Below are 171,137 nucleotides of genomic sequence, written 5' to 3' on the forward strand. Positions count from 1 at the left end.
AGCAGCGTGGCCGCGCGTACCCCGGAAAGGTCCGGACCGGCCAGGTCCGGACGGCCGCCGCGGGAGACGACGGCCGGCACCGAGTCGGGCCGGCGGGCCGCGGCCACCAGGGCCGCGGCGGCGCCGGTGCTCGCGCCGAACAGCCCGATCGGCAGCGGCGGCCCGGCGCCGCCGGCCGCCAACCAGTCGACCACGCCGGCCAGCCGGTCGGCGAGCAGCGGGATGTCGAACCGCAGCTCGGCGGTACGCAGATCGACCTGCTCCTCCTCCGGGGTGAGCAGGTCGACCAGTACGGTGCCGAGCCCGGCCCCGGTCAGCGAGCGGGCCACCGCCACGTTCCGGGGACTGCGCCGGGAGCTGCCGCTGCCGTGCGCGAACAGGACGATCCCGACGGCGCCGTCCGGGCTCACCAGGTCGGCGGTGAGCCGGACCCCCGCCGTCGGGATGGTCGTTTCGGTGGTGCGCGCGTCCATCCGCTACCTCCCCGGGCTGCGGTCGACCACCATCGGCGGTCCTCCTGTCCCGGATACCCGAGGCGAGCTGGCGCTCACCGGGGCGAGGGCGGAATCCACAGATCTTGGACCGAAACCGTCAGGTCCTGACGGTTTCGGTCCAAGATCTCGGCGTTTAGCCGCACCGGTCTCGGGAAGCCGCGGGCCGAGCGTGCGCGACCGCCGCGCGCGGGACCGCCGACCGCGAGGAGCGCCATGACCCGCCACGAACCGGCCAAGGCAGACCCGAAGCCTCGGGACCCGCGGCGCGACCAGAACAAGAACAAGGGTGATCAACCGGCCCGCGGGGGCGACTGGGCCGACGAGGCGGCTCGGGCGCGTACCGCGGACGACCCGCGCGCGGTGACCCCGCACGATCCGACCGGGGTGCCGTCGACCGGCGACGACCGCTGACGCCTCCCGCCGCGCGGCTCAGGACACCGTTCATTATCACGGAAAGTGAGAACGTTCGTCCGGGAGAATTCTCCGCTTCACGCGCTTTTCCGGCAGGTATTCGCGGCAAACCGTCCGTTATCCTGACCATCGGTCGCCAGCTGTACGCACAGAGGGTGACCGTTGGGAGGACAGCGTATGTCACGGTCCCGGCTCATCCCGCTGGTCGTGCTGGTCGTGCTCGTCCCGCTCCCGGACGGCCCGCCCGCGCTGGCCGCCCCCACCACCGATCCACCGCCGACGCTGGCCGCCCCCACCACCGATCCGCCGCCGGTGTCCGGGCTCGGGCCTGCGCCCGGCCCCACGGGCCCGGGGGTCGGCCCGAACACCGGCCCGGCAACCGGACCGACCGGGGGCTCGGCGACCGGACCGGACGCCGGCTCGGCGACCGGACCGGACGCGGGCCCGGCAACCGGACCGGACGCCGGCCCGAACGCCGGCTCGGCGGCCGAGCCGGACGACGAGGGTGGGACACCGCTGCTGCGCGACGTCCTCGAATCGACCGGGCGCCGGTACGTCGAAGCCCGCGACGCCGCCGACCAGTCACGCCGGCGGCAGGTACGCCTCGACGCGGAACTGCGGGCCGCCGACGAGCGGCTCACCGCGATCGGCGCCGAGGTCGCGGAGGTGGCCGCCGGGGCCTACCGGATGGGTCGGATCGGTCCGGCCATGCTGCTGCTGGACAGCGCCGACCCGGATCAGTTCCTGGACCGGACCCGGTCGGTGGAGTTGCTCAGCCAGCGCGAGGACGCCCGGCTCAACGCGCTGGCGGCGGCGCGCCGCCGGGCGGCGCTGGCGAAGGCGTACGCGGACACCGAGGTGGCCGACCGGCAGCGTCAACTCGCCGTGATGGAGCGGCAGCGGCAGTCCGCCGAGCGGGCGCTCGCGCTGGTCGGCGCCGTCAACACCGAGGGCTTCGTCAGCGTCACCTCGCCGGTGGCCCGGCAGTCACCGCGGGGTCGCGATGGCTCCTGGCCGCCGCAGTCCTGCTCGGCGCCCGATCCGACCACCCGCGGCTGCGTGACGCCCCGGCTGCTGTTCGCGCTGGGAGAGGTCCGGCGGGCCGGCTTCTCCCGGTTCGTCTCGTGCTTCCGCCCAGGCGGGCCGTACGAGCATCCCAAGGGCCGGGCCTGCGACTTCTCGACCCGGTCGCGCGGGTTCGGCGGGGCCGCGGCCGGCCCGGCCAAGCTGTACGGCAACAACCTCACCGCGTTCCTGGTGCGCAACGCCGACCGGCTCGGGGTGCTGTACGTGATCTGGTACCGCCAGGTGTGGTTCCCGGCCACCGGGTGGAAGTCGTACAGCCTGGCGCGCGGCGACCCGTCCAGCGACCACACCAATCATGTTCACCTGTCGGTGCTCTGAGCCGCGCACCTCGGCGGTTAAGAAGGGCCCCCTGCTATACAAAAAGCGATAACAAGGGGCCCTTCCTTTCCCTCAGGACTTGTTGGTGCGGCGGACGGGGGCCCGGCCGGGCGGCTGTTGCGGCTGGGGGCCGGCCGGGGGCATCTCCGGGATCGGCCGGGTGACCGGCTTACCGCAGCCGATCCGCACCGTCTCGCCGTGGTGCTGCAGCTCCAGCATCGCGTCGCCCTCGCCATCCCGCAGCGAGTACGTGGTCTCGTGCTTCCGGACGTCCACCCGGACCCGCATGCCGCGCCAGGTGAGGGAGAACTCCAACCGGTCCAGCCGGTCGGGCAGCCGCGGCGCGAAGGACAGCTCCCCCTCGTGGTCGCGCATCCCGCCGAACCCGGCCACCAGGGCGATCCAGGCGCCCGCCAGCGAGGCCACGTGCACGCCGTCCCGGGTGTTCTGGTTGAGGTCGTGCAGGTCCATCAGGGCGGCCTCGCCCAGATAGTCGTGCGCGAGCTCCAGGTGACCCACCTCGGCCGCCATGACGGCCTGGGTGCAGGCCGACAGCGACGAGTCGCGCACCGTCCGCCGCTCGTAGTAGGCGAAGTTGCGGGCCTTCTGCTCGGGGGTGAAGTAGTCACCGCGCCAGTGCATGGCCAGCACCAGGTCGGCCTGCTTCACCACCTGCTTGCGGTACAGGTCGAAGTACGGGAAGTTCAGCAGCAGCGGGTACTGCTCCGGTGCGGTGTCGGCGAAGTCCCACTCCTGGTAGCGGGTGAACCCCTCGACCTGCGGGTGAACGCCCAGCTCCTCGTCGTACGGGATGTGGATGTCGTTGGCCGCGTCCCGCCAGGCGGCGGTCTCCTCGTCGTCCACGCCCAGCTTCCATGCCTTGTCGCCGTGCCGGCCGACGGCCTCGGCGGCCGCGATGAGGTTCCGCTGCGCCATCAGGTTGGTGTAGACGTTGTCGTCCTTGACCGCGGTGTACTCGTCCGGCCCGGTGACGCCGTCCAGGTGGAACCGCCCCTGCCGGTCGTGGTGGCCGAGCGAGCGCCACAGCCGCGCGGTCTCCACCAGCAGCTCCAGCCCCACCTCGCGCTCGAACTCCTCGTCGCCGGTGGCCTGGACATACCGGCGGACCGCGTCGGCGATGTCCGCGCCGATGTGGAAGGCCGCGGTGCCGGCCGGCCAGTACGCGGAGCACTCCTGGCCGCGGATGGTGCGCCACGGGAAGGCGGCGCCGCGCAGCCCCAGGGTGCGGGCCCGCTCCTGGGCCAGGTCGAGCGTCGAGTGCCGCCAGCGCAGCGCCGAGGCCACGGCGGCCGGCTGGGTGTACGTGAGCACCGGCAGCACGAACGTCTCGGTGTCCCAGAACGTGTGCCCGTCGTACCCCGGTCCGGTGAGGCCCTTCGCGGCGATCGGCCGCAGCTCGGCCCGGGCGCCGGCCTGGAGCACATGGAACAGCCCGAAGCGGACCGCCTGCTGCACCTCCGGGTCACCCTCGACGCGGACGTCGGAGGCGTCCCAGAAGGTGTCCAGGAACTCGCGCTGCTCCTCGACCAGGCCCTCCCAGCCGGAGTAGCGGGCGCCGGACAGCGCGGCGGCCACCTGGTCGCGCAGGCCGGGCAGCGACCGCTGGCTGGACCAGCCGTACGCCAGGTATTTGACCAGCCGCAGCTTCTGGCCGGGCCGCAGGTCGCAGGTGACCGTGGTGCGCGCCCAGTCCTCGAACGCCTCGGTGCCGGTCTTGGTCCGCGGCGGCCCGTCGATGTCGTGGCTCATGGCCGCCACCACGCGCAGGCCGCTGGCCTTGGTGCGGTGGATCAGCAGCCCGCCGGTCTCCTGGCAGAGCCGCTCCTCGGCCTGCAGCGGCTTGTCCAGCACCGCGGCGACCCGGGGATCCTTGCTCTGCGCCGGCAGCTCCTCGTTCGCCACCAGCTCGGACTGGAGGATCAGCCGCACCTCTTCGTCGACCGCCTCCACCTCGTACTCGATGGCCGCGATGGCGCGCTGGGTGAACGACACCAGCCGGGTGCTGCGGACCTTGATCTGCTTGCCGGCCGGCGAGGTCCACTCCACCGAGCGGTGCAGGGTGCCGGCGCGCAGGTCCAGGATGCGCTCGTGGGAGGTCAGGTTGCCGTACCGGACGTCGAACGGCTCATCGTCGACCAGCAGCCGGATCGGCTTGCCGTTGGTCACGTTCACAACGGTCTGGCCGGACTCCGGGAACCCGTAGCCCGCCTCCGCGTACGGCAGCGGACGCAGCTCGAAGAAGGAGTTCAGGTAGGTGCCCGGCAGGCCGTGCGGCTCGCCCTCGTCGAGGTTGCCGCGCAGCCCCACGTGCCCGTTGGCGAGCGCGAACACCGACTCGGACTGGGCCAGCACGTCCAGGTCCAGCCGAGTCTCCCGGACGTGCCAGGGCTCGACCGGGTAAGCCCGTTCGCGGATCATGCGGCGCCACCCTTCGTCGTCGCGGCACCGCCGTTCGTCCCGGCGCCACCCTTCGCACCGGCGCCGCCCTGCGCACCGGCCAGCAGCTCGGCCAGGTCGCGGACCACCACGTCCGCGCCGTGCTCGCGCAGCTCGGCGGCCTGGCCGACCCGGTCCACCCCGACCACGTAGCCGAACTGGCCGGCGCGGCCGGCCTCGACACCGGCCAGCGCGTCCTCGAAAACGGCCGCCTGGCTCGGCTTCACGCCGAGCATCCGGGCCGCTTCCAGGAACGTGTCCGGATGCGGCTTGCCGCGCAGGTCACGCTCCCGGGCCAGCACGCCGTCCACCCGTACCTCCAGGTAGTCGGAGAGGCCGGCGGCCGCCACCACGTCCTTGCAGTTGGCGCTCGCCGAGACGACCGCGCGGCGCAGGCCCGCGTCGGCGGCCGCCTTCAGGTAGGCCACTGAGCCGGAGTACGGCTGGACGCCGTCGGTGCGGATCCGCTCCAGCAGGACGACGTTCTTCCGGTTGCCGATCCCGTTGATGGTCTCGGCCTCCGGCGGGTCGTCCGGCGATCCCTCGGGCAGGCTGATGCCGCGCGAGGCGAGGAAGGTCCGCACCCCGTCGGCTCGCGGCCGGCCGTCGACGTACCGGTTGTAGTCCGGTCCCGGGTCGAACGGCTGGAACCGCTCATGATTAGCGGCCGCTCGCTGCCGCAGATAGTCGTTGAACGTCTGTTCCCAGGCGGCATTGTGCACCTTGGCCGTCTGCGTGAGGACGCCATCAAGATCGAAGAGACACGTCGTAACGTGATCGGGTAGGCCCAACACCGGAACAACTTAACCGTGTTTCCTGCGCGTGAAACACAAGGCCCCGGCGCGGCGCGAGGGCTATTATCCGCTCCCAGCTCAGCGGCCGGTCGTTACCGAGCGTCAGTTCGGGCGCAGCGTCCAGACGACGGTCATCTCGGCCCGCACGGTGCCGTCGTCGGTGGCGATCTCGACCGGGATCTCGAATTCCGGCCGCCGACCCGCCGCCAGCTCGGCCTCGATCTCGGCGGCCGGCCGGGGCAGCCGGGCCGTGGCGGTGACCGGGCCGAGCGCGAGCTTCCGGTACGCGATGTCGGCCCGGACGGCCAGCGGGACCGCGCGGTCGAGCAGGTGCCCGAGAGCGGCCATGACCACCGTGCCGGAGGCCGTCTCGCCGAGCGTGAACATCGCGCCGGCGTGCGGCCCGGCCACATGGTTGTGCGTGGCCGGCGTGTCGGGAAGCCGGACGACGGCCCGGACCGCACCGGCGGCACCCGCCGGGTCCGGCCCGATCTCCCCGAACTCCAGTCCCAGGGTGCGGGCGAACGGGACCGCCGCGAGCATGCCGGCGGCGACCTGCCGCCCGTCGATCGTCATGGCGCGATGCTACTCGCCAGTAACTACGTCCGGCAACACCACGTCTTCCGCGAGTCAGCGCCAGCCGGCGTCGATCCGGTCGCCGCGGTCGTCGAAGAAGTGCAGCGCGTCCAGGCGTACGGCCACCGCGAGGGACTGGCCGGCGGAGATCGCCGGATACGGTGCAAGCCGGACCGCCAGTTCGGCCGGCCGGCGGGCGTGCCGGCCGGGGTCGGACAGCACGCTCGCCCGGGCGGTCTCGACGACGGGCGCCGGCGCCGGCCGGCCGGACAGCCGCTGCACGAACTGGCCCAGCCGGCCCCGCCCGGCGCCACCGTTGGCCGGCTCGACCGGGCCCGCGCCCATCTCGTCCACCGGTACGGCCGTGGCTCCGATGTCGAGGTACGCCAGCGACTCGTGGCCATGGTGTTCCAGGTAGCGGATCCGGCCGCGGAGCACGTCGCCGGGCTGGTCCGGCGGCACCGGGGTGAGCGACTCGGCCCGGATGCCGACCACGATCCGCTCGCCGTGGTAGTGCGCGACCACCCGGGACCGGATGTCGTCCCACGGCAGGTAGAGGGTCTGCGCCCCGAGGTCGAGCGCCACGTGCCGGTCCAGCTGCGCGTACACCGAGGCCTCGAGCAGGTTCATCCGCGGGCTGCCGAGGAACGCGGCCACGTACAGCGTGGCCGGACGCCCGTACACCTGGGTGGGCGTCCCGACGTCCTGGAGGACCCCCTTGCGCATGATCGCCACCCGGTCGGCCATGGTGAGCGCCTCGGCCTGATCGTGCGTCACATAGATGGTACTGACGCCCAGTTCCCGGACCAGTCCGGAGATCTCCGCCCGCAGCTCGGCGCGGAGCCCGCTGTCGAGGTTGGACAGCGGCTCGTCCATCAGGAACAGCCCGGGGCGGCGAACGATGGCCCGGCCCATGGCTACGCGCTGGCGCTGGCCACCGGAGAGCTGGCCCGGCCGCCGGGCGAGCACCTCACCGATCCCCAGCGCGCCCGCCACGTCCGAGACCCGCTCGCCCCGGCGGTCCTGCTCCACCCCGGCCAGCCGGAGCGGGAAGGCGATGTTGTCGCCCACCGTCATGTGTGGATAGAGCGCGAAGTCCTGGAAGACCATCGCGATGCCGCGATCCCGGGGCGGCATGTCGTTGGCCAGCTCGCCGTCCAGCAGGACCGCCCCGACGCTCGGATCCTCCAGCCCGGCAACGATCCGCAGCACGGTCGACTTGCCGCAGCCGGACGGACCGAGCAACACCATGAACTCGCCGTCGGCCACGTCGAGACTCAACGCATCGACGGCAACCGTGCCATCCGAAAAGATCTTTGTCACGTCCCGTAGCGCGACGGTGGTCACACCCACCTCCCCGTAGCTCGACCCCGAGTCCGGGAATGAGAGTGACGAGCATCATCGGATTAGCCCATCGGGTAAACGTGCCATGTTGCACGTGTGACAGGACGATGACCTACGGCGCGTCCGGCGGACCCCCACGGAAGATCCACCGGACGCGCGCGCGAAATCAGGCCGGCTCGTCGCGGAAGACCCGCCGCACCACCCGCTCCGCGGCGTGGCCGTCCTCGAGGGAGCTGAACCTGGCCCGGAACTGGCTGCGGGCCTTGGTCGCGGCGTCGTCGTCGACCGCGTCCGCCCGGAACAGCGCCACCAGATCCGGGAACGACGTGGCCACTGCGCCCGGCGGCTCGGCCATGATGTCGAAGTAGACGCCCCGGACCAACCGGTACGCCTGCCAGTCCGGCGCGTAGATCACGATCGGCCGGTCCAGCACCGAGTAGTCGAACATCAGCGAGGAGTAGTCGGTGACCAGCACGTCCGCGGCCAGGTAGAGATCCTCGACCGACGGGTACCCGGAGACGTCCCGAACCCGTTCGATCTCGCGCCGGGTGACCGGGGCGTTGGCCCGGTCGTGGAAGTAGTGGCTGCGGATCAGCAGCAGACCGTTCGGGCCGACGGCGTTCAGCAGGGTGGCCGCGTCGAACGGCGGGTGGTAGCCGGGGTGGTGCTCCCGGTGGGTGGGAGCGTAGAGCACCACCCGGTCGGTGGGCGCGATGCCGAGCTCGGCCCGCACCCGGGCCACCTCCTCGGGCGTCGCCTGGGCCAACCGGTCGTTGCGCGGATAGCCGGTCTCCAGCGTCTCGTACCGGCACGGGTAGGCCCGGGCCCACATCTCGCTGGTGAAGGCGTTGGCGGTGATGCTGTAGTCCCAGCGGTCCGCCCGGCGCATCTGGGCGCCGAAGTCCGGGTCGCCCACGCCACCCGGATAGGCGATCTGGTCGATCCCCATGACCTTGAGCGGCGTCCCGTGGTGGGTCATCAGGTGCACCGAGCCGGGCCGCTTGACCACCATGTCGGGCCAGTTCACGTTGTTGACCAGCCAGTGCGCGCGGGCGAGGGCGCGGTAGTAGCTCGGGGTGCCGGACACGACGTAGTCGACGCCGGGCGGCATGGTGTCCACCTTGTCCCGACGCACCACCCAGACGCCGTGCACGTCCGGCGCCAACTCGCGCGCCTTGGCGTACACCGCCGCCGGGTTGCAGGAGTATCCGCGATACCAGTACGCGGCGTACAGGGCCAGCTTCGGGTCCATCGGGAGCCGCAACTGGACCTGGTAGTAGGCGCGCAACAGCGCCTCGCGGCCGAGCTTGGCGGTCGACCGGGCGGCCTTGCTGGCCTTGCGCTTGTACTTGCGGGCCTTGCGCTTGGTGAACGCGTTGGCCCGGAACGCCAGCCGGAGCGCCTGGAAGGTGTGATGCCCGCCCCTGGCCACCAGTCGGTGCTTGAGCCCCTCGACGCCGCCGGGCCGGGGGTAGCCACCCGGCGGCAGGTAGCGCCGGTAGTGGTCCGTCATCTCGCCGAAGTATCGCTTCCGCAGGTGCTTCGGCATCCGGTCGTCGTTGCCGCGCACCATCAGGAAGTGCCAGATCATCCGGCGGAACAGCAGGGCCCGCAGCTCGGCCGCGCCGGGTCGGCTGTCGTCGAAGGTGTCGAAGACCTGCGCCCAGTTCGGGAAGATCGCGAAGTGACCGTCGCCCAGCGTGCCGGTGGCCGCGCCACTGCGCCGGCGCCGGTAGTACACACAGGTCCGGTCGAGCAGGCTGATCCGGTCGGCCGTGAGCAGCAGCCGGTAGGTGAACGGCACGTCCTCGTACCAGCCCGACCGGAAATGGAAGTCGATCCGCTCCAGCAGGTCACGCCGGATGACCTTGTTCCACGGCACGTGCAGGATGTCCAGGACCTCCGGCCACTCCCGCGCCGCAAAGACCGGCGGAGCGAGGTGGAACCGCTGTCCCGGGATGCTGCGGTCCACCCGACCCGTCCAGTACGCCCGGGCCCAGTCCACGATCAGCACCTCGGCGGTGGTGTCCGCGAGCCGGTCCGCCACCGCCTGGATGGCGCCCTCGGCCAGCCAGTCGTCGCTGTCGAGAAACCAGATGTAGTCGCCGGTGGCCATGGCGGCGCCCCGGTTGCGCGCCGGGCCCTGGCCCTCGTTCTCATCGAGCGAGATGACCCGCAGTCGGGGGTCGCGGGCCGCGTACTCGGCCAGGATGTCGCCGCTGTGATCCGGTGACTTGTCGTCGATCGCGATGACCTCGATGTCGGTGAACGACTGGCCGAGGATCGAGTCGAGGCACTCCCGGAGGTAGCCCTGGACGTCATAGACCGGCACGACAAAGCTGATCAGGGTCATTGGTTCCGTTCCTCGGCCGTCCCGGGCGGGCGGCGGATCACTGGGGTGTCACCCGGCTGGTCACTGGAGTTCACCACAACAATATCTTCCGGTCCTCAACGAGCCACCTGTCGTCCACCGGGCACGGCCACACTCCAGGTGGCAATCGCGCCCAGCACCAACAGGACCACCAGATAAGCGGCAAGCGCCGCGAAGACGACAGGGGTCGCGGCGGCCGCGACAGCGGCCGCGAGCAGGACGATACGCCCGTCCCACCCCAATCCAAACCCGGTGGTACGTCCGTTCGCCGCGCGTTTCTCCAACCGCGCGGTCAGATCGTAGTGGTGCAGCGCCAGGCACAGCAGCAGCGTGAAGACCAGCCAGGCGGGCACGCCGCCGAGCAATCCGGCCGCGATGACGAAGAGATATTCGGTCGCCCGCAGCGCCGCCGGCACCAACCAGTCCAGCGCCCCGCCGTGCCGGCTCCCGGCCGGCACGGCCGCCACCAGGACGAGCAGCGCGGCCGGCAGCGCCCACCAGCGCCGCCCGGGTTGGTCGTGCGACAACGCCAGCGCCGCGGCCAGCAACGCCGCCGCGGCCAGCGCGGCCACCAGCGCCGCGGCGAGCGCGCCGGGCGGCCGTCCCGCCCCCACCCAGGCGCCGAGCCGACGGGCCAGCGGGCCGTCGTCCCGATGCGTCGGCACGTCCACCATGGACATCACGGGCACCCGCATGGACCGGGAGCGCACGGTACGCAGCGCCAGCGTGTACGCGGCCGCCAGCACGCCCCAGACCAGCACGGCCACCAGGCTGACCAGCGGGTTGAACAGCGCCACGGTCACCGCGATGAGCGCCCAGCGCTCGCCGATCGGGAAGACCACCGTCCGCTTCAGCCAGTAGCTCAGCGAGCCGGTGTCGGCCTGCACCCGGGTCGACGCCTGGCTGAGCCGGGCGCCGATGCCGGCCGCGGCGGCCGGGCCGGGCCGGCGGGCCGCCTCGTCGTGCAGCACCCCGTACCAGGCGTCGGTCATGTGCCGCACGGTCTGCAGGGTGATGGCCGCGATGGCCAGCGCCCACCCGTTGCCCAGCCCGGACCGCTCGACCCCGACGGCGAGCCCGGCGTAGACGACGTATTCCTTGAACCGGTCGGCCATCGTGTCCAGCCAGCCGCCCCACGGGCTGAACCGGCGGGTGAACCGGGCCAGCTGCCCGTCCACACAGTCCAGGACGAAGCCCAGGTAGAGCAGGATCGCCCCGGCCACCAGCGCCGGCCGGCCGCCGGCGGCGAACAGCGCCGCCGCCGAGGCGGCCAGCAGCACCGACCCGACCGTGACGCCGGTCGGCCCGAGACCCAGCCGCGCGGCCAGCCGGGTGACGTGCGGCGACCAGGAGCTGACGCAGTACGTGGTGAACAGGTCGTCGCGTTCCTTGACCGCGAGCCGCAGCTCCGCCGGCTCGGACGGCACGGCGGCCACCGCCGCGTCGGCGGCCCGCAGCTCGTCGACGCTGCCCGCCCGGCGCGCCACGAGCAGGCGTACCCGATGGCTGAAGATCAGCGCGCTGCCGGCCAGCGCGGCGAAGATCTCGTCGACCGGGTGCCGGCCCGGGCCGGCCGACCGGGCCGCGGCGGCCAGCGCGGGAAGCTCGGACGTACCGACCCGGAGGGCGCCCCCGAACGTGCCGCCGGCCGGCGGCGCGACCACCGGCAGCGGCGCGGCCCCGGCGCCCGCGGTCAGCGGCACCACGTCGGCGGCCGCCGGCACGGCCGCGACCACCTGGCCACGGTCCTCCCGCACGCCGACGCGTCCGGGGCCCGGCGGCTCCGGCAGCACCAGGGCCACGGTCGGCCCGAGCGGGCTGGTGGCCAGGTGCCGGAGCACCGCGGCGTGCGCCACAAGGTCGTCGGCGCACAGCAGCAGCGGGTCGGTGGCCTGCTCGGCCGCCCGGGCCAGCTCGGCCGGATCGTCGGTGACGCGCACCGACTCGGCGCCCGCGGCCCGGAGCTGCTCGACGAGCCGCTCCCGCAGGCAGGGTCCGGCAGGGCCGGGGCGGAGGTCACCGGCGACGCCGGACGTCAGCACGATCGCCCGCATCACACCGAGATGCCCCGGGTCACGTCCGAACCACGTTGTTGTAGGCGTCGAGCGCCTCCTGCATCGTCCCGTCCAGCACCAGCTCGCCCTTGTTGAGGTAGAGCCCGCGCTTGCAGAACCGGGTGAGGTCTCCCTCGTTGTGCGAGACCAGCACCATCGTGCGACCCTCCCCGAGCAGCCGCTCGATGGTCGCGTAGCACTTGGCCTTGAACTCCGCGTCGCCGACCGCCATCACCTCGTCCATCAGCAGGATCGGGTGCGGCAGCTGGGAGATGACCGAGAAGCCCAGCCGGACCTTCATGCCGGAGGAGTAGTGCCGGACCGGGGTGTCGATCGCCTTCTGCACCTGCTCCCCGGCAAACTCGACGATCTCGTCGAACTTGGCCTTCAGGAACGAGGCGCTGAGCCCGTGCAGCGAGCCGACCAGGTGGACGTTCTCCCGACCGGTCAGGTCGGTCGTGAAGCCGGCCGAGAGCTCGAGCAGGGGCGCCACCCGGCCACGGACCGTGATCGACCCCTCGTCCGGGATGAGCACGCCGGCGATCAGCCGCAGCGTGGTGCTCTTGCCGGTGCCGTTCTTGCCGATGACGCCGACGGCCTCGCCCTCATGGATGTCGAAGGTGAGGTGCCGGAGCGGCCAGAACTCCTCGGAGCTCGGCTGCCGGCCGCCGCGGTGGATGAACATCTCCCGCAGCCGCAGCTGCCGCCGGCGGTTGCGGACGAAGCGGATGCCGAGGTCGCGCGCCTCGATGATCGGCTGGCTCACTACAGCTCCTTCAGCACCGCGGGCTCGAGCCGGCGGAACACCCAGTTGCCGGCGAGCAGGACAACGACGCTGCCGACCGTGGAGGCGATCAGCAGGTTGGCGCTCGGGAACTGGTTGGGATACCAGACGGCGTGGAACAACTGGAGGATGCCGACCAGCGGGTTCGCCTCGTACGCGGTCTTGAGCCAGCCGGGCATGTGGGAGTGCTGCACGAAGGTGAGCGGGTAGATGATCGGCGCCGCATAGAACAGCACCCGCATCACCAGCCCCATGAACCGCGAGATGTCCCGCAGCAGCACGTTGAGCGAGGAGAGCAGCAACGCCACGCCGGTCAGGAAGACGAAGGAGATCAGCACGGCCAGCGGGAGCGCCAGCAGGTGCCAGCCGAAGGAGATCTGGTTGAACCAGAAGGCCAGCAGGACCAGCACCGGAAGGCCGGCGACGTACTCGGCGAACCGGCCGATCACCCGGCCGAACGGGAAGACCTCCCGGGGCACCTTCATCGTCGTGATCAACCGGGCCTGGCCGGTGAGCGCCGTGGTCGCCTCGGTGATCCCCGAGTTGATCCACTGCCAGGCGAAGATGCCCGAGATCAGATAGAGGGGGTAGCCCGGCACGTTCTTGTTCGTGTGGTAGAGCACGCCGAAGACGAACCAGTAGATGCCGCCGACGGCCAGCGGCTCGATCAGCGACCATAGGTAGCCCAGGACCGAGTCCTGGTATTTGACCGCGAGGTCCCGGCGCACGAGCAGCGCCAGAGCGTTACGGTGCGCCCACACATCAGCCACTGCCGACGTCATTGCTGCCCCCCTCCACCGGATGCCGACGCGCGGTGTCCCCGCGCGAGCGCGCCGATCAGTTCCCGGCTCACCTGTGACTCCTCCCGACCGCGTGGTCGCGGCCGCCTGGCCAGAACCATTGTGCCCGCCGCGCTCGTGCCGGGCGAAGGCGATGCGGTGGGAGACACCTGCACGTTCTTGGCGTGAGCGTCGACACGCCGGGCGCGGCGGCCATCGCGATCAAGCGAGTGCCACCGGCTGGGCGCGCCATAGGTTAGCAGTCGGAAATCACGCCGGGTAGTTTGCGGCGGCCGTCCAGATCGACCGGCGACGACAGAAGTCAACACTCGATGACATTGACCGCCAGCCCTCCCCGGGCTGTTTCCTTGTACTTCACCTTCATGTCGGCGCCCGTTTCCCGCATGGTCTTGATGACCTTGTCCAGCGAGACGTGGTGCACCCCGTCGCCCCGCAGCGCGAGCCGGGCGGCCGTGATCGCCTTGATGCTGGCCACGGCGTTGCGCTCGATGCACGGGATCTGCACCAGCCCGCCCACGGGATCGCAGGTGAGGCCGAGGTTGTGCTCCATGCCGATCTCGGCCGCGTTCTCCACCTGCTCCGGCGTGCCGCCCAGCGCCTCGGCCAGGCCGGCGGCGGCCATCGAGCAGGCCGAGCCGACCTCGCCCTGGCAGCCCACCTCGGCGCCCGAGATGGAGGCGTTCTCCTTGAACAGCACGCCGATCGCGCCCGCCGCCAGCAGGAACCGGACCACGCCCTCCGGCGAGGCCCCCGGCACGAACCGCTGGTAGTAGTGCAGGACCGCGGGGATGATCCCGGCGGCGCCGTTCGTCGGGGCGGTGACCACCCGGCCGCCCGCGGCGTTCTCCTCGTTCACCGCCAGCGCGAACAGCGTCACCCAGTCCATGGCCCGCAGCGGGTCGTCGCCACCGGTCGGGTCGGCCTCCAGGCTGCGCCGCAGCTCGGCCGCCCGGCGCCGGACGCGCAGGCCGCCGGGGAGCGTCCCGGTACGCCGGCAACCGCGCTCGACGCACTCCCGCATCACCCGCCAGATCTCCAGCAGGCCCGCCCGCACCTCGGCCTCGGACCGCCAGGAACGCTCGTTGGCCAGCATCACGTCGCTGATCGACAGGCCGGTACGCCGGGTGACCTCGAGCAGCTCCGCGCCGGTCAGGAAGGGGTGCGGCACGACCGTGCTGTCCGGCTTGATCCGGTCGGCCCCGGTCGCGCCCTCGTCCACCACGAACCCGCCACCCACCGAGTAGTACGTCCGGGTCCGCAGCTCGGCGCCGGCGCCGTCGTACGCGGTGAAGGTCATGCCGTTCGGGTGGAACGGCAGCGCGCGCCGGCGGTGCAGCGTGAGGTCCCGGTCGGCGTCGAATGTGATCGGGTGCACACCGAGCAGCTTCAGCCGGCCGGTCCGGCGGACCTCCGCCAGCCAGTCCTCCACCCGGTCGGTGTTCACCGCCTCCGGCGCCTCGCCGGCCAGGCCCAGCAGCACGGCCCGGTCGCTGCCGTGCCCGTGCCCGGTGGCGCCGAGCGAGCCGAACAGCTCGGACCGGACCCGGGCGGCGCCGGACAGCAGGCCGTCCGCCTTCAGCCCGAGCACGAAGGTGCGGGCGGCGCGCATCGGGCCGACGGTGTGCGAGCTGGACGGCCCGATCCCGATCGAGAACAGGTCGAACACGCTGATCAAGGCCGTACCCCCTCGCCGCCGAGCCGGCTTCGTTGCCCGCCCGACCGGCGAGCCTACCCCGGTCCCGGCCCCCCACCCACCGCGCGATCTTGCACTTTTGGCCCCGGCGAAAGTCGCATAAGCCGCGAAAGGGGGGCCCAAAGTGCAAGATCGACCCGAGGGGAGGGCGGGAGGGAGGGGGAAGGCGTCCCCGGTGGGTGGTCGGGGTAAGGCCCTAAGCCGTGCCGGCCGCCGGGTCCGACTGCGGGACGACGGCGGACTGGCTTTCCGGATCTACCGTCGAAGACAGCGCGGCGCCACCGCCGCGAGTTGGGGAGAGAACAGATGAACCGCAGACTGGTACGCCCCCGCGAGAACCGCATGATCGCCGGCGTCTGCGCCGGGCTGGCCCGCCGGTTCGGCATGTCGGCCGGCCTGGTCCGGCTGCTGTTCGTGTTGTCGGTGCTGCTGCCGGGCACCCAGGTGATCGTGTACCTGGTGCTCTGGATCCTCATGCCGAACGAGGACCGCTAGCGGGTGACTCGCGGAGTTCCGCGAGTCACCCGGCGCCGCCGGCGGCGGTGGTGCGGGCGGTTCGCCCGCACCACCCGGCCCGGTCCCGCGGCCGTTCGCCCGCGCCACCCGGGCCGGCCTGCGGGCCGTTCGCCCGCGCTGCCCCGGCCCGGCGCCACGCTCAGGGCGTCGTGTACGTGATGGTGATCTTTTCGTAGCCGAGCGACCGCAGCAGGCCCTCCAGCATCTTCTGAGTGTTCTCCCGGGCGCGGGCGGCTAGCCCGCTGTCCCGGGCGGCGGCCGTGATCCGCTCCTCGGCGGTCTGGTAGACCACCTTCTGCCGGTTGGGATCGTTGCCGAAGACCTCGCCGAGCCGGTTGAGCAGGCCGCGCTTCTCCGCGAAGACGTAGCTCTTCTCAAGATCGAGGTGGGCCTGGTCGAGCTGCGGCGCCGGCAGCTTGATCTCCACGGTCTTGTGGTCGGCGGACTCGGTGATGGCGCCCTCCCCGATCTTGGAGAAGTCCACGTACGCCTCGACCGTGCCGGCGCCCACGAACAGCGTCCGGTCATTGAGCAGGAAGTCCGGCACGTACTTTCGGTCGTTCTGCAGGTCGACGACGACCTGGAAGTTGCCCTCGGCGGCCACGTAGCGGCTGAGGTCCTGGATCGAGGTGAGCAGCGGCGGCTGGCTGCGGTCGGTCTGCTCCTTGCCGAACGGGTTGCGCAGGTGGGGCCAGAGGCCCGCCCCCTGCAGCCCGAGGATCAGCACGACGGCCAGCCCGATCACCGCCACGAGCGTGAACAGGCCGCACCCGAAGAGCCGCGAACCGGCCACGCCGGCCGTGGGCGCCGCGGGTGGCGGCGTGCCATCGCCGCCCGGGGGCTCGGCCGGCCCGTACGCCGGCTCGGCACCCTCGAGCGGCACGTCGATCTCCTGACCGGGCCTCGGTGGCTCCGCGCGGCCCGCGGCAAACTCCGGAAACTCCCGGGTGGGCTCGTTGACGCCGTTGCTCGGGGCCATCACCCTCACCGTCCTCACGCAGGTGCCGATATTCAAGACGGTACAAGTCGGGTACGACAGCCGCGACTCGACAGCGTCAGACGAAGGCCGCCAGGCCGGTGAGCCGCTGCCCGATGATCAGCTGGTGAACCTCGGAGGTGCCCTCGTAGGTGAGCACGCTTTCCAGGTTGTTGGCGTGCCGCAGCACGGGGTATTCGCCGCTGATCCCGTTGGCGCCCAGGATGGTCCGGCACTGCCGGGCGATCGCCAGCGCCTCCCGGACGTTGTTGAGCTTGCCGACGCTCACCTGCTCGGGCCGCAGCGCGCCGCGGTCGGCCAACCGGCCGAGGTGCAGCGCCAGCAGGTAGCCCTTCTGCAGCTCGACCGCCATGTCCGCGAGCTTTGCCTGGGTGAGCTGGAAACCGGCGATCGGCCGGCCGAACTGCTCCCGCTCCCCGGCGTACCGCAGGGCGGTGTGCAGGCAGTCCCGGGCCGCGCCCAGCGCGCCCCAGGCGATGCCGTGCCGCGCCTCGGTCAGGCAGGACAGCGGGGCGCCCAGGCCGGCGGCGTCGGGCAGCACCGCGTCCGCCGGCAGCCGGACGTCGTCCAGGACGATCTCGCCGGTGGCGGAGGCGCGCAGCGACATCTTGTGCCGGATCTCCCGCGCCGTCACACCGGGGCTGTCCATGGGTACGACGAAACCCCGCACCCGGCCGGCGGCCCCGTCCTCGACGGCGCGCGCCCAGATCACCGCCACGTCCGCCACCGGGGCATTGGTGATCCACATCTTGCCGCCGCTGAGGACCCAGTCCGAGCCGTCCCGCCGGGCCCTGCTGATCATGTTGGCCGGGTCCGAACCGTGGTCCGGCTCGGTCAACCCGAAGCAGCCGATCGCCTCGCCGGTGGCCATCGGCGGCAGCCACCGCTGCTTCTGCTCCTCGCTGCCGAACCGCCAGATGGCGTACATGGCGAGCGAGCCCTGCACCGAGACCAGCGAGCGGACGCCGGAATCACCGGCCTCCAGCTCCAGGCAGGCCAGCCCGTACGCGACGGCCGAGGAACCGGCGCAGCCGTACCCGGTCAGGTGCATGCCGAGCAGGCCGAGCTTGCCGAATTCGACCGCCAGCTCGCGTACCGGCACCTCGCCGCGCTCGTACCACTGCGCGACGTGCGGCCGGACGCGGTCGTCCACCACCCGGCGGACCACCTCGCGGATCTGGAGCTCCTCCTCGGTGAGCAGCGAGTCCAGGTCGAGCAGTTCCTCCGGGGTGACCGCCGCCGCGCGTCGTCCGTCCGTCATGCCCGCCACCCTAACGACTGTTCAGCTGGCCCGGCTCAGCTCTCGGCGGCCGGCAGCATCAGCACCCGGGCGTGGATCTGGTTGCGCTGCTGGAGGGCGGCCCGCAGGGCGCGGTGCAGCCCGTCCTCCAGGTAGAGACCGCCGTTCCACTGAACCACGTGCGGGAACAGGTCGCCGTAGAAGGTCGAGTCCTCGGCCAGCAGCTTGTCGAGGGCCAGCTCGCGCTTGGTCGTGATCAGCTGGTCGAGCCGCAGCGGGCGCGGCGGAATCTCGGACCACTGCTTCAGCGTCAGCCCGTGCTCGGGATAGGGACGCCCGTCCCGAACCGCCTTGAAGATCACGCCGGTACTCTCCCCTCCCCGCCCACAGGGGTCGGCCGGACCCCGGCATTCCCCGCCCCGACATCGCGAGCGCGGGCCACAATGACCCGTGACAGCCTAACGACCCCCTTCCACCTCGCGGTTTGTTCCAAGATGTCAGTTTCGTTACGACTGTCTCGCCACTCAACCCTCACCGGCCGCCGCCGTGGCCTGCCAACGCCCCCGATGGACCACCTCGGCGACCGGTCGCCGACCCCGGCGCAGCGACGGGGAACGGTGATCGGGAGCGCGGTATCCGATGGTCAGCGCACCGATCGGCAGGTACCGGTCGGGCACCTCGAACGCCTCCCGGAACGGATCCAGCCGCTCCGGCGGGATGCCGAAGAAGCACGCCCCCAGGCCCTCGTCGACGGCCGTGAGCAGCATCAGCAGCGCCGCGAACCCGGTGTCGATCTGCCAGTACGGCACCGGCCACCGCCGCTCGTCCCGATCGGCCCAGCCCTTGTCCGGCTCGGCGTACCGGTCCAGGTAGGCCGACTTGTTCGCGTGCGGCACGACGATCAGCGGCGCCCGGCGCATCCCGGTCAGCCAGCGGTTCTCCGCCACCCCGCCCGGCGTGGTCACCGACCAGAACCGGTCGAGGTCGGCCGGGGAATCCAGCACGAGGAAGCCCCAGCCCTGCGCGAACCCGGCCGACGGCGCCCGTACGGCGTGGTCGAGCAGCCGCTCCACCACCTCCGCCGGCACCGGCCGGTCCGGATCGTAGTTGCGGACCATCCGCCGCCGGCGGACCACCTCGGAGAACTCCACGCCTCACCTCCCGGCCGTGCTCAGCTCGCGGGCTGGATGCCCCAGGTCCCGCGCCACTCCTTGCCGGGCTCCAGGACGATCAGGTCCTTGCCGGAACGGAAGGCGTCGGGCGGGCAGGTCATCGGCTCGATCGCCACCGACCGCCGGTGCCGTTCCCCGGGCAGGCTGTCGCCGGTGAACACCTGCCACCAACCGAACTCGCGGTCCGACCAGATCCGCACCCCGGCCGAGCCGTCCGGCGCGGTGAGGCTGACTGCCGAGCAGCCGTCCTCGCCCCGGATCACCTCGCCGAAGGCGAGGTCCAGCCGGGCGTCGCCGATGGGTCGGGCGGTGGTCCAGTCGTACTCCGTGCCGGCCACCTTCGCCGCGCCGACCGGCAGCAGCCGGCCGTCCAGCAGCAGCCGCGTCCGCGCCGGCAACCGGAGCGACAGGTCGTCCACCGCCACTCCCGGGACCTGCAGGTAGGGATGCACCGAGAAGCCGAACGGGGCCGGCTCGCCGGCGAGGTTCGTCGCCTGGTGCTCGGCCCGCAGCCCATCCGGGCCCACCGACCAGCGGGTACGCAGCCGCAGCGCCCACGGGTAACCCGGGTGCGGCGGCAGGTCGTACTCGACCGTCACGGCGTCGGCTGACTGCTCCACCAGCCGCCACCGCACCCAGCTGACCAGCCCGTGGATGGCCACGTTCCGCTCGGGCTCGCTGAGGTCGAGTTGCAGGGTGCGCTCGCCGAAGGTGTACCGGCCGTCGCGGATCCGGTTCGGCCACGGCGCCAGCACGTGGCCGGCGCGGCCCGGAGAGATCTCGTCGACGCCGTACCCGTCGAGGTAGTCCACGCCGTCGTGCCGGTATGACCGCAGCCCGCCACCGACCTCGACCACCACGGCCTCGTGGCCACCGGCCGCGATTGTCCACTGTGCGCCCGAGGGCGGCAGGCCGCCCGGTTCGACGTTGTCCATGCGGGGACGATATCGGTTACCGGCCGGTCGCGCCGCCGACGGCGGCGCAGGCGCGGACGGCAGCGCCGGCGTCAGTCGCCGGCGCGGTAGCGGCGCAGCGCCGGGAACGCCAGCGCCAGCAGCACGGCCAGCACGGCCGCGGCCACGCCGCCGCCCACCCAGGACGCGGTGGCGCCGAAGGCCGCGGCGGTCGCGCCGGCGCGCAGGTCACCGAGCCGGGGACCGCCGGCCACCACCACGGTGTTCACCCCCTGCAACCGGCCGCGCAGCCGGTCCGGCACGTACACCTGAAGCATCGACTGCCGGAAGACGGCGCTGACCAGGTCGGCGGCGCCGGCCACGGCGAGCAGCAGCACCATCAGCCAGAGCTGGCGGGCGAACCCCGACACGGCGATCGCCACGCCCCAACCGACCACCGCGGCCACCAACGCCGCGCCCTGCCGGCGGACGCGGCCGATCCAGCCCGAGGTCAGGCCGCCGAGCACCGAGCCGATGGCGATGGCGCTGTAGAGCCAGCCGATGGCCGCGCCGCCACCGAACCGCTCGGCCGCCACCTGCGGAAAGAGCGTGCGCGGGAAGGCCAGCACCATGGCGATGATGTCGATGGCGAACGACAGCAGCAGCACCGGCGTGCCGGCCAGGTAGCGGAAGCCGTCGCCGATGCTGCGCAGCCCGACCGACCGGACAGCCACGGCCGGGGCGCCCTCGGCCGGTCCCCCCACGCCCTCGGCCGGTCCCCCCACGCCCGGGGCGTCCGCGGTTGGGGCGTCCGCGGCGGGGGCGTCCGCGATCGTGGCCTTGGTCGGCGCGGCGGACGCCGGCGTGTCCGCGGCCGCGGCGGCGTCCGCGGCCGCGGCGGCGGCGGCGGCCGGAGGGACCACGGCAGGCGGGACCGTCTCGGCGGCCGGGACCGTCTCCGCGGGCGGGACCGTCTCGGCGGGCGGCATGGCCGGCAGGCGGAGGGTGGCCCAGAGCGAGACCGTGAAGAGCAGCGCGTCCGTGGCGTACGCGATCGGCAGCGCCACCGGCTCGGCCCAGGCCGCGAAGACCAGCCCGGCGGTCAGCGGGCCGAGCACCATGCCGGCCGTGGTGGTGGTGTACCCGAGCGTGTTAGCGGCGGGCACGAGCCCGCGCGGCACCAGCCGCGGGATGATCGCCTGCCGGGCCGGCGAGCTGACCGCGAAGGCGGTGGACTGCACGGCCACCAGGCCGAGCAGCAGCACCGGGCTGCCCACCCGGAGCAGCGCCTGGACCAGCAGCCCGAGGGTGGCCACCCAGGCCAGCGACGAGCTGGCCAGCAGCAGCCGACGCCGGTCCACGGCGTCGGCCACCGCGCCGCCCCAGAGCCCGAAGACGAGCAGCGGAAGCAGGGCCGCGAGGCCGAGCAGACCCACCCAGAAGGAGGAGCGGGTCAGCGCGTACATCTGCACCGGCACCGCCACGGCGGTGAACTGGTAGCCGTACATCGACACGGCCGTGCCGATCCACATCCGGCGGTAGGCGGGCGTGCGCAGCGGTCGTACGTCGATGGCCCAGCGGGCCCGCCGCCGGACCGGCGCGGCGTCCGACTCGGCCCGCTCGTCGATCCTGGTCACGGCGCCAGCCGCTCGACCGTCCAGCCGCCCGCGTCGAGCCGCCGGTAGCGCAGCCGGTCGTGCAACCGGCTGACCCGGCCCTGCCAGAACTCGACGGTCTCCGGGACCACCCGCAGGCCGCCCCAGTGCGGGGGCGCGGGCACCTCCCGGTCCGCGAACCGTTCCGCCACCTCCCGGTACGCCTCGTCCAGCGCGGCCCGGTCCGGCAGCACCCGGGACTGCTCGCTGGCCCAGGCGCCGAGTTGGGAGCCACGCGGCCGGCTGGCGAAGTAGGCCTCGGTCTCGGCCCGGTCCACCCGCTCGACCCGGCCCCGGACCACCACCTGCCGCTGCATGGCAAACCAGGGGAAGAGCAGGCTGCCGTGCGGGTTGGCGGCCACCTCGGCGCCCTTGCGCGACCCGTAGTTGGTGAACAGCACCAGCCCGCGCTCGTCGTACCCCTTGAGCAGGACCGTCCGGGTGCTCGGCCGGCCGGCGGCGTCCGCCGTGGCGAAGACCATGGCGTTCGGTTCGGGCAGCCCGGCGGCCACCGCGTCGGCGAACCAGCGCTCGAACTGGGTGGGCCAGTCCGCCGCCAGGTCCGCCCGGCGCAGCCCGCGCTCGGCATACTCCCGCCGCATCCCGGCGGGCTCGCGGCGCTGGCCGGCGGCCTCCGGGCGCCCGCCGGCGGCCTCCGGGCGCCCGCCGGCGGCCTCCGGGCGGCCGCCGGCGGACGGGGAGAAGGGTCCGTTCATCCCTCCCATCCTGGTACAGGTGGCCGCCGGGCCGCGGCGCGGGCGGATGTCGCGCGTCGCACACCTGCGGAGGGTCGCGTCGCAGCCCGGGCGGGGGCAAGATGTTCCGAATACATCCATGGAGGTCGGGGCAGCGGCGCCCGGAAACATCGGGCGATCACCCGGCGCGCGCATTCCGGGAGAGCACATGTCCGACTTCAAGCCGGGTCTGGAGGGCGTGACCGCCTTCGAGACCGAGATCGCCGAGCCCGACAAGGAGGGCGGCGCGCTGCGCTACCGCGGCGTGGACATCGAGGATCTCATCGGGCAGGTCTCCTTCGGCAACGTCTGGGCGCTGCTGGTCGACGGCCGGTTTGGTCCCGGCCTGCCGCCCGCCGAGCCGTTCCCGGTGCCGGTCCACTCGGGTGACATCCGGGTCGACGTGCAGTCGGCGGTGGCCATGCTGGCGCCGTACTGGGGGCTGGACCAGCTCCTGGACATCTCGGACGAACAGGCCCGGGAGGACCTGGCCCGGGTGTCCGTGACGGCGCTCTCCTTCGTCGCGCAGTCCGCCCGCGGTCTCGGCCTGCCCGCCGTACCGCAGAAGGAGATCGACAAGGCGCAGACCATCGTCGAGCGGTTCATGAAGCGCTGGCGGGGCGAGCCCGACCCGCGGCACGTCAAAGCCGTCGACGCGTACTTCATCTCGGCCGCCGAACACGGCCTGAACGCCTCGACGTTCACCGCCCGGATCGTCGCCTCGACCGGCGCGGACGCCGCGGCCTGCATCTCCTCGGGGATCGGCGCCCTGTCCGGGCCGCTGCACGGCGGCGCGCCCTCCCGGGTGCTCGGCATGATCGAGGCCGTGGAGCGCAGCGGCGACGCCGACGGGTACGTCAAGGGCGTGCTCGACCGGGGTGAGCGGCTGATGGGCTTCGGGCACCGGGTCTACCGGGCTGAGGACCCGCGGGCCCGGGTGCTCCGGCGCACCGCCAAGGAGCTCGGCGCGCCGCGCTACGAGATCGCCGAGGCGCTGGAGAAGGCCGCCCTGGCCGAGCTCCAGGCGCGCCGTCCCGACCGGGTGCTGGCCACCAACGTCGAGTTCTGGTCGGCCGTGGTGCTCGACTTCGCCGAGGTGCCGGCGCACATGTTCACCTCGATGTTCACCTGTGCCCGGATGGGCGGCTGGAGCGCGCACGTGCTCGAGCAGAAGCGGCTCAAGCGGCTGGTCCGGCCGGCGGCCAAGTACGTCGGCGCGGCCCCGCGCAAGCCCAGCCAGGTCCCCGGCTGGGACGCCGTCCCGCACGGCGTCTGAGGTGTAAGGAAGGGCCCCTTCTTATCGTTTTCTGCATAGCAGGGGCCCCTTCTTAACGCCCGTCGCCCGTGACTGTGGCGGACGCCTCATCCGGCCGCGGGCGACCCACGCCCGGAGCGCGCGCCGCGGGTGCGAGGATGGGGGCACGGCAACGTCGCCGGTCCGCACCCGCCGTCGGTCGGGTGGGCGCCGCGCGCGACGCGGGCTCGCCGGACCTCGCGGTACGCCCCGCCGCGGGCCGCCGACCGGGTGGCCCCGTCCGGAAGGATCTCCGATCACCGTGGCTGACGTCCCCACCATCCGGATCCCCGATGACCTGAAGCCCGCCGACGGCCGGTTCGGTTGCGGCCCCTCCAAGGTCCGCCCGGCGGCCGTGGCAGCCCTCGCGGACGTGGCCACCAGCTACCTCGGGACGTCCCACCGGCAGAAGACGGTCCGCGACCAGGTGGCCCGGCTGCGACGTGGCCTGGCCGAGTTCTTCGACCTGCCCGACGGCTACGAGGTGGTGCTCGGCAATGGCGGCACCACGGCGTTCTGGGAGGTGGCGACGTTCGGGCTGATCCGCGAGCGGGCGCAGCTCGCCAGCTTCGGCGAGTTCGGCGGCAAGTTCGCCAAGTCGGTGGCGGACGCGCCGTTCCTGGCCGAGCCGAGCATCCGCAAGGCCGAGCCGGGGTCGGCGCCGGCGCTCACCGCCGAGGCCGGGATCGACACGTACGCCACGCCGCACAACGAGACCTCCACCGGGGTGGCCGTGCCGATCCGCCGGGTGCCGGGGGCCGCCGACGACTCGCTGCTGCTGGTCGACGCCACCTCGGGCGCGGGCGGGCTGGAGGTGGACATCCGGGAGACCGACGTCTACTACTTCGCCCCGCAGAAGTGTTTCGGCTCCGACGGCGGCCTGTGGATCGCGCTGATGTCGCCGGCCGCCCTCGACCGGGCCACCGAGATCAACGCCTCGCGCTACGTCCCGGCCTTCCTGGATCTGGTCACGGCCATCGACAACTCCCGCCTGGAGCAGACGTACAACACGCCCGCGCTGGCCACGATCTTCCTGGCCGCCGAGCAGACCGACTGGATGAACGGGCAGGGCGGCCTGGGCTGGGCGGCCAAGCGCACGGCCGAGAGCGCCGGCATCCTGTACGGCTGGGCCGAGCGGTCGGCCGTGGCCAGCCCGTTCGTGCTGGACCCGGCGCTGCGGTCGAACGTCGTGGCCACGATCGACTTCGTGGACGGGGTGGACGCCTCCGCCGTGGCCAAGGTGCTGCGGGCGAACGGGATCGTGGACACCGAGCCGTACCGCAAGCTCGGCCGCAACCAGCTGCGAGTGGCGCTGTTCCCGGCGGTGGAGCCGGCCGACGTGGAGGCGCTGACCCGGTGCATCGACCACGTCGTCGAGCGGCTCTGACCTCGGCCTTCCGCGGGTTGGCCGGCTGATCGCCAGGTCAGCGGGCCAACCCGGTCGGTGGGGTCCCGCCCGCCACGGGCGTCGGTGGGCGGTGCGCCGGATCCGCCGCGATGCTCGGCCAGCGGCGCCCGGCCACGCCCGGGGACGGCAACATGCGGGCGTGGCTCCCCCCATCGGTATCCTGACCGGCGTACCGTGTCGAGGAACGCCCGGCGCCACCGGGCGCGATGGCCAGCGAAGCGGGACGGAGGCAACGCGATGCGCCCAGTACGCTTCGTCGCCCTCTCCGAGGACGGCCAGGCCATGGTGCTCGCCGACGAGGTGGGCCGGCTGCTCGCGCTGCCCATCGACGAGCGGATCGCCACGGCGCTGCACAACGAGCCGGGTTCACCCCCGCTCGCCGTCGCACCGGCGGCCACCGACCTGCAGCCGTCGCTGTCGCCGCGGGACATCCAGGCCCGCATCCGGGCAGGCGAGTCCGCCGAGGACGTGGCTCGGATCGCGGGCGTCCCGGTGGACCGTGTGCTGCGGTACGCCGGCCCGGTGCTGCAGGAGCGGGCCATGCTCGCCCAGCACGCCCGCCGCACCCGGCTCAGGTCGGCGGAGAAGCCGACCCCGTTGGCCGAGGTGGTCGACGGCCGCCTAGCCCAGCACGGCATCGACACCGAGAAGATCTCCTGGGACGCGTACCGGCGGGACGACGGCACCTGGCGGATCGTCGCCACCTGGCCGTCCGGCAAGGCCATCGCGCAGGCCGTCTGGGATCTCGACAAGAGCCGGCAGACGGTGAGCCCGCACGACGACATGGCGCAATACCTGTGCGCCGAGCGACCGGCCCCGCTGCTCGGCCAGGAACCGGCGCCGGAGCGTGGCGGGCACGCCCTGCCCGGTCCGTCCCGGATGGACCGGTCGGAGCCCGGCCGGGGCGGGCACGGGTTGCCCGCTGCGGCCGATGCCGGACGGCCGGCCCGCGACCCGATCCGGGCCGGCCGGGACGCGCTGCTCGCCTCGCTCGACCGCCCGCTCGGATCCTCGGCCGGTCGCGGCCTCGACCCCGCCGCCATGGGCGGGGGCGACGGCCCGCGGCAGCGCCCGGTGGGCGGCGGGGCCGCCGCGCTGCTCGGCGGCGGCCAGGGTTCGGCCTTCGACGACGACGCCGACCTCCCCAAGGAGGTGCCCGCGGTGCCCTCGCTGGCGGTGCTGCGGCCGCGCCGCGCCGCCACCCAGCCCGGCGGGTCCGAGGCCGAGGGGACGGGGAAGCCTCGCAAGCGGCTGCCGAGCTGGGACGACGTGCTGTTCGGCGGCGGCCCGGCCGCCCGCGAGAGCTCCTGACCCACCCGCCGGCGCGCTGAGGCGAGTTGGTCGGCGCTCGAAGTGGGCGCGTGGCAGGGTGGGTTTCATGGAGTACACAAACCTCGGCCGCACGGGCCTGTCCGTGAGCCGGCTCTGCCTCGGCACCATGAACTTCGGCCCGCAGACCGACGAGTCCGACAGCTTCGCGATCATGGATCAGGCGCTGGACCGCGGCATCAACTTCTTCGACACGGCCAACGTGTACGGGTGGAAGACCGGTGAGGGCATCACCGAGCAGATCATCGGCCGGTGGTTCGCCCAGGGTGGCGGGCGCCGGGAGCGGGTGGTCCTGGCCACCAAGGTGTACGGCAAGATGGGCGACTGGCCCAACGAGCAGGGGCTGAGCGCCCGGCACATCATCCGGGCCTGCGAGGACTCGCTGCGCCGGTTGCAGACCGAAACCATCGACCTGTATCAGATGCACCACGTCTCCCGGAGCACGCCCTGGGAGGAGATCTGGCAGGCGATGGAGACGCTGGTCGCCCAGGGCAAGGTGGTCTACGTCGGCTCGTCGAACTTCGCCGGCTGGCACATCGGCCAGGCGCAGGCGGCGGCCGAGCGGCGCAACTTCTTCGGCCTGGTCTCGGAGCAGTGCATCTACAACCTCATGACCCGGCACGTGGAGCTGGAGGTCGTCCCGGCCGCCCAGCACTACGGGCTGGGCATCATCCCCTGGTCGCCGCTGCACGGGGGCCTGCTGGCCGGCATCCTGCGCAAGATCGAGCAGGGCACCGCGGGCCGCGGCGCCAGCGGGCGCGCCGCCGACGGGCTCGCCGAGCACCGGTCCACCATCGAGGAGTACGAGAAGTTCTGCGCGGAGCTGGGTCACGACCCGGCGGATGTCGGCCTGGGCTGGCTGCTCAGCCGGCCCGGGGTGACGGCGCCCATCGTCGGACCGCGGACCGCCGAGCAGCTCGACGCGTCGCTGCGCGCCCTCGATGTCCGGCTCGATGACGCGGCGCTGAGCCGGCTGGACGAGCTCTTCCCGCCGGTCGGCAACGGCGGACCCGGCCCAGAGGCCTGGGCCTGGTAGCTCCGCCCGTCCAGCGCCGTTCCGGGTAGGGATCGGTCTTCGGCCGCCCACCGTGACCGGGCCGGCGACGGCACCCAGCGCCGTCGACATGCCGCTGAGTCATGACCGTGACTCAGCGGCATGTTCTGTACGCAAGTGTTCGCCGCGACCCGGCCCGCCGTCGGGCTCGCCACCACCGGCCGGGCCACCATCGTCGGGACATCGCCGCCACCGGTCAGGTGCGGCCATTGCCGGTGACCCACGGGCTAGCTCCGGTATGCCACGGTCCGGGCGGTTTCACGAAAGCCGAGAGCCCGGTAGAGCCGCCCTGGGACCGGATAGCCCGCGTCGCCGCGGGGGCGGACGACGACCCGGGTGGCGCCGGCCGCCCGCATAGCGTGCAGGCAGGCGAGGCTGACGGCGGCGCCGAGACCGAGCCGTGCATGCCGAGGGTCGGTGCCCACCGGCTCCAGCAGGCCGACCCGATTGTCGGCATCGAGCCAGCCGAGCGCCGAGGCGGCGAGCGTGCCGTCCGCCGCCTCCACCACCTGGTCGAGATCCGTCCGATACGGCCAGGCCGCCATCACCGAGCCGTAGCTTTCGGTCGTCACCCGGGACTCGCCGTCGCCAAGGTCCTCCGGCGGCACCAGCAGGGTCCCGATCCGGGCGGGCCGCCAGGCCGCGCGGTGTACGGCCGCCCGCTCGGCCGCCTCGTCGGGACGTACCGGCCGGATCCGGTAGCCGGCGGGCGGCGCCGGAACCGGCAGGTCGGCGTCCAGCTCCTGTAGGTGATGGGCGAAGTGCGGCGCGTCCTCTTCCACGCCGTAGCCGGCCCGTTCCAGTGCCGCGCGCAGGTGGCCCTCGGTGGACAGCACCGTGACGGTCCGCTCGGCCGTGGGTGCCGTGGCGGCGAACCAGTCCAGCACCTCGCCGGCCAGCTCCGGCAGCCGGGGGTCGACGTGCAGGTCGAGCTGGCCCGGCAGCCGGAGCCACCCCCACCCGATCGCCTCGCCCGCGCCGTCCCGCCAGATCCTGGTACGCCATCCCGCCTCCCGTCCCGGCTGGTGATACCGCTGCCAGGCCAGGTCGCCCACGTGCCACCGACGATCGTTCGTCCAGCCCCGCTGAACCGCCCGTTGCATGGCGAGCAGCTCCGACGACTCCACGTGTTCCTCCCTCTGTTCGCCCGGCAATGCCGGGCCGCCACCGGCGCCTTCGTTCGCCCGCCGAGGCCCAAGCCGCCCCGGCTCCTTCCTTCGCCCGCCGAAACCCAAGGCGCCCGGCGCCTTCGTTCGCCTGCGAGACCGGGGCGCGCCCGGCGTCTCCGTTCGCCTGCCGAGGCCGGGGCCGCGCCCGGCACCGGCGGCGGCTGGGTGCGTTCAGCCCAGCGGCCAGCCGGCGAGCCGGTGGTGCTCGGGTCGCGGGCCCAGGTGACTGCGTACCAGGGCCATCTCGGTGGCCGGCCAGGCCGGACCGACGTACCCGACCAGCTCCGCCCGGTCGGCCGCCACGTCGGCGGCCGGAATCCGGTCTCCCGGCCGGGCCACCGTGAGGTGCGGCTTGAACGGGCGCCGGTCGTGCGGGAGCCGAGCCCGCCGCAGCTCACGCCGGATCGCGGCGCTCAGCTTGCGGACCCGTTCGACCTCACCGCCGAGGCCGACCCAGAGGATGGTGAACCGGCCGCGGCCGAACCGGCCGCCGCCGGCCAGCTCGAGCAGCGGCGGGCCGGCATCCGCGGCACGCCACGCCTCGGCGGCCCGCCCGAGCGCGGCCTGCGCCTCCGTAAGCCGGTCGTCCGCCACGTCGCCGAGAAACGCCAGGGTGACGTGGACGAGGTGCCGGTCCGGCAGCCGGACGTTGACCCCGCGTGCCGTGGCCGCGCCGATCCGCAGTCCCGCGATGCGGGCGTCCAGGTCGTCCAAGGCCGCGGCCGGCGGGTAGAGCGCCACGAACAGTCGCACGAGCCGTCCTGGTCAGCGCCGCGGATTGCGCTGCTCGACAACCGTCGGCAGCCGCAGCCCGGCGCCCTGCAGCTCGCCCTCGATGCGTACCCGCTCGATCTCGAGGTCGACGCCCTCCAGCCTGGACAGGTGCTCGGCGATCCCGAGCGCCCGGCTGGCCAGGCGGAGACGCTCGTCGTACGCCTGGTGGACCGCGTGCTGCCAGACCCTGGACCGACCGCCGACGGTGAGCCGTTGCCGGCCGAGCCGCCGCAGGTCCGCGGCGATCTCCTCGATGGTCGGCCGCTCGTTGTGGTCGAGGGCCGCGGAGTCGATGTCGGGGGTGCGCCGGCCCCGGGTCAGCGTCCGGTCGAGCCGGGCGATCGTCCGATGCTGCCGTCGCCGGTCCCGCCAGTCCCCGAAGCCACACACCGCGCGGTCGATGATTTCGTCCGCGCAGACGACCGCCGCCACCGCGACAGGGAGGCATGCGACACCGAGAAGTGCCAGCGCCAGCACCAACCCATCGGCCACGATATCGACGCTAGGCCCTGTTAGCGGACGCTGCCACGGAAATTCGGATACCAGCGCCGTTCCGTTACCCGGCGTGGTGTGTCGAGGGGCTTCACTGGGTCGCCGCCTCCAACGCCAGGCGGAAGTCGCGGATGGCCGTCGCGTCCCCGTCGATCCGGACCAGCTCGTCGCCCGCCCGCCGCCACAGCCACCGCAGCAGCTCGTCCGGTGTCCCACGCACCGACGCATCCGGCGCCGGCGAGCCGGCCCCGATCGCCACGCCGGGGTCCGCGGCGGTGACGGTCACCGCGGTGGGGCCGAGCCGCACCAGCCAATCGCGCCGGTCGGTGCCGACCAGCAGCAGCCGTTCGGTCGCCGGCAGCCGGCCGGCGAAGTCCTCCGGTGAACTGTCCACGGCGTACGCCAGGAAGGCGACCAGCAGCTCGTCGATCCCGTCGATCGCCAGGTCGGCGGGCACCTCAGGGCTCGGCACCCCGGCCGCGAGCTCGGCGTCGATGCGATGGATCACCGTCTCCTGGGCCATCCGGCGCACCCAGAAACCGACCGTCTGATCCGGCTCGTACCAGGTCCAGCTGGGCTCGGCGTCCGGCCGGGCCGCGAACTCGGCCGCCAGCTCGCGGTAGGCCCGGTCGAGCAGGGGCACCGGCGCCGGCTCGCGATCCGCGGGAGGCCACTCCCGAGGCCGACCGTCCCGCATGCTCACCGCCTTGTGCAGGTAGACCAGGGCCACGTGCTCGCCCAGGTCGGCGAGTGTCCAGTCCGGACAGCTTGGCACCGGGGCGGCGAGGTCGCCGCTGGCCAGGTCGCGCAGCCGTCGCTCGTCGGCGGCCAGGCACTCCAGATAACGGGCTCGATCCATGCCGCAAGGAGAACACCCGGGTACGACATCCGGCGGTCAGGCGTTAAGAAGGGCCCCTTGCTATACCAAAAGCGATAACAAGGGGCCCTTCCTTCGGGTCAGTCGGTCGGGCGGGGGACCACGTAGAAGCGGGGCAGCGGGAGCATGCGCAGGCGGATCCGGGCGCCGCTGTGCCGGAGCTGCCAGGTCAGCGCCACGATGGCGGCGGCCATCGACAGCAGCCCGCCGATCCAGATGCTGGCGCCCGCGCCCAGGTGCTCGGCCGTCCAGCCGATCACCGGCGCGCCCACCGGGTTGGTGCCGAGAAAGACGAGCACCCACAGCGCCATCACCCGACCGCGGAAGGCCGCGTCGACGCCCAGCTGGACCCGCTGGTTAGCGGCCTGGGCGAAGAAGACCATGGAGAACCCGGTCGGCAGCAGCAGGAGCACCACCAGCCAGTACGAGGGCGCCAGCCCGACCAGCGTGCCGAACGCCGAGGTGGCCAGGGCGGCGGCCAGCACCACCCAGATCGACGGCCGGGCCCGGCGACCACTGCCGGCGAAGGCGCCGCCCAGCGCGCCCACCGCGAGCGCCGTGGTGAACAGCCCGAACGTGGCGGCCGAGGTGTGAAAGACCGTCTTGGCCAGCGCCGCGAGGGTGAGCTGGAAGTTGAACAGGGTCATGCCGATCACGCCCATCAGCGCCATCGGCAGCACGATGTCCGATCGCTTGGCGACGTACCGCAGCCCGTCGATCACCCGGGCGGGCTGGCGGTCCTCGCGGTCCGGCAGCGCCTCCCGGTGCAGCTCCGAGCCGCGCATCTGAAGCACGAACACCAGCGGGGCGATGGAGCTGACCGCCGAGATCAGGAACACCGGTCCCACGTCGAAGGCGGCGATGGCCAGGCCGGCCACGGCCGGTCCGAGGATCCGGGCCGAGTTGAAGGTGGCCGCGTTCAGCGCGAGGGCGTTCGGCAGCAGCGGGGTGCCGACCAGTTCGGAGACGAAGGACTGCCGGACCGGCGTTTCCACCGCGTTGGCCACCCCGAGCAGGGCCGCGAAGACGAAGACGTGCCAGAGCTGCACCAGGCCGGTGAAGACCAGCAGGCTCATGCCCCCGGCCAGCACCGTCCAGAAGGCGTTGGCGGCCAGCAACAGCGCCCGCTTGTCGTACCGGTCGGCCAGTCGCCCGGAGAAGAGGGTGAGCAGCAGCACCGGGGTGAACTGGCAGGCCGTGACGATGCCCAGCGCGGTGGGCGCGGCCAGCCGCAGCACCAGCCAGTCCTGGGCGACGAACATCATCCAGGTGCCGATGAGCTTGATCAGCTGGCCGCTGGCAAACAGCCGGTAGTTACGGACGTGCAGGGACTGGAACGTCTTGCTGAGCTGAGCCCGCACTCGGGGTGCGCCTCCTTCGGGTCGTACGCGTCATCCACGGCGGACGAAGCGGACCCGCGGGGCGCCGGTCAGGCGCGGGCCACCTTCTGGATGATCTCCGCGGCCTGGGCCAGGGTGTCCTGCTCGGCGTCGGTCAGCTCGGCGAGCCGCTCCGCCAACCAGGTGTTGCGTGCCCGCTCGAACCGCGCGAAAACCTCCCGCCCGGCATCCGTCGCGGTGAGCAGGACCTGCCGGCCGTCGGTCGGATGCGGCGAACGCCGCACGAGGCCCTGCTCCTCGAGCTTGGCCACGGTCCTGGTCATCGTCGGCGGTTGAACCCGTTCGGCGTCGGCGAGCTCACGGGGAGTCAGCGCGCCTGCCAGCTCGATGCTGGTCAGGGCGGAGAGCTGAGTCATCGTCAGATCGCCGACCGGCCGGGTCTGCCGTACCCGGCGGTTGAGGCGGGTGATCGCATCGCGCAGCCGTGGTGCCAGCTGCGCCGGTGGAACGCCCACCGCCATCACCGTCCGCTCCGTCACATCGTTAGCTTATCTAATGAGCTTGGCTAACGACCACCGATATGACCACGATCACCCGAGGACCGGCCTGGTCAGTCGGCCGGGGGCCCCGATCGGACCGCGCAGAAAGTAGACCACGGACAGCGCCCCCGCCCCGCCCACGTATCCTGACCGGGTGCCCGCCGAGCCCCCCGAGCAGCCCGAAGTGGTCGACCCGCCGATGGTTCCGTTCGCGATCGGCGGGATGGTGATCTGGGCGCTGGCCGGGCTGGTGCTGCTGCTCTTCTGCCGCGGCTGGCTGGCCGCGCACGGCCATGAGAACTGGTTGTGGACCTGCCTGGCGGGCTTCCTGATCGGCCTGCCAGGCCTGGCGGTCATGCGGCGCTACGACGCCCACCGGGCGCGACGCCGCGCCGACCCGGACCCGCAGCCCCGCTGAACCGACCGCCGGCACCCGACTCGGGCCGGGCAGGTGGTGGGTCAGCTGTGGCCGTACTGCTCCGCGGGCTCGCCCGCCTCGACCGAGCCGGCCGCGCGGCTGACCGCGACGGCCTCCACCGCGCTGTCGTCGTAAACGGTCGGGAGCTCGTCGACGGGCGTCTCGGCGGACTCGGTCAGGGTCTCCGAGTGCGCTCCGCAGCCGTGGTCCGCGGAGACCGCCCGCCCGTCGTCCGGCGCGTAGAAGTTCCCGCACACCCCGAACGCCTGGCGCAGCGAGCCGGCCAGCGGGAGGTAGAACCCGCACGTGCCACAGCGGGCGGCTCGCGGCGCGGCCGCGGAGATCGGCGCTTCCGGCCCGTGGTCCCCGTCGTACCACCGCTGGGCCGTGTCGATCCGACCCTCCCGGGACATCACCCGGGACCGGCCGAGGCCGAGCTCCCAAGCGGTCTCCTCGACGGCCGGGTCGTCCGAGAGCAGGTATCCGGGCACCAGCCGCTCGTCGTCGGCGGGCGCCGGAAGCAGGTCGCCGACGCCCAGGTCCCCGGGCTGAAGCCGCTCATGCCAGGGCAGCCAGCCCGGCGCGAGCATCGCGTCCGGGCCCGGCAGCAGGACGGTTTCGCAGATCGTGACGGTACGGCTGCGCGGCACCCGGGTGACCGTCACGGCCCAGCGCCAGCCCCGGTAGCCGGCCATCCGGCACTCGAAGAAGTGTGTGACGAGCCGCTCGCCCTCGGCCACCGCCGCAAGGTGCTCACCGACGTCCGCCGGGTCGACCTCGGCGAGCCCGTCCCGCGCCACGTCGACGGCGGCGGCACACACCTGGTCGAGGCGGGGGGCGCGGGTGGTGGAAGGCCTGCTCACCGTTTCATTGTTCCCTATCCCTCCGGGCGACCGTCACGCACTCCCCGGGTAAGCGCGCCGCCGGGGGCCACGATCGGCGAGGATGGAGGCATGCCGCTCTTTTCCCGCGCTGCCCGGCCCCGCCGGTCCTTTGCCGGCTACACCGCCGGTAAGACGGTCCGGGGCGTCCGGCTGCTGCTGCGGGGCGGATTCCGGAGCGGCCGCTGGGTCGGCCGGGGAGTGGGCCGGGCGCGCTTCCGCGGCGCCGGCGGCGAGGTCGGGATGACCCGGATGTTCGACCTGCACGCCGCCTCCTGCGCCGGTGACACGTTGATCGCCATCGGGCTCGCCGGCACGATCTTCTTCAACGTCCCGCTCGGCGAGGCGCGTACCCGGGTCGGGCTCTACCTGATCGTCACGATGGTGCCATTCGCGCTGCTGGCCCCGGTGGTCGGCCCGCTGCTGGACCACTTCCGGCACGGCCGCCGGTACGCGATGGCCGCGACCATGCTGGGACGGGCCTTCCTGGCGTGGCTCATCTCCGACCACATCCACGGCATCGGGCTCTATCCCGCCGCCTTCGGCGTGCTGGCCCTGTCCCGCGCGTACGGGGTGGCGCGGTCCGCCGCGGTGCCCCGGCTGCTGCCGGCCGGGCTCGGCCTGTCCCAGGTCGGCGCGCGGGCCAGCGTGTACGGGACGGTGGCCGGCGCCGTTGTGGCGCCGCTGGGCCTGGCGGCCTTCTGGTTCGGTCCGCAGTGGCCGCTGCGGGTCTCCTCGGTGATCTTCCTGGTGGGCATGGTGATCGCGCTGCGGCTGCCGGCCCGGGCCGACTCCGACCCACCGGAGACCACGGGCGGGCTCGGCCTCTGGCGCCGGGACGGCGGGCGGGTGCTCTCCGGCGCCCTCGTCACCACCGCCCTGCTGGGCAGCGCGACGCTTCGCGCCGGGTACGGATTCCTGCTGCTCTTCCTCGCCTTCGCGATCCGGGCCGGCGACCTCGACACCGACGTGCTCGGCCGGCACGTCGGCGCGCAGGGCGCGCTCGGGGTGATCGGTGCGGCCCTGGCCACCGGCACGTTCCTGGCCACCGCGGCCGGCACGCGGCTGCGGATCCGCCGCCCGGTCGTGCTGCAGATCACCGGCCTGGTCCTGGTGGCCGCGCTGGCGGCGCTGGCCGCGGTGCGCTTCTCGCTGCCGACGGTGGCCATGCTCTGCCTGATCGCGGCCGTGGTGAGCGGCATCGCCAAGCTGGCCGTCGACGCGACCATCCAGGAACGGATCCCGGAACGCCTGCGAGCCAGCGGGTTCGCGCACTCGGAAACGGTGCACATGCTGGCCTTCGTCCTCGGCGGCGCGGTGGGCCTCGTCCCGCTGCCCGGGCGGCTCGGAATCGGCCTGGCCGCCGTGCTGGCCGCCGCCGCGGCCGCGGCCACCACGGTCGGCGGCCGTGGGTCCCGGGGCGACCGGTTGAGCGGCCGAGCCAGCGAGGAACGGCCCGTCCCGGAACCGGCCCCCGGTCCGTCGCCGGTGCCGCCCGGGCCGGATCCCGTGCCGCCGGCGCCACCCCGGCCGGGGCCGCCACCCCGGACGGCATCCCGCCCGGGCCCAACGCCGCAGGCCGGACCCGTACCGCAGGCCGGCCCGACGCCGCAGGCCGGACCCGTACCGCAGGCCGGACCCGTACCGCAGGCCGGCCCGACGCCACTGGCTGGCCCGACCGTCCGGTCGGATCCGGCGGACCCGGATGCCCGGCCGGCGCCGGACGGCGGTCCGGACGAGGCGCCGACAGCGCCGCCCGGCTACCACATCTACCGGCCGTCCTCGGTGGCCGGAAACGGGTACCAGCAGGGCGCGGAGGGGCGGTCCGGATGACCGTACGGATCCTGGTGGCCACGGCCGTCGAGCCGGAGGCCGCGGCCGTCCGGGCGGGCCTCGCGGGCGGCGGCGTCGAGGTGGCCGCCGTCGGTGTGGGTCCGGCCGCGGCCGCCGCCGGTACGGCACGCCTGCTGGCCACGGCCGAGGCAGCCGGTACGCCGTACGGCGCGGTGTTGAGCGCCGGCGTCGGCGGCGCGTTTCCCGGCCGGGCCGCCGTGGGCGGGCTCGTGCTGGCCACCCGCAGCGTCGCGGCGGACCTGGGCGCCGAATCCCCGGCGGGTTTCCTCCCGCTCGACCAGCTCGGCTTCGGCGACCCGGTCGGCCGGGTGGATCCGGCCCTGCTCGCCGGGCTGCGCGCCGCGCTGCCCACCGCGGTGACCGGCGCGGTGCTGACGCTCAGCACGGTGACCGGGACCGAGACCACGGCGCAGGCGCTGGCCACCCGGTTCCCGGACGCCGCCGCCGAGGCCATGGAGGGGTACGGGGTGGCGACCGCGGCCGGCCAGGCCGGCCTGCCCTTCGCGGAGCTGCGGACGATCTCCAACCTGATCGGGCCGCGGGACCGGTCCGCCTGGCGGCTCGACGCAGCCCTCGCGGCCCTCACCGCCGCCGCCCCGGCGCTCATCACCGGCACCCTGGCCCTCGCCACCGCCCGGCCCTGACCAGAGCAAGCCCCCTCGGTCCCTCGCGCCCGGCCCATCCCGCCGTCGATCTTGCACTTTGGGCCCCCCTTTCGCGGCCTTCGCCGGAAATGCACGGGCCACAAGTGCAAGATCGCCGGGGCGGGTGCGGTCGGGCGGAGGGGGATACGGTGGGGGCGTGGCGCTTTCGCTGGCTTTCTCGCCCTGCCCCAACGACACGTTCGTGTTCCATGCCCTGGTGCACGGGCTCGTGCCCGGCGCACCGCCGGTGGACGTGACATACGCCGACGTCGACGTGACGAACACGGCGGCTGAGCGGGGCGCGTTCGACCTGGTCAAGGTGAGTTACGCGGCGCTGCCCTGGCTGCTCGACGACTACCACCTGCTGCCCTGCGGCGGGGCGCTCGGGCGCGGCTGCGGCCCCCTGGTGCTCACCCGCGGCGACCGGACCGACCTCACCGGGGCCACGGTGGCCGTACCCGGCGACCGGACGACGGCGTACCTGCTGTTCCGGCTCTGGTCGGCGGGCCGGCCACCGGCCCGGATCGAGATCGTCCCGTTCCACGAGATCATGCCCGGCGTGGCGGCCGGCCGCTACGACGCCGGGCTGGTGATCCACGAGGCGCGATTCACCTACCCCCGGCACGGGCTCACCGCGCTGGTCGACCTGGGCGAGTGGTGGGAGGGCGACACCGGCCTGCCGATCCCGCTCGGCGCCATCCTGGCCCGCCGCGGCGCCGTCGACCCGACCGAGGCCGCCGGGTGGATCCGCGAGTCCGTCCGGCGGGCCTGGGCCGATCCGGCCGCGAGCCGGGAGTACGTCCTCGCGCACGCCCAGGAGATGGAACCGGACGTGGTACGGCGACACATCGAGCTCTATGTGAACGAATTCACGGCCGATCTGGGCGACGCCGGCCGGGCCGCGGTGGACGCCCTGCTCGGGCGCGCCGCGGCCGCCGGCCTGGTCCCGCAGCGGGGGCTGGAGCGGGCCTAGACCTCCAGCTCGCGCGCCACCGCGTGGACCAGCTGAGCGACCTTCTGCGCGGTCCGGCGGTCCGGGAAACGCCCCCGGCGCAGATCGGGCTGCACCTTCGCCTCCAGCACCTTGATCATGTCCTCGACCAGGCCGTGCAGCTCCTCGGCCGGTCGGCGGCGCAGCTCGGCCACCGACGGCGGGGCGTCGAGCAGCTTCACCCCGAGCGCCTGGGATCCGCGCCGGCTGTCCACGACGCCGAACTCGATCCGCTGACCGCCCTTGAGCTCGCTCACTCCCGCGGGCAGCGCACCCTTGGGCAGGAACACGTCGCCGCCCTCGTCGCTGGTGACGAACCCGTATCCCTTGGCCGCGTCGTACCACTTCACTCGACCGGTCGGCACCTGTTATCCCCTGCTTCGCTCGAACCGCTGATTGCCAGAAGAGACTGTCGGGAAGCCACGCGGCTTCCCGACATCTCCAGGCTAACCGGCCCGGCCCTTCGACCGCCGCTGGGAATCCGGCGACATGCCCGGCGGCGCCCCGCCCTTTCCCGCCCGGCCGGACCCGCCCATCCCGTTTTGCGGCACCGGCCCCTCCCACCCGGCGACGGTCCCGTCCCGCCTCGGATCCAGCCACCCGGTCCGGAGGCCGGCGTCCGAGAGGCGGGAACCCGGCCCGGCCGGCTAGCGTGGAACGACGATGAGCACCTCATTCGCCGACCGTTTGCGGTCCGTCCCGGACGACGCGCTGGCCACACTCCTGCAGCTGCGTCCGGACCTTGTCGTGCCGGTGCCGGCCGACCTGTCCGCGCTGGCGCTGCGGGCGCAGTCCCGGGTGTCGGTGGCCCGCGCCCTGGACGGGCTGGACCGGTTCATGCTGCAGATCCTCGACGCGGCCCGGCTGACCCGGGATCCGGAGACCGGGCTCACCTCGGCCGCTGCCGTACTGTCGCTGGCCCTCACCCCGCCCGCCGCCGTCGATCGGGCGGCCGTCCGGGCGGCGCTGGACCGGCTGCGCGACCTGTTCCTCCTGTACGGGCCGGAGGACGAGCTGGCCGTGGCCGACGCCGTGGACGAGGTCTGCCCGCCGTACCCGGCCGGGCTGGGCCGGCCGGCGGCGGAGCTGGGACCGCAGGCGGCCGAGCTGTGCGCCGAGCCGGCGCGGCTGCGCCGCGCGGTGCTGGCCGCGCCGCCCGCGGCCCGCAAGATCCTCGACCGGCTCGCGGCCGGACCACCGATCGGCACCCTGCCGGCCGAGTCGCTGCGCACCGCCGCTCCGGGCGGCCGGACCGGCGACGCCGCGGCCCGCCCGGCGGCCGGCGGCGGGTCGCTCGAGCCCGGTCCGGGCGACCCGGGCGGCAACGGTGGCACGCCGCCCGGCGCGGGCGGCAGCGCGGCGTCCGGCGGCGACGCGGCGTCCGGCGGCGATGCCGGGGCGGCCTCCCACGGTGGCCCGGGCGCGGCGCCCGGCGACGGCGGGGGTGCGGTGCGCTGGCTGGTGGAGCACGGCCTGCTCGTGCCGGTGCCCGACCCCGGCACGTCCCCCGGGGACACGGCGGTGGAGCTGCCCCGCGAGGTCGGTCTGCTGCTGCGCCGGGACACCGGCCCGCTGGGACCGCTCCGGGCCACCCCGCCGGAACCCGCGGCGGCCCCCCGCGAGCCGAAAGCGGTGGACTCGGCCGGCGCCGGACAGACCATGGAGGCCGTCCGGTACGTCGAGGCCCTGCTGACGGCGCTCGGCGCCGAGCCGGCCCCGGTGCTGCGCGCCGGCGGGATCGGCGTCCGGGAGCTGCGCCGGCTGGCCCGGGCCACCGGGCTGGACGAGGCGGTGGCGGCCCTGCTGCTGGAGGTGGCCACCGCGGCCGGGCTGGCCGGCGAGGCCGACCTGCCCGGCGCGACCACCACCAGGGCGGGCGCGGACCAGCAGATCCTGCCCACCCCGTTCTATGAGACCTGGCGGGCCGAACCGCTGGCGCACCGCTGGGAGATCCTGGCCCGGGCCTGGCTGACGATGACCCGCCAGCCCGGGATGGTGGGCCAGCGTGACGACCGGGACCGGCCGATCACCCCGCTGTCCGGCGAGGTCGAGCGGGCCGGCGCGCCGGCCGCCCGGCGGGTGGTGCTGGGAGTGCTGGCCGAGCTGGCCCCCGGGGCGGCGCCGGACGAGGACGAGGCGCTGGAACTCGTCGCCTGGCGGATGCCGCGGCGCAGCCGCGGCCGGGAGCGGGCGTACCGGGAGGTGCTGGCCGAGGCGGCCAACCTGGGCGTCACCGGCCTCGGCGCGCTCACCTCGTACGGCCGGCTGCTGCTCGCCGACCCCGCGGAGGAGCGCCGGGCCGCGGACGACGACCCGCTGGGCGTACGGGCCGCCTCGACCGCGCTGCCCGGCTACACCTCCCCGGCCGTACGCGCCCTCGACGCCCTGCTGCCGTCCCCGGTCGACCACTTCCTGGTGCAGGCCGACCTCAGCGTGGTGGTGCCCGGCCCGCCGGAGCCGGCGCTGGCCGCCGAGCTGGACACGGTGGCCGAGCCGGAGTCGGCCGGCGGCGCGAGCGTGCACCGGGTCACCGCCGGCAGCCTGCGCCGCGCCCTCGACGCCGGATACGCCGCCGAGGACCTGCACGGGCTGTTCCGCCGCCGGTCCCGCACCCCGGTGCCGCAGACCCTCACGTACCTGATCGACGACGTGGCCCGCAAACACGGCGGCCTCCGGGTCGGCGCGGCAGGCGCGTATCTGCGCAGCGACGACGAGGCGCTGCTGGCCGAGGCGTTGGCCGACCGCCGGCTGGCCGTGCTGTCGCTGCGCCGGTTGGCCCCGACGGTGCTGGTGAGCCCGTACCAGGTGGCGCGGCTGCTGACCGCGTTGCGCGACGCCGGCTACGCCCCGGTGCCGGAGGACGCCACCGGCGCCGCGGTGCTGACCCGGCCGAGGCCGAGCCGGGCCCCGGTGCGGGCGCTGATGGCGGCCCGGGCGCCCGATCCGCTGGCCGCGCCGAAGCTGAGCCGGCCCCGGGTGCTCGGGGTCATCGAGCAGATGCGCCGCGGCGAGGCGGCGGCCCGGGCTGCCCGACGGGCGCCCGATCCGGTCCGCACCGGCAACGGGGCACGACCGGCCGCCCGGCACACCCACAGCCAGGCGCTCGCCGTGCTGCAGCAGGCGGTCCGGGACAAGTCGCTGGTCTGGGTCGGGTACGTCGACGCGCACGGCGGCACCACGTCCCGGCTGGTCCGGCCGGTCTCCATCGGGGCCGGCTACCTGCGGGCCGAGGACGAACGGACCGACATGCTGCACACGTTCGCGCTGCACCGGATCACCGCGGCCGTCCTCGACTGAGCGGCGCCGCGGCCCGGGACACCGCGCGAACCCGCACTCGGGAGCACCGCGGGGCCGTCAGCGGCGGCTCTGCCGCAGCGTGCCCACGATCGAGAAGAGCAGCAGCAGCGCGAAGCCGGCGCCGGCCGACTCGCCGACCGAGTCGATGAAGCCCTGCCGCAGCACCAGCCAGCCCCAGAGGAACCAGCCCAACAGCAGGACGCCGAGCAGGAGGTAGCCGGCGATCATGGCCGGGGACACGTCCGCGGCCCCCGGCCCGGCGGGCGCCTCCGCCGGCGGCTCCCCCGCCCGGACGTCGCCGCGCCCGGGACCCGGGTCGGGCGGTGGGCCGTCCTCCGCGTACGGCGACAACAACGGGCCCTGCCGTCCGTCCTTCATCCGCGCCTCCCGACCGTACGGCGTCCGGATCCCAGCCTGCCACCTCCGCCGGCCGCCCGGCAGCCGCCGCTCCCCGGAACCACCCCGGAAAACGCGCTCCGGGAACCCCCGGATGCAAGGAAGGGCCCCTTGTTATCGCTTTCTGTATAGGAAGGGTCCCCTCCTAACGCCCTCCGGGTCGGCTGCCCGGCGCGGCTCAGGTGCCGGGCCGGCGGCCGAACAGCCGGACGTGGGTCCCCACCGAGCCCAGCTCCCACATCCGCCGGGCGTCCTCGGGCAGCAGGTTCACGCAGCCGTGCGAGCCGATCGACATGTCGTGCAGGTACGTGGTGGTCTCGTGGAAGCCCATCCCGCCATAGAAGTGCTGCCACAGCGGCATCCACACCTCGTACGGGGTAGACCACTCGCGGGGGTTGCGATAGTCGATGGTGTATGAACCGGACACGGTGGCGTAGCCCGGCTTCCCGGTGCGGGTGACGGTCGGGCCGAGCAGCACGTGGCCGTCCCGCACCACCCACACGGTCTGGTGGGTGAGGTCGACGCAGAAGGTGGTGCCCTTGCCGGCCCGGCAGCTCGCCAGGTTGGTCCGGGCCAGCCGGCCGGCCACGTCCGCCGTGGTGGGGCCGGCTCGGCCGGCGGCCGGGCTGATCCCGTACCGGCGCTGGAACCGCTTGATGGCCGCGCAGTCGGCGGCCGACTGCCGCCCGTCCACCTCGACCGGGCCGAAGCCGCCCAGCCGGGCCAGGTACGTCTCCACCTCGCGTTGCTGTTCGCCCTGGGTGCAGCCGGCCGGCAGCCGCGACGGCGTGGTCGAACCGGCGGATCCGGCCGAACCGGTCGAACCGGTCGGGCCGGCGGAACCGGCGGGGGACGGCGATCCGGCCCGGTCGGGTCCCTGCGACGAAGGTCGCCGGGAACCGGCCGGGGCGGTACCACCGGGCTGGATCGGGCCGGGCGAACCGCTCGCCCCCGTTGTGCCGCTCGCAGCGTTCACCGGCGCGGGCCCACCCGCGCGGTGCTCCTGCGGCCCGAACGTGCACGCTCCGGCACCGACCAGCGTGACCACCGCCACCGCCGTCAGACGGATCGCGAGAACTATTCGATTCATCGAGCCTCCCCCAGGCAGTGGTCACCAGCTAGACGCCAGGAGCCATCGATCCGTTGCGTCGGCTCTTCGACCGTGTCCGTCCCGTTATCGCGTGCAACACTGGAGGGTCTGTCCGAGCGAACCCTGCCCGAGAGGAACGATGGCGTGACCGGTGGCCCCTTGATCGTGCAGTCGGACAAGACCCTGCTGCTGGAGGTCGATCACCCCGACGCAACCGCCTGCCGGATGGCCATCGCGCCATTCGCCGAGCTGGAGCGCTCGCCCGAGCACGTGCACACCTACCGGCTCACCCCGCTGGGGTTGTGGAACGCGCGCGCGGCCGGCCACGACGCCGAGGGCGTGGTGGATGCCCTGATCAAATACAGCCGCTACCCGGTGCCGCACGCGCTGCTGGTCGACGTGGCCGAGACGATGGACCGGTACGGCCGGCTCCAGCTGATGAACCACCCGAGCCACGGCCTGGTGCTGCGGGCGCTGGACCGGATGGTGCTCATCGAGGTGGCCAAGAGCAAGAAGCTCGCCGGGATGCTCGGCGCCAAGGTCGACGAGGACACCATCGCGGTGCACCCGTCCGAGCGGGGCCGGCTCAAGCAGGGGCTGCTCAAGCTGGGCTGGCCGGCCGAGGACCTGGCCGGGTACGTGGACGGCGAGGCGCACCCGATCGAGCTGGCGCAGGACGGCAAGGACGTGCCGGCCGACAAGACCCACCCGGCCCGCCACCAGGCGGCGTGGACCCTTCGGTCCTACCAGCGGGAGGCCGTGCAGCAGTTCTGGGCCGGCGGCTCGGGCGTGGTGGTGCTGCCGTGCGGCGCCGGCAAGACGCTGGTCGGCGCGGCCGCGATGGCCGAGGCGAAGGCCACCACGCTGATCCTGGTCACCAACACGGTGGCCGGCCGGCAGTGGAAGCGCGAGCTGATCGCCCGGACGTCGCTGACCGAGGAGGAGATCGGGGAATACTCCGGCGAGCGCAAGGAGATCCGCCCGGTCACCATCGCCACGTACCAGGTGCTCACCGCGCGGCGCGGCGGCGCGTTCACCCACCTGGACCTGTTCGGCGCCCGCGACTGGGGCCTGGTCATCTATGACGAGGTGCACCTGCTGCCCGCGCCGATCTTCCGGTTCACCGCGGACCTCCAGGCCCGCCGCCGGCTCGGCCTGACCGCCACGCTGGTCCGGGAGGACGGCCGGGAGGGCGACGTCTTCTCGCTGATCGGCCCCAAGCGGTACGACGCGCCGTGGAAGGACATCGAGTCGCAGGGCTGGATCGCGCCGGCCGACTGCACCGAGGTGCGCGTCACGCTCACCGACGCCGAGCGGATGGCGTACGCCACGGCCGAGCCGGAGGAGCGCTACCGGATGGCGGCCACCGCCCGGACCAAGCTGCCGGTGGTACGCGCCCTGGTGGCCCGGCACCCGGACGATCAGGTGCTGGTGATCGGCGGCTACATCGACCAACTGCACGAGCTGGGCGAATATCTCGACGCCCCGATCGTGCAGGGATCGACCACCAACAAGGAGCGCGAGCGGCTGTTCGACGCGTTCCGGGCCGGGGAGATCCGCACGCTGGTCATCTCGAAGGTGGGCAACTTCTCCATCGACCTGCCCGAGGCGGCCGTGGCCATCCAGGTCTCCGGCACGTTCGGCTCCCGGCAGGAGGAGGCGCAGCGGCTGGGTCGGGTGCTGCGACCCAAGGCGGACCGGCGGCAGGCGCACTTCTACACGGTGGTCTCCCGGGACACGATCGACACCGAGTACGCCGCGCACCGGCAGCGGTTCCTGGCCGAGCAGGGGTACGCGTACACGATCGTCGACGCCGACGACGTACTCGGCCCGAAGCTGCCCACGGTGGACTGAGGAGACTGGAGATACTACCTACCGCCGTCGCCCTTCCAGCACCGCGTCAACTGGTTGCCCTCCTCAAGGCGTAGCCCGCACAAGGGAACCTTCGATCATCCCGACCTGACGGCGCTCGGCCCCCGCCTACTCCTTAATCCTGCCGTTGGGTCAATATCTCTGCGGCTTCGGCGATGGCATCGTCTACGGACGAGGCCCTGCGTGATTCCGGTGCCCAAGAGGCACCGATCGAATAAGAAGACCCGGCTTCTAGAGCGATCCAGGCCTCCCCAGCCGACCGGTCGGACGGATCGATCGCGAGCCTCAGCAGGGTCAGGTGGGTCACGCTAGGAAAAAGCTTCCCGAGTGTTAGGTGGCGATGCGCTGTCACCAGCAAAGGGCGCAAGTCGTCGAGATCGCCGTCGCCTATCAACTCCTGCCACCGGACGGCGGTGGGGTTGCCTTCCTCAAAGGCCTGAGCCAGGCGGGTGTAGCCCATGAACGGGAATGCGCTCTTCAGCGCTTGCAGCGAGGCGCCCCGGCGCCATGCCTCCACCGTACGGGCTGCGTCCAGCAGTACCGGTGTACCTCCCGTCGCCCATCCATGCCCCTTGCCTTCAATTTTGATCAGGAATAACCGCTCCTCAGCGGCCAGGGAAATTCCGATTCCTCCCCGTGAAGAGGTGAACCACGCCACGACCAGCCCCGCGTCACCCTCGGGTGCCGTCACCTCTCCAAGATCGATCCCGCGCTCTTGTGAGGCCATCTCCAATGCCGCCTTCAGGCTTCCCGCTTCAGCCAGGTCGCGATACAACTCACGGCTCGCCAGATCGCTAAACTCAATCATCTCCCGCTCTCCAGGCCGTCATCCTCACTCCGGGAACCAGTAGCTCGGCAGCTTCTTACCGTTCCATGTCAGCGACTTCCAGTCCGGCTCCGGAACAGACACCAGAATATAATTGTCTCCGACTTTCTGATAGAACTTAACCGAACTCCACGACCGCCTGCCCTGGATCACTGCCTTGGCTATCCAAGACATCTCCTCTTCCGTGGCTTTCTTTCGGCCATCGGTGGCCCCACGGATAGCAGCGATGGCGTACTGCTCGGCCGCATCCCGGCCCTCGAATTCGTTCAGACTAACGCGAAGGGTGACGGCCGGATCATCAACCGCTAGCAGCACCGGACCGCGCCACGTGTCTCCCTTCATGCCGAGGACGTGTGTGAAGCCAAACTTCTTCGCGAAGTCCGCGAGGCCTCCGCTTTTTGTCCCTAGAGCCAAGTCACAGAGATCTTCGTTGTGGACGAGCAGCGGAAGCCGGCCCGCCATCGCGAAATAGGTGTGATGGTTGGCAACGCTCAGATTGTGAACCGTGGCTTGCGCAGTCCGATGACGTACGGAGCTGACCTGGACCCACGCACCGGATCCAGTATGGAGCCACTGGCCGGGGTGAAGATTGCCAGCATTGACCCACTGCCGAATGCCTTCAACCCAGAACGGATGCTGAGCCGTGGCGGTCAGAATGTCCGACCTAGTTCCTTGACCACCGCCAGTCTGGACGGAGACCTCGACCAGGTCCTTATTCCCCGACCGCTCGACCGTGGCCGTCACACGTTCGCTGTCCTGTTGACCCGTTCGTTCGTTGACGGATGCGACCTGGTCGCCTACCGCAATATCCTCGATCGCCTTTGCGGTGCCGTCACCCAACAAGACGCGGGTGCCCGGGACAAAACTGTTCGGTACTGCGCAGCCTCGAATCCGATTGATGAACTGAGCCATGAGCGCCTGGCTGAACTCACCTTCCACAGCGGACTGCTCGAAAACGGCTGGTACTCGGATTCCGGCGAAGTCGCGAAGTCTGGTGAGACCCAGTCCGCCCACGGCCGAACCGGATGCAAGCTCAATAAGCGAGGACTCAAGCCACAGGTCGAAAAAGCCGCCGACGCCCATCAGCACCTCAGGGCCGCCGAGAAGTGCCATGACCGCGACACAAGGTGCTTTACAGAAAATCGCTGTAAGGATAAGCGCATCAACCGCAGCGCCAGCAACGACGAAGGCGCTCAGCTCGGTGACGAAGGCGCCGACCATGTCGAGTTGGCGGTTGGTGACGAAGCTGGGGTTGAACGTGTCGGCCATGCAGTTCTTGAAGTAGACGCTGCCGGGTGTGCCCATCCGGTGGCACATCTCGGCGTTAAGCTCAGCCTTGGCGAGCTTGAGGGAGTCTGAGTCGGTGATGTGGTGCAGGCAGTCCTGCTTGTTGGCCCCCGCCACCGAGGCGCACATGTACGCCAGCCGAACATTCTCGTCCTTGCGGTCCTGCTCGGCCCTGGCCAGGTAGGCCTGATACGCCTCGTTGTAGTACTGCTGGGCGGCCTGCATGTCCTTGCCGGCATCGAGCGCCGATTGGCGGGCCTTGGCGGCGGCCTGAGCGGCGTCGGCCGCGTAGCCCTTGGCCATGTCGTACGAGTCCTGAGCCCACGCTGCGGAGTGCGCCGCCTGGACGGCAGCCTGGTTGGCGGCCGCAGCGGCCTGGCTGGCCGTACGCGCCGACTCGGCGGCCCGACGCGCCGAGTCCTCGGCCTGGTTGGCCGAGTTGTTGGCCTGCTGGGCGTAACCGGCGGCCTGTTGTGCCGACGTCTGGGCCCGACCCGCCCAGTCATTCGCTTCCTGCGAATTCCCGCGGGCCCGGGCGGCCGCCGCCTGCGCCTCCTGGGCCTGCTGCGTGGCGGTCGTCGCCGCCGCCTGACCCTGGGCGAGCAGCGCCAACATCTCGGCCTCGTGGGTGGCCGCATCCAGGTCGTTCTGCGCCGCTGCGTACCGGCCGGTGACGAGGAATTGGTGGAGCGTGGCGGGTGGGCCGTCCAGGGCGGTCTGCGCTGCTCCCTTGAGTTCGGGACCCGAGGTGGGATCGGCGAGGATCCGATTGACCGCGATCCGGTCATCGGCCTCGGCCGCGGTGTACTGGAGGTTGGTGAGGAAGTCGCGATACGCCTGGTGCGTGCCGGCATCCAGCGCCTGCTGCGCCCTCTGCGCCACAGTCGCTTGACCGGCGGTCTGCGCCTGCGCCATCGCCTGGTTGACGGCGAGCCGGTCCTCGGTGTCCCGGCCAGGGTAGTTGGGGTCGGCCAGGAATCCGGCGACACCGGCGTCTGAGCCGGCCAGCACCGTCTCGGCGGCCTGAGCCAGTGCCTCGCTTCCGGTGGCGCCGATGCTCTGTACGAGCACCCGGTCGTCCTGGTGGGCAGCGGCGTCGATGCCGGTGCTGACGAACGCCAGCACGCCCTCGTCCGGATCCCCCAGCGCGGCAAGCGCCGCCTGTCGAGTCCACGCTCCCGTGGACCCGGCCAGCACCAGCGCGACCTTGCGGGCGTCGGCGACAGCGAGCGCCCGATCGGTGCCCGGATTACGCGCCTCGGCGATCAGCCGGTTGGTCTCGGCGTCTCGCTTGGCGGCCTCCTGTGCGTCCCATCTTGCCCGCTGCCGGTATGAATCCATCGCCGCGCTAGCGGCCAGCGCTGCCTCATCGTTCTCCTCGAACGCCAATTGCACCCGGCTGGCGTCGGCCGCCTGCGCAGCATCGTGGATCTTCACGGCCTCGTTCATCGCCGCCACCGCGGCGTTGGCCGCCGCCGTGGCGGCGTTCGCGGCCGCGGTGGAACGCTGCGCCGCCTGGGCTGCCTCCCCGGCGTGCCGAGCCGCGTCCTCCGCGGCCGTCGCCGCTGCGTCGGCGTCCTGGGCGGCCCGGTCAGCCGCGTCGCGCGCGTTGTACGCGGCCGACGCCGCCGCCTGGGCATAGGCCATTGACGCCTGGGCTGCCCGATTTGCACGGTTCGCTTGGTTGCGGGCCCGTTGCGCAGCGTCAATGGCCTGCTGCGCGTTGACCCCGGTCTCCGCGGCATGTGCCGCCGCGTCTCGAGCGGCGTCGGCTGCGACCAGCGCCTGCCCACTCGCTGCACCTGCGGCGCTGGCGGAGTTCTTCGCTCCCAGCGCCGCATCGCCGGCCTTCCCAGCGGCAGCCTTGGCGTTTCGCGCCACCGTGGCTGCATCCCGGGCGGCCCGCGCGGCAAGCATCGCCGCATTGGCCTTGGACGCGTCGTTGGCGGCGTCCGCCGCAGCGCGCTGCGCCTTCGTCGCGGCGCTGTGTGTCAATGCCGCCGCCGCGGCCGCCCTGGATGCGGCCGCGGCCGCCACCTGAGCCGCCGCGATCGCCGCCCGCGAGGCTGTCACCGCCTCACCCGCCGCCTTCGCCGCGTTGGCCGCAGCGTTCGCCGCCTGCTGTGCCGCCGCGGCCGCCGCTTTCGCATCGTTGTGCGCGTTGTTCATCGCCGTGGCGGCCGCCTCGGCGGCGCTCCGGGCGGCTGCCGCCGCCTTCGCGGCCTTGTCTGACTCGTCCTTGGCGATCTGGGTCTGTTGGGCCGCCGTATCACCCGCATCCTTTGCCGCGTTCACCAGATCGGTGATCGCCTTTGTCTCCTGGTCACGGGAGGCGGCGACTGCCCAACCGGTATCGATGAACTCCGTCAGCGCCGTGACATCGTCGGTGTCCAGGGCACGTTGGGCAGCCTGCTGAACTGCCGTCTCGCCATTGCTGCGGGCCTGCGACAGGATCTGGTTGACCCGAAGCCGTTGGTCGATGCCGTACGGGACCTTCCAGCCAGAATCGATGAAGACGCGCAGCGGTCCCTGCGCCTCGTCCTCGGGAGGGGGCGCCGTGCCGTCCGCGATCGCCGCGTCGGCATCCAACGCCTTCTGCGCCGCCGCCCGTACCTGCGCTCCGCCCGCAGCCATCATCTGATTCACGTGGACCCGTTGGTCCACTCGGCTGGGAGCCTGCCACCCATCCGACAGAAACGCCGCCAAGGCGTCCGGCGCGGTGGAGTCCAGCGCTTGCTGCGCCGCGCCCTGCACCGCGACTCCACCACCGGCCATCATCCGGTTGACGCTGACCCGTTCGTCGATCGTCTGACGCTGCTGCCAGTCCGTCGTGAGGAACTGCTGGACAGCGGCATCGTCGCCGAGCAACGCCTGCTCCGCGGCAGCCCGGACCAGCGGCCCACCGAATTGCCACGCGGAAACCACCGTAGAACGATCCACGATGGTTGGGGTGGCAGCCTGGGCCTGCCCGCCGACCGCAATGTGCAGCAGTGAGACGACGAGTGTCAGGACCAGCACGGACGCGACCCGCCTCGTCCAGTGGATGGCTCCGTTGAGGCGGATGCACATGGCAACGATCAGCCGTTCGGTCACGGCACATCTCCCCGTGTGATCTTTTCCGGTAATGAATGGCGCTGGGGGTAACCCCGCCTGCAACCTGAATAGCCAGGCCCTGCGGCTTGCCGGCGGGGATGACCCCGGCGGATGAGGATCGGCGGTGGCCGCGACAGGCGGCCACCGCCGGCGATTCAGGGGTGAACGGTCAGTTGGAGCAGGGTGGTCGGCTCGGTACCACCGTCGCCTACGCCGAATTGCGTACTGCCGTCCGGGTCGAGGTCTTTGGTGGTCTCTACTCCACTGTCGGTCGTCACTGTCGCGGTACCTTCGTGACCGGCTCCCTGGGTGCGGCCGTCACCACGAATCTCGTAGACCGCGGGTACCTTCAGGTCGAGCCGGCCGGTCGAGCCGAGCACCTTGAAGCAGACAGTGCCGCCCTGTCCGATCACGTTGGTCGTGTACACCTTGATGAGGCCGATGTCCCCGGCAGGCGGCGCGCCGCAGTCGGACAGGATGATGTGGCCGTCGCCACCGATCAATTCAACGCCCTGGGAAGCGAGGATTCCCGCGGCGCCCGGATAGCTGAAGTCCTCGACGATCGAGCCGCCGTTGCTCTCCGTCGGGGCGTTCCCGTCGGCCAGCGCGGCGCCCCCCAGGGCCAAGGCTGCGGCGATGACACCGGTCGCGCCGGCGGTGACTGCTCTGGTTGTCCTACGCATGCTTAATCACTTTCCTTCTCAAGATCCAGCTCAGGGGACAGTGCGGCACGCCGGAGGGCGGATTCAGCCTCAGTCGCGAGGTCCGAACTGCACCGGGTCCGTCCAGTCGGTGCTGCCGTCGGGCCGGGCGGTGTGTAGCGCGAGCGCTCCCGAGGTGTCCTTGCTGAGCAGGCCATATCCGGTGTCCTGGCCGAAGCGGACCGCGGTGAGCTCGCTCCGGTTGCCCCAGCCCGTACCCGCCCCCGTGTCGACGCCTGCGTCGAATGTGGTGCCTGCGGCGTTGCCGGCATAGCTGAGCAGCTTGCCCGTCGAGGACTGCACCGTGAGCAGGTCGTCGTAACCGTCGCCGTTGAACTTGCCGAGGGTGAGCTGCTTGCAGCAACCCCAACCCGCACCAATCTGCACCCCGGCGTCGAAGGTGGTACCGGTGGCGTTGCCCGCGTACATCAGCAGCTGCGTGGTGGATGTCTTGACCGTGATGAGGTCGTCGTAGCCGTCCCGGTTCACCCGGCCGATGGCCAGGTCGTGGAAGTCGCTGGTCCAACCCGCGCCGATCTGGACCTTGGTCCCGAAAGCGCCGCCACTGGCTGTTCCGGGATAGAGCCACAGCTTGCTGGTCGAGCTCTCGATGGCCGCCAGGTCGTCGTAGCCGTCCCGGTCGATCCGGCCGACGACCAGTTCCCGGTAGGCGCCCCAACCGGTCCCGATCTGGATGCGGGGTCCGAAGGTGTTCGCGGCCGTTCCGGGGTGCAGCCAGAGCACGCCGGCAGAGTCCGTTCCGATGATGTCGGTGTAGCCGTCCCGGGTGAACTCACCGGTTACCAGATTGTTCAATTCGTACGGTTGTGGCTGCCAGATCTTTCCAGCCGGCTGGACGCGGGCCGCCCAGGAGCCGTCCGCGTTGCGGGAGTGGATCCAGGTCTGTCCGCTGGCGCTGTCCACCGCGACAAGCTCGTCCAAGCCGCTGCCGTTGAACTGTCCTGCGGCCAGGTAGGACGACCCGTTCCAGGCGGTGCCGGCGCCGGTGTCGACGCCGGCGTCGAACGTGGTGCCCGCGGCGTTGCCGGCATATATCAAGAGCTTGCCCGTCGAGGACTGCACCGTGAGCAGGTCGTCATAGTCGTCGTTGTTGAACTTGCCGAGCGTGAGCTGCTTGCAGCATCCCCAACCCGCACCGATCTGCACCGCCGCGTCGAAGGTGGGACCGGTGGCGTTACCCGCGTACATCAGCAGCTGTGTTGTGGATGTCTTGACCGCGATCAGGTCGTCGTAGCCGTCCCGGTTCACCCGACCGATGGCCAGATCATGGAAATCGCTCGTCCAGTTCCCGCCGATCTGGACGCGCGTGCCGAACGTGCCCCCACTCGCCGTGCCGGGATAGAGCCACAGCTTGCCGGTCGAGTTCTCGATCGCCACCAGGTCGTCGTAGGCGTCGCGGTTGACCCGACCGACGACCAACTCTCGGTAACCACCCCAGCCACCGCCGATCCAGATCCGCGAACGGAAGGTGTTCGGGGTCGGCGTACCGGGGTAGAGCCAGAGCGTGCCGGCGGCGTCGACCCCGACCAGGTCCGGCAGGCCGTCCCGGTTGAACTCGCCGGTGACCGGCTCCCGCAGTCCGGACGGCTGCACCGCGACGCTGCTACGGATCCAGTCGGCCAGGTCGTCCACCCGAGCCTCGACCGCGCCCTCCCGGGTGTCGGTCTCGCCGAGGCAGCCCTTCTGCCACGAGGCGTCGTTCACGCCCACGAGTTCCACCCGCCCCTGCGTCTCGCGGAAGGTGGGTCCACCGGCGTCGCCCTTGCAGAGGGTGGCGCCAGCTGAGGCAGCGGCGATCTGAAAGGAGGTGGCGGCGACGGACTGCACGGTGAACGAAGCGGCATGCAACCGGTTCGGTACCCACTCGGTCGCGGTCCGGCCGTAACCGGCCGTGCGCAGCACCTCCCCGGGCTGTGGGTTGGCACCACCGAGCTCGACCGGTGCGACATCCTTCACCGGGGCCGACAGCTCGGCCAACGCCAGGTTGCGGTCCGGATGCGGAATGACCGACTCCACCAGCAGTCGATGGCCGCTGACCCTGGTCAGGTCGGTACGGCCGAGGAGAACAGTGGTGGGCCGCGTCGGCGCACCGGCGGTGACGGGCGCCGTGCCCTCGGCGAAGCAGGACTTGGCGGTGAGGATCCAGCGAGCGTCGACCAGGGTGCCCGTACAGCTACGTGCCTCCCCGAAGGAGACCTTCGCCAGAAACGGGTAGGTCCCGTCGGCCACCTCTTCGGCACCGGCTATGGCCGAGGCCGTTCCGGCCGAGAGCAGACTGGCCGCGGAACCGGCGACGACCAGGCTGGTAACCCAGCGACGTACGCGTCTTTGCACATGAACCCCCGTAGTCGAGACGCATCAGCGCTGGGTAGAGGGCAGGGCGTTGCCCACCTCAAGTCCACCTGCATCCATCGACGAAACCCAGCGCGATGACGCTATCGATCAACTGACCGCTACACAAGGGACATCGGGGAATACGCTGTGTGAATCGTCAGGTCCAGCGAAGCCGTGCCGCGGATCAATGCCCGGCTTCGTGCGGTCCGCTGCGCTCCATGAGAGTGATGCCGAGCAGGGAGTACTGCCACCGCTGCACCGGCCGGTAGTCCCTGCCGATCCGCTGCCGCTTGCCGCCCGCCATGTCCTTCAGCGGATCGGTGGAGTTGTCGGCGCGAACGACCCAGATCCGCGGCGGGGTTCCCAGACAGCTGGCGTCGGGACACTCCCGGGCCAGGAACCGACCGTCGGTGCGCTGGGGGGCGACCTGCAGGACGTCCGGGGGGCGCGGGGCAGGTAGGTAGCGCTCGTAGATGTCCCGGGGCGACCACGGGATGCTGTAGTGCGTATCCGGGAACACCACCACATCCCCCGGGCGGTATCGGGGGCCGATGACGTTTGCGATCCGGGTCGAGGCCTGCGAGTGGCCGGCCTCGGACCGGATCATGATCTGGGCGGGGTAGCCCAGTACGGCGACGAGGCAGAGCGCCGCGATCGCATGCGGCCGGGCCAATCGGCTCAGCGCCGATCCCGCCAGCACCGCCATGGCGGGCAGCGCCGCCACGACGTACGAGGCCCGCCATACGGCTATCTGGGTGCCGACCGCCAGCAGCAGGGCGATGGGGACAAACGCGGCGCCGGCCAGACACAGGTACGCGAGCTTGCGGCGCGCGCCGACGATGGCCAGCGCGAGCAGGAATCCCCCGACGGCCGCGGAGAAGAAGAGCCGATCGAGGAAAACGTGCAGCGCCGCCAGGTCGACGAGCTTGATCCAGGAGATCTGGGCAGACTGTCGGGCACCCAGCGCCCCGAGCACCACCGCCGGACTCATGCCGACACCTGCCGCCGCCAGCCAGCGAAGCGAGGTGCGCCAACCCGTTCGGCGGTGTTCAACCTGCCACCAACCAACCGCGGCGGCGTGACCGGCGACCATCAGCAAACCGTTGAGCGGATGTAGCAGTCCCACGGCGGTGACAGCCACCGCGTATGCGGCGAGCCGACGGCGCCCCGGATCTTCGAGCAGCCGGATCAGGCAGAGCACGGCGACCGCCGAGCCGCACATGACCAGCGAGTACGAGCGGGCTTCCTGCGCGTACCGCGAGGTGACCGGAAGCACCGCGAAGATCAGGCCGGCGAGCAGGCCCAGCCAGGGTCCCTCGATCCGCCGCCCGAGCGCGGTCACCGCCAACGTGGCGACGGCGATCGCCACGACGGAGGGCAACCGCATCGCCACGGTGCTCGTCCCGACCAGCGCCGTGTAGGCCTTCATGAGCGCGTAGTACGGATAGAGCACGACATCCACCGACCCGGACAGCTGCCACAACTGCGACCAGGAAATGCGGACCGCTCCCCAGGTCGCCAGCTCGTCCGCCCACAGCGCCGGACCGGTCAGCCGCCACAGGCCCAGCACGACGGAGACAACGGCTGGCGCACCCCAACCGACCAGCTGGGCGGTCCGCTGCCCACGCCCCGCGGCGATCCCGCGCCCGCTCCCGGCCGGGCTCGCCGCTTCGGCCTCATCGGCCTCATCGGCCGGAGCTTCGGGAGAAGCCACGCTGACAGCCGGACGCAGCCTCCAGCCGATGGTGATGACCGTCTCCTTGTCCGGGCGGCGCTTCGGGAGAAAACCCAGGTGCCGCAATGACCAAAGCTCGGGGTGATCAGCTCTCAAAGGAGGGCCGGACGTTACTAGGGCAACATGAACACGATGTTAATCGGCCGTGCCCCTGGTGCTCCCCCCGGTCTGGTGGCGGGCTACTACCCTCGGCGCCATGACCGAGCTGCGGACGAGCCGGTTGCTGCTGCGGCAGTGGCGGAAGTCGGATCTCGACCCGTGGGCGGCGATGAACGCCGACCCGCAGGTCCGGGAGCACTTCCCGGACCTGCTGACCCGCGAGCAGAGCGCAGCGGCGATGAGCACCTACGCCGCCGAGGTGGCCGACAACGGGTACGGGCTGTGGGCGCTCGAGGTGCTGGCCACGGGCGAGTTCATCGGGTTCACCGGGCTGCGCCCGCTGCAGGACCTGCCGGCCACCGGCATGGAGGTCGGCTGGCGGCTCCCCCGGTCGGCCTGGGGACACGGGTACGCCACCGAGGCCGCGCGGGCGTCCCTGGCGTACGCCTTCGACACCCTCGCCCTGCCGGAGGTCCTCTCGGTGACGGCGACCACGAACCTGCGGTCCCAGGCGGTGATGCGGCGGATCGGGATGACCCGCGACCCGGCGGACGACTTCGACCACCCGCGGGTGCCGCCCGGCCCGCTGCGCCACCACGTCCTCTACCGGCTCACCAACGAATCTTGGACGGAAACCGTCAGCAGCTGACGGTTTCCGTCCAAGATCTACTCGTCCTCAGGTCGGCCGGCGGCTCGGGCGGTCAGCCCGCCGGCGGCCGGTCCCGTCAGCCGGCGCCGCCGGCTCGGAAGGCGACCCAGGCGTCGCTCATCCGGTCCGCCTGGCCGGCGGTGAACATGTTCATGCAGGAGTCCTGCGTGTAGTCCATGAAGTTGTGGATCGGGTCCAGGCCCGGGGCGGCGCAGGTGTCGGCGCCCACCGGGCAGTTGAACTGCGGCCCCGCCTCGCGCGGGGTGTCCGCGACGAAGTCGCCGGAGGCGGAGCAGCCGTGCGCGAAGGTGTGCTCCAGCATCAGCCAGTGCCCGACCTCGTGCGTCAGGGTGTCACCCTCGGCGTACTTGCCCGCGGTGCCGCCCGGCATCGACTCGTCGAGCATCACCACGCCGTCGATGTAGTCCCGGCCGTTGTTGTAACCCTTGGGGAAGTACGACCAGCCGAGCAGCCCGCCGCCGATGTTGGCCGCGTACACGTTGAGGGTCTCGGAGTCGCCGGTGTAGAGCGCCTTCTTCATGTCCCGCTCGTTCTTGCCCGGCACCACCGTGTACCAGTCGCTGTTCACCGTCCACGTCGTGCCGGTCAGCGCGAACCGGAACGGGGTGTCGGCGGCGTCCGGCGCGGTGCGACCGGCGTACGAGTCGTTCAGCACCGTCATCTGGGCGGCGATCAGGGTGTTCCACCGGGCCGTCTCGGCGGCGCTGAACGGGTGGTCGGAGACCATGTGGAAGACCGTGGGGATGGTGACGCTGCCGTTCGGCAGCCGCGGCGAGTCCTTGATCACGCCGTACGCGTTGGCCTCGTTCTTCGGGTAGAGCTCGGGCTCCTGGGCCGTGGCGCCCTCGGCCACCCGGGCCGCGCTGTCCGCGCCGGCACCCGAGGCGCACGCCGCGACGCCCGCTGACGGGGTCGCCGGGGCGGCCGTGGCCACCGCGCTCGCGGCGCCGCCGCCGGTCAGGAACGCCGCCGCCGTGGCGGCGAGGACCGCCGCCGAGTGAAACCGTGTTCTCCGCATCGTCGCACCTTTCGGGCATAGGGAATGCAGGCGAAACTCTGACGAGAGACACGGCAAGAAGTGGGGGTCAGTCACATCGTCCCTGGTATGAGACCACGTCACCGTTCCTCGGCGACAGCCCCGGCGAGGATCGCCGCCCGCTCGACGACGGAGCATCCGGCAGATCGTGGACCGGAACCGTCCTGATCGGGACGGTTTCGGTCCACGATTCACGAGTACGCCGCGGGGCGGCCGCGAAGCGGCTCAGCCGGAGGCCGCCGGCACCGGGGGGCCGCCGTCGAGCAGGTCGGCCATCAGGTCGCCGTACTCGTCGACCCGGGCCAGCACCTCGGCGGCGATGAACGGGCGGACGGCCGGCCGCCGGCCCCGCGCGCCGGCCTGCACCTCGTCCCAGGTGAGCGGCGTCGACACGGCCGGCACGCCCACGGCCCGCAGCGAGTACGGCGACACCGTGGTCTTGGCCGCATTGTTCTGGCTCCAGTCGATGAACACCTTGCCGGGCCGCAGCTTCTTCGCCATCTTCGCGGTGATCCGCTTCGGCTCGGCGCGTTCGAGTTCCTGCGCGACACGGCGGGCGTACGCCGAGACGTCGTCGGCGGACTGCGCGCCGGCGATCGGGCAGCACAGCTGCATGCCCTTCTTGCCGGAGGTCTTCGGATAGCTGGCGATGCCGTCGTCGGCGAGCCGGTCCCGCATCAGCACGGCCACCTCGCAGCACTCGGCCAGCCCGGCCGGCGCGCCCGGGTCGAGATCGACCACCAGCATGTCCGGGTGGTGGCCGACCCGCCACTGCGGGGTGTGCAGCTCGAGCGCCGCGAGGTTGGCCAGCCAGACCAGCGTGGGCAGGTCGTCGGCCACGACGTAGTCGATGGTCTCCCGGCCCTTCGTCGAGCCGGGCGCGGGCAGCGTCTCGACGCGTACCCAGTCCGGGGTGGCGGCCGGCTTGTTCTTCTCGAAGAACGACTTGTCCTGCACCCCGTTGGGATAGCGGATCCGGGTGAGCGGCCGGTCGCGCAGGTGCGGCAGCAGCACCGGCGCCACCCGGGTGTAGTAGTCGATGACCTCGCCCTTGGTGAAGCCGGCGTCCGGGTAGAGCACCTTGTCCAGGTTGGACAGCTCCAGGTCGCGGCCGCCGACCTTCACCCTGATCCGGTCAGCCGGCATCGTCCACCTCGTCCGGGCTCTTGTCCGGGCGCAACCGCAGCAGGCGGGGGAACCGCAGCCGCCCGTCCGGGGTGCGCTGGCCGTACTTGACCTCGACCACGACCCGGGGAGTTACCCAGTTCGCCCCCCGAGCATCCTCCCGGGGCACCGAGCCGCGCGTCGAGCCACCTGCCGGGCCGCCTCCCGGCACGAACGGCGACTCCGGCGTCCGCAACGGCGCCAGGATCCGCAGCAGCTCGCGCTCCATGGCCGCGCCGATCCCGCCACCGACCCGGCCCCGGAACTCGAGCCGGCCGTCCGGTCGCGGCACGCCGACCAGCAGGCCGCCGATCCGGCGTACGCCGGGTCGCCAGCCGCCCACCACGAAGTCGGCGGTGGTCTCCAGCTTGGTCTTCACCCAGTCCGGCGAGCGCACCCCGGGGTGATAGGTCGAGTCGAGCCGCTTGGCCACCACCCCCTCCAGGCCGTTCTCGCCGGCCGCCGCCCAGGTGGCCGGGCCGTCCGGGAAGACCGGCGGGACGGTCCAGTTGGGTCCGCCGAGCTCCAGCTCGTCCAGCGCCCGCCGGCGCTGCCGGTAGGACCAGCGGTACAGGTCCGCGCCGCGCAGCCGCAAAACATCGAAGATCATGTACGTCACTGGCATGCTGGCGGCGAGCCGGGCGGCCTTGGCCAACTGCCGGACGTGCATCCGCTCGGCCAGCGCGGTGAAGGACGGCACGCCGTCCTCGCCCAGCACCACGACCTCGCCGTCCAGCAGGACGTCCGTGACCTGCCCGCTCAGCGCCGCGAGTTCCGGGTATGCGGCAGTGATCTCCACCCCGGACCGCGCCCACATGGTCAGCCGCCCGCCGCTCGTGTCGGCCAGCGCCCGTACGCCGTCCCACTTGAACTCGTAGCCCCAGCCGGCGGCGCTGGGTAGCTCCCCGGTCACCGCCAGCATCGGCTTCACCGGCGCCCCTGGCACGCCACCAGCCTAGATCCGGCGGGAAAGGCTCGCGCCCGGTTGCCGGTGATGGAATCCTGGTCAATGGTCATCAGGGGACGACCGGCAGCGGGGCGAGGAGTGCGAGGATGCGGGCAATCTGGAAGGGCGCCGTGTCGTTCGGCCTCGTCTCGATCGGGGTCCGGGTCTATTCGGCCACCGAGGAGAAGGACATCCGGTTCCACCAGGTGCACCGCGCGGACGGCGGCCGGATCCGCTACAAGCGCACCTGCTCGGTCTGCGGCGAGGAGGTGACCTACGACGACATCGCCAAGGGGTACGACATCGGCGGCGGGGAAATGGTCGTGCTCACCGACGAGGATTTCGCGGACCTGCCGCTGACCACCTCGCACGCGATCGACGTACTCGAGTTTGTGCCGGCCGAGCAGGTCGATCCGATCCTCTACAACAAGGCGTACTTCCTCGAGCCGGAGGGCACCGCGGCCAAGCCGTACGTGCTGCTGCGGGACGCGCTCACCGACTCGGACCGGGTCGCCATCGTGAAGGTGGCGCTGCGCCAGCGCGAGCAGCTCGCCACGCTGCGGGTCCGGGAGGGCGTGCTGCTGCTCAACACGATGCTCTGGCCGGACGAGATCCGGCAGCCCGACTTCGGATTCCTGGACGAGGACATCTCGGTCCGCCCGCCGGAGCTGGCCATGGCCACCTCGCTGATCGACTCGATGGCCGCCGACTTCCAGCCGGACGCCTACACCGACGACTACCGGGCCGCGCTCCAGGAGGTCATCGACGCCAAGGTGGAGGGCCGCGAGGTCGTGGCGCCGGAGGAGGAGGAAGCGGCGCCGGCCGCGGCGGTCGACCTGATGGCCGCGCTGCGCGCCTCGGTGGACCGGGCCCGGGCCGCGCGTGGCGAGACCGACGACGGCGGGGCCGGCGGTGGCGCCGGCGAGCCCACCCCGATCACCTCGGCCCGGTCGGCCAAGAAGGCGGCGCCCGCCGGCAAGCAGACCGCGAAGAAGGCGCCGGCCAAGAAGGCGCCGGCCAAGAAGACCGCCGCCGCCAAGAAGACCACCGAGAAAAAGGCGACGACCGCCAAGAAGACCACCGGCGCGAAGCAGACCGCCAAGAAGCAGCCGGCCAAAAAGGCGCCGCGCAAGTCCGCCTGACCCGCAAGGAAGGGCCCCTTCTTATCGCTTTCTGTATAGGAAGGGCCCCTTCTTAACGCTCCGCCAGCCGTGCTGTCGACGGCAGCGGCCGGGACGGGCGCGTGTCCGGTCGGGGGCGGCCGGCCAGCGGGAAATTCGATAGCCTCGGCACTTCTCCGCGTGCGATCCCGGGAGCGCCATGACGATCTCTCTCACCCCGATGACCCAGGCCGAGCTGGACCGGCGTCTGCGGGAGGCCGTCGAGCACTATGCCCAGGCCATCGCGGAGGCGCGCGGCCTGCCCCTGGCCGAGGCCATGGCCGAGTCGGACGAGCAGCACCGGTTGGCCCTGCCTGACGGCGTACGCAGCCCCGGCATGCTGCTGTTCACCGGGCGTACCGCGGCGGGCGAGGAGGTCGGCTGGCTCTGGCTGGCCCTGCCCGGTGACCGGGCCGGCGGGCCCGAGCGGGGCTGGGTCTACGACATCGAGGTGGCGGCCGAGCAGCGCGGAAAGGGCTACGGCCGGGGTCTCATGCTGGCGGCCGAGCACGAACTGGCCGGCCGCGGGGTGGGCGCGCTGGGCCTGAACGTGCACGGCTACAACACCACGGCCATGCGCCTGTACGACAGCCTCGGCTTCGAGATCACCGCCCAGCAGTTGGTGAAGCCCCTCGGCGGCGCCGGGCCGGCCGGATCGGACCGGTCGCCGGTATCGCTGGCGCCGATGCCCGCGGACGAGTTGGCCCGGCGGCTGCCGCTGTGGACCGAGGAGCACGCCCGGGCCGAGGCGGCCAGCCGGGGCATCCCGCTCGATCAGGCCCGCGAGCGGGCGGCCGAGCGCATCCGCAAGGACCTTCCGGACGGCGTAAGCAGCCCGGACGCGCTGCTGCGCCGGGTGTGCGGCGCGGACGGTGGCACGGTGGGCTGGGCCTGGGTCCGGCTCCGCGGCGACGGGCCGGGCCGGGCCGCGCTGCACCACCTGGAGATCGATCCCGGGCATCGCCGCCGCGGGTACGGGCGGGCCGCCGCCCTGCTGATCGAGCGGGAGCTGGCCGCTCGCGGCGTACCGGAGCTGGAGGTGAACGTCTTCGCCGGCAACGCCGCGGCGCGGGGGCTGTTTCCGGGGCTCGGCTACGCGGTGGCGGGCCAGCAAATGGTCAAGCCGCTCCGCCCGCGCGAACGGGACGTGCGTTAAGAGGGGGCCCTTCCTATACAAAAAGCGATAAGAGGGGGCCCTTCCTTACGCCTTCCGGCGGGTGGCGAGCCAGCCGCGGACGCCGAGCACCCCCGCCGTGGTACCGATGGCCAGCGACGCCGCGATGAGCAGCGCGTGCACCCAGAGGAAGCCGGTCGGGCTGCCCTCGCCGACCACACCGGCCGACCAGGCCCGGGGGTCGTCCCAGATCGCCAGCGCGAAACGCGGCCAGATCACCCAGGTCCAGATTCCGACCCCGACCAGGAACAGCGACCAGCCCCGCGACAACACCATGGCCAGCGAGTATGCCAGCGTCACCGGGACCGTTGACACGCAACCAGATGGTTGCATATTGTGAGCCCGTGGAGGACGACGACGCGGTCTTCCGGGCGCTCGCCGACCCCACCCGCCGGCGGCTGCTGGACAGCCTGCACGAGCGGAACGGCCAGACGCTGAGTGAACTCTGCGCGCAAGTGGGAACGACGCGTCAGGCGGTGAGCAAGCACCTGGCCGTGCTGGAAACGGCCCGGCTGGTCATCACGCTGCGCCGCGGCCGGGAGAAACGGCACTACCTCAACCCCGCCCCGATCCTGGACCTCGCCGGGCGGTGGATCGGCAAGTACGAGCGCCGGCGGCTGTTCGCGCTGGCCGAGTTGAAACGCGAACTGGAGGAGGAGTCCCATGACTGAGGCCGCGTTCGTCTACGAGACGGAGATCGCCACCACCCCGCAGCGGCTCTGGACCGCGCTCACCAACGGCACGCTCACCCGCGCGTACTGGTTCGACCGGCGGATCTCCTCCGACTGGCTGGTCGGCTCGGCCGTCACGTTCTACGACGGCGACAGCGACCGGATCACCGACACCGGCGTGGTGCTGGAGAGCGACCCGCCGCGCCGGCTGGTCTACAGCTTCCGGTACGAGGAGGGCCCCGTGGTCGACCTCGACCGCCCGTACACCCGGGTCACCTTCGAGATCGAGGCCCTCGACGGCGGCAAGGTCCGGCTGCGACTGGTGCACGACCAGCTGGCCAGCCCGGATGACGTCGCGGGCTGGGAGGCCGGCTGGACGCCGATTCTGGCCAACCTCAAGGCGTTCCTGCAGGGCGACAAGCTGCCGGCCACCGCGCCGCCCACCCCGGCCACCGCCTGATCGCGCCGGCTCCCGGCCCAGGTCCGCCGCCTCCCGGCCCAGGTCCGCCGCCTCCCGGCCCAGGTCCGCCGGCTCCCGGCCCAGGTCCGCCGGCTCCCGGCTCCGATCCCCCGGACGGGTCGCGGCCCGCCCGGGCCGCTCCGGCAGGATGGGTACGTGGCTGATGCGGTGATCTTCGACCTGGACGGCGTGATCGTGGACTCCGAACCCGTCTGGGAGGAGGTGCGCCGCGGCTACGTGGCCCGGCACGGCGGGCGGTGGCAGCCGGACACCCAGCGCCGGCTCATGGGCATGAGCACCGGCGAGTGGGCGGCGTACCTGAGCGGGGAGCTGGGCGTCGACCGGACCGCCGAGCAGGTGGCCACCGAGGTGGTCGACGAGATGACCGAGCGGTACGCCCGGCACGTCCCGCTGATCCCGGGCGCCGTCGAGGCGGTCCGCCGGCTCGCCGCCCGCTGGCCGCTCGGGCTGGCCAGCTCCTCGCCGCCGCGGCTCATCGAGGCGGCGCTGGCCGCCGCCGGGCTGGCCGGGGAGTTCCGGGCCACCCTCTCCACCGAACGGGTGCCGCGGGGCAAGCCGGCCCCGGATGTCTACCTGTCCGTCGCCGAGCGGCTCGGCGTCGACCCCGCCGGCTGCGTCGCGGTCGAGGATTCCAGCAACGGCGTACGCTCGGCCGCCGCGGCCGGCATGCGGGTGATCGCCGTGCCGCACGGCGCGTACCCGATGGACCCGGACGCGGCCGGGCTGGCCGCACGCACGCTCGACCGGATCGCCGACCTCACCGAGCGGACCGTCGCGGACCTGGCCTGAAGTCGCTTCGCCGGGCGCCGAAGCGTTCCGGCCGTACGGTCCTCCGGTGACCAACCTCGACGCGGTTCTCCCGGCCAGCGACGGATCCCCGGCCAGCGACGGATCCCCGGCCAGCGATCGCTACCCGGCCGCCGGCGCGTCGACGCCAGCGTCGCCGGACGGCGGCAGGCTGGCGGACAGCGGCAAGCTGGCGGACAGCGGCAAGCTGGCGGACAGCGGCGGCGAGCTGGCGGGCGGCGGCGAGCTGGCGCCGGCTCGGCCGCTCGGGCCGCCGGTGCGGGATCCGGACGCCGGCTGGCAGCTCACCCGGTACGCCGACGTGGCCGCGGCGCTCGAAGACGATCGGCTGGCCGTGCCGCCGGTACCGCCCGGCACGCCGGGCACGATGGCGGGGCTGCGCGCCACCGTGGCCCGGTTCAGCGCCGGTGAGGCCCATGCCCGGCGCCGGGCGCTGGTATCGGCCGACCTTCCCGACCCGGCGAGGCTGCGCGCCGAGGCGTACGACCGGACGGCCGGCATCCTGGAGCGCTCGGCCGGCCCGGTCGACGTGCTGGACCGGCTGGCCCGGGTCGTACCGGTGGCCGTGCTCGCGGCCCGGCTCGGTGCGGGCCCGGCGGCGGTCCCGGCGGTGCGCGAGGTGGCCGCCGCCTATCCACCCGGCGGCCCGGCGGCCCGGGACCGGAACGCGGACTCGGCGCTGGCCGCGCTGGTCCGGCTGTTGCCGCCCGCGCCCGCCGAGGTGGTGGCCAACCGGATCGGCCTGCTGGTGCAGTCCTGCGACGCCACGGCCGGGCTGATCGGCAACGCGCTGCTCCGGACGCAGACCGCGGATGGCGCCGGCATCGACCAGCTGCTGGTCGACACGCTGCGGTACGCCCCGCCGGTGCGGTTGACCAGGCGGGTGGTGGTCGCGCCGGTGCGGATCGGCGGTCGCCGGCTCTCCCCCGGCGAGCCGGTGGTGCTGTGGTTCGAGACGGCCAACGGGGATCCGGACGCCGGCCCCGACGTGCTCACCTTCGGCGCCGGCTCGCACCGCTGCCCCGGCGCCGCGCAGGCCCTCGCGCTGGCCGGCGGCGTGCTGGCCGCGATCCGCGCCCGGTGCCGGTTCGACCCACCCGCCACCGTCCACTTCGAAGCGTCGCCGAACGCTCGGATCCCGCGGTTCCTGGAGGTGTTTCCCCGATGACCCGGTACGACGAGTTCCACGCCCTGCACCGACCCGGTACGCCACTGCTGCTGCCGAACGCCTGGGACGTGGCCTCGGCCGCCGCCCTGGCCGCCGCCGGCCACCCGGCGATCGGCACGACGAGCCTCGGGGTGGCCGCCGCGGCCGGCAAGCCCGACGCGGCCGCGGCCGCCCGGGTCGAAACGGTTGCGCTGGCCCGGGCGCTCGGCCGGTTGCCGGCACTGCTCACCGTGGACATCGAGGCGGGCTTCACCGACGTACCGGCCGAGGTGGCGGACCTGGTCGCGGAGCTTGCCGGCACCGGCGTCGTCGGGGTCAATCTGGAGGACGGCCGGCCCGGCGGCGGCCTGGACGATCCGGCGCGGCATTCCGCCAAGATCGAGCTGGTCCGGGAGCAGGCGCCGCAGGTGTTCCTGAACGCCCGGGTCGACACGTACTGGGCGGACCCGGCGGGCGGGGACGAGCGGCTGGTCGACACGGTGGCGCGGGCCCGCCGCTACCTGGACGCGGGCGCCGACGGCATCTTCGTGCCGGGGCTGGCTCGGCACGCGGACATCGAGACCGTCGTGGACGGGCTGGCACCGGCGCCGCTCAACGTCCTGTTCCTGCCCGACGGGCACGTCCTGCCCGAGCTTGCGGCCCTGGGGGTGGCCCGGGTGAGCACCGGTTCCCTGCTGTTCCGTGCCGCCCTCGGCACCGCCGTGGCGGTGGCCGACGCCCTCCGGGCCGGCGGCCGGCCCGAGGCCAGCGGCATCCCGGGATACGCAGAGGTGCAGCGGCTTGCCGAGAACCGCCCCGACCGGAGAAACCACCTGCAATCCTGAAATAATGGGAAGTGACACGACGGCCCGGCGCCAGTACGACCGGGAGACCAGCGACGCGCCGGAGGGCGCCCCGGAGGACGTCCTGCTCGACGTGCCGGAACTGCACATCGACTCCCTCGAGCTGGAGGTGTCCGACCTGCAGGCCCGCGTCTCGCTACAGGCCGACGTGCTGAGCCTGCTCCGGCTCAACGTCGGCATCGACGCAGACCTCGGCCAGGTGCGGCTGGATCTGCGCGGGGTGACCGCGCAGGCGTTGCTCAAGGTGCGCCTCGGGAACGTCACCTCGATCCTCGGGCGGGTGCTGGACACCATCGACGCGAATCCGCAGATCGTCGAGAACCTGACCCGGGGGGCCGGTGAAGCCCTACGGCAGGCCGGGGAGGGCGCCGGGCGGGCCCTGGACCAGGCCGGGCAGGGCGCCGGGCAGGCCCTCGGGCACGCCGGACGGGGCGCCGGGCAGGCCGTGGCCCATGCCGGACAGGGTGCCGGGCAGGCGCTCGGCGAGGCTGGACGGGGCGCCGGGCAGGCCGTGGGCCAGGCCGGACAGGGCGCCGGGCAGGCCCTCGGGCACGCCGGACGGGGCGCCGGACAGGCCGTCGGCCAGGCCGGACAGGGCGCCGGGCAGGCGCTCGGCCAAGGCGTCGGCCAGGCCGGACAGGGTGCCGGGGAGGCCGTCAGCCAAGCCGGGCAGGCGGCCCGGCAGGCAGGGCAGGACACGGGAAATGCCGTGGGGCAAACCGGACAGGGCGCCGGACAGCCCACGGATCAAGCCGGCGGGGCGGCCCAGCAGGGCGGCCCGACCCAGGACCAGCAGGGCCACGGCGGCCAGGCCGGACAGCGGGACCTCGGCGGGCAGCAGGGCCAAGGCGGACAGCAAGGCCAAGGCGGCCAGCAGGGCCAAGGTGGACAGCAGGGCCAAGGCGGACAGCAAGGCCCGGGCGGACAGCAAGGCCAAGGCGGCCAGCAGGGCCAAGGTGGACAGCAGGGCCAAGGTGGACAGCAGGGCCAAGGCGGACAGCAAGGCCAAGGCGGCGGGGAAGGCCAGGGCCAGCAGGGCCAGGGCGGCCAGCAAGGCCCGGGCGGACAGCAAGGCCAAGGCGGCGGGGAAGGCCAGGGCCAGCAGGGCCAGGGCGGCCAGCAGAGCCCGGGCGGACAGCAAGGCCAGCCCGGACAGCAAGGCCAAGGCGGACAGCAAGGCCCGCGCGGACAGCAAGGCCAAGGCGGACAGCAAGGCCCGCGCGGACAGCAAGGCCAAGGCGGCGGGGAAGGCCAGGGCCAGCAGGGCCAGGGCGACCAGGGGGCCCGGCAAGGTCCGAGCGAGGGGCATGGCGAGCGGGGCCAAGGGGGTCAGCAGCCCCAAGGAGGCCAGCAGGAGGAGGGCCAAGGCCAGCAGGAAGGCCAGGGCGGGCGGCAGCACGACATCGAGGCGTGTGCCACCGCCGACATCGAGAGCTGGCACCGGGACGACAGCGGGGAGTGGCGCCCCGGCGCGGGCGGCGAGCGCCGGTACCGCGGCCTCCCCCGGCGGACCCGCCGCCGCTGGTGACCTCGCGGTCGAGCCTCCATTGCAGATCTTGGACGGAAACCGTTAGTCGCTAACGGTTTCCGTCCAAGATCTATCATCTGGGGGGAGGAGGGGCGGATTCCGGGGGCGGGTCAGCTCTGGTTTTCGCTCTCTCGGCCCGGGCGGGCGTCACGAGCCACGAGCGTCGGCACCGCCGGCGCCTCCGCCGTTTCCGCCATCGCCGCCGCCGGTTCCGCCATCACCGTTTCCGCCGCCGCCGGTTCCGCCATCGCCGCCGCCGGTTCCGCCATCGCCGCCGCCGGTTCCGCCGCCGCCGGTTCCGCCGCCGCCGGTTCCGCCATCGCCGGTTCCGCCGCGGTTGGCGTTGGCGTCGCCGTCCGGACGGTCGTTGCCAGCGTCTGGGCCGCCCTGGCCCGCATCCCCGGTGTCTCCACCACAGCCCTGCTCGCGTTCGCGCTGCCGACCGGTCTCGTCGTCCACCACCACCTGGCCCTCGCGGATCTCGCCGCGCCAGCCCTGCAACTGATCCGGGTCGAGGATGGTCTGGGTCATCACGTGCCGGACGAAGTGCTTGAGCTCCAGCCGGACCCGCCGACCCTGGGCCCGCCACAGGTTCCCGGTGCGCTCGAAGAATCCCTGCGGGTGGTATTCCAGCACCACCAGGATCCGGGTCAGATCCTCGGCCAGCTCGTGAAACGAGACGGTGCCGTCCACCGATCCCTTCTGACCCTTCGATCGCCAGACGATCCGCTCGTCGGGCACCTGTTCGAGGATGGTCGACTCCCACGTCCGGTGCGACCAGAGGATCTGCGCCTTCCAGCTGAGCTTCTGGTCCTCCTCCTGCTCGACGTTCTCGACCTTTTTCATGAAGCTGGGAAAGTCGGTGAACTGCGTCCACTGGTCGTACGCGATCCGGACCGGAACGCCGACGTCGATGGTCTCGACGATGTTGGTGACCTTGAAGTCGGTCTTGCCCTTGCGGTCGCCCTTGCCGCCGCCGTCCCCGCCGCCGCCGTCCCCGCCGTCCCCGCCGACCTTTTCCCGTACCTGCTCGGTGCCCTGCTTGAGACGGTCCACGCCGCCCGCTAGGACCTGGCCGGGCGCGCCAGCCCCGCGTACCGCCTCGGTGCCCTTGTCCAGGGCCGCCTTGGCGGCCCCACCCGGCGTCGCGAAGCTGGTCAGCCGATCGGTCAGCCCGCCGATGCGGTCGGTGACCGCCGATCCGGCGCGCTCGCCGAGCGCGCCGACGATGTTCTGGAGGCTGTCCAGCAACTTCCCGCCGGGCCCCCCCGGCTTGCCGCTCACCGCTCGCCTCCGGCGCCGGATCCGCCGCCCTGACGAAGCGTCTCGGCCCGCTCGTTCAGGCGGTCGGCGAGCGCCTCGACCGGCCTGCCGAGCGCCGTCCGCAGCGCGGATCGGCCCGCATCGCCAAGCCGGCCCACCGTCCCCGGCCGCTGATCATGATCACCATCGTCGGAACCGTGCCCACCGGAACCGGAGCCGGAACCGGAACCGGAACCGGAGCCGGAGCCGCCACCGCCGAGGAGCCGGCCCAGGGGGACCTTGCCCAGCTGTCCGGTTGCTGCCGCGGTGCCCAGGAAAAGGGCGGCCCGCAGCTTTCGCTTGCGGCCCAGCAGGTATCCCAGCCCGATCGCCACCGCCACGTTGCCCGCCCGTCCCATGCCGTTGCCCCCGTCGCCCCGTCGGCCACCAACAGCCTGAGTATCCGTAACCGGCCCGGCGCCCGAGGCCGTTTGGCGGGGATCGCGAGTTGCCGGACCGAGCTACCGTCCAGGCATGACCAGCTGGGCCCGGCGCCAACCCAGCCCGTCGACCGCGTCGATCAGGACGCGCACGGGCTCAGTACAGTAGGGACGTGTCTCTATGGATTGCCGCGATGTGGGGGTTCGCCGGCAGCATCGTGGCCGAGGCGTTGAACCTCTACGGGATGATGCGCCCGACCACCGAGTCCAAGGGACGCTGGCAGTGGCCGTGGCGGGACCCGCGCGACCGGCCGATCATGCTCCTCGCCATCGCGCTGCGGGCCTTCGCCGGCACGCTGCTCGCGGCCGTCACGGCGGCGAGCGGCCTGGCCACCAGCCCGCTCGCCGCCTTCAATCTCGGCATCACCGCCCCCCTCGTGATCGCCAAGCTGTTCGACCAGGACCGGGTGCTCGACCAGTCCTCCCCGCCCGACCCGCGACGGCCCGGAGGTGACGACGATGACGGCGCGTAACGGCTTTTTCGGCCGGCTCGCCTCGGCCCTGGCGGCTCATCCGGGCACCACCGCGGCCTCGGCCCCGCTGCCCACCCGCACCCGGCTGGCCGCCGCGCTGGCTGCCCGGCCGATCACCCGCGCCGAGGGGTCGCTCGGGCACACCGCGCCGGCAGGCCCGGACCGCTCCGCGTACCGGCCGGGTGACGTCGGGGTGAAGCTGGCCGAGCGGGTCAAGTGGGTGGTGGCCGAGATCCTCGGCACCACCGCCGACCAGCTCCGAGTGGATTCGGACGGCGACCTGGCCATCCGGGCCGGCTCCGCGATGATTTTCGTACGGGCGCAGGAGGATCCGCCGCTGGTGGACGTCTTCTCCCCGCTGCTGTCCGGGGTGCAGCCCACCGAGACGCTCTACCGGCGGCTGGCCGACCTCACCAGCGGCATGATGATCGGCCGGATCTACTGCACCGGCGACACGGTGTGGGCGTCGATACCGGTGTTCGGTCAGGAATTCCAACCCACCCATCTGCTGGTGGCCATCCGGGCCATGGTGGAGATCGCGGACGACCTGGACGACCAGCTCCGGCACGAGTTCGGCGGGAGCCGGTTCTTCGGCGACGAGGCCGCCGGCATCAGCCCCGTACCGGATCCCACGGGCTACCTGCGCGACCTCGCCGACTCCGGGGAGACCCTGGCCGGCAGCGTGCTGGTCGACCTGCTGGCCGACCGCGGCCGCACGGACGAGCTGCGGACCCGGGCCGAACGCGGCGATTGGCACGCGGCCGCCCGGCTCGCCGCGCTGTTGCGCGATGCCGGCCGGCTCGACGAGGCCGAGCAGTTCTGGCGGATCGCGGCCGACCGCGGCGAGCCGGCGGCCCGCACCGAGCTGGCCACCCTGCTGGCCAACCAGGGCCGGCCGGCCGAGGCCATCGACCTGCTGCGCGACGCCGCAGCCGACGACTGGCGCTCGGTGGGGCTGCTGCTCACCCTGCTCACCGAGCAGGGCCGGGTGGATGAGGCGGTGGAGCTGCTCCGGCGGCGCGCGGGCCGTACGCCGGGCCCGGCGGCCCCGTGAGCTGAGGCCGCGCCACCGGGTCGGGGTCGCGGCCCGGACGTGGCGGACCGGGCTGGCCCAACCGTGCTCCGGCGGCATCCGGGTGGTTCCCTGCGTCGAGGGCGGCGCGGGACGGGTAGGCCGGGGAAGGATGGGTAGAGCAGCGTCGTCAGCAACAGGGAGGAACCGCCCGCATGAAGGCGATCGTCTACCGCCGGTCCGGCGGCCCCGAGGTGCTCGAACTGGTCGACCAGCCGGTCCCCGAGCCGGGTCCCGGCGAGGTCCTGGTCCGGGTCGCGGTGTCGGGCGTGAACCCGACGGACTGGAAGTTCCGGTCCGGCGGCGGCGCCGGCACCCCGCCGGCGGAGGGCTGGCAGATCCCCGGCCAGGACGGCGCCGGCGTGGTGGAGGCGGTGGGCACCGGGGTGGACGCCGCGCTGGTCGGCGAGCGCGTCTGGATCTGGGAGGCCGCCTGGCAACGGCCGTGGGGCACTGCGGCCGAGTACACGCTGGCGCCGGTCCGGCACGTCAAACGGCTCGGTCCCGCCTCCTTCGACCTGGGCGCCTGCCTCGGCATCCCGTTCCTCACCGCGCACCGGTGCCTCACGGTCGGCGAGACGATGCCGCGGCACCTGCACGCCGGGGCGTTGACCGACCGGACCGTGCTGGTGCAGGGCGGCGCGGGCGCCGTCGGCAACGCGGCCATCCAGTTGGCGCGCTGGTCGGACGCCATCGTGATCGCCACGGTCAGCAGCCCGGAGAAGGCGCAGCTGGCCATGTCGGCCGGCGCCACCCACGTGCTCAACTACCGCGACCAGGACGTGGCCGCGGAGGTCCGGAAGATCGCGCCGCACGGCGTGGACGCCGTGGTCGAGGTGGCCGCGGCCCCCAACGCCGCCGTCGACAGCCAGGTCCTTGCCCCGTACGGCGCGGTGGCCATGTACGCGGACGACGGCGGCGCTGAGGTGACCGTGCCGATCCGGCCCAACATGGCGCCCAACACCCGCTGGCAGTTCGTGCTGGTCTACACGCTGCCGGCGGTGGCCAAGGCGCAGGCCGTGGAGGACGTGGCCACCGCGGCCATCGACGGCGCCATCCGGGTGGGCGCCGACGCCGGGCTGCCGCTGCACTACCACCCGCTGGCGGACGCGGCACAGGCGCACCGGGACGTCGAGGACTCGGTGGTCGGCAAGGTGCTGATCACCACGGCGGCCGAGTAGCCGGCCGGGCGCCAGACCGGCGGCGCGCCAGACCGGGGGGCGGGTCAGACCGGGGGCGCGGCAAAACGGCGCCGCGGCAGAACGGGGGCGCACCAGACCAGGGGCGCGCCAAACCAGCGCCGCGCCGGACCGGGGGCTGGTCAGACCGGCGGCGCGGGCGGTTCCGGCGGCTTGCCCCAGGCCCGCCGGGCGTCGGCCACGGCCACCCCGCCCAGCACCAGGCACGCGGCGGCCAGCACCAGCAGGGTCGGCGCCCATAGCAGCGCCGGGACGAGCGCCGCCAGCACGCCGATGGCGACCAGCCGGGACGGGGATACCCGCGCGAAGACCTCGTGTTCGAAGCGCGAGCGGCCCACCATGTACAGCGCCGGGCCGCCGAGGATGACCACGAGCCACACCGGCGGTGCGTGCCCGGTGGGGTGCGCGATGGTCAGCTCGTAGCCGATGGCCGTGGTGACCACCCCACCCATCATGAGCAGGTGTGAGTCGGCCGAGGACCGGCCGATCTGCGCCGGCTGCCGGCTCTGGCTGACCGCCTCGGCCAGGATCCGACCGGCCCGGTAGAAGTAGATCCGCCAGATCAGGACCGAGGTGGTGAGCGCCACCGCGAAGGCCACCATCGTGGACGGCCGGAGCGCGTGGTTGCTGTAGGTGAGCCCGGTGACCAGCACGGCCTCGCCGAGGGCCACCAGGAAGAACTGCTGGTACCGCTCGGCCAGGTGCTCGGCCGCGATGCTCCACTTCGAGGCGGCGGACCGGCCGAGGCCGGGCACCGGCCAACCGGTCCGGGAGCCGAGGTATTCGATGCCCAGAGCCCCGGTCCAGATCAGCCACCGGACCCAGCTCTGCGCCACTACGACGCCGAGGATCCACAGCACGGCCGTGACCGCGTACGTGATCAGCATCCGGACCTTGAGCCGCTGCCGGCCGCTGCCGCGCAGCGCGAAGGCCAGCAGCGCCGGCCGGCTGAGCTGGGCCGTCACGTACGCGGCGGCGAAGGCCGGGCCGCCGCTGGGGCCGAACGCCCGCGGGATGGCCACCCCCATCACCATGCTCGCGCCGAGCGCGATGATCACGATGATCTGGACGACCGGCTGGTACGGGTCGTACCGGCTGGTCGTCCAGGCGGTGCCCTGCCAGACCGCCCACAGGGCGAGCAGCAGCAGCGCCGTCTTGGCGCCGCCCGCCACGATCGTCCGCCAGTCGGTCACGCCGCGGTCGGTGGTCAGGTCCTCGACGGCGCGCGCCACCACCCGGGTCAGCGCGAACACGAAGACCAGGTCGAAGAACAACTCCAGGAACGAGGCGCGCCGCGTCGCCTCGCCCTTGTGCAGCAACCGCGCTTCCCTGTCCACCGCCCCCGCCGTCCCGCTGACGCGTTGACGCGCCGGCCCGCTGAGCCGCCGTCGCGCGGGAGCCTTGGTGCCCCGCTCCGGCAGTCGTAACCCGGATCCGCCCGGCCCGCGCGCAATACCCGGCTAATGCGCCGGAACGGCCGGCAGCGTGTTAGGCCGGGTTGCAGAGGGTCCGGCGGCCCTTCCGAAACCGGACCGGCAACCGGGGTGGCATGCTGTCCGGGCAGACCGGTCGGAGGGAGCACCGTGGGACGACGTTGGCAGGATCTGCCGCCGGTGGCGCGTACCCTCGCCGAGGCCGTGACCGACGCGGTGGCCGCGGCGCGCGCGGAGGACGAGCCGGCGCTGCGGGCGGCGGCGGACCGGCTCGCGGGCCTGGACCCGACGCAGCCCGGCCGGGTGCTCGGCGACACCGTACGGCTGTTGCTCGAGCAGACCCACCCGGACGGGCTGGACGCCGACGACCTGCGCACGGTGCTGGGCCGGTGCGCCCGGTGGGCGGCCGGCTGGTGGCCCGAGACCGACCCCCACGTGCTCGCGGCGCTGCTCACCAGGGCGCTCGGCGTGCAGCCGGACCCGGAGGCGATGCCGGCGCTGACAGCACAGCAGTCGGCCACCCACGCCCCGCTGCTGCTGGCCGACCTGCTGGCGAACAGCTGGCTGTCGCTGACCGACCTGCTCGACGCGGTCTTCACCGAGCTGCGCCGCTCCGGCGAGATGGACTGACCGACCGCTACCTGGTGCCGTAGTGGTACCGGCAGGCCACGATCTCCACATCGTCCTTGCTGATTCGGTAGACCAGGCGGTGCTCCCGGTCGATGCGTCGGGACCAGAAACCGGCCAATTCCCCTCGGAGCGGCTCGGGCTTGCCGATGCCCTCGTATCCGTTCCGCATGACGTCCGCAATCAGCTCGTTGATCCGCTTGACCAGCTTGCGGTCGGTATGGCTGAGGTACTGCTCCCATGCTGTCGGCGTGAACACCAACCTCACGCGACATCCCGGGCATCCGCCGGATCGACCAGGTCCCGTTCCGCACTCTCGCCGCGGTCCAGCTCGGCGATGGATCGCCGGAGCGCGGCCGCGTTGCCGGGGCTGCGCAGGAGGTATTCGGTCTCCTTCATGGCCTCGTACTCCGCCAGCGGCACGATGACGACGGGCTCGTGGCCCGACCGGGTCACCACGACCTCCTCGGCATCGTCGACAACGCTGTCCAGCTCGGCGGCGAGGTTCTGCCGGAGCTGAGTGAAGTTGACCGTGCGCATTGCCCACCCCCACGGAAGACGTACAGAAAACTGTACCTCCTCTGCGCGACCGGGTCAGCCCAGCTGCTCGACCGTTAGGTCGCCGTCGGCGTACCGGGAGCGCACCCGCTTCTTGTCGAACTTGCCGACCGAGGTCTTCGGGACCGCCTCGATGAACGACCACCGCTCGGGCACCTGCCAGCGCGCCACCTTGGTGCCCAGGAACTCCTTCAGCTCCCCGGCGGTGGCCGTGCTGCCCTCCCGGAGCACCACGGTGGCCAGCGGCCGCTCGTCCCAGCGGTCGTCCGGGACGCCCACCACGCACGCCTCCAGCACCGCCGGGTGGGCCATCAGGGCGTTCTCCAGATCCACCGAGGAGATCCACTCCCCGCCGGACTTGATCACGTCCTTGGCCCGGTCGGTCAGCGTGAGGTAGCCGTCGGCGGAGAGCATGCCGACGTCCCCGGTCCGCAGCCAGCCGTCGTGGAACTTGTCCGGATCGGGCGCGTCGTCCCCGACGTACCGGCTGGTCACCCACGGACCGCGGACCTCCAGCTCGCCCACGGCCGCACCGTCCGCGGGCAGCGGCTCGCCGCCCGGACCGACGATCCGGGCCTGCACCCCGGCCGGCACCCGGCCCTGGCTGTACCGGTACGGCCAGGCCGCGTCGCCGGTTGCCCCGGCGGGCGGCCGGGCCACCGAGCCCAGCGGGGACATCTCGGTCATCCCCCAGGCGTGTACGACGTCGATGTGATGCCGCTCGGCGAAGGCGTGCATGAGCGCCGGCGGGCAGGCCGAGCCGCCCACGATCACCTCGCGCAGCGAGGAGGTGTCGGTGGGATGCGCGTCCAGGTGGGCCAGCAGGTCCGTCCAGATGGTCGGCACGGCACCGGCCAGCGTCGGCCGCTCGGCCGCGATCATTTCGGCGATCGGGCCGCCCTGGAGGAACCGGTCCGGCATGATCAGCGACGCGCCGGAGATGAGCGCGGCGTACGGGATGCCCCAGCTCATCGCGTGGAACATCGGCACGATGGCCAGCTCGCGGGTGGTGGGGCCGAGCCCGAAGCTCTCCGGCATGCACACCTGCAGGGAGTGCAGATAGATGCTGCGGTGCGAGTAGGCGACCCCCTTCGGGTCGCCGGTGGTGCCGGAGGTGTAGCAGAGCGCCGCGGCATCCCGCTCGTCCAGCTCGGGCCAGTCGTACCGGTCCGGCTTGTCGCGCAGCAGGTCGTCCCAGGCGTGTACGGCGATCCGGCCGTCCCCGGCGGCCAGCAGCGGGGCCGGGTCCCCGCCGCCGACCACCACCACGTGCTGCACGGTGCGCAGTTCGGGCAGCACCTTCGCGAGCAGCGGGATGAGCGTCGAGTCGACCAGCACCACCCGGTCCTGCGCGTGGTTGGCGATCCAGGCCACCTGGTCGGGGAAGAGCCGGATGTTGAGGGTGTGCAGCACCGCGCCCATGCTGGGCACCGCGAAGTACGCGACCAGGTGCTCGTTGTTGTTCCACATGAAGGTGGCCACCCGCTGGTCGCCGGTCACCCCGAGGTCGTCGCGCAGCGCGTGCGCCAGCCGGGCCGCGGTCGCGCCGATCTCGGCGTACGACGCCCGCCGCGGCTCGCCGCCGGTCCAGGTCACCACCTCGGACCGGCCGTGCACGGTGCTGCCGTGGTCGAGGATCCGGGAGATCAGCAACGGGGTGTCCATCATCGTGCTGCGCATGGCTCACAACGTAGTGGCGTGGCTCACAGGGCGAAACCCGTGGTCGGCTCGATTCTGCCGCCGCCCGGGGTTGGGCATTTCCGGCCGCCGCCCGGCCGGGGACGATGATCGCTTCTAGGGTGTGGGCATGGCATACCTCACCTGGGCCGAGTCGTACGTCGGTCAACTGCGCGCCCTGGCCGGCGACCGGACGCTGCTGTTCGTGGGCGCCCGCGCCGTGGTCCGGGACGACGCCGGACGGGTGCTGCTGATCGAGCGCTCCGACAACGGGCACTGGGCCATGCCGGCCGGCGCCATGGAACTCGGCGAGTCGATCTCCGACTGCGCCATCCGGGAGGTGCGCGAGGAGACCGGCCTGCGGGCCACCGCGGTCACCCCGTTCGCCATGTACACCGGCCCGGACCGCACGCACACCAACATGTACGGGCACACGTACCAGGTCTTCACGGTGGCGTTCCGGGTCGACGCGTGGGGCGGGGACCTCGCGGTGCCGACCGAGGAGACCACCGACGCCCGGTTCTGCCGGCCGGCCGACTTCCCCGAGCCGCTCTCCCCCTCGGTCACCGAGACCCTGGCCGATCTGGCCGCCTTCGAGCAGACCGGTCGCCTCGTCACGAAGTGACCCGGTCAGATCATGGTCTGGGACTGGGCCTCCATCTCGGTGGCGGCCTCGTCCTTGGACTGCCGGTCCAACGGCTTGCCGCCGGCGGCCGGGGCGGGACCGCCGGCCGGCCCGACGCCGCCGGTGGCGCCCCGCGGGCCGGCGCCGCGCAGCTCGCGGTTGGGCAGCGCCAGCGTCACGACCACCGCCACCACGGCGATCAGCCCCGCCGTCAGAAAGACCGGATGCAGCGAGTCGACGAATGCGGCCTGGATGGCCGCCCGGACCGGACCGGGCAGCGCCAGGATCCGGGACGGCTCGTTGATCGAGATGCTGGCACCGCCGGCCGCGGCCACCTGGGCCCGCTCGGCGGGCGGCAACTGGGCGATGGCGCCGGGAAGCCGCTGGGCGAGGTGGCTGGTGAGCCCGTTGGACAGGACGGTACCCAGGATGGCGACCCCGAACGAGCCGCCCAGCGAGCGGAAGAACGTCGCGGCCGACGTGCCGGCGCCGAGGTCGCGCACCTCGACGGCGTTCTGCACGGCCAAAATGAGCGACTGCATGCACAGCCCCAGGCCGACGCCGATCACCACCATGTAGCCGAAGGCGGCCCACAGCGGCGTGCCCACCTGGAGCCGGGTGAACAGCAGCATCCCGGCCACCAGGGTGGCCGAGCCGGCCACCGGGAACCACTTGTACCGCCCCAGCCGGCTCATCGCCCGGCCGGAGAGCACCGAGGTGACGATGATGCCGGCCATCATGGGCAGCATCAGCAGGCCGCTGCGGGTCGGTGAGGCGCCCTTGACGATCTGCAGGTAGAGCGGGATGAAGATGATCGAGCCGAACATCACCAGGCCGAGGACGAAGCCGGCCGCGTTCGCCAGCGCGAAGGTGGGCCGCCGGAACAGCCCGAGCGGCAGGATCGGTTCGCTGGCCCGGCGCTCCTGGGCCAGGAACAGCACGGCCAGCACCGCGCCGGCCACGAACAACCCGATGATCAGACCAGAGCCCCACGGGTACTGGCTGCCGCCCCAACTGAGCGCCAGCAGCAGGCTGCTCACCCCGGCCACCAGCAGCGCGGCGCCCAACCAGTCGATCGCGTGCCGGCGCCGCTGGAAGGGCACCAGCCGCAGCACCCGGTAGCACACCACCAGGGCCACGATGGCGAGCGGCACGTTCAGATAGAAGATCCACCGCCAGTCGTGTTCGGCGAAGTAGCCGCCCACCAGCGGCCCGGCCACCGACGCCAGCCCGAAGACGGCGCCGAACAGGCCCTGATAGCGGCCGCGTTCCCGGGGCGGCACCACGTCCGAGATGATGGTGAAGGCGAGGGTCATCAGGCCACCCGCGCCGAGCCCCTGCAGGCCCCGGGTGACGATCAGCTGGGTCATGTTCTGCGACGCCCCGGCCAGCAGCGAGCCGACCAGGAAGGCCCCGATCGAGAACAGGAACACCGGGCGGCGCCCGTACAGGTCGGCCATCTTGCCGTACAGCGGCGTCGAGGCCGTGGAGGCCAACAGGTACGCGGTGACCACCCAGGAGTAGTGGTTGATGCCGCCGAGCTGGCCCACGATGGTGGGCAGCGCCGTGCCGACGATGGTCTGGTCCAGCGCGGCCAGCAGCATTCCGGTCAGCAGGCCGCTCATCAGCAGCAGGATCTGGCGGTGCGGCAGGGCAGGGCGGTCGCTGGGAGCCGTGGTCATGGTCCGGTCTCCCCGGGGCGGCCGGAAACATGCCTGCCCGATATCCGCTCGACAGCCCGGCGGGCCGTCCGTCAGCATCCGGTCGTGCCGCTGAACAGCCTCCTCCGCCGGCTGGCGATGGACCTCACCCCGCTGCGTACGTCGCGGGACTTCCGGCTGCTCTTCACGGCCACCGGCGTGTCCGGGCTGGGGTCCTTCGTCACGTACGTCACGATCCCCTACCAGGTCTATGCGCTGACCAAGGATCCGCTGCTGGTCGGCCTGCTCGGGGTGTGCGAGCTGGTGCCGCTGCTGTTCATGGCGTTCGTGGGCGGCGCCCTGGCCGACTATCTGGACCGCCGCCGGCTGGTGCTGGGCGGCGAGATCGGCTTCACGCTGCTCTGCGGAACCCTGCTGGTCAACGCCATGACCGATCGCCCGCACCTGTGGTTGCTCTATCTGGTGGCGGGCCTGACGGCGGCGCTCGACGGGGTGCAGCGGCCGGCCCTGGAGGCCATCACGCCCCGGGTGGTCACCCCGGACGAGATCCCCGCGGCCGGCGCGCTGAACTCGATGCGGATGAACGTGGTCTCGCTGGCCGGGCCGGCGCTGGCCGGCGTCCTGATCGCGAGCGTGGACCTCGGCTGGGTGTACGCGCTGGACCTCGCCACCTTCGCGGTGTCGCTCACGCTGCTGATGGTGGTCCGCGCGGTGCCGCCGCCCACCGCCGCCGACCGGCCGTCGCTGCGCTCGGTGGTCACCGGCCTGCGGTACGCGGGCAGCCGCCCGGAACTGCTCGGCACGTACCTGGTGGACATCAACGCCATGTTCTTCGGGATGCCGCAGGCGCTCTACCCGTTCCTGGCCGAACGGCTGGGCGGCCCCGCGGTCCTCGGCCTGCTCTATGCCACCCCGGCCGCCGGCGCCATGGTGGCCGCGCTGACCTCGGGCTGGGTCCGGCACGTCAACCGGCACGGCCTCATGGTGGTGCTGGCGGCCGGCGCCTGGGGGGCGGCCATCCTGGGCTTCGGGCTGGCCCACGCGCTGTGGCTGGCCCTGCCGCTACTGGCCCTGGCCGGCGCGGCCGACGAGGTGTCGGGCATTTTTCGAGGAGTCATCTGGAACCAGACCATCCCCGATCATCTCCGGGGTCGGCTGGCCGGGATCGAGATGCTGTCGTACTCGACCGGGCCGCTGCTCGGGCAGCTCCGCTCGGGACTCACGGCCCGGTGGACCGGCATCTCGGGCTCGATCGTCTCCGGTGGCGTGCTCTGCGTGGTCGGCACGGTCGCGCTGGCCGCCGCCCTGCCGGGTCTGATCCGCTACGACGGGCGGACCGGCCGGGCCCGCAAGGAGGCTGAGGAGGCGGCCTGGGCCACCGCGGGGCTGAGCCGGACCGCGTGATGCCCGGCAGCTCATTGACGCCACGTGAAGGTGCCATACCTCTGGGTCAGTGCTTGCCCTCGGCGAACTCCTCGACGATCTTGGCGCAGAACGCCGGCAGGTCGTCCGGCTTGCGGCTGCTGACCAGCCCGTTGTCCGTGTGGACCTCCTCGTCCACCCAGGTCGCCCCGGCGTTGGCCAGGTCCGTGCGCAGGCTGGGCCAGGAGGTGAGGGTCCGCCCCTCCACCACACCGGCGTCGATGAGCGTCCACGGCCCGTGGCAGATCACCCCGACCGGCTTGCCGGCGTCGAAGAACGCCCGCACGAAGCGCACCGCGTTTGGGTCGCTCCGCAGCGCGTCGGGGTTCGCCACCCCGCCGGGCAGCACGAGCGCGTCGTACCGGCCCGGGTCCGCGTCGGCCGCGGTGCCGTCCACGTCGTACGTCTTGCCCTTGTCGAGGTGGTTGAACGCCTGGATCGAGCCGGGCTGGAGGGAGATCAGCTCGGCGGTGGCACCCGCGTTCTCCACCGCCTCCCGGGGTTGGGTGTACTCGACCTCTTCCACCCCGTCGGTGGCGAGGAACGCGACCCGCTTACCCTGCAGCGATGCTGCCATGGTGAACTCCTTCCGAGGGTCACCCGGCGCGACGCCGGGACCTTGGTTGCGGAACGGCGTTTCCGGCACGCTCCGCTTTGCATCCTTTCCAGCCCCGTACCCGCCAAACGCCCCGTCCGGGCGGGGTGGCCGACGCCACCGGCCCCGGGGCCGGGTGGGCCCGTGCGCGCTGCGGATCGCCCCGGCCGACCGGCGTTTGACCGCCCTTTGCCCGGGGATCCGTATCCGTATGCCGACAGCAGCCGAACAGCAGCGGATGGCGGCCGTGGTCAACGGGTGGATCGGCCGTGGCGTGCTGGTCGTCGGCGACGCCATGCTGGACGAGTGGCGCTTCGCCGACTCCGACCGGCTGTGCCGGGAGGCGCCCGCCCCCGTACTCACCCTGCGGCACCGGCTCGTGGCGGCCGGCGGCGCCGCCAACACGGCGGTCAACCTGGCCGCCCTCGGCGGCCGACCCGCGCTGGTGGCGCCGATCGGCAGCGACGTGGCGGCCGACGAGCTGCACGACTGCCTGGACCGGGCCGCGGTCTGGGACCGGACGGTCTCCCAGCCCGGTCGCCCCACGCCGGTGAAGCGCCGGCTGCTGGCCGGCAACCAGATCCTGGTACGCGAGGACGAGGGCGACGCGGACGTCCGGCTCACCGACGAGGTGATCGGGGAACTGCTCGGCGCGCTCGCCCGGACGGCGACCGAGCTGCGGTCCCGCACCGACGGCGACCCCACCCTGGTGATCTGCGACTACGGGCTCGGCGCGCTGCCGGAGCCGGTACGCGCATGGTTGGTGCGGCACCGCGAGATGTTCGCCACCGTGGCGCTGGACGCGCACGACCTGACGCAGTGGCGCGGGCTCGCCCCCACGGTGGTGACGCCCAGCCTGGCCGAGGCCACCCGGCTGCTCGACGGGCCGCCGGCCGGGCGCGCGGCCGGCTCCGCGGCGCCCGTCCCGACCGTGGAGATCGAGCTGACCGGCGACGAGATCGGGGCGGCCGGCCATGACATCGTGGTGGCCGGCCCGGAGCTGGGCACCGACCGGGCCGAGCTGGCCCGGGCCCGGCTGCCCGAGCTGCGCGCGCGGACCGGCGCGGACGTCGTGGCCGTCACCCTGGACGTGGATGGCGCGGTGGTCGGTGGCGCCGATGGCCAGCACCGGCGCAGCCACGCCACCCCGGTGCCGCCGAGCCACACCGTGGGCGCCGGCGACGCGTACCTGGCGGCCATGACCCTGGCCCTGGCCGCGGACGCGCCGCTGCACACCGCGGCCCAGCTCGCCCAGCTCGCGGCCACGATCACGGTCTCCGACACCGGGACCTGTGTCTGCGTACGGGCGGATCTGCTGGCGGCGCTCGGCGCGGCCGACGCCGGCGGTGGTGGCCCGCTGCCGGGCCTGGTCGACCCGGCCGGCCTCGCCGCGCTGGTCGACGCGCACCGCACCGCCGGCCGCACCATTGTCTTCACCAACGGCTGCTTCGACGTGCTGCACCGGGGCCACGTCGGCTACCTGCAACAGGCCCGGGCGCTCGGCGACGTGCTGATCGTCGCGGTCAACTCGGACGACAGCGTGCGCCGGCTCAAGGGCTCGGACCGCCCGGTGAACCCGATCGAGGACCGGGCCGCGGTGCTGACCGCCCTGGGCTGCGTGGATCACGTGGTGGTCTTCGAGGAGGACTCGCCGGGAGCCCTCATCGAGGTGGTCCGCCCGGACGTGTACGTCAAGGGCGGCGACTACCCGCCCGAGCTGGTCCCGGAGGCGCCGCTGGTCCGCGAGCTGGGCGGCGAGGTGCGGACCCTCGGGTACGTGCCGGACCGGTCCACCTCGGCCATCATCGACCGGATCCGGGCGCACGCGTTAGGAAGGGACCCTTCCTCTACAAAAAGCGATAAGAAGGGGCCCTTCCTTTCCGGTGAACGGCGGTGACGCGGCCGCTGGATCCGGGTGACCCGGAGGGGTTCCGCGCGGAGCGCGAGCTGGATGTGCTGATCCCGACCCGGAACCGGCCGGCCGAACTGGCCGTCACGCTGTCCGGGCTGGCGGCCCAGCCGGGCCCGGCCGGCTTCGGGGTGGTGGTCAGCGACCAGTCCGACGCCGGTCCCGGCTGGGCCGAGCCGGCGGCCGCCACGATGGTCCGGGCCCTGCGGCACCGCGGGCATCCGGTGCTGCTGACCCGCCGGTTGCCCCGGCGAGGCCTGGCCGAGCACCGCGCCTACCTGCTGTCCCGATCCCGGGCCCGGTACGTGCTCAGCGTGGACGACGACGTGTGGCTGGAGCCGGGGGCGGTCGACCGGATGCTCACCGCGCTGCGCCGGCTCGGCTGTGGCTTCGTGGGCAACGCCGTGCACGGCTTGTCCTACGCGGCCGACGTGCGCCCGGAGACGCACGCGTACTACGAGGAATGGGTCGGGCCGCCGGCACCGGAGCGGATCCGGCCGGGCACGCCCGAGTGGAACCGGGCCAGCATCCACCCGGCCGCGAACCTGCTGCACGTGACCGAACGGCTGGGGCTGGCCCCGGGCGAGTGGCGGGCGTACAAGGTCTCCTGGATCGGCGGCTGCGTGCTGTACGACCGGGCCAAGCTGGTGTCGGCCGGCGGCTTCGACTTCTGGTCCCGGGTGGGCGAGCGGCACCAGGGCGAGGACGTGGCCGCCCAGCTCGCCGTGCTGGAGCGGTACGGCGGGGCCGGCGTGGTGCCGAGCGGCGCCTACCACCTGGAGACGCCGACCACGGTCACCGACCGCGACGTGGAAGCCTGGCAGGTCGTCCTCGAGGAGAGCTGAAGGAAGGGCCCCTTGTTATCGCTTCTTGTATAGGAAGGGCCCCTTCTTAACGCCCTGGATCAGCCGCCGGCCGTCAGGTCCGCCAGCGCGGCCAGCACCTCGGACACCGGTACGTCCGTGACGAACGACTCGCGGTGCGCGCAGCCGTCCCCGGGCCGGTCCGGGTAGATGTCCCGACTGCAGTCCGCGCCGCAGACCGGGCAGCGCAGCGTCCACGAGATGATCGGCCGGTGCCGGGCCCGCAGCGGCGTTGCGCAGTTGATCACGTTGCCGACCCAGAAGACGCCCACCGTCGGCGTGCCCACGGCACCAGCCACGTGGACCGGGCCGGTGTCGTTGGCCACCAGCGCCGCGCAGCCGGCGAGGAACCCCACCAGCCCGCCCAGGGACAGCTCGCCGGCGAGGTCCCGCACCGGTTCCCGGGCCGCCGCCACCACCCGGGAGGTCAGCTCCCGCTCGCCGGCCGAGCCGGTGACGAACACGTCGTACCCGTCGGTGACCAGCCGGTCCGCGACGGCCGCGAAGCGTTCCGGCGGCCACCGCCGGCGCGCGTCGGTGGCGCCCGGATGCAGCGCGACCCGGGGCCGGCCGGCCCGGCCGGTCACCCGCTCGGCCTCCGCCCGGTCGTGGTCGGTCACGACGAGCCGCGGCGTCCAGGTCACCGGGGCGGCGCCGACCAGCCCGACCACCTCCAGGTACCGCACCGTTTCCGGCTGGTAGATGACGTACCGCAGCCAGCGGTCCAGCGGGGGGGCGTCCTCGGCCCGCAGCCCCACGGTCACCCGCGCGCCCAGGCCGCTGATCAGCGGGTTGGAGTTGGCGCCCCCGCCGTGCAGCTGCACGGCCAGGTCGAACCGCTCGCGGCGGGCGGCGGCCAGGAAGTCCTCCGGCGACGCGGCCGGCTCGTCCGGGCCCGCGGCCCGGATGCCCGGCCCGGGCGGCACCACCAGCACCCGGTCCACCGGGCCCGGCCGCCGTCCGTCGAACAGCTCCGCGTGCCAGGGCGCGCCGAGCAGCACGATCTCCGCCTCCGGGTACGCGGCCCGCAGCGCCTCCAGGGCGGGCAGCACGAAGATGAAGTCGCCGAGCGCGTTCGCCCGGAGCACGGCGATCCGCCGGACGCCGGGCACGAGCTCACCGGACGCCGGCGGCGGTCCGTCGGGTCTGCTCATTCCTCAGCTGGGCCGTTGCAGCGTGGTGTCGACGTCCGGGTGGTGCAGCTCGCGGTCGGCGGCCGGGTCGATCGGGCCGGCCGACGGGCCACCGCCGGCGGTGCTCCCGGCGCGATCCGTGCTCCCAGCACCGCCCGTGCGCCCCGCGCCGAGCCCGACCGACGCGCCCGGGCCATATCCGGTACGCCCGATCGTGATGGTGCGCCGGGCGCTCCGGCCGGACCGGGGCAGGTGCACGGTGAGCAGGCCGTGGTCCATCACCGCGTCGATCCGGTCGGCGTCGACCCGGCTGGGCAGCGTCATGCGGTGCTCGAAAGACCGGGTGCGGGAGCCGCTGCCGGGCATCCCGAGATCGGCGTTGACCTCCTCCTCCGAGCGGGCCCGGATGCACAGGTCCCGGTCGTCGAGCTCCACCGCCACCTCGTCGGGGGCCACCCCGGGCAACCGGGCCAGCACCGTCCAGCCGTCCTCCGTCTCGGCCAGCTCGATGTCCGGCGTACCGCCGCCGGAGCCGACCAGGGCCGTACCGACCAGCCGGCCGAGTTCGGCACGCAGCGCCTGCAGCTCGGCGAGCGGATCCCACCGCTCGCCCCGGCGCGGTGCGGTCATCGCGCGTCCCCCATCTGCCCGAGCTTGCTGTTCGGCGGCCCGGTGGGGCGCAGCGAGCTGGGCGCGTTCAGACCGGCGTCCGGATCCACCCCCACGCCGAGCCGGTCGACCAGCTCGCCGCCGAACCAGGCCCCGACGGCCGCCCCGGCCAGCGCCACGAGCTCGATGGCGAGCAGTCCGCCGCCGGCCGAGTGCCCGGCCGCCGCCGACATCCGGACCGCCCAGACCCCGGCGAAGAGCAGCAGCACGCCCGTGTTGACCAGCGCGTGCATGATGCCCACCCGCTTGGCCCGGGTGCCGGCCGGGATGGCCAGCAGGTCGAATAGGCCGGCCGCGGCGGCGAGGATGCCCACCACCAGGCCGACCACGATGTTCCAGTACGCCACCTCGCCGAGCACGGCCGAGCCGCCGAGCGCGTCGGCCAGGTCGAACAGGACGCCGGTGACGAAAAGCGCCACCGGAAACATCACGAGCATGGGATGCACCGGGTGACCCAGCACCTTGAGTCGGCTCTCCATGGCGCCTCCTGGGGCTGCGGCGGGGGCGGCGGTGCGGTCCGGATGCGGACAGCGGTACCCGTCTCGGGGTCGGACAAACCCACCGCTCCGCTCGCCGACCCACCGGTAGCTTCCCCGATTTCTTCCGCTTTCGCGCCGACTCGCCCGTTTAGCCGACACCGTCTTCGGGTACGCCGCGCCGTCCGCCGGGCCGGCCGATGGGCAGCAGGGATGGAGGGAGCCATGCCGATTACCGTCAAGAAGATCTTCTCGTGGCTCTTCCTGGGATTCGTGATCTTCTTCGTGGCGTTCCGCCCGGACGGCGCGGCACAGACGGTCCGGGGCATCGGCGGCGTGCTGATGGCGATCGCCCAGGGCCTGGGCGACTTCCTGACCAGCCTGACGGCCTCCACCTGACGGCCTCCACCTGACGGCCGCGACCAGACGCCTCGACCCGGCGGCCCCGACCCCGACGGCCACCGGCCACGGCGCTGCGGGGCCCTCGGCGGGACAGCAGCGGCGCGCCCGCCGGAACTATCGTGGCCGGCATGCCCGCCGCGAGTCCGGAACAGATCGCCCGGTCCTTCACGGTCAGCGCCACGTCGATCATCGACGGCACCGCCGACCTGCGAACCTATCCACACCGGTACCTCTCCGTGGTCTCCTCCGGTCCACCCTCGACAGCGCTGCCGGAGGTGCTGTCCTGCGCGCAGTTCCTCGGCCAGTTCGGCTGGGAGCTGGTCAACGTGACCGACCTCGGCGCCTCGCGGATCACCAACGCGATCCTGCGCCGCGGTTGACCCCGCCGGCGGTCCCGACGGGAGCGGCTCGGGCCGTATGCTTCCGCGACCGAGCGACCAGTACCCGGGAGGATCATGTGCGGTGGCGTTCGCGGGTCCGGGCGGTCGCGCCGATCGCGGCCCTGCTCGTGCTGTCGAGCCTGCCGGCCGGGTGCGGGGTCCGCCGCCCACCGCCGGACCGGTCCGGGGCACCGTCCCCCGCCGCGGCGGAGGCGCCGACCGGCGCCGCCGGCCTGGCGCTTCCCCGGCTCGGCGGCGGCAATGCCGGGGGGACGGCCGTCGAGGCCGCCGACCGCACGGGCGGCTGGACCGGACGAATCGGCGACGAGCGCAGCCGGGGGCCGCTGGACGTCGAGGTGGCCTGCCGGGGCGGCGACGAGATCGAGGTACGGGCCACCTACGGCGCCAGCCTCACGGTGAGCTGCGACGGCACCGACCAGGGGTTCACCGACGAATCGGCGCCGAAGGGCGAGATCACGGTGACCGTGCGGCCGGCCACCCTGGAACAGCGCTGGTCCGTACGCATCTCGCGCGGCCGGCCGGACTGAGTTCGCCCGATGCCGTCGCTCACCACACCGGCCGTGCCACCCGGCGCGCTCGCGAGTCGCGAGCAGCCCGTCCTGGCGGCCGACGGCCTGCTGCTGCGGCCCTGGCGGCCACCGGACCGCGACGCCGTGCTGACCGCGTACGCCGATCCGGCCATTCAGCGATGGCACTGTCGCACGATGATCGGGCCTGAGGCGGAGGCCTGGATCGCGGCCTGGTCGCGGCGGTGGGCCGCCGAGACCGACGCCAGCTGGGCCGTCTTGGCCGGGGACGCGGTGGTCGGCCAGGTCGGCCTGCGCCGGATCGACCTGGCGGAAGGCTGCGCCGCCGTGTCGTACTGGGTGCTGCCGGCCGCTCGCGGCCACCGGACCGCGCCGCGGGCGCTGACCGCCGCGGCCGCCTGGTGTTTCGGGGAGCTGGGCTTGCACCGGCTGGAGCTGTCGCACTCGACCGCGAATCCGGCGTCCTGCCGGGTGGCGCTGCGGTGCGGCTTCCCGGTCGAGGGCACCCGGCGCGGCCAGGGCCTCCACGCGGATGGCTGGCACGACATGCACCTGCACGCCCGCCTGGGCACCGACGGCTGACGAGGCTGGATGTCCCACCGGCCGCCTATGCTTCGGGCGACATCGACCCGGTTCAGGGAGCGCGGTTCGCATGATTGGTCGGCTGCACCACACCATCGTCGACTGCCCCGACCCCGGGGTCCTGGCGGAGTTCTACGCGGCGCTGCTCGGGTTGCCGGTCACGTACCGCAGCGCCGACTTCTTCGTGGTGTCCAAGGACGACACCACCTCCGGCCTCGGATTCCAGCTCGCGCCGGGCCATCGGCCGCCGCGGTGGCCGGACCCGGCCGCGCCGCAGCAGATCCACTTCGACGTCATGGTGGACGACCTGGACGAGGCCGCCACGGCCGTGCTCGCGCTCGGCGCCACCGAGCTGTCGGGGGCGGACCACGTCTACGCCGACCCGGCGGGGCACCCCTTCTGCCTGATCAACCGGCCGTCCTGGGCGGCGCCGGTCAACCCTCCGCCGGGCGCTGGTGCCGGATGAGTTCCAGCAGCGCGGCGTGGGTTTCCCGATCGGCGGCGACCACCAGACCACCGGCGCCGGTATGCAGCGGCTCGCCACGGATGCCGGTGACCACGCACCCCGCGGCCCGGCACAGCGCGATGCCGGCGGCGAAATGGACGCTGTCCCGCAGGTGGCCGTCGGTCACGTAGGCCGCCCGCCGGCCGGCGGCCACCCAGGCCACGGCCAGGGTGGTGGAGACGACCCGGGGCCGGAACCGCTCGGCGAAGCCGGGGTCGGCGAGCAGCCGGACCGCCCGGAAGTCCGGGTCGTTGGGAAACGGCGGGTCGAGGTTGACGTCGATCAGCCGGGAGTCGGGGCTCGGGGTGATGGGTTCGTCCCGGCCGTCCCGGCGCAGGTATGCACCGGCGCCGTCGGTCCAGAACACCTCTCCGCTGAACGGGTCGGCCACGGCAGCCGTCGTGGTCTCCGCGCCCACCCGCAGGGCGACGTTCACCGCCACCAGCATGTTCCGGACGGCGTAGTTCAGCGTCCCGCACAGCGGATCGACCAGCCACTCCCGGCCGTTACCGCCCGGCCCGCTGCGGCCGCTCTCCTCACCGACGATGCCGTCCGCCGGTCTCGCCGCCCGCAGCACATCGAGGATCCCCTGCTCCGCCTCGATGTCCGCGGCCGTGGCAAAGTCGCCCCCGCCCTTGTCGAGGCGGGTCAGCGACGTGCCGTACCTCGCCAGCACGACGGCGGCGCCGGCCCCCCCGCGGCCGAGACCGCCAGCTCCGGGTCCGAGATCGACATGCCGTTACGGTACGCGCCCCGATCAACGGGATCGGCCGTCCCGCGGAGCCAGCCGTCGGGGCCGCTCAACTCGTGATCGTCGGCCCGGCCGGGCCAGTCCCTCGGACGACCGAGAACAGGACGCGGCCAGCAAACCAAGAATCGGTCTCCGCATCGTCGAGCGTTCGAACGGTGACTCGTGAACAGGCCACCAGTCCGACCGGTCCGGGCTCTCCAGGACCAGCCAGAGTTGGGGAATCGGCAACGACTCCATCCCCTCGAACCAGTGTTTCTCGCCGTCGGCGGCGAGGCGAAGAACGAGATCCTCGTAGCTCCTCCGGAGCTTCATGAGCTCGACTGCCTCGAACAAGATGCTCAGGGTTCCTCGCGCGCCGTATCCGGAACTCCGGAGCAGCAACTGGGAATGCCCGACGCCGTAGCGCCACAGCCGGAACGCCCGCCCGCTCTCCCAGGGAAGAGCGTGGGGTGGTCGCTCAGCGGGCCGGGGTTGCGGGGAGAACTCGCCCCGCTCATCCTTCGACGGCATCATGCCTCCGTACGGCTTGACGGACCTGATGGCTCAGCATCACCGGCTGGCATCCCGAGGGGACGGCCCGGCCGTCCCTGATCGAATACCCTGCACTGATCGCGGGATCAGCATGGGGGATGGCGGGAATGACCTGTCCTAAGTGTGGTGCCATTCTTGATCGTCCTGGGCAGGGACACGTGTGCTCAGGTGCTGGCGCTCGGGTCGCGGCACTACCGCTGGGCTGGCGCGTTGCGGCATGGGTGCTGGTCGCGGTCGCCGCGCTCGCTGCGGGGCTCTCGCTGATCCGAGCAGCGATCGATGCCCACCTGCTGGCCGCGCCGAGCGGCCGGACCGTGCTGGTGCTGGCGGCCGTGGCGCCCGCGGCGCTCTTCCTGGCCTTCGCCGCCTTGGCCCGCGCGACGAATCGCTTGGTCGAGACACGGTTCTCGATCGTCCGCAACTGGGCACTCTCCAGCGGAGGCCTCGTCCTGTTCCTGGCGTACCTCCTGCCCTTGAAGATCCCGGTGGCCCTGCACCTGGCGCGGGCGGTCGGCGCCATCCTGCTGATCGCCGGCGTGCTCATCGCCGATCGCAAGCTCCGGCGCTGGCAGGCGGCGCCGGTCCCAGCGATCACCGTCCTCCCCGGCGTGGCCGCCGGGCCGCAGACCGATCCTGTCGGCCGGTACGGCGCTGCCGGTATGCCCGCGCTGGGTGATCGGGATCGACCCGAGCAGGCGCAGCCGCAGCGGCCCCGACCGCAGGTCTCCGGGACACAGATGTCGATGGAACCGGAACCGACCGACTGGGACGCCTCGCTCTGGGACCCCGATGTCCAGCAGGACATCGAGCACAGACGCCGCCGCGGCGGACCGACCGGCTGATCTTTTGTCACCGGCGGCTGGCAGGGTGGGTCCATGCTCATCGTTGTCTCCGGCCTGCCCGGCACCGGAAAGTCGGCGGTGGCGGCCGAGTTGGCCGCCCGGCTCGACGGCGTCCACCTGTCCATCGACCCGATCGAGGAGGCGTTGCTCGGCGCGGGGCTGCCCCGGTCCTGGGAGACCGGAGTGGGCGCCTACGAGGCCGCACGGGCCATGGCGGAACTGAACCTCGACCTCGACCGGACGGTCGTGGTGGACGCGGTCAACGACAGCGAGCCGGCCCGAAACACCTGGCGCGTCGCTGCGGAGCGGGCAGGCGTACGGCTCGGGTTCGTGCTGCTGACCCTGGCCGACGAGACCGAGCACCGTCGGCGGCTCGAAGGGCGGGTCCGCGACCTGGTCCACGTACGGGAGCCGTCCTGGGCGGACGTGCGGGCCCGGCGGGAGTCGTTCGAACCGTGGACCGAGGATGCCTGCCTGCGGCTCGATGCGGAACGGGCCGTCGCCGAGCTCGTTCCCGACATCCTGGCGTGGCTGGCCGGTCGGTAGCGCCGATGCCGATCGAGGCGGGGGGCCGCGACCGGGCACGACGGCGCGACGGGGATCAGCAGTACTTGTAGCTGCCCCGACCCCACGAGCAGGAGTCGAGCAGGGTGCCGTAGTTGCTGCGCAGGTATGCGGTGTCACCCGTGTTGTTCCAGACGTACCAGCCTCGGCCCCAGTAGCGGTGCACGCTTGTGTTGGTGCCCTTGCCCGTGTGGACGTACACGCTCGCCCCCGGGCGCAGCACGAAGTCGCCGGAGAACCGGTAGGTGGCCCCGGCCTTGTCCCGTACGGTGAAGTTCTTCAGGTTGAGCGCGTAGCTGCGGGTGTTCTTCAGCCCGAAGTACTCGGCGTTGAGGCTGGCGTTCGAACCGGTGTCCTTGCCCGGCGAGTCGTAGTACACGATCGTCAGCATGACCGCCGGATTGGCGGCCTCGGCCGGCGCGGCGGCGGCTAGCGTTGCGCCGAACCCGATGACAAGAGCGGAGACGAGGCTGATCAGCCGCTTCTTCAAGGTGGTCCCCCCTAGGCTTTGATCTTGGGGGCGGAGCGTATCCCTGTTCGGACGGCTGACTGAGACAGCAATCCGACAGTAACCAGTTCTCAATATCTTCGGTGGAGCGCGCGCCGCCGGACGATGCCGCGGCCCATCCGGTTCGGCACCGGCTGGCCGCCGGTCGCGCCGGCTTCCGCCGGTACGGCCACTGCGATCGAGCCGTAGGACGGCTCCGGCCTGTTGGCCCGAACCGCGCGAAGGCTCTGGCCTACCGTCCCGGAGCCTCAGGAGCTGAGCGCCGCCGTCGCTGCAACGCCACGGCCGACATCAGCTGGCTCGCACTACCGACCGTCCACAGTGCCGCAAGGACCCAATGCCACGGCGTGGGCTCTCCGACGGCCACGACCACCCACGCCAGGCCGAGGAGGAGCCAGATCCCGCCCATGATGAAGCCCTGCTTCGGGGTCTTGGCGGTCTGCCACCACGGGTTCTTGACCGGCGTCATATCGGCGATCTTCGCACTCACCGCACAACGCCGCTCGGGACCGGCTCGGGGATTCCCTCCCGTCAGGGTCAGAGTGCTGGCGGGGTGGCATGATGTTCGTCGTAGAAGATCGCTTCGAGGGGCTGGCCGAGTACACGCGCCAGGCGGAAGGCTAGCGGCAGGCTGGGATCGTATCGGCCGGTCTCCAAGGCATTGACGGTCTGCCGAGAGACGTCCAACAGGTCTGCCAGAGCAGCCTGGGTCCATCCCCGGTCGGTGCGCAGCTGTCGGATGCGATTCTTCATGGTCAGTGTCCGGCGCGCTCACCGGGAGGCGATGGCAGTGGCCGCCGCCCAGGAGGCCATCCCAGCGCCAAAAGCCAACCAAGGACCGGCCGGCACGCTGAGACCCGCGGCCGTCAGCATGCCCAGGACCACGCAGGCGACCATGGCGACAGCGAAGCCGACCGCGAGTCCGCGCAGCTGGACCAGCCTCGCGTACTCATCGGCGTGGCGCAGGCTGCGCACCACGGCACGCACCACACCCAGGACGGGCACGACGGGTACCAACGCCCAAACGAATCGCCACGGGTTTTCGCCATCGAGGCCACCCCAGGTGACGATGGCGACGATGGCGACAACGTAGGCGGCCATGGCTGGGGCGAAATCGCGGAAGTAGGCGCGGGCGCGGGCCCGGTCCCCGCGACTCTGCCCCTTCGTGTCAAGGTTGCTTGTCATGAGGACAGCGTGGCCGGTCGCCATCAGATGTGTCAAGCATGCTTTCCATTCAAGTTGAGCGTTCCCTTGCCGCCTTTTGCGTACTGGATGCGGACTGCCAGGGCGTCGTTGCAGCGAAAGGGGCGTTAGGGTTTCTCATGACCGAGGTTCCGCTGACGGGTGGGCACCTCGCTCGTGAGGTCGTGCGGGTCGACGGAGCCGTGCACCGCCGAAGCAGCGGGGACAACGCGTTCAGCGTTCGCGTGCTCTCCCATTTGCAAGCCGTCGGCTACCCATACGCGCCGCGGCGCCTGGGCGTCGACGAAGAGGGTCGGGACGTTCTCACGTTCGTTCCGGGCGAAACCACTGACCACCCCAGCCAGCGGGCGCTCGGAGCCTACGCCCAGGGCGGGAAGATGCTCCGCGCCCTGCACGACGCCACCGCCGGCCATGCACTGGCCGAGGGCCAGGAGTGCGTCATCCACGGTGATCCGGGTCCCTTCAACACGATCTTCCAGGATGGCCTCCCGGTCGCCTTCATCGACTGGGACTCATGCCGCCCGGGCGATCCACTCGATGATCTCGGCTACATGGCCTGGACCTGGTGCATTCAGACGCAGGGTCACGTACCGATAGCGGACCAGGCCCGCCATCTTCGTGAGCTACGCGACGGATACGCCGACATCCAGTCCGAGTCGCTGATCCGGGCCATCGTGCGCAGGCAGACTGAGCTCGCCGAGGCGGAGCAAGCGAACCTGCGCAACCGCCGACACGCTCCTGAGCGACGACGCCACGCCGAGTTGGCGATCTCTTGGGCCGAGGCAGACCGAGAACTGGTCGTCCGACATGAGAAGGACCTGCTCGCCGCCTTGATCGACCCACAGCAGCCTCGGGATTAGAAGAAGATCACAACTGGCTGCACGGCTAGCTTCCGCTGCTACGCCAGGTCAGCGCGCCGTACGACGTCTTGATGACCTCACTTGGCCAGGTTTGCCGGACCAGGTACAGCCGGTCGCGGTGAGCGGTGAGCCAGCCATCGGGCAGACGCACAGCGACTCGAACCGAGGTCATCGACATCACGGGGTCGATCACGGTGACCTCAAGGTAGTCAGAGTCGTCGGTCCGCTCGACCTGGATCTCCGGGTTGCGGCCATCGTCCATCCAGCGGACGCTCTCCCCCGCGTGCAGCGCGCCCAACGCCCGCTCCCAGTCGTCAAGATCTTCACGAGACAGCGGCGCGTCCAGCCGTCCGCAAGCGAATCCGCTGTTCACGACGATCTCTGCCCGGAGATGATCGTGAAAGGTCAGGACTCCTGGTGAGAATCGGCCGAGCACACGGACGAGCACGCTGTTCTCCTCGTCCGCGAATCGGATCAGCTCTACCGGGCTAACCGCCGGCATCGATGGCCTCCTTCAACGATTCCGCTCGCCGGCGACCCCGTTACTCCTCGGGCCAGGTGTGGGGCTCGGTCAACCATGGTTGGCCGGGATTCTCCCGATAGGCCACCTGGCCAATCGGAAGGCTCGCAAGTTGAGTTACCGACGAGTTCCGCTCGATGACGTGCTTCATGCAGGTCGCGACCACAGCGCCGGGCTGATTCGGATCGTTCACTCCGTCACCGACAAGCCAGGAGTTATCGTCGGCATGGATGACTTCCCGCGCTGGCTCTACACCATCCAGCACAGTCCGTTGGACGACTGCGCCGAGGTTGCCGGGAAACTGGCCCCCGCTGAAGGGAAAGGGCAAAGACCGAAACATCTCATGCTGATCCGAGTGCTCGTGAGCCTCGACGTTGCGATCATCCACGGCAACACCATAGGGGCCTCCTACGCGCTCCGCCACGTCAAGACGGGCTTGACGCACGTACCGACCCTGCCGCAACAGACGAAGCTGCTCTCGTATCACCAACCGTGCCCCCGGCGAACATGCCGGCGCGTGCGACAGCAAAGCGGCCGGGCATCTCTCACCGCTCCCCGCCGTCCGCGGACCTCTTGCGAAACGGTTGCGGGCCGGTCAGTGCCGGAAGGTGGGCTCCTGCCGACCCCTCGTCTCCGCTGGGCGACTCACCAACGCGACGGCGAGTCGGTTACGGACTTCGCCGACGGTGAATTCCCAACCAACCAGCCGCGCTCCAGTCCAGTTGATGCCGAGAAGGAAGCCGTCACGGGCCAGGTCCGGCAGTTCCCTGTTCTGCCACTGCTCCAACGACATCGACTCGACCCGCAGACCACGCCCCCATATCTCGGCCGCCCGCTGGGCACGAGCGAGTGTTGACCAGTACGGAGCGGCCCGCTTGCCGTTGGAGGTGATGGGTGCGGGGCTGCCTTCGTCATCGCGGACGAACCAGACGACCTGGTTACGAGCGACCTCACGAAAGAAGGCCGCTGCCTGGGATCCGCTCTGGCTCATGACTTCGTGACGGTAGCAGCGCAACGACGCTGGGCACTGTCGCCGACCGGCTGGACGCGGCTGTCGCGGCGTAGTGATGCGAGGCATGTGCGGACTGGCCCGGCTGGCGGCGGTGTTGTTGACCTTGGAAAACGGCAAAGCCCAGGCCGATGACCTGGGCTTCCGTGCCGAGCCGCCTGACGGAATCGAACCGTCGACCTACGCATTACGAGTGCGTCGCTCTAGCCGACTGAGCTAAGGCGGCAACAGCGGTCAAGTGTACGGCATCCCCCGCCGGCCGCCCTGAGGGGTTCCACCGCCGATCGCGACGGTGATCTCGGGCTTTGCTGCAGCGACCCGTTCGGCCAGACGGCGGAGCCCATGATCAGCAGCGCCGGTGGCGCCGAGGCGGGTTGCCAAGTGGTCGGGGAACGGACAGTGGGTCCGTAACGGTACGACTAGGCTCGCGGCGGTGACCGATGATCAGGCCCGCGACAGCGCGGACCGGCTCACCGCCCCGACGGGGGCGGGCCGTATCCCGGGTCAGCCCACGACGGCCGGCCGAGAGCCGGAAACGGCCGCTCCGGACTGGGAACGCTGCTCGGATCCCACGCCGCCGCGCCGGCCGAAGAGCCTGGACCCGCAGGAGCTGGGCTACACCCGCCGGGCCCGGGTGCCCTGGCTCGCGCCCCTGCTGCTGGTGATCACCGGCCTGCGTACGCTGCTGGCGTTGCTGTTCGGGGCGTACCTGGACAAGCGGGAGCTCCAGGGTTCGCTGCCGCACCGGATCCACCGGCAGACCGCCCCCGACGGCGGGTTCTGGTTCGACTACGTGGCCGACCTCGGGGACGGCTTCGACGCGACGTACACGATCGCCTATCTGCTCTCCCGGCCGGAGCTTGCGGTCGCGGGGGTGGACGGCGGACCGCTGCCGCGCGGGCGGGCCCTGATCATGGGCGGCGACCAGGTCTATCCGACGGCGAGCGCGGCGGCGTACGAGGACCGCTGCAAGGGACCGTACGAGTCGGCGCTGCCGCAACCGGCGCCGGGCGCGGAGATGCCGCAGCTGTTCGCGATCCCCGGCAACCATGACTGGTACGACGGGTTGACCGCGTTCCTGCGGCTGTTCGTGCGGTCCCGGGACGACAACATCGGTGGCTGGTGCACACCGCAGACCCGGTCCTACTTCGCCATCGAGCTGCCGGGCGACTGGTGGCTGCTGGCCCTGGACGGGCAGACCGGGTCCTACCTGGACGATCCGCAGCTCACGTACTTCGAGCAGGTGTCCCGGCACCTCGGGCCGGACTCCAAGGTCATCCTCGCCACCCCGGAGCCGTCCTGGGTGAAGGCGGTCGACCACCCGGAAGCGTACGACTCGATCGACTATTTCCTGCGCAAGATGATCGAGCCGACCGGGGCCCGGGTGCCGCTCATGCTCTCCGGCGACCTGCACCACTATGCCCGGTACGCACGCCCGGACCGGCAGCTCATCACCTGCGGTGGTGGCGGCGCCTACCTCTACCCGACGCACCACCTGCCGCCCCGGATCGAGGTGCCGCCGCCGGACACCAGGTCCCGCAAGTCCAGCCCGAGCCGGACGTACGAGCTGGCCGCGCGGTTCCCGGACGCGGCCCGGTCCCGCCGGTACGCCTGGGGCATCTTCGGCCGGCTCCCGTTGCGCAACCCGGGCTTCGGGACCCTGCTCGGCACCCTGCACACCCTGCTCATGCTGGCGATGGCCGGCACCGCCGTGCAGGGCGCGGGCAGCACCGAGCAGCGGCTGTTCAGCGTCCCGCTGCTGGGCATGCTGCTGGTCACGCTGCTCGGCGCGGCGTTCTTCGCCAAGCCGCCCAGCGTGGGCGGCAAGCGGCACGCCCGGCACTGGATCCTCGGCGTCACGCACGGGCTGGCGCACGTGGCGCTGGCCGCGGCCGGCACCTGGGCCTGGCTGCACCTGCCGTTCTATCGGTGGGAGTGGCCGCTGCCGGCGGCCGCCGCGGCCGTGCTGTACGGGCCGGTGGTCGGCTTCCTGGCCAGCGAGCTGGTGGCCACCTACCTGCTGGTGGCCGGCGCCTTCGGGGTCAACCTCAACGAGCTGTTCGCGGCGCAGGGCATCGAGGATTCCAAGGGCTTCCTGCGGCTGCACATCGCCGCCGACGGCTCGCTCACCGTCTATCCGCTGGCCGTCGACCGGGTCGGCCACCGCTGGCGGGCGGAGCCGGAGGGACCGCCGCACGCCGCCTGGATCTCCCCGCAGGCGCCGATTCCGGTACGCCTCGCGGAGCCCCCGATCACGCTGCGCTGAGCGGTGAGATCGGCGGCCGTCGCTCAGCCCGGATAGTAGGCGTCGTGCGCCTTGCGCGGGCCGCAGACGTCGGCGCGGCTGCACGAGCAGCGCGCTCCACCGTTGTCCAGCCGGACCGTGACGGCGTCCCGCGGCACGTCGTGCCCGACCACCCGGCCGTCGCCCTCCGGCGTGCTCACCCGGGCCCCGACGGCCGGCGCGGACGCCTGGAACTGCTGGTAGAGCGGGTGCTCGTACTTGAGGCAGCACATCAGCCGGCCGCAGGCCCCGGAGATGCGCAGCGGGTTGAGCGGCAGGTCCTGGTCCTTGGCCATCCGGATGGTCACCGGCTCGAAGTCGGTGAGGAAGGTGGCGCAGCACAGGTCGCGGCCGCACGGCCCGATGCCGCCCTGCACCCGGGCGGAGTCCCGGGCCGACAGCTGGCGCAGCTCCACCCGGCAGCGCAGGGTGGCGCCGAGGTCGCGCACCAGGGACCGGAAGTCGACCCGGTGCGGGGCGGTGAAGTAGATCGTGGTCCGGCCGCCGGTGCCGGCAGGCTCGACCACGTGGTCGACCGCCACCACCTTCATGGGCAGGTCGTGCTCCCGGATCAGCCGCTTGGCGGCCACCTTGGCCTCCGCCTTGCGCCGCCGCAGCAGCTCGTCCCGCCGCAGGTCGTCGTCGCCGGCCAGCCCGGCCAGCCGCGGGAAGCCGCTGGTGTCCTCGCTGACCCACTGCGCCGCCCACACGCACTCGGCGACCTCGGGACCGTCGTCGGTGGGCACCAGCACCCGGTCGCCCACGGCCGGTCGCAGCTCACCCGGATCGAGGTAGTACAGGCGCCCGTACCGGTTGAAGCTGACCGCGCACAGCATTCCCATCGGCCCACCATACGTCCGCGACAGGGGCCGTCGGCCACCCGGCCAACCCCGGCCGACCGTCGGTGTCCCGCCGCAGCCGGCCGGCCGGGCGGAGTCGGTCAACCGTCCGGATGAAAGCTCCTTTTACCCGGCGACAAACCGTCAGTGCGGGCGTTGAGTGAGGCACAGAACCTGCGGGGGGTGCAGGGAAGCCACGGCGTCGCAGCCGGAACAGCCGAGGGGTACGGCGTTCCAGAGCGCGACGCCGTCGGCTTGCCCGGTGCCGGTCGGTCGTCCCGCCGGCCCACCGGATCCATCCGGCCAGCCGACCCGCCCGCTCCGTCCACGGCCCGGTCAATCCACGGCCCGGTCCGTCCACCGCCCGGTCCGTCCACGGGCATCCGTCCACGGCCCGCTCTCGTGGGCGGCTCAGCGCCGCACCCGGGTGGTGCTGTCCCACCGGTACGCCGTGGCGGCGTCCGGCGCGAACGGCGGCGACTCGGCCGGCACCGCGTCGTATCGCCGCAGCAACTCGTCGCCGTCGGACTGGACCTCGACCACCGCCGCCAGAATCCGGGCACCGATCTCGGCACCGGCCCGCGCGGCCGCGCCCCCGGGGTCGCTGAATCCACCGGTCACCACGGTGACGGCCTCGGCCGAGCCGAGCACCTCGGCCAGGGTCCGGGCGAGCCGGTCCCGCGCCCGGGCGGCCCAGTGGGCGAGCGCGGCCGCGAAGTCGGCGGTCTGGTGCAGCCGCCCGGCCAACGAGTCGGCGCCGCCGGACACCCGGGCCGCCAGCGCCGACCGGCGGACGGCGAACGCCTCCGCGGCCGGGCCCGTCCAGTCGACCGGGCCGGTCAGCGCCGCCGCGGCCGACTCGTACGCGCGGACCGGCCGGCGCACGACGTCGGCCGCCTCGCCCGGCGGCCCGGGACGAAGCGCGGCCACCGCGGCCAGCGCGGCGCCGGGCAGCGTCCCGGTGCGCCGGACCAGCGGCCAGATCCGGTGCTCGGGCGGCGCTCCGGAACCGGTCAGCAGGTCGTCGACCCGACCGAGCAGCTCGGTGGCCGGGCCGGCGAGCCGATCGAGGGCGTCCATCACCACTCCCCGGCGTGGCGCTGCCGTGCCGCGTGATCGGTGTCGGCGTACCCGCTCGCGGCCTTGCGGACCGCGGCGGCCGTCCCGGTCAGCTCCTCGGCCGCGGCGGCGGCCTCCCGGGCCCGCGCGTCGACCGCGGCGGCCCAGTGCGCCTGCAGGTCGCGACCGAGCGTGCCGAGCCGGCCCGGCACGCCGCCGGCCAGGGCGGCGGGCGGGATGCCCGCCCCGGACCGGAGCTCGGCGGCGGCCTCGGCCAGCCGGTCGGCCTCCTCGGCCAGCCGGCGGGAAACGGTGTGCAGACTGTCCATCTCAGGCCTCCGCCAGTGGCCGGTACGCCCCGAATGTCTCGGCGTGCAGCTTGTCCCTCGCCCAGCGGGCCGCGTCGGCGGCAGCGGTCACCGCCGCCTGGACGGACCGGGCCACGTCGGCCGCGGCCCGCCCGTGCAGACCGGCCAGCAGCCGTACGTCGGTGATGGTGCCGTCACCGGCCACGGCCACCTCGACGAGACCGTCCGGCGAGCGGACGGTGACCTGAAGTTTCCGCACCGCCCGGTCGAACTCGGCCCGTAGTGTCTCGATGCGGCGGTATCGCTGCACCGCCTCCTCGATCCAGGCCTCGTCGATCTCGCGCCCCATCGGCCGGGTCCTCCTCCCGCCCGGGCACCGGCACCGTTCACGGACCGTGCCATGCCCGTCGCGTTACGCCGAGGGAACCGTACCGGTCGATGCCCGACCCGCGAAAGCCCGTACCGGCCAGCCTGTGGATAACGCGGCGAGGCCTGTGGATAAGTCAGCCGCGCCAGAGGGCGAGCATCATCGACTCGACGGCGATCCGCGGCTTGACGTTGGCCTCGATGGCCGACCGGCAGGCCAGTACGGCCTCCAGCCGGCGCAGGGTCGCCTCGGGCGTCCATCTCTGCCCGGCCGTGCGGGCGAGCTCGGCCACGTCGGTGTGCACGGCCGGCACCGGCGCGCCCATGGCGACCGTCAGGGCGTCCCGATAGAACCCGGCCAGGTCGACCAGGGCCCGGTCCAGCGCGTCCCGCTGGGCCCGGGTGGCCCGCGACCGCTGCCGCTTCTCCAGCTCCTTGAGCTGGCCGGCGGCGCCCCGGAACGCGCCGGCCGCGCCCCGGCCGGTGCCGCCGGCGCCGAGCGCGGTCTCCAGGGCGGTGCGCTCCCCGGCGTCCAGGTCGGCCACCGAGGCCACGGCCTCGGCCTCGGCCGCCTCGATCAGCGCGGAGGCCGCGTCGAAGCAGGCGCCCACCCCGGTCAGCCGGCGCGGTACGGCAAGTACGGCGTCCCGCCGCTTGCGCGCCTCGGCGTCCCGGGCCAGCCGGCGGGCCCGGCCCACGTGCCCCTGCGCCGCCGCGGCCGCCCAGCCGGCCAGTTCGGCCGGCACCCCGTCCCGGGCGGTCAGCACGGCCGCCACCGCCGCGGCGGGCGGCTGGCGCAGCGGCACCACCCGGCAGCGGGAGCGGATGGTGACCGAGATGTCGTCCGGGTGAGTCGACGGGGTGCAGAGCAGGAAGACCGTGCGCGGCGGTGGTTCCTCAATGGCCTTGAGCAGGGCGTTGCCGGCCGCCTCGGTGAGCCGGTCGGCGTCTTCGATCACCACCGCCTGCCACCGGCCCCCGGCCGGGGTGCTGGCGGCCCGGAGCACCAGCGTGCGGATCTCGGTGACCGAGATGGACAGGCCCTCGGGCACCACGAACCGGACGTCGGCGTGGGTGCCGGAGAGCGTGGTGTGGCAGCCGGCGCAGGCTCCGCAGCCCGTCCCGGTGCGGCACTGGAGGGCCGCGGCGAACGCCCGGGCCGCCACCGAACGCCCCGAACCCGGGGGGCCGGTGAAGATCCACGCGTGCGTCATGGCGGCGGTCGCCCCGGGCGGCTGCTCGACCTGCTCCGACGCGTCGACCCGGTCGAGCAGCAGGGCCGCCGCGGCGGCCGCCTGGCGCAACGTCGTGACGGCCTCGTCCTGCCCGACGAGATCGGCGAAGACGTCCGGCATCAGCGCCGGGTCCCCAGCTCCCGATCGGCGTCCGCCGGCGGCGCCTGCCGGGGCGGCGTCACGGACGCCTGCGCCGGGTCCGGATGATCGTCGGCGGGCGGCAAGCCGGCGTCGGTCCGGACGGCGGCCGGCGGGAAACCGGCGTCGGTCCGGGCGGCGGCCGGCGGCGAACCGGCGTCGGTCCGGGCGAACTCGCGCAGCTCGGCGTCGGATAACTTCGGCTCCACCGAGGTGTCCGGCGGGCGGGCCGGATCCGGATGCTCGGCCGCGTCCGGCCCGGCGAGCATCTCGGTGACCCGGGCGGCCACGGCCGCGGTGACCTCCTCAGCGGGGCGGGAAGCGTCCAGGACGAGGTAGCGCCGCGGGTCGGCCGCCGCGAGGTCGAGGAACGCCAGCCGGACCCGTTCGTGGAAGTCGTTGGACTCGGCCTCCAGCCGGTCGGCGTCGCCGCCGCGGGCCGTGATCCGCGCCTGGCCGACCGCCGGTTCGACGTCCAGCACCACGACCAGGTCGGGCTTGAGCCCCCCGGTGGCCCAGGAGGAGAGCCAGGAGACCTCGTCGCTGGGCAACACCCGACCGGCGCCCTGGTAGGCCAGCGACGAGTCGACGTACCGGTCGCTGATCACGACGGCGCCCCGGCTGAGGGCCGGCCGCACCACGGTGGCCACGTGCTGCGCCCGGTCGGCCGCGTAGAGCAGGGCCTCGGCCCGGGGCGACAGGTCCGGACCGCCCGGTTGGTCGAGCACCAGGCTGCGGATCCGCTGCCCGACGTCGGTGGCCCCCGGCTCGCGGGTGAGCAGCACCTCGCGGCCCTGCTCGCGCAGCCGGGCGGCCAGCGCCTCGGCCTGGGTGGACTTCCCGGCGCCCTCGCCGCCCTCGAAGACCAGGAAGAAGCCGGTCGAGGTGAACGGCTCGGCGGCGGCCAGCGGGCGGCCGCGGATGGATCCCCACAGGTCGGCGAGGACCGGCACGCCCGGCTTGTCGTCCATCTGGCGGAACGCGCTGACGCCCGCGAAGATCCCGGCCAGGCCGGCCACCAGCAGCAGCAACCGGGTCGAGGAGACCGAGATGCCCAGGTCGGCGATGTTGAGCCGGCGGGATCCGCCGACGCCCACGATCAGGCTGCTCAGCGAGATGGCGACCATCAGCACGAGCCGGGTGCCGGTCTGCACCACCGCGAAGACGCGGCCCCGAACGTCGTCGGCGATCTCGCTGCCCAGCAGGGTTATGCCGGCCAGGAACGCCATCCCGGCGCCGGCGCCCACCAGGATCGCCCCGAGCATGGCCATCGACAGGTGGATGGCCGCGGCCAGGAACAGCACCGAGGCGCTGGCCAGCACGATGCTCACCCCGAACCAGCGCCGACGGGACATGTCCCGCACCACCGTGGGACCGAGCCCGATGCCAACCGCCAGACCCACGAAGATCGCGCCGAAGAGCAGGTAGAAGGCAGCGTCACCGGCGCTCAGCGAGGCGGTGAAGAAGCGGGCCGTGCCGATCACGATGCCGCCGCCGGCGAACGCGCCGAAGATGCCGAGCACCAGGCCGCGGACCAGGGGACTGCGGCCGATGAACCGCCAGCCGTCGAGGAACTGGCGCAGCACGCTCTCCTCGGCCGGCCCGCGGGCGCCGCCCCGGCCGGTGGCGCTGATCTCCTTGATCCCGAAGAACACCACGATCGCGGTGGCCAACCGGGACAGCGAGTTGAAGTAGAGCGCGAGCTGTGCGGGTTGGGCCCAGTCGGGCAGATCGCTGCCCACCGCCCGCACGCTGGCGTCCAGCGCGGACAGGCCGACCGCGGCCAGCACCGGGGTGAGCCCGTACGTGGTGATCAGCGTGAGCTGGTTGGCCGTCTCCAGCCGGGACTTCGGGATCAGGTTGGGGACCGCGGCCTCCTTGGCCGGGATCCAGATCAGCGTGACGCCCTCGATCAGGAAGGTGGCGATGGCGGCCCAGCCCACCACCACGGCGCCGGACAGCCCGGAGAGGGCCACCAGCGGGATGGAGGCGAACAGCACGAACCGCAGCAGGTCGCAGATGACCATCGTGTAGCGCCGGTCGAAGCGGTCGGCCAGCACCCCGGCCACCGGGCCGAGCACCAGCGCCGGCAGCAACCGGACGGCGATCACCGAGCCGAAGGCCGCGCCCTTGGCCGCGCTGCCCTGAACCTGGGCGGCGGCGAAGACCGAGGTGGCGAGCAGGCCGAGCCAGTCACCGAGGGAGGCGACGCCCAGCACGATCCAGAGCCGGCGGAACGCCCGGCGGCGCAGCACCGACCGCAAAGCGGCCAGGCCGGAGCGCTCCACCGCGGCCTGTGGCGGTACGGAGGGGCCGGCCAGGGAGTCGTCCCCGTCGGCTGTGCCGTTGTGCGTCTCGATGGCCGTACCTCCACCTGCCAGCCCAGCGCTGGGCTCCCCCGACCTGTCACTCTAACCCCGCCGGCGTACGGCCCGGCCCCGACATTCCCCTGACCTGCCAGCGTAGGGGGCGGCGAGGCGGGCCGGGCGGCCGGCCCATAAATGAGGGAGTTTCGCATTGTCTGTGCGATTGGTTAACGTGCGGTGGTGAGACCTCGACCTGCCGTCCCGTCCGGACGCGCGGACCGGACCGCCGCCCGGCGCGAGCGGCTGGACGCGGCCACCGCCGCCCTCGATCCCCCGCTGGCCGTGGTGGACCGGGTGGCGTTCGACACCAACGCGGCCGACCTGGTGGATCGGGCCGGCGGCAAGACCCTGCGGGTGGCGAGCAAGTCCGTCCGGTGCCGTTCGCTGCTGACCCGGGTGCTGAGCCAGCCGGGCTGGCGCGGCGTGTTGGCGTACACGCTCACCGAGGCGATCTGGCTGGTCCGTACCGGCTGCACCGACGACGCCGTTGTCGGCTACCCGACCGCCGACCGGGCGGCGCTGGCCGAACTGGCCGCCGACGACGAGACCGCGGCGACCGTGACGCTGATGGTGGACAGCCCGGAGCAGCTCGACCTGGTCGACGCGGTCGTGCCGCCGCACCAGCGGCCGGAGCTGCGCCTCTGCCTCGACCTGGACGCCTCCTGGCGGCCGCTGGGCGGCGGTCCGGGCGGCCGGCTGCACCTGGGCGTCCGCCGGTCCCCGCTGCACAGCGCCGCGGCGGCCGGCGACCTTGCCGCGCTGATCGCGGACCGGCCCGGCTTCCGGCTGGTCGGGCTCATGTCGTACGAGGCGCAGATCGCCGGCCTCGGCGACGCGCCGCCCGGCCGGGCCGGGCGGGCGGTCCTGATCCGCGCGATGCAGCGGCGGTCGTACCCGGAGCTCACCGCCCGCCGTGCGGCGGCGGTGGCCGCAGTACGCCAGCACGCCGACCTCGAATTCGTCAACGGCGGCGGCACCGGCAGCGTGGCCCTGACCGGCGCCGACCCGGCGGTCAGCGAGATCACGGCCGGCTCCGGCCTGTACGGACCGACCCTGTTCGACGGCTACCGCGCCTGGCAGCCGCGGCCGGCGGCCTTCTTCGCGCTGCCGGTGGTCCGGCGGCCCGGCCCCGGGCTCGTGACCGTGCTGGGCGGCGGCTGGATCGCCTCCGGGCCGGCCGAGCCGAGCCGGCAGCCGACGCCGTGGCTGCCGGCCGGCCTGCGGCTGCTGCCCACGGAGGGCGCCGGCGAGGTGCAGACCCCGCTGGCCGGGCCGGCCGCGGACGAGCTGGCCGTCGGCGACCGGGTCTGGTTCCGGCACGCCAAGGCAGGCGAGCTGGCCGAGCACGTCGAGGAGCTGCACCTGGTGGCCGGCGACCGGGTGCTGGAAACGGTGCCCACCTACCGCGGCGAGGGCCAGGCGTTCCTCTGACCCTCGCCGCGCACCCGTCACTCGAACCGGGCCGTCTCCAGCGAGGTGAGCCGGGCCAGCATCGGCAGCGTGGCCGCCACCGCGATACCCAGGGCCACCGCCAGGCCACCGCCGAGCACCAGCCAGTACGCGCCGGCCGGCGGCCGCCAGGGGGCGTGGGCCACCCGGACCGCGTACCAGGCCACGGCCAGGCCGAGCAGGACGCTGGCCAGGGCGGTGCAGAGCAGCGGGCCGGCGGTCTCGGCCAGGAGCACCCGGCGCAGCTCGCTGGGGCGCATCCCGGCCAGCCGGAGCAGGGCGAACGGGCGCTTCCGCTCGACCAGACCACCGGCCACCGAGACCGCCAGGCTGAACCCGGCGATCAGCAGCACCACCAGCAGGACCGCGTCGCTGACCCGGCCGGTCATCGCGGCCTGCTTGTTGCTTCGGCCCTTCAGCTCGTCGGCGCTGGAAGGCAGGTCGGCGCCCTGCGCGCCGGCCTCGATTGCCGTCCGGACCCGCTCCGTGACGGCGCGTTGACCCGTCGTGGTGACCAGCAGCCCGGCCAGCGGGAGCCGGTCCGGGTCGGTGGCACCGCCGGGCTGCCCGAGCCCCTCCAGGAAGCCGTTGTCCAGCAGCCGGGCATCCAGCCCGACCACCCGTTCCGCGCCGGCGCACCGGCCCATCCCGGTGGCGACCAGATCCGCGCAGCGCACCACCGTGGTCAGGCCGGCGTCCTGGCCGCCCGGGGTCTTGTCCGGCAGCCGCAGGTCGAGCACCCCGGTCACGCCGGGCATCCCGCGCAACCGGCGAACCAGCGCGTCGGCCTGGTCGGCGGGCACCGGGCGCCCGTCCCGCCCGGCGTACACCTGCTCGACGGCGCCGGCCGGCACCAGCACCTGCCCCGGGTCCGCGACCGGCACACTGGTGCTGGCAACTGCCGCGCCGGCCAGCGTGACCAGGAAGACGGCCAGCACCAGGCCGCTGATCGACCGGAACCCGGTGTTCGGGTTCTCCACCAGGCGATGCCCGGCCAGCAGGTTCGGCGCCGACCGGGAGGCCCGGACCAGCAGCAGCCCCACCCCGCGGGTCAGCCACGGTCCGGCCACGATGATCCCGACGATCAGCACGGTGATCAGGGCGGCCATCAGGATCGGCAGCCAGCTGCCATCCGCGTTGCTCACCGCCGGCAGCGTGCCGAGGAAGCCGGCGAGGCCGAGCGCCAGCGGGAGGAGCCGGCGCCAACCGGGGCGGCTCCGGGTCGCCCGGCGGGCCACCCCGAGCGGCGAAACCTGCAACCGGCGCAGCGACACCAGGGCCGAGCCGACCGCGAGCACCGGTACGCCGAGGCCCACCAGGAGGGTGATCGGCCAGGACAGCCGGAGATCGGTGACGAAGAACGGCCGGCCGGTCAGGTCGACGTGCGCCGCGGCCGGCCGCAGCAGGGCGAACAACCCGAACCCCAGCACCGTGCCGGCGGTGGCGCCGAGCACGGCCTCGACCGCGGCGATGAGTCGAACCTGCCAGGGGGTGGCCCCGACCAGCCGCATCGCGGCCAGCCGCTGCTCCCGACGGGCCGCCGCGAGCCGGGTGGCCGTGCCGATCAGCACCACGATGGGCACCAGCAGGGCGGCCGCGCCGATGCCGAGCAGGACCCGGCCGAACCGGGTCAGCGCGACGCTGCGCGGCTGGGTCTCGATGCTGCGAACCTCGTCAACGCCCGGCTGCCCGCGCAGTTGGCCGGGCTCGTAGCCGACGAACACCACCAGCTCGTCGGGAGAGACCAGCGCGGCGTCGCGCACCGTGCCGGTGATCCGGCCGGGATACCGGTCGGCCAGCTGGTCGGCCGGTACGGTCCCGAGCAGGTCCCGCAGGGCCGGTGAGACGGCCAGCTCCCCGGGCCCGGGAATCCGGTCGAGCCCGGGCGGCAGCGGGGACCCCGCTCCGGTCGGCGCGACGTCGACCCGCTGGATGTCCCGGCCCGACCAGGAGTCCCAACGGTCCCGCCAGAGCAGCGGGTCGGCGGCCGGAGGGTCCCGGTCGGGCCGGCTGTTGACCGTCGCGGTGTCGGTCCACGCCTCGCGCGCCTCCTGGGCGCGGATGGCCGGGAACGCCACGGCCGTGAGCAGCAGCAACCCCACTCCGAGGGCAACCCCGAAGGCGGTCACCGCGAGCCGGGTCCACTGCTCCCGGCCGCCGCCGGCGGTGAGCCGCACGGCGAGCCGGACCAGTCGCGGCCCGCCGGCGCCCCGGCCGGGGATCCGCGCGCTCATGCCGGCTCCAGGGCGGTGACCCGGCCGTCCCGCACCACGACCTCGCGGTCGGCGTACGACGCGACCCGCGCGTCGTGGGTGATCAGCACGACGCTGGCCCCGTGCTCCCGGGCGGAGTCCACGAGCAGCTCCAGCACCCGCTCTCCGGTGAGCGAGTCCAGCGAACCGGTCGGTTCGTCGGCGAAGACCACCCGGGGCCGGGCGACCAGGGCCCGGGCCACCGCCACCCGCTGCGACTGACCGCCGGACAGCTCACCGGGACGCCGCCCCTCCAACCCGGACAGCTCCAGCTGATCCAGCAGCGCGGCGGCGGACTCCCGGGCCGACCGGCGGGATTGACCGGCCAGCAGCAGCGGCAGCATCACGTTGTCCAGCACCGGCAGCTCGGGCACCAACTGTCCGAACTGGAAGACGAAGCCGAACTCGTCCCGCCGCAACCGGCTGCGGGCGGATTCGGGCAGCTGGTCCAGGCGATGGCCGTCGTACCACACCTCGCCGGAGTCCGGGCGCAGGATGCCGGCCAGGCAGTGCAGCAGCGTCGACTTGCCGGAGCCACTGGGCCCCATCACCGCGAGCACCTCCCCGGCGGCCAGCGCGAGATCGGCCCCCCGCAACGCGGGCGTGGGACCGAAGGACTTGCTGACGTTCTCGGCCCGGAGCACGGGACCGGTCATCGGATGATCTCCTTCGCCAGTTGGTCGAGCCGCGCCACGGTCAGGTCGATCCAGCGCAGGTCTGCTTCCAGGTGGAACAGGGCATGGTCGGCGAGCAGGGTGCGGCTCAGCGGCCCGGCCCGGCGCACGGCGGTGAGCTCGCGCATCCGGGCCAGATGCGCGGCCCGCTGGGCATCCAGCAGCCGCCCGGCCGCGCGGCCGGAGAGCAACGCCAGGGTCACCTTGGTGAACAGGACGGTCTGCAGGTGCGGCTCCGGCCGTTCGGGCTCGTGCAGCCAGCCCTCCAGCCGGGACACCCCCGCGGCGGTGATCGCGTACCGCTTGCGGTCCGGCCCGGCGCCGGGCTCGGCGCCGCGGACCTCCACCTCACCGTCGCGTTCCAGCCGGCCGAGGGTCGAGTACGCCTGCCCGAACGGCAGCGGACGCTCCTGGCCGAACAGCGAGTCGTACTCGCGCTTGAGCTCGTAGCCGTGGCTGGGCTCCGGTTCGAGGAGCCCCAGCAGGGTGTTCGGAACACTCACCGGTCGACTATAACCCTAGGGAATACACTGAGGGAATACTTCCGCCGAACGAACCGGAGATGCCAACGGGCGTACGCCGCGATCGGCGTACGCCCGGATGGTGCGTTCGGTCGGCGGAGGGTGCGCCGCCGGCAGGGTTCGGTCAGGAGGCGGCGGCGCCGCCCGCCGGCGTGCCGGCGGCGGCCGGCTGGCCGGCCTCGACCTCCTTGTGCAGGTATTCGCTGATCAGCGACTTGGCCTCGGCCAGCACCCGCTCGTCGCCCTCGGGCGCACGCCGGAAGGCCAGCTTGATCAGCGAGTCGGCGGCCTCCACCGCGATCTCCAGCGCGAACCGCAGCCGGGCCACGTCACGGATCCCGAACCGCTCGGCGAGCACCTGGGTGAGCTGCTCGGCGATCACCCCGTTGTTGTCCCGGTCCTCGTCCAGCAGGTGCACGTCGACGATGTCGCCGAAGTGGAGGGTGCGGAAGCCCGGCACCTGGCGGTGCATGCTGATGTACTCGTCGATGCCGGCGTCCACGCCGTCCCACCAGTCGGCCAGGTCCTCGCCGGTCAGCCGGTCGGCGAGCCGCTGGAGGTACGCCTCGAGGTTGCGCAGCGTCAACGCCTGGACGATCGCCCGCTTGTCCGGGAAGAACTGGTAGACGGAGCCGATCGCCACCCCGGCCCGCTCGGCCAGGAGGGTGGTGGTGAGGCCCTCGTAGCCCACCTCGTCGACGAGCTCGGCGCAGGCGTCGAGCATCCGTTGGACCCGGGCGACACTGCGGCCCTGCACCGGAACCCGGCGTAGGGGACCGGTCGTGGCGGTTGACGTAGACACTCGTCGCCACACCCTTTCGGCGGAATATGTGCGCGGCGCGGAACTCGACCCGCGCCGCAGCGAGTTCGAAACGTTACCTGGCTTAACGAGCAAGTCGCGTTCACGATGTTTACCCGCAGGTAGACATACTGATATGAGTGATTCTCGCAAGACTGTCGCCGATTCCGGGAGACCGGGCGGGCAGCACACCGGGAGGGCTCATGCCGGAATCGTCACCCAGCACGGCGTCGGCCGGTACCGCCGCGCCGTGGTCCAACTGGGCCGGCAACCAGACCGCGACCGCCGCCGTGGTCAGGGCGGCCGGCGCCGACGAGGTCCAGGCGGCGGTACGCGCCGCCCGGGCCGACGGCCGGCGACTCAAGGTCGGCGGCAGCGGCCACTCGTTCACGGCCATCGCCCGCCCCGACGGTGACCGGCTGGAGCTGGTGGCCGAGCCGGCCCGGATCCGCGTCGACCGGGAACGGCGGCTGGTCACCGTGCCGGCGGCGCTGACCCTGCGCGAGCTCAACGAGCTGCTCGCCCGGCACGGCTTGGCGCTGCCCAACCTCGGCGACATCGACGCCCAGTCGGTGGCTGGGGCGCTGGCCACCGGCACGCACGGCACGGGCGCCGGGTACGGCTGCCTGTCCACCTTCGTTGACGCGCTCACCCTGGTCACCGGCGCCGGCGAGCTGATCACATGCTCCGCAACGGACAATGCGGACGTGTTCCCGGCCGCCCGCGTCGGCCTCGGCGCGCTCGGCGTGCTCGTGGAGGTGACGCTGCGCTGCGTCGACGCCTTCGTGCTACGGGCCGACGAGCGGCCCGCGGCGCTGGCCGACACGCTGGCCGGGCTGCCCGAGCTGATCGGCGGGAACGACCACGCCGAGTTCTACTGGTTCCCCTACACCGACCGGGTGCAGGTCAAGACCAACAACCGGGTCCCCGCCGACGACCATCCGCTGCCCCGGATGCGCGGCTGGCTGGACGACGAGTTTCTGGCCAACACGGTCTTCGCCGGGGCGTGCCGGCTGGGCCGGCGGCTGCCGGGGCTGGCGCCGGCCATCAGCGCCGTGTCCGCGCGGGCGCTGGCGGCCCGCACCTACACCGGCCGGTCCGACCGGGTGTTCTGCACCCCGCGCCGGGTCCGTTTCGTGGAGATGGAGTACGGCCTGCCCCGGGCGGCCCTGCCGGAGGCGCTCGCGGCGCTGCGCCGCATCGTCGACGACCTCCCGTTCCGGGTGTTGTTTCCGGTGGAGGTGCGGTTCACCGCCCCGGACGACATCTGGCTGTCCCACGGGTACGGGCGCGAGTCGGCATACCTGGCCATCCACCAGTACGTGGGCGTGCCGTACGAGCCGTACTTCCGCGGTTTCGAGCGGATCGCCGCCAAGCTGGGCGGCCGGCCGCACTGGGGCAAGCTGCACTACCGGGATGCGGCGAGCCTGCGCCCGGCGTACCCGCGCTTCGACGACTTCCGGGCGGTCCGCGACCGGCTCGACCCGGACCGGGTCTTCGGCAACGCCCACCTGGACCGGGTCCTCGGCGCCTGAACGAGCCTCGCTCGGCCAGGTGCTCGGCACCTGGCCGGCGTCACTCGGTGGGGCGGGCGGCCGCCTTCTTCGGGGCGGCCTTCTTGGCGGTGGTCGCCTTCTTGGCCGTCGTCTTCTTGGCCGCGGTCGCCTTCTTGGCGGTGGTCTTCTTCGCCGCACCGGCCGACTTCGCCGCCGTCGACGCGGCCGCGGTGGTCTTCTTGGCGGCCGCCTTCTTGGTGGCCTTCTTGCGCGGCGCCGGCCCCTTGGCCCGCTTCTCGGCCAGCATCTCGGACGCCTGCTCGACGGTCAGCGCCTCCGGCGTCTGGCCCCGGCGCAGCGACGCGTTGAACTCGCCGTCGGTGACGTACGGGCCGAACCGCCCGTCCTTGATCACCATGGGCTTCTCGGTGGCCGGATCCGGGCCCAGCTCGCGCAGCGGCGGCGCGGCCGCCCGGCGCTGCCGGGTCTTTGGCGCCGCGAGCAGCGCCAGCGCCTCGTCCAGCGAGACGGTGAACAGCTTCTCCTCGCCGTCCAGCGAGCGGAAGTCGTCGCCGCGCTTCACGTACGGGCCGTACCGGCCGTTCGCGGCCAGGATCTCGTTGCCGTCCGGGTCCTTGCCGACCAGCCGGGGCAGGGTGAGCAGGCGCAGCGCCTCGGCCAGGGTCAGCGTCTCCGGCGACTGGGTGCGCAGCAGCGAGGCGTTGCGCTCACCGGTCGAGACGTACGGGCCGAACCGGCCGGACTTGAGCAGGATCGGCTCGCCGGTCTCCGGGTGCTCGCCCAGCTTCCGCTCGCCGCCACCACCGAGGAACAGCTCGGCGACCTTCTCCGGGGTCAGCTCGTCCGGCGCCAGCCCCTCCGGGATGGTGACCCGGTCCTCGGCAGCGCCGCCGTCGCCCTCGCCCTCCCCGGACGGCGGGGTCGCCCCGGGCTCCCCGGCCTCCCCGCCCGGCGCGGCCGTGTCGGCCGGCGCGGTGGCGCCACCCGCCGCGGCCGGTCCGGTCGCCGGGATCCGCTGCAGGTACGGCCCGTACCGGCCGACCCGGACCACGACCTGCCGGCCCTCGTCGTCGGTGAACAGCGGGATGGAGTTCACGCTGCGGGCGTCGATCTCGCTCAGGTTCTCGGTGACCATCTTCTTGAGGCCGCCGGACTTCGCGATCTCGGCGTCGCCGACACCCGGCCGCGACTGGCCGAAGTAGAACGAGGTGAGGAAGTCGACCGCCGCGTGATCCCCGCCGGCGATCTCGTCCAGCTCGTTCTCCATGCTGGCCGTGAAGTTGTAGTCGATCAGCCGCGGGTAGTGCCGCTCCAGCAGGCCGACCACGGCGAACGCCAGGAACGACGGGATCATCGCCTGCCCACGCTTGCTCACGTACCCGCGGTCCTGGATCGTCTGCATGATCGAGGCGTACGTGGAGGGCCGGCCGATTCCCAGCTCCTCCAGCGCCTTGACCAGCGACGCCTCCGTGTACCGGGAGGGCGGTTGGGTGTGGTGGCCCTGCGCGGCCAGCTCCTGCGCGGTCAGCGGCTGGTCCTTGGTCAGCGCCGGCAGCCGCCGCTCGGCGTCCTCGGCCTCGGCGTTCTCGTCGTCGCTGGACTCGACGTACGCGCGCAGGAAGCCCGGGTCGGTGATGGTCTTGCCGGTGGCCGCGAAGTCGGCCTCCTCGCCCGCCCCGGAGACCGCCCGGATCCGCACCGAGACGCTGGACCCGACCGCGTCGGTCATCTGCGAGGCGATGGTCCGCCGCCAGATCAGCTCGTAGAGCTTGAACTCCTCGGCCGACAGCTCGTTGGCCACGTCGCCCGGGGTGCGAAAGTTGTCCCCCGCCGGCCGGATCGCCTCGTGCGCCTCCTGGGCGTTCTTCACCTTGCCGGTGTAGCGGCGCGGCTCCGGCGGCACGCTGCGGTCGCCGTACAGCTCGGCGATCTGCCGCCGGGCCGCCGCGATGGCCGTCTCGGAGAGGTTGACCGAGTCGGTCCGCATATAGGTGATGTAGCCGCTCTCGTACAGCCGCTGGGCCGTCCGCATCGTCTGCTGCGAGGACATCCGCAGCTTGCGGGACGCCTCCTGCTGGAGGGTGGAGGTGATGAACGGCGCGTAGGGGCGGCGCCGGTAGGGCTTCTCCTCCACGCGGGTGACCGTGAACGGCCGCCCGTCCAGCCGGGCCGCCAGGCCGCGCGCCCCGGCCTCGTCCAGGTGCGTCACGCCGGCGCCGGGCCGCACCCGGCCGGTGGTCGGCTCGAAGTCCTTGCCGGTGGCGATCCGGTCGCCGTTCAGCGCCACCAGCGTGGCCCCGAAGGTCCGCGGCCCCTCGCCGGCGTTCTGGACGGCGAGGGTGGCCAGCACGTCCCAATATTCAGCGGTGCGGAACGCCATCCGCTGCCGCTCACGCTCCACCACGATCCGGGTGGCCACCGACTGGACGCGGCCAGCCGACAGGCCGCTGCGGACCTTGCGCCACAGCACCGGCGAGACCTCGTAGCCGTACAGCCGGTCCAGGATCCGCCGCGCCTCCTGCGCGTCCACCAGGTCGCGGTCGATCTCACGCGGGTTCGCCACGGCCGCCTGGATGGCCGGCCGGGTGATCTCGTGGAAGACCATCCGCCGGACCGGCACCTTGGGCTTGAGCGTCTCGACCAGGTGCCAGGCGATGGCCTCGCCCTCGCGGTCCTCATCGGTGGCGAGGAAGACCTCGTCGACCTCCTTGACCAGGGACCGCAGCTTGGTGATCTGCTTGCGCCGGTCGGGCGAGACGACATACAGGGCGGCGAAGCCGTTGTCCACGTCCACACCGAGCCGGGCCCACGGCTTGTCCTCGTAGCCCGACGGCACCTCCGCGGCGTTCCGTGGCAGGTCACGGACGTGCCCGAAACTGGCCTCGACGACGTACCCGGGACCGAGGTAGCCCGAGATCGTCTTGGCCTTCGCCGGTGACTCGACGATCACCAGACGGTTGCTCCTGGCATTGCTCGGCACGTTTCTCCCCGACCTCGCTCATGGTGTGGTGCTGCCCGGTGGACCGCTCCGGTTGCTCGTCACGCCCGATGATCCGCCCGCCCGGACGCCCGTCGCCCGGCCCGGCTCGTCCCGTGCGCTGCGGGCAACTGAACGTCCAACGTAACGCGCCGGCCGACACATCGGTTGCTCGACCCGGCGCCGACGGCCCTGAGCAGCGATGTCACCGTACGCCCGCGGCACGTAGCGGAACGGTGCGCAACGGCGACACCGTACACCGCCGCCGCGTGCCGGCGTGGCCGACCGAGCGGATCACAGTGATTCACGCGCCGGGGAGATTGCCGACATCAAGCGCGGAAGCGACAATTCCTCCAGCGGGCGCGGCCCGTGCGGGCGGCCCGTGCGAACGGTCCGTGCGGGGCCCGGCGCTCGCGGCCCGTGCGGCGCCCGGCGCTCGCGGCCGGCGCCGGCGGCCGCTCAGGCGCCCTGCCCGGCCACCGTGCCGGGCCAGCGCCCGGGTGGGGCCGCGGGTGGCCGCTCACCGACCAGCTCCGCCAGCCGCGCCGTCCCGCGCCGGCCCTCGATCCGGTACGCCGGCCCCGCCGCGCCGGCCGGGACGAGGTCTGCCGGAAGACCCACGGCGGCCAGCGCGCCGCCCACCAGCGGCCACCAGGCCGTGTCGGCGGCGCCCAGCCGCAGCACGAAGCCGTCGCCGTCCGGCTCGCCGGCCGCGGCCGTCCACAGCCGCAGCCGCGGCCCGTCCAGGTGGAACCCGGCCGGTGGCCGCTTGGTCCCGCCGGCCAGCCAGCCTCGGCCGAGGGCCGCCAGCCCCACCGTGTACGACGTCCGCACGCCGTACCGGTGATCCGCCCTCGACCAGCTCGCCACGAGCCCGCGCCGGTCCAGCTCGGCCATCAGCACGTGCACCCGCCAGGGGTCGTCGACCAGCACCGAGACCCGCACCGTGCCGCCCATCCGGTCCAGCTGGCCCGGCCCGGCCAGCAGGCCGGCCAGGTCGGCGATCGACGGCTCGACCGCGGCCACCCCGAACAGCGAGGGTTGCGGGACCGAGCCGGCCGCGCCGGCCGGCGTACGGCTCGGCCCGGACGCGCCCGCCGTACGGCTCGGCGCGGACGCGCCCCGGCGGCCGGGCGCCCCGGCCTGCCCCTGCGCGGCCGTGCCGGCCGGCGGCGGGTCGACCGTGAACAGCGCCGGCTCGGCCGGGTCGGAGGGCGGGGTCAGCGGCACTCCGGAACCTCGTTGAAGGCCCGTTCCAGCTCGGTGGAGTTGAGCTTCGTGGTGTCCACCGAGCTGGCCTTGTATTCGGCGGTGAGCCGCTCGACGGTCTGCTGCACCCCGTCATAGAAGGTGCTCGACTGGTCCGTCCGCAGCCCCTCGATCGAGGCGCGGGCCCGGCCGTACGCGTCGCGCACCGCGGAGAGCGAGTTGAGGAAGCCGTGCGAGACGCTCGCACCCTGCTCGGCGTCCGGTACGCCGGCGTCCGCGATCTTCTTGCGGGCCGTCTCGGTGGCCTGCTCGGCACCGCCCATGAGCCGCACCAGGTTCTCCTTCGCCTGCGCGGGGGTCGTTCTCGCCGTCATCTCCTGCTGGGAGACGCTCGTCAGCTTGTTGATCTCGGCCCGCCACGGCGTCAGGGCCTGGCAGACGGTGGCCGCCCAGGCCTGCGGGCTGGGACCGGAACCGCACGCCCCGAGCAGCAGGGCAACCGGCAGGAGCACCGCCAGCAGCCGGACGGTGATCGCGCGGGGCGTACGCATGCGTTGCAGCGTACAGCCGAAAGGAAGGGCCCCTGGTTATCGTTTTTTCGATAACAAGGGGCCCTTCCTTTCAACTCAGGCCGTCACCGGCTCCGACTCGCGGTCGGTGCCGCCGGCGGAGGCGCCGCCGTCGCCGGCGTCCGCGTCGGACATGGCGATTGGCTTGCGCTTGCTCCACACCACCGCCAGCACGATGATCAGCGCGGCGATCACGGCCACGGCCACCCGCAGCGGCGTGTTCTTGTCGTTGCCCACGCTCCACGCCACGACCGCCGGGGCGATCAGCAGCGAGACCAGGTTCATCACCTTGATCAGCGGGTTGATGGCCGGGCCCGCGGTGTCCTTGAACGGGTCACCGACGGTGTCGCCGATGACCGTGGCCGCGTGCGCGTCCGAGCCCTTGCCGCCGTACGCGCCGTCCTCGACCAGCTTCTTGGCGTTGTCCCAGGCGCCACCCGAGTTGGCCAGGAAGACCGCCATCAGGGTGCCGGTGCCGATCGCGCCGGCCAGGTAGGACGCGAGCGCGCCCGGGCCGAGGCCGAAGCCCACCGCGATCGGGGCCATGATGGCCAGCAGGCCGGGGGTCATCAGCTCGCGCTGCGCGTCCCGGGTGCAGATGTCGACCACCTTGCCGTACTCCGGCCGCTGGCTGCCGTCCATGATCCCGGGCAGGGTCCGGAACTGGCGACGGACCTCCATCACCACGGCGCCGGCGGACCGGGAGACCGCGTTGATGGCCAGGCCGGAGAAGAGGAAGACCACCGCCGCGCCGACGATCAGGCCCACCAGGTTGCGCGGGTTGGCCACGTTCAGCGCGTCCATGATCATCCCGCCCACCCGCTCCGGCGAGATGCCGGCGTCGGCGTACGAGGTGCCCAGCGTGTCGGTGTACGAGCCGAACAGCGCGGTGGCGGCCAGCACCGCCGTGGCGATCGCGATGCCCTTGGTGATCGCCTTGGTGGTGTTGCCGACGGCGTCCAGCTCGGTGAGCGTACGGGCGCCCGCCTCGTCGATCTCGCCGGACATCTCCGCCACGCCCTGGGCGTTGTCGGAGATCGGGCCGAAGGTGTCCATCGCGACGATCACGCCGACCGTGGTGAGCAGGCCGGTTCCGGCCAGCGCCACGGCGAACAGCGACAGCGTGATCGAGCTGCCGCCCAGCAGGAACGCGCCGAAGACGCCGGCGCCGATCAGCAGCGCCGAGTAGACGGCCGACTCGAGGCCGATGCTGATGCCCGAGAGGATCACGGTGGCCGGGCCGGTCAGCGAGGTCTTGCCGATGTCCTGCACCGGGCGCCGGTTGGTCTCGGTGAAGTACCCGGTGAGCGCCTGGATGGCGGCGGCCAGCACGATGCCGATCACCACGGCGCCGATGGCCACCAGCCGCGGGTCGCGGTCGGACTGCACGGTGGCCCCGGCGAAGCCGGCGAAGCTGTCCGGCAGGTACGCCCAGCTGGCGATGGCCACCAGCACGGCGGAGATCAGCGCGGAGAGGTAGAACGCCCGGTTGATGGCCGTGAGGCCGGACCGGTCGCTGGCCCGCAGCCGGGTGATGAAGACACCGATGATCGCGATGATCACGCCGATGCCGGAGACGATCAGCGGGAAGACCAGGCCCTCCTCGCCGAACGCCGCCCGGCCCAGGATGAGCGCGGCCACCAGGGTCACGGCGTACGACTCGAACAGGTCGGCGGCCATGCCGGCGCAGTCACCCACGTTGTCCCCGACGTTGTCGGCGATGGTGGCGGCGTTGCGCGGGTCGTCCTCGGGGATGCCCTGCTCCACCTTGCCGACCAGGTCGGCGCCCACGTCCGCGGCCTTGGTGAAGATGCCCCCGCCGACCCGCATGAACATGGCCAGCAGGGCGGCGCCGAAGCCGAAGCCCTCCAGCACCGTCGGCGCGTCACCCTTGAAGATCACGACGACCAGAGCGGCGCCGAACAGGCCCAGCCCCACGGTGAGGAAGCCGACCACGCCGCCGGTGCGGAACGCCACCTTCATGGCGGCCTCCCGGCCACCGGTCGCCTCCCGGGCCGCGGCCGCCACCCGCAGGTTGGCCCGGGTGGCCAGCGCCATGCCGAGACCGCCGATGGTGGCGCTGAACACCGCGCCCACCACGAAGAAAATGGAGCGGCCGATCTTCACCCCGAGCTCGCTGCCGGCGGTGTCGTGCACCGGCAGCAGGAAGAGCAGCACGAAGGCGATCACGACGAAGATCGCGAGCGTTCTGAACTGGCGCAGCAGGTAGGCCGAGGCGCCCTCCTGGACCGCCCCGGAAATCTCCTGCATCCGCGTGGTTCCCGTACCGGCCGCCAGGACCGCCCTGGAGAGGGCGGCGGCGAAGCCGAGCGCCACCAGCGCGATGACCGCGGCGATGATGGCGTACGACAAATTGGCGCCGGTGAGGGACAAGCCGCCGCTCTCGGCGACCAAGGTCCCGGACATCTATGTCCTCCTGTACCGAACAGTCGCGCCGGACCGCGGACGAACCAGCCCGGCGACATTACGCAGGGAGCAACGACCCGTTCCCGCGCACGCGGGACCAGGGCATTTGCTGATCACCCGGGTACTCTAGTCGGCGGCCGTGTTCGAGGTCACACCGAGGGTCGCCCCCGCCACGATGATCTTCATCATTGTGCTAGCCAGGCCGGTTCGTTAGGGTCTTTCGCTTCGTCGCCCCGCGTCAGGGTTTGCGGGCGATGGGCCAGACCATCCGGACCTCGGTGCCGATGCCCTCGTCCACCGGGCGCACCTGAAGGTCCTCGACGAAGCCGGCGAGCAGCGCGAAGCCCACGCCCGTGGTGAGGGCCTCGTCGGTCAACGACTCGTCGGCCAGCTCGTCGGGCGGCAGCGCCGCCAGACCGAGGCCGGCCTCGATCGGCGCCCGGTCGATGACCCGGACCGTGTAACTGCCCTGGTCGGCCATCTCCATGAGCACCAGGTCGGCGAGCTCGTACTGGCGGTGCAGCGCCACTGCCCGAGTGCACGCCTCACCGATCGCCAGCCGCACCTCGTCCAGCAACTCCTCCGCCACCCCGGCCCGGCGGGCCACGGCCACCCCGACGAGGCGGGCCGTGCGGACGTGTACCGGTGCGGGCGAAAAAGAGAGGCGGACCGTGGACATCACGCCTCGGGACCGGAGGCGTCGGCGGCGATCGCCGCATCCACGGTCGGGTGCAGCGGGAACACCTGGTCCAGCGCCGTGATCCGGAAGATCTTGAGCAGCGGCTCCTTGTCGCACACCAGACCAAACGAGCCACGCACCGCGCGCAGCCGCTTGAGCGCGCCCACCAGCACGCCCAGGCCGGTGGAATCGAGGAAGTCCACCCGGCCGAGATCGACGACCACCTTCCGGGCGCCGCCGTCGACCAGCTCGATGAGCCGTTCACGCAGCCGCGGCGCGGTGTAGACGTCGACCTCGCCACCGACCTCCAGCACCGTGTGGTCGGCGACGGTGCGGGTCGCCAGCGAAAGCTCCATCTGTCCTCCTCCGGACGTTACCGCTGCCCAGGATCCTGCCCGCCGCCTCCGGCGACACGCACTGGGCATCTAACCACCGCGCCCGGCCGATGCGCACCGGCCATGGCTGGAGCACCCCCATTACCCAGCACCCGGTTGTTCCATGACACCGGAACGGGTGCGAGAGTGCAGGGTGTGACCTCCGAAGCCACCGTACCGGCGGGACCGGTGGAGCTGCTCCAGCGGCTCCGCGCCCGCACGGCCGCGGACCCGGTCACGCACGTCGAGCAGGTTCCGGCCAGCGCCGGCACCGCCACCGACTGGCCACTCTGGGTGCCCGACGAGCTACGGAAGGCCCTGGTCGAGCGCGGCGTGGTCACCCCCTGGCGGCACCAGGCGGAGGCCGCCCAGCTCGCATACCAGGGGCAGCACGTCGTGGTGGCCACCGGAACGGCGTCCGGCAAGTCACTGGCGTACCAGCTGCCGGCGCTGGCCACCCTGCTCGGCGACCCGCGCGCCACCGTGCTCTACCTGGCCCCCACCAAGGCGCTCGCCGCCGATCAGTTGCGCGCCGTCGCCGAGCTGGGTCTGCCCGGGGTACGTCCGGCCGCGTACGACGGGGACACCCCGCAGGCGGAGCGGGAGTGGATCCGGCAGCACTCCCGGTTCGTGCTGACCAACCCGGACATGCTGCACCACGGCATCCTGCCCGGGCACGCCCGCTGGGCCACGTTCCTGCGCAGGCTCAGCTTCGTGATCGTCGACGAGTGCCACACGTACCGCGGGGTCTTCGGCTCGCACGTGGCGCACGTGCTCCGCCGGTTGCGCCGGCAGGCCGCCCGGTACGGCGCCGGCAGCGGCCGGCCGGTCGCCCGGACCGGACGTACCGGCGGATCGGGCCGGACCGCCGCGGCGCCTGCGGCCGCGGTCGACGGCGCCGCGGCCGACATCGACGGCCCGGCGGCCGACGGCCCGATGGCCGGCATCGACGGCCCGGCGGCCGGCGGACAGGTTTCCGGCGGGCAGCCCGCCGGCGGGCGGGTTCCCGGCCTGCTCGGCGGTGGGCGTCCGGCGGACGGCCCGGTGTTCGTGCTGGCCTCGGCCACGGCCGTTGATCCGGCCGGGGCCGCCGGCCGGCTGACCGGCCTGCCGGTGACCGCCGTGACCGACGACCGGTCGCCGCGCGGCGGCGTCACCTTCGCGCTGTGGGAGCCGCCGCTGCTGCCGCCGACCGGCGGGGCCGCCGGGCCGTCGCTGCCGCCGAGCGGCGGGGCCGCCGGGCCGCCGGATGGTGGCGGGTCGCCGGCCGAGCTGGCCCAGGTACGCAGGTCCGCGCTGCGCGAGACGTCGGATCTGCTGGCCGACGCCGTCGCGGCCGGCACCCGTACGCTGGCCTTCGTGCGGTCCCGGCGCGGGGCCGAGGTGATCGCCACGGCGGCCCGGCGGTCGCTCGACGAGGCGGTTCCCGGCCTCGGGCAGCGAGTGGCCGCGTACCGCTCGGGCTATCTCCGCGAGGAGCGGCGGGCGCTCGAACACGCGCTGCTCACCGGCGAGTTGCTCGGGCTGGCCTCCACCAACGCCCTGGAACTCGGCGTCGACCTGACCGGCCTGGACGCGGTGCTCATCTGCGGCTACCCGGGCACCCGCGCCTCGCTCTGGCAGCAGGCCGGCCGCGCCGGGCGATCCGGCCGGGAGGCGCTCGCCGTGCTCGTGGCCCGGGACGATCCGCTGGACACGTATCTCGTGCACCACCCGGAGGCGCTCTTCGGCCGGCCGGTCGAGGCCACCGTGCTGGACCCCGGCAACCCGTACGTGCTCGGGCCGCAGCTGTGCTGCGCCGCGGTGGAGGCCCCGCTCACCGAGGCCGACCTGCGGCTCTTCGGTCCGGGCGCCCGGGAGGCGGTCGAGTCGCTGACCGCCTCCGGGGCGCTGCGGCGACGCCCCACCGGCTGGTACTGGCGGCACACCGGGCGGCCCGAGGTCGACCTGCGCGGCACCGGAGGCACGCCGGTGTGCGTGGTGGAGTCGGCCACCGGTCGGCTGCTCGGGACCGTCGAGGAGTCGTCGGCACACTTCCTGGTCCACCCCGGCGCCGTCTACCTGCACCAAGGCGTCTCGTACGTGGTGGACGAGCTGGATCTGGACGGGGCCTGCGCGCTGGTGCACGCCGAGGAACCGGACTGGTCCACGCACGCCCGGGACGTCACCTCGCTGTCCGTGGTCTCGGTCCGGTCCTACGTGGACGCCGGACCGGTGGGCATGTTCCTCGGCGAGGTGGACGTGACCAGCCAGGTGGTGTCGTACCAGCGACGCCGCATCGCCACCGGTGAGGTGCTGGACACCCGGCCGCTCGACCTGCCGGTGCGGGAGCTGCGGACGGTGGCCGTGTGGTTCACCGTCTCGCCGAACGCGCTCGCGGCGGCCGGCGTCGAGCCGCCGGACGTACCGGGCGCGCTGCACGCCGCCGAGCACGCGGCCATTGGGTTGCTGCCGCTGGTCGCCACCTGTGACCGCTGGGACATCGGCGGCCTGTCCACCGCCCTGCACCCGGACACCGAGGCGCCGACGGTCTTCGTTTACGACGGGCACCCGGGCGGCGCGGGATTCGCGGAACGGGCGTACCACGCCGCCGTGGCATGGCTGCGGGCCACCCGGGAGGCGATCGTGGAATGCGGCTGCGAGACCGGCTGTCCCTCCTGCGTCCAGTCGCCCAAGTGTGGAAACGGCAACAACCCGCTGGCCAAGGGCCCGGCCGTGCAGGTCCTCGACGTGGTCCTTGCCAATCTGCCGGCCGACGCCGGCTGAGCAGCGCCCCGCCGGCCGGGTCGTCCGTGTGCGAGACTCCCGCGAACAATCAGGCGAGGAGTGACGATGGATCTTGCTCAGCTGCAGGGACTGCCCCGGCTGCTCATCCGGCAACGGGTGCGGATGATGGTCAACCAGTACGAGGTGCACGCGGTGGCGCCGGACGGGTCCGAGGGCGGGATGCTCGCCTTCGCGCAGCAGAAGCGGCTGGCCCTCAAGGAGCAGGTGACCCTCTACACCGACGACACCAAGCAGCAGCCGGTGCTGGGCTTCCGCGCCCGTCAGGTGATGGACCTCGGCGCCACGTACGACGTGCTGGACGCCGCGGGCAACCCGATCGGGCTGTTCCGCAAGGACTTCAAGGCGTCGCTGCTGCGCTCGACCTGGCAGGTCGAGCAGCCCGGACTCGGCGTGGCCGTCGGGCAGGAGCGCAGCCTGCCGGTGGCGCTGCTGCGCCGCTTCGTCGACTCGCTGTCCTGGCTGCCGTACCACTTCGACTTCACTCTCAATGGCCAGGTCGCGTTCTCGGTCATCAAGAAGTGGGGCCTGCGGGACCGGTACGTCGTCGACATCCCCCATCCCGGCCTGGACCGGCGCCTCGTGATCGCGATGGCCATCGGCCTGGACGCCCTCCAGTCCCGCTGACCGGCCCGGGGCGCGGAACGGTGGATCCGCGCCCCGGTGAGCCCTTCCGCTCAGCCTTCCCGGTCGCGCCGATTGGCCCGGATCAGCGCCACGGCCGCGATCGGAACGGCGATGGCACCGAAGATCGTGACGGCCAGCGAGAAATACGCCGTGTGGTGGTTCTCCGGGGCCCGGGCGTCCCGTACGTCGGCGGTCGGCTTCTGGGGGTCGTACACGATCGGGACCTCGTCCCCCACCCGCGGCTGCCAGCCGGGGGCCCCATCGCCCTGGCCGATCAACGCCGTCAGCTGACGTCCCTCGGCGGTGGAGAACTGGACCACCGTGCGGCCGGCCTTACCGCTGTGCACCTTGATCACGGTGGCGGACGCCTGCCTCCCGCGGTCGCGCAGGGCGTTGTCGTTGCTCCAGATCTGGTACGTGGCGATCGCGAACCCGATCACCACCACGACTCCCATCGCCACGAACAACGGTGCCGGTGGCCGCCGCGCCGCAGGTATCCGCAAGCCAGCCATGGCCCTCCCTCGGACGCTCGACACAACGCGGACGCTTCCTTCCCCGCCGTGGGGTGCGGCAACCGGATGTCCCTTCTGGATTCGCGTCCTGCGGATCCGACGGGAAGCCCGGCGGACCGCCCGGGAGCCGGCGGGCCGCCCGGGAGCCGGCGGGCCGCCCGGGAGCCGGCGGACCGCCCGGGAGCCGGCGGGCCGCCCGGGAGCCGGCGGACCGCCCGGGAGCCGGCCGGGGTCCGGTTCTCAGTGCTCCGCCGGCTCAGCCGCATTTCCCCGGCTGACCGGACCGCTGCATCAGCCGCGGACCGGCCCGGCCCGGGCCGAGGCCTGCACCGCGCGTTCCAGACCCGGCAGCGGACGGACCACGTACCGGACCGTGATCACCAGGTCGAGGGAATCCGCCCGGCAGCCGATCAGCCTGCCACCGTTGGCGGCCACGACCTCGGCCGCCCGAGCGCACGCCGCGTCGGCACCCTCGATGACCCGGACCGCCCCCGCCAGCGCGCCGAGATCCGCGGCAACCTGCGCCCGCCGGCCGGCCAACCGCGCCGCTCCGACGGCCGCCCCGGCCAGGCCGGCCGCCACCAGCAGCAGGCCCACGGCCAGCAGCCACAACGAGGCGCTACCCCGATCTCGCTGCGACAGCACAGCACGGCGGGCTCCCGGGCACCGGCCCGCGACCACCCGGCCGCGGCGACCCGGATCGCCACGGTCCGCTGCCACACCGCCACGTCGACCCGGATCGTGGCGCGGTGCGGCGCCCTGCCGCCGGGACGCGGCGGGGCCGGTCATGGCGGCGGCTCCGGGGCCCCCGGTTCCAGGCCGGCGACCGCCGTGGCGGTCACCCGGATCTCGGGCAGCCGGGTCCCGGACACCCGCACCGGGGCCTCGACCGTGACCCGGACCCGATCGCCAACGACCGTGATCTGGACTGTCGCACCGGCCGGGGCGGCGTCACCGGCCGCCACGTCGGCATCCTGGCCCCGGGAGGCGGCAAGCGCCGCCTCCCGGGCCGCGTCCAGGCACTGGCCCTTCGTGGTGACGGCCTCGACGGCGGTGAGGCCGGTCAGCAGGAGCAGAAGCAATGCCGGCAGGCCGGCCGCCAGCTCGGCGGTGAACGAGCCTCGATCGCTTCGGCCGCCGGGCCCCACCGGACCCATGGTCATTTCAGGGCGCGGTCGATCACCGCGGTCAGGGCCGCCTGCACGCTTCCGGAGGTGAGGACCTTGAGCAGGATTCCGGCGAAGGCGACCGCAGCGAGGGTGCCGACGGCGTACTCGGCCGTGTTCATGCCGGCATCGTCGCGTAGCCGGCGGATCAGAGTGCGCACGATGGTGCTCCTTGTCTTTTTGGTCTTCTTGATCGGTCACAGCAGGGTCTTCTCGGGTGGGTCACAGCACGTCGCCGAGGACGGCGACGATCACCGGCACCAGGCCGGCGAGAATGAAGGCGGGCAGGAAACACAGCCCCATCGGCAGCACGACGAGGACGCCCGCCCGGCGCGCGGCGGTCTCGGCGTACGCCGCGCGGTCGGCCCGCAGGTCCTCGGCCAGTCGGCTGAGCGTCCCGGACAGCGCGGCCCCACTGCCGGCAGACCGGACCGCCGAGCCGGCCAGGCGGCGGGCGCCGTCGGATCGGCCGAGATGCGCCCACGCCTCCTCGGCGGTGCCGCCCAACCGCAGGGTCCGAGCCACCCGGTGCAACCGTTCGCCGAGCGGGCCGCCGAGCGCCTCGGCGACCGTGCCCGCCGCCCGCTCCGTGGGTGCTCCCGCCCTTAGCACCGCCGCCATGAGGTCGGCGGCCAGTGGCAGGTCGGCGGCCTCCGCCTCCCGGCTGCGGCGGGCGGCCGCCGGCTCCAACCTGCGCAGCCAGCCGTCGGAACCGGCGCCCGCGACGACCCCGGCCAGCAGCCCGAACCAACCACCGAGCAGCACCGTCGTGGCCGCCCCCACCAACACCGCGGCCAGCCGGGCCCGATCGGGTCGCCGCGGATGGCGCCGCCGGCGCGGGGTGGTACCACCGGTCCCGAGCAGGGCCGCCCCGGAATCGCCCGGCACCTCGGAGCCAGCGGACACGTCAAAGCCGGCGGACACATCAAAGCCGGCGGGCAGGTCGGGGTCGACGGATCCGGCCAAACCAACGGGCACGCTGGGGGCGGGACGGCCGGTGACGCCTCCCCGAGCCGAGTCAAGGCGTCGGAGTCGGTGTCCGGCCCGCCGGCGCGACCGGAGACCGATGAGGAGCAGCGGCACCGCCAGGGCCGCCGCGGCGATGGGCCAGTCGGGCGTACCCATCAGCCGGCCGCACCGGCGTGGACCGTTCCGCCGGAACCGAGACGCTCCACCCAGGCGAGGCCGACCAGCTGCAACGACACCGCCAGCACGGCGCAGGCCCCGCCCACCGGCGTGTGCAGCAGCACCGCAAGCGGATCCGCGCCGATGCCGTACCCCAGCGCGATGCCGCCGACCGGCAACGCGGCGAGCAGCCAGCCGGTCGTGGTCGCGCCGGCGGCCTGTGCGGCCGCCATCGCCCGCCCGCGGTCGGTCATCCGCGCGTCGGCCTCGATCCGCTCGATCAGATCGGCCAACGGGGCGCCGGTGCGCTCGGCGAGCCGGACCGCGGCCGCGGCGAGTTCGGCCGTCCGGCGATTGGCCCGCCGGCCACCCACGCGCCCGGACCGCCCGCCGGACCGGGCGGAGCCGACCGCCGCCGGTCGGTGCGAGGGCTCCGCCGGCCAGGATGCGGCCGGTTGGCGCGGCGGCGCCGCCAGCCATGGTCCGGCCCCGGGCGCTTCGGGCGCCCCACCGCCGGCGACCGGCGGCGAGCCGGCCCGCAGATCGGCCGCGAGCGCGGCCAACCGGTCCAGCTGCCACCGCCGGTCGTGCCGCTCGGCCCGGGCGGCCCGCATCCGTAGCGCGGTCCGGGCGCCGAACCCCAGGTATGCGGCCAGCAGCACCGCGGCGATCAGGCCCCCGGCCGCCACGCCGGCCAGGCCGCCGAGGCCGGCCGCGCAGCCGATCGTTCGACGTCGACCGCCGGCGAGACGCCGGGCCAGGCGCCGGGCGTGCCGTGTCACCGGCCAGTCAGACGCCGTCCGTCGGCGGGCTGCGCCCGCCGAGCGGCCCAGGGGACCTGGCCAGCACAGAGCCATCGCCGCGAGGATCACCGCCAGCGCCGCCCGCACGCCGGTCATCGGCACTCGCCGGCGGGCGCGACCGGCTCAAGGCACCCGGCGACCTGCTCGGCGGCGCGGCGGGCGGCGGCCAGCACGGGCGTGGTGAGCACCGGTGGCACCGCCACGCCCCGGTCGGCGATCAACCGGGCCAGCACGGGGCGGGCCGGTCCGGCCCCGGTCGTCCGACGCCAGGCCGGCAGCACCGTCACCAGGCGCTCCGGCCCGTACGGGGCGAGCAGGCAGACCGACTCGACGACGCGGCCCTCGGGTCGGCGTCGGACCTGGACCAGCACCTGCAGCGCCGCCGCGACCTGCGCGTGCAGGGCTGCCCGGGGCAGGCCGCCGAGCATCCCGAGCGCCTCCAACCGGGCCGGTACGTCCCGCGGGGCGTTGGCGTGCAGGGTCCCGGCCCCGCCGTCGTGCCCGGTGTTCAGCGCGCACAGCAGATCGACGATCTCCCCGCCCCGGCACTCGCCGATCACGAGCCGGTCCGGGCGCATCCGCAGTGCCTGCCGAACGAGGTCGGTCAGCCCCACCGACCCGCAGCCCTCGACGTTGGCGGTCCGGGTCTGCAGCCCCACCACGTGCGGGTGCACCGGCCGCAGCTCGGCCGCGTCCTCCACCAGCACGATCCGCTCGGTCGGCGGGACCAGGCCGAGCAGGGTGTTGAGCAGCGTCGTCTTGCCTGAACCGGTACCGCCCACGACCAGGTAGGCGAGGCGGGCCGCGATCAGGGCGGTGAGCAGTTCGGCGACCGGCTCGGGCACGGTCCCGTGGTCGACCAGCTCGTCGAGGGTGAACGGCCGCTGCCGGAACGTCCGGAGCGACAGGTACGGACCGTCGGTGGCCACCGGCGGCAGGACCGCGTGTAGCCGGGTGCCGTCCGGGAGCCGGGCGTCGGCGAACGGCGCCGAGTCGTCCAAGCGCCGCCCGCAGGAGGCGACGAGCCGCTGCGCCAGCCGGCGGACGTCCGAATGGTCGCCGAGGGTCAACGGCACGAGCCGGAGACCGTCCCCCCGGTCCACCCACACCCGCGCCCCGTTCACCAGCACATCGGTGACGGCCGGATCGTCCAGCAGCGGAGCGAGCGGACCGGCGCCGGTCAGCTCCTCGTGCACCCGGGCCGCCGTCCGGAGCAGGGTGGTGTCACCCAACACGGCCGTGGCGGGCTCCTCCCGTACGGCGGCCACCACGGCGGCCGGGGTCACGGCCGTACCGCGGACGGCGAAGCGGCGCCGTACCCGCCCGGCGATCTCGGCGCCCGCGCCGCCGGCCCGCTCGGTCATGCCGCACCGGCCGCGGGCGCGCCGATCACCCCGGCCACGATCCGCTGGCACAGCGTGGCCAACGGTCCGTGGCCGGACGAGGCCGGCGCCTCGCCGCGTTCGAGGCCGCGCCGCAGGCCCGGCTCGGGCCGCAGCGTTCCGGCCAGCGGCAGGTCCAGCGACCGGGCCACCTCGCGGGCTCGCAGGCCGCCCGGAGCCGGTCCGCGGACCACCACCGACAGCTGCGGGCAGTGCGCTGCGGCGGCCCGCGCCACCCGGGCCGCCGCAGCGGTCGCGCGGAGCTCCGCCGGCACGACCAGCAGCCCGAGGTCGGCGGCCTGGAGCGCGATCACCGCGGCGTCGTCGAGCTGCCTGGGCAGGTCGACGATCGTGACGTCCCGACCGCGCCGGCCCGCGTCCAGCGCGGCGGCCATGGCCTCGGCCGGCAGGTGCACCGGATCGCCCCGATCCCAGGACAGCATGACCAGGTCCCCGCGGCCGGGCAGCGCCCGGACCAGGGCCGGCGGGTCGACCCGCCCATCGGCCTCGCGCAGCGCCGGCCAGCGCAACCCCTCAATCTCCTCCCAGCCGAGCACCAGATCGAGGCCGCCGCCGAGCGGGTCGGCATCCACCAGCAGGGTGCGCAGCCCGCGCCGAGCCGCCGTGATGGCCAGACCGCCGGCCAGGACGCTGGCGCCGGCGCCGCCCCGACCGCCGATGGACGCGATCACCCGCCCCGGGCCGGCGGCGCCCGCCGCCGGAACCGTCTCGGCGAACCGGTCGACCACCCATGGCTCGGCGGCCGGCAGGATGGCCACATGCTCGGCGCCGACCAGCTCGGCCACCTCCCAGCCCGGGTCGACCTGCCCGGACCGGCCGACCAGAACGAGCGGAGACCGGTGCGGCAACCGGGCCCGAAGGCAGGACTCGGCCTGATCGGCGCCGATCAGCACCAACGGCGCCCGGGACCACCGGACCCGGGCGGCCGCCGGGTCCGGTGCGACCTCGACCTCGGTGCCGGCGGCCGCGGCCAGCCGGAGCAACTCGTCGAGGAGCGGTCCATCGGCCGTGACGACGAGCGGAAGGCGTCGTCCGGTATCGGGAACCGTACGGGTGGACATGGTGTGCCTCCGGCGGCTGGGGCTGACTGGACCTGGCCAGCCTCGTGCTCCGGCGGACCTCGTGGCGGTGGGCGAGTGGGATCTGTGGATGGTCGGCCCGGCTGTGGAAAACCGCCGAAAAGCGGGTTGATCTGCTATGGCCGCCACCCGGGGCCGGCGAAATCCCGGCCGGTCCGGATGCCGGGCGGCCACCGGTGGGAGGACGGGCCGAGGCAGCGCCGCGGCGCGGGCGCGGTCCGGCGGGGCTGACCGGCGGATCAGGGGCACACGGGAGGGCGGATTGCTGCTTCGATGACCGTACGGCGGGCCGCCCCGCGCTCACCCGCGCATCGAGCCGCCGCCATGATCCCGATCAGACAGGGAAAACGTGACCACTTCATCCGTACCCGGACGGACGCGGCACGCCGCGCTCGCCGCACTGGCGCTGGCGGCCTCGGTCGCCGCGCTCCTGCCCGGCAGCGCCGCCTCGGCCGCGCCGAAGCGGGCCGACCTGGCGTTCGAGTTCCGCCCGACGCAGACGGAGATCTCGTACCTCGGCGGCATGGGCGCCCGAGCGTTCATCCAGGCGGTGGCGACGAACGTCGGCACGGTGGCCGCCCCCGACGTGACCTTCCGGTTCACCCCGCCGCCCGGCGCCCGGATGGATCCGGCGGAGAACGAACCGTTCGGCTGGACCTGCGACGCGTCGGCCGCAACCTGGTCCTGCACCGGCCCGGATGGGGTCGAACCCGGTCGGGCCGAATACCTCAACCTATCGGTCTTCCTTCCGGCCGGCACGATCGGCCACACCCTGACCTTGGGCGGCTCGGTCTCGACCACCGCGACCGAACGGTCGCTGCGCAACAACACCGGCAAGATGACCTTCACGTACGTCGTGCCGCGTCCGGCCGACCTCGTCGTGAACAGCGTGTCGGTCGTCCCGGCCTGGCAGGTCAAGGCGGACGAGCAGTTCGACGTGTACGTCGAGCTGGACAACATCGGCGGTAGCCCGGCCGAGAACGTCAGGGTCCGCGTCCCGCTGCCCGCGACCGTACGGCCGGTGTCGCTCGACCCGGAGTTCGCCGGCTGGACCTGCGCCGTTGTGGGCGCCGACCCGGACCGCGCCGTCGAGTGCCTCCGAACCGGCGCGTACGACATCTCCCAGCCCTACAACCTGCTGCGCCTTCGCATGGCGGCCGGCCCGGGCACCCCGGAGGGACCGCTGACCTTCGCCGCCACGGCGTCGACCAGCACGGCGGAGGTAAGCGCCGTGAACAACACCGCGCAGGGCAGCACCGTCTATGTCGCCGAGGGTGTGCTGGCCGGACGGGCCTGGCTGGACGACGACAGCGACGGCCAGCGCGAGGCGGGCGAGCCGAGCGCGTACGGCACGGTAGGCAAGATCGAGTTCGTGCTGGAGGGCACCACGCCGAGTTGGGACGTGCCGATCACCTGGATCTACGAGGACGGCACCTATTCCATCCGGCTCAAGCCCGGCCGGTACGTGGCGAACGTCTATCTCCGGGAGGGCGTGCCCTACGGATTCACCACGTCGGACATCGGGGATGAGGCCACGGACTCCGACATCGTCGGCAGTGTCGACGGTTACTACAAGCGCGGTTGGAGCGCCGTGGTCGACGTCACGGACGGCGGCCAGACCACGGTCGACGTCGGCCTGGCGCCCAGCCTGCCATAGCCAGCCGCTTACCGAGCCGTGATCGGCCCCGGCGACCACCTAGGCGTCGGGGCCGGTCTCGTAGCGGTGCGGGGCCTGCTCGTCGTACCGCGTCGGCGGCCGGCGGGAGCGCCGCGCGCACCCGGGGCAGGAAACACGGACCCGGGGCAGAAAGGAGACGACCCCCGTCGGGGGGTGACGGGGGTCGTCTGCGGGTTCGGCTCCGGGGGGGTTGAGTCGAACCCACTCAGCGGTTACGGGGGGTGCAACCGCCGAGAGTCCAGCTATGAAACTGTGTCGTAGATACAAGCATGCCTGAGCCGACTTGTATACGTCGAGTGGCGACAGCGTCCACTCCCTGCAAATTTCCGCGAACACAGCGTGTCACATGGCGCCGGAGTGAACTGATGCTCGGATCAGGATCGGCCTCGGCGTGTGCCGGTGTGACCCCGGGCACCCGCCGACGATAGCCCACCCGGCTAGACTTGCCCGCCGTGGGCCGAAGTGCCGCCTTTTTCGATCTCGACAAGACCGTCATCGCCAAGTCGAGCGCCTTGGCATTTGGTCGGCCGTTCTACCGGGACGGGCTGATCACCAGGCGGGACGTCGTGAAGTCCGCGTACGCCCAGTTGATGTTCCGACTGGGCGGCACGGACGAGCAGACCATGGCCAGGACCAGGGACTACCTGGCCGCGCTCTGCAAGGGGTGGCCGGTCGAGCAGGTCCGCCAGATCGTCGCGGAGACGCTGCACGACCTGATCCACCCGTACGTGTACGCCGAGGCGGCCGCGCTGATCGAGCAGCACCAGGCCGAGGGGCGGGACGTGGTCCTGGTCTCCGCCTCGGGCGAGGAGATGGTGCGGCCGATCGGGGCGCTGCTGGGGGTGACCGACGTGATCGCCACGCGGATGTCGGTCAGCGACGGGCGGTACAGCGGCGAGGTCGAGTTCTACGCCGCCGGCCCGAGCAAGGTCTCGGCGGTGGGCGAACTGGCCCGGGATCGGGGATACGACCTCTCCGAGTCGTACGCCTACTCGGACTCGATCAGCGACCGGCCGCTGCTGGAGTGCGTGGGCCACCCGAGCGCGGTCAACCCGGACCGCGCGCTGCGCAAGCTGGCGACCGAGCAGGGGTGGCCGGTCCTGGAGTTCCGGCACCCTGTCCCGGTCGGCCGACGGCTCCGGGAACGGCCGGCCGTACCGGTCGCCGCGGCCGCGCTCGGCGTCGGGGTGGGCGTGGCCATCGGGGTCGCCTGGTACGGGCGGCACCGGCGGGCCCGCGCCGTCGGCACCACCGCCTGAGCCGCGACGAAACCCCGCACCGTGCCCCGCGGGCGGCCGCCGTGCCGGCAGCAGCGGTGTTAAGAAGGGGCCCTTCCTATACAAAAAGCGATAACAAGGGGCCCTTCCTTACAGCTCGTCGGCGACCTGGGTGAGCTGGGCGGCGCCCAGGTCGACGGCCGTCAGGTAGTGCCGCAGCCAGGAGCGCAGGCCGTCGGGGGTGCCGGTGGCGAAGGCGCCGGCCGCGCCCACGTACTCGGGCTCTCGCTCCTGGTGCCCGACTTCGACGGCCACCAGGCCGCGCGGGTCGAACCCGGTGGACAGCAGGGTCAGCCGCGCCGCGGCCCGGGCCACCACCCCGGACGGCCCGGCGAACGGCCGCAGCGCCAGCAGCTCGCCGTGCACCACGGCCGCCAGCACCAGCGGCGATCCGGCGGCCCGGCCGGCCACCAGGTCGGCCAGGCCGTCGAGCCGGGCGGCCAGCGCCGAACCCGCCGGCCCGCCGCCCGCCAAATCGCCGACCGGCCGACCGAGCTCCTCGGCCGGTACGACGTCCCGGGCCGCCAGCACGTGCAGCCGGGCCAGCACCTGCCGGGGGGCCCGTGGCCACTGGTCGGCCAGCCCCGGCAGCGCGCCGGCCACCCGCAGCGCGCCCTGGACCACCGGATCGGTGACCGTGCCCGCCCGAACGCTCTCCCGGTCGTACCCGTGTCCCTCCAGCGCGGCGCTCGCCACCGCGGACCGCAGGCTGATCTCGGCCGCCACCTGACCGCCCTGCCGGCGCAACGCGCGGTGCCGCAGTGCCTGGTCGACGCGGTCGCGGGCCCGCTCGACGGCCGGCGCGATGTCGGCGAGGGCGAGCAGCGGGGCGAGCGGATCGGTGGTCACGCCCGCAACGCTAGCCAGCCGGCCCGGCCGGCGCGGCGGGGGTACGGCAATACGCCGCCTCCGCGTCCCGGACCGGCCGCTCGGCGCGTTGCCCTGGTCGCCGGCCCGCCCGCGGTCGCGGCGCCCGGGCCGGCGCGACTAGATTCGCCAGAGACATACGTCACGGGAGCGGAGGGACAGGCTGAGATGAGCGAGACGCTGGCCAATCTGTTGAACGAGACCCGGGCCTTCCCTCCGCCGGACGCCCTCGCCGCCGACGCGAACGTGACCGCGGCGGCGTACGACGAGGCGGCCGCGGACCGGCTGGGGTTCTGGGCCGACCAGGCCGGCCGACTCGACTGGGCCCAGCGGTGGGAGCAGACGCTGGACTGGTCCAACCCGCCATTCGCCAAGTGGTTCGTGGGCGGCCGGCTCAACGTGGCGTACAACTGCCTGGACCGGCACGTGGCGGCCGGCCACGGCGACCGGGTGGCCATCCACTGGGAGGGTGAGCCGGGCGACACCCGCACCATCACCTACGCCGAGCTGCTCCGGCTGACCTGCCAGGCCGCCAACGCGCTGACCGATCTCGGGGTGAGCGCGGGTGACCGGGTCGCCATCTACCTGCCGATGATCCCGGAGGCGGCGGTCGCCATGCTGGCGTGCGCGCGGATCGGCGCCACCCACAGCGTGGTCTTCGGCGGCTTCTCCGCGGACGCGCTGAGCAGCCGGATCGCCGACGCCAGCGCCAAGGTCGTGATCACCGCGGACGGCGGGTACCGGCGCGGCAAGCCGTCCGACCTGAAGTCGACCGTCGACGAGGCGGTGGCCCGCACCGACACCGTCGAACACGTGCTGGTGGTACGCCGCACCGGCGAGCAGGTGAACTGGGGCGACAAGGACGTGTGGTGGCACGAGACGGTGGAGACCGCCGCCGACAGCCACGAGGCGCAGGCGTTCGACGCCGAGCACCCGCTGTTCATCCTCTACACCAGCGGCACGACGGCCAAGCCCAAGGGCATCCTGCACACCACCGGCGGATACCTGACCCAGGTGTCGTACACGACGCACGCCGTGTTCGACCTCAAGCCGGAGACGGACGTCTACTGGTGCACCGCCGACATCGGCTGGGTCACCGGGCACTCCTACATCGTGTACGGGCCGCTGTCCAACGGCGCCACCCAGGTCATGTACGAGGGCACGCCGGACACCCCCAACAAGGGCCGCTTCTGGGAGATCGTCGACCGGTACGGGGTGAGCATCCTGTACACGGCGCCCACCCTGATCCGCACCATGATGAAGTGGGGCGAGGACATCCCCGCCGAGCACGACCTCTCCTCGCTGCGCCTGCTGGGCAGCGTCGGCGAGCCGATCAACCCCGAGGCGTGGATGTGGTATCGCCAGCACATCGGCAAGGGGAACTGCCCGGTGGTGGACACCTGGTGGCAGACGGAGACCGGCGGGATGATGATCTCTCCGCTCCCCGGGGTCACCGCGGCCAAGCCGGGCAGCGCGATGTCGCCGCTGCCGGGCATCGTGGCCGACGTGGTGGACGACCAGGGGCAGCCGGTGCCGAACGGCGGCGGTGGCTACCTGGTGCTGAGCGAGCCGTGGCCCTCGATGCTTCGCACGATCTGGGGCGACGACCAGCGCTTCCTGGAGACGTACTGGTCGAGGTTCGGTGCCGGCGCCAACCAGGGCGACGACTGGGTCTACTTCGCCGGCGACGGCGCCAAGAAGGACGACGACGGGCACCTGTGGCTGCTCGGCCGGGTCGACGACGTGATGCTGGTGTCCGGGCACAACATCTCGACCACCGAGGTGGAATCGGCGCTGGTCTCGCACCCGTCGGTGGCCGAGGCCGCGGTGGTGGGCGCGACCGACCCGACCACCGGGCAGGCCATCGTGGCCTTCACCATCCCGCGCGGCAACATCGATACCGAGGGTGACGCGGGCGAGGCGCTCATCGCCGAACTGCGCAACCACGTGGCCAAAACGCTCGGCCCGATCGCCAAGCCGCGCCAGATCATGCTGGTGCCAGAGCTGCCGAAGACCCGGTCCGGCAAGATCATGCGGCGGCTGCTGCGGGACGTGGCCGAGAACCGGTCGCTGGGTGACGTGACCACATTGCAGGACTCGTCCGTAATGGAGCTGATCTCCACCGGTATGCGATCCGCCACGTCCGACGAGGACTGAGCGCCGCTCCGAAGCGGGTCCCGGTCGCGGCGCGGCCGGGACCCGAGGCTTCGGCCGGCGCGGTCGGAGCCGGCGCCGTTCGGCAGGCGCTAGCGCCTGACCAGGGTAGGTCAGACAGCCGGACCGGCCTCGTCCGAACGGGTCCCCTTATTACATCGAGCGCTGCAACAATCAAAATCCTGCAATAAATCAGCGTCAGGTACTTCCCATGGTTCCCACAGGTGTCTAGGTTCACAGAGGTCCCATCTGTTGGGGCCAACTTCCGCTGGCATCAGCCTCCCCCTTGATGCCGGTTTCCCCTACACCGGAGGTACCACGTGCGCAAAGTCGCAGTGGGGCTACTTGGGTTGTCGTTGACCGCGACGGGCGTGGCAATGGGCCCGTCCGCATCGGCCGCGCCCGCGATCAAGGCGAAGGCCGTAGCCCCGGCCGCCGCCGACGCGGCCCCGCCCTCTGACGAACTGCCCAACCCGCTCGAGGACAAGCGGCGCGCGCTGCGCCAGGAGGGCCTCACCGACGTTCTGAACGGTCAGGCCAAGCCCGTCGAGAAGAACGGCAGCACCGTCGTCAAGGTGGGCAAGACCGCCGGCGCCGGCCCGGCCGGCAACGCCGGTGCCCGCACGCTCGCGGCCGGCAAGCAGAAGGACCAGTACGTCGAGCTGGCCCGGGAAAAGACGGACCACATCTTCGTCATTCTCACGGACTTCGGCAACGAGCGTGACCCGCGGTTCCCCGACCAGGACACGAACCCGAACATTCCGGGTCCGACCAAGTTCGACGGCCCGCTGAACAATCAGATCCCGGCGCCCAACCGTGCGGTGGACAACACCACCGTGTGGCAGCCGAACTACGACGCCGACCACTACCGGCAGCTGTACTTCGGCAAGGGCAAGGGCGTCGAGTCGGTCAAGACCTACTACGAGACCCAGTCCTCGGGGCGCTACAGCGTCGATGGCGAGGTCACCGACTGGGTCCGGGTCAAGTACAACGAGGCCCGGTACGGTCGCTCCAGCGACGATGTCCCAGACGCGAAGCCGGGTGTGCCGCCGAAGCCGGGCGACGACCCGAACGTGTGCGACTCGCACGTCTGCAACAACACCTGGGACCTGGTGCGGGACGCGGCGAACCAGTGGGTCGCGGACCAGAAGGCCCGGGGCCGGACGGACGCGCAGATCGCCGCCGACATGAAGCAGTTCGACCAGTGGGACCGGTACGACTACGACGGCGACGGCAACTTCAACGAGCCGGACGGCTACATCGACCACTTCCAGATCGTGCACGCCGGCGGTGACGAGGCCGACGGTGACCCGGTCCAGGGTGAGGACGCCATCTGGAGCCACCGGTGGTACGCCTACGGCACCGACGTCAACAAGACCGGCCCGGCCAACAACAAGCTCGGCGGCACCCAGATCGGCAACACCGGCATGTGGATCGGTGACTACACGATCCAGCCCGAGAACGGCGGCCTGAGCGTCTTCGTTCACGAGTACGGCCACGACCTGGGCCTGCCGGACGACTACGACACCTCGGGCGCGGGCGACAACCCGGTCGAGCACTGGAGCCTGATGGCCCAGAGCCGGCTGAACGCCAAGGAGGACCAGGCCCTCGGCACCCGCCCGGGTGACATCGGCGCCTGGCAGAAGCTGCAGCTCGGCTGGCTCGACTACGAGACCGTCAAGGCGGGCAAGGAAAAGACCCTCGATCTGGGCCCGCAGGAGTACAACTCCCCCAAGGCCCAGGCCGCGGTCGTGGTGCTGCCGAAGAAGTCGGTCACCACGGATCTCGGTGCGCCGTTCGCCGGCACCAAGCAGTACTTCTCCGGCAACGCGGACAACCTCAACAACACCATGACGAGGGAGTTCGACCTCACCGGCAAGACGTCCGCGTCGCTGTCGGCGAAGGTGCGGTACAACATCGAGAAGGGGTACGACTACATGTACCTCGAGGCGTCGGCCGACGGCGGGCAGAACTGGACCGCGCTCGACGGCACGGTCGACGGCAAGGCCTTCGACAAGGACGCCAGCGGCACTCCGGCCCTCGACGACTCCACCGAGGGCAAGTGGGTCGACCTGAACGTCCCGATGAACGCCTACGCCGGCAAGAAGGTGCAGTTCCGGTTCCACTACGTCACCGACGGTGGTTTCTCCGCGGGCGGCTTCTTCGCGGACAACATCACCGTGACGGCGGACGGCGCCACCGTGCTCAGCGACGGCGCCGAGGCGGCCACCACGTGGGCCCTCAAGGGCTTCTCCATCGTGGGTTCGTCGGTGACCAAGCTGTACGACAACTACTACATCGCTGGCAACCGGTCGTACGTCTCGTACGACAAGTACCTCAAGACCGGCCCGTACTACTTCGGTTACATGAACAGCCGGCCGGACTACGTCGACCACTTCCCGTACCAGCAGGGTCTGCTCATCTCCTACTGGGACACCTCGCAGGTCGACAACAACGTCAGCGACCACCCGGGCCAGGGCCGGAACCTCTACATCGACGCCCACCCGGACACCATGTACAACCTGACCGGCAACCCCTGGCGGACCCGGGTGCAGATCTACGACGCTCCGTTCAGCAAGCTGAAGGCGGACTCGTTCACCCTGCACATCAACGGTCAGCCGCAGTACATCCGCGGTCAGGCCGCACAGCCGCTGTTCGACGACACGCGGAACTACTTCGACCCCGACCTGCCGAACCACGGCGTCAAGGTGGCCGGTGCCGGAGTCAAGATCAAGGTCGTACAGCAGAACGGCACCTCGATGAAGGTCAAGTTCTTCTCCTGACCGGCTGAACACCCGCGTCTGCTGACGCGATGCACCATCCGATGCCCGGAACCGGTTCGCCGGTTCCGGGCATCGGCCCGTTTCGGGACACCTTTACGCAGGTTGATCCCCCGCCGCGGCCCAGCCGAGAAAACGAGGAGGGAACCGGCGGCCCGCCGGCCGCGTCGAAGAGGCATGTCGTTGAAGCACCGCACCTCCGGAGCGCTCCTGGGCGTACTGCTGGTTCTTGGTCTGGGCGCCGCCGGGTGCGGCGGCCCGAAGGGAGACGCCGTGCCGGAGGAGAGTTCCGTCCCACCGAGCAGCGGCGCCCCCAGCGGGCCCGCCGGCTCAACCGGACCGGCGGAGCGGACCGAGGCGCCGCGACCGACCGGACGGCCCGGCGAGGCGTCCAGCCCGCCGCCGCTGTCCAACCCCGTACCGCCCACGCTGCGCCCGGCCACCAGGCCGCCGGACAATCCCACCGACCAGGTGCGCACCGACGTCATCGGCGGGTGGATCACCCGGGGCGGCTCCGGGCCGTGCTACGGCCTGGTCGACGACAACGGCGTCGAGTACGCGCTGTACGGGCCCACCGCGGGCGCGCTGGCCAAGGGAACCCGGGTGGTGGTCCGCACGGCCCCGACAACGGCGAAGGTGGACTGCGGCCCGGGGCGGCTGCTGGCAATCCGCAGCGTGCGCCGGCAGACCTGAGTGACGCGCCCGGAAGAGACGGCTCACCCGAAAACCGGCGCCGCCCTCCGTACCGGACAGCCGGCCATCACCCGGACGTTTCCCCGGTCCGACCGGTAGGGCCCGGTCGGCCGGCCACCGCGCCGCCTAGGCTGTTCGGCGTGAGCGACCGCAGCGAACGCCGGCCGACGGCCGTCGACGAGTCCTGCGTGCTGACCGACGGCCCCTGGACGCACCGGTTCGTGGGCGCCAACGGGAGCCGGTTCCACGTGGTGGAGGCCGGCACGGGACCGATGGTGCTGTTCCTGCACGGCTTCCCCGAGTACTGGTGGGCCTGGCACGAGATCCTGCCCGCCGTGGCCGACGCGGGCTTCCGGGCCGTCGCGGCCGACCTGCGCGGCTACGGCGCCAGCGACAAACCACCCCGCGGGTACGACGGGTACACGCTGGCCGCCGACGTCGCGGGGCTGATCCGGGGGCTGGGCGAGCGCACCGCCACCGTCGTGGGCACGGGCGTGGGCGGCATGATCGGGTGGGCCGCCGCCTCCTTCCACCCCAGCCTGGTACGCCGGCTCGTGGTCCTCGGCGCGCCCCACCCGCTCCGGCTGCGTACCGCGATCTTCGCCGATCCGCGCGGCCAGTTCGCGGCCGCCACCCCCACGCTGCGGTTCCAGCTGCCCCGGTACGAGCATGTGCTGACCCGCAACGACGCCGCGCACGTCGGCGAGATCCTCACCCGGTGGGCCGGCCCGGACTGGGTACGCGGACCCTCGTTCCCCGGCTACCTGCAGCGATACCAGGAGGCCATGCGGATCCCGCAGGCCGCCTTCTGCGCGCTGGAGGGCTACCGCTGGGCGTTCCGTTCGGCGTTGCGGTTGCACGGGTACCGGTTCGTCAAGCTCATGCAGAAGCCCATCGTGACGCCCACCCTCCAGCTGCACGGCGCGCTCGACCGTGCCTCACTGCCGCGCACCGCGCAGGGCTCCGGCCGGTACGTCATCGCGCCGTACGAGTGGCGGCTGCTGGACCGGGTCGGCCACTTCCCCCATCTGGAGGTGCCCGACCTGGTGCTCGGCGAGGTGCTGCGCTGGGCCAAGAGCTGAGCCGGCGGCTGCCCGACCGGTGGCCGGCGGGGCGCGTCAGACCCGCTGCTCCCGCAGGTCGGTGACCTCGCTGGCCCGCACCCAGCCCTGATAGACGCCGTACTCGAAGGTTTCCAGGCCGAGGGACTGGGCGACCGGCCAGCGCCCGCCGGTGTATTCCAGCCGCAACCAGCCGTCCTCGGCCGCGAGCACCACGAACGGATGGCCGCGCCAGGAGCAGACGGTACGGACGTACACCAGCTCGCCGGCCTCGCCCGCCGGCAGAACCCGCACGTACCGCCCGGGGTGGACCTCGGCGAACCCCTCGGCCGGCTCGGACAGGTAGATGCGGACCCGGTCGCCGTCCGGGCTGGCCTCGTACTCGCGACCCTGCCACCGGGCGAGGTAGCCGTCCCGGATCATTCGGCCGCCGCCGCTACCCAACCGAGCCGGTCGGCGTCGAGGGTGGCCACCAGCCGCTCGGCGCCGTCGGCGCCGAGCCGCACCAACTGCGCGCCATGCGGCAGCCGTACGCTGTCCACCTTGAACTCGGCGATCACGTCCGTGCCGTCGCCGGGGGCGAAGCCGTTCCCGCGAAACGGGGGCCGCTCGATCATCCAGCCCTGCATGGCCCGCCTGGCCTCCTCGGTCCGCCCGCCGTAGGGGATCCGGTAGAGGTCCGGCCGGTACGCGGGCCAACGCAGCAGGTAGATCTCGTCCGCCCCGGAGTCGAACGGCGAACCGGGATGGCGCAGGCCGAGGGCACCGTACAGCTCGGCCGGCGCACGGAGGTGTGCGACCTCGCTGGCCCGTTGCACGAACCCGGCGACCCGGTCGTAGCCGCGCTCCAGGTAGTAGCCGACCTGGCTGGGCGCCACCGCCTTCTGCATCAGCACCGGCGCAGCGGCCGGTTCCGGCGCGGCCGGCGCGGCCACGGGCGCTTCAGACCCCCGGTCCTCGGCCACGGTCGTGGCGGGTTCATCCTCGAGACCGGCGTCGTTGGCCCAGTTCGCCAGCGCCAGCACCTGGTCGCCGGGCAGCTTGGCCCCCACGGGCGTGCCCGGGTTGACGGCGAACGACCAGGACGGATCGGGCCAGCGGCGGATCAGCTGCACGAACGAGACGGTCGCGGTGGGCGTGTCGGGCGGCAGGTACTCGGTGAACCGCTCCGGCGAGGTGAACACCACCACGAAGCGGTCCTCCCCCAGCGGCTCGCTCCGCCACCGGAACCCCGGATCCCCCGGTCCCGCCCCGGATGCCGACAACGCGTCGACCGGCAGCAGCACCCGGGCCAGCAGCAGGGTGGAGAGGAAGTCGTCGGTGCTGCCTGCCACGGCCGCGTCGTACAGGCTCTCCTCCACCTCGTTGGCCGGCACGAATTCGGCCGTGGCCGCCGGATCGCCGATCGCCCGGTCGTCCCCGGCCGCGGTCCCCGGATCGGGCCCGGCCGCGGTACCCGGATCGGGCCCGGCCGCCGGGTCGGGGACGCCGGCCGATTCGGGCGGGATCGCCGCGCGGGCCCCGCCCGCCAGGTCGGTCCTGCTCACCGCGACGGGTACGGGCGAGGCGGCCTCCGTTGGCCCGGCAATGGCCTCGCTCGACGCGGCCCCGACCGGCTCGCCGCTCGGCGGCTCGTCCCCGGTTGCCCCCGCCGGAGCGGCCGGTTCGGCCCGCCAGACTGCCGGATCATCCGCCGCCTGCGTCGCGCCGCCTAGCCGCGCGTCGGGGCTGACCGGTTCGGCCGGCTCGACCAGCGCGCCGTCGATGATCACCGGTCGGTCGCCGGCCGGTCGCTCGGCCGGGATCTGTGCCATGGACTCGTCGGACCAGGGCGGCTCCGTCACCTCTGTCGGCTCCACCAGCGCCGCGGCGGATCGGTCCGGCTCCACCGACGCAGCGGCGGACAGGTCCGGCTCCACCGACGCCGCGGCGGTCCGGTCCCGCTCCGCCGGTGCCATGTCGGGCTCCAAGGGCGCCGCGGCGGACCGGGTCCGGTCCAGCACTGGGTCGTCGGCTCTCGACCCCTCCTGCTGGGCCGGGCCGGCGCGCTCTCCCAGGCTGTCGGCGGCCGGCCGCCAGAATCCGGTCGGCGCGGCGTCCATCGGCCCGGCTTCGATGACCGGCGCCGGGTCGGCGGCGCGCGGCGCCGACTCCATGCTGGACGGCACCGAGCGGGCCACCAGCGGCTCTCCGACGGCCGTGGCCGCCGGCTCCGGCGCGGAGGCCGTGGCCGCCGGCTCCGGCGCGGAGGCCGTGGCCGCCGGCTCCGGCGCGCGAGTGACCAGCACATGGTCATCTGCAATCGGCAGGTGCTTGGCGGGGGCCGGCGCATGGTCAACGAGGGCAGGCGCGTGGTTGGCGGAGCCCGGCGCATGGTCAACGAGGCCCGCCGCGTGGTTGGCGGGGGCTGGGGCATGGTTGGCCGGAACCGGCGCATGGTTGGCCGGAACCGGCGCGTGGTTGGCCGGAACCGGCGCGTGCTCGGCTGGCACCGGCGCGCGCTCGGCCAGGGCCGGTACATGACCGGCCGGGGCTGGCGCGCGATCGGCCGGGGCCGGTGCGGGACCGCTCCGGGCCGGCACGTGGTTGTCCGGGAACGGCGCGTGGTCGACGGCAGCCGGCTCACCCGGCGCGAAGGATGGTGGCGGCGGGCCGAAGGGTGCGCCGGCCGGCCGGAAGGGCTGCGGTGCCGGTCGGAGCGGCTGGGAGTGCGGCCGGGTGGCGCCGTTTCCGTTCCCCCGGCTCATCGCCGCGCGCAAAGAATCGGCCGCCCACGAATCGGCCGTCCGGGTCGGGAAGTCAGGCCGCGCCGCCGTCGGCGCGACCTCGGCAACCGGCGCCGCAGCCGCCGGTCGCGATCCCGATTCCCCGGCAGGGGCCGGTCCCCGGCCGCCGGGACGGGCAGCGGGCCAGGACTGCGCCGCCGGCGAGGGCTGCTCGCCCCCCGGGCCGCCGGACCGGTGCGATTCGGGCCGCGGGCCGCCGGACCACTGCGCCCCGGACCGCTGCGCCCCGGACCGCTGCGCCCCGGACCGCTGCGGCCCGGACCGCTGTGGCTCAGACCGTTGCGGCCCGGACCGCTGCGGCTCAGACCGTTGCGGCTCGGACCGCTGCGGCTCTGCGGGGCCGGGCCGGTTGGCGTCCGCGCCGTCGGACCGGTTGGCCGCTCGCCCGGGCAGCCGCACGTCACCGCGGGCCAGTTGCACCACGAACCACGCCGGCAGGTAGCCCTCGATCGGCAGCCCGGGGTTGACCGCCAGCCACCAGTGCTGGCTGGGCCAGCTCGCCGCCAGCTCGCCGTACCGGACTCGGCGGGTCGGGCCGGCGTGCTCGCCGAGGCAGGCGACGGCGGCCGACGTCGAGGTGAAGGCCAGCACGTGGGTCCGCCCGTCGGCGGTCCAGGTGCCCCAGCCCGCGCTGTGGCCTCGATCCCCGTCCGGGACCGGTAGCAGCAACTCCATGCGCGCCAGCACCAGGAAGTAGCGCTCCTGGTCGTCCTCGCGGAGCGCCTCCCGCAGGGCAGCCTCCGCCTCGGTGGCCGGCTCCCATTCGGTCACGGCCACCCTCCCTTCCGCCTGTCGAAGCCGCGGGCTTCGCGTACAACCTACAAGGGCCGAAGCATGATCATAATTTTAGGACGATTAAGTCCTTGAACGCCGCTACCAGCCCCGCAGCGGTAACATGCCGTGCCGAACCCGACACTTTGCGGAGGTGGGCATGCCGCTGCCACGGGCCACCGCACCGGTCCTGCTCACCCTCGCGCTGACCGGGTCCGGCACCGCGCTGCCGGCCGCCGCGGCGCTGCCCGCGGCAATCCCGGCCGCCGCGGCGCTGCCGGCAACCGCGGCCGCCGCCGCGCTCCCGGCCACCGCGGCACTCCCGGCCGGTGCCGCGGTTCGGATCCGGGCCGCGGCGCCGGCCTGCGGTTCGCCCGCCGTGGTTCCGCCACCGGCCCCCGGTACGCCCTGGACACAGCGCCGCTACCCACCGGAACCGCTGGCCACGCTGGCCACCGGCAGGGGTGTCACGGTCGCGGTCATCGACTCCGGTGTGGACGGCGCCCATCCACAGCTGGCCGGTCGGGTGCTGGCCGGCGCCGACTTCCTGGATCCCGGCGGCGACGGCCGCCGGGACTGCACCGGGCACGGCACGGCGGTGGCCAGCATCATCGCGGCCCGACCGCGGGCCGGTACGCCCCTGCGCGGGCTGGCGCCGGACGTACGGATTTTGCCGGTGCGGGTCAGCGAGTTGCAGTCGGTCGACGGCAGGGAGTCCGGTCGGACGGCCAGCCCGGAGCGGTTCGCCGAGGCGATCCGCTGGTCCGTCGAGCACGGCGCGGACGTGCTCAACATGTCGGTCGTGCTCTACACCGACGTTCCGGCGGTCCGGCGAGCCGTCGGCTACGCGGTGGCGCACGGCGCCGTGGTGGTGGCCGCGGCGGGCAACCTGCACGAGGCCGGCGACCCCCGGCCGTACCCGGCCGCCTATCCGGGGGTGATCGGGGTGGGCGCGATCGGTCCGGACGGCCGACGCGCCCCATACTCGCAGGTCGGGCCGTATGTCGACCTGGTAGCGCCGGGGAGCGAGGTGCTCGCGGCCACCACCCGGCACGGCACCGGTCGGCACGACGGCACCAGCTATGCCACCCCGTTCGTCAGCGCCACCGCGGCCCTGGTCCGGCAGTACCGGCCCACCCTGAGCGCCGCGCTGGTCGGCGAGCGGCTCCGCGCCGCCGCCGACCCCGCCCCGGAATCCGGGGCCGGCTATGGCGGCGGGGTGCTGAATCCGGAACGGGCCATCACCGAGCGTCCGGCGGACCCGCGGTGGACCGGCGCGCCGGCCGCGGCCCTCCCGGAGGCCGGCCGGCCCGATGCGGACCGGGCTGTCCGTCGGGATCGCGCCCGGGGCAGGGCCCTGCTGGTCAGCGGGATCGCCGCCCTTGCCGCGCTGGTCGCCGTGGGGGCGGCGATGGTGGCGCCGCGTGGCCGGCGCCGCCGCTGGGCCGCGCCGGCCGACCGTTCCTGATCGCCGATCGGCGCGGCCAGGCCAGGCCGGGACTGGCTGGGCCTCGCCGGGGCCTAGCCGGTCACTGGAACATGCCGGCGTTGCGCCGCTCGGTGCTGAGGTAGTCGGCGGCGGACTCGTCGACCGCCACCCTGATCTCGCCGAGCATCTGCCGCAGATCCTGAGCCGCGGAGCGCCACCGGGCCTGGCGCTGCTCGTACGCCTGCCGGGCGGCGCCCTCCCAGGTGGCCACCAGCGGCGCGGCGTCCCGTTCCAGCTGACCGAGCTGGGAATCCAGGGCATTGACGGCGCGCTGGATGTCGGCGCTGGCCTGTTGCAGCGCCGGAAAGCTGACCACGAGCTGGTCATCATGCATGGCTGAGCCTCCGTGTCTGCTCTACAGCGGCAACTGGATGCCGCGGTTGGTGCGGGCCACCCGGCTGGCCGCCGCGCTGTCGGTGGCGTCGTACTGCTGGCCGGCCGTCCGGATGGCGCCGGCCGTCTCCCGCAGCGCCCGCTGGATCGCGGCCTGGTCCTGCGACCACTGCTGCTTGACCTGCTCGAAGGAGCGGCCGCCGGCGCCGCGCCAGGTCTGGCGCAGGCCCTCCAGCTCGGTCATCAGGCTGGTCAGCATCGCCTGCAGCGCTTCGTCGGCCCGCTCGAACCGCGCCGCCGTCTGCCGGAGCACCTCGGCCTCTGCCCGCGTCTGGGCCACCGGACCTCACCCCGCCTTCTTTTCCTCGGCCCGCGCCGGTCGCGCCGGCGCGGGTGACTCCAACGTCATCGGTCAATTTCCGCCGCCGACGCTATCCGCTGGCGCGCACCGCCGGTAGCCCCCTCGTGACTCCTGTGGATAACCCCCGCCCCTGTGGACAACCGTCAGGGCCCGGGCGGGGCCGACCGGGCCAGCCGAGGGTCCAGGGCCGGCCCGGCGGGTAGCAGCGCCACCACGGCGGCGGGCAGCTCCACCGGCCGGACGTCGCGGTAGCCGAGCATGGCCTGTACCTCCGGATCGGGTACGGCGTACCGCCGGCCGAGGTCCGTGACCACGCAGGTGGCGCCGGCGGGCGCGCCCGGGGCGGACATCGCCCGGACCAGCGCGCCGCCGCCGGCCGGTACGACGATCCGGTCGGCGCGGATCTCGCCGGGCGTACCCGATCCGCTGGCCAACCCGGACGCGTCCGGCGCGGCGGCGCCCAGCCGGAGCTCCGGCGTCGCGGCCGTGCCGGGCTCGATTCGGCCGCACAGCGCGGACCCGGCGGCGTCCACCAGGCCCGGCGCCACGGCCGGCGGCGCGGTGTCGCCCTCGGGCGCCAGGTCGGGCAGCTTCGGCGCGGCGGCGAACCGGCTCTGCGGCAGCTCCGTCGGCGCCGGCTGGCCGCCCGCGGTGAGCAGCAGGTCGGCCTGGAGTTGCGTGATGCCGGCCAGGCCCGCGGCCGCGGCCACCGCGTACTGCCGGGCGCCGCCCTGGGTCTTTACCACGAAGACCTCGCCGATCGTGGCGCCCGGCATTCGCGACGGCCGTCCCACCCCGGCCAGCGGCACGGCTCGCAGATCGGCGCCGGGCGGCAGCGCCGCCAGCAACGCGGGCGCCACCGGCACGGCGCGCCGGCTGGTCCACGCCAACGCCGGCAGCACCAGGCCGGGATCCCGGATGAGGTGGCGGCGGCCGTGCCAGAGCAGGTGCAGGCTGCCGTCGGGATGGCGGGCCAGCACGCCCTCGTCGGTGAGGGCCCGACCGGGCGGCGACCCGGCGAGCCGCACCGTCGAGGTCGGGGCCACCCCGTCCGGACCGGCCGGCGTGGAGCAGACCGTCCAGGCGCCACCGGCGAGCCGGCCGGCGGGGGGCAGCGAGTCGGGGGCGCCGACCAGGCCGAGTGGCGCGCCGCGGGGCGCGTCCCGGATGGACCGCTGGGACACCAGCACGGTACGGGGCGCGCTGCCGCCACCGATGATGAGCAGCGCGGAGGCGTAGTTGAGCACCGGATGCAGCCGTCCGTCCCGGTAGACGTACCGGGCCCCGGTCTCCCGCTCGACGACGACCGCCGAGGTGTCCCGGTAGTGATCCGCGCCGGCGCCGGTGAACCCGCCGTACAACGCGGCCGCGCCCAGGCCGATGCCGGCCACCAGCAGGCCGGCCAGCGCCGCCGTGGCCGAGCGGCGGAACGGCGACCGCGCCGGGTCGGTCTCCCGGAGCACCAGCGCGGCCACCACCCGCGCCACCATGAACTGGTACGAGTGCAGCTGATCCTGCCGTGACGGCACGGCGCCTCCCCGGGTGCGCGCCTTCCAACGATTCTCGCCGATACGATAGACAGCTCGTCGACGGTGAGCGACGGCCGTGTCGACGCCGGGTGCCGGCGGCGGGCGTCGGCGGCGTCGGCGGATCACCGGCGGACGCCCGGCTCTGCCGAGGCATGGCACCATGCCCGGCATGGATTTCCTGAAGGGCATTCTGATCCGGCTGGTGGCCACGGCCGTGGCCTTTTGGCTCGCCACGCTGGTCATTCCGGGCATCGAGCTGACCACGGACTCGGCCGCCGGCAAGGCTGGCACGCTGCTGCTGGTGGCGGTGATCTTCGGCGTCGTCAACGGCGTACTGCACCCGATCGTCAAGACCCTCGGCTGCGGCCTCTACCTGCTCACCCTGGGACTCATCGCGCTGGTGGTCAACGGCCTGCTGTTCCTGCTGACGAGTTGGATCGCCGGCCGGCTCGACCTGCCGTTCCATGTGGACGGCTTCTGGCCGTCGGCCGTGCTGGGCGCGCTGTTCGTCGGCGTGGTGGCCTGGGTGCTCGGCCTGGTCATGGACCGCGACTGACCGCCGGCCGGGGCGCACGGCGGCCGCGCCGCCCGGGCACGCGCCGGCCGGGCGCACGGCGGCCGCGCCGGCCGAGCCGGGGCCGCGGCCCGGCCCGGTCCACCAGCCGGGAATTGGTGGCTGGCCATCGGGGCGGCCCGCACTAGCCTGCGGGACGTGCGGACCATCACCCGGGAAGACGGCTACGAACTCTCCACCGACCCCGCCCGGCAGCAGCTTGAGCTGGTACACGGGTGGCTCTCCACCGACGCGTACTGGGCGCTGGGCCGGAGCCTCGACACCGTGCGTCGGTCGTTCGCGGGGTCGCTACCGTTCGGCATCTACCGGCCCGGCGACGGCCGCCAGGTGGCGGTCGCCCGGGTGGTCACCGACGGCGCCACCTTCGCCTGGCTCTGCGACGTGTACGTCACGCCGGCCGAGCGGGGCCGAGGGCTGGGCCGCTGGCTGGCCGGCGCCGCCCGCGACGAGCTGGCCGCCCGGGGCGTACGGCGGATCCTGCTGGCCACGAACGACGCGCACGGGGTGTACGCCGGGGTGGGCTTCGCGCGGCTGGCCAACCCGGAGCGGTGGATGGAGCTGGACCGGCGGTGAGCCCCGACACAGGCAAGGATCGATCGGCGTTCGGCACCTTACGGTGGACGGCATGACCGAGCTGACGCGGGGCTATCTCTACGGCTTCGGCGCGTACGTGTGCTGGGGCTTCTTCCCGCTGTACATCAAGCTGCTCCGGCCGGCCGGACCGGTGGAGATCCTGGCCCACCGGGTGGTCTGGTCGGTGGTGTTCGTGTCGCTGGTGCTGGCCGCGCTGCGCAACTGGGGCTTCCTGCGCCGGCTCGCCGACCGGCCGCGCCTGGTGGCCGGCATCGCGGTGGCGGCCGCCCTGCTCACGGTCAACTGGGGCACCTACATCTACGGGGTGAACTCCGACCGGGTCGTGGAGACGGCGCTCGGGTACTTCATCAACCCGCTCGTCGTGGTGCTGTTCGGGGTGGCCGTGTTCCGGGAGCGCCTGCGGGCGGCCCAGTGGGTGGCGCTCGGCCTCGGCGGGCTGGCCGTCGTCGTGCTGACCGTCGACTACGGCCGGCCGCCCTACCTGGCCCTGGTGCTGGCGTTCAGCTTCGCCGGGTACGGCCTGGCCAAGAAGCGGCTGGCGCTGCCGGCCGCCGAGGGCCTGTTCGTCGAGTCGACCCTGATCGCGGTGCCGGCGCTGGGCTATCTGGGCTGGCTGGCGGCGACCGGCCGGGACACGTTCGGGCACGGTACGGGCACGCACACCGCGCTGCTGGTGCTGGCCGGGGCGGTCACCGCCATACCGCTGCTGATGTTCGCCGGCGCGGCCAACCGGCTGCCGATGACCGGGCTGGGCATGCTGCAGTACCTCGCGCCGATCCTCCAGCTCGGCTGTGGCGTGCTGGTGTTCCACGAGCCGATGCCGCCGGCCCGGCTCGCCGGCTTCGCCCTGGTGTGGCTTGCGCTGATCGTCTTCACGATCGACGGCCTGCGGACCGGCCGCCGCCGCTCCCGGGCCGCGACGCTGGCCCGCGCCACCGCCACCGAGCCCGCCGCAGCGGCTCGCTAGCAGCCCACCAGCGCGCCAGCTCGCCAGCTCGCCAGCCCGCCAGCGCGCCCGAACCCGAGGGCGGAGGCGCCCTGCCGCCGCCCTCACGGCGCCACTGGGCGTTAAGAGGGGACCCCTGCTATACCGGAGACGATAAGAAGGGGCCCTTCCTTCTCAATGGACGTCGTAGCCGAGTAGCGGGGTGCCGTCCTGGCGCTGCAGCTCGATCCGGGTCAGCGCCGGCCCGGACAGCCGGGTGGCGCCGACCAGGTTGACGTCATCGCCGGGCGCGGCCAGCCAGGACCCCAGCTGTTCCCGGGCGCCGTCGGCGCCGAAGGCCACGAGCCGGAACGTGCGCATCTCGGGGTAATCGCCGGTGGCCGGGTAGCGGCAGTGCATGGTCACCTTCGTCCCCCAACCGGTGCTGGTGACGCCGACCTCGGCGGTCACCGGACCGGCGCCGTGCACCGGGTGCATGGCCGCCAGCTGCGCGGCCGGCGCGGTCGGGCCGGGCCGGTCGGGAACGCCGGGCAGCCGCGCGACGCCGAACCCGACGAGGACGGCCAGGCAGGCGGCCGCGAGGAGGGCGCCGGCGTACCGCAGTCGGGCCCGGCTGCGCCCGCGCCGCCGCTCGGACCGCGCGGCCACGATGAGGTTGGGCAGCCGGGATGCCGGTGGGGGCGGTCCGGCGATCGATTCCAGGCCGGCGGGGTCGAGCCGGCCGAGCAGGCCGGGCAGCACGGCGATCTCCGCCACCGCCTCCCGGCAGGTGGCGCAGCCGGCCAGGTGCCGCTCGTACGCGGCCCGCTCCGCGGGGGCGAGGGCGCCCAGCACGTACGCGCCGTCCTCGTACGCGAATTCGCAGGCCGTCACCGGGTCACCCCCATCTCGGCCAGCACCAGCCGCAGCGATCGGAGCGCGTAGTGCGTCCGCGACTTGACCGTTCCGGCGGGGACGCCGAGCCGGGCGGCGGCCTCGGCGACGGACCGGCCGAGGTAGAAGCACTCCACCAGCACCTCCCGGTGGGTGGGGCTGAGCCGCCCGAGCGCCTCGGCCACCGTCCACGCCTCCACCGCGCGGTCCGCCTCGTCGGGGCCCTGCGGAGGTTCCGGCAGGTTGTCGGTCACGACCTCACCGACCCGGGCGCTGCGCCGCCGCCACGCGTCGATGGCCAGGTTGCGCGCCGTGGTGAACAGCCAGCCCCGTACCGAGCCGCGACCGGGGTCGAGCGCCTCCGGATGCCGCCAGGCCCGTAGCAGGGTTTCCTGGACGAGATCCTCGGCCCGCTGCCGGTCGCCGCCGACCAGCCGCAGCGCGTGCGCGAGGAGCGCGTCGGCGTGTTCGTCGTGCAGGGCCCGCAGCAGCTGGCCGTCGAGATCGCTGATGGCCGCCACCCCCGTCCGCTCGCTCCGCGCCTCCGTTCACTCGTACGGGGGCCGGGCCGGAATGGTTCAGCGCCGGTCGCGGATCGGCCGACGAATCCGCCGGTCACGCCTCTGTGGCGAGCCCGTCGGCGACCGATCGGGCGACGGCGATCAGCTTCGCCCGGATGATCCGGGCCGACGTCATCATCTCGGCGGCCGGCAACACGCAGGCGAGCACGACCCGGCGCTCCATCTCCTTCTCCGGGGTGACCAGCACGGCCGCGCACGCCACACCCTGCCGGAACTGGCCCATCTCGAGTTGCATCCCCCGGCGGTCACCGGCGGCGATGTCGGCCTCGAACGCCTCGGTGCCGGTCAGGGTGGCCGAGGTGTACGGCCGCATGCCGAACTCGCGCAGGTACCGCAGCCGCTGCTCGGGGCTGAGCGTGGCGAGCAGCGCCTTGCCCATCGCGGTGGCGTGGGCGCCCTCGTCGAACCCGGGCACGAGATCCTCCAGGTACGGCGAGCGGGCCCCCTCGGCCACGGCGGTGATCGCGACCTGGCCGCCGACGAACCGCCCGAGGAAGTGGCTGTAGCCGGTCTCCTGCGCGGCCCGGCGCAGCGACTCGCCGACCGGTGGCGGGCCGCGGAACGCGGTCACCAGCTCCCGGTAGCGGTCCGCCACCTCGAGCCCGACGATGTACGTCCCGTCCTCGCGCCGGATGACGTAACCCTCGTAGGCGAGGGTGCGGACCAGGTGGTACGTGGTGGCGACGGTCAACTCGCAGCGCCGCGCGATCTGCTTCACGGTCAGCCCTTTGGGGGCCCGGCCGACCGCCTCCAGCACCCGCAGCGCTCGGGACACGCTGCGGATCAAGTCGGAAGGTTCTGCCAAGGGGTCGCGCACAACCACCTCCGCCGCCAGGTACTTACACCATATGTAAATCCGGGCGTCTGCGAAATGCCCGGTGAGATCGAGGATGCCAGATCCTATCGCGACGTTCAGTACAGCGACAGATACGAAGGGTTCATCACACCGGGCGTAGAGTTGATCACGATGATCACCGCGAACCTCTCTCCGCCCCGGACCGCCGCCCCCGACAGCCCCGTCCGGGTGGCCGCGGGCGCCGTCGCCACCACCGTCGCGTGCGTGGTGCCGGTGTTCCTGGTGGGCGGCCTGGCCGTGCAGATGGGCCATGATCTCCGGTTCTCCCCGACCGGGCTGGGGCTGGCCGTCTCCGTCTACTTCGGCGTGAGCGCCCTGGCCTCGGTGCCGTCCGGGGCCCTCGTCGAGCGGTACGGACCCGCGGTGGTGGCCCGCTCCGGCATCCTGCTGGCCGCCGCGGCCCTGCTCGGCATCGGGTTGCTGGCCCGGTCGTACCCGCTGCTCGTGCTGCTGCTGGCGGTCGGCGCCGGCGCCAACGCGCTCGGCCAACTGGCCAGCAACATGGCCCTGGCCCGGCACGTGCCGGCCGGCCGGCAGGGCCTGTCGTTCGGGGTGAAGCAGGCGGCCATCCCGATCTCCACGCTGCTCGCCGGCGCGGCCGTGCCGGCCGTCGCGCTCACCGTGGGCTGGCGCTGGGCGTTCGTGGCGGCCGCGGTGGCCGCGCTGACCGCCCTGCCCGCCGTGCCGGCCGACGGCCGCGGCCCAGCGGCCCGGGACGGGCGCAGCGGCGGCCGGGCCACGCTCGCACTGGCCGTGCTGGGCCTGGCCGCCACGCTCGCGGCGGGCGCGGCCAACGCGCTGGGCACCTTCGTGGTGGATTCGGCCGCCGGCCGTGGGTTGGCGCCCGGGCTGGCCGGGCTCACCCTCACCTTCGGCAGCGCGGTGTGCGTGCTGGCCCGGATCGGCTCCGGCTGGCTGGCCGACCGCCGCCGCTCCGGGCACGTCGCCGTGATCGCCGGGATGCTCGTGGTGGGCGCCGCCGGCCTCGGGCTGCTCGCGCTCCCCGGCTGGGCCTTCCTAGTGGCCGGAATCACACTCGGCTTCGGCCTCGGCTGGGCCTGGCCGGGGCTGCTCAACTTCGCCGTGGTCCGGCTGCACCCGCAGGCACCGGCCGCGGCCACCTCGATCACCCAGACCGGCGTGTACGCGGGCGGCTGCGTCGGCCCGCTCGGGCTGGGCGCGGTGGCCGGCCACCTCGGCTACCCTGCCATGTGGTCGGTGGCCGCAGTGGCCATGCTGGCGGCCGCAGCGTTCATGCTGGCGGGTCGTCGCCTGCTGCTCCGGGCGGCCTGACCGAGGCCGCACGACCGCCCGGCCGGCCGCGGGAACGCCACTCGGAAATCGGCAGCCAGTAGAGCACGATCAGCGCGGCGAACAGCGCGATGGCGGGGCGCCAGGCGAAGAAGGCGAGCACGGTGCCTACGGCGTAGAGCGCAGGACCCAGCAGGAAACGCCGCGCCACGGCGGCGGTCCAGCTCCGATCGACGCCTGGTTCGAGCAACTCGGGCCGACGCAGCGCCCACAGCCAGACGGCGTTGAAGAAGATCCCGCCGACGACCAGCCATCCGCCGTACACCGCCACGGCCGTCCGCTGCCCGTGCCCGGAGCTCACCGCTCGGGCGAGAACGGCCGTGGTGAACGGCAGCGCGGCGACGTTGGCCAGCAGCAACGTGTTGAGGAACAGCAGCATCCGGTCGACTCGGTGGATCTTGTCGAGCATCACGTGGTGATTGGCCCACACCAGCCCGATCAGCAGAAAACTGATGCCGTACGCCAGGTAGGACGGCCAGAGGGCGAGCAGTCCGGGGCCGAGCGAGGTCATGTCCTCCGGCACCCGGATCTCGAGCACCAGCAGCGTGATGGCGATCGCGAAAACCCCGTCGCTGAACGCCTCGACACGGTTCGTTCGCATCTCACCGCCTGTGGTCCTCGCCGGGCAACGGGAGCGTCCAGCGGAACGGCCGCCGACGGGAGCCTACCGGGGCGGGGGGTCAGCCGGTGCGGTCGGCGATGACGTCGCAGAGCGACTCGAGGGCGCGGCGCGGGCCGCCCGCCGGCAACGGCGCGAGCCGGTCCCGCGCCTCCTCGGCGTAGCTGCGGACCGTCTCCCGGGCCCGCTTCAGCGCCGGCGACTCGCGCAGCAGCGTCAGCGCCTCGGCGTGCAGGGCGTCCTCGGTGACCGGGCCGGCCGCGAGGATCTCGCGCAGCCGGACCGAGGCCGCGTCCCGATCGTCCGAGGCGAGCGCATACAGCACCGGCAGGGTCGGCACGCCCTCCCGCAGGTCGGTGCCGGGGGTCTTGCCGGACTGCTCGGACTCGGAGGCGATGTCCAGCAGGTCGTCGGAGAGCTGGAAGGCCACCCCGATCGTCTCGCCGTACCCGGCGAGCGCCTCCACCACCGGCGGCTCGGCGCCACCGAACAGCCCGCCGAACCGGGCGGAGGTGGCGATCAGCGAGCCGGTCTTCTCGGCCACCACCCCGAGGTAGTGCGCCACCCGGTCGTCACCCGGCCGGGGCCCCACGGTCTCGGCGATCTGCCCGTGCACCAGCCGGGAGAACGTCCGGGCCTGCAGCCGTACGGCCTCGGGCCCCAGCTCGGCGGAGAGGTCCGCGGCGCGGGCGAACAGGTAGTCGCCGACCAGGATGGCCACCGAGTTCGTCCACCGGGAGTTGGCGCTCGGGGCGCCCCGCCGGACCGCCGCCTCGTCCATCACGTCGTCGTGGTACAGCGTGGCCAGGTGGGTGAGTTCCATCACAACAGCGGCGTTCACCACCTCGTCCCGGCGCGGATCGCCGAACTGGGCGGCCAGCGCCACGAGCATCGGCCGGAACCGCTTGCCGCCGGCCTCGACGAGGTGCCGGGCCGCCTCGGTGACCATCGGGTCCGCGCTGAAGACGCTGGCCCGCAGCCGGTCCTCGACCGCGCCGAGCACGGTGCCGAGCGACTCCTCGACGGCCGGATCGACGATGTCGATGCCCGCCGCGCCGGTCGGCACGGAGAACCCGCCCCGGTGCCCGCCGGCACCGGGCCCCTCTTGCTCCCCCGGTCTCACCACGCCTTCAACCATGCCACACGATGCGGACCGGGCCCGGTGGGGGGCGGCGGCCGCCGCCCGCCCACGATCACCCGGAAAGAGCCGATCATCGTACGAATTCCGCCGCGCCGTTCGCCAGGTCCAGCAGCGGCGCCGGCGCCACCCCCAGCACCAGGGTGGCGGCCACGCCGATCGTCACGGCGGCCCCGGTGGCCCAGCCGGGCACCGCGACGGCCGGGGTCGATTCGCCGGGCTCGGAGAGCCACATCATCACGACCACCCGGAGGTACGGGAAGGCCAGCACCATGCTGGTCAGCACGCCGGCGATCACCAGCCAGGTCTGGCCGCCGTCGAGCGCCGCGCCGAAGACCGCGAACTTGCTGGTGAACCCGCTGGTGAGCGGGATGCCGGCGAACGCCAGCAGGATGAAGGTGAACAGCCCGGCATACAGCGGCGAGCGCCGGCCCAGCCCGGCCCACCGGGACAGGTGAGTGGCCTCGCCGTCGGTGTCCCGGACCAGCGTCACCACGCCGAACGCGGCCAGCACGGTGAAGCCGTACGCGACGAGATAGAACATCGTGCTGGACAGCCCGTCCTTCGACAGCGCCAGCACGCCCACCAGCAGATAGCCGGCGTTCGCCACGGACGAGTACGCCAGCAGGCGCTTGATGTCGGTCTGGGTCACCGCGAGCACCGCGCCCACCAGCATGGTGAGCACGGCCACCGCGCCGAGCACGGGGGTGAAGTCCCAGGCCGCGCCGGAGAACCCGACGTACAGCACCCGGAGCAGGCCGCCGAACGCCGCCACCTTGGTGCAGGCGGCCATGAAGCCGGTCACCGGGGTGGGCGCGCCCTGGTACACGTCCGGCGTCCAGACGTGGAACGGCGCGGCCGCGGCCTTGAACAGCAGGCCGATCGAGACCATCGCGATGCCGGCGAACAGCAGCACCGGGCTGGCCGAGGAGTTCTGGACCGCCGCGTGGATGGTCCCGAAGTCGACGCCGCCGCCCTGGCCCCGCCCGTTGCTGGCGCCCACCGTGAAGCCGTACACGAGCGCGATGCCGAACAGGAAGAAGGCCGAGGCGTACGCCCCGAGCAGGAAGTACTTCATGGCCGCCTCCTGGCTCAGCAGGCGCCGGCGCCGGGCCAGCGCGCAGAGCAGGTAGAGCGGCAGCGAGAAGACCTCCAGGGCGATGAACATGGTCAGCAGGTCGTTGGCCGCCACGAACAGCAGCATTCCGGCCATCGCGAACATGGTCAGCGGGTAGACCTCGGTGGTCCCGCCGCCGCTCTGCTGCTCCCGGTCGGCCGGCGTGTCGATGACCACCGCGGCATGCGGCACGAACGCGCCGCCGCGCTCCACCGAACGCTCGCCGATGAGCAGCAGCGCCAACAGCCCCAGCAGCAGGATGGAACCCTGCAGGAACAGGGTCGGTCCGTCGATGGCCACGGCGTCGCCGGCGGTGAGCGTCCGGGCGCCCGCGTTGCGGATCACCACCACGCCGGCGGCCACCACGCCGAGCAGCCCGACGGTGAGCTGCACCGGGTGCCGCAGCCGGCGCGGGACGAACGCCTCGAGCAGGATGCCCAGGCACGCCACGCCGAACAGGATCAGGATCGGCGCCAGCGCCGAGTAGTTGATCGCGGGGAACTTCAGGTCGCTCACCGGCTGGCCTCCTGTACGTTGCCGACCGCCGGCGCCGGGTCGGTCCTGCCGACGTCCTGCATCGTGGCCTGGACGGCGGGATTGATGACGTCCGTGACCGGCTTCGGATAGAAGCCGAGCAGCAGGAGCAGGGCGATCAGCGGCGCCACCACGACCTTCTCCCGCACCGACAGGTCGCGCCGCATGCTCGGCGACTCGGCCAGGGCCGGGTTGAGGGTGCCCTGCGTGGTCCGCTGCACCATCCAGAGCACGTACGCGGCCGCCAGGATGATGCCGGCCGTGGCGATCACGGCCACCAGCTTGTTCACCGTGAACGTGCCCAGCAGCACGAGGAACTCGGAGATGAACGGCGCCGTGCCGGGCATCGCCAGCGAGGCGAGACCGGCGAAGAACAGCACCCCGGCCAGCAGCGGCATCAGCCGGCCGGCCCCGCCGAAGTCACCGACCATGGCCGAGCCGCGGCGGCTGACCAGCATGCCCACCACCAGGAAGAGCAGGCCGGTGGCCAGGCCGTGGTTGAGCATGTACAGCACCGACCCGGTGCCGGCCTGGGTGGTGAAGGCGAAGATGCCGACGCCGATGAAGCCGAAGTGCGCCACCGAGGTGTACGACACCAGTCGCTTCAGGTCGTTCTGACCCACCGCGAGCAGCGCCGCGTAGATGATGCCGATCACGGCGAGCGCCAGCGCCCACGGCGCGAACCAGCGGGACGCCTCCGGGAAGAGCGGCAGGCAGTACCGCAGGATGCCGAAGGTGCCGACCTTGTCGAGCACCCCGACCAGCAGGGCCGCGGCGCCGGCCGGGGCCGCGCCACCGGCGTCCGGCAGCCAGGTGTGGAACGGGAAGAACGGCGCCTTGATGGCGAACGCCACGAAGAAGCCGAGGAACAGCCAGCGCGCCGTGTTGGTGTTGATGTCGGCGTCGACCAGGTGCTGCCAGTCGAAGGTGTGCCCGCCGACCACCCAGAGGCCGATCACGGCGGCCAGCATGAACAGCCCGCCCACCAGCGAGTAGAGGAAGAACTTCACCGCCGCGTACTGCCGCTGGTGCCCGCCGTAGCTGCCGATGAGGAAGTACATCGGCACGAGCATGACCTCGAAGAACACATAGAACAGGAACACGTCGGCGGCCGCGAAGACGCCGATCATCGTGCACTCCAGCACCAGCAGCAGCGCGAAGTAGATCGGGACGCTGCGCTTCGACCCCTCGGCGTCGTGCCAGCTGGCCAGGATCACCAGCGGCACCAGCACCGCGATGAGCATGAGCATCACCAGCGCGATGCCGTCGGTGGCGAAGGTGAAGTTGACGCCCCAGCGCGGGATCCAGGAGTACGACTCGCGAAGCTGGAGGCGGTCGCCACCGGCGGAGAACGCGATCCACATGAAGATGGCCAGCACCAGGACCGCCAGTGACCAGCCAAGGGCCACCTGCTTGGCCAGGTCGGGCCGGGTGCGCGGCAGGAACGCCACCACCACCGCGCCGACCAGCGGCGCGAGGGTGAGCACCGAGAGGTAGGGGAAGTCGGACATGATTTCGGCCTTACCTCGTCTCGAACGTGCCGGGTTGGATGGTTCGCTCGGTCATGAGAGCCACCCCGCCTGGATGGCCAGGAACGCCGCCACCACCAGCACCGCGCCGGTCAGCATGGACGTGGCGTACGACCGGACAAAGCCGGTCTGCAGCCGGCGGAGTCGGCCGGAGCCGCCGCCCACCCCGGCCGCCAGCCCGTTCACCAGGCCGTCGATGCCGCGGTTGTCCAGGAAGACCAGCGCCCGGGTGAGGAAGATGCCCGGCTTCTCGAAAATGGCCTCGTTGATGGCGTCGGTGTAGAGGTTGCGCCGGGCGGCCCGCACCAGCACCCCGGCCGGCTGCTCCTGGCTGGCCGTTCCGTTGCGGAACAGCGCCCAGGCCAGCCCGGCGCCCACCACGGTGAGCAGCAGCGAGAGCGCGGTGATCAGCCAGTGCGCGAGCACCGGCTCGGCCGCCTCCTCCTGCGGCCCGAGCGTGGCGGTCAGCCAGTCCGGCACCGAGGTGGCCAGCAGGAAACCGGCGCCGATCGAGCCGACCGCCAGCAGGATCAGCGGGATCGTCATGATCGGCGGCGACTCGTGCGGGTGCTCGATGTCGTCGGTCCACCGGCTCGGCCCGTGGAAGGTCAGCACGAACAGCCGGGTCATGTAGAACGCGGTGAGCCCCGCGCCGAGCAGCGCGGCGCCGCCGAACAGCCAGGCCGTCCAGCCCTCCCGCTCGAACGCGGCCGCGATGATCGGCTCCTTGGAGAAGAAGCCGGAGAACGGGAACATGCCGATGATCGCCAGCCAGCCCATCATGAAGGTCAGCCAGGTGACCTTCATGTACTTCGACAGCCCGCCGAACCGCCGGATGTCGACCTGGTCCTTCATGCCGTGCATGACCGAGCCGGCGCCGAGGAACATGTTGGCCTTGAAGAAGCCGTGCGCCAGCAGGTGCACGATGGCCAGCGCGTACGCCGTGCCACCCAAGCCGACGCCGAGGAACATGTAGCCGATCTGGCTCACCGTCGACCACGCGAGGACGCGCTTGATGTCGTCCTTGGCGCAGCCGATGATGCAGCCGATCAGCAGCGTGAGCGCGCCGACGCTGACCACCACGAGCTGCAGGGTGGAGTTGGCCGAGAAGATCGGGTGCGAGCGGGCGATCAGGTAGACGCCGGCGGTCACCATGGTGGCCGCGTGGATCAGCGCCGACACCGGGGTCGGGCCCTCCATGGCGTCCGGCAACCACGCCTGCAGCGGGAACTGGCCGGACTTGCCGGTGGCCCCGAGCAGCAACAGCAGGCCCATCGCCAGCACGATCCCGGAGCCGAGCTGCCCGACCCCGTTGAACACACCGCTGTACGACGTGGTGCCCAGCTGGGCGAACATCAGGAAGATCGCGATGGCCAGGCCGGCGTCACCGACCCGGTTCATCAGGAACGCCTTCTTGCCGGCGGTGGCCGCGGACGGCCGGTCGTACCAGAAGGAGATCAGCAGGTACGACGCGAGGCCGACCCCCTCCCAGCCGACGTAGAGCAGCACGTAGTTGTTGCCCAGCACCAGCAGGAGCATGGCGGCCACGAACAGGTTGAAGTAGCCGAAGAACCGGCGCCGCCCCGCGTCGTGCTCCATGTAGCCCACCGCGTAGAGGTGGATCAGGAAGCCCACCCCGGTGATGAGCAGCACGAAGCACGCGGCCAGCGGGTCGAACAGCAGGCCGAAGTCCACCTTGAAGTTGCCCACCGAGATCAACTGCCAGAGGCTGGTCTGGACCGACCGGTTCGCCAGCCCGCGCAGCTGGAAGAAGTACGTCAGGCCGAGCACGAATGCCACGCCGACGCTGGCCACCCCGAGCCAGTGCCCCCAGCGGTCGGCCCGGCGGCCGAGCAGCAACAGCACCGCGGCGCTGGCCAGCGGGATGGCCACCAGCAGCCAGACGCTGCTGAGCATGCCGCTCGCGGTGGCGTACGCGACCGAGCCGGCCGGCTCGGCCTGGGCGTACGTCAGAATCTCCTCCACGTCGCAAGCCCCTCTAGTACTTCAACAGGTTGGCGTCGTCGACGCTGGCGGACCGTCGACTACGGAAGATCGACATGATGATCGCGAGCCCGACCACGACCTCGGCGGCGGCCACCACCATGACGAAGAACGCCATGATCTGGCCGTTAAGGTCGCCGTTGATCCGGCTGAACGTGACCAGCGCGAGGTTGGCCGCGTTGAGCATCAGCTCGACGCACATGAACAGCACGATCGCGTTCCGGCGGACGAGTACGCCCACCGCCCCGATCGTGAACAGGATGGACGCCAGGATCAGGTAATGGCTCGGCGCCACCGAAAAGAAGCCGCTCACTTGTCCGTTCCCTTCAGCGACCGCTCGGCCGCCGTCAGCTCCCGGGTCGGCATGATCTCCGGAATGCTCCGCTCGCTCAGCGCCCCGTCCGGCAGCCGGGCCGGGGTGGCGACCGAGGAGGAGGTGGCGAAGACGCCGGGGCCGGGCTTCGGTCCCGGGTAGCTGCCCGGGGCGAACCGGGCGCGCATGGTGCTCGGCTGGTCCTTGCGGTCCTGCCGCCGCCGCTCGACGTGGGCCAGCACCATGGCGCCGACGGCCGCGGTGATCAGCAGCGCCGACGTCACCTCGAACGCGAAGACGTACTTGGTGAACAGCAGCCGGGCGATGCCCTGGACGTTGCCGTTCTCGTTGGCCTTGGTCAGCCCGACGGCGTTCACCTGGCCGAGGGCCCGGTAGAGGCCGGTGGCCACCAGCGCCGCGAAGCCGATGCCGAGCGCGATGGCCGCCACCCGCTGCCCGCGCAGCGTCTCGATGAGCGAGTCGGAGGCGTCCCGGCCCACCAGCATGAGCACGAACAGGAACAGCATCATGATGGCGCCGGTGTAGACGATGATCTGCACCATGCCGATGAACGGACCGGCCTGGAGCACATAGAACACGCCCAGGCAGAGCATCGTGAGCACCAGCCACAGCGCCGAGTGCACGGCGTTGCGCGCGGCCACCATGCCGAGCGCGCCGACCAGCGCGAGCGGCGCCAGGATCCAGAACGTGACCTGCTCGCCCCCGGAGACTCCGCCCGCCGCGGCGAGCACCGCCTGGGTGGTCATGCCGGCCCTCCCTCGTTGCTGCCGGAACCGCCGGGGGCGCCGACCCGCTCCTCGGCGCCTCGCTTGGCCTCCGCCGACCGCTGCGCCGCCTGGTCGGCTCCCGGGAACTCAACCCCCGGAGAGTCGTCCAGCGGGAACCGGCCCGGGCCCATCGCCGAGTGCTCGGCCCCGGCCGAGGTGCCCGGGTTGTCGAGCGCGCCCACGTAGTAGTCCTTCTCGCTGTCGCCGAGCCGCATCGGGTGCGGTGGCTGCTCCATCCCCGGCAGCAACGGCGCGAGCAGCTGCTCCTTGGTGAAGATGAGGTCCCGCCGGTTGTCCCGGGCCAGCTCGTACTCGTTGCTCATGGTGAGCGAGCGGGTGGGGCAGGCCTCGATGCAGAGGCCGCAGAAAATGCACCGGGCGTAGTTGATCTGGTAGGTGCTGGCGTACCGCTCACCCGGCGAGAAGCGCTGCTCGTCGGTGTTGTCGCCGCCCTCGACGTAGATGGCGTCGGCCGGGCAGGCCCAGGCGCACAGCTCGCAGCCGATGCACTTCTCCAGCCCGTCGGGGTGCCGGTTGAGGATGTGCCGCCCGTGGTACCGGGGGGCGGACACCGGCGGCTTGAACGGGTAGTCGGTCGTCACGATCTTGCGGAACATGTGTGAGAACGTGACGCCGAAGCCCTTGAACGTGCCCGTGATCGCACCCATGTCACACCTCCCTTTCGTCGGTGCCGACGGTGCCGGCGTCCGCGCCGACGTTGGCGGGCTGCCGCTCGGCCACGGCCCGCCGGGTACGCGGGCTCGGCGGCACCTGCAGATCCATCGGTGGGAGCGGGAAGCTCCCCTCGGGGCGGGCGTGCACCTGTTCCTGGAGCGACGGCGCCGGCGCCGGCTTGCGGCTGGGCCAGAAGAAGATGGCCAGCAGCGCCACCACGACCGGGATCCCCAGCGCCATGAGCCGGTCGGTCCGCTCCCAGCCGCTGGTCACCCGGAAGCCGGCCAGGGCCAGGATCCAGACCAGGTTGATCGGCAGCAGCACCTTCCAGCCGAGCCGCATGAACTGGTCATACCGCATCCGGGGCAGCGTCCCCCGCAGCCACACGAAGACGAAGACCAGCAGCACGACCTTGCCGAGGAACCACAGCAGCGGCCACCAGCCCGAGTTCGCGCCCGACCAGATGGTGATCGGCCAGGGCGCCCGCCAGCCGCCGAGGAACAGCGTCACGGTGACGGCCGACATGGTCACCATCGAGACGTACTCGGAGAGCATGAACAGCGCGAACTTCAGCGAGCTGTATTCCGTCATGAAGCCGGCCACCAGTTCCGACTCCGCCTCGGGCAGGTCGAACGGCGCCCGGTTCGTCTCCCCCACCGTGGCGATGAAGAAGATGATGAAGCTGGGCAGCAGCAGCACCGCGTACCAGCCCGGGCCCGGCAGGCTCTGGCCGAACAGGCTGAACCGGGTGCCGGCGCCCTGCGCCGCCACGATCCCGCTGGTCGACATGGTGCCCGCGGTCATGAAGACGGCCACGATGGACAGGCCCATGGCAACCTCGTACGAGATCATCTGGGCGCTGGACCGCAGGCCGCCGAGCAGCGGGTAGGTGGAGCCGGAGGCCCAACCGCCGAGCACGATGCCGTACACGCCCATCGACGAGCAGGCCAGCAGCACGAGCACGGCCACCTGCACGTCGGTGACCTGCAACGGCGTGTGGTGGCCGAACACGCTCACCACCGGACCGAACGGCACCACCGACAGCGCGGTCACCGAGCAGATGACCGAGATGGTCGGCGCGAAGAAGTAGACGACCTTGTCGGCCTTGGTCGGGAGGATGTCCTCCTTGAAGGCCATCTTGATGCCGTCGGCCAGGGTCTGCAGCAGACCGAACGGGCCCACCTGGTTGGGGCCCGGTCGCACCTGCATCAGGCCGACGACCCGGCGCTCGAACCAGACGCCGAGCAGCGTGGCCAGCACGGCGAAGACGAACGCCAGCACCACCTTGGCGAGCACGAGCCACCAGGTGTCGTGCCCGAAGCTCTGCAGCGTCGGGTCCTGCGCGAGGTTCAACATCATGACGCACTCCCGGTGTTGAGCAGCGGACCCGGCCGGTGGGCCGCGTCGGCCGCGACCGCGCCGTGGTCACCGGCGGCCGTGTCCGTACCGCCGGCAGAGTCTGCACCACCGGCGGAGCCGGCAGAGTCGGCACCACCGGCGGAGCCGGCAGCGATCCGGACCACGGCCCCGGACGTCACACCCAGGGCCCGCCGTACGGAGGCGCCGGGCGAGTTGGTCGGCAGCCACACCACGCCGTCGGGCATGTCGGTGAGCGCGGCCGGCAGCGTGATGGCGCCCCGGTCGGTGCCCACGGTGACCGCCTCGCCCTCGGCCACCCCGATCGCCTCGGCGGTGGCCTTGGCCAGCCGGACGACGGGCAGCCGTGCGGTGCCGCCGAGGTAGGGGTCGCCCTCGGTGAGGGTGCCCGCGTCGATCAGCTGGTGCCAGGTGGCCAGCACGGCCTCCCCGGCGTCGGGGCGGGTCAGCTCGCGCGGCGCCGCGGTCGGCGCCGCCGGCCGGTCGGCCTGGCTGACCGGCAACCCACCCAGCTCCCGGCGCACCTCGTTGACGTTTCCGGTGCCGAGCCGGACGTCCAGCTGGGCGGCCAGCGCGTCCAGCACGCGGGCGTCGGTCATGGCGGTCGTGTTCAACACCGCCTCGAAGGGACGCAGCCGCCCCTCCCAGTCCAGGAAGCTGCCGGCCTTCTCCACCACCGGGGCCACCGGCAGCACCACGTCGGCCCGCCGGGTCACCGGCCCGGAGCGCAGCTCCAGGCTCACCAGGAACGGCACCGCATCCAGCGCCCGCTCGGCCGCCCGCGGATCCGCCAGGTCAGCCGGGTCCACCCCGGCCACCACCAGCGCACCGAGCCGCCCCTCGGCGGCCGCGGTGATGATCTCGCCGGTGTCCCGGCCGGGCTGGCTCGGGATGACCCCGGGCTCGACGTCCCAGGCCGCGCCGAGGTCGGCTCGGGCCCGCGGGTCCAGCACCAGCCGGCCGCCGGGCAGCAGGTTGGGCAGGCAGCCGGCGTCGACCGCGCCGCGGTCACCCGCGCGCCGCGGCACCCAGGCCAGCTTGGCCCCGGTACGTCCGGCCACCGCGGCCGCGGCGGACAGCCCACCCGGCACGTCGGCCAGCCGCTCGCCCACCAGCAGGATCGCGCCCTCGGCGCCGAGCGCCTCGGCGACGGTCGGGTGCTCGGCCAGCACCGCCGCCTCCTCGCCGGGCTGCACCCGGGCGATCTTCCCGCCGAGCTTCTCCAGCCCGCGGCTCGCGTACGGGGCGATGGCGAAGACCTTGAGGCCCTTCTTCTGGTGCGCCTTGCGCAGCCGGAGGAAGAGGATCGGGCACTCCTCCTCGGGCTCCAGGCCGACCAGCACCACGGACGGGGCGTTCTCGATGTCCGCGTACGTCACCTCGTTCCGGCCGGCCACCGCGGCGGCCAGGAACTCGGCCTCCTCGCCACCGTGCCCGGTCGGCCGGGCCCGGAAGTCGATGTCGTTGGTCCGCAGGGCGACCCGGGCGAACTTCGCGTACGCGTACGCGTCCTCGACCGTGAGCCGGCCGCCGGTCAGCACGCCGACGCCCCGCTCGCCGTCCCGGGCGGCCCGCAGCCCCTCGGCCGCCACCGCGAGCGCCTCACTCCAGGACGCCTCGCGCAGCTCGCCGGTGCGCTGGTCGCGGACCAGCGGGTTGCTCAGCCGCTCGTCGGCGGTGGCGTACCGGAAGCCCCAGCGGCCCTTGTCGCAGTTCCACTCCTCGTTCACCGCCGGGTCGTCGCCGGCCAACCGGCGCAGCACCTTGCCCCGGCGCCAGTCGGTGCGCTGCGCGCAGCCGGCCGAGCAGTGCTCGCAGACGCTGGGCGTGGAGACCAGGTCGAACGGGCGGGCCCGGAACCGGTACTGGGCGCCGGTGAGCGCGCCGACCGGGCAGATCTGCACGGTGTTGCCGGAGAAGTAGGAGTTGAACGGCACCACCTCGGCGTCGTCGGCGTCGTCCACGCCGTACGCCTCGTCGCGGTAGATGTTGATCTCTTCGGCGCTGGACCGGCCCATCAGGTCGATGAACTTGTCCCCGGCGATCTCCTCGGAGAACCGGGTGCAGCGCTGGCACAGCACGCACCGCTCCCGGTCCAGCAGCACCTGGGTGGAGATCGGCAGCGGCTTCGGGTACTCCCGCTTGTGCTCGTGGAAGCGGGAGTCCGTGCGGCCGGTCGACATGGCCTGGTTCTGCAGCGGACACTCTCCGCCCTTGTCGCACATGGGGCAGTCGAGCGGGTGGTTGACCAGCAGCAGCTCCATGATCCCGGCCTGCGCCTTCTTGGCGACCTCCGAGGTGAGCTGGGTCTTCACCACCATGCCGTCGGCGACGGTCTGGGTGCAGGAGGCGACCGGCTTGCGCTGCCCCTCCACCTCGACCAGGCACTGCCGGCAGGCGCCGGCCGGGGCCAGCAGCGGGTGGTCGCAGAATCGCGGGATCGCGATGCCGAGCTCCTCCGCCACCCGGATCAGCAGCGCCCCCTTGGGCGCGGTGACCTCGACCCCGTCGATGGTGAGCTTGACGGTGTCGGCGGCCTTGACTACGTCGGTCATTTAGTGCGCTCCCACCAGGGTCTTCTCGGACAGCTTCGGCGCGGTGCGGCCCTCGATGTAGTCGAGGTAGTCCTGCTTGAAGTACTTCAGCGAGGAGGTCACCGGGCTGGTCGCGCCGTCACCCAGGCCGCAGAACGACCGGCCGAGGATGTTGTCGCAGGTGTCGAGCAGGGTGTCCAGGTCCTCCTGCGTGCCCTGGCCGGACAGGATGCGCCGGTAGACCCGGACCATCCAGTAGTTGCCCTCCCGGCACGGGGTGCACTTGCCGCACGACTCGTGGTGGTAGAACTCCAGCCACCGGTACGTCGCGTACACCGGGCAGTCCTGGTCGGAGAAGATCTGCGTGGCCGTGGTGCCGAGGATCGACCCGGCGGCGGCCACCCCCTCGAAGTCCAGCGGCACGTCCAGGTGCTCGGCCGTGAGCAGCGGGGTGGACGAGCCGCCCGGGGTCCAGAACTTCAGGTTGTGCCCGGGCTGCATCCCGCCGGCCAGCTCGATCAGCTCGCGCAGCGTGATGCCCAGCCCGCACTCGTACTGGCCGGGGTCGACCACCCGGCCGGAGAGCGAGTAGATCATCGGGCCGGAGGACTTCTCCGTGCCCATGCTCTTCCACCAGTCCGCGCCGCCCAGCACGATGTACGGCACGCTGGCGATGGTGCCGACGTTGTTCACCACGGTGGGGCAGGCGTACAGGCCGTGGGTGGCCGGGAACGGCGGGCGCAGCCGCGGCTGGCCGCGGAAGCCCTCCAGCGAGTCCAGCAGCGCCGTCTCCTCGCCGCAGATGTAGGCGCCGGCGCCGCCGTGCACCACCACGTCCAGGTCGAAGCCCGACTTGAGGATGTCCCGGCCGAGGAAACCGGCCGCGTACGCCTCGTCCACCGCGTTCCGCAGCCGCCGCGCGGCATTCACCGCCTCGCCCCGGACGTAGATGTACGCCCGGCTGGCCCGGATCGCGTACGAGGCGATGATGACGCCCTCGATCAGCGAGTGCGGATCGTGCGTCATCAGCGGCAGGTCCTTGCAGGTGCCCGGCTCGCCCTCGTCGGCGTTCACCACCAGGTAGTGCGGCTTTCCGTCGCCCTGCGGGATGAAGCCCCACTTGAGCCCGGTGGGGAAGCCGGCGCCGCCCCGACCGCGCAGGCCCGAGTCCTTGATGAGCTGGATCAGGTCGTCCGGGTGGGCGTCCAGCGCCTTGCGCAGCGCGGCGTACCCGTCGAGCTGCCGGTAGGTGTCGATGGTCCAGGCGTCCGGCGACAGCCAGCGCTTGGTGAGCACCGGGGTCAGCTTGGCCAGCGTCTCCCGTCGCGGGGTGGTCACTTGTCGGCCTCCTTCTCGCCGCCGTCGGGCGTCGAGCCCGCGCTGCCGGCCGGGGTTCCGCCGGCGCCCGCCCCGGCCGCGGTCGAGCCGCCGGCCTCGGCGAGGTTCCGTTCCTGGGCGCCGGTGCCCTCGCCGGCCGGCTTCGCGTCGCCGGCCGGCTGGTTGCCGGCCGCGCCGGCCGCCTCGGCCGCCTTCGCGTCGGCCGGCACCGGCGGCGGACCCGCCGGCGCGGCCTTCTCGGCCTGCTCCGCCTTGGCCTTGTCGGCCTTGGCCTGCTCGGCCTTGGCTCGCTCGGCGGCCTTGTCGGCGTCGGCCTTGCTCCGGATCGGGGTGTCCGGGTCGAAGCCCGGCACCGAGACCCCGTGCTCCTGGGCCAGCCGCAGCCCGCGCAGGCTGGCGTCCCCGACCCGGCCGTCGGCCACCGCGCCGTCCCGCGGGTCGGCGAACCCGGCCAGCTGGACGGCCATCTCCTTCAGCGTGCAGAGCCGGGCCCCGCGGGTCGGCGTGGGCCGGCCGCCCGAGCGCAGCTCCTCGACGACCGACGCGGCACTGTCCCGGTCGACCCGGTCGAAGAACTCGTAGTTGACGGTCATCACCGGGCCGTAGTCGCAGGCCGCCAGGCACTCGGCGTGCTCCAGCGTGATGGTCCCGTCGGGCGTGGTCTCGTCGTGCCCGACGCCCAGCAGCTCGCTGAGGGAGTCGTACACCTCCTGGCCGCCCAGCACGTTGCACATGGTGTTGGTGCACACGCTGACCAGCCAGTCGCCGGTGGGCCGGCGCTTGTACATGGTGTAGAACGTGGCCACCGCGCCCACCTGGGCCTTGTTCAGGCCGAGCACCTCGGCGCAGAACTGGACACCGGACGGCGAGACGTAGCCCTCCTCGGCCTGCACCAGGTGCAGCAGCGGCAGCAGCGCCGACCGCGACCGGTCGGCCGGATAACGGGCCACGATCTCCCGGGCCCGCTCGCCCAGCCGGTCCCGCAGCACCGCGGCGGTCACCGGTTCGTCCTGACGGATGTCAGTCATCGGCTGCTCCACAATCCGTTTCCCGTGTTCGCGCTCACCGGTCGCACCCACCCATCACCGGGTCCAGCGAGGCGCCCCCGGCGATCACGTCGGCGATCAGGCCGCCCTCGGCCAGCGCCGGGATCGCCTGCAGGTTGACGAAGCTGGGCTCCCGGTAGTGCACCCGGTAGGGCCGGGTGCCCCCGTCGGAGACCGCGTGCACGCCGAGTTCGCCGCGCGGCGACTCGATGCCCACGTACACCTGGCCGGGCGGCACCCGGAAGCCCTCGGTGACCAGCTTGAAGTGGTGGATCAGCGACTCCATCGACTGACCCATGATCTTCGCGACGTGCTCGAGCGAGTTGCCCATGCCGTCCAGCCCGATGGCCAGCTGCGCCGGCCAGGCGATCTTGCGGTCGGCCACCATCACCGGGCCGGGCTTGAGCCGGTCCAGCGCCTGCTCGACGATCTTCAGCGACTCGCGCATCTCGGCGAGCCGCACCTGGTAGCGGCCCCAGACGTCGCCGTCGGGGTGCGTCGGCACGTCGAACTCGTAGTTCTCGTAGCCGCAGTACGGCATGGTCTTGCGCAGGTCCCAGCCCAGGCCGGCCGAGCGCAGCACCGGTCCGGTGATGCCCAGCGCCAGGCAGCCGGTGACGTCCAGCACGGCCACGCCCTTGGTGCGCTCGACCCAGATCGGCTGGCCGGAGAGCAGGTCCTCGTACTCCTGGAGCTTCTTCGGCATCATCACCAGGAAGTCGCGGATCTTGGCGATGGCCTCGTCCGGCACGTCCTGCGCCACGCCGCCTGGCCGGACGTACGCGTGGTTCATCCGCAGCCCGGTGATGGTCTCGAAGATGTCGAGGATGTGCTCCCGTTCCCGGAAGCCGTACAGCATGATCGAGATCGCGCCCAGCTCCATGCCGGTGGTGGCCAGCCAGACGAGGTGCGAGGAGAGCCGGTTGAGCTCCATCATGAGCACCCGGATCGTGTTGGCCCGCTCGGTGACCTCGTCGGTGATGCCGAGCAGCTTCTCCACGGCCAGGCTGTACGCCGTCTCGTTGAAGATCGGCGCCAGGTAGTCCATCCGGGTGACGAAGGTGCTGCCCTGCACCCAGTTGCGGTATTCGAGGTTCTTCTCGATGCCGGTGTGCAGATAGCCGATCACCGACCGGGCCTCGCGGACCGTCTCACCCTCCAGTTCGAGGATGAGCCGGAGCACCCCGTGCGTGGACGGGTGCTGCGGACCCATGTTCACGATGATCCGCTCGTCGGCGATCGGATCCGTACCCTCGACGACCGTGTCCCAGTCGCCGCCGGTGACCGTGAAGACCTTGCCCTCGGCGGTTTCCCGCTCGGTCGCGTAGCCAGGAGAGGTGGTCACTGGTAACTCCTCCGGGAGTCCGGTGGTGGAATCTCGGCGCCCTTGTACTCCACGGGGACGCCACCCAGCGGGTAGTCCTTGCGCTGCGGGTGCCCCTCCCAGTCGTCCGGCATGAGGATCCGGGTCAGGGCCGGGTGGCCGTCGAAGACGACGCCGAACATGTCGTACGTCTCCCGCTCCTGCCAGTCGGCGGTCGGGTAGACCGCCGTGACGCTGGGCAGGTGCGGGTTCTCGGCCGGCACGGCGGCCTCCAGCCGGACCCGCCGCCGGTAGGTCATCGAGGTGAGCTGGTAGATGACGTGCAGCCGGCGCTCGTCCGCGCCCAGGTAGTCCACTCCGGACACCGAGGAGCACAGCTCGAAGCGCAGCGCCCCGTCGTCCCGCATGGCCTGAGCCACCTCGGCGATCCGCTCCGGCTTGATGTGCAGGGTCAGCTCGCCGCGGTCGACCACGACCTTCTCGATCGCGTCGGAGAAGGCCGGGTACGCCTCGGCCAGCGCGTCGGTCACCTCGTCGAAGTACTCACCGTACGGCCGCGGGCTGCCGGCCACCTCGACCCGGGGGCGGGTCAGGCCGCCGAACCCGGAGGTGTCCCCCGAGCCGTGCACGCCGAACAGTCCACGTTGGGCCTTGCTGGCCGGCGGGTACTCCGCCGGGGCGCCGGTGTTCGTGCCGACCGGCGGCGCCTGGACCGGAACTCCGGCGCCGGGCCGCTCGCTGGGCGCGGTCATTTGGCAGCCCCTTCGTGGTGCAGGTGGTTCTGCGCCTTCATCCAGTTCTCGATCCGCAACTGCTCCTCGCGGCCCTCGCGAACCGCCTGGGTCCACTCGGCCCGCCGGGCCTTGTCGCTGCGATAGGACGACGGCATCGAGCCGTACGGGACGACCGGCACGTCGCCGCGCTCGGTGCGGGCCGCAAGCATCTTCCGGCCGCCCGCGCCGAGCGGCTCGTACATGATCTTCTCGCGCAGCTTGAGGATCGCGTCGATCAGCATCTCCGGCCGCGGCGGGCAGCCCGGGAGATACATGTCCACCGGCACGATGTGGTCGACGCCCTGGACGATCGCGTAGTTGTTGAACATGCCGCCGCTGCTGGCGCAGACACCCATCGACAGCACCCAGCGGGGCTCGGCCATCTGGTCGTAGATCTGCCGCAGCACCGGCGCCATCTTCTGGCTCACCCGGCCGGCCACGATCATCAGGTCGGCCTGCCGGGGCGAGGCGCGGAAGACCTCCATGCCCCAGCGCCCCATGTCGTAGTGCGGACCGCCGGCGGCCATCATCTCGATGGCGCAGCAGGCCAGCCCGAAGGTGGCCCCCCACACGGACGACTTGCGGGACCAGTTGACCAGCTTCTCCACGGTGGTCAGCAGGACGCCGGCCGGGAGCTTCTCCTCGATGCCCATTGTCTGCAGCCCTCCTCAGTCCCAGTCCAGGCCACCGCGGCGCCAGACATAGGCGTACGCGATGAAGACCGTGACGATGAACAGGACCATCTCCACGAAGCCGAAGCCGCCCAGCAGGTCGAAGGAGACGGCCCACGGGTAGAGGAAGATGATCTCGATGTCGAAGACGATGAACAGCATCGCCGTCAGGTAGAACTTGATCGGGAACCGGCCGCCGCCGACCGGCTCCGGGCTCGGCTCGATGCCGCATTCGTAGGCGTCGAGCTTGGCCCGGTTGTAGCGCCGGGGGCCGGCGAGCCGGGCGGCGGCCACCGAGAACAGCGCGAAGGCCGCAGCCACGGCGAACAGCCCGATGATCGGTACGTAAGGCGAGAGCGACATCTTTCTCCTGCTCGTCCTTCCCTGCCCTCGGCGGTTGGTGAATGTCACACTAGGCACAGTTCATGGGAAGGCTCACACCCGGGGGCGGCCGTCCCGCGGCACCCGACGTCACACGGCGGGCGCCACCTTGGTCAGCGCGTTGATGATCCGATCCATGGCGTCCCCGTCGCGCGGATCGGTCAGATTGGCCATCAGCTTCAGCACGAAGCGCATCAGCGTCGGGTGCGGCATGCCGTGCCGGGTCGCGATGCGCATGATTTCCGGACGGCCGATCAGCTTCACGAAGATGCCGCCGATCCGGTAGTAGCCGCCGTACCGGTTCTTCAGCTCGGTCGGGTAGGCGTGCAGCGCGCGCTCCCGCTCCACCCCGGCCGGCCGGGCCAAGGCCTGCACGATGACCTCGGCGGCCAGCTCGCCGGACTCCATGGCGTACGCGATGCCCTCGCCGTTGAACGGGTTCACCATCCCACCCGAGTCGCCGACCAGCAGCACGCCGCGGGTGTAGTGCGGCACCCGGTTGAAGCCCATCGGCAGGGCTGCGCCCAGGATCGGGCCGTCCGCGTTCGCCTCGTCCGTCATGCCCCACTCGGGCGGCGTGTTGGCCAACCAGTCGGTCAGCAGCCGCCGGTAGTTGGTGCGCCCGAACGCGGACGACGAGTTGAGCACGCCGAGGCCCACGTTCACCCGGCCGTCGCCCATCCCGAAGATCCAGCCGTACCCGGGGAGCAGCTTGTCGCCGCTGTCCCGGCTGCGCAGCTCCAACCAGGACTCCAGGTAGTCGTCCCGGTGCCGGGCGGGCGACCGGTAGTAGCGGCGGACGGCCACCCCGATCGGCCGGTCCTCGCGCTTGGCCAGGCCCAGCGCGAGCGGGAACCGGCCGGAGACGCCGTCGGCGGCCACCACGAGCGGCGCGCGGAAGCTGACCGGCGCCTTGTCGGGACCCTGCTCGGCCGACACCCCGACGGTCCGGCCCGTGTCGTCCAGCACCGGGGCCAGCACGTTGATCCCGGTCCGCAGTTCGGCGCCGGCCTTGACGGCCTGCCGGGCCAGCAGATCGTCGAAGTCCAGCCGGGTCCGGACCAGGCCGTAGTTGGGGAAGCTGGCCAGCTCGGGCCAGTCGAGTTCGAGGCGTACCCCGCCGCCGATGACTCGCAGGCCGCGGTTGCGCACCCACCCATCGGACGAGGTGGCCGTCTCCCCCTGGTCGCCGGTCGCCCCGCTCCCGCCGACGAGCCCCATCTTGATCAGCTGCTTCACGGCCCGCGGGGTCAGGCCGTCGCCACAGACCTTCTCGCGCGGAAACTCGGTCTTCTCCAGCAGCAGCACCCGCAGCCCGTGCTGGGCCAGGTGGTAGGCGGTGGTCGAGCCGCCCGGACCGGCGCCAACGATGATCACGTCGGCGTCATTCTCGACGGCGGTCATCCGCGCCCCCTTCCCTGCTCGTGAAATGCTTCACAAGCGCATTCGGGAAGAGTCTATGACCGGGGTTACACCGCCATCACCTCAGGGGTGCCTTACCAGTGACCAGCGGTTCCAACCGTCCCGCGACTCAGCGGGGCTCCTCGGCGCCGCCCGCCCGGTCCAGCGCGCCGGGCAACTGGTCCCGGAGCGCGCCACCACTGGCCCGGTCGAGGGCGGCGAGCACCTCGGCCACCACCTGCCGGACGGCGGCGGGGTCGGACCCGGCCAGCTCACGCAGCTGATCCGCCAGGTCGGCCGCATCGTTCGGGCTGGCCGCCGCGGGACTCCGGCCAGCCGCCCCGTTCCGGCCGGCCGCCGCGCCCGCCGCGTGGTCCGCCTCGGTCATGCTGGCCAGCGTACGCGGTCAAATCGGAAAATTGCCGGAAAGCGGTCAGCGCGCTCAGTCGCGGACCGCGCGGTGCAGGGCCGCGAGCCCGCCGGTCAGGTTGCGCCAGGCCACGTCGCCCCAGCCCGCTGCCCGGAGCCGGGCCGCCAGGCCGGCCTGGTCCGGCCAGGCCCGGATCGACTCGATCAGGTAGACGTAGGCGTCCGGGTTGCTGGAGACCACCCGGGCCGCGGTCGGCAGCCAACGCATCAGGTACGACAGGTACGCCACCCGGAAGGCCCGGTTGACGGGGTGGCTCAACTCACAGATCACCAGCCGGCCGCCGGGCCGGGTGACCCGGGCAAACTCCCGCAGCGCGGCCTCGGTGTCCGCCACGTTGCGCAGCGCGAACGAGATGGTCACCGCGTCGAAGGCGCCGTCCGGGAACGGCAGCCGCAGCGCGTCCCCGGCCAGCAACGGCAGGGTGGGCCGGGTCCGCTTGCCGGCCGCCAGCATCCCGAGCGACAGGTCGGCGCCCACCGCGTACGCGCCGGACCGGGCCAGTTCCTCGGTCGAGACGCCCGTGCCGGCGCCCACGTCCAGCACCCGCTCGCCGGGTCGCAGCGCCAGCGCCGCCCGGGTGGCCCGGCGCCACGCCCGGTCCCGGCCCGCCGTCATGACGGTGTTGGTCAGGTCGTACCGCGAGGCCACGCCGTCGAACATCGCGGCGACCTCGTGCGGCTGTTTGTCCAGGCCGGCCCGCTGTCCGGTCGATGCGCGCTTCACGCTGCCCCACTCTGCCAGCCGCCGACCCGGCTGAAAGGAAGGGCCCCCTCCTATCGCTTTTTGGGCTCTTGTGACGTTGTCGTGGGTGGGTTGAGCATGTCGTAGCAGCGCACGCCGTTCTCCGGCCTACGGTTCCGGTTGTCGAGACTGGAATCGGGCATAACGGAGAACGGCGTG

General features: G+C 72.9%; 158 protein-coding genes, 1 tRNA gene and 3 pseudogenes (1 of these 162 cut by a window edge). 53 read left to right on the plus strand and 109 right to left on the minus strand.

Annotated elements, in window-relative coordinates:
• Positions 1-473, minus strand: partial view of a dienelactone hydrolase family protein gene (locus tag ACFFHU_RS11430; RefSeq protein WP_377337987.1) — the 5' portion only. The gene continues 214 nt to the left of window position 1, outside the view; only the first 473 of its 687 coding nucleotides appear in the window; it begins with the start codon at positions 471-473; the stop codon falls past the left edge of the window.
• 234 nt (positions 474-707) lie between these two features.
• Between ACFFHU_RS11430 and ACFFHU_RS11435 the strand changes: the two genes are divergently transcribed.
• Entirely contained in the window at positions 708-905 is a 198-nt protein-coding gene (locus tag ACFFHU_RS11435; protein ID WP_377337989.1) for a hypothetical protein, read from the plus strand.
• A 177-nt stretch (positions 906-1,082) separates the two neighbouring features.
• Positions 1,083-2,309, plus strand: coding sequence for a VldE C-terminal domain-containing protein (locus ACFFHU_RS11440; RefSeq protein ID WP_377337990.1), 1,227 nt, complete (start codon positions 1,083-1,085; stop codon positions 2,307-2,309).
• Positions 2,310-2,381: 72 nt separating this feature from the next.
• On the opposite strand, the gene ACFFHU_RS11445 is transcribed toward ACFFHU_RS11440, so the two are convergent.
• From ACFFHU_RS11445 to ACFFHU_RS11485, 9 genes are all read right to left on the minus strand, one after another.
• Positions 2,382-4,748 (minus strand): glycoside hydrolase family 65 protein, encoded by a 2,367-nt coding sequence (locus ACFFHU_RS11445; protein ID WP_377337992.1) that lies wholly within the window; start codon positions 4,746-4,748, stop codon positions 2,382-2,384.
• Positions 4,745-5,560 (minus strand): HAD family hydrolase, encoded by an 816-nt coding sequence (locus tag ACFFHU_RS11450; RefSeq protein ID WP_377337994.1) that lies wholly within the window; start codon positions 5,558-5,560, stop codon positions 4,745-4,747. The genes ACFFHU_RS11445 and ACFFHU_RS11450 overlap by 4 nt, the downstream gene beginning before the upstream one ends.
• A gap of 102 nt (positions 5,561-5,662) precedes the next feature.
• Entirely contained in the window at positions 5,663-6,136 is a 474-nt protein-coding gene (locus ACFFHU_RS11455; RefSeq protein WP_377337995.1) for a DUF4442 domain-containing protein, read from the minus strand.
• Positions 6,137-6,190: 54 nt separating this feature from the next.
• Entirely contained in the window at positions 6,191-7,483 is a 1,293-nt protein-coding gene (locus tag ACFFHU_RS11460; RefSeq protein WP_377337997.1) for an ABC transporter ATP-binding protein, read from the minus strand.
• 163 nt (positions 7,484-7,646) lie between these two features.
• The gene (locus ACFFHU_RS11465) at positions 7,647-9,833 is read right to left on the minus strand and encodes a bifunctional glycosyltransferase/CDP-glycerol:glycerophosphate glycerophosphotransferase (RefSeq protein WP_377337998.1); all 2,187 of its coding nucleotides are present in this window, start codon (positions 9,831-9,833) and stop codon (positions 7,647-7,649) included.
• A 95-nt stretch (positions 9,834-9,928) separates the two neighbouring features.
• Complete coding sequence (locus tag ACFFHU_RS11470) at positions 9,929-11,905, minus strand: DUF5941 domain-containing protein (RefSeq protein ID WP_377337999.1); 1,977 nt, start codon at positions 11,903-11,905, stop codon at positions 9,929-9,931.
• 19 nt (positions 11,906-11,924) lie between these two features.
• Entirely contained in the window at positions 11,925-12,671 is a 747-nt protein-coding gene (locus ACFFHU_RS11475) for an ABC transporter ATP-binding protein (protein ID WP_377338001.1), read from the minus strand.
• Positions 12,671-13,471 carry an ABC transporter permease gene (locus tag ACFFHU_RS11480; RefSeq protein ID WP_377338003.1) on the minus strand — a complete coding sequence of 267 codons (801 nt, stop codon included), beginning with the start codon at positions 13,469-13,471 and terminating at the stop codon, positions 12,671-12,673. The genes ACFFHU_RS11475 and ACFFHU_RS11480 overlap by 1 nt, the downstream gene beginning before the upstream one ends.
• 319 nt (positions 13,472-13,790) lie before the next feature.
• Positions 13,791-15,164 (minus strand): L-serine ammonia-lyase, encoded by a 1,374-nt coding sequence (locus ACFFHU_RS11485; RefSeq protein ID WP_377338005.1) that lies wholly within the window; start codon positions 15,162-15,164, stop codon positions 13,791-13,793.
• Between the two features lie 324 nt (positions 15,165-15,488).
• On the opposite strand from ACFFHU_RS11485, the gene ACFFHU_RS11490 reads away from it, so the two are divergent.
• A complete protein-coding gene (locus ACFFHU_RS11490; RefSeq protein WP_377338006.1) occupies positions 15,489-15,677 on the plus strand; it encodes a PspC domain-containing protein in 189 nt (62 codons plus the stop codon).
• Positions 15,678-15,837: 160 nt separating this feature from the next.
• Here ACFFHU_RS11490 and ACFFHU_RS11495 read toward each other — a convergent pair whose 3' ends face one another.
• The 7 genes and pseudogenes from ACFFHU_RS11495 to pdxH all read right to left on the minus strand — a co-directional run bounded on the left by ACFFHU_RS11495 (position 15,838) and on the right by pdxH (position 22,257).
• Positions 15,838-16,677: a DUF4230 domain-containing protein gene (locus tag ACFFHU_RS11495; protein WP_377338008.1), complete on the minus strand. Its 840-nt coding sequence runs from the start codon at positions 16,675-16,677 to the stop codon at positions 15,838-15,840.
• 76 nt (positions 16,678-16,753) lie between these two features.
• Positions 16,754-17,956 carry an acyl-CoA dehydrogenase family protein gene (locus ACFFHU_RS11500; RefSeq protein WP_377338010.1) on the minus strand — a complete coding sequence of 401 codons (1,203 nt, stop codon included), beginning with the start codon at positions 17,954-17,956 and terminating at the stop codon, positions 16,754-16,756.
• Between the two features lie 35 nt (positions 17,957-17,991).
• A complete protein-coding gene (locus tag ACFFHU_RS11505; RefSeq protein WP_377338012.1) occupies positions 17,992-18,297 on the minus strand; it encodes a type II toxin-antitoxin system VapB family antitoxin in 306 nt (101 codons plus the stop codon).
• Between the two features lie 162 nt (positions 18,298-18,459).
• Positions 18,460-19,086, minus strand: coding sequence for a nitroreductase family protein (locus tag ACFFHU_RS11510; protein WP_377338013.1), 627 nt, complete (start codon positions 19,084-19,086; stop codon positions 18,460-18,462).
• A 20-nt stretch (positions 19,087-19,106) separates the two neighbouring features.
• Entirely contained in the window at positions 19,107-20,042 is a 936-nt protein-coding gene (locus ACFFHU_RS11515; protein ID WP_377338014.1) for an aldose 1-epimerase family protein, read from the minus strand.
• Positions 20,043-20,113: 71 nt separating this feature from the next.
• Positions 20,114-21,580: pseudogene (locus ACFFHU_RS11520) on the minus strand (MFS transporter); the annotation flags it as partial.
• 53 nt (positions 21,581-21,633) lie between these two features.
• Entirely contained in the window at positions 21,634-22,257 is a 624-nt protein-coding gene (gene pdxH, locus ACFFHU_RS11525; RefSeq protein ID WP_377338257.1) for a pyridoxamine 5'-phosphate oxidase, read from the minus strand.
• Positions 22,258-22,558: 301 nt separating this feature from the next.
• Between pdxH and ACFFHU_RS11530 the strand changes: the two genes are divergently transcribed.
• The 4 genes from ACFFHU_RS11530 (at position 22,559) to ACFFHU_RS11545 (ending at position 27,456) form a co-directional block, all read left to right on the plus strand.
• Positions 22,559-23,665, plus strand: a complete 1,107-nt coding sequence (locus ACFFHU_RS11530; RefSeq protein ID WP_377338017.1) for a citrate synthase 2 — start codon at positions 22,559-22,561, stop codon at positions 23,663-23,665.
• A gap of 280 nt (positions 23,666-23,945) precedes the next feature.
• The gene (serC, locus tag ACFFHU_RS11535) at positions 23,946-25,070 is read left to right on the plus strand and encodes a phosphoserine transaminase (RefSeq protein WP_377338019.1); all 1,125 of its coding nucleotides are present in this window, start codon (positions 23,946-23,948) and stop codon (positions 25,068-25,070) included.
• Positions 25,071-25,328: 258 nt separating this feature from the next.
• Positions 25,329-26,402 carry a septation protein SepH gene (gene sepH, locus ACFFHU_RS11540; protein ID WP_377338021.1) on the plus strand — a complete coding sequence of 358 codons (1,074 nt, stop codon included), beginning with the start codon at positions 25,329-25,331 and terminating at the stop codon, positions 26,400-26,402.
• Between the two features lie 67 nt (positions 26,403-26,469).
• Entirely contained in the window at positions 26,470-27,456 is a 987-nt protein-coding gene (locus tag ACFFHU_RS11545; protein ID WP_377338023.1) for an aldo/keto reductase, read from the plus strand.
• Positions 27,457-27,701: 245 nt separating this feature from the next.
• On the opposite strand, the gene ACFFHU_RS11550 is transcribed toward ACFFHU_RS11545, so the two are convergent.
• From ACFFHU_RS11550 to ACFFHU_RS11575, 6 genes are all read right to left on the minus strand, one after another.
• Entirely contained in the window at positions 27,702-28,601 is a 900-nt protein-coding gene (locus tag ACFFHU_RS11550) for a GNAT family N-acetyltransferase (RefSeq protein WP_377338025.1), read from the minus strand.
• A 213-nt stretch (positions 28,602-28,814) separates the two neighbouring features.
• Positions 28,815-29,396, minus strand: a complete 582-nt coding sequence (thpR, locus tag ACFFHU_RS11555; protein WP_377338027.1) for an RNA 2',3'-cyclic phosphodiesterase — start codon at positions 29,394-29,396, stop codon at positions 28,815-28,817.
• Positions 29,397-29,408: 12 nt separating this feature from the next.
• Entirely contained in the window at positions 29,409-29,909 is a 501-nt protein-coding gene (locus ACFFHU_RS11560; RefSeq protein WP_377338029.1) for a hypothetical protein, read from the minus strand.
• A gap of 91 nt (positions 29,910-30,000) precedes the next feature.
• Positions 30,001-30,768 carry a maleylpyruvate isomerase family mycothiol-dependent enzyme gene (locus tag ACFFHU_RS11565; RefSeq protein WP_377338031.1) on the minus strand — a complete coding sequence of 256 codons (768 nt, stop codon included), beginning with the start codon at positions 30,766-30,768 and terminating at the stop codon, positions 30,001-30,003.
• A 98-nt stretch (positions 30,769-30,866) separates the two neighbouring features.
• Positions 30,867-32,147 (minus strand): MFS transporter, encoded by a 1,281-nt coding sequence (locus ACFFHU_RS11570; protein WP_377338033.1) that lies wholly within the window; start codon positions 32,145-32,147, stop codon positions 30,867-30,869.
• Positions 32,148-32,215: 68 nt separating this feature from the next.
• On the minus strand, positions 32,216-32,665 hold the full coding sequence (locus tag ACFFHU_RS11575) for a MarR family transcriptional regulator (RefSeq protein WP_377338035.1): 450 nt from the start codon (positions 32,663-32,665) through the stop codon (positions 32,216-32,218).
• A gap of 154 nt (positions 32,666-32,819) precedes the next feature.
• Between ACFFHU_RS11575 and ACFFHU_RS11580 the strand changes: the two genes are divergently transcribed.
• Positions 32,820-33,083: a DUF2530 domain-containing protein gene (locus ACFFHU_RS11580; RefSeq protein ID WP_377338037.1), complete on the plus strand. Its 264-nt coding sequence runs from the start codon at positions 32,820-32,822 to the stop codon at positions 33,081-33,083.
• Between the two features lie 41 nt (positions 33,084-33,124).
• On the opposite strand, the gene ACFFHU_RS11585 is transcribed toward ACFFHU_RS11580, so the two are convergent.
• A complete protein-coding gene (locus ACFFHU_RS11585; RefSeq protein WP_377338259.1) occupies positions 33,125-33,964 on the minus strand; it encodes a DUF3027 domain-containing protein in 840 nt (279 codons plus the stop codon).
• A 72-nt stretch (positions 33,965-34,036) separates the two neighbouring features.
• Here ACFFHU_RS11585 and ACFFHU_RS11590 point away from each other — a divergent pair, with 72 nt between their 5' ends.
• From ACFFHU_RS11590 to ACFFHU_RS11600, 3 genes are all read left to right on the plus strand, one after another.
• A complete protein-coding gene (locus tag ACFFHU_RS11590) occupies positions 34,037-35,797 on the plus strand; it encodes an MFS transporter (protein ID WP_377338039.1) in 1,761 nt (586 codons plus the stop codon).
• The gene (locus ACFFHU_RS11595) at positions 35,794-36,462 is read left to right on the plus strand and encodes a futalosine hydrolase (protein WP_377338041.1); all 669 of its coding nucleotides are present in this window, start codon (positions 35,794-35,796) and stop codon (positions 36,460-36,462) included. Before ACFFHU_RS11590 ends, ACFFHU_RS11595 begins: the two co-directional genes overlap by 4 nt.
• Before the next feature lie 157 nt (positions 36,463-36,619).
• Entirely contained in the window at positions 36,620-37,435 is an 816-nt protein-coding gene (locus tag ACFFHU_RS11600) for a 1,4-dihydroxy-6-naphtoate synthase (protein ID WP_377338043.1), read from the plus strand.
• On the opposite strand, the gene ACFFHU_RS11605 is transcribed toward ACFFHU_RS11600, so the two are convergent.
• Complete coding sequence (locus tag ACFFHU_RS11605; RefSeq protein WP_377338044.1) at positions 37,432-37,818, minus strand: cold-shock protein; 387 nt, start codon at positions 37,816-37,818, stop codon at positions 37,432-37,434. The two genes, ACFFHU_RS11600 and ACFFHU_RS11605, sit on opposite strands and share 4 nt — an antisense overlap.
• A gap of 298 nt (positions 37,819-38,116) precedes the next feature.
• Between ACFFHU_RS11605 and ACFFHU_RS11610 the strand changes: the two genes are divergently transcribed.
• Positions 38,117-40,750 carry a helicase-associated domain-containing protein gene (locus ACFFHU_RS11610; protein ID WP_377338046.1) on the plus strand — a complete coding sequence of 878 codons (2,634 nt, stop codon included), beginning with the start codon at positions 38,117-38,119 and terminating at the stop codon, positions 40,748-40,750.
• Positions 40,751-40,807: 57 nt separating this feature from the next.
• Here the strand turns inward: ACFFHU_RS11610 and ACFFHU_RS11615 are convergent, their stop codons facing one another.
• Positions 40,808-41,128, minus strand: a complete 321-nt coding sequence (locus tag ACFFHU_RS11615; protein ID WP_377338278.1) for a hypothetical protein — start codon at positions 41,126-41,128, stop codon at positions 40,808-40,810.
• A 196-nt stretch (positions 41,129-41,324) separates the two neighbouring features.
• Positions 41,325-42,236 carry a L,D-transpeptidase family protein gene (locus ACFFHU_RS11620; protein WP_377338048.1) on the minus strand — a complete coding sequence of 304 codons (912 nt, stop codon included), beginning with the start codon at positions 42,234-42,236 and terminating at the stop codon, positions 41,325-41,327.
• A gap of 144 nt (positions 42,237-42,380) precedes the next feature.
• On the opposite strand from ACFFHU_RS11620, the gene ACFFHU_RS11625 reads away from it, so the two are divergent.
• Positions 42,381-44,090 (plus strand): DNA repair helicase XPB, encoded by a 1,710-nt coding sequence (locus tag ACFFHU_RS11625; RefSeq protein WP_377338050.1) that lies wholly within the window; start codon positions 42,381-42,383, stop codon positions 44,088-44,090.
• A gap of 133 nt (positions 44,091-44,223) precedes the next feature.
• On the opposite strand, the gene ACFFHU_RS11630 is transcribed toward ACFFHU_RS11625, so the two are convergent.
• The 5 genes from ACFFHU_RS11630 to ACFFHU_RS11650 form a co-directional block, all read right to left on the minus strand.
• Positions 44,224-44,916, minus strand: a complete 693-nt coding sequence (locus ACFFHU_RS11630) for a hypothetical protein (protein WP_377338052.1) — start codon at positions 44,914-44,916, stop codon at positions 44,224-44,226.
• A 24-nt stretch (positions 44,917-44,940) separates the two neighbouring features.
• Entirely contained in the window at positions 44,941-49,314 is a 4,374-nt protein-coding gene (locus tag ACFFHU_RS11635; RefSeq protein WP_377338054.1) for a polymorphic toxin-type HINT domain-containing protein, read from the minus strand.
• A gap of 155 nt (positions 49,315-49,469) precedes the next feature.
• A complete protein-coding gene (locus ACFFHU_RS11640; protein WP_377338056.1) occupies positions 49,470-49,997 on the minus strand; it encodes a hypothetical protein in 528 nt (175 codons plus the stop codon).
• A gap of 69 nt (positions 49,998-50,066) precedes the next feature.
• Entirely contained in the window at positions 50,067-52,370 is a 2,304-nt protein-coding gene (locus ACFFHU_RS11645) for a trypsin-like serine protease (RefSeq protein WP_377338058.1), read from the minus strand.
• Positions 52,371-52,554: 184 nt separating this feature from the next.
• Positions 52,555-54,084, minus strand: coding sequence for a glycosyltransferase family 39 protein (locus tag ACFFHU_RS11650; protein WP_377338060.1), 1,530 nt, complete (start codon positions 54,082-54,084; stop codon positions 52,555-52,557).
• 217 nt (positions 54,085-54,301) lie between these two features.
• Here ACFFHU_RS11650 and ACFFHU_RS11655 point away from each other — a divergent pair, with 217 nt between their 5' ends.
• Positions 54,302-54,853 (plus strand): GNAT family N-acetyltransferase, encoded by a 552-nt coding sequence (locus ACFFHU_RS11655; RefSeq protein ID WP_377338062.1) that lies wholly within the window; start codon positions 54,302-54,304, stop codon positions 54,851-54,853.
• Positions 54,854-54,929: 76 nt separating this feature from the next.
• Here ACFFHU_RS11655 and ACFFHU_RS11660 read toward each other — a convergent pair whose 3' ends face one another.
• From ACFFHU_RS11660 to ACFFHU_RS11670, 3 genes are all read right to left on the minus strand, one after another.
• Positions 54,930-55,892 carry a zinc metalloprotease gene (locus ACFFHU_RS11660; protein ID WP_377338064.1) on the minus strand — a complete coding sequence of 321 codons (963 nt, stop codon included), beginning with the start codon at positions 55,890-55,892 and terminating at the stop codon, positions 54,930-54,932.
• 243 nt (positions 55,893-56,135) lie between these two features.
• Positions 56,136-57,056: a non-homologous end-joining DNA ligase gene (ligD, locus tag ACFFHU_RS11665; protein ID WP_377338066.1), complete on the minus strand. Its 921-nt coding sequence runs from the start codon at positions 57,054-57,056 to the stop codon at positions 56,136-56,138.
• Positions 57,046-58,020 (minus strand): ATP-dependent DNA ligase, encoded by a 975-nt coding sequence (locus ACFFHU_RS11670; RefSeq protein WP_377338068.1) that lies wholly within the window; start codon positions 58,018-58,020, stop codon positions 57,046-57,048. Before ACFFHU_RS11670 ends, ligD begins: the two co-directional genes overlap by 11 nt.
• 107 nt (positions 58,021-58,127) lie before the next feature.
• Here ACFFHU_RS11670 and ku point away from each other — a divergent pair, with 107 nt between their 5' ends.
• Both ku and ACFFHU_RS11680 read left to right on the plus strand, forming a co-directional pair.
• Entirely contained in the window at positions 58,128-59,162 is a 1,035-nt protein-coding gene (ku, locus tag ACFFHU_RS11675) for a non-homologous end joining protein Ku (RefSeq protein WP_377338070.1), read from the plus strand.
• A 178-nt stretch (positions 59,163-59,340) separates the two neighbouring features.
• Complete coding sequence (locus ACFFHU_RS11680) at positions 59,341-60,336, plus strand: GNAT family N-acetyltransferase (RefSeq protein ID WP_377338072.1); 996 nt, start codon at positions 59,341-59,343, stop codon at positions 60,334-60,336.
• Between the two features lie 45 nt (positions 60,337-60,381).
• Here ACFFHU_RS11680 and ACFFHU_RS11685 read toward each other — a convergent pair whose 3' ends face one another.
• Entirely contained in the window at positions 60,382-60,669 is a 288-nt protein-coding gene (locus ACFFHU_RS11685; RefSeq protein WP_377338074.1) for an SCO4848 family membrane protein, read from the minus strand.
• A 29-nt stretch (positions 60,670-60,698) separates the two neighbouring features.
• Here ACFFHU_RS11685 and ACFFHU_RS11690 point away from each other — a divergent pair, with 29 nt between their 5' ends.
• The 5 genes from ACFFHU_RS11690 to ACFFHU_RS11710 all read left to right on the plus strand — a co-directional run bounded on the left by ACFFHU_RS11690 (position 60,699) and on the right by ACFFHU_RS11710 (position 64,305).
• Positions 60,699-61,025, plus strand: coding sequence for an ArsR/SmtB family transcription factor (locus ACFFHU_RS11690; protein ID WP_377338076.1), 327 nt, complete (start codon positions 60,699-60,701; stop codon positions 61,023-61,025).
• Positions 61,018-61,485, plus strand: coding sequence for an SRPBCC family protein (locus ACFFHU_RS11695; RefSeq protein WP_377338078.1), 468 nt, complete (start codon positions 61,018-61,020; stop codon positions 61,483-61,485). The genes ACFFHU_RS11690 and ACFFHU_RS11695 overlap by 8 nt, the downstream gene beginning before the upstream one ends.
• A gap of 156 nt (positions 61,486-61,641) precedes the next feature.
• Positions 61,642-62,295: an HAD family hydrolase gene (locus tag ACFFHU_RS11700; RefSeq protein ID WP_377338080.1), complete on the plus strand. Its 654-nt coding sequence runs from the start codon at positions 61,642-61,644 to the stop codon at positions 62,293-62,295.
• Between the two features lie 46 nt (positions 62,296-62,341).
• Positions 62,342-63,481, plus strand: coding sequence for a cytochrome P450 (locus ACFFHU_RS11705; RefSeq protein WP_377338082.1), 1,140 nt, complete (start codon positions 62,342-62,344; stop codon positions 63,479-63,481).
• Positions 63,478-64,305: an isocitrate lyase/PEP mutase family protein gene (locus tag ACFFHU_RS11710; protein WP_377338084.1), complete on the plus strand. Its 828-nt coding sequence runs from the start codon at positions 63,478-63,480 to the stop codon at positions 64,303-64,305. The genes ACFFHU_RS11705 and ACFFHU_RS11710 overlap by 4 nt, the downstream gene beginning before the upstream one ends.
• A 364-nt stretch (positions 64,306-64,669) precedes the next feature.
• On the opposite strand, the gene ACFFHU_RS11715 is transcribed toward ACFFHU_RS11710, so the two are convergent.
• From ACFFHU_RS11715 to ACFFHU_RS11725, 3 genes are all read right to left on the minus strand, one after another.
• Positions 64,670-65,764, minus strand: coding sequence for a hypothetical protein (locus ACFFHU_RS11715; protein WP_377338085.1), 1,095 nt, complete (start codon positions 65,762-65,764; stop codon positions 64,670-64,672).
• 234 nt (positions 65,765-65,998) lie between these two features.
• Positions 65,999-67,135, minus strand: a complete 1,137-nt coding sequence (locus ACFFHU_RS11720) for an SRPBCC family protein (RefSeq protein ID WP_377338087.1) — start codon at positions 67,133-67,135, stop codon at positions 65,999-66,001.
• Positions 67,132-67,512: a hypothetical protein gene (locus tag ACFFHU_RS11725; protein WP_377338088.1), complete on the minus strand. Its 381-nt coding sequence runs from the start codon at positions 67,510-67,512 to the stop codon at positions 67,132-67,134. The genes ACFFHU_RS11720 and ACFFHU_RS11725 overlap by 4 nt, the downstream gene beginning before the upstream one ends.
• A gap of 194 nt (positions 67,513-67,706) precedes the next feature.
• On the opposite strand from ACFFHU_RS11725, the gene ACFFHU_RS11730 reads away from it, so the two are divergent.
• The 3 genes from ACFFHU_RS11730 to ACFFHU_RS11740 all read left to right on the plus strand — a co-directional run bounded on the left by ACFFHU_RS11730 (position 67,707) and on the right by ACFFHU_RS11740 (position 70,319).
• Positions 67,707-68,066: a hypothetical protein gene (locus tag ACFFHU_RS11730; protein WP_377338090.1), complete on the plus strand. Its 360-nt coding sequence runs from the start codon at positions 67,707-67,709 to the stop codon at positions 68,064-68,066.
• Positions 68,053-69,120: a T3SS (YopN, CesT) and YbjN peptide-binding chaperone 1 gene (locus ACFFHU_RS11735; protein WP_377338092.1), complete on the plus strand. Its 1,068-nt coding sequence runs from the start codon at positions 68,053-68,055 to the stop codon at positions 69,118-69,120. The genes ACFFHU_RS11730 and ACFFHU_RS11735 overlap by 14 nt, the downstream gene beginning before the upstream one ends.
• A gap of 173 nt (positions 69,121-69,293) precedes the next feature.
• On the plus strand, positions 69,294-70,319 hold the full coding sequence (locus ACFFHU_RS11740; protein ID WP_377338094.1) for an NADPH:quinone reductase: 1,026 nt from the start codon (positions 69,294-69,296) through the stop codon (positions 70,317-70,319).
• A 140-nt stretch (positions 70,320-70,459) separates the two neighbouring features.
• Here the strand turns inward: ACFFHU_RS11740 and ACFFHU_RS11745 are convergent, their stop codons facing one another.
• Positions 70,460-71,674, minus strand: a complete 1,215-nt coding sequence (locus ACFFHU_RS11745; protein WP_377338096.1) for a low temperature requirement protein A — start codon at positions 71,672-71,674, stop codon at positions 70,460-70,462.
• Between the two features lie 246 nt (positions 71,675-71,920).
• Here ACFFHU_RS11745 and ACFFHU_RS11750 point away from each other — a divergent pair, with 246 nt between their 5' ends.
• Positions 71,921-72,400, plus strand: a complete 480-nt coding sequence (locus ACFFHU_RS11750) for a hypothetical protein (RefSeq protein WP_377338098.1) — start codon at positions 71,921-71,923, stop codon at positions 72,398-72,400.
• 7 nt (positions 72,401-72,407) lie between these two features.
• On the opposite strand, the gene ACFFHU_RS11755 is transcribed toward ACFFHU_RS11750, so the two are convergent.
• Genes ACFFHU_RS11755 through ACFFHU_RS11765 form a run of 3 tightly spaced genes read right to left on the minus strand, consistent with a single transcriptional unit; the run spans position 72,408 to position 74,635 of the window.
• A complete protein-coding gene (locus tag ACFFHU_RS11755) occupies positions 72,408-72,665 on the minus strand; it encodes a Txe/YoeB family addiction module toxin (RefSeq protein WP_377338100.1) in 258 nt (85 codons plus the stop codon).
• Positions 72,662-72,937, minus strand: coding sequence for a type II toxin-antitoxin system Phd/YefM family antitoxin (locus ACFFHU_RS11760; RefSeq protein WP_377338101.1), 276 nt, complete (start codon positions 72,935-72,937; stop codon positions 72,662-72,664). The genes ACFFHU_RS11755 and ACFFHU_RS11760 overlap by 4 nt, the downstream gene beginning before the upstream one ends.
• Positions 72,938-72,991: 54 nt before the next feature.
• Positions 72,992-74,635, minus strand: a complete 1,644-nt coding sequence (locus ACFFHU_RS11765; protein WP_377338103.1) for a fatty acid--CoA ligase — start codon at positions 74,633-74,635, stop codon at positions 72,992-72,994.
• A gap of 127 nt (positions 74,636-74,762) precedes the next feature.
• Between ACFFHU_RS11765 and ACFFHU_RS11770 the strand changes: the two genes are divergently transcribed.
• The gene (locus ACFFHU_RS11770) at positions 74,763-75,257 is read left to right on the plus strand and encodes an NUDIX domain-containing protein (protein ID WP_377338105.1); all 495 of its coding nucleotides are present in this window, start codon (positions 74,763-74,765) and stop codon (positions 75,255-75,257) included.
• Positions 75,258-75,262: 5 nt separating this feature from the next.
• Here the strand turns inward: ACFFHU_RS11770 and ACFFHU_RS11775 are convergent, their stop codons facing one another.
• Complete coding sequence (locus ACFFHU_RS11775) at positions 75,263-76,939, minus strand: MDR family MFS transporter (protein WP_377338107.1); 1,677 nt, start codon at positions 76,937-76,939, stop codon at positions 75,263-75,265.
• 84 nt (positions 76,940-77,023) lie between these two features.
• Here ACFFHU_RS11775 and ACFFHU_RS11780 point away from each other — a divergent pair, with 84 nt between their 5' ends.
• Positions 77,024-78,322, plus strand: coding sequence for an MFS transporter (locus ACFFHU_RS11780; protein WP_377338109.1), 1,299 nt, complete (start codon positions 77,024-77,026; stop codon positions 78,320-78,322).
• Between the two features lie 46 nt (positions 78,323-78,368).
• Here the strand turns inward: ACFFHU_RS11780 and ACFFHU_RS11785 are convergent, their stop codons facing one another.
• On the minus strand, positions 78,369-78,917 hold the full coding sequence (locus ACFFHU_RS11785) for a type 1 glutamine amidotransferase domain-containing protein (RefSeq protein WP_377338111.1): 549 nt from the start codon (positions 78,915-78,917) through the stop codon (positions 78,369-78,371).
• Between the two features lie 229 nt (positions 78,918-79,146).
• On the opposite strand from ACFFHU_RS11785, the gene rfaE2 reads away from it, so the two are divergent.
• Entirely contained in the window at positions 79,147-80,832 is a 1,686-nt protein-coding gene (rfaE2, locus tag ACFFHU_RS11790) for a D-glycero-beta-D-manno-heptose 1-phosphate adenylyltransferase (RefSeq protein WP_377338113.1), read from the plus strand.
• Positions 80,829-81,689: a glycosyltransferase family 2 protein gene (locus ACFFHU_RS11795; RefSeq protein WP_377338115.1), complete on the plus strand. Its 861-nt coding sequence runs from the start codon at positions 80,829-80,831 to the stop codon at positions 81,687-81,689. The genes rfaE2 and ACFFHU_RS11795 overlap by 4 nt, the downstream gene beginning before the upstream one ends.
• A 59-nt stretch (positions 81,690-81,748) precedes the next feature.
• Here the strand turns inward: ACFFHU_RS11795 and ACFFHU_RS11800 are convergent, their stop codons facing one another.
• From ACFFHU_RS11800 to ACFFHU_RS11810, 3 genes are read right to left on the minus strand one after another with little or no spacing between them, the layout of a single operon-like run.
• Positions 81,749-82,861: a glycosyltransferase family 9 protein gene (locus tag ACFFHU_RS11800; RefSeq protein WP_377338116.1), complete on the minus strand. Its 1,113-nt coding sequence runs from the start codon at positions 82,859-82,861 to the stop codon at positions 81,749-81,751.
• A 3-nt stretch (positions 82,862-82,864) separates the two neighbouring features.
• Positions 82,865-83,470, minus strand: a complete 606-nt coding sequence (locus ACFFHU_RS11805) for an Hsp20/alpha crystallin family protein (protein WP_377338118.1) — start codon at positions 83,468-83,470, stop codon at positions 82,865-82,867.
• On the minus strand, positions 83,467-83,988 hold the full coding sequence (locus ACFFHU_RS11810) for a DUF2231 domain-containing protein (protein WP_377338120.1): 522 nt from the start codon (positions 83,986-83,988) through the stop codon (positions 83,467-83,469). Before ACFFHU_RS11810 ends, ACFFHU_RS11805 begins: the two co-directional genes overlap by 4 nt.
• A gap of 222 nt (positions 83,989-84,210) precedes the next feature.
• Between ACFFHU_RS11810 and ACFFHU_RS11815 the strand changes: the two genes are divergently transcribed.
• The 5 genes from ACFFHU_RS11815 to ACFFHU_RS11835 all read left to right on the plus strand — a co-directional run bounded on the left by ACFFHU_RS11815 (position 84,211) and on the right by ACFFHU_RS11835 (position 86,363).
• A complete protein-coding gene (locus ACFFHU_RS11815) occupies positions 84,211-84,384 on the plus strand; it encodes a hypothetical protein (RefSeq protein ID WP_377338121.1) in 174 nt (57 codons plus the stop codon).
• Positions 84,385-84,515: 131 nt separating this feature from the next.
• Entirely contained in the window at positions 84,516-84,767 is a 252-nt protein-coding gene (locus ACFFHU_RS11820; RefSeq protein WP_377338123.1) for a transcriptional regulator, read from the plus strand.
• A 77-nt stretch (positions 84,768-84,844) separates the two neighbouring features.
• Positions 84,845-85,315: a hypothetical protein gene (locus tag ACFFHU_RS11825; RefSeq protein ID WP_377338124.1), complete on the plus strand. Its 471-nt coding sequence runs from the start codon at positions 84,845-84,847 to the stop codon at positions 85,313-85,315.
• Positions 85,316-85,324: 9 nt separating this feature from the next.
• The gene (locus ACFFHU_RS11830; protein ID WP_377338126.1) at positions 85,325-85,897 is read left to right on the plus strand and encodes a GNAT family N-acetyltransferase; all 573 of its coding nucleotides are present in this window, start codon (positions 85,325-85,327) and stop codon (positions 85,895-85,897) included.
• Positions 85,898-85,967: 70 nt separating this feature from the next.
• Positions 85,968-86,363, plus strand: a complete 396-nt coding sequence (locus ACFFHU_RS11835; RefSeq protein WP_377338128.1) for a VOC family protein — start codon at positions 85,968-85,970, stop codon at positions 86,361-86,363.
• On the opposite strand, the pseudogene ACFFHU_RS11840 reads toward ACFFHU_RS11835, so the two are convergent.
• A pseudogene (locus tag ACFFHU_RS11840) lies at positions 86,332-87,137 on the minus strand (inositol monophosphatase family protein). The gene ACFFHU_RS11835 and the pseudogene ACFFHU_RS11840 sit on opposite strands and share 32 nt — an antisense overlap.
• 768 nt (positions 87,138-87,905) lie before the next feature.
• Between ACFFHU_RS11840 and ACFFHU_RS11845 the strand changes: the two are divergent.
• Both ACFFHU_RS11845 and ACFFHU_RS11850 read left to right on the plus strand, forming a co-directional pair.
• Positions 87,906-88,526: a hypothetical protein gene (locus tag ACFFHU_RS11845; protein WP_377338129.1), complete on the plus strand. Its 621-nt coding sequence runs from the start codon at positions 87,906-87,908 to the stop codon at positions 88,524-88,526.
• A gap of 33 nt (positions 88,527-88,559) precedes the next feature.
• On the plus strand, positions 88,560-89,072 hold the full coding sequence (locus ACFFHU_RS11850; protein WP_377338131.1) for a P-loop nucleotide/nucleoside kinase family protein: 513 nt from the start codon (positions 88,560-88,562) through the stop codon (positions 89,070-89,072).
• 55 nt (positions 89,073-89,127) lie between these two features.
• Here the strand turns inward: ACFFHU_RS11850 and ACFFHU_RS11855 are convergent, their stop codons facing one another.
• The 4 genes from ACFFHU_RS11855 to ACFFHU_RS11870 all read right to left on the minus strand — a co-directional run bounded on the left by ACFFHU_RS11855 (position 89,128) and on the right by ACFFHU_RS11870 (position 90,783).
• Complete coding sequence (locus ACFFHU_RS11855; RefSeq protein WP_377338133.1) at positions 89,128-89,580, minus strand: lamin tail domain-containing protein; 453 nt, start codon at positions 89,578-89,580, stop codon at positions 89,128-89,130.
• Positions 89,581-89,830: 250 nt separating this feature from the next.
• Positions 89,831-90,088, minus strand: a complete 258-nt coding sequence (locus ACFFHU_RS11860) for a hypothetical protein (protein WP_377338135.1) — start codon at positions 90,086-90,088, stop codon at positions 89,831-89,833.
• A gap of 47 nt (positions 90,089-90,135) precedes the next feature.
• The gene (locus tag ACFFHU_RS11865; RefSeq protein ID WP_377338136.1) at positions 90,136-90,351 is read right to left on the minus strand and encodes a helix-turn-helix transcriptional regulator; all 216 of its coding nucleotides are present in this window, start codon (positions 90,349-90,351) and stop codon (positions 90,136-90,138) included.
• An 18-nt stretch (positions 90,352-90,369) separates the two neighbouring features.
• Positions 90,370-90,783 carry a hypothetical protein gene (locus ACFFHU_RS11870; protein ID WP_377338137.1) on the minus strand — a complete coding sequence of 138 codons (414 nt, stop codon included), beginning with the start codon at positions 90,781-90,783 and terminating at the stop codon, positions 90,370-90,372.
• A gap of 137 nt (positions 90,784-90,920) precedes the next feature.
• Here ACFFHU_RS11870 and ACFFHU_RS11875 point away from each other — a divergent pair, with 137 nt between their 5' ends.
• Entirely contained in the window at positions 90,921-91,661 is a 741-nt protein-coding gene (locus tag ACFFHU_RS11875) for an aminoglycoside phosphotransferase family protein (RefSeq protein ID WP_377338139.1), read from the plus strand.
• A 25-nt stretch (positions 91,662-91,686) separates the two neighbouring features.
• Here ACFFHU_RS11875 and ACFFHU_RS11880 read toward each other — a convergent pair whose 3' ends face one another.
• The 4 genes from ACFFHU_RS11880 to ACFFHU_RS11895 all read right to left on the minus strand — a co-directional run bounded on the left by ACFFHU_RS11880 (position 91,687) and on the right by ACFFHU_RS11895 (position 93,416).
• On the minus strand, positions 91,687-92,163 hold the full coding sequence (locus ACFFHU_RS11880; protein WP_377338141.1) for a DUF5959 family protein: 477 nt from the start codon (positions 92,161-92,163) through the stop codon (positions 91,687-91,689).
• 40 nt (positions 92,164-92,203) lie between these two features.
• Positions 92,204-92,569: a hypothetical protein gene (locus ACFFHU_RS11885; protein ID WP_377338143.1), complete on the minus strand. Its 366-nt coding sequence runs from the start codon at positions 92,567-92,569 to the stop codon at positions 92,204-92,206.
• 207 nt (positions 92,570-92,776) lie between these two features.
• Complete coding sequence (locus ACFFHU_RS11890) at positions 92,777-93,172, minus strand: DUF2750 domain-containing protein (protein WP_377338145.1); 396 nt, start codon at positions 93,170-93,172, stop codon at positions 92,777-92,779.
• Between the two features lie 170 nt (positions 93,173-93,342).
• Positions 93,343-93,416, minus strand: a tRNA-Thr gene (locus ACFFHU_RS11895).
• A gap of 207 nt (positions 93,417-93,623) precedes the next feature.
• On the opposite strand from ACFFHU_RS11895, the gene ACFFHU_RS11900 reads away from it, so the two are divergent.
• The gene (locus ACFFHU_RS11900) at positions 93,624-95,456 is read left to right on the plus strand and encodes a metallophosphoesterase family protein (protein ID WP_377338146.1); all 1,833 of its coding nucleotides are present in this window, start codon (positions 93,624-93,626) and stop codon (positions 95,454-95,456) included.
• A 23-nt stretch (positions 95,457-95,479) separates the two neighbouring features.
• Here ACFFHU_RS11900 and ACFFHU_RS11905 read toward each other — a convergent pair whose 3' ends face one another.
• From ACFFHU_RS11905 to tmk, 6 genes are all read right to left on the minus strand, one after another.
• Entirely contained in the window at positions 95,480-96,316 is an 837-nt protein-coding gene (locus ACFFHU_RS11905) for a PSP1 domain-containing protein (RefSeq protein WP_377338147.1), read from the minus strand.
• A gap of 408 nt (positions 96,317-96,724) precedes the next feature.
• Positions 96,725-97,393: a hypothetical protein gene (locus ACFFHU_RS11910; RefSeq protein ID WP_377338149.1), complete on the minus strand. Its 669-nt coding sequence runs from the start codon at positions 97,391-97,393 to the stop codon at positions 96,725-96,727.
• Positions 97,393-97,701: a type VII secretion target gene (locus ACFFHU_RS11915; protein WP_377338150.1), complete on the minus strand. Its 309-nt coding sequence runs from the start codon at positions 97,699-97,701 to the stop codon at positions 97,393-97,395. Before ACFFHU_RS11915 ends, ACFFHU_RS11910 begins: the two co-directional genes overlap by 1 nt.
• A gap of 1 nt (position 97,702) precedes the next feature.
• Positions 97,703-98,029: a YbaB/EbfC family nucleoid-associated protein gene (locus ACFFHU_RS11920; RefSeq protein WP_377338152.1), complete on the minus strand. Its 327-nt coding sequence runs from the start codon at positions 98,027-98,029 to the stop codon at positions 97,703-97,705.
• Positions 98,030-98,183: 154 nt separating this feature from the next.
• Positions 98,184-99,401, minus strand: a complete 1,218-nt coding sequence (locus tag ACFFHU_RS11925) for a DNA polymerase III subunit delta' (protein WP_377338153.1) — start codon at positions 99,399-99,401, stop codon at positions 98,184-98,186.
• The gene (tmk, locus tag ACFFHU_RS11930; protein ID WP_377338261.1) at positions 99,401-101,638 is read right to left on the minus strand and encodes a dTMP kinase; all 2,238 of its coding nucleotides are present in this window, start codon (positions 101,636-101,638) and stop codon (positions 99,401-99,403) included. The genes ACFFHU_RS11925 and tmk overlap by 1 nt, the downstream gene beginning before the upstream one ends.
• 327 nt (positions 101,639-101,965) lie before the next feature.
• Between tmk and ACFFHU_RS11935 the strand changes: the two genes are divergently transcribed.
• On the plus strand, positions 101,966-103,216 hold the full coding sequence (locus ACFFHU_RS11935; RefSeq protein WP_377338155.1) for an alanine racemase: 1,251 nt from the start codon (positions 101,966-101,968) through the stop codon (positions 103,214-103,216).
• A gap of 17 nt (positions 103,217-103,233) precedes the next feature.
• Here the strand turns inward: ACFFHU_RS11935 and ACFFHU_RS11940 are convergent, their stop codons facing one another.
• From ACFFHU_RS11940 to ACFFHU_RS11955, 4 genes are all read right to left on the minus strand, one after another.
• Positions 103,234-105,468 carry an FtsX-like permease family protein gene (locus ACFFHU_RS11940; RefSeq protein ID WP_377338157.1) on the minus strand — a complete coding sequence of 745 codons (2,235 nt, stop codon included), beginning with the start codon at positions 105,466-105,468 and terminating at the stop codon, positions 103,234-103,236.
• A complete protein-coding gene (locus tag ACFFHU_RS11945; RefSeq protein WP_377338158.1) occupies positions 105,465-106,142 on the minus strand; it encodes an ABC transporter ATP-binding protein in 678 nt (225 codons plus the stop codon). The genes ACFFHU_RS11940 and ACFFHU_RS11945 overlap by 4 nt, the downstream gene beginning before the upstream one ends.
• Positions 106,139-106,663, minus strand: coding sequence for a PadR family transcriptional regulator (locus tag ACFFHU_RS11950; protein ID WP_377338160.1), 525 nt, complete (start codon positions 106,661-106,663; stop codon positions 106,139-106,141). Before ACFFHU_RS11950 ends, ACFFHU_RS11945 begins: the two co-directional genes overlap by 4 nt.
• Before the next feature lie 142 nt (positions 106,664-106,805).
• Positions 106,806-107,483, minus strand: a complete 678-nt coding sequence (locus tag ACFFHU_RS11955) for a TetR/AcrR family transcriptional regulator (RefSeq protein WP_377338162.1) — start codon at positions 107,481-107,483, stop codon at positions 106,806-106,808.
• A gap of 200 nt (positions 107,484-107,683) precedes the next feature.
• On the opposite strand from ACFFHU_RS11955, the gene ACFFHU_RS11960 reads away from it, so the two are divergent.
• Entirely contained in the window at positions 107,684-109,015 is a 1,332-nt protein-coding gene (locus ACFFHU_RS11960) for a D-arabinono-1,4-lactone oxidase (RefSeq protein WP_377338163.1), read from the plus strand.
• 40 nt (positions 109,016-109,055) lie between these two features.
• On the opposite strand, the gene topA is transcribed toward ACFFHU_RS11960, so the two are convergent.
• From topA to ACFFHU_RS11990, 6 genes are all read right to left on the minus strand, one after another.
• Entirely contained in the window at positions 109,056-111,977 is a 2,922-nt protein-coding gene (gene topA / locus ACFFHU_RS11965; protein ID WP_377338164.1) for a type I DNA topoisomerase, read from the minus strand.
• 456 nt (positions 111,978-112,433) lie between these two features.
• The gene (locus ACFFHU_RS11970; protein ID WP_377338165.1) at positions 112,434-113,204 is read right to left on the minus strand and encodes a hypothetical protein; all 771 of its coding nucleotides are present in this window, start codon (positions 113,202-113,204) and stop codon (positions 112,434-112,436) included.
• Complete coding sequence (locus ACFFHU_RS11975) at positions 113,195-113,734, minus strand: hypothetical protein (protein ID WP_377338167.1); 540 nt, start codon at positions 113,732-113,734, stop codon at positions 113,195-113,197. The genes ACFFHU_RS11970 and ACFFHU_RS11975 overlap by 10 nt, the downstream gene beginning before the upstream one ends.
• Positions 113,735-113,809: 75 nt before the next feature.
• A complete protein-coding gene (locus ACFFHU_RS11980) occupies positions 113,810-116,179 on the minus strand; it encodes a sodium-translocating pyrophosphatase (protein ID WP_377338168.1) in 2,370 nt (789 codons plus the stop codon).
• A 238-nt stretch (positions 116,180-116,417) separates the two neighbouring features.
• On the minus strand, positions 116,418-116,861 hold the full coding sequence (locus tag ACFFHU_RS11985; RefSeq protein ID WP_377338170.1) for an ATP-binding protein: 444 nt from the start codon (positions 116,859-116,861) through the stop codon (positions 116,418-116,420).
• Entirely contained in the window at positions 116,858-117,214 is a 357-nt protein-coding gene (locus ACFFHU_RS11990; protein WP_377338171.1) for an STAS domain-containing protein, read from the minus strand. The genes ACFFHU_RS11985 and ACFFHU_RS11990 overlap by 4 nt, the downstream gene beginning before the upstream one ends.
• A 135-nt stretch (positions 117,215-117,349) precedes the next feature.
• On the opposite strand from ACFFHU_RS11990, the gene ACFFHU_RS11995 reads away from it, so the two are divergent.
• Entirely contained in the window at positions 117,350-119,998 is a 2,649-nt protein-coding gene (locus ACFFHU_RS11995; RefSeq protein WP_377338173.1) for a DNA 3'-5' helicase SftH, read from the plus strand.
• Between the two features lie 66 nt (positions 119,999-120,064).
• Entirely contained in the window at positions 120,065-120,643 is a 579-nt protein-coding gene (locus ACFFHU_RS12000; protein ID WP_377338175.1) for an LURP-one-related family protein, read from the plus strand.
• A gap of 50 nt (positions 120,644-120,693) precedes the next feature.
• Here ACFFHU_RS12000 and ACFFHU_RS12005 read toward each other — a convergent pair whose 3' ends face one another.
• The 8 genes and pseudogenes from ACFFHU_RS12005 to ssd form a co-directional block, all read right to left on the minus strand.
• Positions 120,694-121,104 (minus strand): DUF3592 domain-containing protein, encoded by a 411-nt coding sequence (locus ACFFHU_RS12005; RefSeq protein ID WP_446686798.1) that lies wholly within the window; start codon positions 121,102-121,104, stop codon positions 120,694-120,696.
• Between the two features lie 342 nt (positions 121,105-121,446).
• Complete coding sequence (locus tag ACFFHU_RS12010) at positions 121,447-121,836, minus strand: Rv3654c family TadE-like protein (RefSeq protein ID WP_377338264.1); 390 nt, start codon at positions 121,834-121,836, stop codon at positions 121,447-121,449.
• Positions 121,837-121,940: 104 nt separating this feature from the next.
• Positions 121,941-122,312, minus strand: a complete 372-nt coding sequence (locus ACFFHU_RS12015) for a TadE family type IV pilus minor pilin (RefSeq protein WP_377338266.1) — start codon at positions 122,310-122,312, stop codon at positions 121,941-121,943.
• Positions 122,313-122,314: 2 nt separating this feature from the next.
• Complete coding sequence (locus tag ACFFHU_RS12020; protein ID WP_377338268.1) at positions 122,315-122,443, minus strand: DUF4244 domain-containing protein; 129 nt, start codon at positions 122,441-122,443, stop codon at positions 122,315-122,317.
• Between the two features lie 100 nt (positions 122,444-122,543).
• The gene (locus ACFFHU_RS12025; protein ID WP_377338176.1) at positions 122,544-123,227 is read right to left on the minus strand and encodes a type II secretion system F family protein; all 684 of its coding nucleotides are present in this window, start codon (positions 123,225-123,227) and stop codon (positions 122,544-122,546) included.
• Between the two features lie 218 nt (positions 123,228-123,445).
• Positions 123,446-124,018: pseudogene (locus tag ACFFHU_RS12030) on the minus strand (type II secretion system F family protein); the annotation flags it as partial.
• A 323-nt stretch (positions 124,019-124,341) separates the two neighbouring features.
• Complete coding sequence (locus ACFFHU_RS12035; RefSeq protein ID WP_377338178.1) at positions 124,342-125,613, minus strand: TadA family conjugal transfer-associated ATPase; 1,272 nt, start codon at positions 125,611-125,613, stop codon at positions 124,342-124,344.
• Positions 125,610-126,713, minus strand: a complete 1,104-nt coding sequence (gene ssd, locus ACFFHU_RS12040; protein ID WP_377338180.1) for a septum site-determining protein Ssd — start codon at positions 126,711-126,713, stop codon at positions 125,610-125,612. The genes ACFFHU_RS12035 and ssd overlap by 4 nt, the downstream gene beginning before the upstream one ends.
• A 367-nt stretch (positions 126,714-127,080) precedes the next feature.
• Between ssd and ACFFHU_RS12045 the strand changes: the two genes are divergently transcribed.
• The gene (locus ACFFHU_RS12045) at positions 127,081-128,388 is read left to right on the plus strand and encodes a hypothetical protein (RefSeq protein WP_377338182.1); all 1,308 of its coding nucleotides are present in this window, start codon (positions 127,081-127,083) and stop codon (positions 128,386-128,388) included.
• A 473-nt stretch (positions 128,389-128,861) separates the two neighbouring features.
• Positions 128,862-129,668 (plus strand): HAD family hydrolase, encoded by an 807-nt coding sequence (locus ACFFHU_RS12050; RefSeq protein ID WP_377338184.1) that lies wholly within the window; start codon positions 128,862-128,864, stop codon positions 129,666-129,668.
• 108 nt (positions 129,669-129,776) lie between these two features.
• Here ACFFHU_RS12050 and ACFFHU_RS12055 read toward each other — a convergent pair whose 3' ends face one another.
• Positions 129,777-130,535, minus strand: a complete 759-nt coding sequence (locus ACFFHU_RS12055; protein ID WP_377338186.1) for a Fic family protein — start codon at positions 130,533-130,535, stop codon at positions 129,777-129,779.
• A 186-nt stretch (positions 130,536-130,721) separates the two neighbouring features.
• Between ACFFHU_RS12055 and acs the strand changes: the two genes are divergently transcribed.
• The 4 genes from acs to ACFFHU_RS12075 all read left to right on the plus strand — a co-directional run bounded on the left by acs (position 130,722) and on the right by ACFFHU_RS12075 (position 137,262).
• Complete coding sequence (gene acs, locus ACFFHU_RS12060; protein WP_377338187.1) at positions 130,722-132,710, plus strand: acetate--CoA ligase; 1,989 nt, start codon at positions 130,722-130,724, stop codon at positions 132,708-132,710.
• A gap of 332 nt (positions 132,711-133,042) precedes the next feature.
• A complete protein-coding gene (locus ACFFHU_RS12065; RefSeq protein ID WP_377338270.1) occupies positions 133,043-135,490 on the plus strand; it encodes an immune inhibitor A domain-containing protein in 2,448 nt (815 codons plus the stop codon).
• 174 nt (positions 135,491-135,664) lie between these two features.
• Positions 135,665-136,180, plus strand: a complete 516-nt coding sequence (locus ACFFHU_RS12070; RefSeq protein WP_377338189.1) for a hypothetical protein — start codon at positions 135,665-135,667, stop codon at positions 136,178-136,180.
• Between the two features lie 140 nt (positions 136,181-136,320).
• Positions 136,321-137,262, plus strand: coding sequence for an alpha/beta fold hydrolase (locus ACFFHU_RS12075; protein WP_377338191.1), 942 nt, complete (start codon positions 136,321-136,323; stop codon positions 137,260-137,262).
• 36 nt (positions 137,263-137,298) lie between these two features.
• Here ACFFHU_RS12075 and ACFFHU_RS12080 read toward each other — a convergent pair whose 3' ends face one another.
• Both ACFFHU_RS12080 and ACFFHU_RS12085 read right to left on the minus strand, forming a co-directional pair.
• Positions 137,299-137,664: a UCP033725 family protein gene (locus ACFFHU_RS12080; protein ID WP_377338193.1), complete on the minus strand. Its 366-nt coding sequence runs from the start codon at positions 137,662-137,664 to the stop codon at positions 137,299-137,301.
• Positions 137,661-140,798, minus strand: a complete 3,138-nt coding sequence (locus tag ACFFHU_RS12085) for an SseB family protein (protein ID WP_377338195.1) — start codon at positions 140,796-140,798, stop codon at positions 137,661-137,663. The genes ACFFHU_RS12080 and ACFFHU_RS12085 overlap by 4 nt, the downstream gene beginning before the upstream one ends.
• A 160-nt stretch (positions 140,799-140,958) precedes the next feature.
• Here ACFFHU_RS12085 and mycP point away from each other — a divergent pair, with 160 nt between their 5' ends.
• Complete coding sequence (gene mycP / locus ACFFHU_RS12090) at positions 140,959-142,266, plus strand: type VII secretion-associated serine protease mycosin (RefSeq protein ID WP_377338197.1); 1,308 nt, start codon at positions 140,959-140,961, stop codon at positions 142,264-142,266.
• 61 nt (positions 142,267-142,327) lie between these two features.
• Here mycP and ACFFHU_RS12095 read toward each other — a convergent pair whose 3' ends face one another.
• From ACFFHU_RS12095 to eccB, 3 genes are all read right to left on the minus strand, one after another.
• Positions 142,328-142,621 carry a WXG100 family type VII secretion target gene (locus tag ACFFHU_RS12095; RefSeq protein ID WP_377338199.1) on the minus strand — a complete coding sequence of 98 codons (294 nt, stop codon included), beginning with the start codon at positions 142,619-142,621 and terminating at the stop codon, positions 142,328-142,330.
• A 21-nt stretch (positions 142,622-142,642) separates the two neighbouring features.
• A complete protein-coding gene (locus ACFFHU_RS12100) occupies positions 142,643-142,960 on the minus strand; it encodes a WXG100 family type VII secretion target (protein ID WP_377338201.1) in 318 nt (105 codons plus the stop codon).
• Between the two features lie 164 nt (positions 142,961-143,124).
• Positions 143,125-144,510, minus strand: coding sequence for a type VII secretion protein EccB (eccB, locus tag ACFFHU_RS12105; protein ID WP_377338203.1), 1,386 nt, complete (start codon positions 144,508-144,510; stop codon positions 143,125-143,127).
• 169 nt (positions 144,511-144,679) lie between these two features.
• Between eccB and ACFFHU_RS12110 the strand changes: the two genes are divergently transcribed.
• The 3 genes from ACFFHU_RS12110 (at position 144,680) to rarD (ending at position 146,645) form a co-directional block, all read left to right on the plus strand.
• A complete protein-coding gene (locus ACFFHU_RS12110; protein WP_377338205.1) occupies positions 144,680-145,066 on the plus strand; it encodes a phage holin family protein in 387 nt (128 codons plus the stop codon).
• Between the two features lie 156 nt (positions 145,067-145,222).
• On the plus strand, positions 145,223-145,657 hold the full coding sequence (locus ACFFHU_RS12115; RefSeq protein WP_377338207.1) for a GNAT family N-acetyltransferase: 435 nt from the start codon (positions 145,223-145,225) through the stop codon (positions 145,655-145,657).
• Positions 145,658-145,709: 52 nt separating this feature from the next.
• Positions 145,710-146,645, plus strand: a complete 936-nt coding sequence (gene rarD, locus ACFFHU_RS12120; protein WP_377338209.1) for an EamA family transporter RarD — start codon at positions 145,710-145,712, stop codon at positions 146,643-146,645.
• A 153-nt stretch (positions 146,646-146,798) separates the two neighbouring features.
• Here the strand turns inward: rarD and ACFFHU_RS12125 are convergent, their stop codons facing one another.
• The 3 genes from ACFFHU_RS12125 to ACFFHU_RS12135 form a co-directional block, all read right to left on the minus strand.
• Complete coding sequence (locus tag ACFFHU_RS12125; protein WP_377338211.1) at positions 146,799-147,497, minus strand: anti-sigma factor family protein; 699 nt, start codon at positions 147,495-147,497, stop codon at positions 146,799-146,801.
• Positions 147,494-147,988, minus strand: a complete 495-nt coding sequence (locus ACFFHU_RS12130) for a sigma-70 family RNA polymerase sigma factor (RefSeq protein ID WP_377338272.1) — start codon at positions 147,986-147,988, stop codon at positions 147,494-147,496. The genes ACFFHU_RS12125 and ACFFHU_RS12130 overlap by 4 nt, the downstream gene beginning before the upstream one ends.
• Before the next feature lie 124 nt (positions 147,989-148,112).
• A complete protein-coding gene (locus tag ACFFHU_RS12135; protein WP_377338213.1) occupies positions 148,113-148,895 on the minus strand; it encodes an IclR family transcriptional regulator in 783 nt (260 codons plus the stop codon).
• Between the two features lie 150 nt (positions 148,896-149,045).
• On the opposite strand from ACFFHU_RS12135, the gene ACFFHU_RS12140 reads away from it, so the two are divergent.
• Positions 149,046-150,227, plus strand: a complete 1,182-nt coding sequence (locus tag ACFFHU_RS12140; RefSeq protein ID WP_377338215.1) for an MFS transporter — start codon at positions 149,046-149,048, stop codon at positions 150,225-150,227.
• Here the strand turns inward: ACFFHU_RS12140 and ACFFHU_RS12145 are convergent.
• From ACFFHU_RS12145 to ACFFHU_RS12235, 19 genes are all read right to left on the minus strand, one after another.
• A complete protein-coding gene (locus ACFFHU_RS12145) occupies positions 150,187-150,846 on the minus strand; it encodes a TMEM175 family protein (RefSeq protein ID WP_377338217.1) in 660 nt (219 codons plus the stop codon). The genes ACFFHU_RS12140 and ACFFHU_RS12145 overlap by 41 nt on opposite strands.
• Positions 150,847-150,925: 79 nt before the next feature.
• Positions 150,926-152,002, minus strand: coding sequence for a polyprenyl synthetase family protein (locus ACFFHU_RS12150; protein ID WP_377338219.1), 1,077 nt, complete (start codon positions 152,000-152,002; stop codon positions 150,926-150,928).
• A gap of 73 nt (positions 152,003-152,075) precedes the next feature.
• On the minus strand, positions 152,076-153,635 hold the full coding sequence (gene nuoN, locus ACFFHU_RS12155) for an NADH-quinone oxidoreductase subunit NuoN (RefSeq protein ID WP_377338221.1): 1,560 nt from the start codon (positions 153,633-153,635) through the stop codon (positions 152,076-152,078).
• The gene (locus ACFFHU_RS12160) at positions 153,632-155,164 is read right to left on the minus strand and encodes an NADH-quinone oxidoreductase subunit M (protein WP_377338223.1); all 1,533 of its coding nucleotides are present in this window, start codon (positions 155,162-155,164) and stop codon (positions 153,632-153,634) included. Before ACFFHU_RS12160 ends, nuoN begins: the two co-directional genes overlap by 4 nt.
• Before the next feature lie 51 nt (positions 155,165-155,215).
• Positions 155,216-157,168, minus strand: a complete 1,953-nt coding sequence (nuoL, locus tag ACFFHU_RS12165) for an NADH-quinone oxidoreductase subunit L (RefSeq protein ID WP_377338225.1) — start codon at positions 157,166-157,168, stop codon at positions 155,216-155,218.
• Between the two features lie 13 nt (positions 157,169-157,181).
• Positions 157,182-157,499 (minus strand): NADH-quinone oxidoreductase subunit NuoK, encoded by a 318-nt coding sequence (gene nuoK / locus ACFFHU_RS12170; protein WP_446686797.1) that lies wholly within the window; start codon positions 157,497-157,499, stop codon positions 157,182-157,184.
• Entirely contained in the window at positions 157,496-158,266 is a 771-nt protein-coding gene (locus ACFFHU_RS12175) for an NADH-quinone oxidoreductase subunit J (RefSeq protein WP_377338227.1), read from the minus strand. The genes nuoK and ACFFHU_RS12175 overlap by 4 nt, the downstream gene beginning before the upstream one ends.
• Positions 158,263-158,955, minus strand: a complete 693-nt coding sequence (gene nuoI / locus ACFFHU_RS12180; protein WP_377338229.1) for an NADH-quinone oxidoreductase subunit NuoI — start codon at positions 158,953-158,955, stop codon at positions 158,263-158,265. The genes ACFFHU_RS12175 and nuoI overlap by 4 nt, the downstream gene beginning before the upstream one ends.
• 1 nt (position 158,956) lies before the next feature.
• Positions 158,957-160,318 carry an NADH-quinone oxidoreductase subunit NuoH gene (gene nuoH, locus ACFFHU_RS12185; protein WP_377338275.1) on the minus strand — a complete coding sequence of 454 codons (1,362 nt, stop codon included), beginning with the start codon at positions 160,316-160,318 and terminating at the stop codon, positions 158,957-158,959.
• On the minus strand, positions 160,318-162,894 hold the full coding sequence (locus ACFFHU_RS12190) for an NADH-quinone oxidoreductase subunit G (protein ID WP_377338231.1): 2,577 nt from the start codon (positions 162,892-162,894) through the stop codon (positions 160,318-160,320). The genes nuoH and ACFFHU_RS12190 overlap by 1 nt, the downstream gene beginning before the upstream one ends.
• Complete coding sequence (nuoF, locus tag ACFFHU_RS12195) at positions 162,895-164,211, minus strand: NADH-quinone oxidoreductase subunit NuoF (RefSeq protein ID WP_377338233.1); 1,317 nt, start codon at positions 164,209-164,211, stop codon at positions 162,895-162,897.
• Positions 164,208-165,239 (minus strand): NADH-quinone oxidoreductase subunit NuoE, encoded by a 1,032-nt coding sequence (nuoE, locus tag ACFFHU_RS12200; protein WP_377338235.1) that lies wholly within the window; start codon positions 165,237-165,239, stop codon positions 164,208-164,210. The genes nuoF and nuoE overlap by 4 nt, the downstream gene beginning before the upstream one ends.
• Positions 165,240-165,273: 34 nt before the next feature.
• Positions 165,274-166,602, minus strand: coding sequence for an NADH-quinone oxidoreductase subunit D (locus tag ACFFHU_RS12205; RefSeq protein ID WP_377338236.1), 1,329 nt, complete (start codon positions 166,600-166,602; stop codon positions 165,274-165,276).
• Entirely contained in the window at positions 166,599-167,333 is a 735-nt protein-coding gene (locus ACFFHU_RS12210) for an NADH-quinone oxidoreductase subunit C (RefSeq protein WP_377338237.1), read from the minus strand. Before ACFFHU_RS12210 ends, ACFFHU_RS12205 begins: the two co-directional genes overlap by 4 nt.
• Entirely contained in the window at positions 167,330-168,007 is a 678-nt protein-coding gene (locus ACFFHU_RS12215) for a NuoB/complex I 20 kDa subunit family protein (protein ID WP_377338238.1), read from the minus strand. Before ACFFHU_RS12215 ends, ACFFHU_RS12210 begins: the two co-directional genes overlap by 4 nt.
• Positions 168,008-168,022: 15 nt before the next feature.
• On the minus strand, positions 168,023-168,388 hold the full coding sequence (locus ACFFHU_RS12220; protein ID WP_377338240.1) for an NADH-quinone oxidoreductase subunit A: 366 nt from the start codon (positions 168,386-168,388) through the stop codon (positions 168,023-168,025).
• Positions 168,389-168,496: 108 nt separating this feature from the next.
• Complete coding sequence (locus ACFFHU_RS12225) at positions 168,497-169,810, minus strand: geranylgeranyl reductase family protein (RefSeq protein WP_377338242.1); 1,314 nt, start codon at positions 169,808-169,810, stop codon at positions 168,497-168,499.
• Positions 169,811-169,937: 127 nt separating this feature from the next.
• A complete protein-coding gene (locus ACFFHU_RS12230; protein WP_377338244.1) occupies positions 169,938-170,195 on the minus strand; it encodes a hypothetical protein in 258 nt (85 codons plus the stop codon).
• A 54-nt stretch (positions 170,196-170,249) separates the two neighbouring features.
• On the minus strand, positions 170,250-170,960 hold the full coding sequence (locus ACFFHU_RS12235; protein ID WP_377338246.1) for a demethylmenaquinone methyltransferase: 711 nt from the start codon (positions 170,958-170,960) through the stop codon (positions 170,250-170,252).
• Positions 170,961-171,137: the final 177 nt, after the last annotated feature.

The organism is Plantactinospora siamensis (assembly GCF_042434095.1).
In the GTDB taxonomy this organism is placed as follows: Bacteria; Actinomycetota; Actinomycetes; order Mycobacteriales; family Micromonosporaceae; genus KBS50.

Bases quoted from the DNA above. Each gene is read 5' to 3' on its own strand.
- ACFFHU_RS11435 (WP_377337989.1), top strand. From the start codon at position 708: ATGACCCGCCACGAACCGGCCAAGGCAGACCCGAAGCCTCGGGACCCG.
- ACFFHU_RS11440 (WP_377337990.1), top strand. From the start codon at position 1,083: ATGTCACGGTCCCGGCTCATCCCGCTGGTCGTGCTGGTCGTGCTCGTC.
- ACFFHU_RS11445 (WP_377337992.1), bottom strand. From the start codon at position 4,748: ATGATCCGCGAACGGGCTTACCCGGTCGAGCCCTGGCACGTCCGGGAG.
- ACFFHU_RS11455 (WP_377337995.1), bottom strand. From the start codon at position 6,136: ATGACGATCGACGGGCGGCAGGTCGCCGCCGGCATGCTCGCGGCGGTC.
- ACFFHU_RS11465 (WP_377337998.1), bottom strand. From the start codon at position 9,833: ATGACCCTGATCAGCTTTGTCGTGCCGGTCTATGACGTCCAGGGCTAC.
- ACFFHU_RS11470 (WP_377337999.1), bottom strand. From the start codon at position 11,905: ATGCGGGCGATCGTGCTGACGTCCGGCGTCGCCGGTGACCTCCGCCCC.
- ACFFHU_RS11480 (WP_377338003.1), bottom strand. From the start codon at position 13,471: ATGACGTCGGCAGTGGCTGATGTGTGGGCGCACCGTAACGCTCTGGCG.
- ACFFHU_RS11490 (WP_377338006.1), top strand. From the start codon at position 15,489: ATGAACCGCAGACTGGTACGCCCCCGCGAGAACCGCATGATCGCCGGC.
- ACFFHU_RS11495 (WP_377338008.1), bottom strand. From the start codon at position 16,677: ATGGCCCCGAGCAACGGCGTCAACGAGCCCACCCGGGAGTTTCCGGAG.
- ACFFHU_RS11500 (WP_377338010.1), bottom strand. From the start codon at position 17,956: ATGACGGACGGACGACGCGCGGCGGCGGTCACCCCGGAGGAACTGCTC.
- ACFFHU_RS11515 (WP_377338014.1), bottom strand. From the start codon at position 20,042: ATGGACAACGTCGAACCGGGCGGCCTGCCGCCCTCGGGCGCACAGTGG.
- pdxH (WP_377338257.1), bottom strand. From the start codon at position 22,257: ATGCGGCGGGAGTATGCCGAGCGCGGGCTGCGCCGGGCGGACCTGGCG.
- ACFFHU_RS11530 (WP_377338017.1), top strand. From the start codon at position 22,559: ATGTCCGACTTCAAGCCGGGTCTGGAGGGCGTGACCGCCTTCGAGACC.
- sepH (WP_377338021.1), top strand. From the start codon at position 25,329: ATGCGCCCAGTACGCTTCGTCGCCCTCTCCGAGGACGGCCAGGCCATG.
- ACFFHU_RS11545 (WP_377338023.1), top strand. From the start codon at position 26,470: ATGGAGTACACAAACCTCGGCCGCACGGGCCTGTCCGTGAGCCGGCTC.
- ACFFHU_RS11565 (WP_377338031.1), bottom strand. From the start codon at position 30,768: ATGGATCGAGCCCGTTATCTGGAGTGCCTGGCCGCCGACGAGCGACGG.
- ACFFHU_RS11590 (WP_377338039.1), top strand. From the start codon at position 34,037: ATGCCGCTCTTTTCCCGCGCTGCCCGGCCCCGCCGGTCCTTTGCCGGC.
- ACFFHU_RS11595 (WP_377338041.1), top strand. From the start codon at position 35,794: ATGACCGTACGGATCCTGGTGGCCACGGCCGTCGAGCCGGAGGCCGCG.
- ACFFHU_RS11610 (WP_377338046.1), top strand. From the start codon at position 38,117: ATGAGCACCTCATTCGCCGACCGTTTGCGGTCCGTCCCGGACGACGCG.
- ACFFHU_RS11615 (WP_377338278.1), bottom strand. From the start codon at position 41,128: ATGAAGGACGGACGGCAGGGCCCGTTGTTGTCGCCGTACGCGGAGGAC.
- ACFFHU_RS11620 (WP_377338048.1), bottom strand. From the start codon at position 42,236: ATGAATCGAATAGTTCTCGCGATCCGTCTGACGGCGGTGGCGGTGGTC.
- ACFFHU_RS11630 (WP_377338052.1), bottom strand. From the start codon at position 44,916: ATGATTGAGTTTAGCGATCTGGCGAGCCGTGAGTTGTATCGCGACCTG.
- ACFFHU_RS11640 (WP_377338056.1), bottom strand. From the start codon at position 49,997: ATGCGTAGGACAACCAGAGCAGTCACCGCCGGCGCGACCGGTGTCATC.
- ACFFHU_RS11655 (WP_377338062.1), top strand. From the start codon at position 54,302: ATGACCGAGCTGCGGACGAGCCGGTTGCTGCTGCGGCAGTGGCGGAAG.
- ACFFHU_RS11660 (WP_377338064.1), bottom strand. From the start codon at position 55,892: ATGCGGAGAACACGGTTTCACTCGGCGGCGGTCCTCGCCGCCACGGCG.
- ligD (WP_377338066.1), bottom strand. From the start codon at position 57,056: ATGCCGGCTGACCGGATCAGGGTGAAGGTCGGCGGCCGCGACCTGGAG.
- ku (WP_377338070.1), top strand. From the start codon at position 58,128: ATGCGGGCAATCTGGAAGGGCGCCGTGTCGTTCGGCCTCGTCTCGATC.
- ACFFHU_RS11680 (WP_377338072.1), top strand. From the start codon at position 59,341: ATGACGATCTCTCTCACCCCGATGACCCAGGCCGAGCTGGACCGGCGT.
- ACFFHU_RS11695 (WP_377338078.1), top strand. From the start codon at position 61,018: ATGACTGAGGCCGCGTTCGTCTACGAGACGGAGATCGCCACCACCCCG.
- ACFFHU_RS11710 (WP_377338084.1), top strand. From the start codon at position 63,478: ATGACCCGGTACGACGAGTTCCACGCCCTGCACCGACCCGGTACGCCA.
- ACFFHU_RS11725 (WP_377338088.1), bottom strand. From the start codon at position 67,512: ATGGGACGGGCGGGCAACGTGGCGGTGGCGATCGGGCTGGGATACCTG.
- ACFFHU_RS11735 (WP_377338092.1), top strand. From the start codon at position 68,053: ATGACGGCGCGTAACGGCTTTTTCGGCCGGCTCGCCTCGGCCCTGGCG.
- ACFFHU_RS11740 (WP_377338094.1), top strand. From the start codon at position 69,294: ATGAAGGCGATCGTCTACCGCCGGTCCGGCGGCCCCGAGGTGCTCGAA.
- ACFFHU_RS11760 (WP_377338101.1), bottom strand. From the start codon at position 72,937: ATGCGCACGGTCAACTTCACTCAGCTCCGGCAGAACCTCGCCGCCGAG.
- ACFFHU_RS11765 (WP_377338103.1), bottom strand. From the start codon at position 74,635: ATGCGCAGCACGATGATGGACACCCCGTTGCTGATCTCCCGGATCCTC.
- ACFFHU_RS11770 (WP_377338105.1), top strand. From the start codon at position 74,763: ATGGCATACCTCACCTGGGCCGAGTCGTACGTCGGTCAACTGCGCGCC.
- ACFFHU_RS11775 (WP_377338107.1), bottom strand. From the start codon at position 76,939: ATGACCACGGCTCCCAGCGACCGCCCTGCCCTGCCGCACCGCCAGATC.
- ACFFHU_RS11785 (WP_377338111.1), bottom strand. From the start codon at position 78,917: ATGGCAGCATCGCTGCAGGGTAAGCGGGTCGCGTTCCTCGCCACCGAC.
- rfaE2 (WP_377338113.1), top strand. From the start codon at position 79,147: ATGCCGACAGCAGCCGAACAGCAGCGGATGGCGGCCGTGGTCAACGGG.
- ACFFHU_RS11800 (WP_377338116.1), bottom strand. From the start codon at position 82,861: ATGAGCAGACCCGACGGACCGCCGCCGGCGTCCGGTGAGCTCGTGCCC.
- ACFFHU_RS11805 (WP_377338118.1), bottom strand. From the start codon at position 83,470: ATGACCGCACCGCGCCGGGGCGAGCGGTGGGATCCGCTCGCCGAGCTG.
- ACFFHU_RS11810 (WP_377338120.1), bottom strand. From the start codon at position 83,988: ATGGAGAGCCGACTCAAGGTGCTGGGTCACCCGGTGCATCCCATGCTC.
- ACFFHU_RS11815 (WP_377338121.1), top strand. From the start codon at position 84,211: ATGCCGATTACCGTCAAGAAGATCTTCTCGTGGCTCTTCCTGGGATTC.
- ACFFHU_RS11820 (WP_377338123.1), top strand. From the start codon at position 84,516: ATGCCCGCCGCGAGTCCGGAACAGATCGCCCGGTCCTTCACGGTCAGC.
- ACFFHU_RS11830 (WP_377338126.1), top strand. From the start codon at position 85,325: ATGCCGTCGCTCACCACACCGGCCGTGCCACCCGGCGCGCTCGCGAGT.
- ACFFHU_RS11835 (WP_377338128.1), top strand. From the start codon at position 85,968: ATGATTGGTCGGCTGCACCACACCATCGTCGACTGCCCCGACCCCGGG.
- ACFFHU_RS11850 (WP_377338131.1), top strand. From the start codon at position 88,560: ATGCTCATCGTTGTCTCCGGCCTGCCCGGCACCGGAAAGTCGGCGGTG.
- ACFFHU_RS11865 (WP_377338136.1), bottom strand. From the start codon at position 90,351: ATGAAGAATCGCATCCGACAGCTGCGCACCGACCGGGGATGGACCCAG.
- ACFFHU_RS11870 (WP_377338137.1), bottom strand. From the start codon at position 90,783: ATGACAAGCAACCTTGACACGAAGGGGCAGAGTCGCGGGGACCGGGCC.
- ACFFHU_RS11875 (WP_377338139.1), top strand. From the start codon at position 90,921: ATGACCGAGGTTCCGCTGACGGGTGGGCACCTCGCTCGTGAGGTCGTG.
- ACFFHU_RS11880 (WP_377338141.1), bottom strand. From the start codon at position 92,163: ATGCCGGCGGTTAGCCCGGTAGAGCTGATCCGATTCGCGGACGAGGAG.
- ACFFHU_RS11890 (WP_377338145.1), bottom strand. From the start codon at position 93,172: ATGAGCCAGAGCGGATCCCAGGCAGCGGCCTTCTTTCGTGAGGTCGCT.
- ACFFHU_RS11905 (WP_377338147.1), bottom strand. From the start codon at position 96,316: ATGGGAATGCTGTGCGCGGTCAGCTTCAACCGGTACGGGCGCCTGTAC.
- ACFFHU_RS11910 (WP_377338149.1), bottom strand. From the start codon at position 97,393: ATGGACGCCCTCGATCGGCTCGCCGGCCCGGCCACCGAGCTGCTCGGT.
- ACFFHU_RS11915 (WP_377338150.1), bottom strand. From the start codon at position 97,701: ATGGACAGTCTGCACACCGTTTCCCGCCGGCTGGCCGAGGAGGCCGAC.
- ACFFHU_RS11920 (WP_377338152.1), bottom strand. From the start codon at position 98,029: ATGGGGCGCGAGATCGACGAGGCCTGGATCGAGGAGGCGGTGCAGCGA.
- ACFFHU_RS11925 (WP_377338153.1), bottom strand. From the start codon at position 99,401: ATGCCGGACGTCTTCGCCGATCTCGTCGGGCAGGACGAGGCCGTCACG.
- ACFFHU_RS11940 (WP_377338157.1), bottom strand. From the start codon at position 105,468: ATGAGCGCGCGGATCCCCGGCCGGGGCGCCGGCGGGCCGCGACTGGTC.
- ACFFHU_RS11945 (WP_377338158.1), bottom strand. From the start codon at position 106,142: ATGACCGGTCCCGTGCTCCGGGCCGAGAACGTCAGCAAGTCCTTCGGT.
- ACFFHU_RS11960 (WP_377338163.1), top strand. From the start codon at position 107,684: ATGCCGGAATCGTCACCCAGCACGGCGTCGGCCGGTACCGCCGCGCCG.
- ACFFHU_RS11975 (WP_377338167.1), bottom strand. From the start codon at position 113,734: ATGCGTACGCCCCGCGCGATCACCGTCCGGCTGCTGGCGGTGCTCCTG.
- ACFFHU_RS11980 (WP_377338168.1), bottom strand. From the start codon at position 116,179: ATGTCCGGGACCTTGGTCGCCGAGAGCGGCGGCTTGTCCCTCACCGGC.
- ACFFHU_RS11990 (WP_377338171.1), bottom strand. From the start codon at position 117,214: ATGGAGCTTTCGCTGGCGACCCGCACCGTCGCCGACCACACGGTGCTG.
- ACFFHU_RS12000 (WP_377338175.1), top strand. From the start codon at position 120,065: ATGGATCTTGCTCAGCTGCAGGGACTGCCCCGGCTGCTCATCCGGCAA.
- ACFFHU_RS12015 (WP_377338266.1), bottom strand. From the start codon at position 122,312: ATGGGTCCGGTGGGGCCCGGCGGCCGAAGCGATCGAGGCTCGTTCACC.
- ACFFHU_RS12020 (WP_377338268.1), bottom strand. From the start codon at position 122,443: ATGAACACGGCCGAGTACGCCGTCGGCACCCTCGCTGCGGTCGCCTTC.
- ACFFHU_RS12035 (WP_377338178.1), bottom strand. From the start codon at position 125,613: ATGACCGAGCGGGCCGGCGGCGCGGGCGCCGAGATCGCCGGGCGGGTA.
- ssd (WP_377338180.1), bottom strand. From the start codon at position 126,713: ATGTCCACCCGTACGGTTCCCGATACCGGACGACGCCTTCCGCTCGTC.
- acs (WP_377338187.1), top strand. From the start codon at position 130,722: ATGAGCGAGACGCTGGCCAATCTGTTGAACGAGACCCGGGCCTTCCCT.
- ACFFHU_RS12070 (WP_377338189.1), top strand. From the start codon at position 135,665: ATGTCGTTGAAGCACCGCACCTCCGGAGCGCTCCTGGGCGTACTGCTG.
- ACFFHU_RS12080 (WP_377338193.1), bottom strand. From the start codon at position 137,664: ATGATCCGGGACGGCTACCTCGCCCGGTGGCAGGGTCGCGAGTACGAG.
- mycP (WP_377338197.1), top strand. From the start codon at position 140,959: ATGCCGCTGCCACGGGCCACCGCACCGGTCCTGCTCACCCTCGCGCTG.
- ACFFHU_RS12095 (WP_377338199.1), bottom strand. From the start codon at position 142,621: ATGCATGATGACCAGCTCGTGGTCAGCTTTCCGGCGCTGCAACAGGCC.
- ACFFHU_RS12110 (WP_377338205.1), top strand. From the start codon at position 144,680: ATGGATTTCCTGAAGGGCATTCTGATCCGGCTGGTGGCCACGGCCGTG.
- rarD (WP_377338209.1), top strand. From the start codon at position 145,710: ATGACCGAGCTGACGCGGGGCTATCTCTACGGCTTCGGCGCGTACGTG.
- ACFFHU_RS12140 (WP_377338215.1), top strand. From the start codon at position 149,046: ATGATCACCGCGAACCTCTCTCCGCCCCGGACCGCCGCCCCCGACAGC.
- ACFFHU_RS12145 (WP_377338217.1), bottom strand. From the start codon at position 150,846: ATGCGAACGAACCGTGTCGAGGCGTTCAGCGACGGGGTTTTCGCGATC.
- ACFFHU_RS12150 (WP_377338219.1), bottom strand. From the start codon at position 152,002: ATGGTTGAAGGCGTGGTGAGACCGGGGGAGCAAGAGGGGCCCGGTGCC.
- ACFFHU_RS12160 (WP_377338223.1), bottom strand. From the start codon at position 155,164: ATGTCCGACTTCCCCTACCTCTCGGTGCTCACCCTCGCGCCGCTGGTC.
- ACFFHU_RS12175 (WP_377338227.1), bottom strand. From the start codon at position 158,266: ATGACCACCCAGGCGGTGCTCGCCGCGGCGGGCGGAGTCTCCGGGGGC.
- nuoI (WP_377338229.1), bottom strand. From the start codon at position 158,955: ATGGGTGCGATCACGGGCACGTTCAAGGGCTTCGGCGTCACGTTCTCA.
- nuoH (WP_377338275.1), bottom strand. From the start codon at position 160,318: ATGTTGAACCTCGCGCAGGACCCGACGCTGCAGAGCTTCGGGCACGAC.
- ACFFHU_RS12190 (WP_377338231.1), bottom strand. From the start codon at position 162,894: ATGACCGACGTAGTCAAGGCCGCCGACACCGTCAAGCTCACCATCGAC.
- nuoE (WP_377338235.1), bottom strand. From the start codon at position 165,239: ATGACTGACATCCGTCAGGACGAACCGGTGACCGCCGCGGTGCTGCGG.
- ACFFHU_RS12210 (WP_377338237.1), bottom strand. From the start codon at position 167,333: ATGACCGCGCCCAGCGAGCGGCCCGGCGCCGGAGTTCCGGTCCAGGCG.
- ACFFHU_RS12215 (WP_377338238.1), bottom strand. From the start codon at position 168,007: ATGGGCATCGAGGAGAAGCTCCCGGCCGGCGTCCTGCTGACCACCGTG.
- ACFFHU_RS12220 (WP_377338240.1), bottom strand. From the start codon at position 168,388: ATGTCGCTCTCGCCTTACGTACCGATCATCGGGCTGTTCGCCGTGGCT.
- ACFFHU_RS12225 (WP_377338242.1), bottom strand. From the start codon at position 169,810: ATGACCGCCGTCGAGAATGACGCCGACGTGATCATCGTTGGCGCCGGT.
- ACFFHU_RS12230 (WP_377338244.1), bottom strand. From the start codon at position 170,195: ATGACCGAGGCGGACCACGCGGCGGGCGCGGCGGCCGGCCGGAACGGG.